Here is a 222036-nt window from a genome sequence, read left to right as displayed (position 1 = left end):
GGCCGCGACGCGCCGGGCGGCCTCGGAGCCGAGCAGTTCGGGCAGGTCACGCTTCAGGGTGGCGGCGCAGCTGGGCTCGGCCACGACGACGGGCAGGCCGCCGCCGTCGTCCAGGTGGGCGACCGTGCGGGCCATGACCCGGCGCGCCATGGACAGCTGGCCGGTGCTGACCCAGGTCAGGCCGCAGCACAGACCACTGCGCGCCGTGCAGGGGGTGCCGGCGGCCTGCAGCACGCGCATCGCCGCCCCCGCCACCTGCGGGCGGAAGGCCCGGGTGAAGCTGTCCACGAAGAGCACGGCCCTGGCCGGCTCGCCGGACTGTGCCGAGCGCAGCTCCTCGCGCAGGGCTCGCCGGGAGGCGAAGGCGGGGATCGCGCGGCGGGTCGTCACTCCCCCGAGCCGGGCGAGGGGCTTGCGCAGCGGTCCGCGCAGCAGCGCGTTGAGCGGGCGGGCGGCGTGCGCGAAGAGGACGGAGGTGAGGGGCAGCCAGCCCAGTGCGTAGTGCGAGCGGGGCCGGAGCCTGCGCCGGTAGTGCCGGTGCAGGAACTCCGCCTTGTACGTCGCCATGTCGACGCCCACCGGGCAGTCCGCGGCGCACGCCTTGCACGACAGGCACAGGTCGAGGGCGTCCCGGACCTCGGTCGCGCGCCAGCCGTCCTGGACCGCGCCGCCGCGCAGCATCTCCTGGAGCAGACGGGCCCGGCCGCGGGTGGAGTGCAGCTCCTCGCCGGTGGCCCGGTAGCTGGGGCACATCACGCCGCCCGTCTCGCCGCGGCACCGCCCGACGCCGACGCAGCGGCGGACCGCGCCCGCGAAGCCGTCCTCGTCGTGCGGGAAGGAGAACTCGGTGCCGACGGGCCGGATCCGGTGCAGGGCCAGGTCGGCGTCGAGCCGGGCCGGGGCGACGACGACGCCCGGGTTCAGCAGCCCCTGCGGGTCGAAGACCGCCTTGAAGGCGGCGAACGCCCGGATCAGCCGCGGGCTGTACATCACCTCCAGGAGCTCGCCGCGTGCCCGTCCGTCTCCGTGCTCGCCGGACAGAGTGCCGCCGTGCGCGACGACGAGTTCGGCCGCGGCTTCGAGGAAGCGGCGGGTGGCGGTGCGGCCGGCGTCCGTGGCCAGGTCGAAGTCGATGCGCACATGGACGCAGCCGGCGCCGAAGTGCCCGTACAGCACACCGGTCAGCGCGTGGGAGGCGAGCAGCGCCCGGAAGTCCCGCAGGTAGGCCGCCAGATCGCCGGGGGCGACCGCCGCGTCCTCCCAGCCGGGCCAGGACTCCCCGCCGTCGACCAGGCGCGCGGCCAGCCCCGCGCCGTCCTCGCGGACCCGCCAGAGCGAGCGCCGCTCGGCCGAGCTCGCGACGACCCGTCCGCCGGTCGTGCGGCCCCGGGCCTCGAGGGCGTCGAGGAGTTCGGCGGCTCGCGCCGTGACGGCCGCCTCGTCGTCGCCGTCGAGTTCGACGTACAGCCAGGCGCGGCCCTCCGGAAGCCCGGTGACGGAGCCGGGGCCGCGGCGGGCACGCATGGTGGCGACGATCGCCTCGTCCATGCCCTCCACGGCGGTGGGTGAGCGGAGGAGGATCTCCGGGACGTCCTCTGCGGCGTCGACGACGTCGTCGTAGCCGAGGGCGAGGAGCGCGGACGCCGGTGCGGTGGCGACCAGGCGTACGGTGGCGGCCGTGACGACGGCGCAGGTGCCCTCGGTGCCGACGAGGGCGCGGGCCATGTCGAAGCCGTTCTCCGGCAGCAGCCGGTGCAGCGGGTAGCCGGATACCTGGCGGGGGATGCGGCCCAGTTCGGTGCGGATCGGGGCGAGGCCGGCGGCGATCAGGCGCCGGACCTCCGCCTCCAGCCGGGCCACGCGCTCGGCGTCCGCGGGGTCCACGGCGCGGAGCCCGGCGTGGTCGGCCACCGCGTGCAGCCCCTCGGCGGTGACGATCTCCAGGGCCTCGATGTGACCGCTGGTCCGGCCGTGCCGTACCGACCGGTTGCCGCAGGCGTCGTTGCCGATCATCCCGCCCAGCGTGCAGCGGCTGTGCGAGGACGGGTCGGGGCCGAAGGTGAGCCCGTGCTCAGCGGCCGCGTCACGCAGGGCGTCGAGCACCACTCCGGCCTCGACGCGTGCGGTGCGCGCCACCGGGTCGATGTCCAGGATCCGGTTCATGTACCGGGAGAGGTCGAGGACCACCCCGGGCCCGACGGCGTTGCCCGCCATGCTGGTGCCGCCGCCGCGCGCGGTGACGGGAACGCCCGCCTCACGGCAGGCCCGCAGCACCGCGCGGACGTCGTCGGCGGAGCGCGGGAAGGCCACGGCCCGGGGAAGCACGCGGTAGTTGGAGGCGTCGTACGCGTACGGGCCGGTGGCGCCCGGGCCGGTGGCTACCCGCAGGCCGGGCGCGAGCTCGGCGAGCCGGGCGGCCAGCCGCTCCCCGGACGCCGTGGTCATCGACGCGCCGCCGCGGACGTGCCGGACTCCACCGCCGCCGCCCACGCCCGCAGGCCCTCGTCCACCGCCGTCTCGTCGACGACGAGCGCCGGGATCATCCGGACGACCTGGTTCCAGGCCCCGCACAGCAGCAGGAGCAGCCCCTCGTCGACGGCGGCCCGCTGCACGCGGGCGGCGGTCTCGGGGTCGGGGCCGCCGTCCTCGGCGACGAACTCGGTGCCGAGCATCAGCCCGAGCCCCCGTACGTCGCCGATGGCCGGTGTGCGCCCGGCCACCGCCTCCAGGCCCTGGCGCAGCCGCTGGCCCATCGCCTCGGCGTTCTCGACGAGTTTCTCGTCGCGTACGACATCCAGGGTGGCGCAGGCCGCCGCGCAGGCCACGGCGTTGGCGCCGTAGGTGCCGCCCTGCGAGCCGGGCCACGCCTTGCGCATCAGTTCCTCGGGGGCGGCGATACCGGACAGCGGGAAGCCGCTGGCCAGTCCCTTGGCGGTGACGAGGATGTCGGGGGTCACGCCGAAGTGGTCGTGGCCCCAGAAGCGTCCGGTGCGTCCGACGCCGGTCTGCACCTCGTCGAGGATCAGCAGGAAGCCGTGCCGGTCCGCCCGTTCCCGCAGGCCTTCGAGGAAGGCGCGGGTCGCGGGCACGTATCCGCCCTCGCCGAGGACGGGTTCGACGACGACCGCGGCGGTGTCGGCCGGCGAGGAGATCGTCTGGAGGGTGTAGTCGAGCTCCTTCAGGGCGAAGCCGGTGGCCGTCCCCTCGTCCCAGCCGTAGCGGTAGGCCGTCGGGAACGGGGTGACCACCACGCCGCTCATCAGCGGTGAGAAGCCGGAGCGGAAGCGGATGCCGGACGTCGTCATCGCGGCGGCGGCGAGCGTACGGCCGTGGAAACCACCGTGGCAGACCAGGACGTTCGGCCGGCCGGTGGCCTGGCGGGCCAGCCGTAGCGCGGCCTCGACGGCCTCGCTGCCGGAGTTCGTGAAGAACAGGGAGTCCAGGCCGGCCGGCAGCACCTCGCCCAGCTTGTCGACGAGTTGGCGCAGCGGCCGGTGCATGACGGTCGTGTACTGGCCGTGGACGAGCGTGCCCACCTGTTCCCGCGCCGCCGCCACGACCCGGGGGTGACAGTGCCCGGTGCTGGTGACGCCGATGCCGGCGGTGAAGTCGAGGTAGCGGCGGCCGTCCTCGCCGTAGAGGTGGACGCCCTCGCCCCGGACCGCCGTGACGGGCGTTGCCTGGCGAAGGTGCGGCGACAGTGCGGTCATGGTCGTCTCCCGGCCGTTGCGTTGCGGTCTGCTCCGACGTTCCGAGCGTCGCGGCCGGCCCGGACGCGGACAATGCCGGATCTGTCCGGTGCGGGCACGGAGTCCGGACGAAGTGTCAACCGAGTGGGGGCGGATGCGCGGACCTGGGTGACGCGGCGCTCGCCGGGGCCGCTCTTGCGCAGGTCAGCACGGCTTGTCAGAGTGTCCGGGCGGGCAGGGAGGCATCATGAGCCAGAACACCGGACCGTCTCGCCCCTCGGACTGCCCCCCGGCGGGCGACGGTTCGAGGCGCGCGGGCGGTACGCCGGGCAGCGGCCGGCGCCTGACGGTGGCCGACGTCCTGGCGCTCCCGGTGCTCGCGGCCGGTCAGCCCCAGGTCGTCACCGGCGTCACCCGGCTCGACCGGCCCGTGCGCTGGGTGCACATCACCGAGCTCACCGACCCGGCCTCCTTTCTCAAGGGCGGCGAACTCGTCCTGACCACCGGCATGCCGCTGCCCGAGGACGCGGCGGGCATCCGCCGCTACGTCGACGAACTCGCCGACATCGATGCCGCGGCCCTCGTGATCGAGCTCGTACGGCGCTACCACCGCCCGCCGGACGCCCTCGTGCAGGCCTGCCGGGCGCGGCGGCTGCCGCTCGTCACCCTGGCCAGGGACGTCAACTTCCTGGAGGTCACCCAGCTCGTGCACGCCCTGATCCTCGGCAACCAGACGGACGCCATGCGCCGCACCCAGCGCATCCACGAGGCGTTCACCGCCCTGACCCTGCGCGGCGGGGGGCCCGAGGAGGTCGTACGGGCGGCGGCGGTGATGAGCGGTCGCACGGTCGTGCTGGAGAACCTGGTGCACCAGGCCTTGATCTGCGAACCCTCCGGCAGCACCGTGGAGGAGGTGCTGACCGGCTGGGAAGAGCGCTCCCGGTCGGCTCCCCCCGGCGATCGGACGCAGACACGCGGGCCGGAGGGCTGGCTGGTGTCTCCGGTGGAGTACCAGGGCGAACGCTGGGGGCGCGTCGCCATGCTCCCGTCACCGGGCACCGACGCCGTCGGCGCGGCGGCCGCCTTCTCGTCCGAGGACGTCACCGTCCTGGAGCGCACGGCGATGGCGCTCACCATCGCCCGCCTGATCCACTCCACCCCCTGGGAGCGCACCGCGCACCGCAGTGCCCTGCGCGAGCTCACCGAGCAGCGTCACCACTCCCCCGAGGACGCCCGCGCCCGCTTCGCCGCGCTGGGGCTGCCGACCGAGGGCACCGTCTACCGGGCCGTGCTGGCCGACGGTGGGACGTTCGGCGACGGGGCCGGCCTGGAGAGCCGTCTGTCCCGGGAACTCACGGCGCTGGGCCGGCCGGCACTCGTCGGCGTGCTGGCCCCCGGCCGGATCGGCGTCCTGCTGGCCCTGCGGCCCGCGCAGCGGTGGCGGCCCACGGTCGAGCGGCTGAGCCGCCTCGTGCTGGGGGTCGATCCCGGGGCGGTGGTGAGCGTCGGGCCGGAGGTCACCCACCTCGCCGACGCCGCACGCTCCTTCCGCGCGGCGGACCGCGTGGCGGAGGCGGCGCTGCCCGGCCGGCCGCCGCCCGACGGCAGGTCGTTCCACGAGCAGTCCGACATCGGGCTGCGCCACCTGCTGTACGCGCTCCGCACGGACACCCGTGTCCAGGACTTCGCCGAGCGACGGCTCGGCCCCCTCCTCGACCACGACAGCCGGCACGGCACCGGCCTCCTGACGACGCTGCGGCACTACCTGGACGCGGCGGGCAACAAGACCACCACCGCCCGCCGGGGCAATCTCTCCCGGGAGACGGTCTACCAGCGCCTGCGCACCGTCGAGCGGCTCCTCGACTGCGACCTCGAATCGGGCGAACAGCGCACCGAGTTGCACACGGCACTCACGGCGCTCGACGTCCTGCGGCTCGGGTGACGGCGACGGCGTGCACGGTCAGCTCTCCCCCGGGTCCGCGACCGGATACGGCACGAACGTGCTGCTGTGGTGGTCGATCCGCAGCGGCATCCCGAGCGGTGGTGCGGCGCGCTGGGGGCAGTCGAGGCGTTCGCAGACGCGGCAGCCCATCCCGATGGGGGTGGCCACGGAGGCGTTGCCGAGGTCGAGGCCGTCGGAGTAGACGAGGCGATGGGCGTGGCGGAGCTCGCAGCCGAGGCCGATGGCATACGTCCTGCCGGGTTCGCCCCAGCCGCCGCGGTGGCGGGTGACGGCGCGGGCGGTCCACAAGTAGCGCTGCCCGTCGGGCATTTCGGCGATCTGGACGTGGATGCGGCCGGGAGCGGCGAACGCCTCGTAGACGTTCCAGAGCGGGCAGGTGCCGCCCGCGCGGGAGAAGTGGAAGCCGGTGGCCGACTGGCGCTTCGACATGTTCCCGGCGCGGTCGACGCGGACGAAGGAGAACGGCACCCCGCGCAGACGGGGACGCTGAAGAGTGCTCAGGCGGTGGCAGACGGTCTCGTAGCCGAGGCCGTAGCGGTCCGTGAGGCGTTCGATGTCGTAGCGTTCCTCCTCGGCCGCCGTGTGGAAGGCGGTGTACGGCAGGACCAGCGCGGCGGCGAAGTAGTTCGCGATGCCGATCCGGGCCAGGGCGTGGGCGGAGGACGCGGGCGGGAAGTCCTCGGCGGACTGGCGGTCGAGGTCGTCGCCGTGCTCCAGCAGGGCGACCTGGGTGGCCATGCGGAACGCGCGCTGTCCGGGGCGCAGCCGCGGGGACAGGTGCAGGGTGCGGGTGTCCTCGTCGTAGCGGTGCAGCAGGTCGCCGGTCCCGGTGGTCAGTCGTACGCCGTGCCGGTCCGTCAATCGTGCCGTCAGGGCGCGCAGGACCTCGCCGGGGCGGATGCCGATCTCCTCGGCCAGGTGCTCGGCGGCGAGGTCGACGGCGTGCAGGTAGTTCTGGCGGCGGTAGAAGAAGTCGCGGATCTCCTCGTGAGGTGAGCGGGGCGCGTCCGGCGCGCTGCCGCGGCCGTCGGCGAGCCGTTCGGCGAGGAGCTGGTTGCGGCGGCCCAGGTCGAGCAGGATCTGCGCGACGCCGGGCATGCGCCCGGCGAGTTCCGCCAGTTCGGACGGTGCCACCCGGGCCTCGGCGAGCTCTCCGGCCAGCGCCTCGCGCAGGTCCGCCACCAGCCGGCTCGTGTCGCGCTCGGAGAAGAACGTGGGGTCGACGCCGAAGGTCTCCGTCAGCTTCAGGAGCACGGGCACGGTGAGCGGGCGGGAGTCGTGCTCCATCTGGTTCAGATAGCTCGGTGAGATGGTGAGGGCGCGGGCCAGTTCGGCCTGGCTCATCCGGCGTTCCTCGCGCAGCCGGCGCAGCCGCGCCCCCGCGTAGGTCTTGCTCACGGTCGTCCTCACCTCGTCTCACCCCGTCCTGGGGACGGATGACCGTCAGCCTAGGCGACGAAGACCCCGTCGCACCCTTCGCAACCTTGGCAAAACGGCCTGCGAAGATTCGCAGAAGTTGGCAGATGTCCACGCTTGATGGCACTCAGTGCCAGTGCGAAAGTTCCAGTGCGGCCCGCCGGAACCACCGCAGCCGGCGCCCAGCACCGGGCACGATTCACGCCCTGACGTCGGAGATCCCGGCCACGGCGCACCGCCGGACGGCAGCATTGCTCAGCTCCGCCCAGCGGCGGGACTGCGGGCCGCACCCTCTTGTGAAGAGAAGGAAGACACACAGTGCCAAGCATCCGTCCGGGTGGCGGAGGAATTGGCAACGCCGACAACCGGAGGAGAGTCATGGCAGAGGCGACGACGAAGGCAGCCGAGGAACTCGCACGGCGGTGGGCCACCGATCCCCGGTGGCAGGGCATCGAGCGCACCTACGGCGCCGAGGACGTCATCCGGCTCTCCGGCAGCGTCCGTGAGGAGCACACCCTGGCCCGGCGCGGCGCCGAGCGGCTCTGGCGTCAGCTGCACGAGAACGACTACATCCACGCCCTCGGCGCGCTGACCGGCGGCCAGGCGGTCCAGCAGGTCAAGGCGGGCCTGCAGGCCATCTACCTGTCCGGCTGGCAGGTCGCCGCCGACGCCAACCAGGCCGGCCACACCTACCCCGACCAGAGCCTGTACCCGGCCAACTCGGTGCCCCAGGTGGTGCGCCGGATCAACAACGCCCTGCTGCGGGCCGATCAGATCGCCACCGCCGAGGGCGGCGCGGACCGCACCGACTGGCTGGCCCCGATCGTCGCCGACGCCGAGGCCGGGTTCGGTGGCCCGCTGAACGCCTTCGAGCTGACCAAGGCGATGATCGCCGCGGGGGCCGCCGGCATCCACTACGAGGACCAGCTCGCGTCCGAGAAGAAGTGCGGCCACCTCGGCGGCAAGGTCCTCGTGCCGACGTCGCAGCACATCCGCACCCTCAACGCGGCCCGCCTCGCCGCGGACATCGCCGATGTGCCCACCGTGATCGTCGCCCGTACCGACGCGCTCGCCGCCAACCTGCTCACGAGCGACGTCGACGAGCGTGACGCCGAGTTCGTCACCGGGGAGCGGACGGCCGAGGGCTTCTACCGAGTGCGCAACGGCATGGCACCGGTCCTCGCCCGCGGCCTCGCCTACGCCCCCTACGCCGACCTCATCTGGGTCGAGACCGGCACCCCGGACCTCGCCCAGGCACGGGAGTTCGCCGAGGCGATCCACGCGCGGTACCCCGACCAGATGCTGGCCTACAACTGCTCGCCGTCCTTCAACTGGAAGGCCGCGCTGGACGACGACCAGATCGCCAAGTTCCAGCGGGAACTCGGGGCGATGGGCTACAAGTTCCAGTTCATCACACTGGCCGGCTTCCACTCCCTGAACCACGGCATGTTCGACCTTGCCCGTGGCTACGCCGAGCACGGCATGACCGCGTACGTCGACCTCCAGGAGCGGGAGTTCGCCGCGCAGGCGCACGGGTTCACCGCCGTCAAGCACCAGCGGGAGGTCGGTACCGGGTACTTCGACCTGGTCTCCACCGCCGTCAATCCGGCCTCCTCGACCACCGCTCTGGCCGGATCGACCGAGGAGGAGCAGTTCCACTAGGCCCAATGCCAGTGACTTTGCGGCCTTCCAGAGGCAGCCAGCGGCGACATCACCGCAGGTCAAAGGATCGCGCGCGTCGTTAAGTCACCGGCATTGCCACTAGGCCGGGTGCGGACTGCGGGCCGGGTGGGGCGGTTCGTGCCCACGCGGCGGTGCCGCAGACCGGTACAGCACCGCGCCCCTCACGGGGCGCGGTTCCTCCCCTCGTTCAGGAGAACCCCCATGACCGTCACCGCACTCGCTCATCAGGTCCGCGTTCTCGCCGCCCCCGGCGATCGTCACGACGAGATCCTCACTCCCGCCGCCCTCGACTTCGTCGGCAGACTGGCCACCGCGTTCGGCGAGCGCCGTCAGGAACTGCTCAAGGAGCGCCGGCGGCAGGCGATCCGGCTCGCGACCGGGTCCCCGTTCGACTTCCCGCTGGTCACCTCCGCGGTGCGCGCCGATCCCACCTGGCGGGTGGCCACGCCGGCGCCCGGCCTGACCGACCGCCGTGTGGAGATCACCGGCCCGCCCGACCGCCGCACGGCCGTCGACGCGCTCACCTCCGGTGCCCGGGTGTGGATGGCCGACTTCGAGGACGCCACCGCTCCCACCTGGGACAACGTCGTCGGCGGGCAGCTCTGCCTGCTCGACGCCGTCGAGCGCCGTTTCGACCTCACCGCGCCGGACGGCAACGACCACCGTCTCGGTGAGCGAGGCCGGCCGGCCACCGTCGTGGTCCGGCCGCGCGGCTGGCATCTGCTGGAGGAACACTTGGAGTACGCCGGGCAGCCCGTGCCCGCGTCCCTGGTGGACTTCGGCCTGTACTTCTTCCACTGCGCACAGCGGCAGATCGACGCCGGTCACGGCCCGTACTTCTACCTGCCCAAGCTGGAGAACCGCTACGAGGCCCGGCTCTGGAACGACGTCTTCGTCCTCGCCCAGGAGTTGCTGGGCATCCCGCGCGGCACCGTCCGCGCCACCGTGCTCATCGAGACGATCACCGCCGCGGTGGAGATGGAGGAGATCCTCTACGAGCTGCGCGAGCACAGCTCCGGCCTCAACGCGGGCCGCTGGGACTACCTCTTCAGCCTGATCAAGACCTTCGGCCACCGCACCGACTTCCTGCTGCCCGACCGGGCCAAGGTCACCATGACCGCCCCGTTCATGCGGGCGTACACCGAACTCCTCGTGCAGACCTGCCACAAGCGCGGCGCGCACGCCATCGGCAGCATGGCCGCCGAGGTGCCGGGCAGGGAACCGGCTGCCCGCGAGGCGGTCCTCGCCAGGGTCCGGCTGGACAAGGAACGGGAGGCCGAGGACGGCTTCGACGGCTCCTGGGTCGCCCAGCCCGGCCTCGTGCCGGTGTGCCGCGAGGTCTTCGACGGTGTCCTCGGCGACCGCCCGCACCAGATCGACCGTACCCGGGACGACGTGGAGGTCACGGCGGCCGACCTGCTGTCCGTGCGCCGGATCAGCGGCCCGCCCACCCCGGAGGGTGTCCGCACCAACATCGCGGTCGCGCTGCGGTACTTCGCCGCCTGGCTGCGCGGGCAGGGCGCGGTCGCACTGGACGGCCTGATGGAGGACGCGGCGACCGCGGAGATCGCCCGCGTCCAGATCTGGCAGTGGCTGCGGCACCGGGTCGTCGACCGGGAGACGGTGCTGCGGCTGCTGGACGACGAGCTGGCCGCCGTCGGCGCCGCGTACCCGTGGGCCCCGCTCGACGAGGTCCGTGAGCTGTTCGAACGTACCGCGCTGGCCGCCGAGTTGCCCTTGTTCTTCACCCCGGACGCCTACACCCGGCACCTCGTCCGCAACGCGACCGTGGAGGTTGGATCATGAGCGGGGACATCGTGCGCGTCGGCGTGGTCGGCGGCAGTCAGATGGGCGCCGGGATCGCGGAGGTGTGCGCGCGGGCCGGGCTGGACACGGTCGGGCCGCTGTCCCGTCGTCGGAGGTCGTAGCGGCAGCGGCCCGTACGCGGTGGTCGCGCGTACGCGGTGACGGCCCTTCGCGCCAGGCCGCCGGGCAGTGCCGGGCCCGGGCGCCGAAGCCACCGCGTCCTACGGATCGTTGGGAGGCGGGGGCCGGCGAATCGGGCGGCGGCCGCGCCCCGCCGCCGCGGGGCGGGTTGGCTTCGGCGGCGACGGAAGTCGCTCGCCGTCACCCCTGCACCGCACCGCACCGGCGGCGGCCGGCGTGCCGGGCGCCACGGTCTGCGTGCCGGGCAGGCGGGACCGCCGGACGCCCGGCCTGTCCGGATTGCCGCGCCTAGGATGGTTCTCACAGGCCCGGACCGGGGTGCCGCGGCGCGTCCCCGCGGTCGCCGCCGCAGGTGCCCCGTGAGAGAGGGGGTCGCCATGGGCGCTTCACGCCTGAGCAGTACGCCGCTGCCGGGAATCGGCGTCCGGTACGACCTGACCACTCACGAACACCGCCGCCTGTCGGTGGTCGCGCACCGGGACGGGGAGCGCACCCTCAGCACGTACCGCGAGGACGACCCGGACGACTGCGCGCTGTCCGTGCGGCTCACCGCCGAGGAGGCGGCAGCCCTCATCGACGCGCTGCTGCCCGCGCACCACACCCCGAATCTCCTGTACACCACCGATCTCGGACTGGTGGCCGAGCGGATCGAGTTGCCCGGGAACTCGCACTGGAACGGGCGGGTGCTCGGCGAGACCCGGCTGCGCACCACGACCGGCGCCTCGATCGTGGCCGTCCTGCGCCGGGCCGAGGCGATCCCCTCGCCCACGCCGGACTTCCGGCTGGCCGGGGGCGACACCCTGATCGTGATCGGCACCCGCGAGGGCCTGGAGGCGGCGGCCGGGAGACTCGGACGGGAGTGAGCCGCCGTGCACTCCTCGACCGTCTTCCTGATCGAGTTCGGGGCGATCATCCTGGCCCTGGGGCTCCTGGGCCGGTTCGCCGGCCGGCTGCGGCTCTCGCCCATACCGCTCTATCTGCTGGCCGGGCTCGCCTTCGGCAAGGGCGGCCTGCTCCCGCTGGGCGCCAGCGAGGAGTTCATCGCCGTCGGCGCCGAGATCGGGGTCATCCTGCTGCTGCTCATGCTCGGCCTGGAGTACACGGCCAGCGACCTCGTCACCAACCTCAAGTCCCACTACCCGGCGGGCCTGGTCGACTTCGCCCTCAACGCCCTGCCCGGTGCCGGGCTGGCGCTGCTGCTGGGCTGGGGTCCGGTCGCGGCCGTCGCGCTGGCGGGCGTCACCTGGATCTCGTCCTCCGGTGTGATCGCCAAGATCCTCGGCGACCTGGGCCGGCTGGGCAACCGCGAGACACCGGTCGTGCTCAGCATCCTGGTCCTGGAGGACCTGTCCATGGCCGTCTACCTGCCGATCCTCACGGCCTTGGTGGCGGGCATCGGCCTGGCGGCCGGCGGTGTCACCCTGGCCATCGCGCTCGGCGCCGCCGCCCTCGTCCTGGTCCTCGCGGTGCGCTTCGGCCGCCACGTCTCCCGTTTCGTCTCCAGCGACGACCCGGAGCAGCTGCTGCTGGTGGTGCTCGGGCTGACGCTGCTGGTCGCCGGGCTCGCCCAGCAGGTGCAGGTGTCCGCGGCGGTCGGCGCCTTCCTGGTCGGCATCGCGTTGTCCGGCGAGGTCGCCGAGGGCGCGTACGGCCTGCTGGCGCCGCTCCGGGATCTGTTCGCCGCCGTGTTCTTCGTCTTCTTCGGCCTCAACACCGACCCCGCGAGCATCCCGCCCGTCCTGCTGCCCGCGCTCGCCCTTGCCGCCGTCACCGCGCTGACGAAGATCGCCACCGGGTACTGGGCCGCGCGACGGGCGGGCGTCGCCGCGCGGGGCCGCTGGCGGGCGGGCGGCACCCTGGTGGCGCACGGCGAGTTCTCCATCGTCATCGCCGGACTCGCCGTCACCGCCGGGATCGAGCCGTCGCTCGGCCCGCTGGCCACCGCGTACGTCCTGATCCTGGTCCTCCTCGGACCGCTCACCGCCCGCTGCACCGAGCCTGTCGCCACACGCCTGGCGCGCCGGCGGCGCAGGTCCGCGTCCCGGGCCGGGGCCGGGCAGAACCCGCCCACTGGGCACCTCGACGACCAGGACACCGTCGGCAGGACATGACCGCCGCCCCCGCCGTGCCGCGTGCTGCTGCCCGGCCCACCGCCCCTGTGACGCAAAACACACGCCCAGGGGCGATTTTCGACCGCCGCGATGATGGATTCGACCGGCCCATCCGTACTTCCTGGCGTACACGCCGCTCGCGTCAGGAGGCTCCATGCCCGTCTCACCCAGCAAGTTGGGAAGCATCTTCGTGTTCGGCGCGATGGGTCTGACCCTCGCCGCCCTCGCGTACCCGGCCATGCTCGGGATCGAGAACACCGCCTCCTCCCCGGACCGCATCATCGCCAACACCGCCTACGGCCCGCTGACCGAAGCCGACCGGGACTTCGTCGTCAAGGTCCGCTCGGCGGGGCTGTGGGAGTACCCGCTCGGGGAGATGGCCATGGAACGGGGCACCACTCCGGAGATGAAGGAGGCCGGCGAGCACCTCATCGTCGGGCACGCCGCACTCGACGCCACCTGCCGCAGAATCGCGCCCGAACTCGGCATCACGCTGCCCAACCAGGCGACGCCTCAGCAGCAGCAGTTCGTGGCGACCGTGGACTCGGAGACGGGCCAGCAGTTCGACATCACTGCCGTCAACATCATGCGCGTGACCCACGGCCAGATCTTCCCGGCGATCGCCAAGATCCGCGCCAACACCAAGAACTCGCTGGTGCGGACGCTGGCCGACCAGGCCAACGACACCGTCCTGGACCACATCACGGTGCTGGAGAAGACCGGCATGGTCAACTACGAGCAGGTGCAGTTCCAGCAGACCTCGCCGCCGAAGCTGCCCAAGGAACAGCTGACCCCGCCTCCGCCTCAGCCGGGCTCTCCCGTCCTCGCCCTCAAGCCCCGCCCGGACCTCGACGTGAACACCACGGCCCCGACGCCGAGCCCGTCGAGCGCGGGACAGGTCGCGGGGCAGGTGGGGTGATCTGATCCGGGAGGGGCGCATCGTGTGACGCGGCGGTGCCGCCGCGGCCGTCAGGCCAGGAAGCGGCGGCGGGCGTCCTCGATGTGCCCCAGGTACTGCTGGGTCCAGCCGCACATGCCGTCGACCGTGGCCCGCAGGGCCCGCCCCGGCACCGTGAGGGTGTACTCGACCCGGGGCGGCACGGTGGGATGCACCTTCCGGTCCACCAGCCCGTTGCGCTCCAGCATGCGCAGGTTCTGGGTGAGCATCTTGTGGCTGACGCCCTCGACCTCGGCGCGCAGCTCGCTGAAGCGCAGGGTCCGCTCACCGAGAGCCTCGATGATCAGCAACGCCCACTTGTTGGCGACGTCCGAGAAGATCTCCCGCGCCAGCGAGTCGGCGCGCCGCAGGTCCGCGTCCTCGGGCAGGCCCGTGAACTGCTTGGTCACGACGCGGTCCCCCAGAGTCAACAGTGCGTTCGTCCAGTTCAGCGCTCACTCTCCTACGGTTTCCGAGTAACCGCAAGAGAGTGTGCAGGCGCGCCCCGTCGCTGCCCTCACGCCGTGGCGCCGCCCGTCCCGGGTACGGGAGGGCGGCGCTGCGATCAGATACGACGGGGCGTCAGCCCGGGCGGTGCCCAGGCTCGGAGTCGTTCGGGTCGACGCCGGTGAAGGCGTCGTCGTCCTTTGTGCCGCTGGGCCGGCCGGAGCGGCCCCTGCGGCCGCTGTCCCGCATGCCCTTCTCGGACTTCTGGGCATACTCCTCGCCGCTGCGCCCCTCGCTGCGGGCGACGTCCCCGGGGACGGACCGGCTCTCCTCCTTGGACTTGCGGCGGCCCGGCCCGGGCTTCGGCGCGTGTTCCTCGGCCTGGAACGAGCGCCGGGCACTGGGGTTGTCCTGCTGTCGCGTCTCGTCGACGTCGGGAGACCAGCCGTGCTGCTCGGTCCCTTCGTGCCGGCTCGGCCCACCGCCGCGAGACGACTTCGATGACTTGCGTTCCTTGGCCATGCGCCGACCTGCCTGTCCGCTGTCGGAAGGGGGGCACCCTCGGTGCCCGGACGCTAGCGATTCTCCCACTTCGCGACGAATAGGGCATAAATACGCAAATGATCGGCAACGCGGGTCCCGCGCGGCCTGCCGGATCCGGGGGGCGTCCGCCCGGCCATCTGGCGGGAACCCCGCCTCCTACGAGTGACCGGCGGGATTCGCGTCGACGTCCACGGATACGTCTGTATGACCATCACGGGCATGCGCATCCTGATCATCGGCAGCGCCTACAACAGCCTCACCCAGCGTGTGCACGCCGAGCTCCGTGACCGCGGGCACGGGGTCGCCGTCGAGGTGACGCCCCGCGGCGACGACGTGCGGGCGGCCGTCGGGCGGCATACCCCCGACCTGGTCGTCGCGCCGATGCTCAAGGCCGTCGTACCGCGCGATGTCTGGTCGGCCCGCACCTGCCTGATCGTCCACCCCGGGCCCGTCGGCGACCGGGGCCCTTCCTCCCTGGACTGGGCCATCCGCGACGGCGTCCGCGAGTGGGGCGTGACCGTCCTCCAGGCCGACGCGGAGATGGACGCCGGTCCGGTGTGGGCGACGGCCGCCTGTCCCGTTCCGGACGTGGGCAAGAGCGACCTGTACCGCAACGAGGTGTCGGACGCGGCGGTCGAGGCGGTGCTGCTGGCCGTGGAGCGGTTCGCCTCCGGCCGCTACGTGCCGCCGGAGCAGAGCACCCTGCCGAGCGCGCCCGGCGCGCGGACCAGGCCCGTGATGCGCCAGGAGAACCGCCGCATCTCCTGGGCCGGCGACTCAACCGACACCGTGCTGCGCACCCTGCGCGCCGCCGACTCGCAGCCCGGCGTGCTCGACGAGCTGCTGGGCGGCGAGTGGTTCCTGCACGGCGGCCGTCCCGAGTCCCGGCTGCGGGGGCGCCCCGGGGAGCTGCTGGCCACCCGGGCGGGCGCCATCTGCCGGGCCACTGCGGACGGCGCGGTGTGGATCCCCGAACTGCGGGAGCGTACGGCTTCCGGTGCCCCGCGCGCGTGCAAGCTCCCCGCCGTGACCGCACTGGGCGGGCGGCTGCCCCGGCTGCCGGACCTGGACACCGCCGGGAAGGCCGCCTGGTCCGACATCCACTACCGGGAGGACGGGCCGGTCGGGGTGCTGTCGTTCGCGTTCCCGGGCGGCGCGATGTCCACCCGCCACTGCCGGCGACTGCTGGCCGCTTACCGGGCGGCGTGCGCGCGGCCGACCACCCTGCTCGTGCTGGGCGCCGGGCGTGACTTCTTCTCGAACGGCATCCACCTGGGCGTCATCGAGGCGGCCGCCGATCCGGCCGCGGAGTCCTGGGCCAACATCAACGCGATGAACGACCTCGTCGAGGCGGTCCTGACCACGACCGACCGGATGGTCGTGAGCGCCGTCGGCGGCAACGCCGCGGCCGGGGGCGTGATGCTGGCACTGGCAGCCGACGAGGTGTGGTGCCGTTCGGGCGCGGTGCTCAATCCGCACTACCGGCGCATGGGGCTGTACGGCTCCGAGTACTGGACGTACAGCCTGCCCCGCCGGGTCGGTACGGCGACGGCGGAGCGGCTCACCCAGGAGGCGCTGCCCGTCACCGCCGCCCGGGCCCGGGACATCGGGCTGATCGACCGGGTCGTCGAGTGCGCCCCGGCGCGCTTCACGGACGAGATCACCCTTCTGGCCCAGCGGCTCGCGGCCTCGCCGGTCGCACAGGCGCGCCTGGCCGCGAAGAAGGCCGAGTGCGAGCGCCGGGAGGCGGTCACCCCGCTGGCGGCGGTCCGCGAGCGGGAGTTGAGCCGCATGCGCAGGATCTTCTCGGACCCCGACGCGCCCTACCACGCGCTGCGCCGGGCCTTCGTGCGCAAGGAGCGGGCGCCGGCCGGGCCGGGCGGTGCGGATGCGGTTACCGCGGCGCTGTCCGACGCTTAGCAGGAACATGGGCCGATTCGTCGGCTTTGACGCTTTTCCTCCCCGGGAGGCAGTTGATGAACGCAGCATCGCCGACCACGGCTCAGGAGCCGGGCGCGGCCGGCTCACCCGGCACGGACGAGGAACCGATCCACATCCTCTGGATCAACGCCGGGCTGAGTTGCGACGGCGACTCGGTCGCCCTGACCGCCGCCATGCAGCCGAGCATCGAGGAGATCGCCCTGGGAGCACTGCCCGGGCTCCCGAAGATCGCGGTGCACTGGCCGCTGATCGACTTCGAGTGCGGTCCGGTGGGCGGCGCGGACACGTTCATCGAGTGGTTCTTCAAGGGCGAGCGCGGCGAGATCGATCCGTTCGTCCTGGTGATCGAGGGGTCCATCCCCAACGAGTCGATCAAGCAGGAGGGCTACTGGTGCGGCTTCGGCGACAACCCGGAGACCGGCCAGCCCATCACCACCAGCGAGTGGATCGACCGGCTCGCCCCGAGGGCCCTGGCCGTCGTCGCGATCGGCACCTGCGCCACGTACGGCGGTATCCACGCCATGGCCGGCAACCCGACCGGCGCGATGGGGGTGCCCGACTACCTGGGCTGGGACTGGAAGTCGAAGGCGGGCATCCCGATCGTGTGCGTGCCGGGCTGCCCGATCCAGCCGGACAACTTCGCCGAGACGCTGACCTATCTGCTGTACCAGGCGGCGGGGTCGGCGCCGATGATCCCGCTGGACGACAAACTCCGGCCGACCTGGCTGTTCGGGGCGACCGTGCACGAGGGCTGCGACCGGGCGGGCTACTACGAGCAGGGCCAGTTCGCGATGTCGTACGACTCGCCCAAGTGCTCGGTGAAGCTCGGCTGCTGGGGACCGGTCGTCAAGTGCAACGTCCCCAAGCGGGGCTGGATGAACGGCATCGGCGGCTGCCCGAACGTGGGCGGCATCTGCATCGCCTGCACGATGCCCGGCTTCCCCGACAAGTTCATGCCGTTCATGGACGAGCCGCCCGGCGGCAGGTTCTCCAGCACCGCCAGCGGTGCGTACGGCGCGGTGATCCGCAGGCTGCGGTCCATCACGGCGAAGACGGTGGACAAGGAACCCAAGTGGCGGCACACGGGACGGGAGATCACCACCGGCTACCGGCCTCCCTGGTGACCTCGCTCCCCCAGCCGCTCCCCCACTCGCAGACCCGACCGACCGAAGGGCATCACAGACACAATGGCGACCTCGACGACATCCGGTGACGGCACCGGCCTGGTGGAGATGGCGTGGGACCCGATCACCCGGATCGTGGGCAGCCTCGGCATCCACGCGAAGATCGACTTCAAGCAGAAGCGGGTCGCCGAGTGCTACAGCACTTCGTCGGTCTTCCGCGGCTACAGCGTCTTCATGCGGGGCAAGGACCCGCGCGACGCGCACTTCATCACCAGCCGCATCTGCGGCATCTGCGGCGACAACCACGCCACGTGTTCCGTGTACACGCAGAACATGGCGTACGGCGTGAAGCCGCCGCACCTCGGTGAGTGGATCATCAACTGCGGCGAGTCCGCGGAGTTCATGTTCGACCACAACATCTTCCAGGAGAACCTGGTCGGGGTCGACTACTGCGAGAAGATGGTCCGCGAGACCAACCCGGGGGTCGTCGAACTCGCCGAGCGCACCGAGGCCCCGCACGCCGCCGACCACGGCTATCGCACCATCGCCGACATCATGCGCGCCCTGAACCCGCTGGAGGGCGAGTTCTACCGGGAGGCGCTCTCGGTCAGCCGCTACACGCGTGAGATGTTCTGCCTGATGGAGGGCCGCCATGTACACCCCTCCACGCTGTACCCGGGCGGCGTCGGCACCATCGGCTCCGTGCAGCTCTTCACGGACTACATGACCCGCCTCATGCGGTACGTGGAGTTCATGAAGCGGGTCGTACCGCTCCACGACGACCTGTTCGACTTCTTCTACGAGGCGCTGCCCGGGTACGAGGAGGTCGGCCGCCGCCGGGTGCTGCTCGGCTGCTGGGGGGCGTTCAACGACCCCGAGTACTGCGACTTCACCTACGCCAACATGACCGACTGGGGACGGAAGATGTTCGTCACCCCGGGCGTGATCGTGGACGGCAAGCTGGTCACCAACGACCTCACCGAGATCAACCTCGGCATCCGCATCCTGCTGGGCAGCTCGTACTACGAGGACTGGGTCGGCCAGGAGCAGTTCGTCACGCACGACCCGCTCGGCAACCCGGTCGACCCGCGCCACCCGTGGAACCAGCACACCATCCCGGCCCCGCAGAAGCGGGACTTCAACGACAAGTACAGCTGGGTGATGTCGCCGCGCTGGTTCGACGGCAAGGACTACCTGCCGCTGGACACCGGCGGCGGCCCCATCGCCCGCCTGTGGTCCACGGCCCTGTCCGGGCTGGTGGACATCGGGTACGTCAAGGCCACCGGGCACAGCGTGGTCATCAACCTGCCGCGCACGCTCACCAAGCCGGAGACCACCTTCGAGTGGAAGATCCCGCGGTGGAGCAACGCCATCGAGCGCAACCGCGCCCGGACCTACTTCCAGGCGTACGCCGCCGCGGTGGCGCTGCACAGCGCGGAGATGGGTCTCGCCGAGGTACGCGCCGGACGCACCCAGACGTGGGAGAAGTTCGACGTGCCGGACGAGTCGATCGGCGTCGGCTTCACCGAGGCGGTGCGCGGTGTGCTCTCGCACCACATGGTCATCCGGGACGGCAAGATCGCCAACTACCACCCGTACCCGCCGACCCCGTGGAACGCCTCCACCCGCGACACCTACGGCACCCCGGGCCCGTACGAGGACGCGGTGCAGAACACCCCGATCTTCGAGGAGAACCCGCCCGAGAACTTCAAGGGCATCGACATCATGCGCGCCGTGCGCAGCTTCGACCCGTGCCTGCCGTGCGGTGTGCACATGTACGTCGGCGACGGCCGCACGACGAAGGCGATGCACGTCCCCACCGGACTGAGCGGTCTGGCCGGATGAGCGGGACGCACGGCACGGTGAACGCGGAGACGGCCGGCCGGCTCGTCGAGGAGGTCCTCGACCGGCTGGCCGCCTCCGGCGACCCCACGGCGTGCGAGGCGGCCGAGGAACTCGTCCGGGTCCTCATGGAGTTCTACGGCGCGGGCCTCGCCCGTGTCATGGATCTCGTCGAGAGCCACCCGGGCGCCTCCGCCGCTCTCGATGCCCTGCTCGGCGACGAGTTGGTGGCGAGCCTGCTGGTGCTGCACGGGCTGCACCCGGAGGACGCCCGCACCCGGATCGCCCGCGCGCTGGACGGCCTCGCGCAGCCCGTCGAGAACGCCGGTTTCGACCCGGCGACCGGCGTGCTGCGGCTGCGGGTCGTCGGCTCGGGAGGCTGCGGCTGCGGCTCGGGCGGTGCGGGCGTGGAACAGGCGGCGCGGGACACGCTGGCATGCTTCGCGCCGGAGGTGACCTCCGTGGCGATGGAAACCCCGGCGCCGGAGCCCGCGCTGCTCCAGATCGGGTCCGCGCCGCCGGGCGCCGGGACGGACGGCCGCTCGCCGGCCACCGCACGGTGAGCGCGCCGCAGACCGGCCCGGGGCTCCTGCGGCACGGCACCGGGCCACGGGGCCTGCGCCGCTTCACCGCCCCGCGCCCGCCTCGCGAGGAACGCTGCGAACTGTGCGGTGCGCCCCTCGCCGACGCACGCCACCGGCATCTCGTGGACGTCGAGAAGCGGGCGCTGGCCTGCGCCTGCGATCCGTGCGCGCAGTTGCTGGACCGTTCCGCCGACACCCAGGGCCGCTTCCGGACGGTACCCCGCCGGTATCTGCGCGACCCCGGCCACCGGATCGACGAGCAGGCCTGGGAACGGCTCGGCATCCCCGTCGGCGTCGCCTTCTTCTTCCGCAACTCGGAGCTCGGCCGGCTCGTCGCCCTGTACCCGAGCCCGGCCGGGGCCACGGAGAGCGAACTGGACCCGGAGACCTGGCAGTCCGTGCTGTCCGCCACGGAACTGGCCGGCCTGCTGGCACCCGACGTCGAGGCGCTGCTGCTGCGCCGGCAGCAGGGCCGGGTCGAGTGCTACCTGGTCCCGGTCGACATCTGCTACGAACTGGTCGGCCGGATGCGGCTGCGCTGGCAGGGCTTCGACGGCGGCGCGGAGGCACGCGCCGACCTGGAGGCGTTCTTCACGCACGTGCGGGAACAGGCCCGCGAGCCGCGAGGGAGCCGCTCGTGACCGACTTCGCGTTCGCGTGCACGGGGGTGCGCGCCGACCCGTACGCCATGGGGCCCACCCTGGTGTTCCGGCTGCGTGTCACCGCGTCCCCGCCGGCCCGGGTGCACGCGATGGCGCTGCGCTGCCAGATCCGGATCGAGCCCGCCCGGCGCGGCTACGCCGAGGCCGAGGCCGAGGCGCTGACCGACCTGTTCGGCGACCGGTCCCGGTGGGGCAGCAGCCTCAACCCGATGCAGTTCGCGCAGGTGCAGGTGATGGTGCCCGCATTCACCGGCGAGGTCGAGACCGATGTCGCCGTGCACTGCACCTACGACATGGACATCGCGTCCACCCGCTACTTCCACGCCCTGCAGGACGGGGAGGTGCCGCTGCTGATGCTCTTCTCCGGCACCGCCTTCACCGGCGAGGGCGGCTTCCGCGTCGAGCCCGTCCCCTGGGACAGGGAGGCCGGTTGCCGGATGCCGGTGAAGACCTGGCGGGAGATGGTCGAGCAGCATTTCCCGGGCTCCGGCTGGATCCGGCTGCCCCGGGACACCATGGACGCCCTGCTGGCGTACCGGTCGCGGCGTGCGCTGCCCTCGTGGCAGGAGACCGTCGAGACGCTCATGTCGGCGGCCGGGGAGAGGACAACGTGACCACGACGACCTTCCGCCCCGAGACCGAGGCCCGCCTGGCCGTCGCCCGGCAGGTCGCCGACGCCGTGCTCTTCGAGGGGTACGTGCTCTACCCGTACCGTGCCTCCGCCGCGAAGAACCGGCTGCGCTGGCAGTTCGGAGTGCTGGTGCCCCCGGCCTGGGGCGCGGCCACCGAGGAGCACGACTTCCAGCACACCGAGTTGCTGATGGAGCCGAAGCGGGGCGCGACGCTCGCCGTGGAGGTGCGCTTCCTGCACGCCCAGCGGCGGACCGTGGAGCGGGCCTGCCCGGGCGGTGGCTTCGAGCCGGTACCCGAACTGGCGCTGGAGGACCGCGTGCTGGTCCCCTGGGACGAGGGGCACGAGGAGCAGGTGCGGTTCGTGGTGCCGGTGGCGGATACCGCCGACGGCGACACCGTCGTGCCGTTCGGCATGCCCGCGTCCGAGGAGACCGAGCCCGTCACGGACGGCGCGGGCCGTACCGTCGGCCGGCTGGTGCGGCGCCGGGAGGAGATCAGCGGCGCCCTGCGCCTGTCGGTGAGCGAGCTGGAGGGGCCGTACCGGACGCAGCGGCTGAGCGTGGTCGTGGAGAACACGAGCGGCTGGCTGCCCGCGCGGGACGCCGACCGTGACGCGGCCCTGACCCGCTCGCTGGTCGCCTGCCACACCCTGCTCTGCCTGGACGCCGGGCGGTTCCTGTCGCTGACCGACCCGCCGGAGTGGGCCAAGGGCGCCGTCGCGGCCTGCCGCAACCTGCACACCTGGCCGGTGCTGGCCGGTGAGCCGGGCCGCGGCGACCTCGTGCTCTCCTCGCCGATCATCCTGGAGGACCACCCCGCGATCGCCCCTGAGAGCCCCGGTGCCCTGTACGACGCCACGGAGATCGACGAGATCCTCGCCCTGCGCACCGCCGCCCTCACCGACGAGGAGAAGCGCGAGGCCCGTGGCACCGACGAGCGGGCTGCCGCGGTGATCGACCTGGCCGACTCGATGCCGCCGGAGGTGCTGGAGCGGCTGCACGGGGCGGTGCGCAGCCTGCGGGAGGTCACCGGACCGGGCACGCGCGCGGCGGCGGACGCGCCGTCGTTGCGCACGCCCGGTGAGGATCCGTTCGGGCAGAGCGACGTCCTGCGCCCCGGCACTCCCTGGTGGGACCCGGGCGCGGACGGCTCCGTCGATCCGGCCCGCGACCACGTGCTGGTCGACGGGCAGCCGGTGCGGGCGGGCTGCCGGGTGGTGCTGCGGCCCCGGCTGCGGCACACCGACGCGCAGGACCTGTTCCTCGACGGGAGGCAGGCGCTGGTGGAGGCGGTGCTGCACGACGTCGACGGTGGTGTGCACATCGCGGTCACCCTGGACGACGACCCGGGCGCGGACATCCGCCGGGAGCAGGGGCGTTTTCTGTACTTCCAGCCCGACGAGGTGGCCGTCGCCGAGATCCGGGAGGACGCGTGAAGGCCGCCACCGCACCGAGCCCCCGCGCCCTGGTCGCCGGGGTGGGCAACATCTTCCTCGGCGACGACGGCTTCGGCGTCGAGGCGGCACGTCAGCTGTCCGCGCGGCAGCTGCCCGCCGGCGTCGAGGTCGCCGACATCGGCATCCGCGGGGTGCATCTGGCGTACCAGCTGCTCGACGGGTACGACACCCTCGTCCTCCTCGACGCGACGGCTCGCGGCGGGAAGCCCGGGACGCTGTATGTGATCGACGCGGCGGAACCGGGCAGCCGCCGGCCGCCGGAAGGCGTCCCGCTGGACGGCCACCGGATGTCGCCCGACGCCGTACTGGCCCTGCTGGACACCCTGTGTGCGGGCACCGGTGCGCAGCCGCCGCGCCGCACCCTGGTGGTGGGATGCGAACCCGCCACCGTCGAGGAAGGCATCGGGCTCAGCCCGGCCGTCGCCGCCGCGCTGCCGGAAGCGGTGCGCCTGGTCGTCGGGCTGCTGCGCGATCGAGCCGCTGTGAAGGAAGACGATGAAGCAGCCGTATAGGTGCCGAGGGTTTCGCCGAGGCACCCACCACCCCACGGAGAGCACCATGAACAAACGCATCATCAGCGGTGCCGCCGCCGCGACCGCCGCCACCGCGCTCGCCGCGCTCGCCGCGCATGTCATGCCCGACATCAGGCGTTACCTGCGCATTCGCCGCATGTGACACCGGCCCGACCGTCCGCCGCCTGCCGGGTGCACCGAACGGGCCAGGCATCCGTGTGACCCCGGCGCGCCGCTCGGCCGGCCGCCGGGACCCCGCCGTGTAATGGGCGCCCAGGACATCAGCCGGGCCCGGGACGGAGACCGATGCACGAAATGTCCGTCGCCCTGTCGGTCGTGGACCAGGTCGAGCGAGCGGCGCAGTCACGCGGCATGGCCGGGGTACGCGCCGTCCATCTCGACATCGGCGAACTGGCCGGTGTGGTGCCCGACTCCCTCGTCTTCTGCTTCGAACTGGCCTGCGCCGGGACCGTCCTGGAGGGCGCCGCACTCACCACCCGGCCCGTGCCCGGCCGGGCCTCCTGCGCGCCGTGCGGGCGGGCTTGGGCCACCGGGATGCCGCCGGACATGGTCTGCGCCGCCTGTGGCAGCGCGGCCAGCGAGCTGCTGGCGGGCCGTGAACTACAGATCACCGAGGTGCACTGGGCGAACCCGGCCGACCCACCCGCACCGACCCCCGCCACCCATCCCGAGGAGAGCTGACCATGTGCCGTGTATCCGACCTGCGGCAGGCGGTGCTCGCCAAGAACAGCACGGCGGCCCGCGTCCTGCGTACCGAACTGACGGCCCAGGGCACGACGGTGGTCAACCTCCTGTCCAGCCCTGGCAGTGGCAAGACCGCGCTGCTGGAGCGGGAGCTGCTGCTCGCCCGGGAGCGCGGCATCGCGACCGCCGCCCTCACCGCGGACCTCGCCACCGAGAACGACGCCGTTCGGCTGGCGCGTTCGGGCGTGCCGGTCAAGCAGGTGCTCACCGACGGGCTTTGCCATCTGGAGGCGGACATGCTGGCCGGGCATCTGCACGAGTGGCTGCCCGAGGACACCCGGCTGCTGTTCGTGGAGAACGTCGGCAACCTGGTGTGCCCCGCCTCCTACGACCTCGGCGAGTCGCTGCGGGTGGTCCTGGCGTCCGTCACCGAGGGCGAGGACAAGCCGCTGAAGTACCCGACCGCGTTCGGGCTGGCGCAGCTGGTGCTCGTGACGAAGTCCGACCTGGCCGGGCCGGCCGAGTTCGACGAGGCCGCCTTCCGGACGCACGTCGAGCGGGTCAACCCGGGAGTCGAGGTCGTGCTGACCTCCGTGCGCAGCGGCGAGGGCGCCGGTGTCCTGGTCGACCGGGCGCTGGCGGCGGCCGAGGGACGCTCGGTCCACGCGCCGGTGATGGCCCGGGCAGAGGCGTGAGCACGGCGCCGGAGGCCGGCCCGGCCCCCGACGTCCGTACCGCCCCCGCCGTGCGGCGGGCCCGGGTCGTCGTACGGGGTGTGGTGCAGGGCGTGGGTTTCCGGCCGTATCTCTACGCGCTCGCCACGGAGTTGCGGCTCGCCGGCCATGTCACCAACACCGGTGACGGCGTGCTCGTGGAGGTCGAGGGCGCGCCGGAGGACGTCGCACGGTTCTGCGCCCGGATCGCGCCCGGTGCCCCGCCGCTCGCGGTGGTGGAGGCGGTGGAGGCCACCGACCTGCCGCCCACCGGGGCCGGCGGCTTCACCATCGTCCCCTCGCGCACGGCCGGCTCCGTCCGCACGCTGGTGGCCCCCGACACCGCCACGTGCGCCGACTGCCTCACCGAGCTCACCGACCCGGCCGACCGGCGATACCGCCACCCCTTCATCACGTGCACGCACTGCGGGCCGCGCTTCACCATCGTGACCGGTCTGCCGTACGACCGTGAACACACCACGATGGCGGGCTTTCCGCTGTGCCCCGAGTGCGCCCGCGAGTACGACGACCCGGCCGACCGCCGTTTCCACGCCCAGCCCGTCGCCTGCCCCTCCTGCGGCCCGCGCCTGAGGCTGACAGGGGCCCGGGGCGAGGCGCAGGGCGGCGATCCGATCGAGGCGGCCCGCGCGCTGCTCGCCGCGGGTGCCGTGGTCGCCGTCAAGGGCGTCGGCGGCTACCACCTCGCGTGCGACGCGACCGATCCGGTGGCGGTCGCCGAGCTGCGGCGCCGCAAGGCGCGCGGGGACAAGCCGTTCGCGCTGATGGCCGCCGACGTCCGCGACGTCGAGCACCTCGTGCATGTCTCGCCCGCCGAACGGGAGTTGCTCACCGGCCGGGAGCGGCCCATCGTCCTGCTGCGCCGGCGCGCCGCCGTCCGGACCGTTCCCGGTGCGCCGGTGCCCGCCGAGGCCGTGGCGCCCGGCAGTCCGGACCTCGGCGTCATGCTGCCGTACACGCCGGTGCACCACCTGCTGTTCGGCGGCGAGGACGCGCCCCGGCTGCTGGTGATGACGAGCGGCAACCTCTCCGGCGAGCCCATCGTCACCGACGACGCCGAAGCCCTCGAACGGCTCGCGATCCTGGCCGACGCCTGGCTCACCCACGACCGGCCCATCCACGTGCCGTGCGACGACTCCGTCGTGCGGGTGTGCGACGGCGAGCCCCTGATGCTGCGCCGCTCACGCGGCTACGCTCCCCTGCCGGTCCCCCTGCCCGTGCCGGTGTCCCCCGCGCTCGCGGCCGGCGGCGACCTGAAGAACGTCTTCTGCCTCGGCGAGGGCGGCAGGGCCTGGCTGTCCGCGCACATCGGGGACATGGACGACCTCGCCACACAGCGGGCGTTCGACCGCGCGGAGCGCCAGCTGGAGTCCGTCACGGGGGTACGGCCGGCCCTGCTCGTGACCGACACGCACCCGGGATACCGCTCGGGCGCGTGGGCGCGGCGGCATGCGGGCGGACGCCCCGTGGCCCGGGTCCAGCACCATCACGCCCATGTCGCCGCCGTGATGGCCGAGCACGGTCTCCCGGCGGGCAGCCGGGTGATCGGGGTCGCCTTCGACGGCACCGGCCACGGGGACGACGGGGCCGTGTGGGGCGGTGAGTTCCTGCTCGCGGGCTACGACGGCTTCCGGCGCTTCGCCCACCTGGCGTACGTGCCGCTGCCCGGTGGGGACGCGGCGGTGCGGCGGCCGTACCGCATGGCGCTGGCGCATCTGCACGCGGCGGGCCTCGCGCCCGGCCCCGACCTGCCGTGCGTCGCCGCCTGCCCGGATGCCGAACTCCCGCTGTTGCGGACGCAGTTGCGGCGGGGACTGAACTGTGTGCCGACATCCAGCATGGGGCGGCTCTTCGACGCCGTGTCGTCCCTGGCGGGGGTCTGCCAGTACGCCGGCTACGAGGCGCAGGCCGCGATCGAGCTGGAGGGCGCCGCCGTGTCCGCCGGCGGCGAGCACGACGATCCCCGGTACGCCTTCCGGCTGGCGGGCCAGGAGCCGGTCACCGCCGATCCGGGGCCGCTGCTGGCGGCCGTCGCCGACGACGTGAGGGCGGGCGTTCCCGTGGCCGTGGTCGCGATGCGCTTCCATCTCGCCGTCGCCCGGCTGGTGCGGGCGGTGTGTGCCGTGGCGCGAACGGCGACGGGGCTCACGACCGTGGCCCTGAGCGGCGGGGTGTTCGCCAACACGCTGCTGTCCTCGGCCTGCGCCCGTGGGCTGCGCGCGGACGGGTTCACCGTCCTGCGGCACCGCGGGATCCCGCCGAACGACGGCGGACTGGCCCTCGGCCAGCTCGTCGTGGCCGCCCGCGCGGCGGACCGGCCCGGATCCGGATGACGGGCGCGGGGCCCGCCGCCCGGCAAGGACTCACGCTCGACAAGGACGCGAAGGAGACACGTATGTGCCTGGCGGTACCCGGCCGAGTGCTGGGCATCGAGGAACGGGACGGCACCCGCATGGCCACCGTCGACTTCGGCGGGGTGGTCAAGGAGGTGTGCCTGGAGTACCTGCCCGACCTTCAGGTCGGTGAGTACGCCATCGTCCATGTGGGGTTCGCCCTGCAACGGCTGGACGAGGAGTCGGCCCGCCGGACGCTGGAGCTGTTCGAGAACCTCGGCATGCTCCAGGAGGAGTTCGGCGACCCCTGGGAGCAGGCCGGTCAGGCCGCACTGCCCGACGCCGGGGAGGTGCGGCAGTGAAGTACATCGACGAGTTCCAGGACCCGGAGCTGGCGGCGCGGCTGCTCGACGACATCAGGGCCACGGTGACCCGGCCGTGGGCGCTGATGGAGGTGTGCGGCGGGCAGACGCACACCATCATCCGGCACGGAATCGACCAGCTGCTGCCCGACGAGGTGGAGTTGATCCACGGGCCGGGCTGTCCGGTGTGCGTCACGCCGCTGGAGGTGATCGACAAGGCGCTGGCGATCGCCTCGCGGCCCGAGGTGATCTTCTGTTCCTTCGGTGACATGCTGCGCGTGCCGGGCACCGGACGTGACCTGTTCCAGGTGCGCGGTGAGGGCGGCGACGTCCGGGTGGTGTACTCGCCGCTCGACGCGCTGCGGATCGCCGGGGAGAACCCCGACCGGCAGGTGGTCTTCTTCGGCATCGGCTTCGAGACGACGGCTCCGCCCAACGCGATGACGGTCCATCAGGCCCACAAGCACGGCATCCGCAACTTCAGCCTGCTCGTCAGCCACGTCCGGGTCCCCCCGGCCATCGAGGCCGTCATGCAGTCCCCGGACTGCCGGGTGCAGGGCTTCCTCGCGGCCGGTCATGTGTGCAGTGTGATGGGCGTCGAGGAGTATCCGGCGCTGGCGGAGCGGTTCCGGGTGCCGATCGTGGTGACCGGCTTCGAGCCGCTGGACATCCTGGAGGGCGTCCGGCGGACCGTGCGGCAACTGGAACGCGGCGAGCACACCGTCGAGAACGCCTACCCGCGCGCGGTCCGGCCGGAGGGCAACCCGGCGGCGCGGGCGATGCTGGACGACGTCTTCGAGGTCACCGACCGGGCCTGGCGCGGCATCGGGGTCATCCCCGACAGCGGCTGGCGGCTGTCCGGCCGCTACCGGGACTACGACGCCGAACACCGCTTCCAGGTCGGGGACATCAGGACGCTGGAGCCGGCCGAGTGCCGCAGCGGCGAGGTGCTGCAGGGGCTGCTGAAGCCGCACGAGTGCGAGGCCTTCGGCACGACGTGCACCCCCCGCACACCGCTGGGGGCGACGATGGTCTCCAGCGAGGGCGCCTGCGCGGCGTACTACCTGTACCGGCGGCTGGAGCTGCCGGAGCGGGCGGCGCCGGTGACCGTGCCGGCCACGAGCCAGGAGGGCACCTCCCTTGTCTGACATCACCGCAGCGCCGGACATGCTCTCCTGGACCTGCCCGGCGCCCCTGCGGGACGGGCCCCGGGTGGTGATGGGCCACGGCGGTGGCGGCGCCCTGTCGGCCGAGCTCATCGAGCAGGTCGTGGTGCCCGCGCTGGGCGGGCCGGAGCCGGCCCCGCTGACCGACTCCGCGACCGTCGAGCTCGGCGGTGCGCGGCTCGCCTTCTCCACCGACTCCTTCGTCGTGCGGCCGCTGTTCTTCCCCGGCGGCAGCATCGGTGACCTGGCCGTCAACGGCACGGTCAACGACCTCGCCATGAGCGGGGCCCGCCCGGCGTTCCTGTCGTGCGGGCTCATCCTGGAGGAGGGCGTCGAGATCGCCACGGTCGCCAGGGTGGCCGGAGCGCTCGGAGCCGCCGCGTCCGCGGCCGGGGTGCGGGTCGTGACCGGTGACACCAAGGTCGTCGAGGCCGGGCACGGTGACGGTGTCTACATCAACACCTCCGGCATCGGCCTGATCCCGGCCGGGGTCGACCTGCGGCCCGAGCGGGTCGTCCCCGGCGACGTCGTCATCGTCAGCGGAGCCGTCGGCCTGCATGGCGTGGCCATCATGAGCGAGCGGGAGAACCTGCGGTTCGAGGTCGGGATCGAGAGCGACTGCGCTCCGCTCGGCGGGCTCGTCGAGGCGATGCTCGCCGTCACGCCCGACCTGCATGTGCTGCGCGACCCGACCCGCGGCGGGCTGGCCGCCTCCCTCAACGAGATCGCCTCGGCGTCCGGGTGCGGGGTCGTCGTCCAGGAGCGGGCCGTACCGGTGCCGCCTCCCGTGGCCGGCGCCTGCGCCATGCTGGGGCTCGACCCGATGTACGTGGCCAACGAGGGCAAGCTCGTCGCCTTCGTACCCCGGGAGCACGCCGACGCGGTCCTCGCCGCGATGCGGGCGCACGAACGGGGGGCCGAGGCGGCGATCGTCGGCGAGGTGGTCGCGGACCACCCGGGCATGGTCGTGGCCCGGACGGGGCTGGGTGGAACGCGCGTGGTGGACCTGCCACTGGGCGAGCAGCTGCCGCGGATCTGCTGAGGCGGCCGGAGAGCGCGGTGTGCTTCGGAGGCGCCGAGGCACACCGTCGTCACCTGCCGCCGGGGCCGGCGGGACGATCGCACCCGCCGCCGCAGCGGGGCCGGCCGCTCCGAGCCCAGGACACACCCGCGTCCTGGCCCGCGGTCGGCGAGGAGATCCTGCGCGCGGACGCCCCCGTCCCGCATCGCCGCCCGTCGTCCTCTGACGGGCTTCCCCTGGCGTCAGTGGGTCAGGCCCCGGCGGCCCGGGCGGGTGTCCAGGGTCCAGGTGTGGGTGCAGCCGGGGCACTGGAGGTGGACGCGGGCGCCCTCGTTGGAGATCAGGTAGCGCCAGTGCGTCGGGCAGTTGCGGCGGGCGGCGCAGGTCACGCAGTCGCGGGCGTCGTCGCAGCGGGGGCAGGGCACCCAGGCCCGGCGGGCCCGGTCGGCGTGCGGATCAATGGGAAGTCGCATCGCCCGCGTCCCGCCCCGGCAGCACACCGGCCGCCACCAGCATGGCGTACGTCCGCTCCTGCTCCTCGTCGAGGCCGGAGTAGAGCAGCGTGTGAGCCGCCTCCTCCGACCGCAACGCGGCCACGGGGTCCCAGTCGGGTTCGAGTGCGGCCAGCACCTCGGCCCGCCGGCGGGCTTCCTCCCGCGTCAGGTCGATGCTGAAGGGCACGTGGTCCGGAGCGGGGGTGTCATCCATGAGGGCGGTGCTTTCACGCGGGAACGTACTTGCCCAGCCACGTCTACCAGGCGTGATGCTCCACGTGAAGCGGATGTGACGGATGCCATCGTCCGGGACCCCTGCGGTCAGGCCGCCTGATCGTCCCGCCGGGCGGGCTCGTCGGGCTCGGGGCGGTCCGTCCGCCCGGAGCGTGCGGGGACGGCCGTACGTCCGACCGCTGCGGCGAGTTTGCGCAGCCGCCGCCAGTCCAGGCGGGGCGGCAGGTCGGGCACGCCCGGCCGTTCGCGGGGGACGCGCACGCGCAGGGCACGGCGCTCGATCCGGCAGCGCACGGGTGTGCTCAGGGTGGTGGCCTCACCGTCGAGGCCGACCTCCAGTTGCGGCTCGTCGGCCTCGATGATCACCTCGTGGGCCGTGAGCGCCCCGAACCCCTGCGGGTCGAGCAGCAGCTCCGCCGCCTCGAGGGCGCTGTCCACCTTCACGGAGAGCACGCCGAGCCTGCCGGAGTTCAGCCGCTGGCGCCGGCCGAACCCGAGGGGGTCGTCGATGCGGTACGGGTTGTTGCTCACCAGCACGGCCTGCGGATCGGTGAACGTCCTGCCGTCGGCGTGGGCGGTCAGGCGCGGGCCGAGCTGCCGGCTGAGCAGGTCGGGCAGCAGATCCAGCGCCGTACCGACCTTGTCGTCGCGGTAGCCGGGGCTCTGCACGACGGCGCCGTACACGCCGAAGGAGGCGTTGTTGACGAACGGGCGGTCGCCCGCGAAGCACAGGTCGACGCGGACTTCCACACCGTCGGTGAGCGCGTCCAGGCAGCCGGCGGGGTCCTCGCGGTCCAGGCCGAGGTCCATCGCGAAGTGGTTGCGGGTGCCGGCCGAGATCACGAGGAACGGCAGTCCGTGTTCCGCCGCCACCGCCGCGACCAGCGCCTGGGTGCCGTCGCCGCCCGCGACACCCAGCAGGTCGGCGCCGTCGGCCACGGCCTGGCGCGCGAGCGCGGCGACATCCTGATGCTGCTCGGGATCCAGCAGGACGACCTGCGCACCGAGGCTCTCGGCCTTCTCCCGCAGTGCGAACTTCTCGACCTTGCCACCGCCCGAGCGCGGGTTGAGCAGCAGGAAGGGGCGTTGCGGGGGCGGGGTGCGGTACTCACGCAGCCGTCCCTGCCGCAGCCCGGTGCTGCGCAGCGCGTACCGGCCGCTCCACACGGCCGCGCACCACAGCAGGCCGGAGACGGTGACCACCCACAGGAGGTTCGCCCGCGCGAAGAGCACGACCACGCCGACGGGGGTGGCGAGGGCCAGCAGTGCGGCGGCCACGCGCACGGGGCCACGGCGGGAGAGCGTCCACCACAGGGCGGCGAACGTGAGACAGAGGCCCGCGAGCCCCACGACGAGCAGGAGCAGGCCGCCGAGGCCGCCCTGCGCCAGCGGCAGCAGGACCGCCGCGGCCACCGCCGTCAGCGCGCCCCTGGCGGCCCATATCTGCCGCCGGTGCCGCCACTCCACCGATGTCGCTCCCACAGGTCCCCTCCACACGCGGCCGGCCGGTGCCGGCCGACGTCGCCGTCCATGCGCTTCAAAGGTCTCATGCGGGCGAAGGGCGGCGCAGAGGGGCGGGGGCGCGCGGGTGTCCGCGGCGACGTGGAGAGGGGGTGCACGGCGGCTCGCGGGGCGGCGACCCACGGTCCGCGCGCGCGGGCGGACCGGTCCGCGCGCCCTGCCGCCTGATCCGTTCGAGTGGTGTGTTCCCCCGCACGGTCGTAGCGTCGGAACCAGTCGGCCCGACCGACGCGCACGGACGCAGCACAACGGCGGGGAGCGGAGATGAACAGGCACAGCACGCGGGCGGCCCTCACGCTCTGCGCCGCGGCGGCGCTCGTGGCGTCCCTGGGCACCGCCTCCGGCGCGCCGGCGAGCGCGGGCGCGGTGCAGCAGGCCGAGGAGCCGGTGCTGGTCGACTGCTTCTGGCGCCCCGCGGTGCGCCCCGACGACTTCATGCTGGCCTGCGGTGACGGCAACAGCCGGCTCGCCTCCCTGAAGTGGCTGCGCTGGGACGGGGACGCGGCGATGGCCAGGGGGGTCAACTGGGTCAACGACTGCAAGCCGTACTGCGCGGCGGGCAGGTTCCAGTCGTACTCCGTGACGGTGCGGCTGGAGGACCCGAAGCCGTGGAAGAAGAACCCGGACATGCAGCAGTACGGCAAGATCAGCCTGACCTACACGGACGGCAGGCCTGAGGGGTTCCCGAAGGTGGTCACGTACCCCCTGTGGAGTTGAGCCGAAGCCTGCTGAGGCAACGCATGTCCGCTCACTGAAGGTCCATGCCGATGCGGGCCCTCACCAAGAGGGCCTGTATTGGCATGGACCTGACTGGCATGCCTGGCTAAGCTCTGCCACGACCCTCTGAGAGCGCTCTCACTTGCGGTTGTTCCACCCCCACCTTGCTGGAACGACGAAGGGCAACTCCCTTGAGACGCAAGCGACTCACGCATGCCGGTCTGGCCGCGCTCCTGATGCTGGGCAGCTGGACCGCCGCAGGAACTCTCCCGGCCGCGGCGAGCGACTCCTCCCCCACGGGCGGCGTACCCCAGGCCTCCGCGGGACTCGTCCAGGCCATGCAACGCGACTTCGGGCTGAGCGAGGCCGAGGCCGAGACGCGGCTGGCCGCCGAGGCCGAGGCCCGGGACATCGCGCCCGACGCCCGCAGGGCCGCAGGAGCGGCGTACGGCGGTTCGTGGTTCGACGCCGGCGACGAACGGCTGACCGTCGCCGTCACCTCCGACGCCCCGGCCGCCACCGTACGAGCCGTCCGCGCCACCGGCGCGGCCGTGCGCACCGTGGAGCACAGCGCGCGCGAGCTCGACGCGACCGTGGCGCGCCTGGACCGGATCGACGCGCCCCGGGGAGTGAGCAGCTGGCATGCCGACCCGGTGGCCAACACGGTGGTCGTCGACATCGTCGACGGCCGGCGTTCCGGCAACGATGTCCGCCGATTCGTCTCCCGCGCCCGCGCGGCCGGTCCGGTCACCGTGCGGACGGTGCCGGCCGCGCCCGGCACCTTCGCGGCCGGGACGGTCGGCGGCGACCCGTACTACACCGGCAACGTCCGCTGCTCCATCGGCTTCTCGGTGCACGGCGGGTTCGTCACCGCCGGGCACTGCGGCGGAGGCGGAGCGGCCGTCCGCGGATGGGACGGCACGCACATCGGCACGTTCCAGGGCTCGTCGTTCCCCGGCGACGACTACGCCTGGGTCAGCGTCGGCAGCGGCTGGTGGACCGTCCCGGTGGTCCTCGGCTGGGGCACGGTCCCGGACCGCCTCGTGCGCGGCTCGGCCGAGGCACCCGTCGGCACCTCGATCTGCCGCTCCGGCTCCACGACGCGCTGGCACTGCGGCACCGTGCTGGCCAGGAACGAGACCGTCAACTACAGCCAGGGCGCGGTGCACCAGATGACGAAGACCAGCGTCTGCGCCGAACCCGGCGACTCCGGCGGCTCGTTCATCAGCGGCGACCAGGCACAGGGTGTCACCTCCGGCGGCTGGGGGAACTGCTCCGGCGGCGGGGAGACCTGGTTCCAGCCGGTCAACGAGATCCTGAACCGCTACGGTCTGACGCTGCACACGGCGTGAGCACCCGACGCGGACGACGCTGAACGGCGCGACAGCAAAAGGGTTCCGCCGGTCCACCCGGCGGAACCTCCCTGATCCCCCTCGGCCGTTCGCGCGGGTCGGCGTCGGAACATCCAGGCCAAAGGGATGATCATTTCCTTGTTACGCGTTGGTGACGAACGGGACGAAGTGGTGGCATGGCCGCAGGGCAACGAAGTACCGGCGGGCCGAGTCGTACGAGACGTAACGACGGGAAAGCGCACGACACATTGGGGGACACATGAACGTCCGCGCCCGCCTCCGTACCCGACTCGGCATCGCCGCCCTCGCGGCCGGGGCCGCTCTCGCACTGACCGCCGTCCCGGCGTCCGCCGGTCCGGCCGCGTCCGGCACACCCCGCTTCCTGGCGCCGGGCCAGCTGCCGCCGCACCCCGCCTCGGCCTGGTACGCCGGGCCTGTCACCGCCGGGCAGCCCGACCCGCTTCCGATCTGCGTCGGTGAGGCCCTGCCGTCGACTGCCTCGCACCGCACGTACTGGACGGAGCTCGACACCAACGCGCTCCAGGTCACCGTGGTGGAGCGGAACGAGCGGCGTGCCAAGAAGTTCGCCGCGCTGCTGCGCAAGGACCTCGCCGGCTGTGCCGAGAAGCTGATGGCGCAGGACCCCGACATGACGGCGGCCAAGAAGTACTACGGCCGGCTGGACGTGGAGGAGGGCGCCCACGTCTACGGCATCGACACGGAGCACTCCTGGGGTCCCTCGGACATCGCCCTGTTCTCGGTCGGCCGGGACGGCAGGACCGTCACGGTCGTCAAGTGGGCGCAGATGGGCGACTTCGAGCACGCCCAGGTCGCCGACTTCAAGGCCACCACGGTGAAGGCCGTCAAGAAGCTCCACTGAGAGCGTGTGCCCGGCGGCCCAGGCCTGTGCGTACGCCGGGGCCGCTCGCTGCGCGCGTCGTCGCGTGGTGGCTCACCCGCCGTCGTGATGGACGACCGTGACGTGCCGCTCGGCGCCGGGGTTCTCCAGCTCGTCGACCACGGCGACGGCCAGATCCTCCGCGCTGATCCACGACCGGCCGCCTGCGGCGGTGAGCAGGGTGCCGGTCCCGCGCCGGTAGCGGCCCGTGCGGTCACCGGGCCCCAGCACGGCCGGCGGGCTCAGGTACACCCAGTCCGCGCCCGTCTGCGCCTGGCAGGCCCGCAGTTGGGCGACACCGGCGACGGCGACGGGCCGGTACTCGGCGGGCACGTACGCCGGGTCGTCGGCGACGAGCAGGTGCCCGCCGCCGGGGCTGCGCAGGGCGCCGGCACCACCGACCACGAGGACGCGTGTCCCACGCCGGGCAGCGGCGTCCAGCACGGTACGGGTGACGCCGGCCAGGAAGTCCTCGTCGGCCGGAAAGGTCCGGACGGCCACCACGACCGCGTCCGGGACGGTGCCGCCGGCCCCGGAGCCCGTCAGCGCCTCGCGCAGGGCACGCGGGTCGTTCGCGTCGACGGCGACCGGCGTCACCTCCGGATCGCCGCCCGGGGGCCTGCGGGACAGGGCGAGCACCCGGTGGCCGCGCGCGACGGCCTCGTCGGTCACCCGGCTGCCCACCATCCCGGTGGCACCGAGCACGGCGATCGCCCTGCGGGCCGTCATCGCACCCTCTCCTCACGGACCTGGTCCCCCGCCCGCCCACCGTGCGCGACGCGGCCGCGCGGCATCGGTGAGCTGAACTGTGCCGCCAGCAACGCGGCCAGCGCGAGGACGAAACCGGCGGACTGCGTCAGGTTCAGCGACTCGCCGAGCCCGATGCCGGCGAGCGTCGCGACCAGCGGGGAGAGCAGGACCAGCGGTGCGGACGCGCCGAGGGGCAACCGCCCTATCCCGCGGAACCACAGGGTGTACGCGATCAGCCCGCCCATGCTGCCGAGCCACAGGTAGCCACCGGCGGCCGCGGCGTCGATCCGCTGCGGCACACCGTCGATCGCGAGCGCCGGCGGGAGCAACAGCAGGCCGCCGGCGGTCAGTTGCCAGCTCGCCAGCGTCAGGGGGCGCACCCCGGCGGGACGGCCCCAGCGCTTGGTGAGGACGACCCCGCCGGCCATCGCCGCGGTGCCGCCGAGACCGGCGAGCACACCGAGGGCGTCCAGCCGCGCGTGCGGTCCGAGCACGACGAGTCCGACGCCGAGCACGCCGAGCACGCCCCAGGCCCATCGCCAGGCCGTCGGCCGCTCGTCGAGCACCGCGAGGGCAAGCCCGGCGACCAGCAGTGGCTGGGCGGCGCCGAGGGTGGCGGCGACACCGCCGGGGAGCCGTTCGGCCGCCAGGAACAGCAGGGGGAAGAAGGCGGCGATGTTCAGCACGCCCAGGACGGCGGCCTTCCACCACCACTCCCCGCGCGGGAGCACGCGGATCAGGGCGAGCCCGATCAGCCCCGCGGGCAGCGCCCGCATCAGCCCGGCGAAGAGCGGATGCCCGGGTGGCAGCAGTTCCGTGGTCACCGCGTAGGTGGTGCCCCAGGACGCCGGAGCGAGTGCCGTCAGTGCGACGGTCGCCGCCTGCTGGGCGGACGCGCCGCGCGGCGGGCCGGGTGGCCGCTCGGTCGGAGTCTCCATGGGGGAAGTCTCCGCGGCCGGGGCCATGAATCCAAAGCATGCTTGCCATAGCAGCCATGCACGAGAACGATGGCTGACGTGGACCTTCAGCAGATGCGCTACGCCGTCGCCCTAGCCGAGACGCGCAACTTCACCCGCGCCGCCGAGCGCTGCTCCGTCGTGCAGTCCTCGCTCAGCCACCGGATCGCCGGTCTGGAACGCGAGCTCGGGGTGCGCCTCTTCGCCCGGTCCAGCCGTCGCGTCGAGCTCACCGGGGCCGGGGAGGCGTTCGTCGCCGGTGCCCGCGAGTGCCTGGCGGCCGCCGACCGTGCGGCCGCCGACGCCGCCGCGGCGACCGGCGTGGTGCGGGGCAGGCTCGCCGTCGGCGTGATCGTGACCACGGCCGCCGTCGACGTACCCGAACTGCTCCAGCGGTACCGCGCCCGGCACCCGCAGGTCCGCGTCGCCCTGCGCTCCGGGCGCAGCGACGACCTGGTGGCGGCGATCCGCGAGGGCGAGCTGGACATCGCCTTCCTGGGCCTGCCGGAGAGCAGGCGGCCGTCCGGGGTGGAGTTCGTCGTCCTCGATCACGACCGGCATGTGCTGGTGGTGCCGGCCGGCCACCGCTTCGCGGGCGCGCCCCGCGTCACCCTGGAGGACATCGCCGGGGAGACCTTCGTGGACTTCATGGCCGGGACGCCCGCCCGGGCCCAGTCCGACGAGGCGTTCGCCGCCGCCGGACTGGTCCGTGACGTCGCGTACGAGGCGGCCGTCGTGGAGCTGATGACGCGGCTGATCGCACGGGGACTCGGCGTCGCGCTGATGCCGTCGGCGTTCATCGGCCCAGTGGCCGCCGCCGATCCGGAACTGGCGCTGGTCCCCGTGACCGACGGCCCGCGCCGGGTGGAGTGTCTGGCCTGGAGCCGCTTCAACCCCAGCCCGGCGACCCGCGCCGTGCTCGACGTCCTCGGGGTCAGGACACCGGCACGGCGCGCGGGCCGGGCGGACGGATGAGCCGGCAAAGCGCCTACTCGACGGGGACGAGGAACTCCCGCCGGGACAGCGGCCGGGCGACGATGCGGGTGTCGCCCATCCAGCCGTAGAAGCCCTGCCCGAAGCGCTCGTCGAAGCTGGTGGCGCCGAGCACGAAGGGCTTGCCGAGGGTGGCGATACCGGTGGAGGGCTGGGACGGGTTGCGGGCGATCTTCGAGCCGTCCACGTGGAGCACCGTGCGGCGGCCGTCGTTGACGACGGCGATGTGCATCCATCGGCCCACGGGAACCGCGTGGCTCCACGACGTCGGATCGGCGTCCTGGCGGTGGGGGTAGACCACGAACTGGAGGAACCGTTCCGGCGACACGTTGAGGCTGCACGTGGGCTCCAGAGGCGACCATCCGGTGGTCTTGCCCGCGTCGCCGCTGCGGCCCTGCCAGCTGAGGATGCCCATCCAGCTGTGGTCCCCCTCGAAGGGCTCGGGCAGCCGGACGAAGGTCTCGATGGTGTAGCCCCGGGTGAACTTCTCCGCGTTCAGGGGCGCTTGCGCGGCGGTGGTCAGGATGGCGCCACGGTCGGGGTTCTTGCCGCCGTCGAACCGCAGGCTCGCGTGCGCGGGCTGGCCGGGGTGGTGGTCACCGGACCAGGTGAGCGCGTCGGGCCCGCTGGTGTGCAGTCGGCTGACCGTCAGGTCGTTGCCGTTCCCGGACAGGTCGCGCACCACGACGCCGTTCGCGACGGGCGTGCCGGGCTCCCCGGGGGCCCGGGTGCCGGAGTCGTCGAAGCGCCAGTAGGCGAGGGTGCCGCGCGGCATCACCGCGGACGGTGGACGCGGGGCGGGCGGGGCGGGCGGGGCGAAGCCCTCGAAGCGCTCGGCGAAGTCGATGTCCAGGCTGAACCGGTCGACAGGACCGGTCAGTTCGATCGTCTCGGCCTCCAGCGGCGTCCGCTTCTGCGGGTCACGGGCCAGGAACCACGGCGAGAACGTCTCCACGTCGATGACGCCCCGCACGAGGTCGAACCCGTACGTGCGGATCATCCCGGCGCCGCCGTAGTAACGGTCCTGGTAGTTGGTGATGTGCACGTGGACATCGTTGTCGGAGTCGTTGACCAGGACAGTGCGCCCGGAGGGCCAGTAGTGGCCGCCCAGCGCGAGGAAGATCTGGTCGTTGCCCTTGATCAGGCCGTTCCACAGGCGCTCGCCGTTGCCCGACAGCGTCGCGCGGCCCTCATCGTCCGCCCAGGCGAGGTCGTGGGTGGTGAGGACGGCGGGCAGGGTCGGGTGCGCGTCCAGCACGTCCTGGGCCCAGCGCAGTCCCTTGTCCGACACCCTCCAGTCCAGGGCGAGGACGAGCCACTCGCGGCCCCCGGCGCGCAGCACGTGATACGTGTTGTAGCCGTCGGGCGAGGCGCCCCGGTAGGTGGGCATGGACGCGTAGCGCGCGGGGCCGAAGGCGGCGAGATAGGCGGAGTCGCCGCGCTGGTCGTCCGTCGAGGACCGGATGTCGTGGTTGCCGGCGAGGACGCTGTAGGGCACCTTGCCGTGCAGGGCGCGGAAGGTGTCGGCGGCGAGCTCGATCTCGTCCTCGGTGCCGTGCTCGGTGACGTCGCCGAGGTGTGTCATGAAGGCGATGTTGGCCGAGGCGCGCTCGGCTGCGAGATACCGGAAGGTCTCGCGCAGCGGCTCCGGGTCGGCGCTGTCGGCGTCGAAGAGGTACTGCGTGTCGGGCAGCACGGCCAGCGCGAAGCGCGGGCTCTCCGCGTCGAACCGGCCGCCGCGAGCCGTCCCGGAAGTCCCCGCGTGGGCGGCCGCCGGGGAGGCGAGGGCCGCGCCGGCCGCGCCGGCCGCGGGCACCGCGACCGCCGCGCGCAGCAACGCGCGTCTGTGGAGGGGGTTCTGCTCTTCTGCTGCGCTCATGACTGCTCCAGGTGTGGTGAGCCGCATCGGGTCAGGCCGTACGCTGCTCACTCCCGCTGGCCGCACGGTGGCGCTCAGCTGAACAGGGGCAACCGGGTGCCGGACGTCACACCACGCTCGAGGACCCTCGCACCGGTGGCGGCCGGACCGCCCGGGGCGCGGTGGTCCGCCGGTCCGGCGGGCGCGTGCGAGGCGGGCGTACGCGCGTGCGCCCGGCCTCGCTCACCGGCTGCTCGCGCTCCCGGCGGCCGCACGGCACGGCCGCCGGTCACAGGTGCCTGCCGGGTGAGTCACCGGTCTTTCCCGTCGGCAGCCGCGGATCCCTCCATGCGGCAGAAGCAGGACGAGGCGATCGGTACGTCCGCCAGCGCGGCGGCGATCTTCAGTTGCTGCGCCACGATCTCCGCCTCGCCTAGCTTGCCCAGCCGCGTCAGGCACTCGTGGAAGCCGTGCAGGGACCAGACGTTGCCGGGGTGCTGCTGGGGGCGGGGCAGGGTCGCGTCGAGTCCGAGGTCGGCCCGGTAGACCGCCTCGGCCTCCGCGATCCGGCCCTGTTCGAGGAGCAGGGCGCCGTAGGCGTGGCGGGTGGGCTGCATCCAGCCCCAGGGCTCGTCGTAGGGGAGGCTGTCGTCGAGCGCGATGGACCGTTCCAGTGCGGCGAATGCCTCAGTGTGGTTGCCCTTGCGGTACTCCACTTCGCCGTCGAGCATCTCCGAGGCCACGGCGAGGATGTCGGCGCAGGTGTTGTTGAACAGGGTGCGCGACTGCGGGACCCGGGCGCGGGCCTCGCGGAACAGGCGGCGTTCGGCCTCGGCCTCGTCGGTCCGGCCCGTCGCGGAGAGGGCGACGCCGCGGGCGTAGTGGAGCATCGCGGTGGTCACGCAGTACAGCCGGTCGTCCTCGGGGAACGGCAGTTCCAGGATGTCCGTCCAGCGGCCGAAGCGGATCAGGACATGGACCCGCATGGCGAGGAAACCCTCCAGCCAGTCGGCCATGGGCGGGCTCTGCACCCGCAGCAGCTCCTCCGTGATGGTCTCCTCCAGTTCGGCCGCGGTTCTCAGGGCGGTCCGGGACTGGCCGAGGAACATCGCGCCGTAGATCTTGAAGTGGTAGTTGTGCGAGCGGTACAGGGTGTAGAAGTTCATCGCGCCTGAGCGGGCCAGGAACTTCTCGTCGGCGGCGATCGCCTCGCTGTTGCCCGCGACCACGCGCCGGTAGTCGCCGCACAGCACGTCCAGGTGGGAGGGCATGTGCTGGAGGTGACCGGCGTCCGGCACCAGGCCCCGCAGCCGGTCGGCGACGGTGAGGGCCGCCTCGGGGGTGGCGGACATCTCCATCAGGTGGATGTACAGGTGCAGTACGCCGGGGTGCCGTGCCCCCTCGTCGGTGGCGAGCGCGCGGTCGAGGACGTCCTTGGCCTCCAGGGTGCGGGCGCCTTCCGCGGGCTCTCCGGTGCGGATGTCCCACAGCTGCCAGGGCGTGAGGTTCATGAGCGCGTCGGCGTAGAGGGTGGCGAGGTCGAGGTCGCCGGGGTCGAGCGCGTACACGGCGCGCATGCGGTCGGCGTAGGGCTCGTTCCACACCGAGCAGTCCTCGACGGCCTCCCGCTGCGGATAGCGGGCGCGCAAAGCCTCGATCAATGCGCGTTCGGCGGCGGTGGCGCCGGACGACTTGTCGTGGGCGCGCTCCACGGCGTCGTGGGTGCGATCGACGGCGCGGACCAGTTCCCGCTCGTCGAAGGCCTCCCAGGGCTTGTTGTAGTTGGGGCCGAGGGCGTAGGCGATCCCCCAGTACGCCATGGCGCAGTCGGGGTCGGCGGCCGCGGCGGCCTCGAAGCAGGAGACGGCCTCCTCGTGGTGGAAGGCATAGGTCCAGATCAGGCCCCGGTCGAACCACAGCTGGGCTTCGGGGGACGTGGTCGTCACCGGACGGGTGTGGGTGCCGAGGTCGTAGTAGTCCATCGGTGTCTCCTGTGCTCGCGCGGGTGTCGCGGACCCGGCCCGCCGGGTCCCGACCCGCCAATTCTCGGCTCGCGCAGGGCGGTTGGCCGGGCTTACGCACGCTCCGGGGGCCGTTACGACACGAAAGGGGGATCAAGGGCGGCAGGGCCGTGCGCCCAAGCGCGCCCCTCGGGTGCCCCAAGCGCGGATCAAGCCATGGCCATGAATTCACCATGCCGAACCATGAATTCGTAGCGTGAACTCTTAGCCATGACATCGGGCATACGTTCGGGCTCGTGAATCTCGATGACGCACCTTCCCGAGGCACCGGCCGTCCGCAGGCCTCGACCCCCGCGGCGGCACGTCACCGCCGCACCCTCCTGCGCGCCGGCCTGACCGGCGCAGCGGCGCTCGGTGCCGGCCTCGCCCTCGACGCCTCCCCCGCGTCCGCCGCCGGCGCGGCGCCGCACCGCCGCCCGGGTACCCCCGCGCAGGCCCTGCGCGCCCTGGATGCGGGCAACCACCGCTGGCGCGCGAACCGCGAGCGGCATCCGCACGAGTCACCGGCCGTACGGCAGGCGCTGACGTCCGGTCAGCATCCCTTCGCGGTGGTCCTCGGCTGCGTCGACTCGCGCGTGCCACCGGAACTGGTCTTCGACCAGGGCCTCGGCGACCTGCTCACCGTCCGCAGCGCCGGTGAGGTCCTCGACGAGGCCGTGCTCGGCAGCGTCGCCTACGGCGTGCTCGAACTGGCGGTGCCGCTGGTCGTCGTCCTCGGCCACCAGTCGTGCGGGGCGGTCCGGGCCGCCGTGGAGGCGGAGGAGTCCGGTGAGCGGCTGCCGGACCACATCCAGTACCTGGCCGAGCAGATCAGGCCGGCGATCGACCACACGAAGGACGGCGACGCCCGCGTCGACGCGACCATAGACGCGCAGATACGGCTCGTCCGCTCCCGCCTCGCGGCCGAACCCGACCTGGCCGCCAAGGTGACCTCCGGTCAGCTCGCCGTCGTGGGCGCCCGCTACGAGCTGACGACGCAGCGCGTGCACCCCGTCTCCTGACACGGGAGGGGGCGGGCGGACCCCGTCGGCCCGTCCGCCCCCTCGGCCCGCCCGTTCCGTCAGCCGGGGTTGTCGCCGTGCGTGAGGGTCTCCCAGGCGACGAAGAGGTTGTTGCTGCCGGCCGGGCGGTTGCGCGCCGTCAGGGCCGCGGTGTTGGTCATGGCGTGGCCGAGCCGGTTGTGCAGGGCGTTGTAGCCGACCTCGGTGACCGGGCCGAGGCCGAGGTGCAGCGAGCCGCCGCACAGCCAGCCCGGAACGCCCTCGCCCATCTCGTACTTGGCCTGGAAGCCGAGCGCGTGCCGCAGCCGTTCGCCGACATCGGTGCCGTAGAGGTCCTGGCCCTGGATGCGGCTGGTCTCGGCGACGTGGGAGATGGCGGATATGCCGTAGCCGGTGTGCGTGAGGTCGCGGCAGGTCTCCTGGGTGAGGCCGGTGACGAACGTGCCCTGGCCCTGCCAGTAGTTGACGATCTTGTCGCGGGTGTTGAGGTTCTGGCTCGGGACCGTCTTCGGCAGGGCGCCGTCGGACTCCAGGTAGACGTAGGCGGCGGTGCGGGTGCGGAACTTCGCCATGGCCTTGTCGTACGAGGCCTTGTCCTCCAGGAAGACGGAGATGCCGATCGCGGCCTCCATCATCGACAGCTCCCAGTTGCCGTTGGAGTTCGAGCCGTTGATGATCTCGGGGAGGTAGACGTTGCGGAGCATGGTGGCGAAGCGGCCGGAGCCCGCCCAGCCACCGGTGTACGTGTACTTGATGATCTCGGCGGCCTTGGGCCAGGAGGAGCCCGCCCAGCCGGTCTGGAGCGGGGCGTTGCTGTTGGTGTGGTCGCGGATGACGGCCGACCAGGCGTCCATCAGCTCGATGGCCTTGCGGGCGTGCCGGTCGTCGCGCGTGATGTACCAGGCGAGCGCGTGGGTGTACGCGGCGATCGCGTCCTCGCGCTCGTCGGTGCAGCCGTAGTTGGGGTTGGAGTAGGAACCGCACTCGACGACCGCGCGGGGCTTCGGCGTGCGGTTCAGGTCGGCGTACTTGCTCGCCATCATCCGGTCGAAGGCGTTCTTCCAGGGCTGGGCACCGGCGTTGACCTTGCCGCGTGCGAAGTCCAGCTGCCCCTTGGAGACGGTCACGCCGGGGTGGACGAAGGTGGCCGGGGCGGCGTCGGCGCCGGGTGCGCCGGGCCCGGCGACCAGGGTGGCCACCAGGGCGGCGGCCGCGGCGGTGGTCACGGCGAGGAGTGGACGGCGGGGCCTGCGGCGGGGACGAGCGGTGGCGTCTGTCATGGGGGAGTCCGTTCTTGTATGTGAACGACTGGTGAGTGACTGAACACGCGCACTGGCCGTGACCATAGGTACGGACCAGCCTTCCGTCAAGACGCAAGGAAAGAAGGGGTGTTCGGAGGTGGCGCGCGAAAAGTTACCAATTGGTATGTCGTGACTTCGTATGCCAACGGCAGTAGAACCCGTTTCGATTCACTCGAAATCGAGGAGTGCCGTATGAGCGCTGACCTCCAGAACAAACCCCCACTGAGCGGAATCTCCCGCCGTCGATTCATCGCAGGAACAGGTTCCATTTCGAGCGCCCTTGTGCTCGGCGGCAACATCTCGCCCGCGCTCGCGGCGCGGCAGCGGAACGCCGCCGGAATCGAACCGGGTGCGCGGATTCCGGTGCTGGTGATCGGCACCGGGTACGGCGGCTCGGTCGCCGCTCTCCGGCTCGCGCAGGCCGGTGTCGACGTCCACATGGTCGAAATGGGAATGGCCTGGGACACCCCGGGTCCGGACGGGAAGATCTTCGCCAACACGACCAGCCCCGACTACCGTTCGTTCTGGCTGCGCACCAGGACCAAACAACCCCTCAGCAACTTCCTGGGCTTTCCGCTCGACAAGAACGTCCCGCGCCACACCGGCATTCTCGACGCCGAGGAAATGGGCGGGATCACGGTCTACCAGGGACGCGGAGTCGGCGGTGGCTCACTCGTCAACGGCGGCATGGCCGTCACGCCGAAGCGCGAGAACTTCCCGGCCGTGCTGCCGTCGGTCGACGCCGACGAGATGTACGAGGTGTATTACCCACGCGCCAACTCCGAACTCGGAGTCAGCACGATCGACCCCGCCTGGTTCGAGACGGCGGCGTGCTACCAGTACGCCCGGGTGGGCCGCAAGCACGCCCAGCGTTCCGGATTCCCCTTCGTCTTCGTGCCGGACGTCTACGACTGGGAGTACATGAAGCGCGAGGCCGCCGGCACGGTCCCGAAATCGGCGCTGGCCGGTGAGATCCTCTACGGCAACAACCACGGCAAGAAGAGCCTTCAGCAGACCTATCTCGCCCGGGCCCGGGCCACCGGGAAGGTCACCATCTCCCCCCTGCACAGGGTCGTTTCCGTCACTCCGGCGTCCTCGGGCGGTTACAGCGTCACCATCGAGCAGCTCGACACCGGCGGCGGCGTCACGGCCACGAAGACGGTCACCGCGGCCCGGGTGTTCTTCGCCGCCGGCAGCGTGGGCACCAGCAAGCTCCTGGTCCGTCTCAAAGCCCAGGGCGCACTGCCCGGCCTGAACGGCGAGGTCGGCAAGGGCTGGGGCGAGAACGGCAACGTCATGTGCGGGCGCGCCAACCACATGTGGGATCCCACCGGTGCCCTGCAATCCTCGATTCCCACCGCGGGAATCGACAACTGGGCGGCCGGCGGGGCCTTCGCCGAAGTCGCGCCGCTGCCCACCGGAATCGAGACGTACGCCTCCTTCTATCTGTCGATCACCAAGAACCCGCACCGCGCGGAGTTCTCCTGGAACCCGGCGAGCCAAAAGGTCGAACTCAACTGGCAGACGGCCTGGAAACAGCCGTCGATCACCATGGCCAAGTCGATATTCGACCGGATCAACGCGAAAGAGGGCACGATCTACAGGACCGATCTCTTCGGCCTGTACAAGATCTGGGGCGACCACCTCACCTACCACCCCCTGGGAGGTGCGGTGCTGAACAGGGCGACGGACAACTACGGCCGCCTGCACGGCCATGTGGGCCTCTACGTGGTCGACGGGGCGCTGGTCCCGGGCAACGCGAGCGTGAACCCGTTCGTCACCATCACGGCGCTCGCCGAACGGAACATCGAGGAGATCATCGCCACCGACTTCTGACCCGCCTAACGCTGGGGCAGGACACAGACGCTGTCCAGCCCCAGCACATGGTTGAGCCGGCCGAACGCCAGCCAGGACCCGATGCTCATGCTGAGCTCCACGATCTCCGCCTGGCTGTAGTGGGCCGTCATCCGGCTCCAGAAGTCCTCGTCCAGGCCGTGGTGGTCCAGGGCGTACCGCTCGGCGTACTCGGCGGCCAGGCGGGTGCGCGCGTCGAAGGCGTCCGTGGTCCGCCAGGCGGTGACCGCCTCCGCGAAGCCGTCCTCGACCTTGTGCCCGTCGCGTTCGGTGCGCCAGTCCAGGCAGAAGACGCAGCCGTTGATCTGCGCGATGCGCAGCCGCGCCGCCTCGAACTCACGCAGCCCCAGGCTGGTGTGGGCGTACACGGCCAGCGAGAAGTGGGACGCCGCCGTGCCTATCTCGGGAACCATGTCGCCCCACACGTAGGGGATGGGGTCGGCTCCGTCGGGGATGTCGATGCGCAGGGTCACCGGTCAGGTCCTTCCCAGTCGGCCCGCCGCGGGGCGCAGCGGGACGTCGAGCGCGTCGTAGAGGCCCGGCTTGGCCTCGGTGAGCCAGTCGATGGCGTTGACCAGACGGCCGGCGGCGGTGGCGTTGCCGCCCGCCGAGCGGTTGCCGCCCTCGTCACTCGCCTCGACGGTGACCTCGATACGGGGGCGGCCCTCGATGACCACCCGATGCGCTCCGGCGCCGCCGCCGGAAGGCTGCGGCCAGTCCGGAGCGCAGGAGGCGTGGATGCGGGTGACGTGCTCGACGACGATGCGGGGCTCTCCGCCGACGACCCCCTGGACCTCGAAGCGCACGGCGCCCTGCGTACCCGCCGCGAACTCACCCATCGTGGGCGTGGTGACGGTGGCTTCCAGCGGGCGCCGCTGAAGTGTCTCGCGGACCTCGTCGAGTTCCACGCCCAGCGCGCGGGCCATCATCCGCAACTGCCCGCCCCACACCACCGTCGGCACACCCTCGCAGAGCATCGGCGGCTGGTGGTCCATCGGATGCCCCATGCCGACCAGGTTCCGTACGGAGTCCTCCTGGTCGTACGTGGAGTAGTCGAAGATCTCCTGGCAGCGGACCGCGTCGATGCGCGAGCCGAGGCCGGTGATCAGCAGGGGCAGGATGTCGTTCGCCCAGCCCGGGTCCACGCCGGAGACGAACAGGGATCCACCGCCGGCCGCGACGGCCTCCAGCAGCGGGTCCCTGATCTCGGGCGGGGCGCCCCGGTGGTCGTACATGCCGTAGACGGACGGCGTGACGACCACCGCCCCTGCCCGCACGGCCCGTTCGAGGTCCCGCAGGGCCTCGTCGGGCCGTATGTCACCGGAAGCCGCGTACACGACCGCGCGCGGGCCGGCCGCGAGCACGGCACCGACGTCCGCGGTCGCCGCCACGCCCAGTGCGCAGCCCAGTCCGCTCAGTTCCCCCGCATCCCGGCCGACCTTGGCCGGATCGGCGACCAGTACGGCCGTCAGTTCCAGCGACGGATGGGCGTCGACGGCGCGGATGGCCGCGCGGCCGACGTTGCCCGTACCCCACACAACCGTGGAAATCATGGGCGGAGGGTAACGAGGCGCGGCAAAGGTTCCCAGAGCCGTGCAGGGAGATCTTTCCGGCTCGAAAGGGATCTTTGCGACTCCGCGCCGCGGGGTCCGCGGTCCTCGCGGCGCGCGGTGTCAGCCCCGCGGCGGCTTCATCGCCACGTCCAGGTAGAACGTGTCGATACTGCGGACCGCCTCCTCGAACTCCTCCAGGTTGACCGGCTTGGTCACATAGGCGTTCGCGTGGTGGCGGTAGGCGCCGGAGACGTCGTCGGGCGCCGCGGACGTGGTCAGCACCACCACGGGAATGGTGCGCAGTTCGGGGTCCTCCTTGACCACCGCCAGGAACTCCCGGCCGTTCATCCGCGGCATGTTGAGGTCGAGGACGATCAGGTCGGGGCGCTGGTTCGCCGGATCGCGCAGATACTCCAGGGCCTCGATGCCGTCGGCGACCTGGGTGAGGTTGCGGGCACCGCGTGCGGCCAGGGCGTCCTGGATGAGCATCGCGTCGGCGATGTCGTCCTCGACCAGCAGTACGTCGTGGGGGCGGGTGGGGGCGGGGACGGACATGACTATGAACTCCGGGAAGCGGAAGGGGTGTGACGTGGGGTGCCGCTGGTGATCAGGCCGGGCCAGCGACGGCGGGCTCCTTGCCGGCTCATACCGGATGCCCGGCCGATCGCGGGGTATCCCGCTCCGGCCGCCGCCGCCGCGCGCGCTGCCTGTTCCGCCAGTTGCTGTGCCGCCCGCTCCACCTGGACCAGCACGTAAAGGTGGGCGAGCGCATCATGGCGTGCCGATTCGTCAGGGCCGCCCGGCGGCAGGAACGCGTACTGCGCACAGCGAAGGGCGAGTTCGTCGACCGCCTGCGTGACGAGATCGGTCATCTCCCCGTCACCTCTGGGCACAGAGAAGTGGGAGGCAGACATGGCTCTACCCTAGAGGGCCGTAGCCCGCGACGACAACATCTGTTGTCGCACCCGGGTAAGGTGCGCCCAGGGCCTCGACGTGGCCCGGTCACAGGTGAAGGAGCTCAGCAGGCCGTGATGAACGAGCAGCCGCCCGGCGCCCACGGGGCCACAGCCGGTTGGACGACCCACCGCTGGCTGCGGGTGAGCGTCGCCGTCACCCTGACGGTGCTGACCGTGCTCGGCGCTCTGGGGACCTGGGCGATGACCCGCACCTCCCAGCTCACCGACCAGATCGTGGACCGCCGGGGCCCGGCCCTGACCAACGCGGTGCGGCTGGAGGCCGCGCTGGTGAACCAGGAGACCGGCGTGCGCGGCTACGGCCTGTCCGGACGGCGGGACTTCCTGGAGCCGTACACGCGCGGCGTCACCGACGAGAAGGAGGCGCTGCGGCAGCTGGACGTACTCCTGGCGTCCGACGGGGCCGCCGAGGAGGAACTCGCGAACGTGCGGGAGCTGACGCGGCGATGGCAGGGCCGGATCGCCGTGCCCATCGCGACCGCGTCCCCCGACCGTGCCGCGGCACTGTCCGCGGCACGCGCACAGGAGGGCAAGGCCACCTTCGACAGTCTGCGCCGCGCACTGTCGACGCAGCAGACGCACCTGGCCGACCGGCGCGCGGCCGCCTCCAGCGACCTGCGCCAGGCCATGACGCTGCGCAACTGGACGTTCACCATGATCGCGCTGATCATCGTGCTGGCCGCCGCGCTCGCCTTCGAGGCGCTGCGGCGCGGTATCACCGGGCCGCTGGGCCGGCTCGGGCAGACGGCACGGGAAGTGGCAGACGGCCGATTCGAGCAGCCCATCGCCGTCACCGGCCCCGCCGACCTGCGGCAGTTGGGCTCCGACGTGGAGTCGATGCGTGAGCGCCTGCTGAAGGAGCTGGAGTTCAGCGAGCGGTCACGCCGCCTGCTCGACGAGCAGGCGGCCGATCTGCAGCGCTCCAACACCGAACTGGAGCAGTTCGCCTACGTCGCCTCCCACGACCTCCAGGAGCCGCTGCGCAAGGTCTCCAGCTTCACCCAGCTGCTGCAGCGGCGCTACGGCGGGCAACTCGACGAACGCGCCGACCAGTACATCGCGTTCGCGGTCGACGGTGCCAACCGTATGCAGGTCCTGATCAACGACCTGCTCGCGTTCTCGCGGGTCGGCCGGGTGCTCAACGACCACGCGGAGGTCGACCTGGACGACGTCGTCGCCCGCACCCTGGACAACCTCAGCGTGACGATCGAGGAGAGCGACGCACGGATCACGCACGATCCGCTGCCGAAGGTCGTGGGCGACGCGACCCAGCTGGGCATGCTCTGGCAGAACCTGCTGTCGAACTCCATCAAGTTCCGCCGGCCCGACCGTTCCCCGGAGGTCCGGATCACCGTCCGCGACACCGACGAGGGCCTGCGGGAGTTCGCCGTCACGGACAACGGCATCGGTATCGAGCCGGACTTCCAGGAGAAGGTCTTCGTCCTCTTCCAGCGGCTGCACACCCGGGAGGCCTATCCGGGCACCGGGATCGGGCTGGCCATGTGCAAGAAGGTCGTGGAGTTCCACGGCGGGACCATCTGGATCGACCCCGGTCACACCGGCGGTACCCGTGTCGTGTTCACCCTTCCCGTCGAGCGTTCCGCCACGGCGGACGGCGCGCGAGAGGCACACCCGTGACAGAGTCAGCCGTCGAACCGGAGTCGCCCTGCCGCATCGTCCTGGTCGAGGACGACGACGGTGACGCCCTGCTGGTCGAGGAGCTGCTGTACGACACCGAGATGCCGCACACCCTCGTGCGGTGCCGGACGCTCGCCGAGGCGCGCGCCGCACTCGTCGCACGGCACTTCGACTGCGTGCTGCTCGACCTGCACCTGCCCGACGCCCTCGGCCTCGGCACGGTCGAGGCGATCCAGCGGACGGACACGCACGCCGCGGTCATCGTGCTCACCGGCCTGGCCGAGTCGCACGCGGGCGTGGACGCGCTGGCCGCCGGCGCACAGGACTACCTGGTCAAGGGCAAGGTCGATCCGGATCTGCTCCAGCGGGCCGTCCGCTACGCCGTCCAGCGCAAGCAGGCCGAGCGGGCCAGCGCGGACCTCCGGGTCGGCCGGCTGCGCGCGCAGGAGAACGCGCGTCTGGAGCGCGGGCTGCTGCCGACGCCGATCCTGTCCACCGACTCGGTCACCGCGACCAGCCGCTACTTCCCCGGACGGGAGCAGGCACTGCTGGGCGGCGACTTCCTGGACGTCGTGCAGACCGGCGACGGGCAGATCCACGCGATCATCGGCGACGTCAGCGGGCACGGCCCCGACGCCGCCGCCCTCGGCGTCTGCCTGCGGATCGCCTGGCGGGCACTGACGCTGGGTGGTCACCGTGACCGCCGGCTGCTGCATCTGCTGGAACAGATCCACACGGCGGAGCGCACCGGCAGCGACCTCTTCACCACCTGCACCCTCATCACCCTCGATCCGGCCGCGGCCACGGTCACCCTGCACCTGGTCGGCCACCACGAACCCCTGCTCGTCGGGCCCGCCGGCGCCCAGGTGGTGTCCGCCCCGCACGGCATCGCCCTCGGCATCGTGCCCGGCCTCGGGCAGTGGCCCTCGACGACCCTGCAGCTGCCGCCGGAGGGCGCGCTGATCGCGTACACCGACGGCCTGATCGAGGGGTACGGGGGAGACGACAGGGACCGGCTCGGGGTGGACGGGCTGCTGGGCATCCTCGACGGGATCACGGAGCCGGACCCCGGCAAGCATCTCGACCAGCTGATCGGCAGGGTCCGTGGCCTCAACGCCGAGCGGCACACCGACGACCTGGCGATCCTGCGTCTCGACTGGCGGGCACTGCCGGGCGCGCGGAGCGGGGGCGGTGCCGGGCGGCGCGCCGTGCCGGAGCAGTCGTACGGGCCGGTGGGAGGCCGCTGAGACCGACGGGCCGGAGAGTCCCCTCGGGCCGGCGGGGAGGCAGCGAGCCGGCGACCGGCGGGTGGGCGGGCCGGCCGTCGCCATGATCACTCGGTCGTACAGGGGCGGCATGCGAGCGGTAGGCTGCGAACAGGGCAGCCGAGCCGGTGCTCGGCCGACGCCCGTACTGGAAGGTACGTCCGGGACGGGCGGTGGCCAGGCCCGGCGGGCGGGTCCCGGCGGTCGGCCTTCGGGCTCCTTCTCTCACGAAGGTTCGACGAGCGGGACGGTGGAGACGGATGGACTGGCGTGCGTTCGCCGAACAGATGGCCGAGCTGGCCCGGCATCTGCTGGCGCAGGGTTCCACGCAGGAGACGCTCGACGCCATCGCCGAACGAGGCGTCGGGTTGGTCGAGGGCTGCGACGCGGCCGGTGTCCTGGCCCTGCGCAAGGGCCGCGCCGTGACGCTGTCGGCACATGGGGACATGGTCGAGGAGTCCGACCGGCTGCAGGGCGAACTGGGTGAGGGCCCGTGCTTCGACGCGGCCCGGCGGGTCGACGGCGAGCGGCTCTTCCGGATCACCGACATGAGCAAGTCGCAGCCGGACTGGCCGCGCTTCGCCCCCGCCGCCCGTGAGCTGGGCGTGGGCAGCATGATGGGTTTCCTGCTCTACACCAGGGACGACGACTTCGGCGCCCTGAACTTCTACTCCCGCCGGCCCGGCGCCTTCACTCCGGAGATGGAGACGGCCGGCTGGCTGCTCGCCTCGCACGCGGCGGTGGCCCTGGCCAGCGCCCGCACGGTCGACCAGCTCGAACACGCCATGGACACCCGGCACGCCATCGGCGAGGCCATGGGCATCCTGCGCGAGCGCCACCAGATGAGCGAGGAAGCGGCCTTCGAGGTGCTCAAGCGCATCTCCCAGACGCACAACGTCAAGCTGCGCGACGTCGCCCAGAACATCCGCACGAGATCCGCCCCCCAGAGCTGAGCCCCCGCGCCCTCCCCCCGGGCCGGTCGGCGGAATGCCGGCAAGGGCGATTCAGCCCAGCGGGAGCCGGGGTACCTGGAGGGCAGCGAATCCGGCGCCGCGGAGCCGGTTTCGTCAGGTGTCGTGGTTCGGACCAGAGCCACGGCACCGCTGGTTTCGCCCGGTGCCGTACCGGCTTCGTGACCGGGCACTCTTAGGACGGCGCATTCGGGTTACCCGGCGGCCATGGCGAAGCTGCATCTCCCAGGTCACAAGGATCAGCGCGACGGAGAGAATCCGGTGCCGGAGGAGGCCGGACCGCGGCCTGAGGTGGAGCGGGCGGCGCCCGACTCACCCGTGAAGCTCCCCAGGCACTCGTGGATGGCCGTGCTCAAGGGCAGCGTGCGCGAGTTCAAGGACGACGAGCTCACGGACCGGGCGGCGGCTCTGACGTACTACACGGTGCTGTCGCTCTTCCCGGCGCTGCTGGTGCTGGTGTCGCTCCTGGGCGTCGCGAGCAAGTCGGTCACGGAACGGCTGCTGGAGAACCTGCAGCAGTTCGCTCCCGGTGCCGGCCGGGAGATCATCACCCAGGCCGTGCAGAACCTCCAGAACAACGCCGGCGTCGGCTCGATCCTCGCCGTCGTCGGCCTGCTGCTGGCCGTGTGGTCGGCGTCGGGCTACGTGGCGGCGTTCATCCGGACCTCCAACGCCGTGTACGACGTTCCCGAGGGCCGGCCGATCTGGAAGATCCTGCCGGTGCGCGTCGGCGTGACCGTCGTGCTCATGGTGATGGCGGTGATCAGCGCGGTCATCGTGGTCTTCAGCGGTGGTCTGGCCCGCCGGGTCGGGGACGCCCTGGGCCTCGGCGAGACCGTGCTGACGGTGTGGTCGATCGCCAAGTGGCCGGTCCTGGTCCTCCTGGTCACGCTGATGATCGCGATCCTGTACTGGGCCTGCCCCAACGCCAAGGTCAAGGGGTGGCGCTGGGTCACTCCGGGCAGTTTCCTGGCGCTGCTGGCCTGGATGGCAGCGTCCGCGGGCTTTGCCTTCTACGTCGCCAACTTCGGCTCGTACAACAAGACGTACGGCACCATGGCGGGCGTCATCATCTTCCTCATCTGGCTGTGGGTGACCAACCTGGCCATCCTGCTCGGCCTGGAGTTCGACGCCGAGACCGCACGTCAGCGAGCCATCGCCGGCGGCCATCCGCCCGAGGCCGAGCCGTACACCGAGCCGCGTGACACCCGCGCCTGGGACGAGCAGGACCGGCGCAAGGTGGACATGCCCGAGGATCGCGTCACCTGACGATCTCCATGATTGCCCGGCGCCCGGCCTGGTACTCGGCCTCATGTCCACGACATCGCAGACCTCAACGGCATTTCGCAGACCCGAGAGCACGGAGCGAGGGAGATTTTCCATGTCACAGGTAGAGGAATCCATCAAGGTCGACGTCCCGGTCCGTACCGCGTACAACCAGTGGACGCAGTTCGAGACCTTCCCCGAGTTCATGGGCGGAGTCGAGCGGATCGAGCAGCGCACGGACACGCTGACGCACTGGGTGACGAAGGTCGGTGGCGTGCAGCGCGAGTTCGACGCGGAGATCACCGAGCAGATCCCGGACGAGCGGGTCGCCTGGACCACGATCGGTGGTGAGGCACAGCAGGCCGGGGTCGTCACCTTCCATCGCATCGACGACGGCACGACCAAGGTCATGCTCCAGCTGGACTACGACCCCGAGGGTCTCACCGAAACCGTCGGCGACAAGCTCGGCGTGGTGAAGCGGCAGGTCACCGGAGATCTGAAGCGGTTCAAGGAATACATCGAGCACCGCGGTGCGGAGACGGGCGGCTGGCGCGGAGAGGTCTGACCGGTCCTTCCGAAGGGGCCGGGCCGAACGGCGGCCCGGCCCCTTCGGCGCGGCTACGACGCCGTGGCGCGGTCCCGGCGTACCAGCCGCCTGAGCAGCGGCCACGCCAGTACGACGACGACCATCGCGTACACGGTCACCGCGAACGGGGTGTTGACGAGGCCGGTGACACTGCCGTCGCTGATCTGCAGGGCCCGGCGCAACTGCTGCTCGGCGTTGGGACCGAGGATGACGCCGATGACGGCGGGCAGCACGGGCAGCCCGTAGCGGCGCATGCCGAACCCGACGAGGCCGATGATCAGCAGGATCACCAGGTCGACGACCTCGCCGCCGACGGCGTAGGCGCCGGCCGACGCGAAGAAGAGGATTCCGGCGTACAGATACGGCCGGGGAATGCGCAGCAGCCTGGCCCACAGCGGTGCGAGCGGAAGGTTGAGCGCGAGCAGCAGCACCATGCCGACGAACAGCGAGGCGATCAGGCCCCACACCAGCTCGGGTTCGCGTTCGAAGAGCAGCGGGCCGGGCTGGATGCCGTACTGCTGGAAGGCGGCCAGCATCACGGCGGCGACCGCGGTGGTCGGCAGGCCCAGCGTCAGCATCGACACCAGCGTGCCCGCCGCCGAGGCGGACGCGGCGGACTCGGGTCCGGCGACGCCTTCGATGGCGCCCTTGCCCCACTCGTCCTTGTGCTTCGACAGGCGCTTCTCGGTGACGTAGGAGAGGAAGGTGGGGATCTCGGCGCCGCCCGCGGGGATGGCGCCGAAGGGGAAACCGATGAAGGGGCCGCGCAGCCAGGACTTCCAGGTGCGCCTGACATCGCCACGGGCGAGCCACGGGCGGCCCACCGGGATCGGTTCGCCCGGCCGGCGCCGCAGATGGGCGGCGACCCACAGGGCCTCGCCGATCGCGAACAGGCCGACGGCGACGATCACCACGTCGATGCCGTCGGCGAGCTGGAGGGAGCCGAAGGTGAGTCTTGGCTGGCCGGTCATCTGGTCGAGGCCCACCAGTCCGAGCGTCAGCCCGATGAACAGGGACGCGAGTCCCCGGATCCGGGACGAGCCGAGGACGGACGTCACCGCGATGAAGGCGAGCACCATGATGGCGAAGTAGTCGGGTGCGCCGATGTCGACGGCGAGCCGGGCCACCGTCGGGGCGAGCGCGACCAGCAGGATCGTGCCGACCATGCCGCCGGCGAAGTGGCCGATGGCCGCCGCGGCCAGCGCCTGCGCGCCGCGCCCCGACTTGGCCATGGGGTTGCCTTCCATCGCGGCGACCACGGCGGCGCTCTCACCGGGTGTGTTGAGCAGGATCGAGGTCGTCGAGCCGCCGAACATGGCGCCGTAGTAGATGCCCGCGAACATGATGAACGCGCCGACCGGGTCGAGTCCGTACGTCACCGGCAGCAGCAGCGCGACCGCCATGGCCGGGCCGATGCCGGGCAGCACCCCGATCGCGGTGCCGAGCAGCACACCGAGGGCGGCCCAGAGCAGATTGAGCGGCGTCAGTGCCGTACCGAAGCCGTCCAGCAGGGAGTTGAGGGCGTTCATCTCACAGCACTCCCATCAGGGGGCCGCCGGGCAGCGGCACGCCGAGCAGGTTGTTGAAGACGGCGTAGGTGACGAGGGACAGCACGGCCGCGATGAGCGGATCGCGGTCCGGGCGGCGGCTGCCCAGGGCGAAGGCGGCGCCCCAGAACAACAGGGCGCCCGCGACGGGGAAGCCGAGCGGTTCGATGAGCACGGCCGCACCCAGGAACACCCCGGCGAGCAGGAGGACCGTGCGCCCGTCGGCGGGTTCGGACAGGTCCACGTCCTCGCCTGTCTCGGCCTGGCCGCGGCCGCCACGCAACACGTCGACGGCGAGCAGGGCGGCGATGAGCAGCAGCCCGGTGCCGACGCCGACGGGCACCGTCCTGGGGCCGACGGGTCCGCGCTGGGCGATGTCGACGTCCATCGTGAGCGCGTCGGTGAGCACCAGCGCACCGAGGGCCAGCAGCAGGACGCAGACGCCGAGTTCGGAGTGGTCGCGCAGCCAGGAGCGGCGGGCCGGGGCAGGGGCCGGGGGGATGCCGGCGGTCGTCGTCACAGTCCCAGCTCCTTCAGCACCGACACCACACGCCGGTCCTGGGCCTCCAGGAAGTCCCCGAACCGCTCGCCGGACAGGAAGGCGTCGTCCCAGCCGTTCTGCTTCATGGACTGCTGCCACTCGGGCGAGTCGTGGAGTTCCTCGATGAGGCGGACGAGTTTGCCGCGCTCGGCGTCGGAGAGGCCGGGCGGGGCGACGATGCCGCGCCAGTTGGTGAAGTTCACGTCGTAGCCCGCCTCCTGGAGGGTGGGCGCGTCCAGGCCTTCGACGCGCTCGGGGCCGGTGACCGCGAGCAGGCGCAGCTCACCCGCCTTGATCTGGTCGAGGTACTCCCCGACGCCGGAGACGCCGAAGGCGACCTTGTTGCCGAGGATGGAGGCGAGCAGCTCGCCGCCGCCGTCGAACGGGATGTAGTTGACCTGCTTCGGGGAGATTCCGGCGGCCCGCGCCATGAGCATGGGGGCGAGGTGGTCGGGGCCGCCCGGTGAGGAACCGCCGCCGACAGGGAGTTCGCCGGGGTCCGCCTTCCAGGCGTCGACCAGTTCCCCGATCGTCCGGTACGGCGAGTCCTTGGCGACCACCACGACGTCCTGTTCCTCGGTGAGGCGGGCGATCGGGGTGGTGTCGGAGAGCGTGGCGGGCGCGTCGTTGGAACGGACGGCGCCGACGACGCCGAGCCCCATCGACATCGCGAGCCTGCCGTTGCCGTGCTCCCCGACCAGGCGGCTGAGGCCCACGGTGCCGCCGGCGCCGGGCAGGTTGAACACCTCGATGCCAGGGGTGAGTCCGGCGTCCTCGGCGTTCTTCGCGGCCGTACGCGCCGTGATGTCGTACCCGCCGCCGGGCGTGTTGGGGACCATGAAGCGCAGGCCGGGGATCTGGGTGCCGGTCCCGGTGCCGCTGCCGGTGGTCAGCAGCGGCGGCCCGATGAGGACGAGCACGGCGGCCCCGAGCAGGGCGAGGGGGGTGCGCAGGCGCACGAGTGCCACCACCTGTCGGTCGGTCGATGCGGTTGGGGAAAGTCCCGTGGGGGGGGTGAGGTGGGCCACATGCTGCACCCACCCCGGCGTGCTGTCGCGCTTGCGGAACCAACGGAGGTTTTGGTCTTTGTGTCAGCTCCGGCCACGGCGGCGCCGGTCCGCGGCCGCCGGTCCGGCAGTGACCGATCCCTTTCCTCCGGCGCAGGTGGGGGCCATGATGGGGCGACCCCGCCCCTGAAGCCTCCCCGCCGAAAGATCGAGTACGCCGTGGTCGCCACCTTCCGTCGTCAGACCCTCGCCGGCGAGATGCTGGTCCTCCAGCTCGCCATCGTGGTGGTGGTGCTGGTGGCGGTTGCCGGGGTCTCGCTCGCGCAGTCGGAGGCGACCTTCGACCGGGTGGAGGGCCGCCGGGTGGGCGCGCTGGCCGAACAGCTCGCGGCGAACCCGCTGGTGCGCGGCCAGCTGGTGGGGCCGCTGCCCCGGGAGGCGCTGGCGCCACTGGTGAACGCCACGCAGTCGCAGTCCGGGGTGACCTCCGTGACCGTCGCGGACGGGCGGGGACGGATCGTGAGTTCCACGGACCCGACGGCGATCGGCCGGACGCTGCCGCTCGGCGACGGTGCCGGCGAGGGGCGCGGCTGGTCGGGCGAGCTGACGCTGGGCGGCGGGCGCGAACGGGTGGCGCAGGTGCCGGTGCTGGGAGCGGCGCGCGAGAACCTCGGGCGGCACCTGGGCACGGTGATGATCGGCGAGGCCTCCCCCACCATCTGGCAGCGGCTCAGTGGCGCGTCCTCGTATCTCCTCGCCTATCTGGGCATCGCCAGCGCACTGGGGCTGGCCAGCTCGCTGCTGCTGGCCCGGCGGGTGAAGCGGCAGACGCTCGGCCTGGAGCCACGGGAGATCGCCGGGCTCGCCGAGCACCGGGAGGCGATGCTGTACGGGATCGCGGAGGGCGTGGTCGCCCTGGATCCGCAGCAACGGCTCACCCTGGTCAACGAGATGGGGCGGCGGCTGCTCGACCTGCCCGGGGACTGCGTGGGGCGGAGCCTGGCCGAGCTCGGAGTCGAGGGGCGGCTGCGGGACGTGCTGGCCGGGGAACGGGACGGCACGGCCGACAAACGCGATCAGGTCGTCATCCGGCACGGCCGGGTCCTGGTCATGAACCGGATGGCGGTACGCAAGGAGGGACGGCCGCTCGGATCGGTCACCACGCTGCGGGACCGTACCGAACTGGCCCGGCTGGAACGGGAGCTCGGCTCCTTCCGCAGCTCCTCCGAGCTGCTGCGCGCCCAGGCGCACGAGTTCGCCAACCAGTTGCACACCATCTCCGGGCTGATCCAGATCGGCGAGCAGGAGGAGGTGGTGCGCTACATCCGCGCGCTCCACCGGCGCCGGCAGTCCCTGGACATCACCCTGAGCCGCCGCGTCCGCGACACCACGGTGGCTGCCCTGCTCATGGCCAAGTGCTCCCAGGCCGCCGAACGCAAGGTCCACCTGCGCATCTCGGACCACACGGCCCTCGGCCGCCTGACCCCCGAGGACGCGGCGGACGTGGCGACGGTCGTGGGCAACCTGGTGGACAACGCGGTGGACGCGGCGGCGGTGGGCGCGGGGACCGTGGCGGGCCCGGAAGCCGATGGCCGTCCCGGCCACCGGGAGGGTGGCCGGAGCGACGGCAGGGAAGGTCGCCGTCCAGGCAGCAGGGAAGGTCGCCGGACCGGCGGCCGGGAGGACGGCCGGAGCGGCGGCAGCGACGGGGGCGGTCCGCGCGACGGGAGCGGGGCGGGCGGCCCGCGCGGCGGGAGCGAGGCGGGCGGCCCGCGCGGCGGGAGCGAGGCGGGCGGCCCGCGCGACGGGAGCGAGGCGGGCGGCCCGCGCGACGGGAGCGACGCGGGCCGGCACGGCGCCGGTACGAACGACGCCTCAACCGGCAGCCCCGACACAGGCCACGGCGGCCGCAACGACCGGGACCCGCGCGGCGGGAGCGAGGCGGGCCGGCACGGCGGGGGCAGGAGCCACGCCCCAAACGGCAGCCAGGGCCCGGGCCGCAGCGGCGGCAACGACCGTGACCCGCGCGGCGGGAGCGACGCGGGCCGGCACGGCGGCGGCAGGGACGCGGACCGGAGCGGGGGCGAGGACGAGGCGTCGCTCCGTGGACTGGCCGGTGGGAGGCATGCCGCCTGGGTGGAGGTCGAGTTGCGGCAGGACGCGGCGAGTGTGGAGATCGCCGTCCGGGACTCGGGGCCGGGCGTGGCGCCCGACCTGGCCCGGGAGGTCTTCTCGCACGGCTTCACCACCAAGGCCGCCAGGAACGGCGAGCGCGGCATCGGCCTGGCGCTGACCCGGCTGGTCTGCGAACGTCACGGCGGGGAGATCTCGGTGCGCAACACCCCCGACGGCGCCCTGTTCACCGCGCGCATGACCGTCAGCCACCTCACCGGCGCGGTGGCGGAAGGAGCGGACCGATGACCGGCACAGCACGAACGCCCGGCCCGCCGGGCACGATCGACGTCCTCGTGGTCGACGACGACTTCATGGTGGCCAGGGTGCACCGCGCCTTCGTCGAACGGGTCAGCCCGTTCCGCGTCGTCGGTGTCGCGGGCACCGGCCGGGAGGCCATCGACGCCGTCGACGGACTGCGCCCGGACCTGGTCCTGCTCGACCTGTATCTGCCGGACATCTTCGGTCTCGACGTCATCCCCCACCTGCGCACCGCCGGGCACGACTGCGACGTCATGGTGATCAGCGCCGCCCGCGAGGCGGGCACCGTGCGCGACGCCGTACGCCACGGCGTGGTCGACTACCTCCTCAAACCGTTCGAGTTCGAGGACCTGGGGAGCCGCCTGGAACGGTACGCCGCCCAGCGCGGCCGGTTGCTGGCCACCGTCGTGCGCGATCAGGCGGACGTGGACCGGGTCCTGGCGGGGGCGGCTCCGGCGCCCGCCGCCGGAGGGCTGCCCAAGGGCATGAGTGTGGAGACCGCCGAACTGGTCGAGCGCGCCCTGCGTTCCGCCGACGGCACCCTCTCCGCCACCGAGTGCGCCGCCCTGACCGGCGTCTCCCGCGTCAGCGCGCGCCGCTACCTGGAGCACTTCCACGCCACCGGCAACGCCGACGTGTCCCTGCGGTACGGCGTGGCCGGGCGGCCCGAGCGGCGGTACGGCTGGCGCGTGTGAGGCGCGGCGCCACCGTGTCAGTGCCTTGGGGCAGGGCACTCGTACGCGGGTGGCGGATCTCATCCGGAGCCGCCGTGCTGACGCAGGAGGCAGAGACCATGGGACATGGCGGAAACGTCATCGACGAGTTGGTGACCGATCACCGTGAGGTCGAGGAGCTCTTCGGCCGCATCGAGGCGCTCGCGCCAGGAGAGAAGGACCGCAAGCTGTACGCCGACCAGGTCACGATGGAGCTGGTCCGGCACTCGGTGGCCGAGGAGGCCTACCTCTACCCGGCGGTACGCGAGCACGTGCCGAACGGCGACGCGATGGCCGACGAGGAGATCGAGGACCACGCCAAGGCCGAGCAGATCATGAAGGACCTGGAGGGATGCGACGCGGGCGACCCCGAGTTCGACCGCCTGATCAGCATGCTGATGACCGAGATCCGCGCGCACCTGGCGGACGAGGAGGAGAACCTCTTCCCGGCGCTGCGCGCCGCGTGCCCCCCGCAGGCGCTGGACGAGCTCGGGGACAAGGTCCGCCAGGCGAAGAAGATGGCGCCGACCCGTCCGCACCCCTCGGCCCCGGACACGCCGCCGCTGAACAAGCTGCTGGCCCCGGGGGCGGGGCTGGTGGACCGGGTGCGGGACGCGCTGTCGGGGCGCGGGAAGAAGGCGTGAGCTGACGCGGCCCGGCGAGGACGCCGAGGCTCCCCGGCCGTCGAACCCCTTCGGCCGCGACCTCAGGCGATCAGCGCCCGCCCCGGCCCCAGCCGGTGCAGCAGCGGTTCCTGGTGCAGCTCGGCGACCGGTGCCAGGAGGTCGGGGTGGCGCAGCAGTGCCGCCGCCCGCCGGTCGTCCGCGCCGGGCGTGAGCAGGCGGCGGAACTCCGCCGGCCCGCCGGTCGTCCGACCGCCCTCGGCGAGCGCGGCGACCGCGAGGCCGGCCAGCTCGGGGTCGATGAGCAGGCACGCGGCCCAGCTCGCCACGACCTCGTCCACCCAGGTGCGCCAGGCGCCGCCGTCGGGGTCCTCGCTCCCGCCGGCGTCGGCCCCGGTGATCCAGTCGAGCCGCTGGGAGCCTCCGGGCCCCGCCATCCCCACCAGTGCGGCGTCCATCCGGGTCGGATACCGCAGCCGCGTCGCGACCGTCACGGCCTGCCGCGCCTGCGCCTCGCACAGGGCGGCGGCCAGGGCGCCGCCGGACGCCGGGTAGGCGCGCGTGAGCCACTGGGCGGTCGCCGCGATGAGCGGGGAGAGGTCTGCGAGCACTGCTGGGCCGTCCGAATTCCGGGCGCGAAGGACACGTTCGCGTCGTGTGCGAGGAAGGGGTCGGGGAAAGGGTCCGGGCGGCAACGGTAGCCCGGGATCCCCCGAGGACGACATGGCCCTGCCCTCCTCGCCGGCGTGGCCTCGGCCACACGCGGACGCCGGGCGTCACACGGTCGCAGCACCCCGGTGGCGAGGCGCCGGGGACGCCCCTAGTAATGGTCAGGGACATCGCGTGTCGCGCTTCGGCAGCGCAGGAGCGGCCGCACGACTCCCTTGGAGCCCAGGATGACCACGCGTTCATCACCACAGCAGTCGAACCCCGCCCACATACTCTTCGGCGACCCCGCGGCCGCCGGCGAGCCGCCCTCCGCCGTCGCCCCCGTCGCCGAGACGGCGGCGTACAGCGCGCCTGTGGCGGAGCCGCCGGTCCGTCCGGCCCCGGTCATCGAACCGCCGGCCTACAGTCCCCCGGCCGTCGAGGCACCGATCCACAGCGCCCCCGTCGCGGCGGCACCGCCCCGCCCCGCCCCGGTCATCGAACCGCCGGCCTACAGTCCCCCGGTCGCCGAGGCACCGATCCACAGCGCCCCCGTCGCGACGGCACCGCACCACCCCGCCCCGGTCGTGGAGCCCCCGCCGCACAGCGCCCCGCCCGGCGAACCGCCGTCGGCTCCCGCCCCTGCCGCCGACACGGGGTACGTCGTCGGCACGGTGCTCGGACCCGACACGACCGCGCTCCTCGAGGCCGCGGGCCCGCTGGACGAACCGGCTCCCGAACCCTCGACGGCACCTGACACCGCGCTGCGGGATCCCGCGCCCGCCCCACCGGCTCTGGACCCGGTCGGTGACCTCGTCCACGCCGCTGTCAGTGACCGGCCGCTGGCGGAGATCGTGCGGCTGGTCACGCTGATGGAGCAGTCGCCGGAGTACGCGCAGACGGTCGTCGCCGTGCTGGGGGCGGTCGCGGTGGACCGTCCCGTCGAGGACGTGGCACGTCTGATCGCCGAGCTGACCCACCCGCCACGCGGCGCGGACAGCGCGGACGAGACCATCCGTGTGGCGGTCGAGCGGCGGTCCCTCGACGACGTGTCCCGGCTGATGGCCCTGCTGCACCACACCTCGCTGCCACCGCACTGCGGGCAGGAGGCGGTCCGCGCGGCGGCCACGGGGCGGCCCGTGGAGGAACTCGCGGAGCTGATCGGACGGCTCGGCCAGGAGCGGCGGCGCGAGGCGCTGGCCGCGGCCGCGGCGCTGCGGCCGTCCGTGGCACTCCCGCAGACGGCGTTCGCGGACACGGCTCAGGCGCAGGACCACCCTCGGGAAGCCGCGCCGCGGCGCCCCGGGCGGCAGCTGCGGCTCCGGCGTCCCCGTCGTCCGGCTCGGCCCAGGCGGCCGGTGTTCTGGCCGAGTTGGCTCGCCGCCGCGGCACTCGTGGTGTGCGGTGCGGCGTACTTCCCGCTGCGCCGGGACGACGCGCCGCTCAGCGTGTACGCGCTCGCGCTCGGTATGTCCGGGGTGTGCCTCGTCCTCGCCGTCGTGCTGGCGCTGCGGGCCAGTGTTCCGGCACTGATGGCGGGGATGCTGATGCCGGCCGGGCTGGCCGGGGCCGGGCTGCTGGAGAACCGCGTCCATTCGGCGGGCCTGTCACGGGCGCTGGACCTCACGGTGGCCCCGCCCTGGAGCGCCGGTCTCACGGCGGTGAGTGCGTCGATGGCCTCGCTGGCGGCGCTGCTCCTGCTGCTGATGGTCCAGTTGGCCGAGCGGTATCCGGCACCTCCTCCGGCGGCCGGGGCCGGCCGGACGGCGGAGTGATCGCGGCGTCGGCCGGGGCTCGGCCGTTGCGGGTGGCCCCGGCCGCTACGGTGCCATGAGCCCGGCGGCGACCGTCGCCCCCAGTTCCCACGCGCGCTCGATGTCGGCCCGGTCCGGCTCGCCGGTCACGGTGACCGCCTCGGCCGTGCGCCGCCAGCCCAGCCCCGTCGTGACCGACTCGATGCCGCGCACCGCGCCCGTGACGTCGCTGCCGCCGTGCACGTAGTAGCCGAAGGGCCGGCCTCGCGTCTCGTCCAGGCACGGGTAGTAGACCTGGTCGAAGAAGTGCTTGAGGGCGCCCGACATGTAGCCGAGGTTCGCCGGGGTGCCGAGCAGATAACCGTCGGCTGCCAGCACGTCGGAGGCGGTCGCGGACAGCGCCGCGCGGCGCTCGACCCGGACGTTGTCGATCTCCGGCGTCGTCGCACCGGAGATCACCGCTTCCAGCAGGGCCTGGCAGTTGGGCGAGGGCGTGTGATGCACGATCAGCAAGGTGGTCACGCCCGCACCCTGCCGTGCCGCCCCGGGCGACCGCAACCGCCACCACCCGGCCCCTCCCCCGCAGCCCCTCCCCTGGAGCGCCGAGCCCGGATCCCGGAGCCCCGAGCCCCGGCGTCGGCCGGCTGTTCGCCCGGCGACGCGCCCGGAGGCACGGGCGTCCCGCCGTGCCGTTCGCGCCGTTGTGACCCCGGCTCGTGAGTGGAACGATGCCCGGCACCACCCGGGAGAGGGGAAGCATCGTGACCGACGGGGATCACCGGCCGCACGCCGCCACCGTGTTCGACGCGATCGGGGAGGCGTACGAGAAGGCGTTCGCGGGTTCGCGGGCACACCGGGCGTCGCTGGAGTGGTTGCTCGGGCAACTGAAGCCCGGCAGCCGGGTGCTGGACGTCGGCAGCGGGACCGGACGGCCCACGGCACAGATGCTTGCCGACGCGGGCCACGACGTCCTCGGTGTCGATGTGTCGCCCGTGATGGTGGACCTCGCGGCCCGGCAGGTGCCGGGCGCCGCCTTCCGGTGCGCCGACATCCGCGAAATGTCCCTGCCGGACCGCTCGTTCGACGCGGTGTGCGTGTACTTCTCCCTGCTCCAGCTGTCCCGCGCGGAGCAGTCCGTCCTCATCGGGCGGCTGGCGCGGGCGGTGCGGCCCGGCGGTCGTCTGGTGCTCGCCACCGTGCCGCTGGACGTGGAGGACGTCGAGGCAGTCTTCATGGGGCAGCCGGTGCGGGTGACGAGTTTCGGAGCCGGGGAGTTCGCCGCGATGGCGGGCGCCGCGGGACTGACGGTGCTCCGGCAGGAGCGTACGGTCTTCACCCCCGCGCATCCGGAGGCGATCCCCGAACCGCACCTGTTCCTGTACTGCCGGCGCGACGAGGCCCCGGTCCCCTGACAGGGCGCCGGGGCCGGTTCTGGGCGACGATGGCCGGAAGGTGAGGGACCGCGACGAGGGGCCGCGGGCCACGTCTCCCACGGAGCGCCCACCGGCGAAGGGACTGTGACGTGCAGGAACTGGCGATCATCGAGGCACCGTCCGTCCTGGGGCTGCGGCCGTCCGGCGTCGAGGACCTCCCGGCGGCACTGCTGTCCGCCGGGCTGCTGGACGTCCCGGGCGCGGTGCGGGCCGGCCTGGTCGAACCGCCCCCCTACGACGCGACGCGGGACCCCGACACCGGCGTGCTCAACTGCACCGGCATCGCGCAGTACTCGGTCCGGCTCGCCGACGCGCTCGGCGCGGTGCTCGACTCCGGCCGCTTTCCTGTCGTGCTCGGCGGCGACTGCAGCATCCTGCTCGGCAACCTGCTGGCCCTGAAGCGGCGTGGCCGCCACGGCCTGCTGTTCCTCGACGGGCACACCGACTTCTACCAGCCCGAGGCGGAGCCCGCGGGCGAGGCCGCCTCGATGGATCTGGCCCTGGTCACGGGCCGTGGCCCCCGGCTGCTCACCGACATCGGGGGCCGCGGTCCCCTGGTGCGTGACCAGGACGTGGTCGTCCTCGGTTACCGGGACGCCGTGGAGTCCGCGGAGTTCGGCATGCAGCCCCTGCCACCCGGGCTGTACGCGCTGGACCTCGACGGAGTACGCGCCGTCGGCGCCGCGACGGCCGCGCGCCGGGCGGTCGAGCGGCTGGCCGGCGTGCCCGGAGGCTACTGGGTCCACCTGGACGTCGACGTGCTGGACGACGCGGTCATGCCCGCCGTCGACTACCGCCAGCCCGGTGGGCTGACGTGGCTGGAGCTGGAGGACGTGCTGAGCACGGCCCTCGGTGACGAGCGGGCCGTCGGCCTGGACGTCACGATCTTCAACCCCCGCCTGGACCCCGACGGGAGCATCGCGGCCGATCTGAGCGAGTGCCTGCGTCACGGGCTGACGGCCCGCGCGCAGGCGGGCTGACCGCACACGGCGAAGGTTCCGCCCCCTTGACCGCAGCAAAGTGTGAGTGATTAAGTACTCACATGAAGACAGGACAGCGTCGGCTCTCCACCGCCGAGGAACGCAGGGAGACCGTCCTGCGCACCGCCATCGGGGCGTTCGCGGCGCGCGGCTACTTCGGCACCACCACGACCGAGGTGGCCAAGGCGGCCGGGATCTCGCAGGCCTACGTCTACCGGCTGTTCCCGAACAAGGAGGCGCTGTTCACCGCCGTGGTGGAGCAGTGCTTCGTCCAGGTGCGCGCCGCCTTCGAACGTGGCGCCGCCGAGGCGAAGGGCAGCACACCGGAGGCGGTACTGAAGTCGATGGGCGACGCCTACGCCCGCCTGATCAGCGACAACGACCTGCTGCTGGTGCAGTTGCACGCCCAGGCGGCGGCCATCTCGGAGCCGGCCGTCAGGGACGCCGTCAGGGCGGGGTACGCCCGGATGGTCGAGTACGTGCGCGGCGCCTCCGGCGGCGGCGCCGAGCAGATCCAGCAGTTCTTCGCGACCGGCATGCTCTGCCACCTGATCGTCTCCATCGACGCCACCGCCGTCGACGCGCCCTGGACGCGCACGCTCGCGGCGGGCATCGCGCACTACTGACCGACCGAAACCGACCCGGGCGGCTGCCGGTCCCCCACCGCGGAGCGACAGTCGCCCTCCCCTGCACCTCATGAGTGAGTGGTTAACCACACATCTTCGCTCACCCCGTGACCCCGTGAAGAAGGAGCCGCAGTCATGAAAGCCACCGAAGTCGTCCTCCCCGCCGTCGGAGAGCCCGAGAGCCTCGAACTGAGGGTCCGCGAGCTGCCCGAGCCCGGCCCGGGCCAGGCCCTGGTACGGGTCGAGGCCAGCGGCGTGACCTTCGCCGAGCAGCAGATGCGGCGCGGCAAGTACTACGACATGCCGAAGTTCCCGTTCGTACCCGGCTACGACCTCGTCGGCGTCGTCGAGGAACTCGGCTCCGGGCAGTCCGTCCACGTGGCCGTGGGGCAGCGCGTCGCCGCCCTCACCAAGACCGGCGGCTGGGCCGACCACGTCCTCGTCGACGCGGCGGATCTGGTGGCGGTCCCCGAGGGGATCACGGCGGCGGAGGCCGAGACGCTGGTCACCAACGGCGCGACGGCCTGGCGGATGCTGTTCCGCACGGCGAAGGCCCGCAGCGGTGACACCGTCCTCGTGCACGGCGCCAACGGCGGCGTCGGCAGTGTGCTGGTCCAGCTGGCCCGCAACAGCGGCATCCACGTCATCGGCACCGCCTCGGCCCGCAACCAGGACGCGGTCGCCGCCATGGGCGCCACCCCGGTGGACTACCGCGGCGATATCGCCGCCCGCGTCCGCGAGCTGGCCCCGGGCGGGGTCGCGGCGGTCTTCGACCACGTGGGCGGCAAGGGCATCGACGACTCCTGGCGGATGCTCGCCCCCGGCGGCACCCTCGTCTCGTACGGCAGCGCCTCGACCCGCGACCAGGCGGGCAGCGGCACGGTCGCGGTCCTGAAGCTGGTCGCGAAGCTCGCGGTCCGGAACGCCCTGCCCAACGGTCGCCACGCATACTTCTTCAATCTGTGGGCGGGGAAGGCGCGGCACCCCGAGCGCTACCGGGCCGAGCTGCGGGAGGACCTGACGAAGATCTTCGAGCTGCTGCGGTCCGGCGCGATCAAGACCAGGATCGACCGGGTCTACCCGCTCCGGGAGGCCGCCGCCGCGCTGCGGCACGCCGAGTCCGGCACCGTCGTCGGCAAGGTCGTGATCGCCCCCGGCGCGGGTCCCGCGGAGTGAGGCCCGGAGCGCGTTCCAGCGGCGGGCGGCCCGCTTGGGAAACGCGGAGGCGTCGCGGAGCAGGGTAACGGCGGGGACGGCCGGGACACCCCGGCCCGGCCCCGTCCGGATCCCGCGCCCCCCCGCAGCCGGACCGGCGGCGACGGAGAGGCGGTGCGTGGCCGGCGGGCCGGTGCGCGCTCGGCCCGGGGCAGCGGGAACGAAGCCCCGGCGGGCGGCGGGCCCCGGGGTCCCCGCGTGGCTTATGGCTCCCATAAGGTGGCCTTATGAGCTCATAGAATGGACCCGCGTACCAGGTTAGGCATGCCTTAGCTTAGGCTTCCCGTCGAGTCGCATCATCATCGCTCGAAGGGAACCTGATCATGACGCGCCCGCTGCGGGTAGCCATCGTCGGAGCCGGCCCGGCCGGGATCTACGCCGCCGACGCCCTGCTCAAGTCCGGCGTGGCCGCCGAACCCGGCGTGTCCATCGACCTCTTCGAGCGGATGCCGGCGCCGTTCGGTCTGATCCGTTACGGCGTCGCCCCCGACCACCCCCGCATCAAGGGCATCATCACGGCCCTCCACCAGGTCCTGGACAAGCCGCAGATACGGCTCTTCGGCAATGTCGACTACCCGGCCGACATCAGCCTGGACGACCTGCGCTCGTTCTACGACGCCGTGATCTTCTCCACCGGTGCCACGGCCGACCGCGCGCTGCCGATCCCGGGTATCGAGCTCGACGGCTCGTACGGCGCCGCCGACTTCGTGTCCTGGTACGACGGCCACCCGGACGTGCCCCGCACGTGGCCGCTGGAGGCGGAGAAGGTGGCCGTCCTCGGCGTCGGCAACGTGGCGCTCGACGTGGCGCGCATCCTCGCCAAGACCGCGGAGGAGCTGCTGCCGACGGAGATCCCGCCGAACGTCCACGAGGGCCTGCGGGCCAACCGGGCCAAGGAGATCCACGTCTTCGGCCGACGCGGCCCGGCGCAGGCCAAGTTCAGCCCCATGGAGCTGCGCGAACTGGACCACTCGCCCAACATCGAGGTCATCGTCGACCCCGAGGACATCGACTACGACGAGGGCTCGATCGAGACCCGGCGCGGCAACAAGCAGGCCGACATGGTCGCCAAGACCCTGGAGAACTGGGCGATCCGCGACGTCGGCGACCGGCCGCACAAGCTGTTCCTGCACTTCTTCGAGTCCCCCAGCGAGATCCTGGGCGAGGACGGCAAGGTCGTCGGCCTGCGCACCGAGCGCACCGAGCTGGACGGCACCGGCAACGTCAAGGGCACCGGCAACTTCACCGACTGGGACGTCACGGCGATCTACCGGGCCGTCGGCTACCTCTCCGACAAGCTGCCCAAGCTGCCCTGGGACCTCGATTCCGGCACGGTCCCCGACGAGGGCGGCCGCGTCATCGAGGAGGGCGGCACGCACCTTCAGTCGGTGTACGTCACCGGCTGGATCCGCCGGGGCCCGGTCGGGCTCATCGGCCACACGAAGGGCGACGCCAACGAGACGGTGTCCAACCTGCTGGACGACTTCGCCCACAGCCGGCTGCACACCCCGTCGGCGCCGGCCCCCGAGGCCGTCGACGCCTTCCTGGCCGAGCGGAACGTCCGTTTCACCACGTGGGAGGGCTGGTACCGGCTGGACGCCGCCGAGAAGGCGCTGGGCGAGCCGCAGGGCCGCAACCGCGTGAAGATCGTCGAGCGCGAGGACATGCTGCGGGAGAGCGGCGCGTAGGCGTCGGGCGAACCCGGCGGCGGGGGGCCCGGCGATCTGTCCGCCGGGCCCCCCGCCGTCTTACGGACCTGTGACATGACGGGCGCGGTGCGGCTCCTGGCCCGGTGTGCCGACCTAGCGTGTGGCCATGCGCGTACTGATCACCGGCGGTGCCGGATTCATCGGGTCCCATGTCGTCGAGGCACTGACGGCGGCCGGGCACGAACCCGTCGTGTACGACGTACGCAAAGATCCCCGGTCGGACGTACGGGACCTCGACGCGGTACGCCGGGCCCTGCCCGGCATCGACGCCGTCTGCCATCAGGCGGCGATGGTCGGGCTGGGCACGGGTTTCGCCGACGCGCCCGAGTACGTCTCCCGCAACGACCTCGGTACGGCGGTGCTGCTCACCGCCATGGGCGAGGCGGGCGTGCGCCGGCTGGTGCTGGCGGGGTCGATGGTGGTGTACGGCGAGGGGCGCTACCGCTGCCCCCGGCACGGCACGGTGCGGCCCGGCCCGCGAGCGGTCGCCGACCTGGCGGCGGGCCGCTTCGAACCCCCGTGCCCCGACTGCGGTGCCGCACTGGAGCCCGGCCTGGTCGGGGAGGACGCGCCGCTCGATCCGCGCAACGTGTACGCGACGACGAAGCTCGCACAGGAGCATCTCGCGGCGGCGTGGGCGCGGGCCACGGGAGGTTCGGCGGTGTCCTTGCGGTACCACAACGTGTACGGGCCCCGGATGCCCCGCGACACGCCCTACGCCGGGGTGGCCTCCTTCTTCCGCTCCGCGCTCGCCCGGGGCGAGGCGCCGCGCGTGTTCGAGGACGGTCGGCAGCGGCGGGACTTCGTCCACGTACACGATGTGGCGGCGGCCAACGTGGCCGCGCTGGAGGCGGGTTCGGAGCCGGGTGCGCTCACGGCGTACAACACCGGCAGCGGTGAGCCGCACACGGTCGGCGAGATGGCGCGGGCTCTGGCAGCCGCGTACGGCGGGCCTGAGCCGGTGGTGACCGGCGAGTTCCGGCTGGGGGACGTTCGCCACATCACCGCCGACTCCGCGCGGCTCCGCTCCGAACTGGGCTGGAAGCCCGGGGTCGGATTCGCGGACGGGATGCGGGAGTTCGCGTGCGCCGAACTCGGCGCGGAGCAGGGTCCCACGCTCCCCTGACGTCCGTGTTTCGTAAGCAGCGGAAGCCCGATATGCCCGTTTCCCATTCGTAGGGTGAAAGCCGTGACAACCCCTCCCCCACCCCCGCCCGTCGACGTCGTCCTCCCCTGCCTGAACGAGGCCGAGGCCCTCCCCTGGGTGCTGGAACGCATCCCCGCCGGATGGCGTGCCCTCGTCGTGGACAACGGCTCCACCGACGGCTCGGCGGACGTCGCCCGCGCGCTCGGCGCGACCGTGGTCCACGAACCGCGCCGCGGTTTCGGCGCCGCCTGCCACGCGGGACTCACCGCCGCGACGGCCGGCATCGTGTGCTTCTGCGACTGCGACGCCTCGCTCGACCCGTCCCTCCTCGTCCCGTTCGTGGGTGAGGTGCAGTCCGGCGAGACCGACCTGGTCCTGGGCCGGCGCAGGCCGCGTGGCAGGGGTGCCTGGCCCGCGCACGCGCGTGCGGGCAACCTCGCCCTGGCCGTGCTGCTGCGCCGGCGCACCGGGCTGCGGCTGCACGACGTGGGCCCGCTGCGGGCCGCCCGGCGTGAGGCACTGCTCGCCCTCGAACTCACCGACCGGCGCAGCGGCTACCCGCTCCAGATGGTCGTGCGCGCCGCCGACGCCGGCTGGCGCGTCGCCGAGCACGACGTGCCGTATCTGCCCCGCACCGGTGCGTCCAAGGTGACCGGAACCTGGCATGGCACGTGGCAGGCGGTACGGGACATGCGCCGCGTGCTGGCCGAGCCGGCTTCGGCGCCGGAGGGGAGCCACCGATGACCACGCTCCTCGTCATCGCCAAGGAGCCACGCCCCGGGCGCGTCAAGACGCGGCTCACCCCGCCGTTCACGCCCGCCGAGGCAGCCGCGCTGGCCGAGGCCGCCCTGGTGGACACGCTGCACGCGGTGGCCGCGACCCCGGCCCGCCGCCGGGTGCTGGTGCTGGACGGACGTCCGGGGCCCTGGCTGCCGCCGGGCTTCGAGGTCGTACCGCAGTGCGCCGGTGGTCTGGACGAGCGGCTGGCCGCGGCCTTCGCCGGATGTGCCGGAGCGGCGCTGCTGATCGGGATGGACACACCGCAGGTGACGCCGGAGCTGCTGACCGTGGACTTCGCCGGGTGCGACGCGTACTTCGGCCCGGCCGAGGACGGCGGCTTCTGGGCGCTGGGGCTCGCCGAGCCCGCGCCGGAACTGCTGCGCGGGGTCCCCATGTCGACGCCCCTGACCGGCGCCGTTCAGCACGACCGGCTGACCGGAGCCGGGCTGCGGGTGCGGGAGCTGCCCCGGCTGCGGGACGTCGACACGGCCGCCGACGTGGCGGCCGTGGCGGAGCTGGCGCCGCGCGGCCGGTTCGCCGCCGAAGTGGCCCGGCTGCGGGCGGCCACCGGCCGATGAGTGCCCCCTACGAGACGACGCGGACCGGGCGGCTGCTTCCCTGGACCGCCGACGACCCCTATGTGCGCGCCCTGCGCACCGGTCGCGGCCCGCTGTTCCTGCGCCGCAGCGACGGCTGGCTGCTCCCGCTGGACGTGGAGCGGTGGTGCGCCCGACCGGACGAGGCCGACCTCACCGTGCTGGCCCGTTGCGAGGGCGCCGTGCTCGACGTCGGCTGCGGTCCCGGCCGGCCGGTCGCCGAACTCGCTGCCCGGGGCCGCCGGGCGCTGGGTGTCGACGTCAGCGAGGCCGCCGTCGCGCACACCGCGCGCCTCGGCGGCCAGGCCCTGCACCGCTCGGTCTTCCAGCCGCTGCCCGGCGAACGCCGGTGGGGCACCGCCCTGCTGATCGACGGCAACCTCGGCATCGGCGGCGACCCGCAGGCGCTGCTCGGCCGGCTGGCCCGGCTGCTCGCGCCCGGGGGTCTGGTGCTCGCCGAGACGGTCCCCGTGGACATCGACGAACGCGTTCAGGTCCATGTCACCGACGGGCAGGGCACGGCGGGCGCCCCGTTTCCGTGGGCCCGCCTGGGCACCCCGGCACTGCTGCGCCTCGCGCGCGTGCTGGGTCTCGCCGAGGACGGTCAGTGGTCGGCCGGCGGCCGCTGCTTCGTCGCCCTGCGCACCCGCAGCGCCAGCAGCAGTGCCGAGCCGCCGAACAGAACGGCGGTGATCAGCAGCCAGCGGGCGAGGAAACCGTCCGCCGGGAGCCCGGTGGCCAGCCGGTAGCGCTCGTCGACGCTCCCGCTGATCAGCGGGAACCACACGAGCAGCAGCAGGCCGGACAGAACGGCCGGGACCCGGACGTAGGGCACCCACTCCCGCCGCCTCGCGGCGCCCAGCGTGCCCGTGAGTGCCCGGTCGGCCGCCGAGTACAGCGGCAGCAGCACCAGGTCGTGCAGTACGGCCGCGCCCACGAACCAGAGCACGACACCGAACCAGTCGCCCGCGAGCAGCCGCACGCCCGCGTACCCGGCGAGCGCGAACGAGCAGGCGAGCAACAGGATCTGGAACGGGCTCCCGACGGCGAGGCGCGGCCGGGTCAGGGTGGGGCGCATCAGAGGTCTCCGAAGGTCATCCGGGCCACCCACTTGGTGTTGAGCACGCCCGGCGCGGCGGGCACGATGATCCGGGCGGGGTAGCCGTGGTCGAGAGTCAGCGGCTCGCCGTTGACGTCCAGGGCGAGCAGGGAACGCGGGTCGGCCACCTGATTGGCGCGCAGCGCGGCCCGGCGGAAGGCGCCGCGTCTTTGCAGGGACTCCACCAGGACGTCGGGCGGTTCGTCGTACCCGGCGAGGGCGGCGAGGTCCCGCAGCCGTACGCCTCGCCACCACTGGTCGGAGGTCGACCAGCCCTCCACGCACGCGATCGGCAGGGCGGCGCTGTGCAGCGGCAGCCGCAGCAGATCCTCCCGGCCGAGCCGGACGACGCCCGCCGGACCCTCGACGACCAGCCGCCAGGTGTCGCCCGCGGTCTCCCGGGCGTCGATCGCGGCGTACGCCGCGGTCTTGTTGATCTGGAAGCCCCCGGGGCCGCTGCCCGGCTCGGGTCCTCCGTGCGGCACGAGGAGGGCGGTACTGCGCAGCGGGCCGTCGAAGCTGCGGCCCGCGGAGGTGACGAACAGCAGCAGCGAGGCGCCGCCGACCAGCCCGAACGCGCCCCGCCGGGTCACGGTGGGCTCGGCGGGCCGCGGCGAGACGAGGTCGTTCTCCTCCGGTCGCCCGGCCGGCCCGGAGCGGAGCCGGCGCAGATTGCGCAGGGCGATCGGCAGCTTCAGGGCGGCGTGCGCGGCGAACGCGGCGAAGAAGACCCAGGCGCCGTAGAAGTGCAGCGTGTAGAAGGAGCCGGGGAACAGGTAGTCCAGCTGGACGTTGAGCACCCCCGTCGTGAACTGGAAGAGGGCGCCCCCGACCAGCAGCAGCAGCGAGATCCGCTCCAGCGCGTGCGCCAGCGAGCGGGCCGGCGGCAGCGTGAACAGCCGGGGCACCACCGACCACAGCTTGGCCAGCAGAACGGGGATGAGCGTGATCCCGAGGGTGACGTGGACGCCCTGGGTGAGGCGGTACAGCCAGTACGGGCTCGTCGGCCAGGAGAACAGGTAGAAGCCGAGGATCCCCTTGCCGGGAGTCATGTCGTTCACCGGCGACAGGTTCGGGTTGTACGCCGCGTACGACAGCAGTCCGGTCACGAAGAGCACCGTGATGCCCACGAGCAGGACGATCCCGAGCACGGCGGTGAACCGGGGGCCGCGCAAGGGGCTGCGCCAGAAGCCGGGCGAGGAGGGAAGCCGTTGGTCGCGCATGTCCTGACGGTAGGCCTGGACCGGTGCGGAAAGCGCCGCGCGACCCATGACGAAACGCTGACGTCGGGGCGCCGGACGCCCTCACGCGGCCGTCGGCGGCCTAGCGTCCTGCGTGTGATCCGCTCCCCTCATCTGCGTGACCTGGCCGCCGCCCTGGCCGCCGTGCTGCTCTTCGTGGCGGCGGTGCTGGTCGGCCGCCACATCGAGGACACCGACGGCACGCTGTTCGTCAACTGGCCCCCGTTGCTCGCCTCCTGGGGCCCGCACCTCGGACCCGGCACCCCGGCCGCCGTGGTGGTGGCCGTCGCGGTGGTGGTGTACGGCCCCGGGCTGGCAGCCCGGCTGCCGTGGCGCGCGCTGCTCGCCGTGGCCTGCGGCACCTCGATGGCGTGGACATGGTCGCTGGCCCTGATCGACGGCTGGCACCGTGGCGTAGCCGAACGGCTGACGACGCGCTACGAGTACCTCCAGGTCATCGACCGCTTCCAGGACATTCCGGCGACACTGCGGCACTTCACCGAGTACATCGTGATCCAGGGCCCCGACCACTGGCCCGCACACGTCGCCGGTCATCCGCCGGCGGCCACTCTCACCTTCGTGCTGCTCGACCGGATCGGGCTGGGCGGCGGTGCCTGGGCGGGCGTCTGGTGCATCACCGTGGGGGCCACCGCGGTGGTGGCCGTGCTGGTCACGGTCCGGGCGCTGGCCGCGGAGGGGCTCGCGCGGCGGGCGGCGCCGTTTCTGGTGCTGGCGCCGGGTGCGGTGTGGATGGGGACATCGGCCGACGGGTACTTCACGGCGGTCGCCGCGTGGGCCGTCGCGCTGTTCGCGCTGGCGGTGACGGGGCGGCGGCCGCGCGCTGCCGCGTTCGGGGCGGGGCTGCTCTTCGGGCTGACCTGCTGTCTGTCGTACGGGCTGACGCTCGTCGGCGTGATCGGGGTGGCGGTGCTGGTCCTCGGGCGGAACCGGCGGGCGGTGTGGTTGCCGTCGGCGGCCGGGGTGATCGTGGTGCCGCTGGCCTTCACCCTCGCCGGATTCGACTACTGGGAGGCGTACCACCTGCTGGTGGAGCGCTACAACCAGGGCGCCGGCGGTGTCCGGCCGTACTGGTACTGGGTGTGGGCCAATCCGGCGTGCACCGTGCTGGTGGTCGGTCTGGCCACGGTGGCGGGGCTGGTGCGCGCGGGCGGGGTGCTCCTACGGCCGCGCGGGGACGAGGGCCTGCGGGGTGGCCGCGAGGGCGGGAAGCCGGCGGGCCGACGCGAAGGTCCGGGCCTGCTGGACCACCCGGAGTCACGGCTTGCGGTGCTCCTCCTCGCCGCGCTCGTCGCCGTCCTCGCCGCCGATCTGTCCGGGATGAGCAAGGCCGAGACGGAGCGGATCTGGCTGCCGTTCGCCCTGTGGCTCCTGGCCGCCGGTGCCTTCCTGCCCCGCCCCCGCGGCTGGCTCGCGGCCCAGGCCGTGGTCGCGCTGCTCGTCAACCACCTGCTGCTGACGGGATGGTGAGCCGCAGGATCCTCCTCGGGCCCCTAGGGCAGGATCGAGTCCACGTAGCCGCCGTCGACCCGCACCGCCGCGCCCGTCGTCGCGGACGCCAGGGGTGAGCTGAGGTAGACGACGAGGTTGGCGATCTCCTCGGGCTCGATCAGGCGCTGGAGCAGTGACTGCGGGCGGTGGTCCCGCATGAAGGCACGCTGGGCCTCGTCCCAGGGCAGATCGCGGTCGACCAGCTGGTAGACGAAGTCCTCGACGCCCTCGGTGTGGGTGGGGCCTGCGATGACGGAGTTCACCGTGACGCCGGTGCCCGCCGCCTCCTTCGCAAAGCCGCGGCTCACCGCGAGCAGCGCGGTTTTCGACATGCCGTAGTGGATCATCTCGGCCGGGATGACGACCGCGGAGTCGCTCGCGATGTTCAGCACCCGGCCCCACCCCTGGCCGGTCATCCGGGGCAGATACGAACGGATCAGCCGGACCGCGGAGAGGACGTTGACGTCGAAGTAGCGGCGCCACTCGTCGTCGGTGATCTCCAGGGCGGGGGTGGGCCCGAAGATGCCGAGGTTGTTGACCAGGATGTCGACGTCGGGCAGGACGTCCACGGCACGGGCGGCCTCCCGCTCGTCGCCCAGGTCGGCGGCGACGGGGACGAAATCCCCGTCCGGCACCTCCGCCCGCAGCTTCCCGACGCTTCTTTCGAGGCGTTCGGCATCACGGCCGTTGACGCCGACGCGGGCGCCCGCGCGGGCCAGACCCACCGCGATCGCCGCTCCGATGCCCTGGGAGGAGCCTGTCACCAGCGCGGTTCGCCCGCCGAGGTCAACGTTCACAGGGGGTTACTCCTTCTCCGGTCCGCAGCCGTGCAGCCGGCCGATGTCCTCCTGCCCACCATCGCCGACCTCGCACATGACCGCAGGTGGACGACCGGCGCGCCGGGTGACCCCCTGGGTGACCCGGACCGGCCGCGGCGACATACTGGCAGTCGCACCCCGCCCCCGTTCACAGATGGACTCATGCCGACCTCCACCTCCGTCCGCCCCATGACTCCCCCCACGGTCTGGCTGGCTCGTGGCCGCCATGCCGGATCCGCCGCGGAGGATGTGCTCCGGCGGCATGCGCAGCAGCTCAAGGAGAGCGGGGTGATCCGCGACTGGAGGGAGCTGCCCGAGACCGAGGGCGCTCCGGAGCGGGTCTTCGAGGCGCGCTGGGAGACCGGCGACGCGGTGACCGTCCGGGCCAGGCTGTCGCTGGCGCGCGACCCGGCGGAGGGAGGCGCGTGGATGCTGGCCGCGGAGGCCGAGGCCCCGTGGGATCCGCGGTGGCCGTCGCCGGTGACGATGTTCTGGCCGGACGGCGCCGGCACCGGCACGGCCTGGGACCACGACGCGGAGAGCGGCGCCGGGCTGCGCTTCCTGGACATCAACCCGCTCCCGCCGGACGACAAGGAGCTGCGGCGTGTCCTGAGGGGCGCCGCGCGCGCCGGCTGGGCCGTCCACTTCGTCGTACACGAGGCGATGACCCCCGACGCGCGCGGCCGCCTGCCGCTTGCCCGGTTGCTCCCGCCCGGGCTGCGGCACCGCGTGGTGGAGCACCGGGCCGCGCCGCAGCAGCTGCGGTCCGTGAACTGGGCGTTGCGGGAGTTCGGGGTGCAGGTGCCGCGCGGCGGTGCCGTGGTGCTGCCCGGCGCCCCGGCCCCGGAGGGGTACGACGGTGACGACTACGCCGTACGGAGTGTCTTTCTCGACGGTTCGGAGCCGGCCGAGCTGCTCGCCGCCGTGACCCGCTTCGCCGCCCTGCCGCGGTCGCTGCCGGAGGGGGCCGAGGAGGTGCTGACCGCGCTGCGGGAGGACTGGCACCTGCTGACCCTGGAGGAGGAGCTGGCGCGCGAGCGGGCGCTGGTGAAGATGTACGCCGAGGCGCTGGAGGCGATGACCAGGTCCCGGGACCTGTACCGGGAGGCCGCCGAGCGCGCCCACGAGGCCCTCGCCGTCTACCGGGAGTCGGCCGCCGCCCAGCCCGAGCCGGCCGTACCCGACCCGCGGCAGGAGGCCCCGGCCGCGTCCCCGCTCCAGCAGCTGACCCGCACCCTGGAGCGGTTCAAGAGCGGCGGGAAGGCCCGGCGCCCGGCGGGCGGGGCACCCGACGGGCACGGCCCGGCTCACGCGGCGGACAACGCCGCAGGCCCGAACGCCTGAACAGCGGGAGTTGCCGGCCCGCCGCGGACGCCTCGTTCCTCCCGTTCACGGACGCCGCCCCAGGCACAGCTGTACCGGGCCGGGGTGTGCCGAGTGGCACAAACGCCGCAACGGAGGCAATACAGCAGCCGTATCAGGGAATCCAACAAGAGGCACGCGCGTAGCGGTGCACCGGACCTAGGAGGGCCCGTGGATTCCACGACAGCAGTGCTCGCCGTCGTCGCCGTGGTCGCGGCGCTTCTGCTCGCCACGGCCGTGGGGCTGCTGGTACGGCTGATCCGGGCCCGGCGCGGACTGCGGCGGGCCGGGCTGCCGACGGGGCCACGCTGGGTGTTCTGGGGCGCCGTGGCGTACTTCGTACTCCCGGCCGATCTGCTGCCCGATCCGGTGTATCTGGACGACGTCGGCGTACTCCTGCTCGCTCTGCGCACCCTGCGCACCTCCCCGGCAGCACGGGCACACCGCACCTCTGCCGAGGCCGTCCGGCCCGGCGAACACGTCTGACGTATCAGGACGGATCACCGCACTCCGCACCGCCACCTCCCGGGCGCCGGCCGAGGCACGCGCCCCCGTTACCGCCCCGATGCGCCCCACCACCGCTCCGTGTGCGCAGCTCCCGACCCCACGCCCAGTCAACCGACCGACTCCGCCGGCCGTCTCAGGTTCAGAGCGACCAACTCGCCCGCGATCACGGAGCGTAAGGAAACCAACCACCCGTTCGATTCGTATAAGTCCATGGAAGCCCCGGACATCGAGCGGAAGACGCCACCACACACGCCAGGCCGACGGCCTGACCGGGGCAGCACCGAGAGGGAGAGACGATGCAACCGTTCGCGCTCAACTACGCACGCCCGGCGGCGGAGTTGGACGTCGCCACGCCGTACGCGTACGACTCCGGCCTGCAGTTGAACGTATTGTTCGACGGGCGGATCGCCGCCACGGACCTCGCGCTGCTCAGAGAGCTGGGGACGACGACCTCGACCGCCGGCTCGAAGACGCACTTCGACGACTGACCCCGGGCCGTCGACGATGACCGTACTGATCCTGACCAATGACGAGGACGTCACGGCGGACATGGTGGTGGTCCACCTGAACGAGTCCGGGGTGCCGGTGGTCCGCCTCGATCCCGCCGATCTGATCGGCGGTGCCGCCCTGTCGGGCGAGTACGTGCACGGGTCGTTCCGCGGACACCTGTGGTCCGCGGGACGGCTGGTGAGCATGGACGGCCTGCGGTCCGTGTGGGTGCGCCGGCCGGGGGCTCCGGCAACCCGGGTCGCCGAGCCGTCCGCATGGCTGACGGAGGAGTCCTCGCAGGCGCTCTACGGCATGCTCCGCAGCTCCGGCACGCGCTGGATGAACCACCCGGACCCGGCCCGCCGGGCCCGGCACAAGCCGTGGCAGCTGCGCCTCGCCCAGCGCTGCGGGCTACCGGTCCCGGCGACGCTGATCACGACGTTCCCGCAGGCCGCCAGGGACTTCGCGAATCGTTACCCCGACCTGGTCGTCAAACCCGTCTCGGGCGCGCATCCGCAGGAACCGCCGAGAGCCGTGCCGACCAGCCGGGTGGCCCCCGACGCCGACTTCGCGGCGGTCGCCTTCGGGCCCACCTTGTTGCAGCGGCGCATCGCCAAGCGGGCCGACGTCCGGCTCACCGTGGTCGGCGAGCGACTGCTCGCCGCCCGCAGACCCACCGCGCCCGACGCCGACCCGGCCGAGGTCGACGTCCGCTTCGCCACGGACCGGACGCCGTGGAGTTGCGTGGAGGTGCCGCCGCGGGTCGCCGAGGGCGTGCGGGCGTACCTGCGCGACGCGGAACTGGCCTACGGAGCCTTCGACTTCGTGGAGGACGCGGACGGGACATGGTGGTTCCTGGAGTGCAACCAGTCCGGGCAGTTCGGGTTCATCGAGGCCGACACGGGCCAGCCGATCGCCCGGACCATCGCCGAGTGGCTGGCGAGACCCGCCGCCGACGAGCAGCGGCGGGTCAACGGCACCACTACGACCGTGCTGTGACAGCGCTGGACCGCCCGCGGGTCAGACGGCCAGCGACAGTCCGCTCTCCCCGTCCGGATCGGTGGGGCGCCCGCTCGTGAGCAGGGCGTCCGCCTTGGCGATCGCGTCATGGATGCTGGTCGTGCCCATCATCACGCACAGCGTGTAGCTGACGTCCTCCAACTCCCGTGCAGCCGTCGACGTCTCACTCTCCGCCTGGGCGATGCGCAGCGATGCGTACCTGGTCAGCAACTTCCTGACGACCTTCGGGTCCGGAACAAGCACGGGGCGCCCCTCTCTCGACTTTTGCGCACCGTATGCCCGGACAGGGGCGGACCATTCACCTCTCCTGGCCCTGGACACCCATTTGACGCAATACCGTTGCCTACCGGGACAGCCTCACCCGCCCGCCGTTCATCTCTCGGGCCGCCTGGCCGCACACCGCGGCGCCTCCTGCGGAGTCCTCGGCGTTGGCCGGTTGGCGCGGGTGCGGTGGGGGGCAATCGCTCGTCCCCGCGCATACGTCCGGAGGGTGAGACCTCGCCCGGGCGCTACTCGCCGAGGGAACGAGCCAGTTCGGCGGAGGCGCCGGCGACCTCGGCGTCCTCCTCCGCCATCAGCCGCCCGAGGACACCGCGCCGCGCGTGGACGGCACGGCGGGCGGCACGCTCCCACACCACGTGGTTCTCGCGGTGGTTGAGCAGCTTCGGATAGGCCGTCGCCGTGTGCTCCCACTGCCGGGCGTCGGCGATGTTCTTGAGCAGCTGGATGATCCGGGGCCGGCAGGTCACCTCGGGCAGCTGGGCGAGCTCCCACAGGAACGGCACGGTCGCGGCCGTGGCCTGCTCCACCACGAAGCCGTACTGGCAGATGCGGTCGCGCAGTTCGTCGAGCGCACGGCCCGCTGCGTCGGGGCCGCCCCAGGCGATGGTGTTGAGCAGCAGGGGGATCGCGGCCGCGGATCCGGTGGAGTCGCGGATGTCCCGCCAGGGCACTTCGCCCAGCGCCAGCAGCGGCGTCGCTCCGCCGCTCGGCCGCGCGTCGCGGTCGGTGCGCTCGTGGCTGTGCTGTCCCGTCGAAGCGGTGCGCATGGCGTGGGGCCTTTCCGCAGCGGTCATGTCGGACGGGGAGACAGGCCTTGCGACCTGCTCTTTTCCCTGAAGCGGCGTCATGATCCGGCGCCTTCCGATGGGTTGACGCCACGGCTATTATCCACGCTGTCAGTGCCCGCGTGCAATTGCACGAGAAATTGCGTGAGAATCGGGTAGGGACTCAGCACCGTGAACCGAGGGAGGTCGTGATGTCGGTGATGCCGAACGGAGTGCGGGCGAGCAAGCTGGACGCCCGCTGGACCAAGAGCCGGCACAGCAACGCCGAGGGCAATTGCGTGGAGGTGGCGGCGCTGATGGACGGCGGCGTCGCACTGCGCAACTCCCGTGACCCCGACGGGCCCGCGCTCGTGTACACGGCGGCCGAGCTGGCGGCGTTCCTGGCCGGCGCCAAGGAGGGCGAGTTCGACCACCTGGTGTGAGAGCTCCGCCTGCTGCGGATCGGTGAAGTGCGGTAGCGTGAGGGGTACTTCTGCCGGTCCGCAGGGAGCAACGATGTCCGCCGAGTCACAGCGCATCTCTCGTCTCCGACCCTATCTCGACCGTGCGGAGCCCGCTCCGACTCTGTTGAAGATGCTGGTCGGCGTGCAGTTGGCGGGCTTCCGCGAGGACGCCGGACTCGCCCAGGACCAGGCGGCGCGCGCCCTGGGATTCAGCCCGGCGAAGCTGTCACGCATCGAGTCGGGCAAGGGCCGCAGGCCTCCGACCGAGGCCGATGTCCTGGCGCTGCTGAAGCACTACGAGGTGGAGGAGTACGACGCGTCGGTGCTGCTCCAGTTGCTCCGGCGGGCCGGGGAACCAGGCTGGTGGCAGCGGTACGACAAGCGGCTGATGCCCGAGTGGTTCGACCGGCTGGTGGGCCTGCAGGAAGCGGCCGCCTCGATCCGTACCTTCGAGATCCAGTACGTGCCGGGGCTGCTCCAGACGCCGGACTACACCCGTGCGGTGGTGGAGCGGGGGCTGCCGGTCGCACCGCCGCACGAGGTACGGCGGCGGGTCGAACTGCGCTCCCGGCGGGCCGAATTGCTGACGCGGCCGGACGCGCCCCAGCTGTGGGCGATCATCGACGAGTCCGTACTGCTGCGCGTACTGGGCAGCCGCGCCGTGATGCGCGACCAGCTCGCGCACCTGGCCGAGATGGCCAGGCAGCCCCATGTGACCGTGCAGATCGTGCCGCTGGACGTGACCAACGCGTCGGCGCCGTCGATCCCGATCACCTATCTCCGCTTCGACGGCCTGGACCTGCCGGACGTCGTCTACCTGGAGCACATCAGGAGCGCGAACTTCCTGGAGGACCGGGACGAGACGGAGGAGTACCGCGTCGCCCTGGACCGGCTGGCCGACGAGGCGCTGACACCGCGCGCGTCGCTTGCGCTGCTCCACGAGACGATGGAGCAGCGCTACGCGAAGGACTGACCGCCGGCCCTAGGGGACCGGGATGCGGGCGACGCCGCCGAACTCGATCCACTCGTGGGTGAGCTGGCGGGGCGCCACCTCGGAGTCCGGGCGCCAGGTCGACACCTCGACGAGGCCCGGCTCGAGGATCTCCAGGCCGTCGAAGAGCGCGGCGACGTCCTTCTCCTGGCGGACCCGGCCCCAGTTTCCCTGCGTGACCTGGTCCATGAAGTCGGTGACGAACTCGCGGACCTCGGCGTCCTCGCTGACCAGTTGGCACATCAGCAGGAAGCTGCCGGGGGCCAGCCGCTCGGACACCCGCTGGACGACGGCCTGCGGGCCGTCGGTGTCGCTGTCCGGGATGCAGTGGAAGACCGAGTTGAACAGCACGCAGACCGGCTCGGAGAAGTCGATCAGGCGCTGGGTGTCGGGGTGGGAGAAGATCGCGTCCGTGTCCCGCATGTCGGCGTGGATCACGCAGGTGCGCTCGTCCTGCTCCAGCAGCGCACGGCCGTGCACCAGCACCATGGGATCGTTGTCGACGTAGACGACATGTGCGGTGGGGTCGTACTGCTGGGCCACCTGGTGGACGTTGTCCTGGGTGGGCAGGCCGGAGCCGTGGTCCAGGAACTGGCGGATGCCGTGCTCGGCGGCGAGCGTACGGACCACGCGCTGCAGGAAACGGCGGTTGTTGACGGCGAGCCGGCGGGTGCTGGGGACGACCTTGTCGAGTTCCTCGCAGGCAGCGCGGTCCGCGGCGTAGTTGTCCTTCCCGCCGAGGTAGTAGTCGTACATCCGCGCGGCCGTCGGGACGCCGGCGTCGATCTCCTTGGACAGCGGCTTGTCGGTGTGCATCGATCCCCCTGCTCTCGCGCCGAGCACCAACTCGGCTGGCATGACAGGGAGTACATCCTAGGGACGCGGTCACGGCCCGTGCCAGCCCAAGTACGAAACAGAACACCGTCCGGAGGCAGAATCCGGAACCGGGCGCGCCCCGCCGGCCCGGGCGACGTCCGGCTCGGCGGATTCCCGGCGACGAGGACGAAGTCCGGGGCGGAGGTGGGGCCGCGGAGGGCCACCGCGGGACGGCAACCGGAACGATGCCCCCTTCGGGACGGCGGGTACCCCGCGGCCACCGGCCGCCCCGAGCGCGTCCGTCGGCCACGCCCGGGGCGACCGGTGGCTGGGGGTCAGCCGCCCAGGGACGCCACGTACTCCTTCACTCCCGGTGCCTCGTGGGCGTCCTCGGCGATCACCAGGCCGCCCAGTGCCTTGGAGTCGGGGCGCAGGACGTACGTGGCGAGGCTGGCCGGGCTGTTGACGTCGGAGAAGTCCTGGGGGGTGCCGAGTCCGGTGTCGGCGTTCTTCTGGGAGCGGTGTGCCTTGACCACGTCCTCACGGGCGAGGCTGCCGGCCGCGCAGGCCTTCTTCAGGTCGGCGCCCATCAGCTGGGCGGCGTTGTAGCCGGACAGGACGCCGGAGTCGACCAGGGCGCCGGGGTACTTCTTCTGGTACGCGGCCACCATGCCCTTGACGCCGGGCAGGTCCGAACTGACGGCCGGGGCGGCGCTCACCACGTGCAGCATGGCCTCGAGGGCCTTCGCCGCGGGGGTCTTCATCAGCTGCGGCGCGAAGCCCGGCGCGCTGCTGACGATGGGCACCCGCAGGCCCCGGGCCGCGGCCACGCCGGCGAGCGACGCGGTCTGCGCGGGCCCCGCGCTGACCAGGACGGCCTTCACCCCGGCCGCGCGCAGCGCCGAGACCTGCGCCGTGAGATCGGTGTCCGTCGCCTTGATCTTCTGGCCGGTCACCGTCATCCCGGCGCGTTCGGCCGCCCAGGTGGAGCCCTCCAGCGCGTTGGCGCCGTAGTCGCCCTCGAAGTACACGTGTCCGATCTTGTCGCCCTTCTTCAGGCCCTTGGTGCGGGTCAGGAAGTCGACGGCGGCGATCATGTCGACGTCGTACGTGGTGCCGAGCACCTGGACGGAGTCCTTGCCGAGCAGGGAGGCCGCCCAGGCCTGCGGGAAGGTCAGCATGCTGTCCTGCTCGATGTCGTCGATCAGGGCGGCGACCACCGGGGATCCGATGACCTGGGGCAGCGCCACGACGTCCGCGGAGATGTCGGCGTACGCGGTGACCGCCTTCTGCACGTCGTACCCGTGGTCCTCGACGACGATCTCGACCTTCCGGCCGCAGATCCCGCCGTCCGCGTTGGTCTCGTCGGCCCACATCTGCTGCGCCTGCACGATGCTCTTGCCGAGGGTGGCGTAGGGGCCGGTCAGGTCGGTCAGCGCGCCCAGTCTGACGGTCTTGTCGGTGACTCCCGGCCCGGACTTGACGCCGTCGGCGCCGTCCTCGGTGCTCTTGCCGTCCGCCTTGGAACTGCACCCGGTGGCGAGCAGCAGCGCCGACAGGGCCGAGGCGAGGAGGATCCTGGTGGGGTGGGTGACGTTCACGGGGTGTGCTCCTTGGCTCGTACGGCGGTTGCGGGTGGGGCGAGGACCGGCCGGCGGCGCAGTCGGACGCGGAGGCGGGCGGCCAGGCCGCGCAGGCCGTCGGGGGCGTACAGCAGGATCAGGACGATGGCCGCGCCGTAGAGGTAGCGGGCGGCCTCGGTCGGGCCGACCGCGCCCTCGGCGGACCCGGGTGCGGCGACCAGCGGGAGATGGTCGGCGTAACGGGTCATCAGCAGCGGCAGGGCGGTGACGAAGACGGCTCCGGCGGTCGCGCCGGCGACCGAGCCGAGGCCCCCGATGACGATCATGGCGAGGTAGTCGACCGAGAGGGCGAGCCCGAAGTAGTCGGGCACGATACGGCGGAAGCCGAGCGCGAGCAGGGCCCCGGCGAGGCCCGCGTACATCGAGGAGACGACGAACGCCGCCGAGCGGTGGCGGGCGACGTTCACGCCCATCACCGCGGCCGCGGTCTCGCTGTCGCGCAGGGCCACCAGGGCGAGCCCCGGACGGCCCCGGAGGATGCCACGGGCGGTGAACCAGGTCAGGGCGAAGAGCGCGAGGCCGAGGTACCACAGGCGTTCCTCGGCGCCGAACGGCACTCCCATCAAGGCGACTTCGGGGTCGCCGTCGGCGAAGGTGAACCCGCCGAGGCTGAGCGGCGTCACGGAGCGGCCGTTGAAGCCGCCGGTCACGGAGTCCGCGGTGAGCAGGACGTGGTGGCCGAGGAAGACGAGCGCGAGGGTCGCGACGCCCAGGTAGATGCCGCGCACCCGGCCGGCGACGGGGCTGAACAGCCCGCCCGCGACGCCCGCGAGCAGCACGGCGAGCACCAGGGCGAGGGCCGGGGGCAGGCCGGGGCCGGGGTCGCCCGCGAGCCAGGCGTAGCCGTAGGCGCCGACGGCGAGGAAGAAGGCGTGTCCGAGGGAGAGCTGGCCCGCCGTGCCGGCCAGCAGGTTCAGACCGACGGCGCCGATCGCCGCCGCCATCGCGAACAGGCCGATGCGCAGCCAGAACGCGTCCAGGTAGAAGGGCAGCGCGCACAGCACGACGGCGGGCAGCGCGAGCCTGCCCCACTTCACGAGATCAGACACGGACCGCTCCCTTCGCGCCGAACAGACCCGTGGGGCGCACCAGCAGCACCAGGACCATCACGGCGTACGGGGCGACGTCAGCGAAGCCCTCGCCCAATACGTGCAGATCGGACTGGTATCCCGCGACGAGCGCCTCGGTCAGGCCGATGAGCAGGCTGCCCGCCAGGGCGCCCGCCGGCGAGGCCATGCCTCCGAGGACCGCGGCCGGGAACGCCTTCAGGGCGATCTGGCCGGTGGTGCGCTCCAGTCCGGGCGCCGGGAACGCGGCGAGGAACAGTGCCGCCAGCGCGGCCAGTCCGCCCGCCAGGCACCAGGCGATCATGCGGACCCGGGTGAGCCGTACGCCCATGAGCGAGGCGGCTTCCACGTCCTCCGCCGCCGCGCGCAGCGACAGTCCCCAGGAGGTGTACCGGAACAGCGCGAAGACCGCGCCGATGACGACCGCGGACACGGCGATCGCGGCGAGCCGGCTGTCGGCGACGGTCACCGGCCCGAACGCGCGCACCGAGTCGCCCCAGGGGTCGCCGAGGGTGAGCAGGTCGCCGCCGATGCGCCGGGCCAGGTCGGTGAGCAGGACGATGTCGACGCCGATGGTCGCGATGGTCGCCACGTGGGCGGCCCGCTGGTCCTTACCGATGCGCTGGAGCAGCAGCCGGTCCACGGCTCCGGCCACGGCCGCCGTGACGAGCACGGCGAGCGCGAGGGCGCCGGCGAAGCCGAGGTCGTCGTGGAGCACGGCGGTGAGGTAGCCGCCGAGCAGCAGCAGTGAGCCGTGGGCGAAGTTCAGCACGCCCGACGCCTTGAAGATGATGACGAAGCCCAGGGCGACCAGGGCGTAGACCGAACCCAGGGCGAGGCCGCCGAGAACGTGGTCGAGCAGTCCGGTCATGCGGCGCCCTCCTCGGCGTTGCCGGTGCCGAGGTAGGCCCGCAGCACCTCCGGGTCCCGCTGGACCTCCTCGGGGCTGCCGTGGGCGATGCGGCGGCCGAAGTCGAGGACGGTGACCTCGTCGGCGAGCCGCATGACCAGTCCCATGTCGTGCTCCACGAGCAGCACGGACAGGCCGAGCCGGGTCCGCACGTCCCGCACGACCTCGGCGGTGCGCAGGCGTTCGGCGGCGTTCATCCCGGCCACCGGCTCGTCGAGCAGCAGCACCTGGGGTTCCAGGCAGAGGGCGCGGGCGAACTCGACGCGTTTGCGGTCGCCGTACGACAGGGCGGCGACGGGCGTGTCGAAGTGCCCGGCCAGTCCGACCAGTTCGGCGATCTCACGGGCCCGGGCGCGGTGTTCGCGCTGTTCGCGTACGGCGGTGGGCAGGCGCAGCGCGCTGGCGGCGAAGCCGGCCCGGGACAGGGCGTGCCGGCCGAGCAGCAGGTTGTCGGCGACCGTGCCCTCGGTGGTGACGATGTTCTGGAAGGTGCGGGCGACGCCCAGGGCGGCGATGCGGTGCGGGGCGAGCCGGGTGAGCTCGGTGCCGCCGAGCCGGACGGTGCCGGTCGCGGGGCGGCACAGGCCCGACAGGACGTTGAAGCAGGTGGACTTGCCCGCGCCGTTGGGGCCGATGAGGGCGTGCACCGTGCCCGGGGCGACGGTGAGGGAGAGGCCGTCGAGGGCGGTGAGGCCGGCGAAGCGGACGGTGACGTCGCGGACTTCGAGGGCGGGCGGGTCGGTTCGGGTGGTCACGCGGCCCCCTGCTCGCCGGCGGCCTCACCGAGATAGAGGCGGCGTACGGCGTCCGTCCGCGCGAGCTCCGCGGCGGGGCCGGACAGGCGCACCTCGCCGACCTCCAGGACGTGGGCGTGGTCGGCGAGCGACAGCGCCATGCCGGCGTTCTGCTCGACCAGCAGGACGGCGGTGCCCTGAGCGTTGATCTCGCGGATCACCTCGGCGATCCGCTCGACCATGCGCGGGGCGAGGCCGAGGGACGGCTCGTCGAGCAGGAGCAGGCGCGGGGCGGCCATCAGGGCGCGTCCGATGGCCAGCATCTGCTGTTCCCCTCCGGACAGCAGACCGGCCGCCTGTCCGGTGCGTTCGGCGAGCCGGGGGAAGAGCGCGAAGACGCGGTCGCGGGCCTCGCGCACCCGCGCCGGGCTGCGCCGCCCGAGCCCGAGTCCGCCGGCGCGCAGGTTCTCCTCGACGCTGAGCCCGGCGAACACCCGCCTGCCCTCCGGGACCTGGACGACCCCGGCGCGTACGGCCACGACGGGGTCCTGGCCGTCGAGCGCGGTGTCGCCGTAGCGGACGCGGCCGGCCGTGACCGCGCCGCGGTGCAGGCGCAGGGTTCCCGACACCGCGCGCAGCAGCGTCGACTTGCCCGCGCCGTTGGCGCCCAGCAGGGCGACGACCGAGCGGGGCGGGACCGTCAGGGAGACCTGGCGGAGGGCGGACAGGGCGCGGCCGTACATCACGTCGAGTTCCTCGACGCGCAGGACGGCGCGATCGTCCGGTGGTGCTTCGGGCATCACAACTCCTCGGATCCGCGCCTGCCGGCGCGGACTTCGGGGGGAAGGGGTGCTCACGACAGCACGTGCCGCGAAGGGCGGTACAGGCCTGGGGGCGTGGTCGGGGCGGGGTCCCAAGCGTGCGCGCAGGGGGTTGTGCGGTTGCCCAGCGGGCGCTCGCGCGGCTCAGGGCCGCAGCAGGCGGCGGGCGGTGAGCGCCAGGCTGATCTCGACCAGGTCGCGGGGCCGGGACAGCGATCGGCCCGTCAGCTGTTCGAAGCGGCGGATGCGGTTCAGGACGGTGTTGCGGTGGCAGTACAGCCGGCGGCCGGCCCGCTGGGCCGAGCCGTCGCAGTCCAGCCAGGCGGTGAGGGTGTCCAGCAGGACGTCACGGTCGGCGGGCTCCAGGCGGGACAGCGGGCCGAGGACCTGCTCGGCGAGGGCGGTGCCGAGTTCCGGGCCGGAGATGACGAGGGCCGCGGGGAGGTGCGCGGCCAGCCGGATCGTGCCGCCCTCCTCGGGGCAGATCCGCAGCGCGGTGTCGGCCTGGCGGCGGGCGTCGCCCACCGCGGCCAGGCCCTCGACGGTTCCGCCCACGCCGATGCGGACGCCGGGCCGGGGTTCGGGGGGTCCCGGAAAGTCGTCCTCCGCCAGCAGGACTATGCCGTAGTCCACCTCCACGTCCGTGTGCCAGTGCACGCGCACACCCTCGGGGGCCGCCGCGGAGCGGGCGTCGGCGCATCCCTCGGCCGTGCCGCCGGCGACGGCGACGACGACGTAGCGCCCCTGCTCCGGAAGTTCCAGGGCGCGGGCGGCCTCGGGCAGGTCGGCGATGCGGGCGGCGCCGTCCAGCAGGGCGGCGGTCAGCAGCCGCACCCGGTTCTCGCGCCGCCAGGTCAGCTGCCGCTCGGTCTGCCGGTAGGCGTCGGCCACGAGGGTGCAGTGCTCGTCGACGAAGTTCCATATGTCGGACGCCACGTGCACCAGGAGCCGTACGTCCTCCGGCGCCGTCCGCGAGGTCTCCTCGACGAGGCCCTGCCAGACCAGGGAGCCACCGAGCCGGAACGCGTGCAGCAACGCGTCCAGCGGCAGGCCCTGTTCGGCACGCGTGGCGCCGATCCGCCAGGTGCACCGGCGGGCCGCGTCCCGGGTGCCGCGCGGGTCGAGCAGTGAGGCCACGCTGTGCCGCAGCGACCGCTGGACCTCCTGCCAGGTCGTGCCGGGGTCGTTCTCCATGGCGGCCCGGTAGGCGGGTTCGTGGTCCTGCAGGACGGCCACGAGCCGGTCGGTCAGCTCGGGCAGGTCGGCCAGCAGGACCCGGGCCGCGCGGTGCAGGACACGGAGTGCGTCGGCGTCGATCAGCGACCGGCCGGGCCGCGTCCGCGGCTGCGGTACGGCTCCCGGTGCGCTGCGGAACGCCGTTCGTGGCCGAAGGGCTTGCTGCATCGCGGTTCCCCCCAGGGTGGTTGGCCGGCGGCGCGCACCCGGAGAGCTGTCCGCCGGTTCCCGGTCGGCGGGGCGGTCCGCGCGGTGGCCGGCGGCTTACTCGTGCTGCCCCGAAGAATGACATACCGCCCGGTCGGTCCCTAGAGGCGTGCACCGGACTTCTCGGCCTGTTGGACGATACGGGCCAGCTCCACCCGGGAGCGCACGCCGAGCGCCGCGTAGACGTTGCGCAGGTGGTAGTCGATGGTCCGGGTGCTCACCGACAGGCTGCGGGCCACCTCCCGGTTCGTGGCGCCGTCGGCCACACAGCGCGCGATACGCCACTGCTGCGGCGTCAGCCGCGCGAGCGCCCCGGGCCGCTCCCCGCTCGGCGCCGTCCCGTTGGCCCGCAGCTCGCCCCGCGCCTGCCGCGCCCAGACCCCGGCGCCGCAGCGCTCGAAGTCCACCAGCGCGGCGCCGAGCCGGTCCCGCGCCTCCCGCAGCCGGCGCCGGCGGCGTAGCCATTTCCCGTACGCCAGTTCGGTCCTGGCGCGTTCGAAGTCGCCGTCCGTGCGGTCGTGCAGGTCCAGCGCGCGCACGTACAGTTCGTCGGCGCACTCCGGCCCGGCCAGCAGGGCGCGGCAGCGCAGCAGTTGGGCAGGGGCGTGCGGGTCGGCGCCGAGACCGGCCCAGATTTCGAGGTCCGCGACGACCGGCCGCGCCTGCTGCGGGCGTCCGGCGAGCACGGTGGCCTCCACGTAGCAGGGCACCGCGAGCATCCAGACCGCGAAGTGACCGCGCCGGGGGCCGGGAAGCACCAGCGGCCCGAGCCGGTCGGCGGCGTCCAGGGGGCGCCCGCGTCCCAGGTCCGCCCGGGCCGCGGCCCAGTGCGCGAGGGTCGCCGCCTGGGCCAGACCGTGCCGGCGGGCGGTCGCGAGCGCGGCCGACACATGCCCGGCGACGACGTCCGGCTCCCCCTCGATCGACGCCGCGAGGGCGAGTACGGCGTGATGGTGGGCGGCCGTGTTGCGCTGCCCGCCGCGCTCGGCGGCACGCAGCCCTTCCTCGGCGTGCGTCCGGGCCCGGGCGTGCCAGCCGGCGCGGAGCTCGGCGTAGGCCAGGTACTCCAGGGCGCGCGGTTCGAGGGCGGTGGATCCGCGGTTCCTGGCCGCGGCGAGGGCGCGGGTGCCGGCCCGGACGGCGGACGCCGGGTCACCGAGCAGCAGGGCGGCGGCCACCGACCTGAGCAGGGCGTCGGGCTGATCACCGGTCAGTGCGTACGCGACCACGCGGCGCAGATGGGGTGCCGCCGCGTCGAAGCGGCCTTCGACTGCCGCGAGCATGCCGAGACGGTAGTCGCACGCCAGGCCTTGCCGGCGCCGGCCGGCGCCCGGCGACTCCTCGGCCAGCGCCTCGTGACACTCCGTCTGGCGGCCCCCGGCCCAGGCCGCGTCGGCGGCGGCCAGGGTGGCCGCGGCCGACCGGGCGGGCGCGGTGCGCGCCAGCAGCCGCGCGGCGGAGAGCAGGGAGGCGTGGGCGTCGGCGACCGGCCCGTCGTATCGCTCCGCCGTCCCCCGCACGAGCTCGGCGCGCCCGCGGGCGGCGGGCGGTGCCGCGTCGCCCGGCGGCTCGGGCAGCAGCCGCAGCGCGTGCCGGGAGTTCCCGGCGAGCAGCGCCTGTTCGGCGGCGTCCGTACGGCGGTCCGCCCGGAGCGTGCCCGGCGGGGTCAGCTCGGCGGCACGCGCGTGGGCGACGGCCCGCAGCCGGGGCGAGGCCGGGGTCGCCGCCGCGGCGGCGGACAGTTCGTCGGCGAGAAGTGGTGCGGGCCGGTTCGCCGCCCAGGCCCGGTGGAGCAGCGCGAGGAGCCGGTGTCCGTCGGCCTCGTGGACGCGGGCGAGGGCGCAGTGCGCGGCGCGGCGGCGGTCGGGAGCCGCGGCGGCGTGGACGGCCCGGCCCACCAGGCCGGAATGGAAGCGCACCCGCCCGTCGGCCAGGGCGAGGGCCTCGGGTAACGGGTCCCGGCCGGGGTCGGGGCCGTTCAGGGCGCGGCGCACGAGGCCGGCGTCGACGTCCGCCGTGTCCGGTTCGCGCAACGCGGCGGCGACCGTCAGGAGCAGGTCGTCCACGTCGGCCCACGCCGTCCCGCCGGGGCACTCCCCCACCACGCCGGTCAGCGCGGTGGCGTCGGCCAGCGGCCTGGACGGGGCCCGTTCGCCGCTCAGTTCGGCGGGCGAGAGGCGGCGCAGCAGGGCGAGCAGCAGGGCGGGGTTGCCCGCCGCCTCCTCCAGGAGGTCCGCCCGGAGCCCGGGCGGGACCGCCCCACCCGTGACCTCGTCGAGGAGCGCGTCGGCGTCCGCCGTGGAGAGCGGGTGCAGGCGCAGCACCGGCAGCCCGGCCAGGTCGCGGTCGACGGGACCGCGGGTGGAGAGCAGCAGGCCGACCCGGGCCGCCGTCCGCAGGCGGCGGGCCGCGCAGGCCAGCGCGGTGCGGGAGGCGGGGTCCCAGAGGTGCACGTCGTCGACGCAGACGAGGAGGGGGGCGCCCGCGGCTGTGGCGCTCAGGGCGTCCAGCAGGTCCCCGGCCGCCGTGTCCGCCGTGACCTCCTGCCCGGGGGCGCCCGCGATCCGCCGCAGGGCCCGCAGGTCGTCGTACGGGCGCCGGGGCGTGGCCGGATCGGTACGGACGTGGAGGGTGGGGCCGGCTGCGAAGGTGCGGGCCGCGTGGTGGAGCAGGCAGGTGCGGCCGAGGCCGGGCTCCCCGGTCACGACGAGTACGCCGCCGCCCGACCCGAGCCGGTCCGACAGCGCCTGCACCGTGCGCAGTGGGGGGCGGCCGTACAGCTGTGGGGGTGCCGTCGCGGTCGTCTGTCCGGTCATCCCCGTGACGTTACGGGCGGGCGGCGAGGCGCGGAAGCCGGGCGCCCGGGCTCGCCCGGCCTCCCCAGGCGCCCGTGACCTGCCCGGTCGCCCGGCGGGGCGGGCCTGCGGCGTGTGCCCGCGCCCAGGCGGACGGATGTCCGCCGGTGCACGGGCACAACGTTCCGGAGACCGGGTCAGGAGGTGTGCGGGCAGTTGCCCCGGTACTCCTCCACGGTCAGGCTGGGCCGCGGCAGCGGGCACAGGAACTGCTCGTAGCGGGTGTCGTTGTCGATGAACCGCTTGAGCCAGGACACGCTGTACTTCGCGATCGTCGTGTTGGACGTGTTCGGCGCGAAGTGGGTGGCGTTGTTGAGCTCCAGGTAGGCGCGGTCCAGGGAGCCGCGCAGGCTGTTGTAGAAGGGCTCGGCGTGGGAGGAGACCGGGGCGATCGAGTCGCCGTCGGCGCCCACGATCAGTGTGGGTGTGGTGAGTTCGGGCCAGCTCTTGTCGAGGTTCCAGGGCGTCAGCGGGATCGCCGCCTGAAGGGCGGGCCGTGACTTGGCGGCCTCCAGGCTGCCCCCGCCGCCCATGGAGTGGCCCATGACGCCGAGCCGGCTGCTGTCGACACGGGTGCGTACCGAGCTGCGCTGGGTGAGGTAGTCCAGGGCGGCGAGGAGCTGGCGGCCCCGGGAGTCCGGCTGGTCCAGCGTGGTCAGGGTGTCGATGGTGAACACCACGAAGCCCTGGGAGGCCAGGCGGGGGCCGAGCCAGGAGATGGAGGACTGGGTGCCGGTGTAGCCGGGTGAGATGGCCACCGCGCCGAACGTGCCGTCCGCGGTGGTGGTCGGGTAGTAGATGGTGCCGCCGCCGAAGCCGCTGACGGCGAGGGAGGAGACGGTGGTGTCGGAGACGGCGTAGTGGCCGCGGACCGCCTCGATGCCGGCGGTGGTCGGGGCCGGGCCGCGCTCGTACGGGTTGTCGGCCGCGTGGGCGCCCGGGCCCGTCAGGGTGCTGAGCCCGACGACGGCGGCGATCGCCGCGGCGGCGGGGGCGAACCGCCACGCACGGCGGCCGGCGCCTCTGGGCGGCGGGGTGGAGACAAGGGTGGTGCGCGGGTGCTGCTGCACGACGAGTCGTCCTCTCGATCGTGGCGAGCCGCCCGCCGGGGGCACAGGGAAACGCCGCGCGCTGCCCAGGGGCCCACCCGGCGGGGCGCCGCCGACTGACTGGCCGTGCCACTGTCGGGGGCGACCGGGCCCGGGGGCACCGGCAATGTCACCAGTCCCGGCGCGCGGTGAGGCAGCCCCGGTGGTGGTCCCGGCGGCCGTCCGCGGGGTGCCGGCGTCGGCGCGCGGCACCCTGTACGCCGTCCGTGTGACACTCTCAGCCGGGCCGGCAGCAAACGTGCCGGTCCTCGCAGGATCTGGACCGTGGGAGAGGCAACGCATGCGTATCGGACTGCTCGGCACCGGCCCCTGGGCGCAGATGGTGCACGCCCCCGTCCTGAGCGGGCACGAGGAGCTGGACTTCGTCGGCGTGTGGGGGCGCCGCCCGGCCGCCGCCAAGGAGCTGGCGGAGCGTCATGGCACGCGTGCCTACGACGACGTGGACACCCTGCTCGGCGAGGTGGACGCGGTGGCCGTCGCGCTGCCTCCGGCGGTACAGGCGGACCTCGCCGTGCGGGCCGCGCGGGCGGAGTGCCATCTGCTGCTCGACAAGCCCCTCGCCCCGACGGTCGCCGAGGGGCAGGCCGTGGCCGAGGCAGCGCGCCGGTCGGGCGTCGCCTCCGTCGTCTTCTTCACCACCCGCTTCCAGACCGGGCCCGGGGCCTGGATCGCCGAGCAGGCCGCCGGCGACGGCTGGTTCGTCGGCCGCGCCCAGTGGCTGGGCGCGGTGTTCACCAGCGACGACAGCCCGTTCGCCGCCTCACCGTGGCGGCGCGAGAAGGGCGCCCTGTGGGACGTGGGTCCGCACGCCCTGTCCGTACTGCTGCCGGTCCTCGGCGACGTGACGGGCGTGGCGGCCGCGGCGCGCGGTCCGCAGGACACCGTGCACGCCGTCCTCGACCATGTCACCGGCGCCACCAGCACCCTGACCCTCAGCCTCACCGCTCCGCCCGCGGCGGCCGGCACCACCGTCGAACTGCGCGGCGCGAGCGGGGTGACGTCCCTCCCGGAGAGCTCCGAAGGCGCGCTGCCCGCCTTCTCCCGGGCGGCCGGCGCGCTGCTCACCGCCGCCCGCACCGGCCGCCCGCACGCGTGCGAGCGCCGCCCGCCGGTGACGGCTCGGTACAGCACGAGCAGGATGAGCGAGCCGACGATGGCGGCGATCCACGTCGACAGGTCGAAGAACCCGTCGATCGAGTCGACGCCGAAGATGACCTTCCCCAGCCAGCCGCCGAGCAGACCCCCGGCGACACCGATCAGCATCGTGATGATGATCCCGCCCGGGTCCTTGCCCGGTAGCAGCAGCTTGGCGATGGCGCCGGCCAGAAGCCCGATCAGGATCCAGGCGATGATGCCCACGTCTCCTCCACCCATCCGTCGGAATTACGTTCCCCTACCGAATGCGCGGAGCAGCCGTTGTCAAACCAGAAATCGGACGACCACCACCGCTGTTTCAGCCGTCGATCAGTTGTCGATCCAGCCGAACCACGCCCGGTCCCCCTCGATGTGCAGGAGGAAGTCGGCCACCGGCCCCTCCGGTGAGGACAGCGAGACCCGGCGCCTGATCTCGTCGTAGACCGTCTCCCACGCCTGCCGGTGACCGTCGTCGTCCCGCTCCGCCAGGGCGAGTTCGCGGGCGAACAGGTCCCGTACGGCCGCGAAGGCCGGGCCGGCCGTGAAGCTCCCGGACAACCAGGGGAAGCCGGAGTCGTCGACGACGATCTCCCCGACCCGCTCCTCGCCGCTGCTCACGTACCAGGTCCCGCCCTCGGACCCCACGCCGCCTCCGTCATCCGTCCGGTCCGCGCCTCGCGCGTCGCCGGCATGACACCGGCACCGGTACCCGACGTGCGGCGCCCCGTCCGCCGTAGCAGCGTGGTGGTGTGGATACGGCGCACGTGCTGTCACCGCTCCGGCGCCTGGACCGCCGGGGCTGGCTGCGGGGCGCGCCACCGCCACGCTGGGTGCGGGTGCTGCCGGTCGTCCTGATCATCGGCGTCACCACGGCCACGGCGCTCAGTCACGATCCGCTCGACATCGGTTTCCTGCTCGGCGCCATCCCTCCGCTGGCCGTCCTGTCGTACGGGCCGCTCGGGACGGCACTGCTCGGCGGCTGCGCGATCGTGCTGCTGAACATCCCGGCGCTCCAGCTGGACCGGCCCGGCGACACCGACCTGTGGACCATCGGCTTCGTCGCCCTGCTGAGCGTGTTCGTGTCCTTCGTTCGCAGCCATCGCGACGCCCAGCTCGATCTGGAACGCACCATCGCCGAGGCCGCGCAGCGGGCCCTGCTCCCGCCGCTGCCCGAGGCGGTCGGCCCGGTGCGCTGCGCGGGCCTGTACCGGGCGGCGCAGCGCGGGACGCTGGTCGGCGGGGACTTCTACGACGTGCGGGACGGGCCGTACGGGGTGCGTGCCGTGCTGGGCGACGTCCAGGGGCACGGACTGGCGGCCATCGGCACGGTGGCCACCCTGCTGGGCGCCTTCCGGGAGGCGGCACTCGACCAGCCCGATCTGGAGTCGGTGGCCGGCCGGCTCGACCGCCGGCTGACGGTGGACGTGGCGGAGAGACGGCACGCCGATCTGTTCGCGACGGCCGTGCTGCTGGAGTTCGCCCGCGACGCGCGCTCCGTCCGGGTGCTGACCTGTGGGCATCCGCCACCGGTGCTGCTGCGCTCGGGCACGGCCACGGACGTCGCGGTCGAGGCGTGCACACCGCTGGGGCTGGGCCTCGGCGGCACCGGCGCGCCCCGCGGGGGGACAGTCGCGCTGGAGCCGGGCGACCGGCTCGTCCTCGCCTCGGACGGGCTCTTCGAGGCCCGTGACCCGGCCGGCACGTTCTACCCGCTGACCGAGCGGCTGGCGCTGCTCCACGGTGACGGCCGCCCGGGCCTTCCCGACCGCGTCTGGGAGGACCTGCTCCAGCACACCCGGAGCATCCACGACGACGTCACGATCCTCGTCCTCGCTCCCCGGGCCGCGGCGCCGCACTGACCGTCCGCCGCTGTTCAGGTGCCCCGGGAACAGCCGCGCGCGGGCGCTCACCACCATGGTCCGGAGGCCCGGTGATCACGCTTCCGGATGCAGGGAGTGCTCCGGCGTTGAATGGTGTAAGTGGACCCGATGACCTCACCGGGTCCGCAGCAGAGCCCCGGACCGGAGGAGCAGAGATCATGTCGACGCCACAGCCCGACGCGTCCCGGGAGTCCGCGGACCGCGTCACCCCGGACGCCCTCCTCCACCCCCGTACCGGCACGGACGTGTCGCCGGAGGACGTGGTGCTTGCCTCGGGCAAGGACCTCACACCGAAGAACCTGGAGTGGGCCCGGCGCAAGCTGGCCCAGGAGGGCGACGCGGCGCTCGACAAGCTGCTGCCCTAGGTGTGCTCGACCCTCGGCGTCGTCCCCGCGGCTGAGGGGCGGCCGGGCCGCGGGAGTTGACGTGTGCCACGCGGATGCCGGGGTGGCTTGTTCAACGCGCCCCGCAAACCGCCGAATCGGGCCTTTCCGTACGGTCCCGCCCTTACGGAGAGGCCCGGTGGGCTGTCACACTCCCGAGGGTGCCCGACTTCGACATGCTCGTCCTCGGATCCGGACCCGGTGGCCAGAAGGCCGCCATCGCCGCGGCCAAGCTGGGCCGCCGGGTCGCCGTCGTCGACCGCCCCGACATGGTCGGCGGGGTCTCCATCCACACCGGCACCATTCCCTCCAAGACGCTGCGTGAGGCGGTGCTCTACCTCACCGGCCTGACCCAGCGCGACCTCTACGGGCAGAGCTACCGCCTCAAGGAGGACATCACCGTCACCGACCTGATCGCGCGCACCCAGCACGTGGTCGGCCGCGAGGTCGACGTCATCCGCAACCAGTTGTCCCGCAACCACGTCGCCCTGTTCGCCGGCACCGGCCGCTTCGCCGACCCGCACACCGTTGCCCTGAAGGAGGTCACCGGCCAGGAGCGGCTGATCAGTGCCGACCACATTGTGATCGCCACCGGCACCCGGCCCGCCCGGCCGGACAGCGTGGAGTTCGACGGCCGTACGATCATGGACTCGGACAACGTCCTCGCCCTCGAACGCGTCCCGCGCTCCATGGTCATCGTGGGTGCGGGGGTGATCGGCATGGAGTACGCGAGCATGTTCGCCGCGCTCGGCAGCAGGGTGACCGTGGTCGAGAGGCGGGCCGCGATGCTCGACATGTGCGACGTCGAGGTCGTCGAGTCGCTCAAGTACCACCTGCGGGATCTCGCGGTGACGTTCCGGTTCGGGGAGACCGTGGCCGCGGTGGAGCGGCATCCCCGGGGCACCCTGACCGTGCTGGAGAGCGGCAAGAAGATCCCCGCGGACGCGGTGATGTACTCGGCGGGACGGCAGGGCCTCACCGACGGCCTCGGCCTCGGCAAGGCAGGGCTGAGCGCGGACACGCGCGGCCGGATCGCGGTCGACGAGCACTACCGCACGCAGGTGCCGCACATCTACGCCGTCGGCGACGTCATCGGCTACCCGGCGCTCGCGGCGACCTCGATGGAGCAGGGGCGGGCGGCGGCGTACCACGCCTTCGGGGAGCCGGTGGGGCGGATGCACAACCTCCAGCCGATCGGTATCTACACCATCCCGGAGATCAGCTTCGTGGGGCGGACCGAGGACCAGCTAACGGAGGACCGGGTGCCGTTCGAGGCCGGCGTCTCCCGCTACCGGGAGCTGGCCCGGGGGCAGATCATCGGGGACTCGCACGGCGTGCTGAAACTGCTGGTCTCGCCCGAGTACCGCACGCTGCTCGGCGTGCACTGCTTCGGCACGGGCGCGACCGAGCTGATCCACATCGGGCAGTCCGTGATGGGGTGCGGCGGCACCGTCGACTACCTGGTCGACGCGGTGTTCAACTACCCGACGCTGGCGGAGTCCTACAAGGTCGCCGCGCTGGACGCCACCAACAGGCTCCGCCAGATCGACCGGATCGCGGACTGACCCGGCACGGCCGGCCCGGCGGTCACGTCCGGTCCTCGCCCACCACGTGCACGGCGGCCTCCTCGGCGCCGGCCGCCCCCGCGTCGACCCCCTTGTCCTCGGCCACGGCCTCCCTCGTCGTGTCCGGGTGCGCCCCCTCGTCGGGGGCCACCAGGCGCCCGGCGCGTTCGCTGCCCGCCTCGGGGTCGACCGGCTCGCCCGCGCCGCCGGGCAGGTCGCCGATGCCGTCCCCGGCGGCCTCGCCCACGTCGGGCCGCTCCTGGGCGAGGCGCTGGTCGAGCGTCTCGCCGGTGTGCTGCTCGGCGGCCGTGGTGCCGTGCCTCGTCACGCCCAGGGGTTTCTCCGGCGGCGAGTAGCCCTCGTCCAGGACGTCGTCGTACGTGCGCTCGTCGACCGCGTCCTGCAGGTCGAGGGGCGCGGCGTCCGCCTGCTCCTCGTTGGTCCCGGTGGGCTGGTAGGCGTCGTCGGCCATCGCGTCGTCCGCCACCGGTTCGGGGCGCGTCCCTTCGCTGCCCATGGCTGCCTCCTGTCGCGCTGTGTCGACTCGTCGATCCTGGCTTCGGTCCCTGTCCGCGTTTCCCGCAGGCCGCGCTCCAATCACGCTTTCCCTGGGGTGGACCGCGCGGCGGCAGGCCCGTTCCGCTTCGTCGGCCGCAAGGCGCCTGACCGGCACCGGAGTTGGCAGAAAGACAGTCCGCGTCCGCTCCGCGGAGGTCAATCTTGCACGGCAGGGGCGCGGGGCTATCATCACTCGCACACACGGTGTGACCGTCCGGCAACGGCGCGGCCGACACCGCCCACCCTCCTGTCCTCCGCCGCCCCGGCCCGAGGCCATCCCTCGTCGGCCGGAGGCGGGTTCACCCCCCACCACTTACGACGCCGGGGCGTCCCGCCCCGACGGCGTGCAAGGCGAAAGCAGCGCAGGCATGAGCAAGAGCACGGGCAGAGGGCTTCAGGCAGGCGCCCTCGGGATGTTCGACACCGTGGTGATGGCGGTCGCGGGCAGCGCCCCGGCGTACTCGCTGGCCGCGACCACGGCCGTTCTGTTCGGGGCGGTGGGGCTGGCAGGCCCGGCGGCGCTGCTCTACTGCGCGATCCCCATGCTGGGCATCGCGCTCGCGTTCAGCCGGCTCAGCCGTATCGACGTGAACGCGGGCGCCAGTTACTCCTGGGTGGGCCGTACGCTCCACCCCTTCCTGGGCTTCATCAGCGGCTGGGCGCTGGTGGTGTCGGCGACCATCTTCATGGTGGCCGGCTCACTGCCCGCCGGGGCGATGACGCTGGCCCTGTTCGACGAGGAGCTGGCGGACGACACGGCGATGGCGTCGGTGGTCGGCGCGGGCTGGTTCCTGGTGATGCTGCTGGTGGTCCTGGGCGGCGCCCGGCTCACCGTGCGCGCACAGCTGCTGATGTCGGGTGTGGAGCTGGTCGTCCTGGCGGTGTTCGCGGTGCTCGCGCTGCTGCACTCGGACAACGCCCGCGCGTTCGACTGGTCCTGGCTCGGGTTCGGCCACTTCGACGGGTTGTCGGGCTTCGCGTCCGGTGCGCTGGTCGCCGCGTTCTACTACTGGGGCTGGGACGTCGCGTGCAATCTCAGTGAGGAGACCCGCAACAGCCGCCGTACCACGGGACTCGCGGGCCTGATCGGTGTAGGCGTCGTCTTCCTGCTGTTCCTGGTGTTCACCATCGCCGTGAACGTCGTGCTGTCCACCCGGCAGATCGAGGAGAACGGCGCCGACGTGCTGGCCGTGCTCGGCGACGAGATCTGGCCGGGCTGGGGCGGCAAGCTGCTCGTCGTGGCGGTGATGCTGTCCACGATCGCCACCCTGGAGACCACGCTGATCCAGGTGACGCGGTCGCTGTTCGCGATGGGCCGGGACCGCACGATGCCGGCCGCGCTGGGCCGGGTGCACCGCCGGTGGAACACCCCGTGGGTGGCGATCGCCGTGGTCGGCGCGGTGGCGCTGGTTTTGTTCGTCGCCGCGAACGCGCTGGGCTCGGTGGGGGACATCCTCTCCGAGGCCATCTCCGCGATCGGGCTGCAGATCGCCGTCTACTACGGCCTGGCCGGACTCGCCGCCGTCGTCGCCTACCGCGGGATGCTGTTGCGCTCGCCGGTGCACTTCGTGCTCGGCGGGGTGTGGCCGTTGCTGGGCTCGCTGTTCATGTTCTGGGTCTTCGTCCAGTCCCTGGGCGAGTTGAGCGCGGCGGCGGTCGCGATCGGCGTCGGCGGGCTCGCCGTGGGGCTGGTTCCGATGCTGTGGTACCGGCACCGGGGCAGCGACTACTACCGCCCGGACCGGCTGGACGCGACCCGCGCCATCGCGCCGGACTACCCGCCCGGTGGCCGGCCGGCGCCGCACTCCCACAGCCACGAGGGTCTCTCCACCGACTTCTGAAAGAGACCCCGATGGCGCGTGACCGCTTCACTCCCGGCTTCGACCCCGACCACGGGGACGCGGACCTCACCGCGGCCCGCCACGACATCGTCATCGGCCGCTGGCAGGGGCTGCGCGAACTGCTGCGCTCCACCGGGTCCGACTGGCCCCTGCGAGGACACCGGGTGCGGCTGCTCGCCCAGGCCTGCGCGGGCAGTTCGGCCGTGGAGTCCTGGCTGGCCGCCGAACCGTACAGCGGCGACGCCCTGGTCCTGCGGGCCGCGACCGAGACCGCCAGGGCGTTCGACATGGCCATCGCGGCCGGCCGGGGCGTGCCCATCGACCAGGAACGCGTCGACGGCACGGTGCTCGCGTGCCTGCGCGCCACGGAGGCCTGCCCGGCGGACCCGACGCCGTGGATCTCGCTGCTCTCCGTCGCCCGCCTCTCCCCGCAAGGGCTGCGCCGACGCGAACTGGCCCGCTGGTGGGACGAGTTGCACCGGCGCGACCCGTACAGCATGGAGGGCCACCTGCAGATCCTGCACTACTACTCCTCCCGCTGGCACGGCACCCACGGCCTGATGTACGACTTCGCCCGCGACGCCGCGGGGGTGGCCCCGCCCGGCTGCGCGCTGCCGGTGCTGGTGCAGTACGCCCGCGTGGAGGAGTTCCGCTACGCCCTGGACGCCGCCCGCGGCCGCCACTCCGCGGTCGGGCTCGGGCAGCACTGGGACCACGACGGAGCCGTGAGCGACGTACGCCGCACCTGGCAGCGCTGGATCCGGGAACGCCCGGACGTCCCGGTCACCCCGGTCGAGCTGCGCGACCTCAACTACCTGGCCCACGCGGCCTGCCACGCCGGCGCCTCGGACATCGCCACCGGGCTGCTCCGCCTGCTCGGCCGCCGGTACACGCGAACCCCCTGGTCGTACACGGGAGATCCGGTGAAGGAGATCACCAGGTGGCGGGGTCAGCTGCGCCTGTGAGCACTGCCACACTGGGGGAGTTCCGTCGACGTCCTGCGCCCGGGAGGCATGCCCGTGACCGCCGCACCCCCACGTCGTCTCACGCTGCTCGGCGGGGGCTTCTCCACCGACGAGGACGGGCTGCTGGACGACTGGGTGCTCGGCCTCGCCCGCACGTCCCGGCCGAAGGTGTGTTTCGTCCCCACCGCGAGCGGCGACGCGCCCGCCTACGTCGAGCGGTTCCTCGGCGCGTTCGGGCCACGCCGGTGCGAGCCGTCCGTACTGCACCTGTTCCGGCGGGAGCTGGACGACGCCGGGCTGCGGGCGTTCCTGCTCGCGCAGGACGTGGTGTACGTCGGCGGCGGCAACACCGCGAACCTGCTGGCCGTCTGGCGCGCGCACGGTGTCGACCGGCTGCTCACCGAGGCCGGCGATCGCGGCACCCTGCTGTGCGGGATCAGCGCCGGCGCCAACTGCTGGGCCGAGGGCTCGCACACCGACTCCTTCGGCCCGCTCACCTTCCTGCCGGACGGCCTGGGCCTGCTCCCCGGCTCGGTCTGCCCGCACTACGACGGCGAACCGGGCCGCCGCCCCTCGTACCGGGCCGCCGTGGCGGCCGGTGCGCTTGCCCCGGGGTGGGCACTGGACGACGGGGTCGGGGCGCTGTTCCAGGGCGGGGACCTGGTGGAGGCGGTGACCCGCGCGCCGGGCGCCCGGCTGTACCGGGTCGAGCCGGACGGCCGGGGCGAGGCGAGGGAGAACGCCCTGACACCTCGCCCGCTCGCCCGCTGAAACACCGGTCCCTGGCCAACGGTGGCCGCCGCGTCAGGTTCAGCGGGCGTTCGGGGCACGGTGCGGGGGCTGCCGCGGCGCCGGGCGCGTGGGAGTCGCGGGGACCGTGCCGACGGCGGGCGCGTCGGGGCCGGCCTCCAGGGGTTCGCCGTGGTGACCGATCGTCAGGGGCGGACCGGACAGCAGGGTGTACGTGGCCTTCTCGGGGGCGATCTCCACGCGCAGCCGGCGGCCCAGGATCTGGATCGTGAACGCCAGCCTGCTGAACTGCTCGGGCAGCCGGGGCGCGAAGCGCAGCGTGTCCCCGTCCCGGCGCATCCCGCCGAAGCCGGCGACCAGCGCCGTCCAGGTACCGGCCAGCGAGGCGATGTGCAGCCCGTCGCGGGTGTTCTGCTCCAGGTCGGCCAGGTCCATCAGGGCCGCCTCTACGGTGTAGTCGTAGGCGAGGCCGAGGTGGCCGGCCTGGGCGGCGATGACGGCCTGGACGCAGGCGGAGAGCGAGGAGTCCCGCACCGTCAGCGGCTCGTAGTAGGCGAAGTTGCGGGCGATGTGCTCGTCGTCGAAGTGGCTGCCGCAGGTGTACATCGCGAGGACCAGGTCCGCCTGCTTGACGACCTGCTTGCGGTAGAGGTCGAAGTAGGGGAAGTGCAGCATCAGCGGGAACCGGTCGGGGCCGGTCGCCTCGAAGTCCCAGTGCTGGTAGCGGGTGAAGCCCGCGTGCTGCTCGTGCACACCGAGGCCGGCGTTGTACGGGATGTGCATGGCGTGTGCCGCGTCCCGCCAGCCGGCGCTCTCCTCGGCGTCGGCGTCCAGGCGCGCTGCCTGTCCGGGGTGGCGCTCGACGACGTCGGCGGCGGCCAGCAGGTTCGCCCGGGCCATCAGATTGGTGTAGGTGTTGTCGTCGGCGATCGCGCTGTACTCGTCCGGGCCGGTGACCCCGTCGATGTGGAAGGTGCCGTGAGGATCGTGATGGCCCAGCGAGCGCCACAGCCGTGCGGTCTCCACCAGCAGCTCCACCCCGGTGTCGCGCTCGAAGTCGCGGTCGCCGGTCGCCGCCACGTAGCGCACCACGGCGTCGGCTATGTCGGCGTTGACATGGAAGGCGGCGGTACCGGCGGGCCAGTACGCCGAGCCCTCCGAGCCCTCGATGGTGCGCCACGGGAACGCGGCGCCCCGCAGGCCGAGTTGGGTGGCACGTTCGCGGGCGGCGGGCAGGGTGGTCTGCCGCCAGCGCAGCACCTCGGCGACGGCACCGGGCTCGGTGTAGGTCAGCAGGGGAAGCACGAAGGTCTCGGTGTCCCAGAAGGCGTGACCGTCGTAGCCCGAGCCGGTCAGGCCCTTGGCCGGGATCGCCCGGCCCTCGGCGCGGGCGCCGGCCTGCAGGACGTGGAAGAGGGCGAAGCGGACCGCCTGCTGGATCTCCTCGTCGCCGTCGACCTCGACGTCGGCCCGTGCCCAGAAGTCGTCCAGGTACGCCCGCTGTTCGTCGAGCAGCCCCTGCCAGCCGCTGTGCGCGGCCGCCGCCAGCGCCGCCTCCACCTGGTCGCTCATCGCGGGCCGGGAGCGGACGCCGGACCAGCCGTGCGCGACCAGCTTCTCCACCCGCAGCCGCTGGCCGGGGTCGAGCACGGAGGTGACGGTCAGCCGGGACACGTCCACATTGCTCTCGCTGCCGGTGGTCGTGCGTTCGGGTCCGGTCACGACATGATCGGCGGCCACGGCCACGCGCAGGCCGCTGCGCCGGGTGCGGTGCACCAGTCGCAGCCGGGTGCCGTCGGCGAAGTCCTCCTCGGGCTCCAGGGGCGACTTCAGCGCGCGTGCGGCCCGCGGGTCGCCGTTCGGCTCGGGCAGGCTCTCGTTGGCGACGAGCTCCGACTGGATGACCACCCGCGTACGGCTGTCGACCGGTTCGACCTCGTACGCCACGGCGGCGACGGCCCGTTGGGTGAGCGACACCAGCCGCGTCGAACGCACCCGGACCGTCGAGCCGGCTGGCGAGGTCCATTCGCAGACCCGCTCCAGCACGCCCCGGCGCAGGTCGAGGGTGCGCTCGTGCGCGACGAGCCGGCCGTAGCGCAGGTCGAACGGCTCGTCGTCGACGAGCAGCCGGAGCACCTTGCCGTTGGTGACGTTGATGACGGTCTGACCGGACTCCGGATAGCCGTAGCCGGCTTCGGCGTACGGCAGCGGGTGCACCTCGTGCACGCCGTTGAGGTAGGAGCCGGGCAGTCCGTGCGGCTCGCCCTCGTCGAGGTTGCCGCGCCAGCCGACATGGCCGTTGGACAGCGCGAAGACGGACTCGCTCTGTGCCAGCACGTCGAGTTTGAGGTCCGTCTCCCGCACGGTCCACGGCTCGACGGCGTACGCCCCCTGTGTGATCACTCCACGCCCCCCAGTTCGGCGAGATCCTCCACGACCCGGTCCGCGCCGTGCGCGTACAGGGCCTCGGCCTGTCCGGCGCGGTCGACGCCGACGACGTAACCGAAGCTGCCCGCGCGGCCCGCGTCCATGCCGGCCAGCGCGTCCTCGAACACGGCCGCCTGCCGCGCCTCGACGCCGAGTTCCTGGGCGGCGGCCAGGAAGGTGTCCGGGCGGGGTTTCCCGGGCAGTCCGCGCTCCGCCGCCACGACGCCGTCGACACGGACGTCGAACAGGTCCTCGGCGTCGATCGCGCGCAGCACGTCACGGCAGTTGGCGCTGGACGAGACGATCGCGGTGCGCAGGCCCCGGGCGCGGGCCGCCTCGATGTAGCGCAGGGTGCTGTCGTAGGCCTCGACGCCGCCGGTGCGGATCTTCTCCAGCAACAGGTCGTTCTTGCGGTTGCCGACGCCGTGCACGGTCGGGGCGTCGGGCGGGTCGCCGGGGGTGCCTTCGGGCAGCCGGATGCCGCGCGAGGCGAGGAAGGTGCGCACGCCGTCCGCGCGGGGGCGGCCGTCGACGTACTCGCCGTAGTCGCTGACGTCGTCGAACGGCCGGAAGGAGTCGCCCTCGCGCTCCTTCAGGAAGGCGTCGAACGTCTCCTTCCAGGCGGCGGCGTGGACCACGGCCGTCCTGGTGACGACCCCGTCGAGGTCGAAGAGGCAGGCCAAAATTTCTTCGGGTAGACCGAGCTGCTTCATACAGCAACGCTTCCCCGCCCGGCGGGGTCCAGCGGGTGGCGGGGGCCACACGAGCCGCACGGGAAGCCGCTCTTCGGGAACGCGTGGTGGCCGTGTGCCGGCGTTGTCCGGTTCCTCGCCGCCCCTCAGGCCGTCGCTCCGGCCCGGATGACACACTGCGGCGTGTGCCGGTGACCTTCGACGACCTCCTCGCCCGCGCCCGTGACCTCGCGACGGGCGGCCGCCGGGCCGTCCTCGGCATCACCGGAAGTCCGGGCGCGGGCAAGACGACCCTCGCCGAACGGCTCGTGCGGGAGCTGAACGGCACCGCCCGGCCCTGGGTCGCGCACGTCCCCATGGACGGCTTCCACCTCGCCGACACCGAACTCGACCGGCTCGGCCGCCGCGACCGCAAAGGGGCGCCCGACACCTTCGACGCGGCCGGGTACGCCGCCTTGCTGCGCCGTCTGCACGAGGACCGGGAGGACGTGGTGTACGCGCCGGGCTTCGAGCGGGTTTTGGAGCAGCCGATCGCGGGCGCGATCCCGGTCCCGCCGGACGCCCGACTGATCGTGACCGAGGGCAACTACCTGCTGCTCGGCTCGGGTGCGTGGGCACGCGTGCGGCCCCAGCTGGACGAGGTGTGGTTCTGCGAGCTGCCCGAGCCGGAGCGGATCCGCCGCCTCGTCGCCCGGCACGAGGAGTTCGGTAAGGGCCACGAGGAGGCGGTGACCTGGGTGATGCGGACGGACCAGCGCAACGCCGAGCTGGTGGCAGCCACACGGGACCTCGCGGACCTGGTGGTGGAGGCGGACCAGGTGTGCTGACCCGTGGCGTCGTCCAGGCGGCTGAGGGGCGGCCGGCCCGCGGGTGCGGTGTGATCCGGACGGCAGGCCTCAGGGCCGCCGCAGCGTCAGCTCCGGTTCGCCGTGGGCGTCGCCCGCCGCGTCACCGATCAGCGCGGTGAACGCGTCGGTGCGGACTCGCAGACCGCGCGCACCGGCCTCGAACTCCGCGGTGAACGGGCCGGCATCGCCGTAGCGCACGGCGAACACGTGCAGGTCCGCCGGCGCGCCGGGGGCCGGACCCGCCACCAGGGCCGTCGAGGAGACCAGATGGCGCCAGCTGTCGTCCGGGTTGCCGAAGACCCGCGGGTCGGCGGAGAGCGCGAACGCCGCCTGCTCCTGGGTGATTTCCGCGCGGGCGTCGAAGTGGTCGGTGCCCGCCGCCGCGGGGTGCGTCAGACGCAGGCTGCCGGCCGAGGCCACACCGGCGGGCCGCGCGGTCCTGCGCACCCGGTCGCCGTCGTCCGCCGCGTAGGGCATTCCGGCCAGCAGATACGGCGTCCCGGTCAGCCGCTGCACGGCGACCGTCACCCACAGGCGCGTGCCGTCGGTGACGTACAGGGACCGCACATGGCGCAGGACGCGCTCGCGGTCCACGACCGGCTGGGTGACGAGCTTGCCCGCCAGGCCGCCGGCGCGGAGGTCACGGACGCGGACCTCGCCGAACGGGCGGCACAGCAACAGCCCGTCCGTCACCGGTCCGAAGCCGTGCTGGCGGTGGACGGCGGCGGGGAGGTAGTAGGTGCCGGCCGCCTCGATCAGGGCCGGGGTCATCCGGTCGTCGAACGCCACCGAGACGCCGCCCGCGCGCAGTTGGTGCCGGGCCGGGGCCGCCGAGGGCGTGCGGTGCCAGCCCGGGGTGTCCTGGATCTGCCAGACGAGCATGAAGGCGAAGTGGCCGTCGACGCCGCCGTCGGGTTGTGCCGCGTGCCGGGCCCAGCGGGTGTCGCCCCGGTAGCGGCCGAGGTCGGCGCCGATACGGCGGCCGAAATGGCGTAGCCCCAGGACCGCTTCGAAGCCGCAGTGCTGTTCGCTGTAGCGGGGCCCGCCGATGTCGAAGCCGCCGCCGGTGAGACGCGCGTCGACGAACCGGGCGAGGGCGTCGCCGTCCTCGGCGAAGACCTCCTCGCCGCTGACCCGGTGGGCCTGGGCGAGGAAGGACAGGGAGATCGGGCCGTAGTTGTTGTCGTAGGCGCCGCCGTGCTCGGGCGGCAGCAGCGCGCCCCGGGCGCGTACCCGGCGGGCCCGGACCTCACGGTCGTACAGGCGCATCGCGCGCAGCCGGACCGTCCTGCCCGATGCGGGCGGCAGGTGGCGGGCCAGCATGAGGCCGCCGACGACGCAGGCGATCGCCTGGTTGCCGGCCTGCTGCGGGTTGAAGAAGGTGGCCTCGGTCAGCCACTGCCAGTAGCCCAGCCCCAGCGCCGCCAGGTCCCGTCGCGCCCGGTCGTCGAGGAGGCCGTCCGCCGCGTCCAGCACGTCGACGGCCTGGAGCAGCGCCCAGACGGTGCTCGGCCAGTCGCCGTGCGGATGCGCGCCCGCGCGGAGCGCGAAGCGTGCGTACGGCAGTCCCGAGCCACGTGCCCTGAGGTTGGGATATCCGGGGTTGTCCTCGCGGAACACCCGCTCGCGCAGATGGAAGGCGAGGCTGCGGCGCACCGCCTCCGGCAGTCGCGGGTCCCGGCCGCGCTGCCAGGCGAGCGCCAGCAGGGACGTGACGCCGAGAGAGGTGTCGCCGACGTCGAGCCGGGCGGCGGGGTGTTCGAGGCTGCCGTCGGGTGTGATCCGGGCGAGCGCTTCCTCGGCGACGCGGGCGAGGACGGCGTCGTAGGCCTCGGGTGTGTCCGGCAGATCGTGCAACGGGCCACGCTGGTAAGGGAGGTGCACGCCCGTCAGCCTTTCCGCGCGAGCGTCTCGGTGAACGCCGGGGCGGGCGCCCGGCGCGGCGTGCGGCGTCGCGCCGGGCTCTGCGGGGGTCGCGCCCGGGTCCACCGCCGGCGGCCCGCCGGTGCGCTCCTGGAGCCGGCCGCGGGAGCGCGCCCACCGCACGGCTCCGGGTGCCGGGGGGCGACCCGCGTGCGCCCCTGATCGCCACGGTGCGTGAGCTATGTTGAAGCTTCGTGGGAAGCAAAGGAGGCGCACCGGTGCCATCGCCACAACAGGCACGCGCACAGGCGTCCGCGATCACCTCGGGAAAGAGCGCACCGGAGGCGGAGGCCGCCCCGACCTACCAGCTCAGGGCGCTTTTCGACCGGCCCCGGCTGTCACCGGGGCAGCGGCGCATCGCCCAGTACCTGATCGAGCACATCACCGAGGCCGCGTTCCTGCCGATCACCGAGCTCGCCGACCGGGTCGGGGTCAGCCAGCCGTCCGTGACGCGTTTCGCCGCCGCCGTCGGCTTCAGCGGCTACCCCGCGCTACGGGAGAAGCTCCAGGCCATCGCTCTCGGCACCCTGGCCGGAGGGGCCACGAGCGCCGAGGAGGAACGGGGCAACGAACTCCAGGCGGCCGTCGACGCCGAGATCGAGAACCTGGAGAACCTCCGCCGCGACTTCGCCGACCCCGGCCAGGTCGTCGAGATCGGCCGGGCGCTGTCGGAGTCGGCTCCGCTGACCGTGCTGGGCCTGCGCATCTCCGCCTCCCTCGCCGAGTACTTCGCGTACGCCTCGCGCCGTATCCACCCGGACGTGCGGCTGGTGACGCTGGGCGGCACCGTCGCCTACGACGCGTTGCTGCAGGCCCGCGAGGCAGGCGGTACCTGGGTGCTGGCCTTCTCCCTGCCCCGGCACGCCCAGGAGACCCTCGCCGCCGTACGCCTCGCGCGCGACGCCGGGCTGCGCGTGGCCCTCATCACCGACCGGGCCTTCGGGCCGCTGGCCGACGAGGCCGACGTCACCTTCGCCACCGGTACGGGCTCACGGCTGGTCTTCGACTCCTACGCAGCACCCGGCGTGATGGCGGCCGCGCTGCTCCAGGCCATGACCGACGCCGACCCCGAGCGCACCCAGGCCCGGCTGGAGGCGTACGAGCAGATCTCCGACCAGCATCAGTTCTTCCTGCGGGACTGACTCCACCCCTGCCTCAACGACATTACAAAGGGACCTTTCATTTCAAAGCACGCATGAATGTTTTCATACGTCTTGCAAAGCGGTCGGCATATATAAATACTGCTCGCGGATCCGCACCCGCCTCAGGAGAGCCGGTCACCCGCTCACGCACAGGCCGACTCTCCAGGGCACCCGCACGAACACCCGAAGCCGATGTCCCCTACCCCACATCGGTGCCCTGGGTGTTCGGTAGGGGCGGTCCTGGCTATCCCCTAGGCCGGGACCGCCCCACCACCGCGGACCACCTCCGCACCGCAGCACACCGGAAGCGATGATCATGCCCCTGACGTCCACGCGCACCAGCCCGGACTGGCCGTGCCAGGTCAAGACCCCCGGCAGCTACGACTGGGAGCGCTCGGCGGCCAAGTGGCTGCGCGAGCTGGTACCGGCGCGGTACGCCGGTTACCCGGCACTGATCCGTCACCCCGTGCTGCTCGCCCGGCACGCGCAGCTCCAGCTCCAGCAGGAGGTCCGGGTCGCCCGCACCGCCCTGCAGACCGCGCGCGCCGATCTGCCGCGGCTGGGCATGCCGGAGTCGGTCATCGAGCACACGATCAAGCTCTACGCCGCCGAGTTGCTGCAGCTCCAGCACATCGCGCGGAGCGTGCGGGCGGTGACCGACGCGCTGGTGGAGCACAACTCGGGTCGCTGAGGGGCGCGTTCGGGCGTGGCCCTCGAAGCCCACACCGACCTGGCGTGCGCCCGGCAGTGCACAAGGCGCCTGCCCCTGGCCTCGCGCTGGCACTTTCGAGTGGATTCCCGCCGGACGAGCTTGCGCTCCCAGGGGGGTCCCTGTGCGATGCTCGACGCGTGACGAGCGACCCCGCAATCCCGGCGGAGAACGGCACCGGGTCCGAGAAGGTCACAGCGGCCGGATCCCCTGCCGTCCGACGCGCCGAAGGAGACCGGCTGCGGGACCTGGCGGCAACCTCCGCCGTCCTGGAGCGGGCCAAGGGCGCCGTCATGGCACGCACCGGCTGCTCGGCGGACGCCGCGCACCAGGAACTTCTCCGGCGTGCGAAGGCCGGCGGCCACACGCTGATCGAGCAGTGCTGGATCACTCTCGGCACCGACTCGTCCGCCCCGGCCAGGTCCGGCGGGACGCCGGCCGGCTCCGCGTCCGCGGACCCGGACACCCGTGACGCACCGGTCCCCGACGACCCGCTCACCGCCGGCCCCGACACCGCAGGCGCCCCCGTCCCCGACGGATCCGGCACCCCTGCATCCGGCGGCCCCGGTGACCCTGACGCACCGGTTCCCGACAGCCCCGGCACCACCGGGACACGCCTCTGCGGCACCCCCACCCCCGTATCCGGCGACCCGATCGACCCCGCCCCACCGGTCCCCCAGAACCCCGCCACCACTGCCCCCGGCGCCACCGGCAGGCCCGCCCATCACTGCCCCGGCGCCCATGCATCCGCCGACCCCGGTGACCCTGACGCCCCTCCCGCCGAGACCTCAGGCGCCCCCGGCGCTCCCGCTCCCGGCACCCCCAGCCACCCTGGCACCGGCCCCGGCGCCCCCACGGGTCCCGGCTCCGGCACCGCCCACTCCGCCGGCCCCGGCGCGCCCGCCACCACTGCCTCCGGCACCCCCACACCCCCCGGCCTCCCCCTCCCCGAACCCGCCCGTGATCCGGCCGACGACGTCTCCACCGCGCTGGGGCGGCTGGGCAGGGCGCTCGTCGGTGTGCGCAGTACGCAGGAGCTGGCGGGGTGCCTGCTGGAGCATCTCTCGGGCACCGTCGCCGCCGACGCGGTCATGATCTTCGCCCAGCTGCCCACCGACGGCCTCCAACTGGTCGGGCACGCCGGCATCGACGCCACCCTGGCCGCGCAGTGGCGCCACGTGCCGCCCCTGACCGGCATCGCCGCGCTCGACACCCTGCGCACCCGCGAGGCGCGCTGGCTGGAGGACCTCACGGTGGACCGGGAGCGGTTCCTGCTCATCGGTGACCCGCCCGAGCAGTGGCGGTCGCGCGCCTGGCTGCCCGTGGTGACCGACGGCGCCGCCGAGATCTCCATCGGCGTCCTGCGCACCCGTCCCGGTCCGTTCACACCCACCACCCGCGAGCACCTGCGGGCCGTCGTCCGGCTGTGCGCGGGCAGGCTGCGCGCGTTCGACGCGCCCCCGGAACCGGCGACCGACGGCTTCGCCGCCACCGTGCAGACCGTGTTCGACACCTTGCCCGGAGCGGCGATGCTGCTCACCCCGCTGCGCGCCGCCTCGGGCGAGGTCGAGGACTACCGCATCGACGCGGTCACCCCGGAGGCCGTCGACGTCGCCGGGCGTACCGGCCGCGAGCTGGCCGGTCTGCGGATCCTGGAGTGCTGGCCGCCGATCGCGGACGAGTCGCTGTGGCAGCGGTGCCAGGACGTGCTGAGCGCCGGAAAGCCGTACGAGGGAGAGCCGTTCGCACAGCAGGACCTGGTGGCCGACAGCGCGGAGACGTCCACGTACTCGGTACGCGTGGCGCGGCTCGGCGACGGGCTCGTCGTCAGCTGGGTCCGGCACGACCCGTCGGACCGCCAGGAACAGCGGCTGGCGGACGTCCAGCGGCTGGGCAAACTCGGCTGGGCCAGCTGGAACCTGGTCTCCGGCGACATCACCTGGTCCGCCCAGGTCTTCGCGGTCCTCGACCGCGACCCGGCCGACGGCCCGGTACGCCTTCACGACCTGCCCGGCCTCGCGTTGCCGGAGGACGCGCCACTGCTGACCCGCGCCATCGAGGCCCTGGGCGGCGAAGGGCGCCCGGCCGACGTGCCGTTCCGGATCCGGACGGCGCGTGGGGTACGGCATCTGCGGACCGTCGCCGAGGCGGTCGCCGATCTGCACGGCAGGCCCGTCGAGGTGCACGGCTTCCTCCAGGACCTCACGGCACAGCGCAACGCCGAACTCGCCCTGGTGAGGAGCGAACGGCAGAACCTCACCCAGCACGGAGCGCTCCAGGCCGAACGGGTGCTGGCCGCCCGGCTCCAGCACGCGCTGCTGCCCCTGCCGGACAAACCGCTGCACCTGGCCGGGCTGCGGGTCGAGGTGACCTATCTGCCCGCCCAGTCGGGCATCCATGTCGGCGGCGACTGGTTCAGCGCCATCGAACTGCCCGACGGCACCGCGCTGTTCGTGGTCGGCGACGTCGCCGGTCACGGCATCGACGCGGTCGCCACGATGGCTCAGCTCCGGTTCACCGCCAAGGGCATGGTCATCACCGGCTCCTCCCTCACGGGTGCCCTCAGCGGGCTGAACACACTGCTGCTGCACTCGCGCGACCCGCACGGCACGGCGACCATGGTGCTCGCCCACTACCACCCGGACGAGCGCCGGCTGGTCTGGGCCCAGGCGGGCCATCCGCCGCCGCTGCTCCTGCGTGCCGGTGAGGTACGCCGGCTCGGCCGGCCCGGTGGGATGCTGCTCGGCGCGAGCACGACCCCGGTCTTCGAGCAGATCGAGTGCCGGCTGGAACCCGGCGACCGGCTGCTGCTGTACACGGACGGGCTCGTGGAGCGTCCGTCCGAGGCCATCGACCTCGGCATCGAACGGCTCGCGCGGGCCCTGGTCTCCCACCACACCGACGAGCCCGGCTCACTCGGCCCGCTGCTCACGGCGGTACTGGAACAGGAACGGCGCGACGACGTCTGCGTCGTGGACATCCGCGTGCCGGCGGACCACACGTAGGCACGGCCACCGCGTGAGTCCGGCCGGAGTGCGCCGGATGCCGCGGGGCCGCGCGGTTCAGCCGTCGCGGCCCGTGGCCCCGCTGTCCGCGGGCTCCCGGCTCCGGTCCGCCTCGTCCCGGGCGAGCACGGCGAGCAGCGCGGCCACCGTGAGCCCCGCCTCTGCCGGGTGCCGCAGCACCTTGCCGGGCTCGATGCGGTACGTGTTCCCCCGCCCCTCACGCCGGTGGGAGAGATAACCGGCCTGCTCCAGATCGACGATGATCTTCTGCACGGCTCGCTCGGTGAGCCTGCAGTGTGCCGCGATGTCGCGTACGCGGGCGGTGTGATCATCGGCGATGGCCGCCAGCACCCGGGCGTGGTTGGTGAGGAAGGTCCATCCGGTATGCGGTTCAGGCACTTCACTCATGAGGGCCATCATAGGACCGAGGTTTCCCGTATTCAAAAACGCGAACTAGATTTCGTGTATCTCTTGACGTATCGCGGCGTGAGGACAACCCTGATGGAGACGGCAGGCAGGAGGATCGAAGGAGTGTCGGCCATGCCGGAGTCTGCGTACACGACGCAGCCCGCCACCTTCGCGCCCTCGCGACCGGGGCAGCTTTCGACCGCCGCGCTGCCCGACGGTGCCCGCACGGTGGTGACGGTGTGCGGGGAGCTGGACCTGCAGGCGGCCGACGAGTTGCGCGCGGCCCTGCGTGGCGCGCTGGAGTCCGCGCCCGAGGGCATCGACCTCGACCTCCAGGGCGTGGTCTTCTGTGACTGCTCGGCCCTGAACGTCCTGCTCGCCCTTCGCGAACAAGCCCTCACGGAAGGGAAGACGGTGACGATCCAGGCCGCCGGCCCCGTGGCCGAACGGCTCCTCACCCTCACGGGCACCTGGCCCCTGTTCACCGGCGCGGCCGACGACGAGGCCGGCGGCCCCGAACTGGGAGCCGAGGTCGTTCAGCTGCGCAGGGCCATGCAGACCCGGCCGACCATCGACCTGGCCCGCGGTGTCCTGATGGCCACGTTCCAACTGAGCCCGCAGGACGCGTGGCACGTCCTGGTGATGGTCTCGCAGAACACCAACACCAAGCTCCATGTGCTCGCCCAGGACCTGGTGACCGCCGTGCAGGGTGAGCCGCTGCCCGACGCGACGCAGCGCCAGGTGTCCGCGGCGGTGAGCCGGCTGTCCGAGTCCGGCGGCAGCGGAGCGGCGGGCGACGAGGGCACGTGACCGGCCAGGACGCGCGACGCCTCACCCGCACGGCACCGAGTTCCCCGTCGGTGCAGCACTGAGTGCCAGGCCTGTTCAGGTGCTACGTTCCGTCCCATGAGCGTGAAACCGCCCATGCGCGAGGCCTTGGTCGCGGCGGCGTTCCAGTTGTTTCTGGAGCGGGGCTACGAACAGACCACCGTGGACGACATCGTGGCCCTCGCCGGGGTCGGGCGGCGGTCGTTCTTCCGGTACTTCCCGTCCAAGGAGGACGTGGTCTTCCCCGACCACGAGCGATGCCTGGCCGACATGACGGCCTTCCTCTCGACCGGCGGCGAGGACGACGAGCCGGTCGGCCGGGTCTGCGACGCGGCCCGGCTGGTGCTGCGGATGTACGCCGAGAACCCGGCCTTCTCCGTGCAGCGCTACCGGCTCACGAAGAAGGTGCCGGGTCTGCGCGCGTACGAGCTGTCCGTGGTGTGGCGCTACGAACGCGCCCTCGCCGACTACCTGCGCGGGCGTTTCGCCGGACTGCGCGACGGCACCCTGCGGGCGGACGTGATCGCGGCCGCCGTGGTCGCGGCGCACAACAACGGGCTGCGGTCCTGGCTGCGTTCGGACGGCAGGGGTGACGCGGCCGCCGCGGTGGACCACGCCCTGGGCCTGGTGCAGGGCGCCTTCGGAGGCGGGCCCACTCCCCCTGCGGAGCAGCGGCCCGAGGACGTGGTGGTCGTCGTCTCGCGGCGCGGCGCCCCCCTGTGGCGGGTGGTCCAGGAGATCGAGACGACGCTCGGGCGGGACTGATCCCCGCAATGATGGGGGTACGGAGTGCCTTTACGAGTGACACTCAGTGCCATACGCTGGTGGCCGTGCACGGTGGCACGGCGAGCCGCGCACAGGCGTGCGCATGGCGTCGCGCACGCGGATTTCCGGCCGAGCGCAGGGAGTTGACAGCGTGTACCACCACTCAGGAACCGTCGCTCAGCAGGCATCCGGCTCCGCGGCGGGCGTCCTCGACCACCGGGCCCCGGACCAGGAGGCCATGCTCTACCAGCGCTGCACCTGGTGCGGCACCGCGACGTATCACCGGCTGCTCTGCCCGGTCTGCCAGGGCAGCGAGCTGCGGACGGAACGCAGCGAGGGCACCGGTACGGTCCGCCACACGACGGTGGTGCACCGCAACACGCCCGCCGCGCGCAACGTTTCCCTGATCGAGATGGCCGAGGGGTTCGTGGTGCGGGGCCGCGTGATGGGTCCGCCCATCGGCATCCACAGCGGTGACCGCGTGCGGCTGTCCACCGCCAAGGACCCGGTACGGGGCGAGCCGGTGTTCCAGCTGCTCGACGAGCCGTACCGGGCCTGGACCTGACGCGCCCGGATCGCCCCGCGTCCCTCAGGCGTTCAGGGTCACCCGGATGCCGACCGTGCCCTGCGGGCCGCGCCGCAGCCGGCTGCCGAACAGCGTCAGGCGGCCGACGATGCCGTACTTGCGGGCGATGAGCCCGCGGTAGCGGGCCGTGGTGGCCGCGTCGGTGATCTCGGCGGAGCCGGGCACCTGCTCACCGGTCGGGTTGCCGCGCAGGTCGCAGGGGCCCACGAGGACGTCGGAGCGGCGCCGGATCCGCTTGACCTTCCAGGAGTCGGCGACCGTCCACACCCCGAGCGCGTCACCGTCGGCGACGACCCAGACGGGCGTGGGGACCGGGGTGCCGTCCTTGCGGTAGCTGGTGATCAGCAGGTACTTGCCGGCTCCGAGCCGTGTGGCGTCCATGGCCGGAAGTGTAGGCATGCCGCCGTCACTTCAGCGCGGCGGCCATCCGCCGTACCGCCTCCGTGACGATCTCCGGCGACGTGGCCAGGTTCAGCCGTACGTGCCCGGCGCCGCCCGTGCCGAACGGCAGGCCGGAATTGAGCGCGACCCGGCCCCGGTGCAGAAAGACGTCGGCCGGGTCCTCGCCCAGGCCGAGCGCGCGGCAGTCGAGCCAGGCGAGGTAGGTGGCGTCGCCAGGGCGGTAGACCACGGCGGGCAGCCGCTCGGCGAGCAGCCCGGCGAGCAGGCGCCGGTTCTCGTCGAGGCCGGCCAGCAGGGCGCCGAGCCAGGCGGTGCCGTCGCGCAGGGCGGCGGTGTGGGCGAGGGCGCCGAAATGGCTGGGGCCGTGGCCGACCTCCTCGGGAAGCCGGGCGAGGTCGGCGGCGGACTCGGGGCCCGCGACGGCGAGGGCCGCCTTGAGCCCGGCGAGGTTCCAGGCCTTGGAGGCCGACATCAGCGACAGGCCGCTCCCGCCGCCGGGCACGCTGAGGTACGGCACGAAGTCCGTGGCACCGAGGACCAGCGGGGCGTGGATCTCGTCGGCGACGACGCGCACGCCGTACTCCCCGGCGAGGCGGGCGACGGTGGACAGCTCCTCGGCGGTGTGTACGGTCCCGGTCGGGTTGTGCGGGCTGCACAGCAGGTACGCCGCACGCCCCCCGCCCGCCACGGCCTGCCGGAAGGCGTCCTCCAGGACACCGAGGTCGATCCTGAGGTCCGGGCCCAGCGGCGCCTCGACCACCCGCCGGTCCATGTGCGCGACGAACTGGAAGAACGGCGGGTACACCGGCGGGTTGACCACCACCGCGTCGCCCGGCCCGGAGACCAGCTTCAGCATCTCGACGACGCCGAGCATCACGTCGGGCACGATCGCGGTGCGCCCCACGTCGATCCCGGACCAGCCCCACCACTTCTCGGCGAAGCCGGCCAGCGCCTCGGCGTAGGCGGTGCCGGCCGGATAGCCGGTGTCGCCGAGGGCGATCGCGTCGGTGAGTGCGCGGGCGACGGGCGCGGCGAGCGGTACGTCCATCTCCGCCACCCACAGCGGCAGCACGTCGTCGGGGTAGGCGCGCCACTTCATGCTCGTACGGCGCCGCAGCTGATCGAGGTCCAGCGCGCGCAGGGGGTTCGGTTCACCGGACGTTCCGTGCGGGATCCTGGTCATGGGCCCACGATAGGCGGCCGTGGAGCGAGGTCACGAGCACGGGGGGCACCGAAAACACACAAGCACCGGCAAAGATCAATTCGTCGGTCTAGATTGCGTCTTGACACCGCACGGGGCGTCTCCGCGCCCTGCACCAGGCACCCCCAGGAGCTGATTCCGTGACCGAGAACCCGCCAGCCGCGGACGGTATGGCCCAGTCGCTGCGCGAGCGCATCAACACGTCCCAGCCGCACACCGCACGGATCTGGAACTACTGGCTCGGCGGCAAGGACAACTACGAGGTCGACCGGGCGGCCGGCGACCAGATCCGTCAACTGCACCCGGGAATCGGCGACTACGCCCAGGCGGACCGCCTGTTCCTGGGCCGCGCCGTGCGCCACCTGGTCTCCGACCTGGGCATCCGCCAGTTCCTGGACGTCGGCACCGGCCTGCCCACCGCCGACAACACCCACGAGGTCGCCCAGCGGATCGCCCCCGACGCCCGGATCGTGTACGTCGACAACGACCCGCTCGTCCTGGCGCACGCCCGCGCGCTGCTCACCAGCACGCCCGAGGGCCGCACCGACTACCTCGACGAGGACCTGCGCAACGTCGACGCGATCCTCGAACACGCCGCGAAGACGCTGGACCTCACCCAGCCCGTGGCGCTGATCCTGCTCGGCGTCGTCATCTTCCTCCGCGACGACGAGGACCCCTACGGCGTGGTGCGGCGGCTGATGGACGCGCTGCCGCCGGGCAGCCATCTGGTGCTGTCGCACACCATCACCTCGCCCTCGATGCCGGATGTGGACGAGGCGGTGAAGTTCTGGAACGAGCACGGCACTCCGAAGCTGACCCAGCGCACCCCCGAGGCCGTGACGGGCTTCTTCGACGGCCTCGAGCTGCTGGAGCCGGGCGTCGTGTCCTGTTCGCGCTGGCGTCCGGAGCAGGGCGACGGTGCCGAGCCGGAGGAGGTCGCGATGTTCGGCGGGGTGGCCCGCAAGAACTGAGCCGGTCGCCCCAGGGGTGAACGCTGCCGGACCCCGGCACGTATGGAGAGAGGGCGCTCGACGACCCGGGCGCCCCGCGGTGCCATCGCGCCGCGTGTTCGGGGTTCGGGAGCCATGCATGAGGCACGCACGACGACGGATCGTCCGGCGAGTGGCACGGCTGGCGTCAGTCGGCGGGATCGTCCTCGGGGCGGCGATGGTCACACAGGCGGTCGCGAGCGAGCCTCCCGCCGCGTCCCCGGGGGTGCTCGCCGAGAACACCGGCGCGGGCCTGGTCGACAAGCTCGGCTCCTCCCGCACGGCGGGCAGCTGGATGGACGGCCGGGGGCGGCCGGTCGTCGCGGTCACCGACGACGAGGCGGCCGCCGAGGTCCGCAGGGCGGGTGCGACGGCGAAGCTCGTGCGGCACAGCATGCGCGAGCTCAAGTCCGCCACGGAGGAACTGCGTTCGGCTCCGCGGGTGCCGGGCACGGCGTGGCTGGTGGACTACCGGTCGAACGAGGTGGTGGTCCGGGGTGACAGCACCGTCTCCGCCGCCGACTGGTCCGGGCTGACCGACCTCGCGGACGGCATCGGGGGCTTTGTGCGCATGGAGCGCACCGAGGGCACCTTCACCACGCGTATCAACGGCGCCCTGCCGATCCTGTCCACCGCCGGGCGCTGCTCGGCGGGCTTCAACGTCACCGACGGCAAGACCGACTTCATCCTCACGGCCGGGCACTGCGGGCCCGACGGTTCGGTCTGGTTCGCGGACAACCGGGGCAACCGGCCGGTGGGCCGTACCGTCACGGGCAGCTTCCCGGGCAACGACTACTCGCTCGTGCAGTACGCGGGCGGGCGGGCCGGCGACGGGGCGGGCATCGTGGCGATCGGCAACGGGCAGGGGGTGCGGATCACGGCCGTGGGCGAGACGTCGGTCGGTCAGCGGGTGTTCCGCAGCGGCAGCAGCAGCGGTCTGCGGGACGGCGAGGTGACCGCGCTCGACGCCACGGTGAACTACCCCGAGGGCACGGTGACCGGCCTCATCGAGACGAACGTGTGCGCCGAGCCCGGGGACAGCGGCGGGCCGCTGTTCTCCGAGGGCATCGCGCTCGGTGTGACCTCTGGCGGCAGCGGGGACTGCCGGGAGGGCGGGACGACCTTCTTCCAGCCGCTGCCGCAGGCGCTGTCGGCGCTCGGCGTCCAGCTGATCACATCGGGCCCGCAGAACGGCCAGGGCACCGTCCCGCCCCCGTCGGATCCGCAGAGCGCCGCGGCATCGGGGGGTTCCTCCCCGGTCTCGGGTGAGGCGGGCAGGGAACTGCTGGCACGGCTGGCGGACCCGAGGAACGTCGGGCCCGGCCTGCTGGTCGTCGGGGGCAGTCTGGTCGCGCTGGTGGCCACGCGGTACATCCGTACGGAACAGGACCGCAAGGCCTACCAGCGCTACTACTCGGCCACGTGGGGCTGACGGAGAGATCCGGGCCGGACGGGCACCGGGCCCGCCGCGAGCGGGGTCAGGCGGCCTGCGCCGGCTGCGGCGCCGCGGCGGCCCACTCCAGGACGAGGCGCTGGTACTCCTCGCGCTGCTCGGTGGTCAGTGTCCCGCCCGACCGGCGCCACAGCGCCCGGATCTCCTCGTTGACCTCCGCGGCCGATCGCTCGGTGGCGGCTTCAACAGTGGTGGACATGCTGTGAAGCATACGGTGGGCCAGGTGAAGGCGAGGTGAGTAATCACCAGCTTAACGGACATATCGGGCAGTGTCCCTGATCACGTCCATGTCCCCGAACCGGCCGGGCAGTTCAGGCGTCCGCCGCGCCCAGCACCAGGACCTGGATGGCCAGCACGGCGGCGCCACGGGCCCAGTCGTGAAAGTTGGACTTCCTGGTCTCCAGGTCGACCGGCGCGGCCAGCGGATGCCGGCGGGCGCGGATCGTCTCCTCCACCGTGTTCCTCGCCACATCCATCAGTCCGACCCCTTCCCCGGCGAGCAGGATCTTCTGCGGCATCGCGAAGTTGGCGATGTGGGCGAGGAGGATGCCGAGCGCGCGGGCGGCGTCGCCCACCACACGGGCGGGCATGGGCTCCCCCGCGGTGGCGCGGTCGAGGATCTCCTCGTAGGTGTGGTCGCCTCCGGTGGCCGCCCGGATCTGGTAGCGGATGCTGGGGATGGTCAGCAGGGAGACCGCGCTGCCACGCTCCCCGTCGGGGGTGAGCGGACCGGCGGGATCGAGGATCCAGCGGCGGCCGAACGCCCGGTCCTCCCCCTCGGACGGCACGCGCTTGCCGCCCAGCACCAGGCCGTAGCCGATGCCGGCGCCGATGGTCAGGACGACGAACCGGTCGAGGCCGCGCCCGGAGCCGAACCACGTCTCGGCCTCCACGAGGGCGGCCACGTCGTTCTCCACGACCACCGGCAGCCCGGTGCGCTCCTCGACGAGCGCGGCGAGCGGAATGTCACGCCAGTTCAGGAACGGCGATTCCCCCACCACGGCGCGGTCCTGCACGAATCCGCCCACCCCGATGCCGATCCCGGCGAGCCCGGGGTGACTGTGTGCCAGCTCGCCGGCCATCTGCGCGAGCAGGTCGGCCACTTCACCGGGATCGTGCGTGGTGAGGGGGCGGTCGTGGCGGGCGACGATCTCGCTCCTGAGGGTGGTGACGACGCCGTAGACCATGTCCTCGGTGACCTTGAAGCCGAGAAAGGACCTGGACTCGGCGACGACGTCCAGCGGCTGTGAGGGCCGGCCCTGCCTGCTCTCCCCCGCCGCGCCGCCCTCGGGGGACTCGACCAGCAGGCCGGACTCGATCAGCGGCTTGGTCAGCCTGGTGAGGCTGCCGGCGGAGAGGTCCAGCCGCCGGGCGAGCTCGGCGCGGGAGAGCGGGCCGTTGACGAGCACCTCGATCGCCACCGAGCGTTCACCCGGACTCAGCGGCAGCCAGCTGGCGGAACCTGCGGTCATAGAGGTCGGACCCCCTGGGTTTTATTTTGCTTCTGAAGTAATGGTCCCACTCTATGCCCTGCACAACGCCTCCAGAAGATGTCCGCACACCCCTTGACGCAGAGATTCTTCCGGTCCAAAAGTAAGTCACCTCAGAACGAGCCGCACCAGCCGAGGAGCCCGCCCATGTCCGTCGCCTCCAGCAGTCCGCCGACACCCCGGGGTGACGGGCGTCTCGCGGCCGTGTTCCTCGCGCCCGCCCTGCTGGGCTTCCTGGTCTTCCTGCTGTGGCCGACGCTGCGGGGCGTGTACCTGAGCTTCACCCGGTTCAATCTGCTGACCCCGGCGGAGTGGGTGGGCCTCGACAACTACGTCCGCATGGTCAAGGACCCCATCTTCTGGGACTCGTTGCGGGTCACCGTCGTGTACGTGGTGATCAACATAGGCGTGCAGACGGTCTCGGCGCTGGCGATCGCCGTGCTGTTGCAGCGGCTGACGCAGTCGGCGGTCCTGCGCGGCATCGTGCTCACGCCCTACCTGATGTCGAACGTCGTCGCCGGCATCGTCTGGCTCTGGATCCTGGACACCCAGCTCGGCATCGGCAACGAGATCGTGACCGCGCTGGGCGCCGACCGGATCCCGTTCCTCGCCGACGAGACGTGGGCGATACCGACCATCGCCCTGATCAACGTCTGGCGGCACGTGGGCTACACCGCGCTGCTGCTGTTCGCCGGGCTCCAGGCGATCCCGGCCCATCTGTACGAGGCCGCGAGGGTGGACGGCGCGGGTGAGTGGCGGATGTTCTGGCGGATCACCCTGCCGTTGCTGCGTCCCGTGCTCGCCGTCGTGCTGATCATGACGGTGATCGGCTCGTTCCAGGTCTTCGACACCGTCGCCGTGACGACCATGGGCGGTCCGGCGAACGCCACGAACGTCCTTCAGTACTACATCTACGGCTCCGCGTTCGGCCGCTTCCAGTTCGGCTACGCCTCCGCGATGTCCGTGGCCCTGCTGATCGTCCTCACCGCCGTCACCGTCCTGCAGTACCGGCTCACCCGGGCCGGCCGGACCGACCTCGGCTGACAGAAGGGAGAGACCCGACATGACTGCCGTCGCGACGACGACCGTACGGCGTGCGAGGCGCAGCCCCTCCTTCGGGCGGGTGATGGCCTGGGCGGTGATGGCCGCGATCGTGCTCGTCACGCTGCTGCCGTTCTACTGGATCCTGCGCACCGCTCTGTCCACCAACACCGGGCTGGCGGCGCAGCCCGCCGACCCGCTGCCGGTCGACCTCACCACCGGGGGCTTCGAGCGGGCGCTCGGCCTGCAGTCGACCGAGGAGGCGATCGCACAGGGCGGATCGGGCGGCGGGCTGGCGTTCTGGCGCTACCTGCTCAACTCGGTGCTCGTCTCCACGCTGATCACCGGCTGCCAGATCTTCTTCTCGGCGATGGCCGCGTACGCCTTCTCCCGGCTGCGCTGGCGTGGCAGGGACGCGGTGTTCGGGCTGTTCCTGGCCGGGCTGATGGTGCCCGCGATCTTCACCCTGCTGCCGAACTTCGTCCTCATCAAGGAACTCGGCCTGGTGGACACCCTGTTGGGGATCGCTCTGCCCACGATGTTCATGACCCCGTTCGCGGTGTTCTTCCTGCGCCAGTTCTTCTTGAACATCCCCCACGAGGTCGAGGAGGCGGCCCTGCTCGACGGCGCCGGGAAGGTCCGCGTCTTCTTCCGGGTCCTGCTGCCGATGGCGTCCACACCCGTGCTGACACTGGCGGTGCTGACGTACATCACCTCCTGGAACGACTACTTCTGGCCGCTGATGGTGTCCTACAGCGACAACTCGCGCGTGCTGTCCGTCGCACTGGCCGTCTTCCGCGCCCAGACGCCGCAGACCGGCACCGACTGGTCGGGACTGATGGCGGCGACGCTGATCGCGGCGCTTCCCATGCTGGTGCTGTTCGGGCTGTTCGCCCGGCGCATCGTCGGCTCCATCGGCTTCACCGGGATCAAGTGAGGGAACCGCCATGCGATTTCGTACCGTCTTCACGTCGCTGGCCGCCGCCGTGGCGCTGTCCCTGGTGACCGGGTGTGCCCAGGGCGGCTCCTCCGGATCGTCGGGGAACACGGTGACGTACTGGCTCTGGGACGCCAACCAGCTGCCCGCCTACGAGGCCTGCGCCAAGGGCTTCGAGAAACAGAACCCCGGGCTGAACGTGGAGATCACCCAGATGGGCTGGGACGACTACTGGACCAAGCTCACCGCGAGCTTCATCGCGGGCACCGAGCCGGACGTGTTCACCGACCACATCCAGAAGTTCGGCCAGTTCGCCGATCTGGACGTGCTCGAACCGCTGGACGACCTGGGCATCGAGGAGTCGGACTACCAGCCGGGACTCGCCGCCAACTGGATCGGCCAGGACGGGCACCGCTACGGGGCTCCGAAGGACTGGGACACCGTCGCCTTCTTCTACAACGAGAAGATGGCCGCGGACGCCGGCCTCACCGCCGCCGAGCTGGGCGGCCTGTCCTGGAACCCCGAGGACGGCGGCACCTTCGAGAAGGCCGTCGCCCGCCTCACCGTCGACCGGAACGGCAAGCGGGGCGACGAACCGGGCTTTGACAAGAACAACGTCAAGGTGTACGGGCTCGCCACCGGCGGCGCGGGAGACGGTGACGGGCAGACGCAGTGGAGCCCCTTCACCGCGTCGGCCGGCTGGAGCTACACGGACAGCAAGCGCTGGGGCAGCCGGTACCTGTACGACAGCGAGACCTTCCAGTCGGTCGTGGACTGGTACTTCGGCCTGGCCGAGAAGGGCTACCTCGCGCCCTTCGCGGACTACAGCAACAACGCCAACCCGCCCAACGCGCAGGTCGCCGCCGGCACGGCCGCGGCCGCCTTCGACGGCGCCTGGATGATCTCCACGTACTACGGCGCCAAAGGGCTGGAGATCGGCACCGCCGTCACTCCGCAGGGCCCGACCGGCAAGCGGGCGACCATGATGAACGGCCTCGCCGACTCGATCACCAAGAACGCCCGCAACAAGGCGGGCGCCAAGAAGTGGGTCCGCTATCTGGCCTCCGACGCGTGCCAGCGGACCGTCGGCCGCTACGGGATCGTCTTCCCGGCCACGCCGGACGGCACGGAGACGGCCGTCGCGGCCTACCGGAAGAAGGGCGTCGACGTCTCCGCCTTCACCGAACCGGTCACCGGCGGAAAGGGCTTCACGACGTTCTCCTTCCCGATCACCGACTACGCCGCCGACGTGTACGCGCTGATGCGCCCCGCGATGCAGGACATCTACGCGAACGGCGCCCCGGTGAGCAGCCTGAACCAGACCAACAGCCAGATCAATTTCCTCCTCGGCCAGTGAAAGGCATCCATCCCATGACGTTCTCCCTCGGCATCGTCGGCGCCGGGCAGTTCTCGGGGCAGTTCGCGAAGCTGTTCCTCGCCCACCCCGGCGTCAGCGACGTCCACGTCACCGACCTGTTGCCCGAGCGGGCCGAGCAGCTGGCCGCCGCGGAGGGCCTGAGCGGCACCTTCCCGACGTACGAGGCCATGCTGGAGTCACCGGAGATCGACGCGGTCGCGATCTTCACCCAGCGCTGGACGCACGGCCCGCTGGTGCTCCAGGGGCTGAACGCCGGCAAGCACGTCTACTCGGCCGTCCCCATGGCGATCGCCGCGGAGGAGATCGCCGCGATCATCGACACGGTCAAGGCGACCGGTCTGACGTACATGATGGGCGAGACCAGCCACTACCACCCGGCGACCGTGCACGCCCGCAACCAGATCGCCGAAGGCGCCTTCGGGCGGCTGTTCTACGCCGAGGGCGACTACGTCCACGACATGGATCTGGGGTTCTACGAGGCGTATCAGTACAGCGGCGGGGAGAACTGGAAGGCGACGGCGAGCTATCCGCCGCTGCTGTACCCGACGCACGCGGTGGGCGGGGTGCTGGGTGCCTGGCAGACGCACGCGGTGAGCGTGTCGGCTGTCGGGGTGGTCGACGAGCGGGGCGACGGCGTCTTCGACCGGTCGGTGAGCCAGTTCGACAACGACATCTCGAACGCCACGGCGCTGTTCGAGGTCGCGGGCGGCGGATCGTTCCGTACGAACGAGTTCCGGCGGGTGGGCTACCCGTCCCACATCCGGGAGTCCCGGTTCCGCTTCTTCGGCACCGAGGCGAGCATGGAACAGCTCGCGACGGTGGCACTCTGGCAGGACAAGTCAGGCGTCACGGACATCTCCGAACTGCTGGAGCCCAAGCCGACCATGTCCCCCGACGACCCCTCGCTCCAGCACATCGCGCCGGATCTGCGGGCGGCCTTCACCTCGGGCTCGGCGCCGGTGCACGACCGCACGCGGCTGCCGCGCACGTTCGACCACCTGCACAACGGGCACGAGGGCAGCCACCACTTCCTGGTGGACGACTTCGTGACGGCGGTGAACACCCGCTCGCTGCCGTCCGTGAACGCCTGGGTGGCGGCCCGCTACACCCTGCCGGGCGTCATCGCGCACGAGTCCGCGCGACAGGGTGGCGTACGGCTGGAGATCCCGGACTTCGGCGACGCGCCGCAGGCCTGACGCGCCGGTGCGGGCCGGGTGCCCCGTCAGGTGCCCGGCTTGCGCCCGTACACGTACACGTCGTCACCGTTCTTCAGCAGCGACCAGTACTTCTTCGCGGTGGTCTTGGTCATGTTGACGCAGCCCCGCGAGCCGGGCGGGTTCCACATGCTGACGCCGGCGGAGTGGAAGGCCTGGCCGCCGTCGAAGAACTGGGCGTAGGGCATCGGCACGTCGTAGATGGTGGACACGTGGTCGATGTTGCGCCAGTAGATCTTCTTCAGGCCGGTGCGGGTCTCGTAGCCGTTGCGACCGGTGCGGACCGGGACGGGGCCGTAGACGAGCTTCTTGCCGTCCTGGATCCAGCTCAGCTGGAGCGTGAGGTTCACACAGGCGATGCGGCCCTTGTTGACCGGGCACTTCCCGGCCTTGTTCGGGTTCTTCCCGACGGCCTTCTGCTTGTTCATGAGGTCCATCACGCCCCAGGTGACGGGCCCCGCGTAGCCGATGTTCGGTGTGATGCCGTGCTTCGTCTGGAACGCCTGGGTCGCCTTGCAGTCGGCAGCGGACTGCCGGCCGTCCACCGGGCGGCCCAGGAACTTCTCCACCTGCTTCTGGTACGGCCCGGTCTGCGTGGTGCAGCTCGCCGCCTGCGCCGGGGCGGCGCCCAGCGCGAGTGTGAGCGGCGCCACCAGAGCGGTGGTCCCCAGGACGACGGTCGCCCGTCTGCGAATCTCCCCCATGGGCTGGCCTTGTCTCTCGCGTCGAATGCGCGTCTGCCGCGCGGTCTCTGCCTGCTAGACCGGTAATGGGCGGATTCGGTTGTATCCGGGGCCCCACCGCTACGAAACGGTGACATTCGGCGCGGCCGAGGTGGTGCCTCGATGCTCAGGTGCGCCGGTCGCCGCGCCCCGGGCGCCGGGTGAAGCCGGTGTTCACCGCGGTGATCCCGCCGTCCACGACCACCGTCGTGCCGGTGATCCAGGACGCGTCGCGGGAGGCGAGGAAGGCCACGGCGGCGGCGATGTCCTCCGGCTCGCCGACCCGGCCCAGCGGGTAGAGGCGGCGGATCTCCTCGAGGTCCTCGTCCCGGCCCCGCCACGCCGGGGTGCGTACGGTGCCGGGGGCGACGAGGTTGACGCGGACACCCCGGCCGGCGGCATGGCCGGCCAGGGTGCGGGTCAGTGAGCCGAGGCCGGCCTTGGCGGCGCTGTAGGCGTGGTTGCCGAAGTCCTGAAGGCCGTTCACCGAGCCGACGCAGACGACGGCACCGCGTCCTGAGGCTGCCAGGTGAGGCAGCGCGGCGCGGCAGCAGCGGTACGCGCCGGTCAGGGTGACGTCCAGGTCACGCGCCCACACCTCGTCCGTCCCCTCCTCGAAGAGCGGGGTGTCGGGATGACAGCTGTAGGCGTTGCTGACCAGGACGTCGAGGGCGCCGAACGCCTCGACGGCCCGCGCGACGGCGGCCTCGACGGACTCCCGGTCGGCCACGTCGCACCGGCAGGCCAGCGCCCGGAGACCGTCGTCGCGCAGCGCCCCCGCGGTCTTCTCGGCCGCTGCGGCATCGATGTCGGTCACCAGGACGGGCGCGCCCTCCGTGGCGAGTCGCCGGGCGGTCGCGGCGCCGATGCCGCGGGCCGCTCCGGTGATCAGGACTCCGTACCCGTCGAAGCGCTTGATGTCGGTCATGCGCAGACCGTACTGCCGCAGTGATCAACGGGGCAGGGGCCGTGCGCGGCCCGGCCCCTTCCTGCCCCGTGGTCACCGGTAGCCGGTCGTGTCCGCCGGCTTGCCCGGGTCCTGGACCTCCACGAGGTAGCGCCAGGCGTCGGGGCGGCTGCCGTCGAGGTCGGTGAAGCCGTACTCCTGCGCGAGGGCTCCGCTGGAGAGGGACCGGCCGTTGAAGCGGGACACCCCGGGGTCGGCGGCCAGGGCCGTTACGGCGCGGCCGACGTAGCGCGGGGTCTCCGAGATCGCGAAGTGCGGGGTCCGGACGAGGGCGTCCCGCCAGTTGTCCTCGCGGACGCCGTAGGTGTCGAGCATCATCTCCGAGCGCAGCCAGCCCGGCGTGAGGGCCACGGCGGTGGCGCCGCGGGAGCCCAGTTCGTGCCCCAGGGAGAAGGCCATGCGCAGGACGGCCGCCTTGGCGAGGTCGTAGAAGAAGTTGACCCGGTAGGTGTCGCGGTTGTACTCGGCCGTGCCGTCGGTCATCTCCACGACGAGTCCGCCGGGGCGGCGCAGGAGGAGGGGCAGGGCATGGTGGCTGGTGATCGCGTGGGTCTCGACCGCGAGGCGGAGCAGCCGCAGGCCGTTGTCGAGGTCGTGCTCCCAGACGGTGGTGTCCCACTCGAAGAGCTTCTCGCCGCCCCAGATGTCGTTGACGAGGACGTCGAGGCGGTCCTGTTCCCCGGCGATGCGGTCCACGAGGGCGCGGACCTGCACCGGGTCGAGGTGGTCGGTGGGTACGGCGATGCCCTCGCCGCCGGCCTCGGTGACCAGGTCGGCGGTGTCCTCGACGGTCTCGGGGCGGTCGTACTCGGAGCGGCGGGCGCGGGTGCTGCGGCCGGTGACGTAGACGGTGGCGCCCGCCGCGCCGAGTTCCACGGCGATTCCGCGGCCCGCTCCCCGCGTCGCCCCGGCGACCAGCGCGACCTTGCCCCGCAACGGTTGTGACATGTCCGACCTCCTGGATGGCTCTTCTCCGGTGACGAGCCTCCCGCGGAAGCCGGACATCTTGTGTCCCCTTTTACGGACGGTCCTCCGCTCGCTCCGCCTTCCCGGCGGGATCGCCGGTCAGTGGCCCCGGGCGATCCACTCCTCCAGGTGGGGCGCCTCCGCGCCGATGGTCGTCGGGTCGCCGTGTCCCGTGAGGACCTTGGTCTCCGGAGGGAGGGTGAGGAGCCGGTCGCGGATCGAGGCGATGATCGTCGGGAAGTCGGAGTACGAGCGGCCGGTGGCGCCGGGGCCGCCCTGGAACAGGGTGTCGCCGGTGAAGACGACGCCGAGCCCCGGGTCGTACAGGCAGACCGCGCCGGGCGCGTGCCCCGGCGTGTGCAGGACCCGCAGGTCCGCCCCCGCCGCCTCGATGACCTGGCCGTCGAGCAGGCCGGCGCCCGGCTCGCGCCCGGGGTGGGTCTGTTTCCACAGCGGCAGGTCGTCGTGGTGCAGCCAGATGACCGCTCCGGTGCGGTCGGCGAGCGCGGGCGCCGCGTTGACGTGGTCGTTGTGGGCGTGGGTGCACACGATGGCCTTCAGGCGGCGGTCCCCGACCGCGTCCACGATGGCGTCGACGTCGTGGGCGGCGTCGATGACGACGACCTCGTGGTCGTCGCCGACGAGCCACACGTTGTTGTCGACGTCCCAGGTGCCGCCGTCGAGCGTGAACTGTCCGGAGGTGACGAGACGTTCGACGCGAGCGGTCATCAGAGCACCACCACCGAGCGCAGCACGTCGCCGCGGTGCATCCGGTCGAACGCCTTCTCGACCTCGTCGAGCTGGATCGTCTCGGTCACGAAGGCCTCCAGGTCCAGACGCCCCTGCAGATGCAGGTCGATCAGCATCGGGAAGTCACGGGACGGCAGGCAGTCCCCGTACCAGGACGACTTCAGCGCGCCGCCGCGTCCGAACACGTCGAGGAACGGCAGTTCCAGCTTCATCTCCGGGGTGGGGACGCCGACCAGGACCACCGTGCCGGCCAGGTCCCGGGCGTAGAAGGCCTGCTGGTACGTCTCCGGGCGGCCGACCGCCTCGATGACGACATCGGCGCCGAACCCGCCGGTCAGCTCGCGGATCGCCTCGACCGGGTCGGTGCCGGTCGAGTTGACGGTGTGGGTCGCGCCCATCGCACGGGCGGTCTCCAGCTTGCGGTCGTCGATGTCGACGGCAATGATCCGCGCCGCGCCGGCCAGCCGCGACCCGGCGATGGCCGCGTCTCCCACGCCGCCGCAGCCGATGACGGCCACGGTGTCACCACGGCCGACGTCGCCGGTGTTGATCGCGGCGCCGAGGCCCGCCATCACTCCGCAGCCCAGCAGCCCGGCGACCGCCGGGGAGACGGCCGGGTCGACCTTGGTGCACTGACCGGCCGCGACCAGCGTCTTCTCGGCGAACGCGCCGATGCCGAGGGCCGGGGAGAGTTCCTGTCCGGTCGCGGCGAGGGTCATCTTCTGCCCGGCGTTGTGGGTGTCGAAGCAGTACCAGGGCCGGCCGCGCAGACAGGCCCGGCAACGTCCGCAGACCGCCCGCCAGTTGAGGATCACGAAGTCGCCGGGTGCCACGTCGGTGACGCCGTCGCCGACCGTCTCGACGATCCCGGCGGCCTCGTGGCCGAGCAGGAAGGGGAACTCGTCGGTGATGCCGCCCTGCTTGTAGTGCAGGTCGGTGTGGCAGACCCCGCAGGCCTGCACTCGCACCACGGCCTCCCCCGGCCCCGGGTCCGGCACGACGATCGTCTCGACCCGCACCGCCTCGTCCCGCCCCGGTGCGATCACGCCGCGTACTTCCTGCGCCATGTGCTGGCCCCTTCCGTCTCCGGGCGTCCGTCCCGCTTCCGACCCTACGCGTGACTGATCGGTAGGGGGACGGTTCACGAGGGCCGGACGGGGAGCCGGCGGCTGCCTCCGGCCACTCGGCCGATTCCGGGTCCCCTGAGAAGGAGGCGTTCGTGAGGTACCGGGGACATCTTGGCGGACGGCACCGTGAGGGGGAACGCGATGCCCGCCCGGGCCGGTTGTCAGTGCTCCCACGTAATCTCTGAGCACCCCTCGGACTCGTGAAGGAGCAGCGTGAGCATCGCAGAGACGGAGACCCCGCCGCCGTGGCGCATGCTCCTGGGCTATGTACGACCCCACTGGCGGTCCCTCTTCGCCGGCGCGGTGCTCTCACTGGTCACCGGGGCCACGGGGCTGGCGCTGCCGCTGGTGGCGCGGGGACTGATCGACGACCTCTCCCACGACCGGGCCATCACCGGAGCGCTGCTGGCCATGTCGGCGCTCGTCGTGGCCAACGCCGCGGTGGGCGCGCTCGGCGGGTACGTGCTGCAGCGCACCGCGGAGTCAGTGGTGCTCGGCGCACGGCGGACGCTGTCGTCGTACCTGCTGCGGCTGCGGATATCCGCCGTGGACCGCAGCGAGCCCGGTGACCTCATGGCCCGCATCACCTCGGACACCACCCTGCTGCGTGAGGTCACCACCGACTCCCTGGTCGGCCTCGGCACCGGCGGGCTCACCCTCGTGGCGACCGTGGTGATGATGGGATTCGTCGACCCGGTGCTGCTCGGCGTCACACTCGCCGTGGTCCTCGGCGCGGGCACGGTCCTCGGCGTGATCGTGCCACGCATCAACAAGGCCAGCCGGCGGGCGCAGGACGCCGTCGGCGTGATGGGCGCCTCGCTGGAGCGTGTCCTCGGCGCGCTGCGCACGGTGAAGGCGTCCGGCGCCGAGCACCGTGAGGAACAGACGCTGCACACGGCGGCCGAGGAGTCGTGGCGGCAGAGCGTGCGGGCCGCCAAGTGGTCGGCGGCGGCGGGCAACACGGCGGGGCTCGCGATGCAGATCGCCTTCATCACGGTGCTCGCGGTCGGCGGCGCGCGGGTCGCGACCGGCGCCGTGGACATCGGCACACTGGTCGCCTTCCTCCTGTACGTCTTCTACCTCATGTCGCCGATCCAGCAGGTCGTCGGCGCCGTCACCCAGTACCAGACGGGTGCCGCCGCCCTGTCCCGGATCCAGGAGGCGCTGCGGCTGCCCGCCGAACCCCGGGCGTCCGCGGCACCGTTGCCGTCGGCCGGCGCGCCCCCGGCATCGCTCGCCTTCGAGGACGTCCGCTTCCGCTACGCGCAGGACCTGCCGTATGTGCACCACGGCGTGAGCTTCGAGGTACCGGCGCAGGGAATGACGGCGTTCGTCGGCCCCTCGGGCGCGGGCAAAACGACCGTCTTCTCCCTGATCGAGCGCTTCTACGACCCGGAATCGGGGGTCATCACCCTGGACGGGCGGGACCTCGCGGAGTGGGAGCTGCCGCAGTTGCGCGCGGCGATCGGCTACGTCGAGCAGGACGCGCCCGTACTGTCCGGCTCGCTGCGCGAGAACCTGCTGCTGGGCAGTCCGGAAGCGGACGACGACGCCCTCGCACGGGTGCTGAAGACGACGCGGCTCGACGGGCTGGTCCGGCGGCTGCCGGAGGGGGTCGAGACGCTTGTCGGACATCGCGGGACCAAGCTGTCCGGCGGGGAGCGTCAGCGGGTGGCGATCGCCCGCGCGCTGCTGCGCCGTCCGAGACTTCTGCTGCTCGACGAGGCCACCTCGCAGCTGGACGCGGTCAACGAGGCGGCGCTGCGCGACACCGTCGCCGACGTGGCTCGTACGACGACCGTGCTGGTCGTCGCGCACCGGCTGTCCACGGTGACGATGGCCGACCGGATCGTGGTGATGGACTCGGGCAAGGTCCGTGCGGTGGGCACGCACCGCGAACTCGTGACCGCCGACCCGCTGTACGCGGAGCTGGCGGCCACGCAGTTCCTCGCCACGGCCGGCTGACGGGCCGCGGCGGCGGGGTCACCGGACGTCGGGGAGCAGTCCGGTGGCGGGGGCGGCCATGTCGGTGATCTGGCGGAGCTGGTTGAGCTCGTTCAGCCGCTTCATCTGGGTCAGCTGCACGGACGGCCGCGGAAAGTCCTCCTGGTACTCAGCAGGGATGTCGCTGACGGCCACGGTGTCGAGCAGGGCGATCGGGCTGAGCGGGGCCGCGCCCCGGGCGGGGGCCTCGGCAGCGTCGGCCGACGAGGCTGCGAGACCGGCGACCCCGGCGGCGAGACCAACGGCGGTGACGAGACGGCGTGTTGAGATCATGCCTTCAGCAACGCGGACCGTCCCCGGCCGGACACGGTCGGCCCAGTCCCCTCACCCGTCAGGCCCAGCCGCTGTTGCGCTTGCCGGGGCCGACGGGGCGGAGGAATCTCGTAGGAGAGGCCCCGGCGGCCCGCCGCCCGCGGGCCGCGGCTCTCGAAGGAGGTCACGATGGGTACTGCGGCCAGTCCCGCCTTCGACACCGAGACCCTGCGCCGGGCCGTGGAAGGCAATCCGAACACCCTGCTGTCCCTTTACGCCGACGACGCCGAAGTGCGCGTCGTGGACCACAACACCCAGCCCAGCCACCCGCGGGTGCTGCACGGCCGCGACGAGATCAGCGCGATGCTCGACGACGTCTACAGCCGCGACATGACGCACCGGCTGGAGGAATGCGTCGTCCAGGGTGACCGCGCGGCCTTCACCGAGTCCTGCGAGTACGCGGACGGGGTGAGGGTCTTCGCAGAGTCGATGATCAGGCTCCGCGACGGCAAGATCACCGAGCAGACGATGATCCAGGCCTGGGACGAGCAGTAGCGGGACGGCAGTGCCGCGGGCGGCAGTGGCCGGACGCGGGCGCCGGTCGCGGCCTCGGCCATCCTGTGCCGGGGCCGTGACCGGCGGCATCATGGGCGCATGGACACCCCCCGGGGGGCCTCTCGGTCAGCCGAGACGGCGTGTCAGGTTCAGCAGGTACTCCTTCCGGTTCAGCGGATTGTGGTCGGTGCGCGGCCGCTCGGGCACCGCGACGCCCGAGGCGACGGGCGCGTAGCGGTCGAAGGCGCTGTCCAGCTCCCCCTCGCCCCGGGTCAGCCCCGGCAGCTGCTGTTCCAAGGCGTGCACGCGGGCCGAGGGCACCGTGCCCTCCAGGACGCAGACCGGGCCACGGGTACCGGTCGTCCGCGGCACGGCCCGCAGCGCGGCCAGTGTCGGCAGCAGGGCGCCGAGGGTGTCGGCGGGGGCCTCGATGCGGAAGCGGTGCATCGGCTCGTGCACCCGGGTGCCCGCGCGCCGCAGGGCCTCGATGAGAACCAGCGGGGTCAGTCCGCGGAAGTCGTGGCCCGTGCTGGACATGCTCTTGTCGAAGCCCTGGTGGGCGTGGCTCTGGCGGGGCGAGTAGCCGGAGTGGGTCATGGTGACCGTGCAGTCGGGGATCCGCCAGCCGTGCAGGCCCTGCTCGAGGGTCTCGCGGACGGTGTCCTCGACGGCCTTGAAGAACGCGTACGGCATGGACCCGAGCTCCACCTCGAGCCGGAAGCCGACGCCCGCTCCGGGCGGAGCGGGCTCGACCCGCAGGCCGACCGTGGCAAGGAACGGGTTGGCGTCCTTCTTGTTGAACTCGACCGCCGCCCCGGTCCCGGCCGGCCGCTCGACGCACAGGGGTGTGGTCTCCCGGAAGGTGACGTCCAGTCCGTAGTCGTCGGCGAGTGTCGCCTGGACGACCTCCTTCTGGACCTCGCCGTACAAGGACAGGGACGTCTCCCGGCGCACCTCGTCGTGCCGCAGGGCGATCAGCGGGTCCTGCTCGGCGAGCTGGGTGAGCGCGAGATGCAGGGCCGGCCGGTCCGTCCCCGGACCCGGCACGACGACCGTCTCCAGCGTCGGCGGCGCGAAGAAATGCCCGTACGGCTCCCGCGGCACGCCGACGAAGTCGCCGATCCTGACGCCGGCCAGCCCCCACAGCCGCGCGATGCGCCCGGCCGGGACGGCGTCCTGCCGGGCGTCGGTGCCCTGGTCGAAGACGCTGATCCCGGTGACCCGGGCCTCCTTGCGCTCCTCGCCGCACGGCACCCGGTCGCGGGTGCGCAGCGTGCCGGAGAAGATGCGGGCGTAGGCGACCTTCTCGCCCGCCGGACCCCGCTCGACCTTGAAGACGGTCCCGGAGAGCGGGCCGCGGGGATCGCCGTCCGCGGTCGGCAGGAGGTCCCGGATGCCGCTGATCAGCGAGTCCACCCCGGCGCCCGTGATGGCCGAACCGCTGTACGCCGGATGGACGAGGGCCTCGTGGGTCCGGGCCACGAGGGACGCGCGGAGCAGGCCGTCCGGGACGGTGCCCCGGACGTAGGCGGCGAGCAGGTCGTCGTCGTGCTCGGCGAGGACGTCGAGCGCGGCCGGGCCGAGCCCGGGGGTGAAACCGGCGGCCCGGGTTCCGAGGGCGGTGGCGGTGCCCATCGGGACGGCGGGCGCGCCGAGCCGCTCGGAGAGCGAGCGCAGCACCTCGTCGTACCGGGCTCCACGGCGGTCGATCTTGTTGACGAAGAGCAGCGTGGGGATGCGCAGCCGGCGCAGGGTGCGCAGCAGGACGCGGGTCTGCGCCTGGACGCCCTCCACGGCCGAGACGACCAGGACCGCCCCGTCCAGGACGCCGAGCACCCGCTCGACCTCGGCGATGAAGTCGGGGTGACCGGGGGTGTCGATGAGGTTGACGGTCACGTCGTCGAGGGGGAAGGAGACGACCGCCGACTTGATGGTGATGCCGCGCTGCCGCTCCAGCGCGAGGGTGTCGGTCCGGGTGCTGCCGGCGTCGACGCTGCCGATCTCGTCGATCACCCCGGCGGAGTGCAGCAGCCGTTCGGTGAGGCTGGTCTTACCTGCGTCGATGTGCGCGAGGATGCCCAGGTTGAGCAAGTGCACGAAGCGTCATGTCCTTTGTGGAGGGGGTCGTTTCGACGGCGGAGGACATGAACGGAGCTCGCATCGGGGACTCCTTGCTCGGTGACGACTGGTCGGGTGCAGTGCAGCAGAAGAGCTGCGGCGCGACAATGGATTAACGCTCAACCATGCGAGGGTCGAGGTATGCGTGACATTCTTCCGGCGCTGCACCACTGGTACGCGGACTCGGCCCCGTTCGGCCTGGCCACCGTCGTGGGGGTGAGCCGCAGCGCGCCACGTGATCCGGGGGCGGCGATGGCCGTGGGACCGGGCGACGAAGTGGTCGGCAGTGTGTCGGGCGGCTGCGTCGAGGGCGCGGTCTTCGAACTCGCCCAGGAGGTCGTGGCGAGCGGCGAGGCACGCCTGGAGACATTCGGGTACAGCGACGACGACGCGTTCGCGGTGGGGCTGACCTGCGGTGGCGAGATCACCCTGCTGGTCCGGCCGGTCACGCCGGAGCGGGACCCCGCGTTCGGTGCGGTCGCCGAGTCCGTCCTGGACGGCCGCCCCGTCACCGTGGCCACGGTGACCGACGGCCCGGCGCCGCGCGGGGCCACGCTCGCCGTGTGGCCGGACCGGGTGTCGGGCACGCTGGGCGCGCCCGGCCTGGACGTGGCGGTCACCGCCGACGCACGGGGCGAACTCGCCCTCGGCGCCACCGGCGTACGGCACTACGGCCCGCACGGTGAGCGGCGTGAGGACGACGTCTCGGTGTTCCTGCACTCCTTCGCGCCGCCGCCACGCATGCTGGTGTTCGGTGCGATCGACTACGCGGCGGCCGTGGCCCGCGTCGGCGACTTCCTCGGATACCGGGTCACCGTCTGCGACGCCCGCCCGGTCTTCGCCACGCCCAGGCGGTTCCCGCCCGGCGTGGAGGTCGTTGTCGACTGGCCGCACCGCTATCTGCGCGGCACCGTCACCGACGAGCGCACGGTGATCTGTGTGCTCACGCACGACCCGAAGTTCGACGTACCGCTGCTGGAGGTGGCCCTGCGCCGGCCCGCCGCGTTCATCGGGGCGATGGGCAGCCGGCGGACCCACGACGAACGCGCCAAGCGCCTGACCGAGGCCGGGCTGACCGACGCCGACCTGGCCCGGCTGCGTTCCCCGATCGGGCTCGACCTGGGAGCCCGTACGCCCGAGGAGGTGGCCGTGTCGGTCGCCGCGGAGATCGTCGCGCTGCGGTGGGGCGGCAGCGGGACTCCGCTGACGGCGACCAGGGGGGCGATCCACCCGTCGCCGTGATCCATGTCCCTCACGTCGGCCGTCAGCGCGGCGGCAGCCGGTGCAGGGTGACGCCGGTGAGCCGGCCGCCGGTGACGGTGGCGGTCATGTAGGTGCAATGCGGCTGGCGGCGGCGGTCGGTCGGGGAGCCCGGGTTGAGAAGTCGCAGGCCGGTGGCTGCCGTCGTGTCCCAGGGGATGTGGCTGTGCCCGAAGACCAGCACGTCCAGCTCGGGGAAGCGGGCGGCGCAGCGGGCCTCGCGGCCCTGGGCGGCGCCGGTCTCGTGGACCGCGCCGAAGCGCAGACCGCCGAGTTCGGCGTACGCCACCTCGGGCAGGCGGGCGCGCAGCTCGGGACCGTCGTTGTTGCCGTAGACGCCGATCAGCCGGCGGGAGCGGCTCTCCAGCAGGTCGAGGGTGGCCGTGTCGACCCAGTCTCCGGCGTGGAAGACGACGTCGGCGTCCGCGATGCCGGCGAGCACCGGATCCGGCAGTGCCTTGGCGCGCTTGGGCAGATGGGTGTCTGACATCAGAAGCAGACGCACGGCTTCAGCCCCAGGGACGCGGTCGGTGCGGTCCGAGGGGCCGAGAGGGTCCGGAACTGACCCGTCGCGTGCGTGCCTCAGTCCTCACCCCGCACGATGTTCCATTCCGGTGTCGTGTGCGAGGTCCGCGGGCCGTCCGGGCTCTCCACAGCCGGGAGCCAGGTGCGCAATTCGCTCTTCGCGCGCAGTCGGCGGGCCTTCGACCAGCCGGTTTCCAGCCGGCGGACGACAGGTTTGTCACTGGTGGACGTGGTCACGACGCAACCTCTTCCCTCTGCGTCCCCTCGTACGAGTGTACGGAACAAGTGACCGGGTCCCCGTCGTCGCCGCCGGCAAACGCCGCGCCGCTCAGGAGCCGGGCCCACCGCTGCCGAACGAACCGCTGGAACCGCGGTTCCAGCGCGGCCGGCGCTGGTCGCCGCTGGGCATCCCGCCGGAGGGCCGAAGGTCGTGCGGGGTGAGACGTTCGTCCTGGCCGATCTCGTGGGGTGCGCGCTGTTCCCGGGTCTCGCGGACCGCGCCGTCGGCCGGAAGCCTGGGCTGCTCGTGGGGCCGGGGCGGCCTCGGCTCGCGCTTGCGCACCTTGATGCCCAGCAGTACGGCCCAGATGAGCGCCCCGGTGACGATGACGCCACCGACGAGGACCGCGACGAACCCGGCGACGGAACCAGCTGCGGCTACTTCGTAAGCGGTGAGGTTCATGCGCTCCGAGTACCCGGTCACGCGCGGTGAATGACTCCCGCCGGTGCCCGGGTGCGAAGGCCGCCGGCATCCGCGCGCCGCGCTACGGCGCGCGGGAGCCGTCGCGGACGACCTCGGTCATCCCCGGCTCGAGGAGCGGCGTCGGCCACTGGCCCGTGAGCAGCGGCACGAGCAGGGGTGGGGTCACTCGTTGGGCCTGGCCACGCTGATGTCCCCGAGTGCCGACTCCGGGTCGCGTTCCATCGCCAGGTCGCCCAGGGAGACGATGCCCACGGCGTGGTCCTCGTCGATGACCGGGATGCGGCGCACGGCGTGCTCGCGCATGAGTTCCACCGCGTGGTCCAGTTCCTCGTCGGGCCGTACGGTCACGAGGTCGTCGCTGCACGCGGCGGCCACGGTGATCTCGTCGGCGTCGCCGCCGTCGGCGATCGACCTCACCACCAGGTCACGGTCGGTGACCAGGCCGCGCAGGTGGTCGCCGTCCGTCACCAGGACGGCGCCGAGGTCCTCGTCGCGCATGATCCGGGCCACCGCCGCGACGGATGTCTGCGGTTCGACGGTCACCGGGTCCGAGGTCATGATGTCGCGGACGTACTGGGTCATGACGTGCCTCCTCGTGTGGTGTCCTTCGCTCCGAGTACCCGGGGCGGCCATGGCGGCACGTGCCGGTCAGCGGTCCAGGGCGATCTCGCTCCACACCTGTTTGCCGCCGCTGGCCGGCACCGTGCCCCAGGCCGCCGACAGGGCCTCGACGAGGAGCAGGCCGCGCCCTCCGGTGGCCTCCCAGCCGATGCTGGTGGGTTTGACGGGGGTGCGCGGCGAGGTGTCGGCGACGGCGAGCCGCAGCCGGCTGTCGACGAGGGTGAGGTCGAGGCGGACCGGGCCGTCGGTGTGCACCAGGGCGTTGGTGACGAGTTCGGACACGACCAGCAGGACGGCGTCGAGGTGCGTGGTCACGCCCCACGCGCGCAGGGTGCGCCGGGTGAAGCGGCGGGCGTGCCGGACGGCCTCCGGGACCCGCCAGACGGTCCACGTCTCGCGCAGCGGGTGTACGTCCATCCCGTCGTAGCGCAGGAGGAGCAGGGCCACGTCGTCGCCGCGGTGCGCCTCGCCCAGCAGGCCGTCGGCGACCGGCCCGAGCTGGGCGGGGTCGGAGGCGGCCAGCCGCCGGGCCAGGTCGGCCATGCCCTCGTCGATGTCGGACTCGGCGCTCTCGACCAGGCCGTCGGTGGTGAGGGCGATCAGCGTGCCCGGCCGTAGCCCCAGCGGGGTCATCGGGAAGTCGGCCTGAGCCAGCACGCCGAGCGGGGGGCCGCCCTCGGCCTCCACGATGTGGGTGCTGCCGTCGGGGTGGCGCAGTACCGGTGGTGGATGTCCGGCGCGCACGCACCAGGCGGAGCCCTCCTCCATGTCGACGTCGACGTAGGCGCAGGTGGCGAAGAGGTCGGTCTCCATGCCGACGAGCAGCCGGTTGGCGTGCGAGACGACCACGTCCGGCGGGTGGCCCTCGACAGCGTAGGCGCGCAGCGCGGTGCGCATCTGGCCCATCAGGGTGGCGGCGGCCGCGCTGTGGCCCTGGACGTCGCCGATGACGAGGGCGACGTGGTTGTCGGGCAGCGGGATCACGTCGTACCAGTCGCCGCCCACCTCCAGGCCGGCCGTCGCGGGCAGGTAGCGGGCGACGGCGACCGCGCCGGGCAGTTCGGGCAGGCGGCGCGGCAGGAGCTGGCGCTGGAGCATGCCGACCAGCTCGTGCTCGGCGTCGAAGGCGCGGGCCCGCATCAGGGCCTGTCCGGCCAGGCCGGCGGACGCGGTGAGCAGGGCGCGTTCGTCGGGTCCGAAGTCGTGCGGGCGGTCCCAGCCGATCAGGCAGGCGCCGGTCATCCGGCCCGCGGCGGGCAGGGGAAGGACCGCGAGGCCGCCCGGGCCGACGTCGGCGAGCGCGGGTTCGAGGGCGGTGCCCGCGGGCCAGATCTGGGCGCGGCCCTCGCGCAGCGCGGCGGCGAGCGTGGGCATGGCGCGCACCGGCGCGTCGGGCCATTCGGTGCGCCACTCCAGGCGCCACAGCTCGGGCCAGGCCTCCGGTTCGGGCGGATCGAGAACGGTGACGACGAGCCGGTCGTGCTCCAGTTCGGCGAGGGCGATCCGGTCGGCCCGCAACGGCCGGCGCAGGGCGGCGACCACGGCCTGGCTGACGTCACGGACGGTGCCCGCGGTGGACAGGGCGGCGGCCAGGCGCTGGACCCGGGCGACGTCCGTCATCTCGGTGCGCAGCGTGGAGGTGTCGTCGACCGTGCCCGACAGCCGGGACGGGACGCCCTCCCCGCCGGGCATCAGGCGGCCGCGCAGCCGGAGCCACTTGGGCGGTCCGCCGGGCTGGAGCACCCGGAACTCCAGTTCGCGGTCGCCGATGGTCATGTGGTCGGCCTCCACCACGGACATCAGCGACGGCAGGTCCTCCGGCACGGTGCGGCCGAGCAGCGTCTCGACCTTGCCGTCGAACTCGTCCCGGCCGATGCCGAACAGCTCCAGGATGTCGTCGCCGACCTGGAGCCGGCCGGTGTCCATGGCGAGGCTGAACGCGCCCGGCGCGAGCTCACCGCCGTCGGGGGGCGGGGCCGGGGCCGGGCCGGCGACCGCGTCGGCGATCAGCTCCAGGCACTTGCGGTCCTCGGTGTCGAAGCCGTCCCGGCTCTCGCTCACGGCGAGCAGGCAGCCCCTGCCGCCGTCGCGGCGGGCGGGCAGCGCGGCCAGGGAGAAGTCGCGCGCGGGGGTACGGCGGGACTCCGCGCGGTCGGCGAGTTCGCCCGGCCCGAGCCAGACGGGACGTCCGGTGTGGTGGGCGTCGGCCACCGGCGAGCTGCCCGTGAGCGGATAGCCGTCACGCAGGCCGTACACGGTCCTGGGCACGCCGGCCGAGTCGGCCATGCAGAGCACCTCGCCGTCGTCGCTGGGCGTGTAGAGGCCGGCGAAGGCCGCTCGCGCGAAGACCAGCGCCTGTTCGAGCGCGCGGTGTGTGCGTTCGGGGGTGGCCGGGTCGGCGAGGAGCGCCGAGAGGGCGTCCTCGGCACGCAGCATCCTCGCCCTGCGCCCGGCAACGCCCTCACTGACCACGTCCGTATTACAGCGCTAATGAACGCTCCGCGCAGCCCCTGTGAACGCGGTGCGGCCGCCGGACGGCCCGCCGGGCGGGCGAATGCTCGAAACAGACCGAACAGGTATTGACGCATGCGTACCGCACGGCTGTCTCGTGACAGGCGTGACTGTCCGCGGCCACCCGCCGGCTGGAAGGCTCGTGGCCGGTCACCGAGGGGGAGTGCATGGACAAGCGGTACGAGGTGTACGCGCTGGCGGACAGCCACTTCTACGACACGCCCGACCGGCTCGGAGGGGACGGCGAGCCGCTGTACGAGACGGCCCGCCGCCCGGCACCGGACGGCTGGACGGCGGCGCGCATGGGCGACTGGCTGGCGCTGACGCCGCTCGGCCCGGACGGCGGACCGGCGGCCGGACCCAGCCAGGGCTGGAAGATCCACGCCTCGGCGACCCGGGCGGACGCGGACCGGATCGCGGCGATCGTGTGGGACTACTGCGTGCCCCGGCGCATCCCGTTCAAGTTCGTCCCGGCCGCCCACCTGCTGCACCTGCGCAACGCCAAGTACGCCCCGCGCGACGGCAGCGGCAAGTTCGTCACCGTCTACCCGGCCGACGAGGAGCAGCTGCACCTGGTGCTCCGCGAGCTGGGCGAGCTGCTGAAGGGCTTCGAAGGGCCGTACATCCTCACGGACCTGCGCTGGAACGACGGCCCGCTGTACGTCCGCTACGGCGCCTTCGCGCGTTCCTACGTCGTCGACGAGCGCGGCTCGCTGGTGCCGGCGGTACGGGACGGCGAGGGCACTCTGGTGCCGGACCGGCGGGCGCCGTCCTTCCAGGTGCCCGGCTGGGTGACGCTCCCCGCCTTCCTCGAACCGCAGCTCGCGGCGCGTAACACCACCACCGTCGGCGACCTGCCGTACCGGATCGAGAAGGCGCTGCACTTCTCCAACGGCGGCGGGGTGTACGTCGGCACCGACACGCGCGACGGGCGCCGGGTGGTGCTCAAGGAGGGGCGGCCGCACGCCGGGCTGGCCGCCGACGGGGCCGACGCGATCGCCCGTCTGGAACGCGAGAAGGACGCCCTGGAGCGGGTGGCGGGCACCGGGGTGGTGCCCGAGGTGCGGGACTGGTTCACCCTGGGCGACCACCGGTTCCTGGTGATGGACTTCGTCGAGGGGCGGCCCCTCAACTCCTTCTTCGCCGAACGGCACCCGCTGCTCGGCCCCGATCCGGACCCGGAGGCCGTCGCCGCGTACACGGCGTGGGCACTGCGCATCCACCGCGCGGTCGAGCGGGCGGTCGAGGCGGTGCACGACCGCGGGATCGTCTTCAACGACCTGCACGTCTTCAACATCATGGTGGCCCCGGACGAGGAGACCGTCCGGCTGATCGACTTCGAGGCCGCCGCGCCCGTCACCGAGAACGGCCGCCAGATCGTCGCCCACCCCGGCTTCTTCGCCCCTCCGGACCGCCGTGGCACCGATGTCGACCGCTATGCGCTGGCCTGTCTGCGCCTCGCCCTGTTCCTGCCCGTCACCACCCTGTTCGTGGTCGACCGGGGCAAGGCGGCTCATCTGGCGGACGTGATCGCGGAGCAGTTCCCCGACGTACCCAGGAGCTTTCTGGACGAGGCGGTCGCGGAGATCACCCGGGGCACCGCCCGCCCGTCGGTGTCCACGCCGCTGGTCAGACCCGGGGACTGGCCGCACAGCCGCGACTCGATGGTCAAGGCCATCCTCGCCTCGGCCACCCCCGAACGCACCGACCGGCTCTTCCCCGGCGACATCACCCAGTTCTCCGACGGCGGCGGCCTCTCTCTCGCGCACGGCGCCGCCGGTGTGCTGTACGCGCTGGAGCTCACCGGCGCCGAACGGTACGAGGAGGGTGAGCGCTGGCTGCTGGCCCGTACCGACCCGCCTGCCGCGGGCACGCCGCTCGGCCTGTACGACGGTCTCGCGGGCGTCGCCCTGGTGCTGGACCTGCTCGGCCACCGCACACGGGCCCTCGACCTGATCGACGTCGTCCTGCGCGAGCGCTGGCAGCGGCTCGCCTCCGACCTGCACGGCGGACTCGCCGGACTGGGCCTGGTCCTCGGACACCTGGCGCGCACCACCGGGGAGCGGCGGCTGGCCGAGGGGGCCGAGGAGGCCGCCCGGATCCTCGTGGGACGGCTCGCCGAGCCGCTGCCCGACACCCCGCGCCGGCGGGCCGGGCTGCTGCGCGGTATGAGCGGACCCGCGCTGTTCCTGCTGCGCCGCCACGAGGAGACCGGCGAGCGGGAGCTGCTGGACGCGGCGGGGACGGCCCTGCGCCGGGACCTGGACTGCTGCGTCGTGCAGAAGGGTGGCTCGCTGGAGGTCGACGAGGGCTGGCGGACCATGCCGTACCTCGGCGACGGCAGTGCGGGCCTGGGCATGGTCCTCGACGACTATCTCGTCCACGCCGCGGACGGCGACGGCGCGTTCGAGCGGGCCCGCACCGGCATCCTCACGGCCGCCACCTCGCGCTTCTACGCGCAGCCCGGGCTGTTCCAGGGCCGCGCCGGAATGATTCTGCACCTCAGCCGCACCACCGCACCGGACGCCGACCGGGCCCGGCTGGACGAACAGGTCGCCGGGCTCGGCTGGTACGCGATGGCGTACCAGGGCCAACTTGCCTTCCCCGGGCACCAGATGATGCGGCTGTCGATGGACCTCTCCACCGGAACGGCGGGCTGCCTGCTCGCGCTCGGGGCCGCCCTGGGCGACCCGGCCGCCGTGCACCTGCCGTTCCTGCCGCCGCCCGGACGGCGGCGGCCCTCATAGACGCGGCTCCGCGATCCGCCGGAGTCGTGACACCACCCCGTCCCCTTGGATGAAAGGACACGAAGATGGCACTGCTCGACCTGCAGGCGATGGACACCGAGGACTACACCGGCGGCCAGAGCACCCTGAGCCTGCTCTCCTGCGTCAGCGCGGCGAGCATCACGCTCTGCCTCTGACCACCTGCACCCCGCACCGCCCCGGGCGGCCACTCCTCACGAGGAGGGGCCGCCCGGGCTCCGTCCAGGAGGCGGTACTCCCATGGCAGTTGTCACGTCACGGCCGGGCGCCGGCGCCCGGGGGCTGTTGCGTCCGGCAGGGCGGCACAGCGTCGCGCGGTGCGTGGCGCTGGGCCTGGCGGGAACGGCCGCCACCGGGGCCGCACTGCTGCTGCCCGCCGCACTGGGCCGGGCCCTGGACACGCTGCTGGCGGGCGGGTCGGCGACCGGCTGGGTGCTGTGCTGCACCGGGCTGGTGCTGCTGGCCGCCGTGCTGGACGCGGCGGAAACCGTGCTCGTCGGGACCGTCGACGCCAGGACCACGGCGTGGCTGCGCCGCCGGGTGAGCGGGCATGTGCTGGCGCTGGGGCCGCGGGCCGTCGCCCGGTTCGGCTCCGGTGACCTGGTCGCGCGGGTCGTCGGCAACGCCGCACAGGCCGGGACGGCGCCGGGCGCCCGCGCGACGCTGCTGGCCGCGTGCGCCGGGCCGGCCGGGGGCATGGTGGCGCTGGTGCTGATCGACCCGTGGCTGGCGGCGGTCCTCGTCACCGGGGCTCCCGTGCTGGCTCTCCTGCTGCGCGCCCTGTCCCGCGACACCGCGCGGTGTGCCACCGGCTACCAGCGGGCGCAAGGGCGGATCGCGTCCGCGCTGGCCGAGGCGGTCGCCGGCCACCGCACGATCCGGGCGGCCGGCACGGCGGACCGGGAGACGGCGCGCATCCTGCGGCCGCTGCCCGAACTGGCCCGGGAGGGCCACCGCATGTGGCGGGTGCAGGGGCGGGCCGCCGGACAGGCCGTGGCCGTGGCGCCGTTGCTCCAGCTGGGCGTGGTCGCCGTCGCGGGGATACTCCTCGCCCGGCACCGGCTGTCCGTGGGCGAGGTCCTCGCCGCCGCCCGGTACGCGGTACTCGCGACCGGCGTCGGTGTGCTGGTCGGGCAGTTGTCCGGCCTGGCCCGCGCCCGCGCGGCCGCCACCCGGCTCGCGGACGTACTCGCGCAGCCGGCCCCCACGCACGGCTCCCGGCCGCTGCCGCCCGGCCCCGGCCGCCTCCAGCTGCGCGGCGTCACGGCCCGCCTGGGCACCCGCACCGTCCTCGACGGCGTCGATCTCGACGTGCCCGGCGGCACCACCCTCGCCGTGGTGGGCCGCTCCGGCACCGGCAAGTCCCTGCTCGCCGCGCTCGCCGGACGCCTGGCCGACCCGGACGCGGGCGACGTCCTGCTCGACGGTGTCCCCTTGCGCGACCTCACCCATCGCGACCTGCGCGGCGCCGTCGCGTACGCCTTCGCCCGGCCGGCGCTGCTCGGCACGACGGTGGAGGACACCCTCGCCCTCGGGCTCCCCTCCCCCGCTCCCGACCGGGTCCGCGAGGCCGCCCGCACCGCCCACGCCGACGACTTCGTCCGCCGCCTGCCCCACGGCTACGCCACCCCCTGCGCCGAAGCCCCGCTCTCCGGCGGCGAGGCCCAGCGCCTGGGTCTGGCCCGCGCGTTCGCGCACGGCGGCCGTCTGCTGATCCTCGACGACGCCCTGTCCAGCCTCGACACGGTGACCGAACACCGCGTCACGCGGGCCCTGTCGGCCCGGCTCCGCGGCACTCGCCTCGTCGTCGCCCACCGGCCCGCCACCGCGGCCCGCGCGGACGCGGTGGCATGGCTCGACGGTGGCCGGGTGCGGGCCGTGGGCAGCCACGCGGAGCTGTGGGGGGACGCGGAGTACCGGGCGGTCTTCGGGGACGGGGGGCGCGCGTGAGCGGCCACGGGGTGCTCCGGCAGGGGCTGGGTTTCCTGGCGCCCCGGTGGCGGGTGCTCGTGCGGCTCGGTGCGTGGTCGGTGCTGGAGACGGCGCAGACCTTCCTCGTCGGGTACGCGCCGGCGCGGGCGCTCGACGCCGGGTTCCTGGCGGGGCGCACGGGGGCCGGGCTGGCATGGCTCAGCGTGGCCGCCCTGGGGGTCCTGGCCGGGGCGTTCGGCACCGGCCGCGTGTACTGGGCGGTCGCCGATCTGGTCGAACCGCTGCGCGACCGGCTCGTCACCCGGGTGGTCGCGCGAGGGGTGCGGGAGGCGGACGGGGGGGCGCTGTCCCGGCTGACCCAGCAGGTGGAGATCGCCCGGGACACCTTCGCGGGCCTGGTGCTGGTCTCCCGCTCGTTCGTGTTCACCAGCGCGGGCGCCCTGATCGGCCTGTTCTCGCTGGCCCCGGCGCTGCTGCTGGTGGTCGTGCCGCCCCTGGTGGCCGGGCTCGTGCTGTTCCTGGCCTCGCTACGGCCGCTGGCACGCAGGCAGGAAACCTTCCTGACCGCCGACGAGGCGCTCGCCGGGCATCTGGGCGAGGTCTGTCCGGGGCTGCGGGACATCACCGCGGCCGGGGCGGAGGCGCGGATCACCGCCGGCATCGAGGAGCGCGTCGACGCGGAGCTGCGGGCCGCCCGTTCGCTGGCCCGCTGGTCCGTGCTGCGCGTGGCGTCCCTCGCCGTCGGCGGCCAGCTGCCGGTCGTGCTGCTGCTCGCCGCCGCGCCGCTGCTCCTCGCGCACGGCGTCACCGCGGGCGCCCTGGTCGGTGCCCTCGCCTACGTCACCCAGTCGCTGCTCCCCGCCCTGCGCAACCTGGTCCACGGACTGGGCACCAGCGGCTCCCGGCTCGCGGTCGTGCTGCGCCGCCTGGTACCGCCGGATGCGCCCGCGAGCGGCGCGCGCACGGCGGAGCCGCCCCCGGCCCGGGCGGACGGCCCTCCGGCTGCCGCCCTCACCGTCTCCTCCCTCACCTTCGCCTACGGCCCCACCAGTACCCCCGTGATCGAGGACCTCGACCTCGCCCTCGCCCCCGGCGCCCACCTGGCCGTCGTCGGCCCGAGCGGCATCGGCAAGTCGACGTTCACCGCCCTGGTCGCCGGTCTGCTCGCCCCCCGGCACGGCACCGTCCACGTCCACGGGCATCCCGTCCCCTCGGAGGCCGCCGCCGGGCGCCGCGTCCTGATCCCGCAGGAGGCCTACGTCCACACCGGCACCCTCGCCGAGAACCTGGGCCATCTCCGCCCCGACGCGATCCCCGAGCGGGAACTGCTCGCCGCGGCCGAGGCGGTCGGGCTCGCGCCCCTGCTCGACGCGCTCGGCGGGCCGCGGGCGCCGGTCGATCCGGCGGCGCTGTCGGCGGGCGAGCGCCAGCTGATCGCGCTCACCCGGGCCTATCTGTCGCACGCGCCCCTCGCCCTGCTGGACGAGGCGACCTGCCATCTGGACCCCGAGGCGGAGGAACGGGCGGAGCGGGCGTTCGCCGCGCGGCCGGGCGGCACCCTGGTCGTGGTCGCCCACCGCATCGGCTCGGCCCGCCGCGCCGGCCGCGTGCTGCTCATGGACGGCCCGCGCACGGCGTACGGCACCCATGACGAGCTGGTACGGAGGTCACCCGCCTACCGGGCCCTCGCCGGGGAGGAGGCCCCGCCCTCACAGCCAGCCCTCGCCGCGCGAGATGCGGATCGCGTCGACGCGGTTACGGGCACCGGTCTTGCGGGTGATGGCCGCCATGTAGTTGCGCACCGTCCCGTGGGACAGGTGCAGGCTCCCCGCGATCTCCGCGACGGAGGCGCCCTCGGCGGCCAGGGCTAAGACGCTCAGCTCTCTTCGCGTCAGCGGCATCTCGGCGGCCTTGAGGAAGCCGAAGCCCAGCGAGTCGTCGACGAAACGTTCCCCCGCGGCGACCCGGCGGATCGCCCGGATCAGCCGCTCCGGCGAGCCCGCCTTGTCGACGTAGCCGAGCGCGCCCGCCTCGATCGCCCGTCTCAGCAGGCCGGGCCGGTTGCCGTTGGCGAGCACCAGCAGTCTGGGCGGCGTCCGGCCCGCCCCGCCCGCGGTCAGTTCGCCGAGCGGCGGTATGCCGTCACGGTCCACGCGGTCCAGGTCCGCGGCGCAGACGTCCGGCTGCACGGACCGGAGCCGGCCCGCGGCGCCCGACCAGGGGGTGTCGTGGACCCCCAGATCGGGTTCGCGGCGCAGCCAGTCCGCGAGGATGGATCGCACCAGACATGCGTCGTGCACCAGAAGTACCCGGATCACCGATGTCCCTTCCCGCTTGCCGTCGCCGATTCCCGGCCTTGAGCGCGTGCCCCAATTCTTGGCCGACGCGGCCCCGCCGGGGCACGCAAATCCGGCCAACGGGATGCGCGGGGGCGCGCGTGCCGCGCCCGTGCTCCACTCCACGCTTCGACTTCGGTGGATGGCCCCGGACGGTCGGGGTACGCGGTGCTTTTGCACAGTCACCGCCGGCGCCCCGAGGGTGGGCCGCTGCTCGCCGTGCGCGGCGGGCCGTCCCGAGGCAGATTGATCCCTGGGACTCGTCCCGCGGCGCTGCGAGGAGGTGGTCGGCGTGCCCGACGAACAGGCGCCCGCGCCGCGCACGGCCCCCGCCGGTGGTCCGCTGCTGTCGCTGGCCCTGGCCACGATGATGGACGGCGTCAACGCGCACTCCGGCGCGGTGTACCTGCTGGACGCCGACGAGACGGTCCTGGAGATGGCGGTGGCGGCCGGGTTGCCCCGGGCGTTCGCGGCGCCCTGGGAACGGGTCGGGGTGAACGCCCCCATCCCCGTCGCCGAGGCACTGCGTGAGCGGCGGCTGATCTGGGTGGGCGACGAGGAGGACATGGCCCGCCGCTTCCCCCGTGTCTCCGTGGTGCTGCCGTACCCCTTCGCGCTGGCCGCGCTGCCGGTGGCGACCGCCACCAGGGCCTACGGCGCGGTGTTCCTGACGTGGCCCGGCTCCCACCAGCACGAGCTGACCGACCGGGAGCAGGAACATCTGACCGCCGCGAGCGAACGGCTCGCCGTGCGGCTGGAGCGGGCGGTGCGGGAGAGCCGCCCCGTGCTCCCGGAGGCCGATCTGCTCGCCGCGCCGGCCGTCGGGAGCGCGGCCGGCACCCTGGGCTCGGTCGAGGCGGCGCGGATGGTCGCGCGGCTGCCGTACGGGCTGTGCTCGCTGGACGTGCACGGGCGGATCACCTACGCGAACGCCGCGGCGGCCGAGCTGATCGGCGTGCCGGCGGGCCGGCTGCAGGGCACCCAGCTGTGGGCGGCGGTGCCGTGGCTGAACGATCCGCTGTACGAGGACCGGTACCGGGCCGCGCTGCTCAGCCAGCACGCCACGTCGTTCGTCGCGGTGCGCCCCCCGGCGGACTGGCTGTCGTTCCGCCTGTATCCGAGCGCGACGGGCCTGAGCGTCCGGGTGAGCAGGGCGCGGGCGGTGTCCGAGATGAGCCGTGCCGTGCCGCCGTCCGGCGACGGGCCGTCCAGGCTGGTGACCATCTCCCAGGTGCTGAGCCTCGCCGGCGCGCTGACGGAGGCCGTGACCGTGCAGGACGTGGTGGAGCTGGTCGCCCAGGAGGTAGCCCCGGCACTGGGCAGTCAGGCGCTGGTGCTGCTCGGCTCCCGGGCGGGCCGGCTGCATGTGCTGGGGCACCGCGGCTATCCGGACCCGCACGTCGTGGAGCGGTTCGACGGTTCGCCGCTGAGCGCGCCGACGCCGGGCGCGCACGCGCTCAACAGCGGGGTGCCGGCGTTCTTCGAGTCCCGGGCGGAGCTGGAACGGCTGTATCCGATCCGGCACGCGACCCCGGACGGCTTCGCGGCCTGGGCCTACCTGCCGCTGATCGCCTCCGGGCGCCCGGTGGGCACGTGCGTGCTGGCCTACGCCGAGCCGCATGCCTTCCCCACCGACGAGCGTGCCGTGCTGACCAGCCTGTGCGGGCTGATCGCCCTCGCCCTGGAGCGCGCCCTGCTCTACGACGCCAAGCACCAGCTGGCGCACGGGCTGCAGGCCGCTCTGCTGCCGCCCTCGCTGCCGCCGCTGCCGGGCGTCGACACGGCCGCGCGCTATCTGCCGAGCACCCGGGGCATGGACATCGGCGGTGACTTCTACGACGTGATGCCGCTTCAGGGGACGGCGGCGGCGGTGATCGGGGACGTGCAGGGGCACAACGTCACGGCGGCCGGGCTGATGGGGCAGATCCGCACCGCGGTCCGCGCGTACACGACCGTGGGTCAGACGCCCGCGGAGGTCATGCGCAGCACCAACCGGCTGCTCATCGACCTCGGGGCCGAGCTGTTCGCCAGTTGTCTGTATCTGCGGCTCGACCCGGCGCGCGGGCGGGCCGTGATGGCCCGGGCCGGGCATCCGCCGCCGCTGCTCAGGCGCCCGGACGGCAAGGTACGGGTGCTGGACCTCGCGGGTGGTCCGCTGCTCGGGATCGACGCCTCGGCGGCGTATCCGACGACCGAGGTGGACCTGACGCCGGGTTCGGTGCTCCTCCTCTACACCGACGGGCTGGTGGAGTCCCCCGGGGTCGACATCGAGGACGCGCTCGCGGAGCTGGGACGGCGGCTGGGCGGCGCCGGGCACCTGCCGCTGGACGAGCTGGCCGACGTGATGATGGGTCAGGGGCGCTCGCAGGAGCGGGTCGACGACGTGGCGCTGATGCTGCTGCGGGCGCGGGAGCAAGGCAACGAGGGTGGGGAGGCCTGAGGGAGCTGGGCACCGTACGAACGGGACGGTCCGGTCCTCCCGCCGGAGGGCCGGACCGTCGTCAGCCGCGGGTCACCCGGTTCCGGTGAGCCCGGAGCCGTCCTCCACGCCCGCGTGGTCCCCGCCGGCACCGGCGCCCTCGCCACCGGCTTCCTCACCGGCCTGCTCACCGCCGGCTTCCTCACCCGCGCCCGCCCCGTCACCGGCACCCGCGCCGGCTTCGTCACCCGCACCGGCGCCTTCACCGGCACCGGCGCCCGCTTCGTCACCCGCTTCGTCACCGGCGCCCGCGCCGGCGTCGTCACCGGCCCCGGCTCCCTCCGCGGCACCGCCCAGCGTCGCGCCGACCGCCGCCAGCGCCGTGGTGACCGGCTGGAAGAAGGTCTCGCCGCCGGCCGTGCAGTCGCCGCTGCCGCCCGAGGTCAGGCCGAGGGCCAGCCCGTCCTGGGTGAACATCGAGCCGCCGCTGTCGCCGGGTTCGGCGCACACGTCGGTCTGGATCAGGCCGGTGACCGTGCCCTCCGGGTAGTTGACCGTGGCGTCGAGGCCGGTGACCGTGCCGTCGGCGAGGCCGGTGGTGCTGCCCATCCGGAACACCTCCTGACCGACGGTGGCCTCCGCCGCCTGGGAGATCTGGACGGTCTGCCCGCCGCCGACGTTGACGTCGCTCGGCGCCTCGGTCGCCGGGTCGTCGTACTTCACGAGCGCGAAGTCGCCCTCGCCGGGGAAGACGGCCTGGTCGACGGTGGCGATCGGGGCGCCGCCCTGCGCGTCCGACCACTCGGCCACGGCGACGCCGCAGTGACCGGCGGTCAGGAAGGCCGGGGAGCCGTCGCCCGCGGTGACGTTGAAGCCGAGCGAGCAGCGGGAGCCGCCGCCGAATATCGCGTCGCCGCCGGAGGCGAACGTCTTGAATGTGCCGGCCGACTTCTGGATGGTGGCCATGCCGGTGCCGAGGCTGCGCACGGTCGACTCCAGCGTGTCCCACTTCTCGCCGGTGACCGTACTGTCGGCGGTGACGCGGATCTTGTTGGTCCTGGGGTCGACGGCCCACGAGGTGCCCGGGATGGTGGCCTCGGTCTTCAGGGTCTGCGCCGCGGACTTCAGTTCGGCGGTGCTGTTCTCGACCTGGCGGACGGCGGCGCCGGCCTTCTTGGCCTGGACGACCAGCTGGTTGTTGTCGCCGACCACGTTCACGACGAGCTGCTGGTCGTCCTCGTCGTAGTAGGAACCGGCGAAGGCGTCACCGAGCAGACCGGCGAGCTGTGAGGCGAGGTCCGAGGCGTCGCCCGCCTTCAGGGTCCTGGGCGCCGCGGCCGTGTCCTCGGCGCCGTCCTGGGACGCGTTGGCGTTCGGCAGGAGAAGTGCCGCCGCTCCGAGCGCCGCCACGCCGCCCACCGCGATGACGGCCTTGCGCTTCGGAATTCGCTTGTGACTCAAGGGTTCTCGACCTCCTGGAGGACGGGGTCCGTGCCGCCGTCTCTCGGCAGCTGTTGGGGCGCCTGGATGGCCACTGGTACGCAGGGGGCGTGCGGGACGTTCAATTCCGCTTCGCCGCGCGCCCGTCCGCACGCCGAATCGGCCATGCTCCGCGCGCGCCCGCCGCGTGCGGGGAACAATCCCCCATATGACGATGACCACCGCCGAAGCCGACAAGATCCTCTCCGCCAACTTCGCCCCCTGGGTGCTGGAACTCGGCCTGTCCGTGGAGGACTTGCGCGAGGACCGGGCCACCCTGCGGCTGCCCTGGTCGGCAGCGCTCGCCAGGGAGGGCGGCGCACTGTCCGGGCAGGCCCTGATGGCCGCCGCCGACACCGCCACCGTGATCGCCGTCTCGGCGGCGCGCGGCGCCTTCGTGCCGATGACGACCGTTCAGCAGTCGACGGCCTTCCAGCGCGCGGTGACGGACTCGGATGTCCTGATCGAGGCGGTGCTGACCAAGCTGGGCCGCCGGATGGCGTTCGCCGACATCGCCATGACGGCCGAGCGAACGGGGGAACTGGCGGCCCACGCCACCACCGTCTACGCGCTCCTGGGCTGATACGGCCGGTAATCGATCAGCAACGGTCCGTCTCGGACCAGTAACGGAATCCTCGCTTCAGGGAATCTGCACATTCAATACTCAACCAAGTCACCGGGCCCCGGGGTTCTGCACATTCGCGCACCCCGGGGCACGCCTTTGGGGCGGGAGTGCCGGATTCGCCGGCCGGACGGCAAGAGCCGGTACGGGGCGATGCCGGGCACCATGTGAAGAAGTCGCCGACAAGCCGTGCCCATGCCTGCACGGATCGGGACCGCTGGGACTCAAGTGCCCTGATGAGGCCTGTGTTTGATTGGAAGCCCCCCGTCGCCGCGTGCTTTGATCCATCGCACCGCGGGGTCCGCGAGGGCTCACCGGCCAGGGGTGCCCGGCGCCCGCGGTCGCGGCCGTCCATCTGTCCCCAGAGGGGGCCGCTCCCCCCTTGTGAAATTGCCATACGAAGGGAAGTTCCATCATGAACTCCACCCCCCAGGTCGAGACCGTCGAGATCTCCGACGCCGAGCTCGACAACGTCTCCGGCGGCCTGTCCGTGAACGCCGTGAACACCGTCGTCGGCGCCGTGGACGGCATCGCCCCGGTTTCCGGTCTGGTCGACACGGTCGTCGGCACCGTCGAGGGTGTCACCGGCCTGAACACCGCCCCGGTCACCAACCTGGTCGCCGGTCTCTGATCGCACGCCAGTGCCGTTGAGTCCCGGAGCCGTTTCCCGGCTCCGGGACTCTTCGGATGCCGTCACACAGTCCACCCGGTGAGGGAAGATCCGTGCAGTTCCGCCAACAGGCCCTCGCCAAGCTCCAGTCGCCGGAGGAACTCGACCTTCCGGTGCGCCTCGCCCGCCCGCAGGGCTGGCTCGTGCTGTCGGTGACCGTGGTCGCGATGGCCGCCGCGTCCGTGTGGGCCGTGACCGGCTCGGTGACCTCCACCGTGAGCGCGCCCGCCGTCCTCACGCACGGCGAGGGCAGCTACATCCTGCAGAGCCCGGTCGCGGGCCAGGTCACCGCGATTTTCGCCGAGGAAGGCGAACGCCTTGCGGCCAACTCCCCCGTTCTGAAGGTCCGTACCGCCGAGGGCGAGACCGTGGTCCGCACGATCGCCGCCGGCCGCCTCACGGCGCTCGCCGCCACCATCGGCCAGATCATCCAGACCGGCGCCGACGTCGCCGCGGTGGAGAAGGTCGCCGACGCCGACGATCCGCTGTACGCCACGGTGTACGTGCCGGCCGAGAACGCCGGGTCCATCCCCGCGGACGCTGCCGTGGACCTGACCGTGCAGACGGTGCCCACCCAGGAGTACGGCGTCCTGCGCGGCCATGTGAAGTCCGTGGACCGCGCCCCGCAGTCGCCGCAGGAGATCGCCGCGTTCCTCGGCGACACCCAGCTCGGCGAGCAGTTCACCAAGGACGGCCGCCCGGTCGCCGTCCTGGTCCGCCTGGACAGGTCCTCCGGCACCAGGAGCGGCTACAAGTGGTCGTCCGCCGACGGACCGCCGTTCCCCCTCACCTCCATGACGATGGCCACGGGCTCGATCCGGCTGGCCGACCAGCGTCCCGTCGATTGGCTGCTCCCGTGACCACCGCCGCTCCGGAATCGAGAGGCCGGCGCCGGGCCGCCCCGCCCAGGCGCACCGTGCCCAAGGGCCGCCGCCGGACGGTCCGCACCCCCACGGTCCTGCAGATGGAGGCCGTCGAGTGCGGCGCCGCCTCCCTGGCGATGGTGCTCGGCCACTACGGCAAGCACGTCCCGCTGGAGGAGCTGCGCATCGCCTGCGGCGTCTCCCGCGACGGCTCACGCGCCAGCAATCTGCTCAAAGCGGCGCGCAGCTACGGCCTGACCGCCAAGGGCATGCAGATGGACCTGGCCGCCCTCGCCGAGGTGCAGGCCCCGGCCATCCTGTTCTGGGAGTTCAACCACTACGTCGTCTACGACGGCATCGGCCGCCGCTTCGGCCGCCGGGGCGTGTTCGTCAACGACCCCGGCAAGGGCCGTCGTTTCGTGCCCATCGAGGAGTTCGACAGCAGCTTCACCGGCGTCGTCCTCACCATGGAACCCGGCGAGGAGTTCGCCCGTGGCGGGCGCAGGCCGGGTGTCTGGGGAGCGATGCCGGCGCGGCTGCGCGGCACCGCCGGCACTCTGCCCGCCGCCGTGCTGGCGAGCCTGCTGCTGGTGGTGGTCGGCGCGGCGGTGCCGGCGCTCAGCCGGACCTACATCGACATGTTCCTGATCGGCGGGCAGACCTCGCTGCTGGACGTCCTGTTCGCGTCCATGGGCGCCTGTGTGCTGCTCACGCTGGTGCTGACCTGGCTGCAACAGGCCAACCTGCACCACGGCCGCATCATCTCCTCGACGCTGTCCAGCGCGCGCTTCCTGCGGCACCTGCTGCGGCTGCCGGTCACCTTCTTCTCCCAGCGCAGCCCCGCCGACCTGGTGCAGCGCCTGCAGTCCAACGACGCGGTGGCCGAGACGCTGGCCCGCGACCTGGCCGCGGCGGGCGTGGACGCGGTGGTCGTGGTGCTCTACGCGGTGCTCCTCTACACCTACGACCCGCAGCTCACCTTCGTCGGCATCGGCGTGGCGCTGCTGAACATCGTCGCCATGCGGGTCGTCATCCGGCTGCGCGCGACCCGCACGGCCAAGCTGCGCGCGGACAACGCCCGTCTCACCAACACGGCGTACACCGGCCTCCAGCTGATCGAGACCATGAAGGCGACCGGCGGCGAGGACGGCTACTTCCGCAAGTGGGCCGGTCAGCACGCCACCACCCTGGAGGAGCAGCAGCGGCTCGGCGTGCCGAGCGCCTGGCTCGGTGTGGTCGCGCCGACGCTCGCCACGCTCAACAGCGCGCTGATCCTGTGGATCGGCGGCATGCGGGCGATCGAGGGCGCCATCTCGGTCGGCCTGCTGGTCGCCTTCCAGGCGCTGGTCACGCGCTTCACCGCCCCGTTGACCCGGCTCAACGGCGTCGCGAGCCGCATCCAGGACTTCGCGGCCGACGTGGCCCGGCTGAAGGACGTGGAGAACTTCCGCACCGACCCGCTCTACGACCGCGCGGGCGGCGACTCCACGCGCAGGCTGCACGGTCATGTCGAACTGGAGAACATCACCTTCGGCTACAGCCCCCTCGACAAGCCGCTCCTGGCCGGCTTCGACCTGACGGTGGGACCGGGGCAGCAGGTCGCGCTCGTGGGCGGCTCGGGCAGCGGCAAGTCGACCGTCTCGCGGTTGATATCGGGCCTGTACACGCCGTGGGAGGGCGTGATCCGCATCGACGGGCAGCGTCTGGAGGACATCCCGCGCGGCGCGCTCGCGGCCTCCGTCTCCTTCGTCGACCAGGACGTGTTCCTGTTCGAGGGCTCGGTCCGGGACAACGTCGCGCTGTGGGATCCGTCCATCCCGGACGAGGCGGTGCTGGAGGCACTGAAGGACGCCGCGCTGCACGACGTCGTGCAGCGCCGCCCGGGCGGCATCCACAGCCGGGTGGAGCAGGACGGCCGCAACTTCTCCGGCGGCCAGCGCCAGCGTCTGGAGATCGCCCGGGCGTTGGTGCGCCGGCCCAGCATCCTGGTGCTGGACGAGGTGACCAGCGCCCTGGACGCGGAGACCGAGCAGGCCGTCATGGACAATCTGCGCCGGCGTGGCTGCGCCTGCGTGGTGATCGCACACCGGCTCAGCACCGTGCGGGACAGCGACGAGATCGTCGTCCTCCAGCACGGCACGATCGTGGAGCGCGGCCGGCACGAGGAGCTGGTGGCGCGCGGCGGCGCGTACGCGACGCTGGTCAGGGAGCGGTGACATGACGACCGTGCAGGGCGACGACTACGTCCTCGGTGCGCTCGGCCAGGTGGGTACGCCCATCGACTGCGCCGGGTTCAGCCGGCTGGACCTTCAGGGGCCGCAGGCGCTGTGGCTGGTCACGGCGGGCGCCCTGGACCTGTTCGCGGTGGACGCGGCGCAGCAGGGCCACTGGCACCACCTCGGCCGGCTGGAAGCGGGTTCGCTGCTGCTCGGCCCCGTCGCCGGCCCGCAGCACACGCTGATCGCCCGTCCGGTGCGCGACTGCGTGGTGCACCGCATCGGGCTGCGCGAGCTTTACCAGCCCGCGGTGACACAGACCTGGTCGTACGACGAGTACGGCAACCCGCAGTACGTCCCGCCGACGACGAGCCCGCTGGAGTACGCCCTCGCGCTCGGCGTCGGCCGGGGTCTGTCGATCCTCTTCCAGGCACCGACGGCCGGTGAGCGGGCCGCCGAGGTCACGGACGACGACGTGTTCTGGATGCAGGTGCCGCCCGGCAGCGTCCAGTACGGCTCGCTGTACGGCGCGGAGGCGGCGGGCGACCTGCTGATGGACCCGGCCCTGTGGCAGAGCATGGTCGACCAGCAGTACCGCCTGCTGACCACGCTGGACCGCTGGATCGAGCAGCTGGAGCGCACCCACGAGACGCGAACGGCCGCCGGGATCAAGGCAGGTGAGCAGGTACGCGCGCAGGCCGACCGGACGCTGCTCGCGTCGATCGGCAAGCCGTCGGCGCAGCGCACCACGGCCGCCGACGCCGACGCCACGTACGCCGCGTGCAAGCTGGCCGCCGCGGCGGCCGGGATCGCGCTGGCCGACCCCGGGCACGGCGGCACCGAGAGCGACCGGCTCGACCCGGTCGAGCGCATCGCCCTCGCCTCGCGGGTCCGTACCCGCGCGGTACGGCTGGACGGCAGCTGGTGGCGCGACAACGTGGGCCCGCTGGTGGGCCACCGGGCGCTGTCGGGGGCGCCGGTCGCGCTGCTGTGGCGGCGGGGCGGGTATGTCGCGGTGCATCCGGCGACCGGACGCGAGACGCCGATCGAGAAGGCCAACGCACCCGAGTTCGAACCGCGCGCGGTGATGTTCTACCGGCCGCTGCCCGAACGCCCGCTGGGGCCGCTCGGACTGCTGCGCTTCTGCATGCGGGGCACGCGCCGGGACGTGACCGGGCTGCTGCTCAGCGGGCTGGTGACGGTGGCGATCGGCGCGCTGGTGCCCATCGCGACCGGCAAGGTGCTCGGTGAGTTCGTGCCGAAGGCGCAGGCGGGGCTGATCGCACAGGTCTGCCTGGCGGTGATGGTCAGCAGTGTCGTCGCGGCCGCCTTCATGCTGCTGCAGAACATGACCATCCTGCGGCTGGAGGGCCGTATCGAGGCGACGCTGCAACCGGCCGTGTGGGACCGGCTGCTGCGGCTGCCGACGAAGTTCTTCACCGGCCGCTCCACGGGCGAGCTGGCCAGCGCGGCGATGGGCATCAGCGCGATCCGCCGCCTGCTCGCGGGAGTCGGGCCGACGGTCGCCCAGTCGGTCACCGTCGGGGCGATGAGCCTCGGGCTGCTGCTCTGGTACAGCGTTCCGATGACGCTGGCGGCCCTCGGCATGCTCGTCGTGATCGCCGGAATCTTCCTCGGCCTCGGGCTGTGGCAGGTGCGCTGGCAGCGCCGCCTGACGGTGCTCACCAACAAGCTGAACAACCAGGCCTTCCAGACCCTGCGCGGGCTGCCCAAGCTGCGGGTCGCGGCGGCCGAGAACTACGCCTACGCCGCCTGGGCGGGCGAGTTCGCGCGCAGCCGTGAGCTCCAGCAGCGCCTGGGCCGGATCAAGAACCTCACCACCGTGCTCGGCGCGGTCTATCTGCCGCTGTGCTCGCTGCTGATGTTCATGCTGCTCGCCGGGCCGGCACGGGGCTCGATGTCGGCGGCCGACTTCCTCGCCTTCAACACCTCGGTGACGATGCTGCTCACCTCGGTCACCCAGATCACCGGGGCGTTCGTGTCGCTGGTGGCCGCGCTGCCGCTGTACGAGCAGATCAAGCCGGTGCTGAGGGCGGCGCCCGAGGTGCGCACGGCCAGCACCCGGCCGGGCCCGCTCTCCGGGGCCGTGGAGGCGCGGCGGCTGTCGTTCCGCTACTCCGACGACGGGCCGCTGGTCCTCGACGACGTGTCGTTCGAGGTGCGGCCGGGCGAGTTCGTGGCGGTCGTCGGCCCCTCCGGCTGCGGCAAGTCGACGCTGCTGCGGCTGCTCATCGGTTTCGACAAGCCGGTCTCCGGCAGTGTCCTGTACGACGGTCAGGACCTGGCCGCGCTCGACCAGTCCGCCGTACGGCGCCAGTGCGGGGTGGTGCTCCAGCACGCGCAGCCGTTCACCGGCTCGATCCTGGACGTCATCTGCGGCACCGAGCCGTACACGCAGGAGGAGGCGATGGCGGCGGCCGAACTGGCGGGGCTCGCGGAGGACATCAAGCGGATGCCGATGGGACTGCACACGATCGTCGCGGGCAACGGGGCGATCTCGGGCGGTCAGCGCCAGCGCCTGATGATCGCTCAGGCGCTGATCCGCCGGCCGCGCATCCTCTTCTTCGACGAGGCGACCAGCGCCCTCGACAACGAGACGCAGCGCAAGGTCATCGAGAGCACCAAGGCCCTCAACGCCACCCGCGTCGTCATCGCCCACCGGCTCTCGACGGTGCTGGACGCCGACCGCGTCGTCGTGATGGAGGACGGCAAGATCGCCCAGCAGGGGCCGCCCGCGCAACTCCTCGCGGACACCGGCGGCCGGCTGCACGAGCTGGTGCGGCGGCAGCTGGCGTAGTTCAGTCCATGCCGGGGACGGGCGCGCCGGAGGGGACGCCCGCCTCGACGTACCCCTGGTAGATCTCCCGCCAGGGCGCCCCGGCACCGGCGTGCGGGCCCTCGAAACGCTCGCCGCGCGCCTTGGCGTCGAGCGCGGACAGACACACCTCCCACCCCGCGCCGTTGCGGGCGGCGGTGTCGGCGGCGACGAGGACGTTGGTGAGGGTGAAGCGGGTGCGCTCGTCCGCCAGGGCCTCCAGATCGAAGTGGACCTCGTCGCCACCCCACTCGAAGGACAGGTGCCGGGGCGGGTCGACGGCGATCACCTCACCGCTGGAGTCCTCCATGTGGGGGTCTGAGCTGAAGGTGATCCGGCCGCCGGGGCGCAGCTCGATCTCGGCTCGGGACGGGAACCACTCGGCGAGTTCGTCCGGGTCGGTGACGAAGTGCCAGACGCGGTCGACCGGGTGGTCGTAGGTGCGGCTGAAGCGGACCGCGGGGCGGCCGTCGTCCAAGGTCAGGTAGGTGCCGGTGAGGTCGGCGGGCATGGCGGATCAGTCCTTCGGTGGGGGTGGTGCGGTGGCGTCCGGCGTGGCGTCGAGCCGTCGGCCCAGGGCATCCAGGCTGCGGTTCCACAGCGCGCGGTACGGGGCCAGCCAGGCGTCGAGTTCGGCGATCGGGGTGGGGTCGAGGGCGTAGACACGGCGCTGCGCGTCCTGCCGTACCCGCACCAGGCCCGCCTCCCTCAGCACCTTCAGGTGCTTGGAGGTGCTCGGCTGACTCAGTCCGCACGCCTCCACGATCTCCCCGACGGGCCGCGGCCGCTCCAGGAGCAGCGCGACGATGACCCGCCGGTGTGGATCGGCGAGCGCGGTCCAGATCGCGGCGTCGGGCATGGGTCGAATATGCCTCTGAGGTTATATGCCTGTCAAGGAATGTACGACCCCGTCCCCGGCCTCGCGGCTTCCGTCCGAGCGGCCTGGAGGGCCTGCCCGGGACCGACTGCTCCGGCGTACTGGTGCACTTCGGGCGGCGCGCGGGTGGCGGGCACAGTTGGAGCGGGTCGCGACCGGGTACCCACCCCTCCATGCGAATCAGCGTGGTGGACGTGGGGTCGAGAACGGTCCGGCTGGTGGTGGTGGACGCGCAGGGCGGGGTCCCGCTGCCGGTTCACACCGCCAAGTGGCGGCTGCGGCTGTCGGAGCACGTCAAGACGGGGGAGGCGATCCCGGAAGAGGCCGTGGAACGGCTGGTGGAGGCGGTCGGCGAGGCGGGACGCACGTCGGCGCGGTGGGGTGCGGCGGGCCCGCTGGCCTTCGCCACGACGATCGTGCGCAGTGCCCCGAACCGTCTGGAGGTGCTGCGCACCGTCAGGGCCCGGACCGGGGTGGAGGTGTGCACGCTGCCCGGCGAGATGGAGGCCGAGCTGACCTTCCTCGCCGCGCGGCGCTGGATGGGGTGGCGGTCGGGGCCGCTGGCGCTGCTGGACATCGGCGGCGGGTCACTCGAAGTGGCCTTCGGGCGGGGGCGGCTGCCCGACTTCGTGGCCTCGCTCCCGCTGGGCGCGGGACGGCTCACCCATGAGTTCTTCGCGACGCAGGACCCTCCGTCACCGGACCAGGTGAAGGCGTTGCGCCGCAAGGTGCGGCACCAGCTGCGGGACGTCGGCGCGCGCATCCGCTGGGAGGGGCCGCGATCGGCGGTCGTCACCTCACGGACCTTCCAGCAGCTGGGCCGGCTGTGCGGTGCCCTGCCCGGGCGGGAAGGGCCCTTTGCCGAACGGCAGTTGAGACGCGCCGACCTCAAGGCGGCGACCACCCGCCTGGCCGCGCTGCCCGCCACCGAGCGGGCGCAACTGCCGGGCATCTCGTCGCCCCGCGCCGCGCAGAGCCTGGCCGGAGCGGTGATCGGGCACACGGCCATGAAGGTGACCGGGCTGAAGAGGGTCACGGTGTGCCCGTGGGCGATCCGCGACGGCGTGCTGCTGCGGCACATCGAGGAGGGCCCGGCCTGGTGGGCGGAGGCCTGCCGGGTCAGCGAGGGGACACCGCCGCCGGACCCGGTACCGCTGCGGATCGCGTCCGCCTCGTCCTGACGGTGACCCCGCACGGCAAGAAGCGCGAGCATCCCGAGGAGCACGGCGGGGCGGCCGGCGAGGAGGTCCTGCGCGAGATCCGCGACGCCGGGCACCGGACCGAGGACTCGGCAGGGGGGAACGCCGGCACCGCCGGGAAGCCGGCGAGGCGATCACCCCCGACGCGCGGGCTCAGCAGGAGTCCCAGGGGAGTGAGGGGGCGGGCCGGGGATCAGGCGCCGGGAGCCCGCCGGGTCGGCGACGTCGCACGGGGCCTCCCCAGGGCGTTCGGCCTGTCGGACACGGAACCCGAACCCGTGGGGCGAATGCCCGTCCGATCCGACGGGACGCGCCGACCCGTACGCGGACGGCATCCGACCCGCACGGACGGCAGGACGTGGGGCCCCGCAGACGAACGTCTGACCGACGCATCGCCGGCCGCCGCGCGCCCGTCGGGCCGGGTGACGGTGCGCGGTGTGCCTCACCCGGGGGGCGCGCCGAGCGGTCGGGTGGCCAGGGCGCGGGCCACTCCCGTCAGGTTGGCGGCCATCGCGCGGCCCGTGCGATGGGACCAGTCGTGGCCGCGTTCTTCGTCGAGGCAGTCGGGGCCGGGGCCCGGGCCGAGATGCCAGTAGGTCCAGGCCTGGCCCGGGATCGTGTGGCCGATGTCGGCGAGGGCGCCGGAGATCTCGCTGATGACGTGGTGGGCGCCGTCCTCGTTCCCGCCGGGTGCCACTCGGATGGGAGACCCGGCGCCACCTGGGGTACTCGGACCCGCATGACGCACGACCACCAGGAACCACGGCTGCCGTCCGCACGCGGCCCCCTGTCCGCCTCGGTCATCGGATACCTCCGGGGTGCGGGCCCACTGCCCGGCACGGAGGAGACCGCGGGCGCGGCCCCGTACGGCGACGACCTCCAGCTCGCGCTCTACCTCTGCTACGAGCTCCACTACCGCGGCTTCGCCGGCGTACCGGAGGACCTCGAGTGGGACCCCGGCCTGCTGGGCGCCCGTGCCGCGCTGGAGGGCCGCTTCCTGTCCGCCCTGCGCGCCGACACGCCGGTCCACGACAGCGTCGGCGACGCTCTGGCGGAGATCCTCGTCGAACCGGTCGACGCCACTGGAGTCAGCCACTTCCTGCGCGACGAGGGCGAGCTGTGGCAGGTGCGCGAGTACGCGGCCCAGCGTTCGCTCTACCACCTCAAGGAGGCCGACCCGCACGCCTGGGTGCTCCCCCGGCTGTGGGGCAGGGCGAAGGCGGGCATGGCGGCCGTGGAGTTCGACGAGTTCGGCGGCGGCCGCCCGGACCGGGTCCACGCCCTGCTGTTCGCGAACCTGATGACGGACCTGGGCCTGGACACGACCTATGGGCACTACCTCGACGCGGCCTGCGCCGAACTGCTCGCCACGGTGAACCTCATGTCCCTGTTCGGTCTGCACAGGTCACTCAGGGGCGCCCTGGTGGGCCACTTCGCCGCCGTGGAGATCACCTCGTCGCCGGGTTCCAGGCGGCTCGCCGACGCCATGCGGCGGACCGGGGCCGGCGCGGCCGCCGAGCACTTCTACGACGAGCACGTGGAGGCCGACGCGGTGCACGAGCAGGTGGTACGGCACGACGTCATCGGTGGCCTGCTGGCCGCGGAGCCGCACCTGGCGCGGGACGTCGCCTTCGGTATCGACGCGACCGGGTATGCCGAGGACCGCCTCGCGGAACGGCTGCTCACCGACTGGCGGGCCGGCAGGTCGTCACTGCGCGTACCCCTCGGAGGCGAGTCCTCCCACCAATCCGAAATCTCCCATATTTCTTGATTCCCGGGGTACCTGGTCGGCGTGAATCCACTGGTGCCACCCGGCGTGTACACGCCTCAGGAAGACACAGACCTGCTGGCCGAGGCCCTGTCCGAGGAACCGCTGCCACCGGGAGCGGAGCTGCTCGACGTGGGTACCGGCAGCGGGGCGCTGGCGCTGCAGGCGGCGCGGCATGGTCTGCGGGTCACGGCCGTCGACGTCTCACGGCGCGCGGTCTGGGCCGCCCGGATCAACGCCCGGCTGTCCGGACTGCGGGTCCGCATCCTGCGCGGCAACCTGTTCGACCCCGTACGTGACCAGACGTTCGACGTCATTCTGGCCAACCCGCCGTACGTGCCCGCCCCGGACGGAAATCCCGAGCCGCGCGGCACGGCCCGGGCATGGGACGCGGGCCACGACGGGCGGCTGGTCCTGGACCGGATCTGCCGGGAGGCACCGGCCCTGCTGCGCCCGGGCGGGGTCCTGCTGATCGTCCACTCGGCCCTCAGCGGACCCGAGCGGACCCTGACCCTGCTGCGTGCCGCCGGCCTGAAGGCGAGCATGACCCGCCGGCGCCGGATCGCCTTCGGCCCTGTGCTGCGGGAGAGACAAGGGTGGCTGCGCGAGCGGGGGCTGCTGTCCGCCACCGAGGACAAGGAAGAGCTGGTGGTCGTCCGTGCCGAACTCCCCGTCTGACGCCCCGCGCCGGATCGCCGTCCAGCGCCGCGGGCCGCTGCTGGTCGAAGGGCCCGTGGAGGTGGAGCTCGAGGACGGTACGACCGTCTCCTCCGACCGCTTCCGGGTGGCTCTGTGCACCTGCCGGCGCAGCCGTCGCTATCCGTGGTGCGATACCAGCCACCGGGACCGGACCCGGCAACCGGACGAATGATCCCAGGGGTCGGCGGGCGGCCCCACTCCGCCCGTCCGACCCCTGGGGCGAGACCCCAGGGCCCCCGCGACGACGGCCCGCACTCCCCAACTGCGGGTCATTCGCGGCATTCACGGGGGCCCGGCGATCCCGGTCCCTCAGAACGCGAAGACGCTCGTCCCGTACGAGTTCTTCACGCACTCGTTCGCGAAGGTGCGCTCATAGGAGACGTACTGGCCCTGCCAGACGCCGTCCACGCGGACGACCACGGGGTCGTACTCGCGGGTGCACCAGACTCCGGTCCTGGTCTCCAAGGCGTCGAAGTTCCCGTCGGCGCCGCGCAGTTCGGCGCAGGCCGCGACGGTGTTCGGGTGCGTCCCGGACGCCTTCGGGGCGCAGCTCAGCGTCACCGCACGTTCCGGGGTGACGGTGGCCGAGCTCTCTCCGTGGCCCGTGGTGAGCACCAGGGCGGACGGGGCGTAGAGCGAGGCCGGTTCGGCGGCGGGGCTGGCGTGCGCGGCTCCGGTCAGGGGTCCGCAGACGGCGGCGGCCGTGAGGCCGAGGGTCGCTGCCCAGCGCGCGGGGTTCCGCATTGTGTGCATCCTTCCGCTTGATTGCGTGTCGTGCCGGACTGGGCTGTTGGTTGGTGCCCGACCGGCGACCGCGAGTCTGCCGAGTCCGCCGCCGAAACACACGTCGACCCCATGCGTTTCAGTAACCTTGCGTATTGAAGCAGTGGCGTGAAGTCACGGAATTCGAACGTTACAACCCCCGGAAGCCGCTGTTCTTGATCACCCCGCGTGGCCGAATGGCTGGATTTCTGCGGTTTGTTAATCGGCCTGAAACATTCCGGATCCGCTCTGGGCGTAGTCCGTTTTGACCCCTTGTGTTCATGAGCAGGTCGAGTAATCGTCATTACATGATTACGGCAGAGCAGCAAGAGCAGCTACGCGGCTGGTTCGCAGGCCGGCTGCCGGACGGCCTCTTCGAGGAACTGACCGAGGTCACGGTCGACCGCGAGGAGATCACCGTGATCGGCCGCATCCCCACCCCGCGGATGACCGAGGACGCCTCGGCGGGCGAGCGGGAAGCGGCCGCGCAGAGCCGGATCGACGAGTTCCGCGAACGCACACGGGAGGATCGGATCGCGGTGGCCCGGGAGGCCGAGCACCGGTTCCGCCGGAAGGTGTCCTGGGGGGTGGAGTGCGGCGGGCAGCGAGCGCTGTTCACCCACGTCGCCGCGCCGGTCATGACCCGGCTGCGGCAGCCGGAACGCCAGCTCCTGGACACCCTGATCGCCGGCGGCGTCGCCCGCAGCCGCAGCGACGCGCTCGCCTGGTGCGTACGCCTGGTCCAGCGCCACACCGACGACTGGCTGACGGAACTGCGGGACTCCCTCGAACACGTCCAGCGGGTACGCGCGCAGGGGCCCGACGCCGAGCCCCCGCAGGAGCCCACCGGCGAAGGCGAGTGATCGGCGGCGGTGCCGGAACCCTCCCTGCCGGCCGCCGGCGTGGACATCGCCTTGCCGGGCGCGCGGCGCAGGCGCCCGTGCCCGATCGCCGGTCCCGCGCGCTACGTTGCCGCCATGACCGAATTCGTGCTTGTGGCAGGTGCGTGGCTGGGCGCGTGGGCGTGGGACGAGGTGGCGACGGAGCTGGACGGGGCCGGGCACGGGGTGCATCCGCTGACCCTGTCCGGGCTCGCGGAGCGGAAGGACGTGCCGGCCGGGCAGCCGACGCACGTGCGGGACATCGTCGACGAGGTCGAACGCCTGGACCTGCGGGACGTCGTGCTGGTCGGGCACAGCTACGCCGGGATCCCGGTCGGACAGGCCGCCGAGCGGATCGGCGACCGGCTGGCCCGGATGGTGTTCGTGGACGCCGCCGTTCCCGTCGACGGGGAGTCGTTCCTGTCGGCGTGGCCGAGCGACCACGTGCGCGCGGCGATCGAGAAGAACGGCGGCTTCTGGCCTCCCTTCACCGCCGAGGACTACGCGGGCCAGGACCTGACGGACGACCAGATAGCCCGGATCATGCGGGACTCGACCCCGCACCCCGGTGCGACGCTCACCGAACCGGCGGTCCTGTCCCGCTCACTGGGCGACCTGCCGGCGACGTACGTCAAGTGCCTGCTGGACGGGGAGGAGCCGATGGGCGCCGCGCGCGACCTGCTCGCGGGTGAGCGCTGGGACCTCGTGCGGATGGACACCGGGCACTGGCCGATGTTCTCCCGGCCGCGCGAACTGGCCGCGATTCTGCGCCGGTCGGTCGGCGGGGAGTGAGACGTACCGCTGGACGGACCTGCGCCTACTCGCCAGTATCGTCGGGACGACGCGGCTCGACGGCGAGAGGGCGGGGACCTGGCGATGGCGAAGCACTGGGCCGACTTCCAGTACGAGATCTATCTGAACGGTATGACGGGAGCCGTGCCCCGGCTGCCGACCGATCTGACCCGTCTTGAGGAACTCACCGAGCAGCGGCTCGGTCCCGGACCCGTCGGCTATGTCGCGGGCAGCGCCGGGGACGGCAGCACCGCCCGTGCCAACCTGGCGGCGCTCGCGCGGCGCCGGATCGTGCCGCGGATGCTGCGGGACGTGCATGAGCGGGACCTGTCGGTCGAGCTGCTGGGCCGCACGCTGCCCGCGCCGGTGGCGCTGGCGCCGGTCGGGGTGCTGTCGATCATGCATCCGGACGCGGAGTGCGCCGCCGCCCGGGCGGCGGCCGCCCAGGGGGTGCCGTACGTGCTCTCCTCGGCGTCCAGCACGCCCCTCGAGCAGGTCGCGGAGGCGATGGGAGACGCCGAGCGGTGGTTCCAGCTGTACTGGGCCAAGGACCGCGAGGTGACCAGGAGTTTCCTGGACCGTGCGAAGGCGGCCGGATTCAGCGTCCTGGTCGTCACGCTGGACACACCGCTGCTCGCCTGGCGGCCGCGCGACCTGGACCAGGCGTATCTGCCGTTCCTGCACGGTGTCGGCACCGCCAACTACTTCTCCGACCCGGCGTTCCGGGCGGGGCTCGCCAAGCCCGTGCACGAGGACCCGAACGCGGCGGTGATGCACTTCGTCGGCATGTTCGCCGACCCCGCCAAGACGTGGCCGGACCTGAGGTTCCTGCGGGAGAACTGGGACGGCCCCCTCGTCCTCAAGGGCGTCCTGCACCCGGACGACGCCCGGCAGGCCGTGGACGCGGGGATGGACGGTGTGGTGGTGTCCAACCACGGCGGTCGCCAGGTGGCCGGTTCCGTGGCGGCGGCCGACGCGCTGCCCGGTGTGGTGGCGGCGGCCGGCGACCGGCTTACGGTGCTGTTCGACAGCGGGGTGCGCACCGGGGACGACGTCTTCAAGGCCCTGGCCCTCGGCGCCCGGGCAGTCCTGGTCGGGCGACCGTACGTCTACGGTCTCGCCCTCGACGGCCAGGCGGGCGTGGAGCACGTGATCCGCTGTCTGCTCGCCGAACTCGACCTGACACTCGCCCTGTCAGGACACGCCACCCCCGCGACCGTCGGCCCGGCCGACCTCGTGGAGGGGCCCGCCTGACCGCCGCCGCCCGCCGGTTGCCGCCGGACAGGCCTAGGATCCGTTCCCGAGCCCTGCCTGCCGCGCCGACGGGTCGACCGTCTCCGCGACCGACAGCGAGCCCGCACCGGCCGGCTGCGGGTCGGTCAGCCACCGCTGGTCCTCGGAACCGTCACGCACCTTGACCACGATGTCGGCCCCCGGGTCCCCGGTGGTGACGGAGAGCGCGAGCTGCTCGTCCCAGCGGGGCAGCAACTCGCCCTGCACCGTGAGGTCGTAGCGCACGTCGTCGGCCCGCTCGTCCTGCTCCCCGGCGCACGCGCCGAGGATGACGACACCGGCGTCCGCGTGCGAGTCCAGGCACAAGGCGGGGTCGGCCACGCTGCGCAACTGCCCGTCCGCCTCGTACGTCCATTGCTGGGTCGGCTCCGACGAGCACGCCTCCAGTGCCGCCCCGGCGGCCTCCCGCGCCTCGCCTCGGATGTCGAGGCAGAGGTCGCTGGCCGCGTTGCGCAGCCGGGTCTGCCGGGGCGCGTTCGGGAGCTGGGCGGTGCCGGGGGCCGTGGGCTGGGCCTGGGTGCCGGTGCCGGGCGCGGATCCGGTGCCTTCGGTGGCGCCGGCGGAGGCCGTGGGGTCGGTGTCGCCGTCGTAGGACGACAGGCTGGTGGCCAGGAGGGTGCCGAGCAGGGCCGCGGAGGCGACGCCCGCGCCGGTGCGCAGCGCCCGGGACGAACGCCCGGTCATGGTGGGGAAGCGGGCCAGGATGCCGTGGCGCCCCACGCGGCGGGCACGGGCCCGGCGGGCCGCGGCACGGGTACGCGGAAGGTGCTGGCCGCGGCCGGGCCGGGAGTCGAGGTAGCGGCGGCTGCCCCAGCCGAGCACGGCCTCGGCGAGCAGGACGCCCAGCCCGCCTTCGAAATGGCTGAGCTGTTCGGCGGCGTCACGGCAGTGCCGGCACTCCACGAGATGCTGCTGGACATCCGGCAGCAGGGCACCGCCACGGCGGATCGGGACATCGAGCAGGCGGTTGTAGTAGCGGCAGTCCTGGGACGGCGCGAGTTCCTGATGGGCCCGTACACAGCCCTCACGGAATTTGTCCCGGGCCTGTTCGAGGACGGCCGACGCGGTGTCGGTATCCATGCCGAGCAGACCGGCGGGGAAGGTGATCGGCTCCGCCTCGACCTCGGAGTGCCACAGCAGAGTGCGGGCCGCTCCGGGAAGGCCCTGGAATGCGCGTTCGGCCAGCTTGCGGTTTTCCGGCGTCATGGACTTGGCGGCGCGCATACCACGTCCCCCGGCCGGTTTCTGCAACTCCGGCAGTGCGCCCGCTATTCGCTCCTGCGCCGACCAGATCCGGACGATGTCCCGCACGGTCACCAGCAGTCGTGGCCGCAGCGCCTCTCCCGGCTCGCCCAGGGTGAGGCGGTCGAGGACCTGGTGGCAGGCGGCCGAGGTGACCATGGACGCGATGCTCGCCGAGGAGGCGAGGCAGATCACCGCGTAGTCGTGCGCCGACTGCCAGTGGCGGGCGATCAGCAGCGCCGTGGAGTGGGCGACTTCGACGTCCGGGACGCCGGTCAGCCGGGCGGCGAGGGCGGCGTCGGATTCGGCCGGATCACCGCCGGCCGGCGGGTAAGGCGGACGAGGCGGGTGGGGGGTGGGCACTGAGCGGATTCCTTCCCACGCAAGGTGACACAGGAGTTCTGTCCGTCAAAAAGGGAGGCCCAGTTGGTGCGTACCTTTTTCACGGGGTGCGAGGGGCGTGAATTGTGCGCGTGCGCCCGGCCATTACCCCCCGCCGGGGGGTTCACCTTTGCACAGCTCGCTCTCGACCAACAAGGCGGTTGGGCAACATCCGCACCACTGACAGAAAGTAAAATTCGGCGGCATCTCTTGAACCTGGCTCGCCATTAGCTATTTCGAGCGCCCCGTGTGAAACTCCTGCACGCGAACCCTTCCGCAGGCACGCGTGTCAGATCTGCCAGGAACGCAGCCGGTCCGCCGCCCCGTACACATCCGTCCTGCCGTCGATCAGGTCCCGGGCGAGGTCCACCAGGGCGCCGTACGGCGGGTCGATACCGACGCCGCTGACGAACATGTAGGCCACGGCGGTCGCACAGGCGAAGCGGGCGTTGGCCGACGGCAGCGGCTTGAGCAGGGCGAGGGTGTGCAGCAGGGCCGCGGCCCGCCAGGCGGGATCGGAGTTCACACCGAGGCGGGGCGGATCCACACGGTGCCGGGCGACGGCGGCGACGAGGGCGGAGAAGTCGTTGATCGCCGGCTGCTCCGGCAGGACCTCCTCGTGCCGCTGGAGCAGCCACGGCACGTCGATGTGCAGGACAGGTGCCATCGGTCAGGCGACCCGTCCCTCGCCGGCCGCGGGCGGCTCGTCGTCGGGGAAGGCTGCCGCGAACTCGTCCGCGTGGGTGGCGAAGAACCGGCGGAAGGCCTCGGCGCCCTCCTGCAGTGCCCGGTGCCGGGCTATGTCGGCCGCCGCCGCCTCACGCACGAGGGCCTTCATCGACGTACCGCGCTCCTTGGCGATCTGCCGCAGGTCCTCCAGCTCACGATCACTGAACTCCACGTTGAGGGCTGGCATGAGTTCACGGTACCGCCCAGGTACTTACTCGTAAATACCACCAGTTCAGAGGGGTCAAGACACGGTACCGGACGAACAGGAGGCGCTCAGAATGCGGGAGAAGTGGGTCACATTGCGCACGTGGTGGCGGCGCGAGGTGGTGCGGGCCGGTGCCAGGCCGTCTCACCGGACTCTTACCCTCAGCTGGTGCCATGGACCGGCATCAGCTGCTCGACACCGCCCGAGGATCCCGCTCTGTTCTCCCCGTTCGCCGAAATCCTTTCCGTGGTCCTGCTCGCCGCCGTGCTGGGGTGGGCCGTACGTCGCCCGTTCCGGCTGCCGGAGGCGGTGGTCGCCGTACCGGCGGCCGGGCTGGCGGTGGTGACAGGGGCGATCTCACCGGCCCACGCACTCGAGGAGATCGAGCGGCTCGCGCCCGTGGTGGGTTTTCTCGCCGCGGTCCTGGTGCTCGCGCACTTCTGCGACGTGGAGGGCCTCTTCCGGGCCTGCGGGGCCTGGCTGGCGCGCGGTGCGGCCGGACGGCCCGGGCGGTTGCTGACGGCGGTGTTCGGGCTGGCCTCGGTGGTAACGGCCGTCCTCAGCCTCGACGCGACGGTGGTGCTGCTGACGCCGGTGGTCCTGGCCACCGCCGCCGGGTCGGGCGTCCGGGCCCGGCCGCACCTCTACGCCTGCGCGCATCTGTCGAACACCGCGTCGCTGCTGCTGCCCGTCTCCAATCTGACCAACCTGCTGGCGTTCGCCGCCAGCGGGCTGAGCTTCACCCGGTTCGCCGCGCTGATGGCGCTGCCCTGGCTGGCCGCGATCAGCGCCGAGTACCTCCTTTTCCGCCGGTTCTTCGCCCGCGACCTGGCCCTGGCACCCGCGGCCGAGGAGGCCGTGAAGACGCCCGAACGCCCGATTTTCGCGCTGGTCACCGTGGCCTGCACGCTGGCCGGGTTCGTCGTGGCGTCCGCGCTGGGGCTGGAGCCGGCCTGGGCAGCCGCGGCGGGCGCGCTGGTCCTCGCGGCCCGTGCCTGCCTACGAGGGCATGCGACGCCACTCACGGCGGTGCGGGCCTCGGCGCCCGCGTTCCTGGCGTTCGTGCTCGCCCTCGGCGTGGTGGTGCGGGCGGTGGTCGACAACGGCCTCGCCGGTGCGCTCGGGCACGCGCTGCCCGACGGATCGGGGCTGCCGGCCCTGCTCGGCATCGCCGCACTGGCCGCCGTCCTGGCCAACCTGATCAACAACCTGCCCGCGGTACTGGTCCTGCTGCCGCTGGCCGCCCCGTCCGGGGCCGGGGCGGTGCTGGCGGTGCTGCTCGGCGTGAACATCGGCCCGAACCTCACCTACGCGGGGTCGCTGGCGACCCTGCTGTGGCGGCGCATCGTGCAGCGGCACGGGCACCCCGTCGACGTACGGGAGTTCACCCGGCTCGGGCTGCTCACCGTGCCGTCGGCGCTGCTCGCCGCGGTGGCGGCGCTGTGGGTGTCACTCCAGGTCGTAGGGGTGTGAAACCACGGGCGCCGCGGCGTGGGGCGCGGGAGCCGGCGGTGTGAGACGCGGGAGCGCCTGGCGCCGGCCGCCCGGGGGCGAGCACCGCCCGGCGTAACCCGAGTGGCCCAGCCCCAGCTCACCGGCGCGCGGCCCGGTACCGGCCGGAAGGGGTGCCGAACCCTCGGGGCGGGCAAAGCCGCAGGCCGCGGCCATGCCTGGCACGGGCAGGCCGGTGCCCTCCAGCAGCCCGGCGGCGTGCCGGAGGCGGTCCTCGCGCAGGCTGCGCAGGGGCGACTCCCCCACATGCCGGCTGAACAGTGGGCGAGCCGCGAGGGGGCAGCGCGACCGCCTCCGCCAGTGAGGGCACGGGTGGGCGCCGCACCCGGGTCGGCGGCGATCAACGCCTGAGCGCGGCGCACCCGGGCGTCAGCCCCCCGGCGGCGGCGCGCGTGGCGGCGGCCCCATGAGCGGCCCGACCTCCGCCACACGCGTCCAGCCGGCGTCGGCGAGCATCCATGACCGGGTTCGCGAACGTCGCGGCCGTCCTGCTGCTCCACCGGGCGTCCGCGCCGTCTGGCCGATCGACGGTGCAGCCCGGAGACTGGTCGAAGTGGCCGATCACCACCAGGCCGGGCGGCGGGGACGACGCACCGGGCAAGGCAGCCTCGGGCAAGTCGTCAGCGCGCAGGGGATGCTCCCCGGTCACGTTCCGGTCTGCCGTGGTGTACCGGGGACACCTTCACCGAGGAGTGGACGCATGACAGCCACGGACATCGGAGCCGCCGGCCGTCCCATCCTGACCCAGGAGGGGCTCGCACAGTTCCAGGAGGACGGGTTCACGGTGCTGCGCGGGCTGTTCGGGCCCGGCGAGATCGACGGCCTGTGTGCGCAGTTCACGGCGCTGCACGCGGGCGGTCCGGTGCCGGGCCACTTCCAGCCACGGGACGGTGACGACCCGCTCGCCGCCTACCCGAGGGTCATGCACCCGCACGAGATCAACGACCTGGCACTGCGGTTCCTGCTGGACGCGCGGCTGCGCGCGGTGCTGGAGGTGCTGCTCGGCGAGGAGGCGCTGGCCGCGCAGAGCATGTTCTATTTCAAGCCGCCGGGCGCCCGGGGGCAGGCGCTGCACCAGGACAACTTCTATCTGCGGGTCGAGCCGGGCACGTGCGTGGCGGCGTGGGTGGCCTGCGATGTGATCGACCGGGTCAACGGCGGTCTGGAGGTCGTGCCGGGCACCCACCTCATGGACATCTTCTGCCCGGAGGAGGCGGACGAGGCGGTGTCGTTCGCGCGGGAGTACGTGCCGCCGCCGCCCGGGCTCACGCCCGTGCCGGTCGACATGCGGCCGGGTGACGTCCTGTTCTTCAACGGCAGCCTGGTGCACGGCTCCGGGCCGAACCGCGCCACCGACCGATTCCGCCGCTCGTTCATCGGCCACTATGTGGGCCGCTCCACCGAACGCATCGGCGGCCACTACCGGACCCTGACGATGCACGGCGACCGGGTGCCGCTGCCCGAGAGCGAGGGGGCGGGCCCGTGCGGCACGGAGTTCGCACCGCCGGGCCCGCACTGAGCCTCAGTGCCCCGAGACGGGGTGCGGAGTGTAGGGCTGCTCCAGCTCCTCGATCTCCTTGTCCGTGAGCTCCAGTTCGACGGCGGCCACCGCGTCGTCGATGTGGTGCGGCTTGGCGGCACCGATGATCGGGGCGGTCACCGTGTCCTGGTGCAGCAGCCAGGCGAGGGCGACCTGGGCGCGCGGCACGCCGCGGTCGTTCGCGATCCGCGTGACGGCCTCGACGATCGTGCGGTCGCCCTCCGGGTAGAGGCGGCTGCCGAAGTCGTCGTTCGCGCTGCGCTCGGTGGTGGTGCCCCAGTCCCGGGTGAGACGGCCGCGGGCGAGCGGGCTCCACGGCAGGACGCCGGCGCCCTGGTCCGCGCAGAGCGGCAGCATCTCGCGCTCCTCCTCGCGGTAGAGGAGGTTGTAGTGGTTCTGCATGGACACGAACCGGGTCCAGCCGTGCAGCCGGGCCGTGTACTGGGCCTTGGAGAACTGCCAGGCGTACATCGAACTCGCCCCGATGTAGCGCACCTTGCCCGCCTTGACCAGGTCGTGCAGCGCCTCCATCGTCTCCTCGATCGGCGTCTGCGGATCCCAGCGGTGGATCTGGTAGAGGTCCACGTAGTCGGTGCCGAGGCGCCCGAGGCTGTGGTCGATCTCGGTCATGATGGCCTTGCGGGAGAGGCCGCCGCCGTTGGGACCGGGCCGCATCCGGCCGTGCACCTTCGTCGCCAGCACGATCTCGTCCCGGCGGGCGAAGTCCCTCAGCGCCTTGCCGACGATCTCCTCGCTGGTGCCGTCCGAGTAGACGTTCGCGGTGTCGAAGAAGGTGATCCCGGCCTCCAGCGCCTGCCGGATCAGCGGGCGTGACGCCTCCTCGTCGAGGGTCCACTCGTGCGCGCCCCGGCCGGGGAGACCGTAGGTCATGCAGCCCAGACAGATCCGCGAGACGTCCAGGCCCGTCGAACCGAGCTTCACGTACTGCATCGTTGCTGCTCCTGCCGTCGGAAGGGGGCTCCGGGGCGAGCGTACGTCTTCGCGCGCACTCCAACCGGACCCCGGTCACCGCCGGCCTTGCGACCGGGATCCGGGGCGGCAGCGGCGTGCCCGCTCCGGTCAGGTGGCGATGTTGCGCATCGCCGCCGCGAGCTTGCCGAGGTCCAGGTCCGCCAAGTGATCGAGGAAATGGCGCCGCACGGAGGCCAGGTTGGTCGGGTAGGCCTCCTCCAGCCGCGCGAAGCCCGCGTCGGTGAGGATGGCGTTCCAGCCGCGGGCGTCCTGTTCCGACCTGACCCGCCGGATGAGCCCCTGGTTCTCCAGCCGGCTCGCGAGCCGTGTCATGCCGCTCAGCGACATCTCGCAGACCTCGGCGAGGTCGCCCATGCGCAGCTGACGGTCGGGGGCCTCGGAGAGGTTCACCAGAGTCAGGTACTCGGTGAGGGAGAGCCGCTGCTCCCTGATCATGTCGGCGTCGATGGCGCGTGGCAGGGAGTAGACGACGCGGCTGAGCGACCGTACGACGGCCTCCTCGTCCGGGGTGAGAGGTCGCAGCCCCCGCTCAGTGGGTTCCGGCTGCCGTGCGGCGCGTGACATGGCTTCATATTACTTGCCCGGCGAAGGACCTGACCGGGGTGCCGCACAACGGTGGGCGGCACCCCGGTGGACACCGCGGTGGCGCCACCCCGTGCGGGAGGCATCATGGTGCCGGTCCAGCACGAGGCGGGGCATGCCCTTCGCGGGACGGCCTCAGGCGGCGGGGTACCCCGGCGGCGTCACGCGGCGCGCAGCGGGGCGAGGGCCTGGCTCCAGGCCAGCACCTGGTCCAGCGTGGTGTTCAGCGCCTCCACCTGGAAGTCGCCGGGCTTGAACTCGCTGAAGTTCTCGAAGTCGTTGAACAGCGACAGCGCCACCTGCGAACGCACGTCGGCCATCTGGAGCTCGCCCGCGACCAGGCGCAGGTGCTCCACCGCGCGGGCGCCGCCCAGGGAGCCGTAGCTGACGAACCCGACGGCCTTGTTGTTCCACTCGGCGTAGAGGAAGTCGATCGCGTTCTTCAGCACTCCGGACGTCGAGTGGTTGTACTCGGGCGTCACGATGATGAATCCGTCGAAGGAGTCGATCTTGCGCGCCCACTCCTGCGTGTGCGGCTGGGCGTACTGGCCCAGCGAGGGCGGGAGCATCTCGTCGAGGTGCGGAAGCTTGTAGTCCAGCAGGTCGACCAGCTCGAACTCCGCGTCGGTGCGCTGCGAGGCGATGTCGCGGACCCAGTGGGCCACGGCCTCGCCGTTGCGTCCGGGGCGGGTGCTGCCGAGGATGATTCCGATCCTGATCATTCCAAACCCTCCATAAAGGCACTCCCGGCTCAGGTCCGGGAAATATTTGCTTCGACAAGCAACCTAAGACGCGTATGATTGCTTCGTCAAGTAACTGCTTTCGAGGGGTCCGGTCGGCCCGCATCCGCGACCGCGAGGGGTGGGGCGATGTCTTCCGCGGCGCCGGAACCGGCACCAGCCGCCGTGCCGACGCGGCCGCTCACCGCGCAGGAGGAGGCCGTCGTCCGGGCCCTCACCCATCTCATCCACGCGCTGCCGCGCGCCATCGACGGCGACATGGTCCGTGAGCGGCGGCTGACCCTCACGGAGTACCTGACGCTGATGCACCTGTCCGAGGCGCCGGACCGCCGGCTGCGCATGGGCGACCTCGCCGACGTCTGCGACATGTCACTCAGCGGCACGACCCGGGTGGTGCACCGGCTGGAGAGCGAGGGGTTCGTCCGGCGGGTGCGGTGCGGCGAGGACGGCCGCGGCCGGCACGCCGCCCTCACCGCCTCCGGACTCGCCCGGCTCGAATCAGCCTGGCCGGCCCATCTGGCCGCCGTCCGCCGCCACTTGCTCGACCACCTGGCAGGCCTGGACCTCAGGGCGCTGGCCGCCGCGTTCCGGAACATCGCGACCTGAGCACCGCGCGACGGCCACGACGACCCGCCTTCAGGGACGTGGGGCCTTATCGATCGAGCAGGTCCAGCGCGCGCTCCCACCGGAACGCGTGGTGGCTCTCCTCGCCGGAGCAGGGGTCGCCGAAGCGGACGCCCATCCCGCGCAGGCGTATCAGACTGTCGTTGTAGGCGGGATGGGCGGCCAGCGCGTCGGCGACGCAGGGCAGGGCCGCGACGGGGACGCCCAGGCCGTACGCCTCGCAGAGGGTGGCGACCGCGAGGGTGTCGGCCAGGCCGGCCGCCCATTTGTTGACGGTGTTGAAGGTGGCGGGCGCCACCACCACGGCGTCCGGAGGCGGGAAGGGGCGCGCATCACCCGGCGTGCGCCAGGCGGAGCGGACCGGACGGCGGGTCTGCGCCTCGACGGCGGCGACGTCGAAGAAGCCGCCCCTCGCGACCGGCGTCGCGATGACGCCCACCTCCCAGCCCCGTCGCTGCGCGGCGGCGATCAGCTCGCCCACGCCCGCGGCGACCGCGGCGGCGCAGACGACGACGTAGAGGAAAGGCTTCCCGTCCTGTTCGGTCATCCGGGAACCCTACTCAAGCGGGAACGACGACCCGCTCTCGGCCTCGGACCGCGGGCCGTGGATACGGCGCGCGCTCTCCTCGATGGGTACGTCGTTGATGCCGGCCTCCCGCCGGGCCATCAGTCCGTCCTCGTCGAATTCCCACAGTTCGTTGCCGTACGACCGCCACCACTGGCCGTCGGCGTCCCGGCACTCGTACTGGAAGCGGACCGCGATGCGGTTGCCGTCGAACGCCCACAGGTCCTTGCGCAGCGCGTACTCCTGCTCGCGCTCCCACTTGGCGGTGAGGAACTCGACGATCCCGGCACGGCCGGTGACGAACGTGCCGCGGTTGCGCCAGACCGAGTCCTCGCAGTAGGCGAGCGCGACCTTCCGCGGGTCGCGGGTGTTCCAGGCGTCCTCGGCTGCCCGCACCTTCTGTGCGGCGGTCTCACGGGTGAAGGGCGGCACGGGCGGGCGGGCGTTCATGGGCTCTCCTCGGTCGTCGGACACGACGGAGAACGAGCGTTCTCCCTCCGGCTGGTACGGTAGGAGAACGCTCGTTCTCGCGTCAAGGAAGTGGTCACCTCATGGACAGCGCCGTCGCCCGGGAGCGGGCCCTGGACGCCGCGGAGCAGTTGTTCTACGGGCGGGGCGTGCAGTCCGTCGGCATGGACGACGTGCGCGGTGCCTCGGGAGTCTCGCTCAAACGCCTCTACCAGCTGTTCCCGGCGAAGGAGCAGCTGGTCGTCGCGTATCTCGAGCGGCGGGACATGCGCTGGCGCGGCAGGCTCGAAGAGTACGTGGGCGGCCGTGCGGAGCCACGCGAGCGGATCCTCGCGGTCTTCGACTGGCTGGCGGAGTGGTTCGGCGAGGAGGACTTCCGCGGCTGCGCCTGGATCAACGCGTACGGCGAACTGGGCGCCGTCTCCGGCCGCGTGGCCGAGCAGGTGCGGGCGCACAAGCAGGCCTTCCACGAGTACGTCGGCGCTCTGGTGGCCGGCGCCGGGCTGCCCGCCGCGCTCACCGGGCCGCTGGTCCTGCTGGCGGAGGGTGCCATGGTCACGGCCGGGATCACGGGGAGCGCGGAGCCCGCCGCGCAGGCACGCGAGGGGGCACTGCTGCTGCTGACGGCCGATGTCACCTCGGCCGGGGCTGTTTCGTCGCAGGAGTGACGCAACGGGCCGGAGAGAGGTGACGCATGGGCGCCCAGGAGAGGCTGGCGGCGCGGTTCGAGGCGGAGCGCGGGCGGCTGCGGGCGGTCGCGTTCCGGATGCTGGGCTCGCGCGACGAGGCGGACGACGCCGTCCAGGAGGCCTGGCTGAGGCTCAGCCGCACCGACGGCGACGGCATCGGCAACCTGGCGGCCTGGCTGACCACCGTGGTGTCCCGGATCTGCCTGGACATGCTGCGGACGCGCACCGCGCGGCGCGAGGAGCCGTACGGCCCGGAACTGGACGGCGACGGGAACGTGCCCGAGGACGAGGCGGTGCTGATCGACTCGGTGGGGCTGGCGCTGCTGGTGGTGCTGGACGCACTGGGGCCGGCCGAGCGGGTCGCATTCGTGCTGCACGACCTGTTCGCCGTGCCCTTCGAGGACGTCGCCCGCGTCGTCGGCCGTTCGCAGCCGGCGGCCAAGAAGCTGGCCAGCCGGGCCCGGCACAAGGTGCGGGGTACACCGGCGCTGCCCGCGGCCGAGCTGGAGCGGCACCGGCGGGTCGTCGAGGCGTTCCTGACCGCCGCGCGGGGCGGTGACATCGGCGCGCTCCTCGACGTACTGGCGCCGGACGTCGTCCGCCGGGCCGACCCCGCCGTGCTCCCGCCCGGAGTGGCTTCGCAACTGCGGGGCGCCCGCGCGGTGGCCGAGGGCACGGTGCGGTTGCGCGAGCGGTCACGGCATGCGGCCACGGTCCTCGTCGACGGGCGTGTCGGCGTCGTCGTGGCCCCGCGCGGGCGGCCGCTGTTCGTCCTGACGGTCACCGTCGAGGGCGACCGCATCGGCTCCTACGAGGTCGTCGCGGACCCGGCACGGCTGCGGCGGCTGCGACTGGCCCTGCTCGGCGGCCTCAGCTCGCACTGAAGGCGCGGGCCACCGACAGGCTGTCCTCGTAGACGTGGTGCCGGACGATCAGGCCGCCCTCGACCGTGAGGTGCAGAGCGAAGCGTGCGCGGTAGGCGCGTCCCGTGGGCAGGGCCGTCTGGCGGATCTCGCCGAGTACGACGGCGTCGGCGCCGTCCACCAGGACGCGTTCGACCGTGGTGTCCGCGGCGCCGGGGACATGGTGGGCGGCCAACTCCCGGTAGTGGGCGGCGGCGGCGTTCGTTCCGCGCTGTGTGATCCACGGCGTGGAGGCGCGGCCGTGCTCGTCGTCCGGCCAGCTCAGCTTCCAGTCGGCGTGCGCGGCGTACAGCTCGGCGATGTGCTCCGGGGCGCCGCCCTGGCCGATCCTGCGCAGCAGTTCGTCGATCACTGCGCGGGTGGTCGTGGCGCTCCCGCCCGGGGTGACGGTCATGGGGTGCTCTCCTTCGTCGGCGGCCGGTGGGCCCGCTCCCGACTCTGCCGCGTGCGGGGGGCCGGCGCGATTACCCACCAGGTAATGACGGGTGCCGGGAGCCGGGAGTGTCGCAGGGGTGGATGAATCCCGTGTTTGTCAGTGTGGGGAGACGGTTCTGACCGCTTCGCCAAGTGACGATGGGACGGTTTTCATGCCTCTTGAGGGTGAGTACGAGCCCAGCCCCGAGCAGTGGGTGCGGGAGCAGGTGGAGTTGTACGAGAGCTCCGGCGGGACGAAGGGGACGACCCTGCTGGACACCGGGCTGCCCGTAGTCGTGCTGACGACCCTGGGCGCGCAGAGCGGCAGGATCCGCAAGACGCCCGTGATGCGGGTCGAGCACGAGGGGCGCTATGCCGTCGTGGCCTCACTGGGCGGGGCGCCCAAGCATCCGGTCTGGTACCACAACGTCAAGGCCCATCCTCAGGTGGAGCTCCAGGACGGGCCGGTGAGGCGGGACATGACGGCCCGGGAGGTCACCGGTCCGGAGAAGGAGCGGTGGTGGGAGCGTGCCGTGGCCGCGTATCCGCCGTACGCCGACTACCAGCGGAAGACCGACCGCGTCATCCCGGTGTTCGTGCTGGAACCGGCCGACGGGGCCTGAGCGGCGGCTCCGCCGGCGGGATCCGACGAGCGGGATCTCGGGAGGCGGGGGGTTCCTGGCGGGGCTTGGGGGGTCTTCCGGGCCGGAGACCCTTCCGGGGGTCGGAGACCCTTCCGGGGGCCGGAGACCCTTCCGGGGGCCGGGAACCTTTCCGGGCCCGGAGACCTTTCCGGGGCCCGGAGACCTTTCCGGGGCCCGGCGTCCTCCCGGGTCGGGGGTCCCCGGGGGCCGGGGATCCTTCCGGGGCCGGGGCTCCTTCCGGGGCCGGGGACCCTAAGGGTCCGGGGGCTTCGGAACTTGAGCTCCTTGGACGCCGGAGGTTTTCCGAGGCCGGGCGTCATTGCGGGGCCCGGAGTCCTTGGCGGCCGGGAGTCCTTTCGGGCCAACGGTCCTTCGAAGCCGGGGTTTCCGAGACAGGGGCCTCCGAGGCCCAGCGTCATTGCGGGGCCCGATTCCTTGGAGGCCCGCCGTCCTTCAAGGCCGACGGCCTCCGGATCGACGGCATGCGGACCGACGGTCTCAGGACCGACGGTCTCAGGGACCGACGGTCTCAGGGGCCGGGGTCCATCCGTGGCCCGAGGTCCTGCCGAACCCGAGCCCTTCCCGGGGCCCAAGCCCCTCCCAGGTCGGCGCTCCTTCCGCCCCCGGGGTCCTTCCCGGCGCATTTTCCGGGAACGGCGTGCATGAAGGTGAAGGCGCCGGGCACCCGCACTTCAGGCCCCGCCGCGCTCCCCCGTCGCGGCGGGGCTTTCGCTTGCCTCCTGGGCGGGCCGGTCGGTCACGTCGAGGAAGATCTGGCCGGCCTCCGGGACCATCGACGCGATCGACCGCTTGATGCGTACGGCGACCTCCTCGACCCGCTCGCTGTCCAGGCCGGGTACCAGGTCGACGCGGGCCGCCACCAGGACCGAGTCGATGCCGGTCTTCATCGTGAACAGCGCCTCCACGCTGTCGATCTCGGGCTGGGCCCGCAGCAGCGCACAGATCCTGCCGCTCGACTCCGGGTCCGCCGCCTCGCCGATCAGCTGGGTGCGCGCGTCCTTGCCGAGCCGGAAGGCGACGTACACGAGCAGTGCGCCGATGGCGAGCGAGGCGGAGGCCTCCCACACCACCTCGCCGGTGACCATGTGCAGCGCCATGCCGGTCATGGCGAGCGTGACGCCGAGCACCGCGGTGCCGTCCTCGGCGACGACGGTGCGCAGCGCCGGGTCGCGCAGGCCGTCGGCGAAGCCCTGGCCGCGCAGTTGGTGCAGGGCTCGGAGCAGGGAGGCGCCCTCGGCGAGGAGCGCGATACCGAGGACGATCAGGCCGGCCACATAGCCGCCGAAGGACTCCTCGCCGCCGCTCGCTAGTGCCTCGATGCCCTGGAAGAAGGAGAAGCACCCGCCCATGACGAAGATCCCGACGGCCGCGAGCAGCGACCAGAAGAACCGTTCCTTGCCGTAGCCGAAGGGGTGCCGCCGGTCGGCGGGGCGGCGGCTGCGGCGCAGGGCGGCCAGCAGGAAGACCTCGTTCAGGCTGTCGGCGACGGAGTGCGCGGCCTCCGACAGCAGGGCCGGCGAGCCCGCGAGCACCCCGCCGATCGCCTTGGCGACCGCGATCACGAGGTTGGCCGCGAGGGCGACCAGCACGGTGATGCGGGTCTTCCGGTCGGCCGCGCGGTCGGTCCGCCGGTCGGTCGTGGATTCGGAACCGGTGTCGTCCGTGGTCCTCCCCCGGGCCTGTGCCCGCTCCTGGTCTCCGTCCTTCGATGTCTGCGTGGATGTCCCGTTCACCTCCGCCGGTTGCCCCCGTCGGAGCGGATCACACCGTGCCGTGGGCGGAAACGGGGGAACTCGGGGAACCCGGGTCGACAGCACGCCCACGGCAGGGAGGAGAGAGGTCATGAGCGGCCAGGGTGACGGGAGCGGCGACGGCAACAGCGCGTTCGGCCGGAAACCGTTCAAGCGGTCCAAGAGCCATTTCGCCGACCGGATCACAGCGGACGGGCGGGACGGCTGGCCGGTCATGGCGGAGCGTTACCGTCTGGTCGTCAGCCGTGCCTGTCCGTGGGCGAGCCGGGCGGTGATCTCACGCCGGTTGCTCGGTCTGGAAGGGGCGGTGTCGATGGCCGTCACCGATCCGGTCCAGGACGACCGCAGCTGGCGCTTCACCCTCGATGCGGACGAACGGGACCCCGTCCTCGGCATCCGGTTCCTCAGCGAGGCGTACGACAGGCGGGAGACGGGCTACCCGGGCGGCGTCAGCGTGCCGGCCGTCGTCGACGTACCCACCGGGCAGCTCGTCACCAACGACTACCAGCGCATCACCCTCGACTTCGCCACCGAGTGGACCGCCCACCACCGCAAGGACGCGCCGGACCTGTACCCGCAGGAACGGCGCGACGAGATCGACGAGGTGATGGCGGATGTCTACGAGGACGTCAACAACGGGGTATACCGGGCCGGTTTCGCCACCGAGCAGGGTGAGTACGAGGCCGCCTGCTCGGGTGTCTTCCGGCGGCTGGAGCTGCTGACCCCGCGGCTGGCCCGGCAGCGCTATCTGGTCGGCGACACGATCACCGAGGCTGACATCCGGCTGTTCACCACGCTGGTCCGTTTCGACGCGGTCTATCACGGCCACTTCAAGTGCAACCGGTGGAAGCTGACGGAGAACCCGGTGCTCTGGGCGTACGCCCGCGACCTGTTCCAGACACCGGGCTTCGGTGACACCGTCGACTTCGACCACATCAAACGGCACTACTACCAGGTGCACACCGGCATCAATCCGACCGGGATCGTCCCGCTCGGCCCGGATCTCGCGGGCTGGCTGACGCAGCATCACCGGGAGGAACTCGGCGGGCGCCCGTTCGGGGACGGCACCCCGCCGGGCCCGGTACGCCCGGGCGAGGAGGTCCCGGCGGCCGGCAGGCCCTGAGCCGGGCGGACGCCGTACGCCGGCGCCCGCCCGGTGCGTACGGCGTCCGCGTCCCTGCCCGTCCGACAGACAGACAGACAGCTCGTACCGATACACAGCCCTTACCGACCACAGCCCGTACCGACCACAGCCCGTGTTTCACGAACGAACCAAGGAGATCCAGGTGGCCAAGAAGAGGAAGAAGCAGAAGCTCCCCGTCGCGTACCAGCCCGTCGGATGGGTGCTGGGGTGGGCCGGCGGCTGGCTGGCCGGGCTCGCCTTCCGCAAGACGTGGATGGCGATCCGGCACGAGGAGGACGCGCCGGACGCGCTGGACCCGGACCGCGGATGGGGCGAGATCGTGCTGGCAGCCGCGATCCAGGGCGCCATCTTCGCCGCCGTGCGCAGCGCCGTGGACCGCGGGGGCGCCAAGGCCATCGAGCGCTCCACCGGCGTGTGGCCGGCGGCGCAGAAGGGTGGCCGGGACTGACGCGGTTCCCGTTCAGCCCTGCTTCGGCGCGGTCGGCAGAGACCTGCGCAGGGTGAACGAGTGGCCCGCCGGGTCGGAGTAGCCGCGTTCCTCGGACGGCCCGGCGGAGTCCTTCGTGTCCACGGGGCGCCCGCCCAGCGACACGATGCGGCGCTCGGCGGCGTCCAGGTCCGTCACGACGAACTCCAGGTGTGCCTGAAGGGAGTTCTCGGGGCGCGGCCAGCTCGGCGGCGTGGCGTTGACGTCGCGCCGGAAGGCCAGGCGGGTGCCGTCGGGGCTGCGGATCTCCACGCGGTTGGCGGTGGCGTCGGTCTCCTCGGCCTCCATCAGCTCCCTGTAGAACACGGCGAGCTTCTCGGGCTCGGCGCAGTCGAGCACCATCACGCCCGCGGTCACCACTGACATGTCTCCTCCGAAGGGGTCAGGGGCACGGGACGCGGCTGTCCCGCCGCCCTGTCCTTGCGGATATCCCGGCGCGCCCGATTCAGGCAGTCCGCTCGTCGCCGGGCCCGGCCTCGCCCGGGACCTCGAGACGTCCGCTCAGCGCGTCGTCCGGAACGTGCGGCGGTACGCCTGCGGTGAGACGCCGATCGCGGCGTGCAGGTGCTGGCGCAGGGACGCGCCCGTGGCGAAGCCGACCTGTCCGGCGATGTGGTCGACGGAGAGGTCGCTGGACTCCAGAAGATGCCGGGCGTGGGCGACGCGCTGCTGGATGAGCCAGCGGCCGGGACTGACGCCCACCTCGTCGTGGAAGCGGCGGGCGAAGGTGCGCAGGCTCATCCGGGCGTGGCCGGCGAGGTCGGACAGGGTGAGCGGCTCCCCCAGGCGTTCCAGGGCCCAGGCGCGGGTGGCGGCCGTGCTCGCGGCGCCGGTGTCGGGCACCGGCTGCTCGATGTACTGGGCCTGGCCGCCGTCCCGGAACGGCGGCACGACACAGCATCGCGCGACGAAGTTGGCGAGCCGGCTGCCGTGGTCCTTGCGCACCAGGTGCAGGCAGACGTCGATGCCGGAGGCGGCGCCGGCGGAGGTCAGGATGGGGTCGTCGTCGACGAAGAGGACGTCGGGGTCGAGTTCGACCTGGGGGAACAAGCGCCGGAACCGGTCGGCGAGGTGCCAGTGCGTGGTCGCCCTGCGGCCGTCGAGCAGGCCCGCGGCGGCGAGCACGAAGGCGCCGGTGCAGATCGAGACCATACGGGTGCCGGGCCGGATCCGGGCGAGCGCGGCCCGCACCTCGTCCGGGACGGTGTCGGTGAGGAACTCCGGTGCGACGGGGGCGATCACCACGGTGCCGGCCGTGGCGAGTGCCTCGGGACCGTGCTCCACGGTGATCGAGAAGTCGGTGTCGGTGCGCACCGGCCCGCCGTCCGCGCTGCACGTGCGGACCTCGTACCGGCCTTCGGCCGCGCCGAAGATCCGGCTGGGGATGCCCAGTTCGAAGGGGTAGACGCCGTCCAGGGCCAGCACCACGACCCGTTCCACATGCTGCATGGCACGATTCTATCGAAGGTTGGCATTCGTGCCATTTCCCGAGCGCGCGTGGCCGGGCAGGCTGGGTCACCATGAGCAATGTGAACACCATGCGAGCCATCCGCCAGGACGTCCTCGGCGGTCCCGAGGTCCTCAAGCTGACAGAGGTGCCGCGGCCGGTCCCGCGGCCGAACGAGGTGCTGGTCCGGGTACGGGCCGCCGGCGTCAATCCGACCGACTGGAAGCACCGTGCCACCGGCGGATTCCTCGGCGAGCCGCCCTTCACCCTCGGCTGGGACGTCTCCGGCGTCGTCGAGGAGACCGGCATCGGCGTGGCCCTCCATCAGCCGGGCGACGAGGTCTTCGGCATGCTGCCCTATCCGTACGGCCACGGCTCGCACGCCGAGTACGTGATCGCCCCGGCCCGGGCCCTGGTCCCGAAGCCCGCGGGCATCGACCACACGCAGGCGGGCGCGCTGCCGCTGGTCTCGCTGACCGCGTGGCAGGCGCTGGTCGAGCGGGCGGACCTGCGGCCGGGCGGGCGGGTGCTGATCCACGCCGCGGCGGGCGGCGTCGGGCACGTGGCCGTGCAGATCGCCAAGGCCCGCGGCGCGTACGTGATCGGCACGGCGAGCGCGGGCAAGCACGACTTCCTGCGCGAGATCGGCGTGGACGAGCCGGTCGACTACCGGACGACCGACTTCGAGGAGGCCGTGCACGACGTCGACGTCGTGCTCGACACCATCGGCGGCGACCACTCCGTGCGCTCGCTGCGCGTGCTGCGCCCGGGCGGCATCGTGGTGTCGATCCTGCCGGTCGGGTCGGACGACTTCTTCAAGGAGGCCGAGCGGCTCGGCGTACGGGCGGTGCGCATGCTGGTCGACGCCGACCAGCACGGCATGCGGGCCGTCGCGGAGCTGGTGGAGGACGGCCGGCTGCGGCCGTCGATCGCGGGGGCCTTCCCGCTGGCCGAGGCCGCGAAGGCGCACGAGATCGGCGACACCGGCAGGACGACAGGCAAGCTGGTGCTGCTGGGCGACTGACCCGGGCGCGCCGACCGGTGGCCCGCCAGTCCCTCTCGAGGGCTTGGCGGGCCCTGCCCTACCACTTCGTTCAAGCCACGAAGAAACTCGGTCGCATTTCGAAGACATATGTCAATCGAACATGCTCAAATGCTTTCCATCGAGGGTAACTTCCAGAGTGAGGCCCGTAGTTGGGACTCACCGGTGCCGGTGGGAGGTGAGGTCGAGGTGGAGCGGAACACCGCGCCGCTCACCCGTCATCTGCGGGTCCACCAGGTGCAGGGCCACACGGTCATGGAGTTCCGCGGGGAGATCGACATCGCCGCGGCGGCGGAGATCCTCCCCCACCTGGACCACCTGACCGGGCGGCCCGGCGTCCGGATCGTGATCGACCTCGGCCCGGTCGAGTTCTTCGACTGCTCAGGGCTGCGGCTGCTGTCCCGGGCGCACAACCGGATGCTCGCCCACCGGGAGCGGCTGACGCTCGTGTGTGCCGACCCCATGACGCTGCGGGTGCTGCGGGTCACCGGACTGCACCGGCTGCTGCCGCCGCTGCCCACGCTGGACGCGGCCCTGCGGCGGCCCGGGACACCCACGCCCTGAGACTCCGGCGCGCACGGGCTCGCCCGTCTCCCCCACCGCCCCCGCATCGGTCGTACATGGGTCAACCGACCGGACTGCCCTGGAGTTTGGCGGGCATGGGGGAGAGCAGGAAGGAGGACCGCCGCCATGACGACTTCCACCAAGGGCCGCCCCAGGCGCATGCCCGGCTGGGCGAAGGCGCTGAGCGCCGTCGTGCTGGTGCTCGTCGTGCTGTTCGCCGGGCTCCGGCTGAGTGTGCTGCCGGGCCTGAAGGACCTGTTCGGCACGGAGACCCACGACCGCTCGGGGCCGGCTCTGCTCAAGTCGATCCAGGACATCAGCCGTTACGACGCCGCCTCCGGCAACTTCCAGGTCGTCGTGGACCTGGAGAAGGACACCAAGTACCTGCCCGACGCCCTCCGCGGCACCCGCACCCTGTACGTCGGCGCGGGCACCGTCGACGCATACGTCGACCTCGGCAAGGTCGGCGAGGACGACGTGACGGTCGACGAGGACCGTACGTCCGCCACGTTGCGCCTGCCGCACGCGGCGCTCGGCAAGCCCGCGCTCGACCCCGACCGCTCCTATGCCGTCTCCAAGCAGCGCGGTCTCTTCGACCGGCTCGGCGACCTGTTCTCGGACAACCCCAACGGTGAACAGGCCGTGCAGCAGCTCGCGGTACGCCACATCCGCGACGCGGCCGAGGAGAGCGAGCTGACCCGGCGTGCCGAGAGCAACACCACCGGCATGCTCAAGGGACTGCTGGGTTCACTCGGATTCAAGGAGGTCGAGGTCACCTACGGAACCTGATCATGTGCTGAGGACACCGGGCAGGGCGAGGGCGCCGAGCAGCGTGGCACCCACCAGCAGCCAGGCCACGTAGTCCCCGACGTGCCCGGACTGCAGGCGCCGCAGCGGCTGCGCCCGGTCCGGGGCGGCGAGCAGCTTCGGCCGGGTCACCGCGACCGCGGCCAGCCCGGCGGCCAGCGCCGTCGAGAGCAGGCCCAGCGCGATGCCGAGCGGCGTCCAGTGCACGGGCACGACGGCGCCGCCGGCCTCGTTCACCACGCCCGTCGCGCGCCCTGGGCCGCGAGCGCCGGCAGGCCCGCGACGCCCGCGCCGACGGCGAGTTCCAGGGTGTCGACCGCGCTGACGAGAACCAGCCACAGGCCGAGGAGCGCCACCCACCAGGACAGCACTTCGGCCACGGCGAGCAGCCTCGTACGCCGGGTCATCGGGCGGCCACCTCCGGGGGGGGCTCCTCAGGTCACTGCGCGTCATCGAAGCACCGGCCCGGGGGATGGCGGGGGCGGCGCACGGATTCCCGGCGGAGTGCCCCGGCAGGGCAAAGCGAAACGGGCGCAGCATCACTGCGGGGTCCGGGGGTAATCGCGTTGTCGACCCAGGGAAGTTCACGTCTGGAGGACCGAGTGGCCCGTGCAGCCTTGTTGTCCCGCGTTCTGACGCGCCCGCGACCCGCCAAGCGGCCTGCCGAGCCTGCCGCCGAGCGGACCGCCATGTCATTCACCAACCCGTTCGCCAGGCGGACCGCGAAGCGGACCACCAAGCGAACCCCCAAGCGGACCGCCGAGCGATCCGCCGCCCCCTTCGCCAACCCGTTCGCCCGGCGTTCCGCCAAGCGGTCCGCCGCACCGTCCGCCGAGGCGGAGCCGAAGCAGCGGCGCTCGCTGCTCGGCATGGTCGGCCGGGCGCTGGCGGTGACCTGCGCCTTCGCCTTCATGGTGGCCTTCGCCGTCGTGCTGGCCAGGCTCACCCTGCAACCTTCCCCCGCGTCCGAGGCGCTGACGCACAGCAACCTGCGCCCGGGTGATTCCCTGCGGCTCTATCTGGACCAGCCGCAACTGCGTGACGCGGTGAAGCAGATCGGCGGCAACCTGCTGCTCGGGGTGCCCTTCGGGGTGCTGGTGCCGGTGCTGGCGCCGCGGGCGCGCGGGATTGCGCGGGTGCTGCTGCTCACCGCGGTCGTGATGCTGGCGGTGGAGCTGGCACAGGGGGCGATGGTCACGGGCCGCGCGTTCGACATCGACGACGTCATCCTCAACACCACGGGCGCGCTGGCCGGGTACCTGCTGGTGGGGCGGCGGCTCGGGCGGGCGGTGCACGCGCGGAGCTGAGACCCCGACTCCTGGTCTGGGCCAAGGTATTGACGTGCCCTTACCTCATCTCTTGAATCAAGGGGAATCCTTCACCCCCCACCTCAGTCGGCGCTCCCGTACGCGGGGCGCCGCCGGAAGGGAAGGCCGTGGCTTCCCCACGACTGCTCCGCAGATGCCTGCTCGGCGCGCTGTCCGCCGTGCTGCTCGCCTCCGCCGCCGTTGCCGCGCCCGCCGCCCAGGCGGAGCCGGCCGGCGTGCGGGCGGTGACGTTCTCCGACACCTTCGACGGTCCCGCCGGTGCGGGGGTCAACTCCTCGAGGTGGCAGATCGAGACCGGCGACAACGTCAACAACCACGAGCGGCAGTACTACACCTCCGGCACCAACAACGCCGCGCTCGACGGCCAGGGCCACCTGGTGATCACCGCCAGGCGCGAGAACCCGGCGAACTACCAGTGCTGGTACGGCCGTTGCGAGTACACCTCGGCCCGGCTCAACACCGCGGGGAGGTTCACCGCACAGTACGGCCACGTCGAGGCGCGGATGAAGATCCCGCGCGGGCAGGGCATGTGGCCGGCGTTCTGGATGCTCGGCAACGATCTGGGCGACGTCGGCTGGCCGGCCTCTGGCGAGATCGACATCATGGAGAACGTCGGCTTCGAGCCCTCCACGGTGCACGGCACGATCCACGGCCCGGGGTACTCGGGCTCGGGCGGCATCGGCGCGGCCTACTCCCTGCCGAACGGGCAGGCCTTCGCGGACGGCTTCCACACCTTCGCCGTCGACTGGGCACCCGATTCCCTCACCTGGTCCGTGGACGGCACCGTCTACCAGCGCCGCACCCCCGCCGACCTGGGCGGGCGGTCGTGGGTGTTCAACAAGCCGTTCTTCCTCATCCTCAACCTCGCGGTCGGCGGCTACTGGCCGGGCGACCCGGACGGCTCCACCGTCTTCCCGCAGCAGCTGGTGGTGGACCACGTGTCGGTGACCACCAGCGACTCTCCGGCCGGAGGGGCGATCAGGGGCCTGGCGGGCAAGTGCGTGGACGTGGCCGGGGCGAGTTCCGCCAACGGCACCCCCGTCCAGCTCTACGACTGCAACGGCACCGGCGCCCAGCGGTGGACGGTGGGCGGTGACGGCACCCTCCGCGCGCTCGGCAAGTGCCTGGACGTCGCGAGCGGCGGCACCGCGGACGGCACGGCCGTCCAGCTGTGGGACTGCAACGGCTCCGCCGCACAGAGGTGGGTCGTCACCGCGGCACGCGACATCGTCAACCCGCAGGCCGACAAATGCCTGGACGTCAGCGGGAACAACTCGGCCAACGGCACCCGGCTGCAGATCTGGACCTGCACGGGCGGCGCCAACCAGAAATGGACTGTCGGCTGAGCCGGGCGGGCACTAGCGCGGGATCCAGGTGAACTTGTCGCCGCCGACCCAGCGGACCACGTCCGGGTCATCCAGATCGTGGACCGTGATGCCGAAGGCGGCGGCTGTCTCCAGGACATCGGTGACGGCCCGCGCCGCACCGACCACTTCACCGTCGATCTCCACGATGCGGAACGGTGGGCTGCCGGGCTGGACGCCGAGCACCATGATCCGCGGATGGGAGATGTAGGGGCTCGCGATTTCGGTCATGACATAGAGCGTAGAGCGGATCCGGCCATCGCGACCCTTGTGCGGCGGCCGGGACCGGCGCCCGGGGACTCCCGGCGGCTCATGGGCGCCGCCAGTCGTCCGTGGCCAGATGGGAGCCCGCCTGCGGCCCCATCCGCAGCATGCCGCCGTCGACGCTCCAGGAGGCACCGGTGACGTACGAGGCGTCGGGGCCGGCGAGGAAGGCGATCACGGCGGCGACCTCGCGCGCGTCGCCCGGCCGCCCCAGCGGCACTCCCGGCCGCCGCTCGGAGCGCACCTCCGTGTCCTCCTGGCCGGTCATGGGAGTGGCGATCTCGCCGGGCGCGACGGCGTTGACGGTGATGCCGTACTCGGCCAGTTCCAGGGCCATCACCTGGGTCAGCAGGCCGAGCCCGCCCTTGGCCGCGCAGTAGGGCGCGGCGCCCACCCGGGGCTGGTGTTCGTGCACGGACGTGACGTTGACGATACGGCCGCCGTCGCCCTGCCGGATCATGTGCCGCGCGGCCCGCTGCCCGCACAGGAGGGGGCCGACGAGGTCGACGTCGAGGACCTCGCGCACCGTGGCCGGATCCAGGTCGAGGAAGGGTGTCGCCGTTCCGGTTCCGGCGTTGTTGACCAGTACGTCCAGCCGGCCGAGCGTTGCGCACACCTCGTCGACGGCGTCCGCGGCCTCGGGCAGCCGGGTGAGATCCATCCGGACGACGGCCGCCCGCCGGCCCTTGGCACGCACCTCCCCGGCGGTCTCCTCGGCGCCCTGCTCGTCACCGTGCCAGGTGATGCCGACGTCCAGGCCCGCCTCGGCCAGCCGGACGGCGGTGGCACGCCCGATGCCCGAGTCGGCGCCGGTGATCAGGGCGGCCTTGGGGTGGGGCGCGGTCGGGGCGGTCATGAAGGCCTCCGGCGGGACGGCGTACAGGACGGGGGATCGCAGTACCCCGCCGCGTACCGGACAAACCGTCCCTCCGCTCCGCCCCGGTACTGCGCGGCCGGCAGGACACGTGGTCCGCCGTGCGGCCCCGGTGGGGCTGGGGAACCCTGGAGGGTGACCCGGAGGAGGTGGCGATGGATCCCGTCGAGGCACTGGGCCGGATCGCCTTCCTGCTGGAGCGGTCGCTGGCTCCGGCGTACCGCGTCCGCGCCTTCCGTACCGCTGCCCGCGTGGTGGCCGAGCTGCCCGAGGACGAGCTGCGCGCGCGGGTGGCCGCGGGTTCGCTGGAGGCCCTCAAGGGCATCGGCCCGAAGACCGCCCAGGTGGTGCGGGAGGCGCTGGCCGGGCAGGTGCCGGGCTATCTCGCGCAACTGGAGGAGGAGGCCGGGCGCGAGCGGCCGGTGCGCGGCGGCGGGGAACTCCTCGCGCGGCTGCGCGGGGACTGCCATGTGCACTCCGACTGGTCGGACGGCGGCAGCCCGATCGACGAGATGGGCCGGGCCGCCGCGGCGCTCGGCCACGAGTGGACGGCGCTCACGGACCACTCCCCCAGGCTGACGGTGGCGCGCGGGCTGTCGGCCGGGCGGCTGCGCGAGCAGCTGGACGTGGTGGCCGCCCTCAACGAGACATGGGCGCCGTTCCGCCTGCTCACGGGGATCGAGTGCGACATCCTGGAGGACGGCTCGCTGGACCAGGAACCGGAGCTGCTCGCACGCCTCGACGTCGTGGTGGTGTCCGTGCACTCCAAGCTGCGGATGGACGCGCGGTCCATGACGCGCCGGATGGTACGGGCCGTGCGCGATCCGCACGCCGACATCCTCGGGCACTGCACCGGGCGCCTGGTGACGGGGCGGGGGCGGCCGGAGTCGGAGTTCGACGCGGACGAGGTCTTCGCCGCGTGCGCCGAGTCGGGCACGGCAGTGGAGATCAACAGCCGCCCGGAACGGCTCGACCCGCCCCGCCGGCTGCTGCGCCGGGCACTGGCGGCGGGCGTGCTCTTCTCCATCGACACCGACGCGCACGCGCCCGGGCAGCTGGACTGGCAGATCAACGGCTGCTCCCGGGCGGAGGAGTGCGGCGTCCCGGCGGAGCGCGTCGTGACCACCTGGTCGGCCGGCGAACTGCTGGCCTGGACGCGGGAGGGGCGGGTGCCGGCCGGCGTGGGCTGAGACGGCGCCGGTGCTTGCCGGGCCGCCGACGTGGTACCCGGGCGGCCCGGCAGGGACCGACGAGCAGGACCGGCCGGAGCTGACGCCGCCCCGCGGGGGCCGGTGAGGAAGGGAGCGGAAGGGACACCATGGAACGCGCCGCTGTGTTCGACGTCGACGGCACGCTCGTCGACACCAACCATCTGCATGTCGTCACCTGGTGGGAGGCGTTCCGGCAGGCAGGTCACCTGATCCCCATGCACGCCGTGCACCGGGCGGTGGGCCTGGGCTCCTCGGACCTGATCGCTCATCTGCTGGGCGACGACCGGGACAAGGATCGCGACGACGAGCTGAGCACCGCCCACAAGGTCCTCTACGGGCAGTACTTCGACCGGCTGCCCGCACTGCGCGACGCCGGCCGGCTGCTGCGGCGGCTGCACCGGGACGGCTGGACGGTGGTGCTCGCCACCTCGGCGGGAGACGCGGAACTGACCGCGCTGCGCCGGGCCATCGACGCGGACGAGGCGATCACCGCGACGGCCGGCGCGGACGACGTGCAGGAGGGCAAGCCCGCGCCCGAGCCGGTCGAGCGCGCGCTGGAACTCGCCGGCGTGCCGGCGGAGCGTGCGGTGTTCGTCGGCGACACCGTGTGGGACATGCGGGCCGGGACCCGGGCCGGCGTGCGGTGCGTGGGCGTGCTGTGCGGCGGGATTCCACGTGCCGACCTGGAGGAGGCCGGGGCGGACGCCGTCTACGACGACCCCGCTCATCTGCTGGCGTCGCTTCCGGAGCTGGGCGGAGGGATGGCAGAGTGACGGAGGTCACCTGGGTGGAAATGGCTGGGGTGGAACACCGCAGGACGGTTGCCCGTTGAACAACACGTGGGTACGGATGGGACAGTGTCCCCGGGCCTCACCTTTTGCCCACAGGGACGATCGTTCGGCTGAAGCCCTGTGGAGCCTTTCGCCGAGAGGCGACCGCCATCCGTGCCCACCCCGGTACGCCCCGATCGGAACCCCCGTCCGGTCGGGGCTTTCTCCTGCGCGTGCGGGCGGCCGTCGCCGGGTACTCGGAGCGCTCCACCGCAGGGGTACGCCCGAGAGGAGTCGAACGTGAGCATCGAAGCGGGCAGCAGGATCGTGGTCACGGGCGCCACCGGCAACGTGGGTACCAGCGTGGTGCGTCTTCTGTCGGAGGATCCGCAGGTCGGGTCGGTACGGGGACTGGCGCGCCGGCTGCCGCAGTGGTCTCCGCCGAAGACGGACTGGGTGGCGCTCGACGTGGCGTCCGAACAGTCCGACCTGGTGAAGGAGTTCCTCGGCGCGGACGCCGTGATCCATCTGGCCTGGGCCTTCCAGCCGACGCACGATCCGGCGACCACCTGGCGCACCAATGTACTGGGCAGCATCCGGGTGTTCGACGCCGTCGCCTCGGCGGGCGTGCCCACCCTCGTCCACGCCTCCTCGGTGGGCGCGTACTCGCCGGGACCCAAGGACCACACGGTGGACGAGTCCTGGCCCACGCACGGCTGGCCGGACGCCGCGTACTGCCGGGAGAAGGCCTATCTGGAACGCACCCTGGACATTTTCGAGCGCGACCATCCCGGGGTACGGGTGGCGCGGATGCGGCCCGCGTTCCTGTTCAAGCGGGAGTCGGCGAGCGAACAGCGGCGGATCTTCGGCGGCAAATTCCTGCCGGGGCCGCTGGCGCGTCCCGAGCTGCTGCCGTTCCTGCCGGACATCCCGGGTCTTCGGGTGCAGGCGCTGCACACCGATGACGCGGCGCGGGCCTACCAGCTGGCGGTGGGCTCCGATGTGCGGGGCGCCTTCAACCTCGCGGCCGAGCCGCCGGTGGACGCCCAGCTGCTGGCCGGCCTGCTCGGCAGCCGTCCGGTGCGGCTGCCGAGGACCGCGGCCCGCTCGGCGATCGCCGCCGCGTGGGGGCTGCACCTGCTGCCGGCGTCGCCGCACCTCTTCGACGCCGTGCTGCGGCTGCCGCTGATGGACTGCACGCGCGCGCACACCGAACTGGGCTGGCGGCCGACGCGCACGGCGCCCGAGGTGATCGAGGAGTTCCTCCACGGGCTCCAGCAGGGCGCGGGAGCGCGCACCGAACCGATGCGAGGGCACAAGGTGGGCTGAGCGCGCCGAGCCGGGGCCCGGGAACCCACGGCCCACGGTTCGGGCAGCCGGGGCTGTGCTCCGTCAGTCCGGCGACTCCTCCGGCGCCGGGTGTTCGGGGTGGACCGTGGCGGACTGCGGGGCGCCCTGCCTGCCCGAACCTGCCTCGTCCGGCTCGGGTACGTCGGCGGCGCCCTCGTCCCTGCCGCCGCCCTCGGCGGCCCTCTCCTCGCCCTCGTCGGCGCGGTCCTTCCCGGGCGAGGACACCTCCAAGGGGTCCTCCTCGTCCGTCGCTGCCTGCTGGTCGGGCAGGTCACGCGGTACGGGGTCGGGGCTGCGGCCCGGCTCCTCATGCCGATGGTCGGTCACGGCGTACTCCCTTCGTGGCGTGCGGGGCACACGCGAGTACCTCCGGGAACGGCGGCGAAACCGCACGTCGGGATCCTCACACGGTCAGTGCGGGGCCCGCTCCTGCAGTACCGCGCGCCAGGCCGGCGGCGGGCCCTCGGGTACGGGCTCGGGGCGGCGTCCGCCGCGGGCGAAGAAGTCGGCCAGCGGCAGGATCGCCGCACCGACGGTGACCGCGTCGGGCCCGAGCCGGCCCAGCTCAATGGTGACCTTCTCGGCCGGATGCCGCAGGGCGTACGCCGCCGCGTGCCGCCGTACGGCGGGCAGGAACCCGGCGCCGAGCTGGAGTCCCGCCCAGCCGCCGATCAGGATCCGCTCCGGCTGGAAGAGGTTGATCAGGTCGGACAGGCCGGCGCCCAGGTACTCCGCGGTCTCCTCCAGCACGGCCAGCGCCGAGGGGTCGGCCGCGCCACCCCCGGGCGGGTAGGCGGCGGCCAGCATCGCGGTGAGCGCGGTCTCCTCGTCGGTGCCCTCGGGCGGGCGTCCGCCCTCCTCACGCCAGCGCTCGAGCAGCGACTCCGCGCCCGCGTACGCCTCCAGGCAGCCGAGCGCACCGCACCGGCAGCGGCGCCCCCTGACCCGCACCGTCAGGTGGCCCCATTCGACGGCCCGGCCCTGCTCCACGTCGGCGGTGACGAGACAGGCACCGACGCCGGAGCCGAACAGGACGACGACGGCGTTGTGGGCGCCCCGTCCGCCGCCGAACCACATCTCGGCCTGGCCCAGCGTCTTGGCGCCGTTGTCGATGAAGTAGGCGGCGCTCCCGGGCAGGCGGGAGGTCGAGCGCAGCAGCGCCTCCAGCGGGACGGCTTCCCAGCCGATCGTCTGGCCGTGCACGACGGCGCCCCGGGCCGGGGTGCGTTCGACGATGCCGGGGACGCCGATGCCCACGCCGAGCAACTGCCCGGGGGCCACGTCGGCGGCGGCGAGCACCTCGGTGATGCCGTCGCGGATGTGGCCGACGATCACCTCGACGTCGTAGCGCTGGGGCTCCAGCGGGCGTTCGGCCCGGGCGAGTTCCGTGAGGGTGAGGTCGAACAGCTCGATGCGCACCCGTGTCTCGCCGACGTCGACGCCGATCATGTGGCCGCTTCCGGGCGCCACCCGCAGCAGCGTGCGCGGGCGGCCGCCGTCGGAGTCGACGCTGCCCGCTTCCTCGACCAGTCCGTCGGCGACCAGGTCGGCGACCACGTTGCTGACCGAGCCCGAGCTCAGGCCGGTCGCCGGGCCCAGCTCGAAGCGGCTGAGGGGACCGTCGAAGTACAGCCGTTGCAGCACGGCCGTCCGGTTGGCCCGCCTGAGGTCACGCACCGTGCGCCCGTTCCGCCCCGCCATGTGGCTCCTTCCGAAACCCTGCCCGACCGGCGACACAACCGGCCGGGCCACCGAGGGGATATTACTCCACCCCTTAATTCAGGGCATGAGCTAAGCGTCGCGCAGCACGGTCGCCGAGCGCGGCCCGTCAGCCGGCGGCGCACACGTCCTCGACGTAACGCCCGTCCGCGACCGGCGCGTCGAGCGACTCGGCGGCGGCACCGGCACTGGCGCCGGGGGTGCGCTCCCGGTACAGCGTACGAAACGCCTGGCGCACACCGGGTGCCATCCTGGCACCGTCTCCGCAGACGTACACCCGTGCTCCGGCGTTCAGCAGCTCCCACACCTCGTCGGCCTCGGCCGCGACGCGGTGCTGCACGAAGGCCACCCCGCCCTCGGGCGCGGCGCTGAACGCCGGGCGCAGGGAGACCGCCCCCGCTGCCTCGGCCGCGCGCAGCTCCCCGGCGTGCAGGAAGTCGGCGTCCGGCGCGTCGCAGCCGAAGCAGCACAGGGCGGGCGCCAGTTCGGCGCCCCGCGCGAGAGCCGCCGCGCGGGGCGGCGACGGCGCCGCGGAACGGGGCGAGACCCGTACCCGCCGAGATCATCACGACCGGCCTGGTGGCGTCGGTACGGAACGCCTCCCGGCAGGGCTGCACGCGCGCGTACACCGTGTCCCCGGGCCGGACGGTGGCCAGGTGCCCCGATCCGGTGCCCGTGTAGAGGCCCTTGCCTGAAATCTCCCCCCGGCCCTTGCGCGGGCAACCGGTCCGTGCGAGAGGGCGTGCGGCCAGTCGGCGCTCTTCCAGCTCCAGGACTCCGGGGGTGATCCGCAGACAGGGGCCCGGCCCCACCATGCCGACCCGCTCGAAGGGTCCCTCCACCTCCCCGTACCCGCGGATCCCGCGGGCGGTGAACGGATCCAGGGAGATCATGTCGTCCACGACGAAGGCCACCTTGCGCCGTTCCGCCGCGACGTTGCGGACCTTGCGGGTGCGCGCGACCGTCGGCCCTCCGCCGACCCGGAACTGCCTCCCGTCGCACTCCGGGGCCACCGGCATCACGTCCGGCTGTTCCCCCGGCCCGAGTCTGGCGAGCCGGGCGAGCGGCTGCGCACCTCAGACAGGCGGTCTCTTCCAGCAGGAGGCCGTGATGTGGCGCAACCGCGCCCAGAGGCTCATCGACCGCATCCCGGTGCCGGTCGTCGTGTGCGACGTGGCCGGCGGGGTGCTGCTGGCCGATCCGGCGATGGCCGAGGCGAGTGCGGTACGACGCCCGGTCGGCTGTCCGGCCGGAGCGTGCTGGAGCTGTTCCGGCCGCAGGAGGCCACCCAGGTGGAGCGGGTCGCCGAGGCGCTGCGGCTGCGCCATCGGTCGCGGTACCAGGTGTCGGTCCGCTGGACCGCCCCGGACGGCACCGAGCGGCACGGCGAGCTCACGGCCGAGCCGGTCGGTGAGACGCCGAAGGAGCGGCCGTACCTGCTGGTGACGCTGCGGATCCTGGCGCTGCGCGACCCTCGCCCCCAGCCCCGGGAGCCCGGCGCCCGGGTCGCCCCGGTCGAGGCCCGCATCCTGGCGCTCCTCGCCGGCGGCGCCGGCACCGCTCACGCCCGCGAGACCGGCCTCACGCCCGACGGCGTGACCTACCACCTGCGCCGGCTCTCGGCCCGCCGGGGCGCGGCGAACCGCACCGAACTGGTCGCCCGCGCCTACGCGACAGGCGTGCCGGCGGCGGGCGTGTGGCCACCGGCGCCGGCCTGACGGCGAGAATGTCCAGTGGGCTCCCGCCGCGAATAAACCGGTGGCTCCGCCGCACCGGGCTACCTAACCTAGGTGGAAACCTAGGAGCCCTAGGTTTCCGTGCGGCCTCGGCGGCCGTCCCGGCGACGTCACAGGAGGCACTCTCGTGAAACCGCTCACCGAACAGGACGTCCGCGGTTCCTTCATCAACTGCACCAAGGGAGAGGCCAAGCGGCTGGCCGTGCCCCGCGACCTCGCCGACCGGCCCTGGGAGGATCTGGACTTCCTGGGCTGGCGGGATCCGGGGGCGCCCGACCGCAGCTTTCTCGTGGCCGAGAGGGAGGGGCGGCTCACAGGGGTCGCCCTGCGCTTCCCACCCCCGCAGCGCGGCTATCTGCACCGCAGCCTGTGCTCGCTCTGTCTGACCGGTCACCCGCGGGGCGGCGTCGCCCTGATGACGGCCCGCAAGGCGGGCACGGCGGGCCGGGAGGGAAACTCCGTCGGCCTCTACATGTGCGCCGACCTCGCCTGCTCCCTCTACGTCCGGGGCAAGAAGATCCCGGAGTCCGGGGCGCGCTTCGAGGAGAGCCTGACACTGGAGGAACAGATCGCCCGCACGACGGGCAATCTGTTCGCCTTCCTGGACAAGCTGGCCGCCTGAGACGGCGTCGAGCCACACCTGGGGCCCGTCGGCCGAGCCCGGCCGGACTCCACGAGCCACTGGCCCACGAGCCGGTCGAGACCGGCGATACGTTCGATGCCGCAGGTGACGGGGAACAGGCCAAGGGATGCGAGTGGAACGAGACTGGCCGGCGTACCGCGCGCGCCTGAGGAAATGGCGACGGGACCCCGTGGTCGTCCAGACCCTGCGGTCGACGTTCGCGGCGACCCTTGCGTACGTGATCGCGCTGCGCCTGAGCCCCGAGGCCGCCCCGCTCACCGCGCCGCTGACGGCCCTGCTGGTCGTTCAGGTCACCCTCTACGCCACGCTCACCAACGGCATCCGCCGGGTGAACTCCGTGGTGGCAGGTGTCCTCGTCGCGATCGCCTTCAGCCTGCTGATCGGCCTGACGTGGTGGAGCCTCGCCCTTGTGATCCTGGCCGCGCTGGCCGTCGGCCACCTCGTACGGGTCGACGAATACGTCCCCGAGGTGGCGATCAGCGCGATGCTCGTGCTCGGCGTCACCACCGTCGGCGACACCGCCTGGGCGCGGATCGTGGAGACCCTGATCGGCGCGGTCGTCGGCCTCACCTGCAACCTGCTGCTGGCTCCGCCGGTGTGGGTGGGCGAGGCCGGCGCGTCGATCGAGGGGCTGGCCCGCAGGATGCGGCAGTTGATGCTGCGGGTCGGCGAGGAGGCCGGCGGCCGCACCCCCGTCGAGTACGCGGCCGAGCGCCTGCACGAGGCACGCCGGCTCGATCACGACATCGTGCGGGTGGACGCGGCACTGCGGCAGGCCGAGGACAGTCTGCGGCTCAATCCACGGGTGCGGGAGGGGCTGCTGAACCGGGTGGTGCTGCGCACGGGTCTCGACACGCTGGAGATCTGCACCGTGGTGCTGCGGGTCCTGGCACGCACCCTCACGGACCTGGCGAAGGCGCGTGACCCGGAGCCGCTGTTCGAAGGCGAGACCGGATCCGTCGTGGAGCAGCTGCTGTCCCAGATCGGCGACGCGGTGGTGAGCTTCGCGGTGCTGGTCACCACCAGCGTCAGCGTGAACGCCGAGTCGGCCGAGGACCGGCTGGCGGCCGAGCTGCACACGGCCGCGGCGACCCGTGACAAGCTCGCCCAGCTGCTGCTGGAGGAGGTCCGGCGGGACGCGCACGAGTGGCAGCTGCACGGCGCCGTCCTCACCGAGGTCAACCGCATCCTCGACGAGCTCGACACCGAGCACCGCTCGCGCCGGCTCCTGGAGGAGCTGGACCGCCACACCCGTGAGCAGCGCGAGCGCATGCCCCGGCTGACCCGGCTGCGCGAGCGCCTGGGCGTTCAGGAACAGCTGTGGCAGAGCCGGACGGGGGCGGGCGGGCGCTCCTGGTGAGGGAACGCCGGGACGGGACGCCACGCGACCGGGGCGTCGGGGGACGGCCACTGCCGGCCACCGCCCGCCCGTTGCGTCCTACGCAACGACTGTTGCCGTTCTTGCACTTGGCGGGTGATCCGCGCCAAGGTGGCTGTCACGCCCGGGACCACCGACGCGTCCCGGGGCGGGCGACGAGCTGAGGTGCGGCAGATGAGCGGGGAAACGCGGGCGGGCGGCGGATGGGGCAGGCGGCGGTTCCTCGGGGCCGTCGCGGGGGCGGCCATCCCGGCGTCGGCCGCGTGCGGGACCCAGCCGGCCGCGACGGCGCCCGAGGCCCCCGCCAGGCGCACGTCACCGACCGCCACGGGCAGGCCGTCCGGCCCCCGCCCTCTCTACATCGGCACCTACACCTCCGTCGAGGGCGGCGGCACCGGCATCGGCCTGGCGACCTACGATCCGGCGACCGGCCGCATCACCGGGACCGGCACGCTCACCGGCGTGGCGGACCCGTCGTATCTTGCGGTGCACCCCGACGGCCGCACGCTGTACGCGGTCAACGAGCGGGAGGACGGTGCCGTGACCGCGGTACGGCTCGCCGACCGCAAGGTCCTCGGCAGCCGGAGCACGGCAGGCGCGGCCCCCTGTCATCTGTCCGTGCATCCGGGCGGACGCTGGCTGCTCAGCGCGAACTACACCTCCGGCAGCGTGGCCGTGCACCGGATCGAGGCCTCGGGCGCGCTCGGTGAGCGCACCGACCTGGTCACGCACTCCACGCCGGCGCCGGGGCCCGGGCAGGACGGCCCGCACGCCCACCAGTGCGTCACCAGCCCGGACGGCCGCCACATCCTCGCCGTCGACCTCGGCACGGACACCGTCCACACCTACCGCCTGGACCAGCGCAAGGGCACGCTCCGCGAGGTCGCGCAGGCGCACACCCGGCCCGGCGCCGGTCCTCGCCACCTCACCTTCCACCCCGGCGGCCGGCACGCCTATCTGGCCAACGAGGTGGACAACACGGTCGCCGTCTGCGCCTACGACCCGGCGACCGGGCGCCTGACCATCGGCGAGCCCCGGTCCACCGGGACGGGCCCCGGCACCCACTACCCGGCACAGATCCTGGTGACCGGCGACGGCGCGTACGCCTACCTCGCCAACCGGGGTCACAACAGCCTGGCGCGCTACGCGGTGGAGGGCGACGGCGCCGAGCTGCGGCTGCTCGGCACGGTCGCGGTCGCGGGGGACTTCCCCCGGCAGATCGCCTTCTCACCCGACGGGCGGCTGCTGTTCGCGGCGAACCAGCGGTCCGGCAGCGTCAGCGTCTTCCACGTGGACGGCGCGAGCGGCGAACTGCGCCTCGCCGGTGAGCCGTTCGCCTCACCCGTCGCCGTCTGTGCGCTGCCGCTGTAGCGCGCGGGGGCAGGAGGCGGCGCTCGCCTGCGCGAGCAGCACATGCATGCGTTCGGTGAGCTGCGCGACCCCGTCGGCGGGCGTGTGGAAGGGCAGCCGTACGTCGCCGTGGGCGCGGCGGCGTTCGATGCGCAGGGTCAGTCCGTGCCGGTCGACGGCGAGCGGCTGGACGCGCACCACGCCGTGCAGGCTGCCCGGTTCGACGAGGCGGGTGAGCCGCTCGACCGCGTCGGGGTGGGCCTCGGCCAGGTGGGTCAGCAGCCGGGCCTCGGCGCCGGCCAGCGGGTCGGGCGCGGCGGCGGCGAACTCGTCGAGGTCGACCACCACCGCGCCGGACGGCTGGCGCAGCACCACTCGGGTGGCCTCGAAGGCGAGGCGGCCTTCCTCGACGGCGAACCAGCCGGCCAGCCAGAGCCGGGCGCGGATGCGGTTGCGCATCGGGACGGGTGCGACGTCGGCGAACTCCAGGACGGCGGACGGCTCACCCCGGGGGGCGCAGACGGTGGCCGCGAGCAGGGCGCTGTCCTCCGGCACGTGCAGGACGATCCGGCCGTCCTCCTCCACGGTGTGCGCGCCGACGAGTTCCTCGCGCACGCCCTCGGCGGTCACCGCGCACGACCACGAGCCGGCGAGCACCGACCGGGCCCGTTCCGCCGCGGCGGGCGCGGCCGTCCAGGCTTGGCTGTCACCCATCCCAGTTCCTCCTTATTAGGTAAGGCTCACCTAACCTACCGAAGATCAAGGCGCACGCCAACCTCGGGGTGCCCACGGGATTTCCTGTGCGTCAGTGAAGCTGCGTCCAGTGCGCCGGCCGCGACACGGACCGGGGCAGCTCGGTGCCGGCCGTGCCCCGGGCCGCCTCGACCTGAGGCTGGGTCAGGAAGAACGCCCCGGTCAGATCGGCCTCCCCGAGACCGGCGTCGCGCAGGTCCGCGCCGATCATGTCGGCGCCGCGCAGATCCGCGCCGGTCAGGTCGGCGGCGATGAGACAGGCGCCGCGCAGGTTCGCGCCGCGCAAATCGGCGCCTTGGAGCCGGGCTCCCATCAGGTCGGCGCCCCGGCGGTCCTTCCTGCGGCCCCGCGTGCCGGCCCGGGCCAGCTCGCTGGTCCTCAGGAGCAGGACGTCGACCTGCCTGCGGTGGGCGCCGACGTCCAGCGCGGCGAGCTCCGGCGCGGTCAGCCCCGCCAGCCGGTCGGTCTCCTCCAGGGCGCTGCGCAGCTCGGTACGGATCGGACGGGTGGCGGGCAGGGCGAGCGCCTCGGTGAGGTACCGCAGCAGCTCGTGCAGGTGCCGCACGACGGGAAACGCGTCGAACATCAGGCGGGCGTGCTCCCGGGAGGCGGTGCGCCAGTCCTGCCCGGCGAAGGTGACCTGCGAGACCCGCTGGCCGGCGCCGAAGCAGTCGTAGACCGTGCAGCCGCCGAAGCCCTTCTGCCGCAACGCGGAGTGGATGCCGCAGCGGTGGTCCCCCCGCAGGTTGGGGCAGGGCTGTCCGGCGTCCTTGTCGAGCGCGAAGTCGGCCGACGCGGCGAAGGGCAGCGCCACACAGCAGAGGCCGAAGCAGTTGGCGCAGTCGCCACGCAGGTCGGTGAGGTCGCCGGGGTAATTATGCATACCGTCAGCCTAATGACCGGTTCGGCACCGTTTTCCTGCCGGGTCTGACCGGGCAGGGCCGCAAGTGCCGGGGGCCGGGCGTGAACACCCGCCGGGCAATGCGCCCCACCCGGCTACCGGGTGAACAACTCGAACGCCACTGCCGGCCGTCCCCCGAACCGCTCCCCCGTCCTCTCGGCGTACCCGGTCAGGAAGTCCCGGACGTACGCCTCCGGCTCCTCGTCCGTCAACGCCTCGATGTACGTGCGGTGTTCGAGCAGGGAGTGGACCGCGCGCTCCATGCCGGGTGTGGCCTCCACGGCGTGGGTCGGGGTGCTGGAGCCGGCCACCGCGACCCAGCGGACGCCGTTCCACGGCTGCAGGCCCTGTGCGACGAGCTCCGGGAAGATCCAGCGGTTGCCCGCGTCGCCCGCCGCGTCCAGCGTGGCCCGGCCCACGGCCACGTGGTCCGGGGTGTTCCAGGCGACGCCGCCCCAGGTGTCCCGGTGGTTCAGCGTGATCACCAGCTCGGGCCGGTGCCGGCGGACGGCGGCGGCGATGTCCCGGCGCAGGGCGGTGCCGTACTCGATGACTCCGTCCCGGTGGCCGAGGAACTCCACCTCGGTCACCCCGACGACCGCCGCGCTCGCCCGCTGCTCCCGTTCCCGCAGCGGGCCGCACTCTCCGGGCTCCAGGGTGTCGATGCCCGCCTCGCCACGGGTGGCCAGGACGTACGTCACCTCGCGGCCGGCGTCGGTCCAGGCGGCGATCGCCGCCGAACAGCCGTACTCGAGGTCGTCCGGGTGGGCCACCACGGCGAGGGCGCGCTCCCAGTCGTCGGGCATGGGCTGGAGCTGAGGGAGCGTCGGCTCGGTCATGCCCGCAGACTAGTCGGTGGTCAGGTCCGCCCGGGGTCAGACCTCGTCCCGTGCGAGTGCCAGCAGCCGGTCCAGGACCCGGGGTCCGCCGGCCCGCACGCCGTCGTGCTCGAACTCGTCGGTGACCCAGGTGCGCAGGCCACGGACGGCGCGTGCGGTCTCCAGCGCGTGGGCCGTGTCGACGTACATGTCGTCGTGGTAGACGGCGGCCGCGACCGGCACCTCGTTGACGGCGAGGCGCGCGGGGTCGTACAGGGGCCGCCAGCCGGTGTGGGCGGCGAGGAGTTCGGCGGTCTCGCGCAGCGGGCGCAGCGCCGGGTCGCACTCGAACATCCAGGGGTGGATCGTTTCTCCGGTGAACAGCAGCGGGCCGTCACCCGCGAGCGCCTTGGCGGCGTCGAACTGCGGGAACTCCGCGCGGATACGTTCGGCCGACCAGGAGGTGGGGCGGTGGTCCTGGCCGTAGCAGGCCTCGTGGACGAGCGCGTACAGCGGGTGCCCGGCGTACGACAGCAGGCCCTGGACCTCCTCCTGGAACGCGTCGGACAAAGCCGTGCCCTGCGGGGTCCGCACGAAGGCGTGCTCCAGGAGGTAGTGCAGCCGGTGGCTGCCCTCGCTGCCGCCGAGGAGGATGCCGAGGGACTGGAAGGCCTCGACGGTGAACCGGTAGCCGCCGGGCAGGACGACATCGTGGGTGAGCAGGTGGTCGGCGATCCGGCGGGCCCGTTCGACGTCCTGCGGGTAGCGGGCGTAGTGGGCGGTGACCTTGCGCTCGACGCGCGGGTAGGCGGCCCGGTAGACGTCGTCGGCGTGCGCGTTCAGGGAGGGCAGGCCGCCGGTGACGAGGGCGGTGGCGAGTCCCTCGGGGGCGGTCGACAGGTAGTGCACGGTGCAGAAGCCGCCGAAGCTCTGGCCGAGCACCGTCCAGGGCGCGCCGCCGGTGACCTCGCGCCGGACGGCCTCGCAGTCGCGGACGATCGAGTCGGCGCGGAAGTGCGTGAGGTACGCGGCCTGTTCGGCGGGGCCACCGCGCAGGGGGAGCGTCTGCCGGCCGGCGGGTGTGGAGTGGCCCGTGCCGCGCTGGTCGAGGAGGAGGACGCGGTACTCCTTCAGGGCCCGGCCGAGCCAGGCCTGCCGTCCGACGAAACGATTCGCCCCGAAGCCGGGGCCGCCCTGGAGGTACAGCAGCCACGGCAGGTCCTGCCCCGCCTTGTCGCTCGCGACGACCTCACGGGCGTAGAGCTCGATGGTCTCCCCGGCCGGGTCCTCGTGGTCGAGGGGCACGGTGAAGTGGCGGTCGGTGAGGACGACGCCGGGCTGGCGGTAGCTGACGCTCAACGGGGCTCCCGGGGCTGACGACGGTGCGGACCGCGTCCCAGTTCAGCACATCACCGGATCGCCGCCACCTCCGGGGATCATGAACGGCCACTGAACGACGGTTCAGTGGCCGGATCCCGTCTGCTGCTGAACGCCGGGTCGGTGCGGCCGCTCAGCGGCCCGGCAGGCTGGAGCCGCGGACCACCAGCTCCGGCTGGAGCACGACCTGGCGGTGCTCGTGCCGGGGGGTGCCGTGCTCCGTCCCCGCCTCCGCCTCCGTCTCCTCCAGCAGCAGCTCAGCGGCCATCGCGCCCATCGTGACGGCCGGCTGGCGTACGGAGGTGAGCGGTACGGCGGCCGCGGCGGCGAACTCGATGTCGTCGTACCCGACGATGGCGAAGTCGTCGGGGACGCTCACACCGGCCGCGTACGACGCCTGCAGGACACCCAGCGCGAGCAGGTCGTTCGCGCAGAAGACGGCACCGGGGCGCTCGGCGAGGCCGAGCAGCCGGGCTCCCGCGTCCCGGCCCGCGGCGACGTCGAGCCGCTCCGTGGGCAGTTCACGCAGCGCCTCGGGGCCGAGGCCCGCCTCGGCGAGGGCGTGCAGCGCTCCGGTGCGGCGGTCGCGCACCTGGGGGAAGCCGGGCGGTCCGCTGACGTACGCGACGGAGCGGTGCCCGGCGTCGACCAGATGGCGTACGGCCAGGGCGCCGCCCGCCACGTCGTCCACCGACACCGAGCACTCGGTGGCGCCCTCCGCGACCCGGTCGACGAGGACGAAGGGGATGTTGTGGCGGCGGAAGCCCTCGATGTTGCGGCCGGTCGCGTCGGCCGGGGTGAGCAGGACGCCGCGTACCCGCTGCTCGGCGAAGAGCGAGAGGTACTCGGACTCCTCCGAGGGGTCCTGAGCGCTGTTGCAGACCATCACGCCCAGGCCGGCCCGGCGGGCGGCGCGCTCGGCACCGCGGGCCACGTCGGCGAAGAACGGGTTGCCCATGTCCAGGACGAGCAGGCCCATGATCCGGCTGCGGCCCGCGCGCAACTGGCGCGCGGACTCGCTGCGGACGTAGCCGAGGCGGTCGATGGCGGACTGCACACGCGCCCGGGTGCCGGTGGCCACCGACTCCGGCCGGTTGATGACGTTCGAGACCGTGCCCACGGACACGCCGGCGGCACGGGCCACGTCCTTGATACCCACCGACCGGGCCATCAGGCAGCGACCTCCAGGAGAACAGGGGGCACGGGAAGGGCATCACACTACCCTCACGCCGTTTCGGGACAGCAGCCTCGCGCGGGGCGCCACCTGCGCAACATCACGTGCCGGTGCCACAGACACCGGCCGAGGTCACGCACCGCATCCTCGACTCGCTCGCCCTCACCCAGCGGCTCGCCGGAGGGCGAGCGGGGTCTGGGCCGGGCCGCGCCGCCGCACTACCCTGCACTGGTCGGATGATCGACCCAAGGAGCCGTGATGCGTGTCGCCCTGTTCCTGACCTGCGTCAACGACACGCTGTATCCGGACACCGGGCGCGCCGTGGTGAAACTGCTGACCAGACTGGGCGTCGAGGTCGACTTCCCGATGGCGCAGACCTGCTGCGGGCAGGCCCACTACAACACGGGCTACCGGCGCGAAGCGGAGCCACTCGCACGGCATTTCTCCGATGTCTTCGGCGAGTACGAGGCGATCGTGACGCCGTCCGGGTCGTGCGGGGCGATGGTGCGGGAGCTGTATCCGCGGCTGGGCGCGCGGGCACGGGCCGAGGGCCGCGGCGGCACGCTGGCGACCGCGCTGGCGCCGGTGGTGCCGAAGACGTACGAACTCACCGAGTTCCTGGTGGACGTGCTGGGGGTGACGGACGTGGGCGCCTTCTACCCGCACCGGGTGACCTATCACCCCACCTGCCACGGGCTGCGCGGGCTGCGCCTCGGGGACCGTCCAAGCAGGCTGCTTCAGGCGGTGAAAGGGCTGGAGCTGGTCGAACTCCCGGGCGCGGACGAGTGCTGCGGGTTCGGCGGCACCTTCGCGCTGAAGAACGCCGACGTGTCGGCCGCGATGGGTGCCGACAAGGTGCGCAACGCCGAGTCGACGGGCGCCGAGGTGCTCTGCGCGGCGGACAACTCGTGCCTGATGCACATCGGCGGCACCATGACCCGGCTGCGCAGCGGGATGCGGCCGGTCCACATCGCGGAGATCCTGGCGAGCACGGAGGAGGAGCCGGCGCTGTGAGCGGAACGTTCGTCGGAATGCCGGCGTTTCCGGCGGCCGCGCACGAGGCGGTGCGCAATCCCACCCTGCGCGGCAATCTGCGGCACGCCACGCACACCATCCGCGCCAAACGGGAGAGGGCTGTCGCCGAGGTCGAGGACTGGGCGCGGCTGCGGGAGGCGGGCCGGCGCATCAAGGATCACACGCTCCGCCATCTCGACCGCTACCTCGTGCAGTTGGAGAAGTCGGTGACGGCGGCGGGCGGCACCGTCCACTGGGCGGCCGACGCCGAGGAGGCCAACCGGATCGTCGCCGGCCTGGTCAGGGAGACCGGCGAGTCCGAGGTCGTCAAGGTCAAGTCGATGGCCACGCAGGAGATCGAGCTGAACGAGGCCCTTCTCGAACAGGGCGTCCGGGCGTACGAGACCGATCTCGCCGAGCTGATCGTGCAGTTGGGCAAGGACCGGCCCTCGCACATCCTGGTCCCGGCGATCCACCGCAATCGGGGTGAGATCCGGGACATCTTCACCCGCGAGATGGGCGAGTGGGGCCGCCCGGCCCCCGACGGCCTCACCGACACGCCCGCCGAACTGGCCGAAGCCGCACGGCTGCACCTGCGGGAGAAGTTCCTGCGCGCCAAGGTCGGCATCTCCGGCGCCAACTTCATGGTCGCCGAGACGGGCACGCTGGTGGTCGTGGAGTCCGAGGGCAACGGGCGGATGTGTCTCACCCTTCCCGAGACACTGATCTCGGTCGCCGGCATCGAGAAGCTCGTGCCGACCTGGCGGGACCTGGAGGTGTTCCTGCAGACCCTCCCCCGCTCCTCGACCGCCGAGCGCATGAACCCGTACACGAGCATGTGGACCGGCACCACGGACGGAGACGGTCCGCGCACCTTCCATCTGGTCCTGCTCGACAACGGCCGCACCGACACGCTCGCCGACGAGGTCGGCCGGCAGGCCCTGCGCTGCATCCGCTGCTCGGCGTGTCTCAACGTGTGCCCGGTGTACGAGCGAGCGGGAGGTCACGCGTACGGCTCGGTCTACCCGGGCCCGATCGGCGCCATCCTCAGCCCCCAACTGCGGGGCACCGGGAGCGAGATCGACGCCTCGCTGCCGTACGCTTCCTCGCTGTGCGGGGCCTGCTACGACGTGTGCCCGGTGGCCATCGACATCCCCGAGGTGCTGGTGCATCTGAGGGAGCGGGTGGTGGCGGGCGGGCTGGTGACGCGCGGGGGCAACAAGGTGCTGCTGAAGCCCGCGAAGGGACATGCCGCCGAGCGGGCGGCGATGCGGGCGGCCCGCTGGGCGTTCGCCCACCCCGGTGCCCTGCGGGCCGGTCAGCGGCTCGCCTCGCGCAGCCGGCGCTTCCATCCGCGCACCCTTCCGGGTCCCGGCCGGGCGTGGAGCGGCAGCCGGGATCTGCCGCCGGTGCCTTCCGAGCCGTTCCGGGACTGGTGGCAGCGCACGCACGGCGGCAGCGGGAAGGACGGGACGAAGTGAGCAGCAGGGAGCGGATCCTGGGCCGGGTGCGGCGCGCGCTGGCGGACGTGCCCAGGGACGACACGCCGTACGAGCAGGCCGTGGTCCGGGACTACCTGCGCGAGCACGGGGAGCGGAGCGTCGAGGAGACGGTGGCGCTGCTCGCCGGGAACCTGGCGGACTACCGGGCGATCGTGCACCGCTGCACGGCCGGCGACCTGGCGGCGGCACTCGCCGGGATGCTGGCCGCGCGCGGCGCCGGGACGGTGCTCGTGCCGCAGGGGCTGGAGCCGTCGTGGCTCGCGGCGGCGGACGTCGAACAGGTGCCGGACCGAAGGGAGGACACCCCGGCCGAGCTGGACCGGATCGACAGCGTGGTCACCGGCTGCGCCCTCGCCGTCGCCGAGACCGGCACCATCGTCCTGGACGGCGGCCCGGACCAGGGCCGCCGCCGCATCACGCTCGTCCCGGACCATCACATCTGTGTCGTACGGGTCCCGGACCAGGTCGTCTCCTCCGTGCCCCGGGCCCTCGAACGCCTCGACCCGGCCCGTCCGCTCACGTGGATCTCCGGTCCGTCGGCGACCAGCGACATCGAGCTGGACCGGGTCGAGGGGGTACACGGCCCGCGCACGCTGGAGGTGGTGCTGGTGGCCGATCCGGCCAGGGCCGGGGTCGGCTCGTAGCGCCCGGCGCGTGCGACAGGGCCGCCCGGTACCGGCGTTGACGGAGGCCTGGATCGAAACCGTTGAACAACGCAGTCAGCCATTCGGCAGGTGCCGGGCCGCACGAAGGGGCGTGCTGCCGGTGCCCCGGCTAGCGTGAGGTCATGATCCGGTTCGAGCAGGTCACCAAGCGGTATCCGGACGGTACGACCGCGGTGGACGGGCTCTCCTTCGAGGTGGCCGAGGGCGAACTCGTGACGCTTGTCGGACCGTCGGGCTGCGGCAAGACGACGACCATGATGATGGTCAACCGGCTGATCGAGCCGAGTTCGGGCCGGATCCTGGTGGACGGTGAGGACATCGCCTCGGTCGATCCGGTGCGGCTGCGGCGGCGTATCGGATACGTCATCCAGCAGGTCGGCCTCTTCCCGCACCGCACGATCCTCGACAACACGGCGACCGTTCCGTCACTGGTCGGCTGGAAGCGGACGAAGGCCCGGGCGCGGGCGGCGGAACTGCTCGACATGGTGGGGCTGGACCCGAAGACGTACGGGCCGCGCTATCCGCATCAGCTGTCCGGCGGCCAGCGGCAGCGGGTCGGGGTGGCGCGGGCGCTGGCGGTGGATCCGCCGGTGCTGCTGATGGACGAGCCGTTCGGGGCCGTCGACCCGGTGGTGCGGGAGCAGTTGCAGGACGAGTTCCTGCGCATGCAGGCGGCGGTGCGCAAGACGGTGCTGATGGTCACGCACGACATCGAGGAGGCGGTACGGCTCGGTGACCGGATCGCCGTGTACGGCCAGGGGCGGATCGAGCAGTTCGACACGCCCGGGGCGGTGCTGGGCACGCCGGCGACGCCGTACGTCGCCGAGTTCGTCGGCGCCGACCGGGGGCTGAAGCGGCTGTCGGTGACCACGATCGAGCCCGGTGATCTGGAACAGCCGCCGATCGCCCACCTGGACGAGCCGTCCGGCCGGGCCGCGCAGCGGCTGCGCGCCGAGGGCGCCCGGTGGGCGGTGGTCCTGGACGGGCACGGCGACCTGCACGGCTGGGTCGGCATCGACGAACTCGGCCCGAGCGCCTCCGTCGGCGACCTCGCGCACCGCATGAACGCGTGGGTACCGGTGGGCGCGCCCCTGAAGCAGGCGTTCGGCGTCATGCTCCAGCACGACGCCGGCTGGGTCGCGGTCCTTCAGGGCTCCCGTTTCCTCGGCGTGCTGACCCCCGCCAAACTCCACGAGGCCCTGCGCCGCTCGGTGGACGCGGACGCCCAGGGCGTGCCCCGGGGGCAGGTGGACTTCGACTCGGTGGCGGACGCGTGAGGCCGGTGGTGCAGGCGCGCGACGCTCACGAGTAGACGATCGGGCGCCCATGCCGCAGCGCGTGTTCCGCGGCGCGTAGATACAGCGCGACGTAGAACGTGGTGTCCAGGTCCGCGCTCCAGGGACCCGGTTCGGCGGCGGCCGCCCGCCGCGCGGGGCCGTCGAGGAACCACGCCGTCAGTTCGAGCCTGCGGCCGGTCGCCGGTATCCCGTCGGGCAGTCCGGCCGCCGCCGCCAGCCGTCGCGCCAGGGCGAGCACCTGGGGCGCGCCCGCGACGGTCGTCTCCACGTCGTAGGCGGAGGCGACGGGCAGCACGATCTCCCTGTCGAGGGAGACCGGCAGCAGCACCGACCAGCCGCAGACGGTCCAGGTCTCCGCCTCCCGCAGATGCGCCCGGCACAGCGCCAGGAAGCCGTCCATGGGAGGAACGAGCTTCTCCTCGAACGCCGGAGCGGCGCCGACGGCCGGGCCCCGCCCGAAGCCCGGGGGCTCGAAGGGCGGCAGGCCGCGTCTGCTCAGTTCGGCGTTCAGGGCCGAGGCGACCTCGCCCGGACCCCTCTCCTCCCCGTCCCCGCCCCTCTCCTCACCGAACCACTCCCGCGCACCGACGTCGACCAGATACACACCCATGACCGGAACGTACCGGCCACCACCGACAACCTCACTCGAGCAGCCCTTCGTCCCGCAGATACGTCCGCGCCACGTCCGAGGCCAGGCGGCGCCAGCTGTCCACCTGCTGGTTCATGGAGGCGAGGTCGGCGGTGGTGAGGACGGCGTTCAGCTTGTCGAGGGCCTTGGTCACGCCGGGGGCGCCGGCGCGGGCCCGGTTGACGACCGGGACGACGTAGTCGGCGTTCTGGAGGTGCTTGTCGTCGGCGAGGATCACCAGGCCGAACTCGCCGAGCGTGGCGTCGGTCGTGGTGGTGAGGACCATCTGGTCGTGGCCGCTCTGCACCGCCCGTTTGGCCTGGGTGGTGCCGACGCCCTTGGGATCGACGGCGACGATGTCGATGCCGTAGACCTTGCGCAGTCCGGGGGCGCAATAGGGGCGCTGCACACATTCGTCGCCCGCCGCGAGCCGTACCTTCAGGCCGGACCGTCCCAGGTCGCTGAGTGTCCTGAGATGGTGGCGGCGCGCGTACGAGGCGCTCACCGCGAAGGCGTTCTGGTCGACGGCCCGGCCGGGGTCGAGGACGGTCAGGCCGCGGGGCGTCGCCAGGCGGCGCAGGGCCCGCATGGTGGCGTCCAGGTCGGGCGAGCCGACCGGCGGCGCGTCGGAGCCGTTGGTCTTGGCGTTGAGCCAGTCGGCGAAGGTGGCCGCGTACTCCGGGACCACGTCGATCTGGCCGGATTCCAGGGCGGGTTCGTACAGTTCGCGGTTGGCGACGGTGATGACGGATGTCCGGTAGCCCGCCTGGTCCAGCAGCAGCGCGTACATCTGGGCGAGCAGGTCGCTCTCGGTGAACCCCGCGGAGCCGACGGTCAGATGGCGGCTGTCACCGGGCGGGGCGGTGACCTCGCCCTGGCTCTCCAGGGAGGGGCCGGTGGAGCAGGCGGCCGTCAGGAGCATCAGGAGCACAAGGAGCGCCGCCGGGGGCGTGCGGCGGTTCATGGCGTTCCCCTCGCCCACGCCGGTGCCAGGCGCTCGGCGATCTCGAAGAGGCCCTCGACGAGCAGGGCGAACACGGCGACCAGCACCGCGCCGGCCACCACCATCGGCGTACTGGCGAGGTTGAAGCCGGCCGTGATGATCCGGCCCAGGCCTCCCCCGCCCGCGAGGGCGGCGATGGTGGCGGTCGCGACGAGCTGGACGGCGGCGATCCGCATCCCGTTGAGGATCATCGGGGCGGCGAGAGGCAGTTCCACCCGCAACATCACCTGGCTGCCCGTCATCCCCATCCCCCGCGCCGCCTGCACGGTGCTGCGGTCGACCTCGCGCATGCCGACGTAGGCGTTCGTCAGCAGCGGGGGTACGGCGAACAGCACCAGGGCGACCACCGTGGGCCCCTCGCCCCACTCTCCGACGGGGGTCAGCAGCAGCAGGACCAGCACCGCGAAGGTGGGGACCGCGCGGCCGACGTTGGAGATGTTGACCGCGAGCGCACCGCCCTTGCCCAGGTGCCCGAGCACCACCGCGACCGGCAGGGCGATCAGGCAGCTGACGATCAGGCAGACCACCGTGAGCACGAGGTGCTGGAGCAGCCGCTGCCAGATGCCCTCGGCTCCCGACCAGTTCGCGGGGTCGGTGAGCCAGTCCCAGGTGCCGGAGAGCGTGTTCATGTACGGGCCCTCGTCCAGGGCGTGATCAGCCGCTGGATGCCCAGCAGGAGCAGATCGGCCGCGACCGCGATCACCACGCACAGCACGGACGCCGTCAGCACCTGCGCCTTGAAGAACGTGTTCATGCCCGCGTAGATCAGGTTGCCGAGGCCGCCGAAGCCGACGATCGCGCCGACCGTCACCAGCGAGACCGCGGACACCGTGACGATCCGCAGCCCGGCCATGGCGGCCGGCAGCGCGAGTGGCAGCTCGACGGTGAGCAGCAGGCGGACCGGTCCGTAGCCCATGCCGCGGGCCGCCTGCCGGGTCTCCTCGGGGACGGCCCGCAGACCGGCGAGGATGTTGCGGACCAGCAGGGTCAGCGAGTACAGGACCAGCCCGGCGATCACGAGGGTCGCCGACAGGCCGTACACGGGGAGCAGCAGCGAGAACATCGCCAGCGAAGGGATCGTGTAGAGGATGGTCGTCACGCCGAGGACGGGACCGGCCGCCCAGCCCCAGCGGCGGGCCAGCACCGCGAGCGGAAGGGCGAGGGCGAGGCCGATGAGCACCGAGACGGACGTCAGCTGGAGGTGCTGGCCCACGGCGTCGAGGAGGATCTCGCGGCGGGTGCTCAGATAGTCGCCGCAGATCCATTCGTTGCGCGCGAGGCAGTCGTCCGGGGGCGCGGTCACCCGTCCATTGCATCGGCCCGGCCGGTGGCCGGGCTTGTTCTGCTGACCCGTCCGGGGTGTCGCCGAGTACACCCCGCGATACGGGTGCCGCGCCCCGGCGCCGGCCCCGCACGGCTGCTCGACCAGCTGGTATCCGACGGCGAGCGCGTGCGGCGCCCCGGCCGCGCCGTCCGGTCACCGGGCCCCGGGAGTAGGGCGGCAGCGCCCCGGCGCCGACCGCGCCCGCCACCCGCCCCGGCGCCAGGGTCACCGAGGAGGGGCCGCCGGCCTGTCGTACGCCGCCCCCGCGTGGGCCCTTCGCCGCCGCCGCGCCGACCTGCGCTACTTCACGCCGGCCGCGTCCAGCAGCGCCACCACGGTCGCCGTCGCCAGTCCGTCGTCGAGTACCTCCACGCGGGCCCCGGACCGGGCGCTCGCGCCGTCGAAGACCAGCAGCAGCTGCCGGGCGAGCAGCTCGGGATCCCGGGCGCCGCCGCGTTCGGCCTGGGTGCGGAACATGCTCTTCAGCCACTCCTTGCCGGCGCGGGCGACGACGCTCGCGGGGTGCTCGGGGTCCTTCAGCTCGACCAGCGCCGCGAGATAGCGGCACCCGTGGTAGTCGGCCGCCACCGAGGCCTTCTCCAGCTGTTCGAAGACATGGAGGATCCGCTCACGAGGCGATCCGGCGTCCTCGGGCCCGGGCGCGAGCTGCGCCTCGTAGCGCGGGAGCTGCCGCTCCAGGCTTGCCGCGAGCATCTCGTCCTTGCTCTCGAAGAGCTGGTACATCGACCGCTTGGACACCCCGGCGGCCCGGCACAGCGCCTCCACACCGATGGATACGCCGTCGCGGTAGAAGAGCTCGGCGGCGGCGTCGAGCAGCCGGTCGCGGGGGGACGCGTCGTCCGTCATGGCCATACCGCGAGGTTACCGCGCGAGGACGACAGAGGAAACCGATCGGTATACACCCCCCGGCCTCCCGCGGAACGGGGTGACAAGGGCGCTGAACAAGCGCTTAGATAGGAGCCGGTCCCGTCACGCCCCGACCGCCGGAGGCCCGGTTGTTCACTTCCGTCGACGATGTCTCCGCACGCCTCGCCGAGACCGGCTACCTGGCGTCGCCCGCGGTCGCCACGACCGTCTTCCTCGCCGACCGCCTGGGCAAGCCGCTCCTGGTGGAGGGCCCGGCGGGCGTCGGGAAGACCGAACTCGCCAAGGCCGTCGCCCAGGTCGCCCGGGCCCGGCTGATACGGCTCCAGTGCTACGAGGGCGTCGACGAGTCCCGGGCGCTGTACGAGTGGAACCACGCGAAGCAGCTGCTGCGCATCAGCGCGGGCCGCGACGAGACGTGGGACGAGACGCGTACCGACATCTTCAGCGAGGAGTTCCTCCTCTCGCGGCCCCTGCTGACCGCCATCCGCGGCGACGACCCCAAGGTGCTGCTGATCGACGAGACCGACAAGGCCGACGTCGAGGTGGAGGGGCTCCTGCTGGAGGTGCTCAGCGACTTCCAGGTGACCGTCCCGGAACTGGGCACGGTCACCGCCACACGCCGGCCCTTCGTGGTGCTCACCTCGAACGCGACCCGCGAGCTGTCCGAGGCTCTGCGCCGCCGCTGCCTGTTCCTCCACATCGGCTTCCCCGAGGAGGAGCTGGAGCGGCGGATCGTGCGGCTGAGGGTGCCCGGCATCGACGCGGCGCTGGCCGAGTCGGTGGTCCGGGTGGTGGGCGCGCTGCGCGCGATGGACCTGCGCAAGGTGCCCTCCGTCGCGGAGACCATCGACTGGGCCCGCACCCTGCTGGCGCTAGGCGCGGACGCCCTCGACGAGGACGTGGTGCGCGACACGCTGGGCGTGCTGCTGAAGCACCAGGACGACGTGCTGAAGGCCGCGGCCAAGCTGGACCTGGACGCCGTATGACATCCGACGTCGCCTCCCGGCTCACGGGTTTCGTGGCCGCGCTGCGTGCGCACGGCGTCCGCGTCGGCACCGGCGAGACCGTGGACGCGGCGCGGGCGGTTCAGGCGCTGGGACTGGCCGACCGCGAGCTCCTGCGCGAGGGGCTCGCCGCGACGCTGGTGCACACCGCGAGCCAGCGGCCGGTGTTCGACCCGGTCTTCGACCTGTACTTCCCGCGCGGTGTGGGCGGGCCGGACGGCGAGGCGGCGGACCGGGACGACCTGCGCGACCGGCTCGCGGCGGCACTGGCCGAGGACGACGGCGCGCTGCTCGGCCGGCTGGCGATCGAGGCCGTCGACGGCTTCGGCGGGTACGGGAGTTCACCGGGGACGGACGGCTGGTCGGCGTACCAGACGCTGGACCGGATCCGCCCGCAGACACTGCTCGCCCGGGTCCGGGCCGACGTGCGGGGCGGGCCGGGCGGCGGAGGCTTCGCGGACCGGCTGCTGGACGACGAGATCCGGCGGCGCATCGAGGCCTTCCGCGCCCTGGTGGCGGCGGAGGCCCGGCGCCGGGTGGCCGAGCGGCGCGGCCGGGAAGAGATCGCGCGGCGTGCCGTGGCGCCCACCGCCGACCGGGTCGACTTCCTCTATGCAGGGAAGGACCGGCTGGCGGAGCTACGCCGGGCCGTGCAGCCACTCGCCCGCAAGCTCGCCACCCGGCTGGCGGCCCGGCGGCGCCGGGCCGCGCGGGGCAGCATCGACCTGCGCCGCACCCTGCGCGGGTCGCTGTCGACCGGCGGGGTGCCGATGCGGCCGGTACTGCGCCGGCGGCGTCCGGTCCGGCCCGAGCTGGTCCTGCTGTGCGACGTGTCGGGTTCGGTGTCCGGCTTCTCGGACTTCACGATGCTGCTGGTGCAGGCGCTGCACGACCAGTTCAGCAAGTTGCGCGTGTTCGCGTTCGTCAACCGGATCGACGAGGTGACCGGGCTGCTGGTGCACGGCGCCGCCGACGCCGAGGGCCTGAGCGCGCGCATCCGCGCCGAGGCGACCCTCACCGGCTGGCACGGCAGCAGTGACTACGGCGTCGCGCTGGGCGAGTTCGCCGAGCGGTACGGCGACGCGGTCGGCCCGCGGACGACGGTGCTCGTCCTCGGCGACGCCCGGACGAACATGAGCGATCCGAACCTGGCGGCGCTGCGGCAGCTCGGCGGGCGGGCGCGCCGGGTGTACTGGCTGAACCCCGAGCCACGTTCCCAGTGGGGCACCGGCGACTCCGCCGCCCCCGCCTACGCCGAGCTGGTCGAGATGCACGAGTGCCGCAACGCCCGGCAGCTCAGCGGGCTGATCGCCCGCCTGCTGCCGGTCTGACTCAGGCGGCGAGCTGCGGGTAGAGCGCCGCGAGGTCGGCCGACAGGCCCGCCTTGACCTGCCGCGAGAGATCGTCGGCCAGCACCTCGAAGGCGCCGGACTCGATGCCGTCGAGGGCCTGCGCCGCGACGCTCTCGGGCGTGGTCTTCGGCGCGTCCACCTTCGCGGCCATATCGGTGTCGACCCAGCCGACATGCAGGCCGGTGACGTCGATACCGCGCGGCCTGAGGTCGAGGCGCAGGGAGTTCGTCTGGGACCAGAAGGCGGCCTTGGAGGCGCTGTAGGAACCGGCCAGGCCGACCCAGGACAGCACCGAGTGGACGTTGAGGATGTGCCCGCCGCCGTTGCGCTCCAGGACCGGGACGAAGGCCCGGGTCACGAGGAGCGGCCCGAAGAAGTTGGTCTCGAACTCGCGGCGCACGTCCTCCACCGGCGAGTCGAGGAAGTTCGCGCTCACCGCGGCGCCGGCGTTGTTGATCAGGACGGTGACGTCCTGGGCCTGTGCGGCGGCGGCCGCGACGGACGCCGGGTCGCTCACCTCGAGCGCGAGCGGCACGGCATCGGGGTGCGTGACCGTGCGGGGGTCGCGGGCGGTGGCGTACACCTTCTTCGCGCCGCGCTCGTACAGCGCCGACACCAGCGCCTTTCCGATGCCCCGGCTGCCGCCGGTGACGAGGGCGACGGAGCCTTCGAGGGTGGTCATGGGGTTGTCCTTAACTGTCTCGGCGCCAGGATGAACCGGCGGAGCGATCGGCTCGGCCGACCGGGAAACCGATCGGTTTCTCCGCCCACGCCGAGAGTAAACCGATCGGTTTCCGGGGGCAAGCCGTGGCCGTCCCTGAGGCGTTTCGGGGTTCGGCCCTGATGTCCGCTCCGCCGGTTCCTCCCTACGCTCGCCGCAACGGAGGGGGGACCCATGAGGGCAGTGGTTCAGGACCGGTACGGCGGATGGGACACGCTGCGGTTGCGGGAGGTCGACCGGCCGGTGCCGGCGGCGGGCGAGGTGCTGGTGCGGGTGCGCGCGGCCTCTGTCAACGCCTACGACTGGCACTACATGCACGGGGATCCGAAGATCGCGCGAGCGGCGTTCGGGCTCCGCAGACCGAAGGCGGCCGTCCGGGGCCGGGACTTCGCCGGGATCGTGGAGGCGGTCGGCGGCGCTGTCCGGGGCCTGGCGCCGGGCGACGAGGTGTACGGCGAGGCAGACGGGGCGTTCGCGGAGTTCGTGTGTGTCGCCGACGGCGCGGTGGACCGCAAACCGTCCCGCCTCACCTTCGAACAGGCGGCGGCGATGCCCCTGGCCGCGAACACGGCGCTCATCGGCCTGCGTGACGTGGCCCGGGTCGAGCCGGGCCGGACGGTCCTGGTCAACGGCGCGTCGGGCGGGGTGGGCACGTTCGCCGTGCAGATCGCCAAGGCGTACGGCGCGGAGGTCACCGGCGTGTGCAGCACGCGCAACGTGGAACTGGTCCGCTCGCTCGGCGCGGACCACGTCGTCGACTACACACGCGAGGACTTCACCCGCGCAGGCCGCCGCTACGACGTCGTACTGGACCTGGTGGGCAACCGGACACTGGGCGACTTCCGGCGCGCCCTCACCCCCGGCGGAACGCTCGTCCTGTCCGGGGGAGGCTTCTACGAGGGCGGCAGCCTGCTCGGCCCGATGGGGCTGTTCCTCAAGCGGCGCCTGCTGGCGCCCTTCGTCGGCCAGCGGCTCCTCGAACTCCCGGCGAAGGCGAGCAAGGAGAACCTCGCGGCGCTACGGGACCTCGCGGAGTCGGGGAAGGTCTCCCCGGTCGTGGAACGCACCTACCCGCTGAGCGAGGCACCGCAGGCGATAAGGCACCTGGAGCAGGAGCACGCCCGCGCGAAGATAGTGGTCGTCGTGTGAGGCTCCCGCGAGCGGGCGCACCGAGGCCCGCTCGCGTCCGAACTCCCCTCGCGCTACTCGTCCTTGGCGTACTCCCTTGCCATGGAGCCCGCGAAGTCGTAGAGGACGACCTGCTCGTCACCTACGACCCAGGCGTCGTGCCCGGGCGTGCAGACGAAGACGTCGCCTGGGCCGATCTCCTGCTCGGCGCCGTCGTCCATGCGCAGGCGCATCCTGCCCTGCAGGACATAGCCGTTGTGGTGGATCTCGCAGAGGCCGGTGCCCGCGAGGGGGGCGACGGACTCCGTCCAGTGCCAGCCCGGCTCGAAGGTCGCCACCGCGAAGTCGAGCCCCGAGAGGTGGACGGCCTCCAGGTGGCCGCGGGGGAAGTCGCGCCGCTCGTCCGGTTTGTCGAGCGTCTTCACCTCTATCATGACCGCTCCTCCTTTCCGGCCGGGGAGCCGGTCCCCGTCGCACGCTCCGGGAGGTCGTGAGCGACATCGGCGAGGGCCGGGCCCGCCCTCTCATCGTCCGCCCGCGCGGCCCCGGCCCGCCACCCAGCGCTCAGCCGGCGCCCGCGCAGAGGCGGGCGAAGCGGTCGGCGTCGATGTTGCCGCCGGAGATGATCACGCCGACCCGGCGCGGCAGTTGCTCCACGCGACCGGAGAGCAGGGCGGCCAGCGGGGTCGCGCCGCTGGGTTCGACGACGATCTTCAGCCGCTCGAAGGCGAACCGCATCGCGGCCCGGATCTCGTCGTCGGTGACCAGCGCGATGGCGTCGACGAGCCGCCGGTTCACGGAGAAGGTCAGCTCGCCGGGTGTGTGCAGCGCCTGCCCGTCGGCGATGGTGTGCGGCACCGGGATGCTCACCCGGTGGCCGGCCTCCAGCGACCGCTTCGTGTCGTCGCCGGTCTCCGGCTCGACGCCGATCACCCGGGCATCGGGGCGCAGTGCCTTGACCACGGTGGCGCTGCCCGCGATCAGCCCGCCACCGCCGACCGGAGTGATCAGCGCGTCCAGCTCCCCCACCTCCTCGACGAGTTCGAGCGCGGCGGTGCCCTGCCCGGCGATCACATGCGGATGCTCGTACGGCGGGATGACGGTGAGGCCGCGCTCCGCCGCCAGGGCCTCGGCGAGCGCGACCCGGTCGCCGGTGTAGCGGTCGTAGGTGACGATCTCGGCGCCGTATCCGGCGGTGGCGTCCCGCTTGGAGGTGGGGGCGTCCTCGGGCATCACGATCACCGCGGTGGTGCCCAGTTCGCGAGCGGCGAGGGCGACGGCCTGGGCGTGGTTGCCCGAGGAGTACGTGGCGATGCCCCGGGCCAGTTGGGCGGGCGTGAGCCGCGAGGCGGTGTGGTAGGCGCCGCGGAACTTGAAGGCCCCGACCCGCTGGAAGTTCTCGCACTTCAGGAACACTTCGGCGCCGGCCAGGGCGTCGAGGGTGCGGGAGCGCAGCACGGGGGTGCGGTGCACGACGCCCTTCAGCCGTGCGGCGGCGTCCCGCACGTCGTCGAGGGTGACAGGCGGGGTGGAGGTCGTCACGGGCGGGCTCCTTCGGAGGCGGGGTCGGTCGCGCGGGCCTGGGAGAGGTAGCTGTAGGCGGAAGCCCGGGAGATCCCCAGGCGGGCGGCGACCTGCTCGATCGCGCGGCGGACCGCGAACACGCCGTGCTCGTCGAGGCTGCGGAAGAGTTCGAGGCGCGCGGCGCGGTCGAGGCCGGCCCAGCTCTGGGGCCGGCGCAGCCGGTGGGCATCGAGGATGGCGTCGACGACCGAGTCGACATCGTTGCCGAAGGTGGTGACCGGCGCTCGCACCTCTTCGCCCGTCCCGGCGAGCGCGCCGAGCAGTGCGTGGGCCTGCTGGACCGCGCCGGCGTCCACGTTGACGCACAGGGCGCCGAACACCGTGCCCGTCGAGTCGCGCAGCACCATCGTGGACGACTTGAGCAGCTGTCCGTCGCCGGTGCGGGTGAGGTAGTTCAGCTCGTCCCTGGCCTCGTCGCCGCGGGCGAGCACGCGCAAGCCGATCTCGCTCATCGCGCCGCCCACGGCCCGCCCGGTCACCGAGCCGGCGACGGCGACCACCGACTTCTCCGGCCGCCGGTAGTCGTGCACCACCACCTCGCACACCGCACCGAAGGTCGCGGCGATGCCCTCGGCGACCGGTACCAGCGCGGCGAGGATCGCGTTCCGTTCGGCATCCAGGTCAGGCTCGGGCATCGGCCACCTCATTGGACTCAGAATCCAGTAATTGGACTGCGAGTCTAAGGCACGGATCCCGTGGCGGCCAGGAGGCAGGGCGAACTCCGTCCTGCGGCGCGGCCGTTCCACCCGGCCCGCGCGCGTGCCGTCGACGCCACGTCGCCGCGCACGGCCCTGACGCCGCTGACCTGCCCGGCTTCACCGCCTCACCGCCGGTAGAGGCCCACAAGCGTGCCGTCGGCGACCTCCCGCCGCTCGACCGTCTCGTGCACCTGCGCGGCGTTCGGCGCGTCGGGAAGCGCGCAGGGTTCGGACAGTGCGTAGAGCCGGAAGAAGTAGTGGTGGGCGTCGTCGCCCGGCGGGGGATGCGGGCCGCCCCACCCGCGCTCTCCGTAGCCGTTGACGAGTTCGGTCCCGCCGGGCGGGACCTGCCCCGCGTCGACGCCCTGGCTGTGGGGATCGATGCCGACCACGATCCAGTGCGCGAACGTGCCCGACGGGGCGTCCGGGTCCTCGCACAGGAGCACCAGCTCCGTCGCGTCGTCCGGGACGCCGCTCCACGTCAGCGGGGGCGAGACGTTCTCCCCCTCGTACGCGTACCGGCGCGCGATGAAGGAATGGTCGTCGAATGCGCTGCTGCTGATGTCGATGTCAGTCATGTGGCCCGAGTAACCGCGATGGCCCCGATTCACCGCACCAGCGTGAGTGCCCCGTCCGGTGCCTGATCCACGTGCACGCCCGCGCTGATCCGGTCGAGGATGCCGCACAGCCACCCGCGGTCCCGGACGGACGCGGGCTCCAGCCGCATCCGCCGGGCCTGCAACGGCACCATGCGCAGGCCCGTCAGGCGCCCGGTGCCCGCCTCCAGCGTGACGAGGTGGGCGAGGCGGAGGTCGTCGCGGTACTCCTCGTGCCCTGGGATGCCCTCGTAGTCGTCGACGAAGTCGCCGCAGCCGTGGAGGATCAGCCGGTCCCGGTGGACCTCCAGCGGGCGGGGATGGTGCGAGGAGTGCCCGTGGACGAGGTCGACGCCGCCGTCCACCAGGGCGTGCGCGAAGCGGATCTGGTCACGG

212 protein-coding genes and 7 pseudogenes (2 of these 219 running past the window's edge) are annotated in these 222036 nt (G+C 72.9%); 120 read left to right on the top strand and 99 right to left on the bottom strand.

Going from position 1 to position 222036, the window contains the following annotated elements; all coding sequences use genetic code 11:
* Together ACIHCM_RS09635 and ACIHCM_RS09630 are read right to left on the bottom strand one after the other, a co-directional pair.
* A protein-coding gene (locus ACIHCM_RS09635) for an FAD-binding and (Fe-S)-binding domain-containing protein (RefSeq protein ID WP_399891761.1) crosses the window boundary here: on the bottom strand, nt 1–2445 show its 5' portion. Its footprint begins 426 nt before the window's first position; only the first 2445 of its 2871 coding nucleotides appear in the window; the start codon lies at nt 2443–2445; its stop codon lies off the left edge, out of view.
* Nucleotides 2442–3710, bottom strand: a complete 1269-nt coding sequence (locus tag ACIHCM_RS09630; protein ID WP_399891758.1) for an aspartate aminotransferase family protein — start codon at nt 3708–3710, stop codon at nt 2442–2444. Before ACIHCM_RS09630 ends, ACIHCM_RS09635 begins: the two co-directional genes overlap by 4 nt.
* A gap of 226 nt (nt 3711–3936) precedes the next feature.
* On the opposite strand from ACIHCM_RS09630, the gene ACIHCM_RS09625 reads away from it, so the two are divergent.
* Nucleotides 3937–5631 carry a PucR family transcriptional regulator gene (locus tag ACIHCM_RS09625; RefSeq protein ID WP_399891755.1) on the top strand — a complete coding sequence of 565 codons (1695 nt, stop codon included), beginning with the start codon at nt 3937–3939 and terminating at the stop codon, nt 5629–5631.
* 18 nt (nt 5632–5649) lie between these two features.
* On the opposite strand, the gene ACIHCM_RS09620 is transcribed toward ACIHCM_RS09625, so the two are convergent.
* Nucleotides 5650–7050 carry a short-chain fatty acyl-CoA regulator family protein gene (locus ACIHCM_RS09620; protein WP_399891752.1) on the bottom strand — a complete coding sequence of 467 codons (1401 nt, stop codon included), beginning with the start codon at nt 7048–7050 and terminating at the stop codon, nt 5650–5652.
* 396 nt (nt 7051–7446) lie between these two features.
* Between ACIHCM_RS09620 and aceA the strand changes: the two genes are divergently transcribed.
* The 6 genes and pseudogenes from aceA to ACIHCM_RS09590 all read left to right on the top strand — a co-directional run bounded on the left by aceA (nt 7447) and on the right by ACIHCM_RS09590 (nt 13728).
* Entirely contained in the window at nt 7447–8730 is a 1284-nt protein-coding gene (gene aceA / locus ACIHCM_RS09615) for an isocitrate lyase (protein WP_399891749.1), read from the top strand.
* 222 nt (nt 8731–8952) lie between these two features.
* Entirely contained in the window at nt 8953–10557 is a 1605-nt protein-coding gene (aceB, locus tag ACIHCM_RS09610) for a malate synthase A (RefSeq protein WP_399891746.1), read from the top strand.
* Nucleotides 10554–10649: pseudogene (locus ACIHCM_RS09605) on the top strand (3-hydroxybutyryl-CoA dehydrogenase); the annotation flags it as partial. The gene aceB and the pseudogene ACIHCM_RS09605, both read left to right, overlap by 4 nt.
* Before the next feature lie 426 nt (nt 10650–11075).
* Nucleotides 11076–11561 (top strand): cation:proton antiporter regulatory subunit, encoded by a 486-nt coding sequence (locus ACIHCM_RS09600; protein WP_399891744.1) that lies wholly within the window; start codon nt 11076–11078, stop codon nt 11559–11561.
* Between the two features lie 6 nt (nt 11562–11567).
* Nucleotides 11568–12809 (top strand): cation:proton antiporter, encoded by a 1242-nt coding sequence (locus ACIHCM_RS09595; RefSeq protein ID WP_399891741.1) that lies wholly within the window; start codon nt 11568–11570, stop codon nt 12807–12809.
* 154 nt (nt 12810–12963) lie between these two features.
* Nucleotides 12964–13728, top strand: a complete 765-nt coding sequence (locus tag ACIHCM_RS09590) for a DUF4142 domain-containing protein (RefSeq protein ID WP_399891738.1) — start codon at nt 12964–12966, stop codon at nt 13726–13728.
* 50 nt (nt 13729–13778) lie between these two features.
* Here ACIHCM_RS09590 and ACIHCM_RS09585 read toward each other — a convergent pair whose 3' ends face one another.
* Both ACIHCM_RS09585 and ACIHCM_RS09580 read right to left on the bottom strand, forming a co-directional pair.
* The gene (locus ACIHCM_RS09585; RefSeq protein WP_399891735.1) at nt 13779–14156 is read right to left on the bottom strand and encodes a winged helix-turn-helix transcriptional regulator; all 378 of its coding nucleotides are present in this window, start codon (nt 14154–14156) and stop codon (nt 13779–13781) included.
* Nucleotides 14157–14328: 172 nt separating this feature from the next.
* A complete protein-coding gene (locus tag ACIHCM_RS09580) occupies nt 14329–14715 on the bottom strand; it encodes a hypothetical protein (RefSeq protein ID WP_399891732.1) in 387 nt (128 codons plus the stop codon).
* 240 nt (nt 14716–14955) lie between these two features.
* Here ACIHCM_RS09580 and ACIHCM_RS09575 point away from each other — a divergent pair, with 240 nt between their 5' ends.
* From ACIHCM_RS09575 to hypE, 15 genes are all read left to right on the top strand, one after another.
* Entirely contained in the window at nt 14956–16656 is a 1701-nt protein-coding gene (locus ACIHCM_RS09575) for an enoyl-CoA hydratase-related protein (protein ID WP_399891729.1), read from the top strand.
* Between the two features lie 56 nt (nt 16657–16712).
* Nucleotides 16713–17801 carry a hydrogenase expression protein HypE gene (locus ACIHCM_RS09570; RefSeq protein WP_399891726.1) on the top strand — a complete coding sequence of 363 codons (1089 nt, stop codon included), beginning with the start codon at nt 16713–16715 and terminating at the stop codon, nt 17799–17801.
* Between the two features lie 63 nt (nt 17802–17864).
* Nucleotides 17865–19646 (top strand): nickel-dependent hydrogenase large subunit, encoded by a 1782-nt coding sequence (locus ACIHCM_RS09565; RefSeq protein ID WP_399891723.1) that lies wholly within the window; start codon nt 17865–17867, stop codon nt 19644–19646.
* Nucleotides 19643–20206, top strand: coding sequence for a hypothetical protein (locus tag ACIHCM_RS09560; protein ID WP_399891720.1), 564 nt, complete (start codon nt 19643–19645; stop codon nt 20204–20206). Before ACIHCM_RS09565 ends, ACIHCM_RS09560 begins: the two co-directional genes overlap by 4 nt.
* On the top strand, nt 20203–20868 hold the full coding sequence (locus ACIHCM_RS09555) for a DUF5947 family protein (RefSeq protein ID WP_399891717.1): 666 nt from the start codon (nt 20203–20205) through the stop codon (nt 20866–20868). Before ACIHCM_RS09560 ends, ACIHCM_RS09555 begins: the two co-directional genes overlap by 4 nt.
* Nucleotides 20865–21503 (top strand): DUF6084 family protein, encoded by a 639-nt coding sequence (locus tag ACIHCM_RS09550; protein ID WP_399891713.1) that lies wholly within the window; start codon nt 20865–20867, stop codon nt 21501–21503. Before ACIHCM_RS09555 ends, ACIHCM_RS09550 begins: the two co-directional genes overlap by 4 nt.
* Nucleotides 21500–22957 (top strand): hypothetical protein, encoded by a 1458-nt coding sequence (locus tag ACIHCM_RS09545; protein WP_399891710.1) that lies wholly within the window; start codon nt 21500–21502, stop codon nt 22955–22957. Before ACIHCM_RS09550 ends, ACIHCM_RS09545 begins: the two co-directional genes overlap by 4 nt.
* Complete coding sequence (locus ACIHCM_RS09540; protein WP_399891707.1) at nt 22954–23490, top strand: hydrogenase maturation protease; 537 nt, start codon at nt 22954–22956, stop codon at nt 23488–23490. Before ACIHCM_RS09545 ends, ACIHCM_RS09540 begins: the two co-directional genes overlap by 4 nt.
* Before the next feature lie 46 nt (nt 23491–23536).
* Nucleotides 23537–23653 (top strand): DUF6893 family small protein, encoded by a 117-nt coding sequence (locus ACIHCM_RS09535; RefSeq protein ID WP_399891704.1) that lies wholly within the window; start codon nt 23537–23539, stop codon nt 23651–23653.
* A 143-nt stretch (nt 23654–23796) separates the two neighbouring features.
* Entirely contained in the window at nt 23797–24192 is a 396-nt protein-coding gene (locus tag ACIHCM_RS09530; protein WP_399891701.1) for a hydrogenase maturation nickel metallochaperone HypA, read from the top strand.
* A gap of 2 nt (nt 24193–24194) precedes the next feature.
* Complete coding sequence (gene hypB, locus ACIHCM_RS09525) at nt 24195–24890, top strand: hydrogenase nickel incorporation protein HypB (protein ID WP_399891698.1); 696 nt, start codon at nt 24195–24197, stop codon at nt 24888–24890.
* Nucleotides 24887–27259 (top strand): carbamoyltransferase HypF, encoded by a 2373-nt coding sequence (hypF, locus tag ACIHCM_RS09520; protein ID WP_399891695.1) that lies wholly within the window; start codon nt 24887–24889, stop codon nt 27257–27259. Before hypB ends, hypF begins: the two co-directional genes overlap by 4 nt.
* 62 nt (nt 27260–27321) lie before the next feature.
* On the top strand, nt 27322–27621 hold the full coding sequence (locus ACIHCM_RS09515; RefSeq protein WP_393107627.1) for a HypC/HybG/HupF family hydrogenase formation chaperone: 300 nt from the start codon (nt 27322–27324) through the stop codon (nt 27619–27621).
* Entirely contained in the window at nt 27618–28769 is a 1152-nt protein-coding gene (gene hypD, locus ACIHCM_RS09510; protein WP_399891691.1) for a hydrogenase formation protein HypD, read from the top strand. The genes ACIHCM_RS09515 and hypD overlap by 4 nt, the downstream gene beginning before the upstream one ends.
* A 19-nt stretch (nt 28770–28788) precedes the next feature.
* The gene (hypE, locus tag ACIHCM_RS09505) at nt 28789–29829 is read left to right on the top strand and encodes a hydrogenase expression/formation protein HypE (RefSeq protein ID WP_399892198.1); all 1041 of its coding nucleotides are present in this window, start codon (nt 28789–28791) and stop codon (nt 29827–29829) included.
* Between the two features lie 221 nt (nt 29830–30050).
* Here the strand turns inward: hypE and ACIHCM_RS09500 are convergent, their stop codons facing one another.
* The 3 genes from ACIHCM_RS09500 to ACIHCM_RS09490 all read right to left on the bottom strand — a co-directional run bounded on the left by ACIHCM_RS09500 (nt 30051) and on the right by ACIHCM_RS09490 (nt 32018).
* On the bottom strand, nt 30051–30281 hold the full coding sequence (locus ACIHCM_RS09500; protein WP_393107633.1) for a hypothetical protein: 231 nt from the start codon (nt 30279–30281) through the stop codon (nt 30051–30053).
* Entirely contained in the window at nt 30265–30516 is a 252-nt protein-coding gene (locus ACIHCM_RS09495; RefSeq protein ID WP_399891688.1) for a DUF6400 family protein, read from the bottom strand. The genes ACIHCM_RS09500 and ACIHCM_RS09495 overlap by 17 nt, the downstream gene beginning before the upstream one ends.
* A gap of 107 nt (nt 30517–30623) precedes the next feature.
* Complete coding sequence (locus ACIHCM_RS09490) at nt 30624–32018, bottom strand: diacylglycerol/lipid kinase family protein (RefSeq protein WP_399891685.1); 1395 nt, start codon at nt 32016–32018, stop codon at nt 30624–30626.
* Between the two features lie 303 nt (nt 32019–32321).
* On the opposite strand from ACIHCM_RS09490, the gene ACIHCM_RS09485 reads away from it, so the two are divergent.
* The 3 genes from ACIHCM_RS09485 (at nt 32322) to ACIHCM_RS09475 (ending at nt 35006) form a co-directional block, all read left to right on the top strand.
* Nucleotides 32322–32774 (top strand): hypothetical protein, encoded by a 453-nt coding sequence (locus tag ACIHCM_RS09485; protein WP_399891682.1) that lies wholly within the window; start codon nt 32322–32324, stop codon nt 32772–32774.
* A 191-nt stretch (nt 32775–32965) separates the two neighbouring features.
* Nucleotides 32966–34126 carry a S1 family peptidase gene (locus ACIHCM_RS09480; protein ID WP_399891679.1) on the top strand — a complete coding sequence of 387 codons (1161 nt, stop codon included), beginning with the start codon at nt 32966–32968 and terminating at the stop codon, nt 34124–34126.
* 259 nt (nt 34127–34385) lie between these two features.
* The gene (locus ACIHCM_RS09475; protein WP_399891677.1) at nt 34386–35006 is read left to right on the top strand and encodes a hypothetical protein; all 621 of its coding nucleotides are present in this window, start codon (nt 34386–34388) and stop codon (nt 35004–35006) included.
* 72 nt (nt 35007–35078) lie between these two features.
* On the opposite strand, the gene ACIHCM_RS09470 is transcribed toward ACIHCM_RS09475, so the two are convergent.
* Nucleotides 35079–35753 (bottom strand): NAD(P)-dependent oxidoreductase, encoded by a 675-nt coding sequence (locus ACIHCM_RS09470; RefSeq protein ID WP_399891674.1) that lies wholly within the window; start codon nt 35751–35753, stop codon nt 35079–35081.
* Complete coding sequence (locus tag ACIHCM_RS09465; protein WP_399891671.1) at nt 35750–36712, bottom strand: EamA family transporter; 963 nt, start codon at nt 36710–36712, stop codon at nt 35750–35752. Before ACIHCM_RS09465 ends, ACIHCM_RS09470 begins: the two co-directional genes overlap by 4 nt.
* Before the next feature lie 78 nt (nt 36713–36790).
* On the opposite strand from ACIHCM_RS09465, the gene ACIHCM_RS09460 reads away from it, so the two are divergent.
* Nucleotides 36791–37705: a LysR family transcriptional regulator gene (locus ACIHCM_RS09460; RefSeq protein ID WP_399891669.1), complete on the top strand. Its 915-nt coding sequence runs from the start codon at nt 36791–36793 to the stop codon at nt 37703–37705.
* Between the two features lie 13 nt (nt 37706–37718).
* On the opposite strand, the gene ACIHCM_RS09455 is transcribed toward ACIHCM_RS09460, so the two are convergent.
* Nucleotides 37719–39602 carry a LamG-like jellyroll fold domain-containing protein gene (locus ACIHCM_RS09455; protein ID WP_399891666.1) on the bottom strand — a complete coding sequence of 628 codons (1884 nt, stop codon included), beginning with the start codon at nt 39600–39602 and terminating at the stop codon, nt 37719–37721.
* Nucleotides 39603–39892: 290 nt separating this feature from the next.
* Nucleotides 39893–41563: a tetratricopeptide repeat protein gene (locus tag ACIHCM_RS09450; protein WP_399891663.1), complete on the bottom strand. Its 1671-nt coding sequence runs from the start codon at nt 41561–41563 to the stop codon at nt 39893–39895.
* Between the two features lie 275 nt (nt 41564–41838).
* Here ACIHCM_RS09450 and ACIHCM_RS09445 point away from each other — a divergent pair, with 275 nt between their 5' ends.
* The gene (locus tag ACIHCM_RS09445; protein WP_399891660.1) at nt 41839–42603 is read left to right on the top strand and encodes a carbonic anhydrase; all 765 of its coding nucleotides are present in this window, start codon (nt 41839–41841) and stop codon (nt 42601–42603) included.
* A 59-nt stretch (nt 42604–42662) separates the two neighbouring features.
* Here the strand turns inward: ACIHCM_RS09445 and ACIHCM_RS09440 are convergent, their stop codons facing one another.
* Nucleotides 42663–43883: an alginate lyase family protein gene (locus tag ACIHCM_RS09440; RefSeq protein WP_399891656.1), complete on the bottom strand. Its 1221-nt coding sequence runs from the start codon at nt 43881–43883 to the stop codon at nt 42663–42665.
* A gap of 213 nt (nt 43884–44096) precedes the next feature.
* Between ACIHCM_RS09440 and ACIHCM_RS09435 the strand changes: the two genes are divergently transcribed.
* On the top strand, nt 44097–45740 hold the full coding sequence (locus ACIHCM_RS09435) for a GMC oxidoreductase (protein WP_399891653.1): 1644 nt from the start codon (nt 44097–44099) through the stop codon (nt 45738–45740).
* A 5-nt stretch (nt 45741–45745) separates the two neighbouring features.
* Here ACIHCM_RS09435 and ACIHCM_RS09430 read toward each other — a convergent pair whose 3' ends face one another.
* The 4 genes from ACIHCM_RS09430 to ACIHCM_RS09415 form a co-directional block, all read right to left on the bottom strand.
* A complete protein-coding gene (locus tag ACIHCM_RS09430; RefSeq protein ID WP_399892195.1) occupies nt 45746–46171 on the bottom strand; it encodes a carboxymuconolactone decarboxylase family protein in 426 nt (141 codons plus the stop codon).
* Nucleotides 46172–46234: 63 nt separating this feature from the next.
* Nucleotides 46235–47311, bottom strand: coding sequence for a dihydrodipicolinate reductase (locus ACIHCM_RS09425; RefSeq protein ID WP_399891650.1), 1077 nt, complete (start codon nt 47309–47311; stop codon nt 46235–46237).
* Nucleotides 47312–47431: 120 nt separating this feature from the next.
* A complete protein-coding gene (locus ACIHCM_RS09420) occupies nt 47432–47866 on the bottom strand; it encodes a response regulator (RefSeq protein WP_399891647.1) in 435 nt (144 codons plus the stop codon).
* Between the two features lie 2 nt (nt 47867–47868).
* Entirely contained in the window at nt 47869–48183 is a 315-nt protein-coding gene (locus ACIHCM_RS09415) for a hypothetical protein (protein WP_399891644.1), read from the bottom strand.
* A gap of 159 nt (nt 48184–48342) precedes the next feature.
* On the opposite strand from ACIHCM_RS09415, the gene ACIHCM_RS09410 reads away from it, so the two are divergent.
* The 5 genes from ACIHCM_RS09410 (at nt 48343) to ACIHCM_RS09390 (ending at nt 53990) form a co-directional block, all read left to right on the top strand.
* Nucleotides 48343–49923 (top strand): ATP-binding protein, encoded by a 1581-nt coding sequence (locus tag ACIHCM_RS09410; protein WP_399891641.1) that lies wholly within the window; start codon nt 48343–48345, stop codon nt 49921–49923.
* A complete protein-coding gene (locus ACIHCM_RS09405) occupies nt 49920–51170 on the top strand; it encodes a PP2C family protein-serine/threonine phosphatase (protein ID WP_399891639.1) in 1251 nt (416 codons plus the stop codon). Before ACIHCM_RS09410 ends, ACIHCM_RS09405 begins: the two co-directional genes overlap by 4 nt.
* Before the next feature lie 278 nt (nt 51171–51448).
* On the top strand, nt 51449–52141 hold the full coding sequence (locus ACIHCM_RS09400; RefSeq protein ID WP_399891636.1) for a GAF and ANTAR domain-containing protein: 693 nt from the start codon (nt 51449–51451) through the stop codon (nt 52139–52141).
* 225 nt (nt 52142–52366) lie between these two features.
* Nucleotides 52367–53428 carry a YihY/virulence factor BrkB family protein gene (locus ACIHCM_RS09395; protein WP_399891633.1) on the top strand — a complete coding sequence of 354 codons (1062 nt, stop codon included), beginning with the start codon at nt 52367–52369 and terminating at the stop codon, nt 53426–53428.
* A 112-nt stretch (nt 53429–53540) separates the two neighbouring features.
* Nucleotides 53541–53990, top strand: coding sequence for an SRPBCC family protein (locus tag ACIHCM_RS09390; RefSeq protein ID WP_399891630.1), 450 nt, complete (start codon nt 53541–53543; stop codon nt 53988–53990).
* A 53-nt stretch (nt 53991–54043) separates the two neighbouring features.
* Here the strand turns inward: ACIHCM_RS09390 and ACIHCM_RS09385 are convergent, their stop codons facing one another.
* Genes ACIHCM_RS09385 through ACIHCM_RS09375 form a run of 3 tightly spaced genes read right to left on the bottom strand, consistent with a single transcriptional unit; the run spans nt 54044 to nt 57058 of the window.
* A complete protein-coding gene (locus tag ACIHCM_RS09385) occupies nt 54044–55540 on the bottom strand; it encodes a tripartite tricarboxylate transporter permease (protein ID WP_399891627.1) in 1497 nt (498 codons plus the stop codon).
* 1 nt (nt 55541) lies between these two features.
* Complete coding sequence (locus tag ACIHCM_RS09380) at nt 55542–56078, bottom strand: tripartite tricarboxylate transporter TctB family protein (RefSeq protein ID WP_399891624.1); 537 nt, start codon at nt 56076–56078, stop codon at nt 55542–55544.
* Complete coding sequence (locus tag ACIHCM_RS09375) at nt 56075–57058, bottom strand: Bug family tripartite tricarboxylate transporter substrate binding protein (protein WP_399892192.1); 984 nt, start codon at nt 57056–57058, stop codon at nt 56075–56077. The genes ACIHCM_RS09380 and ACIHCM_RS09375 overlap by 4 nt, the downstream gene beginning before the upstream one ends.
* A 267-nt stretch (nt 57059–57325) precedes the next feature.
* Between ACIHCM_RS09375 and ACIHCM_RS09370 the strand changes: the two genes are divergently transcribed.
* From ACIHCM_RS09370 to ACIHCM_RS09360, 3 genes are all read left to right on the top strand, one after another.
* Nucleotides 57326–59527, top strand: coding sequence for an ATP-binding protein (locus ACIHCM_RS09370; RefSeq protein ID WP_399891621.1), 2202 nt, complete (start codon nt 57326–57328; stop codon nt 59525–59527).
* Entirely contained in the window at nt 59524–60234 is a 711-nt protein-coding gene (locus ACIHCM_RS09365) for a response regulator (protein ID WP_399891618.1), read from the top strand. The genes ACIHCM_RS09370 and ACIHCM_RS09365 overlap by 4 nt, the downstream gene beginning before the upstream one ends.
* 98 nt (nt 60235–60332) lie before the next feature.
* The gene (locus ACIHCM_RS09360; protein ID WP_399891616.1) at nt 60333–60896 is read left to right on the top strand and encodes a hemerythrin domain-containing protein; all 564 of its coding nucleotides are present in this window, start codon (nt 60333–60335) and stop codon (nt 60894–60896) included.
* Between the two features lie 62 nt (nt 60897–60958).
* Here ACIHCM_RS09360 and ACIHCM_RS09355 read toward each other — a convergent pair whose 3' ends face one another.
* Entirely contained in the window at nt 60959–61486 is a 528-nt protein-coding gene (locus tag ACIHCM_RS09355; RefSeq protein ID WP_399891613.1) for a hypothetical protein, read from the bottom strand.
* Nucleotides 61487–61771: 285 nt separating this feature from the next.
* Here ACIHCM_RS09355 and ACIHCM_RS09350 point away from each other — a divergent pair, with 285 nt between their 5' ends.
* Nucleotides 61772–63298, top strand: coding sequence for a hypothetical protein (locus ACIHCM_RS09350; protein ID WP_399891610.1), 1527 nt, complete (start codon nt 61772–61774; stop codon nt 63296–63298).
* Between the two features lie 45 nt (nt 63299–63343).
* On the opposite strand, the gene ACIHCM_RS09345 is transcribed toward ACIHCM_RS09350, so the two are convergent.
* Nucleotides 63344–63799 carry a flavodoxin family protein gene (locus tag ACIHCM_RS09345; protein WP_399891607.1) on the bottom strand — a complete coding sequence of 152 codons (456 nt, stop codon included), beginning with the start codon at nt 63797–63799 and terminating at the stop codon, nt 63344–63346.
* 206 nt (nt 63800–64005) lie between these two features.
* Between ACIHCM_RS09345 and ACIHCM_RS09340 the strand changes: the two genes are divergently transcribed.
* The 9 genes from ACIHCM_RS09340 (at nt 64006) to ACIHCM_RS09300 (ending at nt 72512) form a co-directional block, all read left to right on the top strand.
* Nucleotides 64006–64689 (top strand): class I SAM-dependent methyltransferase, encoded by a 684-nt coding sequence (locus tag ACIHCM_RS09340; protein ID WP_399891604.1) that lies wholly within the window; start codon nt 64006–64008, stop codon nt 64687–64689.
* A gap of 110 nt (nt 64690–64799) precedes the next feature.
* Complete coding sequence (locus ACIHCM_RS09335; protein ID WP_399891601.1) at nt 64800–65690, top strand: arginase family protein; 891 nt, start codon at nt 64800–64802, stop codon at nt 65688–65690.
* A gap of 62 nt (nt 65691–65752) precedes the next feature.
* On the top strand, nt 65753–66316 hold the full coding sequence (locus tag ACIHCM_RS09330) for a TetR/AcrR family transcriptional regulator (protein ID WP_399891598.1): 564 nt from the start codon (nt 65753–65755) through the stop codon (nt 66314–66316).
* A 135-nt stretch (nt 66317–66451) separates the two neighbouring features.
* Nucleotides 66452–67492 carry a medium chain dehydrogenase/reductase family protein gene (locus ACIHCM_RS09325; RefSeq protein ID WP_399891595.1) on the top strand — a complete coding sequence of 347 codons (1041 nt, stop codon included), beginning with the start codon at nt 66452–66454 and terminating at the stop codon, nt 67490–67492.
* Between the two features lie 362 nt (nt 67493–67854).
* Nucleotides 67855–69219 (top strand): FAD-dependent oxidoreductase, encoded by a 1365-nt coding sequence (locus ACIHCM_RS09320; protein WP_399891592.1) that lies wholly within the window; start codon nt 67855–67857, stop codon nt 69217–69219.
* Between the two features lie 127 nt (nt 69220–69346).
* Entirely contained in the window at nt 69347–70366 is a 1020-nt protein-coding gene (locus ACIHCM_RS09315; RefSeq protein WP_399891589.1) for an NAD-dependent epimerase/dehydratase family protein, read from the top strand.
* 54 nt (nt 70367–70420) lie between these two features.
* The gene (locus ACIHCM_RS09310) at nt 70421–71131 is read left to right on the top strand and encodes a glycosyltransferase family 2 protein (protein WP_399891586.1); all 711 of its coding nucleotides are present in this window, start codon (nt 70421–70423) and stop codon (nt 71129–71131) included.
* On the top strand, nt 71128–71745 hold the full coding sequence (locus ACIHCM_RS09305; RefSeq protein ID WP_399891583.1) for a DUF2064 domain-containing protein: 618 nt from the start codon (nt 71128–71130) through the stop codon (nt 71743–71745). The genes ACIHCM_RS09310 and ACIHCM_RS09305 overlap by 4 nt, the downstream gene beginning before the upstream one ends.
* Nucleotides 71742–72512, top strand: coding sequence for a class I SAM-dependent methyltransferase (locus ACIHCM_RS09300; protein ID WP_399891580.1), 771 nt, complete (start codon nt 71742–71744; stop codon nt 72510–72512). The genes ACIHCM_RS09305 and ACIHCM_RS09300 overlap by 4 nt, the downstream gene beginning before the upstream one ends.
* Nucleotides 72513–72840: 328 nt before the next feature.
* Here the strand turns inward: ACIHCM_RS09300 and ACIHCM_RS09295 are convergent, their stop codons facing one another.
* Entirely contained in the window at nt 72841–74085 is a 1245-nt protein-coding gene (locus ACIHCM_RS09295; protein WP_399891577.1) for a molybdopterin-dependent oxidoreductase, read from the bottom strand.
* 114 nt (nt 74086–74199) lie between these two features.
* Here ACIHCM_RS09295 and ACIHCM_RS09290 point away from each other — a divergent pair, with 114 nt between their 5' ends.
* Nucleotides 74200–75591 (top strand): hypothetical protein, encoded by a 1392-nt coding sequence (locus ACIHCM_RS09290; RefSeq protein ID WP_399891574.1) that lies wholly within the window; start codon nt 74200–74202, stop codon nt 75589–75591.
* Nucleotides 75592–75614: 23 nt separating this feature from the next.
* On the opposite strand, the gene ACIHCM_RS09285 is transcribed toward ACIHCM_RS09290, so the two are convergent.
* Complete coding sequence (locus ACIHCM_RS09285) at nt 75615–76409, bottom strand: SDR family NAD(P)-dependent oxidoreductase (protein WP_399891571.1); 795 nt, start codon at nt 76407–76409, stop codon at nt 75615–75617.
* 183 nt (nt 76410–76592) lie between these two features.
* On the opposite strand from ACIHCM_RS09285, the gene ACIHCM_RS09280 reads away from it, so the two are divergent.
* The 4 genes from ACIHCM_RS09280 to tgmB all read left to right on the top strand — a co-directional run bounded on the left by ACIHCM_RS09280 (nt 76593) and on the right by tgmB (nt 79787).
* Complete coding sequence (locus ACIHCM_RS09280; RefSeq protein WP_399891568.1) at nt 76593–77774, top strand: hypothetical protein; 1182 nt, start codon at nt 76593–76595, stop codon at nt 77772–77774.
* Nucleotides 77775–77963: 189 nt separating this feature from the next.
* Complete coding sequence (locus tag ACIHCM_RS09275) at nt 77964–78278, top strand: DUF1232 domain-containing protein (protein ID WP_399891565.1); 315 nt, start codon at nt 77964–77966, stop codon at nt 78276–78278.
* A 317-nt stretch (nt 78279–78595) separates the two neighbouring features.
* Nucleotides 78596–78787, top strand: a complete 192-nt coding sequence (gene tgmA, locus ACIHCM_RS09270) for a putative ATP-grasp-modified RiPP (protein ID WP_393108460.1) — start codon at nt 78596–78598, stop codon at nt 78785–78787.
* Nucleotides 78788–78803: 16 nt separating this feature from the next.
* Entirely contained in the window at nt 78804–79787 is a 984-nt protein-coding gene (gene tgmB, locus ACIHCM_RS09265; RefSeq protein WP_399891562.1) for an ATP-grasp ribosomal peptide maturase, read from the top strand.
* 21 nt (nt 79788–79808) lie between these two features.
* On the opposite strand, the gene ACIHCM_RS09260 is transcribed toward tgmB, so the two are convergent.
* Nucleotides 79809–80051, bottom strand: a complete 243-nt coding sequence (locus tag ACIHCM_RS09260; protein ID WP_399891559.1) for a DUF5133 domain-containing protein — start codon at nt 80049–80051, stop codon at nt 79809–79811.
* A 266-nt stretch (nt 80052–80317) separates the two neighbouring features.
* Nucleotides 80318–80857 (bottom strand): hypothetical protein, encoded by a 540-nt coding sequence (locus tag ACIHCM_RS09255; protein WP_399891556.1) that lies wholly within the window; start codon nt 80855–80857, stop codon nt 80318–80320.
* A gap of 209 nt (nt 80858–81066) precedes the next feature.
* Here ACIHCM_RS09255 and ACIHCM_RS09250 point away from each other — a divergent pair, with 209 nt between their 5' ends.
* Nucleotides 81067–81297 (top strand): DUF397 domain-containing protein, encoded by a 231-nt coding sequence (locus tag ACIHCM_RS09250; protein WP_399891553.1) that lies wholly within the window; start codon nt 81067–81069, stop codon nt 81295–81297.
* Nucleotides 81298–81370: 73 nt separating this feature from the next.
* Nucleotides 81371–82291, top strand: coding sequence for a helix-turn-helix domain-containing protein (locus tag ACIHCM_RS09245; protein WP_399891551.1), 921 nt, complete (start codon nt 81371–81373; stop codon nt 82289–82291).
* 9 nt (nt 82292–82300) lie between these two features.
* Here ACIHCM_RS09245 and ACIHCM_RS09240 read toward each other — a convergent pair whose 3' ends face one another.
* The 9 genes from ACIHCM_RS09240 to ACIHCM_RS09200 form a co-directional block, all read right to left on the bottom strand.
* A complete protein-coding gene (locus tag ACIHCM_RS09240) occupies nt 82301–83125 on the bottom strand; it encodes an SAM-dependent methyltransferase (RefSeq protein WP_399892190.1) in 825 nt (274 codons plus the stop codon).
* A gap of 335 nt (nt 83126–83460) precedes the next feature.
* On the bottom strand, nt 83461–84726 hold the full coding sequence (locus tag ACIHCM_RS09235; RefSeq protein ID WP_399891548.1) for an ABC transporter substrate-binding protein: 1266 nt from the start codon (nt 84724–84726) through the stop codon (nt 83461–83463).
* Nucleotides 84723–85817 (bottom strand): branched-chain amino acid ABC transporter permease, encoded by a 1095-nt coding sequence (locus tag ACIHCM_RS09230; protein ID WP_399891545.1) that lies wholly within the window; start codon nt 85815–85817, stop codon nt 84723–84725. Before ACIHCM_RS09230 ends, ACIHCM_RS09235 begins: the two co-directional genes overlap by 4 nt.
* Nucleotides 85810–86706: a branched-chain amino acid ABC transporter permease gene (locus tag ACIHCM_RS09225; protein WP_399891542.1), complete on the bottom strand. Its 897-nt coding sequence runs from the start codon at nt 86704–86706 to the stop codon at nt 85810–85812. The genes ACIHCM_RS09230 and ACIHCM_RS09225 overlap by 8 nt, the downstream gene beginning before the upstream one ends.
* Nucleotides 86703–87500 carry an ABC transporter ATP-binding protein gene (locus ACIHCM_RS09220; protein WP_399891539.1) on the bottom strand — a complete coding sequence of 266 codons (798 nt, stop codon included), beginning with the start codon at nt 87498–87500 and terminating at the stop codon, nt 86703–86705. Before ACIHCM_RS09220 ends, ACIHCM_RS09225 begins: the two co-directional genes overlap by 4 nt.
* Nucleotides 87497–88279 (bottom strand): ABC transporter ATP-binding protein, encoded by a 783-nt coding sequence (locus ACIHCM_RS09215; RefSeq protein WP_399891537.1) that lies wholly within the window; start codon nt 88277–88279, stop codon nt 87497–87499. The genes ACIHCM_RS09220 and ACIHCM_RS09215 overlap by 4 nt, the downstream gene beginning before the upstream one ends.
* A 165-nt stretch (nt 88280–88444) precedes the next feature.
* The gene (locus tag ACIHCM_RS09210) at nt 88445–89704 is read right to left on the bottom strand and encodes a helix-turn-helix domain-containing protein (RefSeq protein WP_399891534.1); all 1260 of its coding nucleotides are present in this window, start codon (nt 89702–89704) and stop codon (nt 88445–88447) included.
* Between the two features lie 140 nt (nt 89705–89844).
* Entirely contained in the window at nt 89845–92559 is a 2715-nt protein-coding gene (locus tag ACIHCM_RS09205; RefSeq protein WP_399891531.1) for a LuxR C-terminal-related transcriptional regulator, read from the bottom strand.
* 176 nt (nt 92560–92735) lie between these two features.
* The gene (locus tag ACIHCM_RS09200; protein ID WP_399891528.1) at nt 92736–93668 is read right to left on the bottom strand and encodes an alpha/beta hydrolase; all 933 of its coding nucleotides are present in this window, start codon (nt 93666–93668) and stop codon (nt 92736–92738) included.
* Nucleotides 93669–93987: 319 nt separating this feature from the next.
* Between ACIHCM_RS09200 and ACIHCM_RS09195 the strand changes: the two are divergent.
* Nucleotides 93988–94806, top strand: a pseudogene (locus tag ACIHCM_RS09195) (Gfo/Idh/MocA family protein); the annotation flags it as partial.
* Here the strand turns inward: ACIHCM_RS09195 and ACIHCM_RS09190 are convergent.
* Nucleotides 94800–95066, bottom strand: a pseudogene (locus tag ACIHCM_RS09190) (GlsB/YeaQ/YmgE family stress response membrane protein); the annotation flags it as partial. The pseudogenes ACIHCM_RS09195 and ACIHCM_RS09190 overlap by 7 nt on opposite strands.
* Before the next feature lie 105 nt (nt 95067–95171).
* On the bottom strand, nt 95172–95486 hold the full coding sequence (locus ACIHCM_RS09185) for a hypothetical protein (protein WP_399891526.1): 315 nt from the start codon (nt 95484–95486) through the stop codon (nt 95172–95174).
* 104 nt (nt 95487–95590) lie between these two features.
* Between ACIHCM_RS09185 and ACIHCM_RS09180 the strand changes: the two genes are divergently transcribed.
* From ACIHCM_RS09180 to sthA, 3 genes are all read left to right on the top strand, one after another.
* Nucleotides 95591–96700: a PP2C family protein-serine/threonine phosphatase gene (locus ACIHCM_RS09180; protein WP_399891523.1), complete on the top strand. Its 1110-nt coding sequence runs from the start codon at nt 95591–95593 to the stop codon at nt 96698–96700.
* 179 nt (nt 96701–96879) lie between these two features.
* Nucleotides 96880–97086: a hypothetical protein gene (locus tag ACIHCM_RS09175; protein WP_393108426.1), complete on the top strand. Its 207-nt coding sequence runs from the start codon at nt 96880–96882 to the stop codon at nt 97084–97086.
* A 179-nt stretch (nt 97087–97265) separates the two neighbouring features.
* Nucleotides 97266–98669 (top strand): Si-specific NAD(P)(+) transhydrogenase, encoded by a 1404-nt coding sequence (gene sthA, locus ACIHCM_RS09170; RefSeq protein ID WP_399891520.1) that lies wholly within the window; start codon nt 97266–97268, stop codon nt 98667–98669.
* A gap of 22 nt (nt 98670–98691) precedes the next feature.
* On the opposite strand, the gene ACIHCM_RS09165 is transcribed toward sthA, so the two are convergent.
* Complete coding sequence (locus tag ACIHCM_RS09165; RefSeq protein WP_399891517.1) at nt 98692–99186, bottom strand: DUF5709 domain-containing protein; 495 nt, start codon at nt 99184–99186, stop codon at nt 98692–98694.
* Between the two features lie 409 nt (nt 99187–99595).
* Here ACIHCM_RS09165 and ACIHCM_RS09160 point away from each other — a divergent pair, with 409 nt between their 5' ends.
* From ACIHCM_RS09160 to ACIHCM_RS09150, 3 genes are read left to right on the top strand one after another with little or no spacing between them, the layout of a single operon-like run.
* Nucleotides 99596–101068, top strand: a complete 1473-nt coding sequence (locus ACIHCM_RS09160) for an APC family permease (protein WP_399891514.1) — start codon at nt 99596–99598, stop codon at nt 101066–101068.
* Nucleotides 101069–101079: 11 nt separating this feature from the next.
* The gene (locus tag ACIHCM_RS09155; protein WP_399891511.1) at nt 101080–102033 is read left to right on the top strand and encodes a hypothetical protein; all 954 of its coding nucleotides are present in this window, start codon (nt 101080–101082) and stop codon (nt 102031–102033) included.
* Nucleotides 102034–102087: 54 nt separating this feature from the next.
* Complete coding sequence (locus tag ACIHCM_RS09150) at nt 102088–102804, top strand: Type 1 glutamine amidotransferase-like domain-containing protein (protein ID WP_399891508.1); 717 nt, start codon at nt 102088–102090, stop codon at nt 102802–102804.
* A 39-nt stretch (nt 102805–102843) separates the two neighbouring features.
* On the opposite strand, the gene ACIHCM_RS09145 is transcribed toward ACIHCM_RS09150, so the two are convergent.
* Together ACIHCM_RS09145 and ACIHCM_RS09140 are read right to left on the bottom strand one after the other, a co-directional pair.
* On the bottom strand, nt 102844–105186 hold the full coding sequence (locus ACIHCM_RS09145) for a glycoside hydrolase family 65 protein (protein WP_399891505.1): 2343 nt from the start codon (nt 105184–105186) through the stop codon (nt 102844–102846).
* Nucleotides 105183–105923 (bottom strand): HAD family hydrolase, encoded by a 741-nt coding sequence (locus tag ACIHCM_RS09140; protein WP_399891503.1) that lies wholly within the window; start codon nt 105921–105923, stop codon nt 105183–105185. Before ACIHCM_RS09140 ends, ACIHCM_RS09145 begins: the two co-directional genes overlap by 4 nt.
* A 164-nt stretch (nt 105924–106087) precedes the next feature.
* On the opposite strand from ACIHCM_RS09140, the gene ACIHCM_RS09135 reads away from it, so the two are divergent.
* Nucleotides 106088–106729, top strand: a complete 642-nt coding sequence (locus tag ACIHCM_RS09135) for a nucleoside/nucleotide kinase family protein (protein WP_399891500.1) — start codon at nt 106088–106090, stop codon at nt 106727–106729.
* A 69-nt stretch (nt 106730–106798) separates the two neighbouring features.
* Here ACIHCM_RS09135 and ACIHCM_RS09130 read toward each other — a convergent pair whose 3' ends face one another.
* Nucleotides 106799–108634, bottom strand: coding sequence for a hypothetical protein (locus ACIHCM_RS09130; RefSeq protein WP_399891497.1), 1836 nt, complete (start codon nt 108632–108634; stop codon nt 106799–106801).
* Between the two features lie 257 nt (nt 108635–108891).
* Between ACIHCM_RS09130 and ACIHCM_RS09125 the strand changes: the two genes are divergently transcribed.
* The 3 genes from ACIHCM_RS09125 (at nt 108892) to ACIHCM_RS09115 (ending at nt 113529) form a co-directional block, all read left to right on the top strand.
* The gene (locus ACIHCM_RS09125) at nt 108892–109815 is read left to right on the top strand and encodes a MurR/RpiR family transcriptional regulator (RefSeq protein ID WP_399891494.1); all 924 of its coding nucleotides are present in this window, start codon (nt 108892–108894) and stop codon (nt 109813–109815) included.
* A gap of 310 nt (nt 109816–110125) precedes the next feature.
* A complete protein-coding gene (locus ACIHCM_RS09120) occupies nt 110126–110506 on the top strand; it encodes a hypothetical protein (protein WP_399891491.1) in 381 nt (126 codons plus the stop codon).
* 158 nt (nt 110507–110664) lie between these two features.
* Nucleotides 110665–113529: a SpoIIE family protein phosphatase gene (locus tag ACIHCM_RS09115; protein ID WP_399891488.1), complete on the top strand. Its 2865-nt coding sequence runs from the start codon at nt 110665–110667 to the stop codon at nt 113527–113529.
* 57 nt (nt 113530–113586) lie between these two features.
* On the opposite strand, the gene ACIHCM_RS09110 is transcribed toward ACIHCM_RS09115, so the two are convergent.
* Nucleotides 113587–113937, bottom strand: a complete 351-nt coding sequence (locus tag ACIHCM_RS09110; RefSeq protein ID WP_399891485.1) for a MarR family transcriptional regulator — start codon at nt 113935–113937, stop codon at nt 113587–113589.
* A gap of 132 nt (nt 113938–114069) precedes the next feature.
* Here ACIHCM_RS09110 and ACIHCM_RS09105 point away from each other — a divergent pair, with 132 nt between their 5' ends.
* The 3 genes from ACIHCM_RS09105 to ACIHCM_RS09095 all read left to right on the top strand — a co-directional run bounded on the left by ACIHCM_RS09105 (nt 114070) and on the right by ACIHCM_RS09095 (nt 116095).
* Entirely contained in the window at nt 114070–114747 is a 678-nt protein-coding gene (locus ACIHCM_RS09105) for an ANTAR domain-containing protein (protein WP_399891482.1), read from the top strand.
* 114 nt (nt 114748–114861) lie between these two features.
* The gene (locus tag ACIHCM_RS09100) at nt 114862–115530 is read left to right on the top strand and encodes a TetR family transcriptional regulator (protein WP_399892187.1); all 669 of its coding nucleotides are present in this window, start codon (nt 114862–114864) and stop codon (nt 115528–115530) included.
* Nucleotides 115531–115681: 151 nt separating this feature from the next.
* Nucleotides 115682–116095, top strand: a complete 414-nt coding sequence (locus tag ACIHCM_RS09095; protein WP_393108402.1) for a Zn-ribbon domain-containing OB-fold protein — start codon at nt 115682–115684, stop codon at nt 116093–116095.
* Between the two features lie 24 nt (nt 116096–116119).
* On the opposite strand, the gene ACIHCM_RS09090 is transcribed toward ACIHCM_RS09095, so the two are convergent.
* Nucleotides 116120–116497, bottom strand: coding sequence for a PPOX class F420-dependent oxidoreductase (locus tag ACIHCM_RS09090; protein ID WP_399891479.1), 378 nt, complete (start codon nt 116495–116497; stop codon nt 116120–116122).
* Between the two features lie 25 nt (nt 116498–116522).
* Complete coding sequence (locus ACIHCM_RS09085) at nt 116523–117701, bottom strand: MalY/PatB family protein (protein WP_399891476.1); 1179 nt, start codon at nt 117699–117701, stop codon at nt 116523–116525.
* A 158-nt stretch (nt 117702–117859) separates the two neighbouring features.
* Here ACIHCM_RS09085 and ACIHCM_RS09080 point away from each other — a divergent pair, with 158 nt between their 5' ends.
* A complete protein-coding gene (locus ACIHCM_RS09080) occupies nt 117860–118690 on the top strand; it encodes an SAM-dependent methyltransferase (RefSeq protein ID WP_399891473.1) in 831 nt (276 codons plus the stop codon).
* A gap of 118 nt (nt 118691–118808) precedes the next feature.
* The gene (locus tag ACIHCM_RS09075; RefSeq protein WP_399891471.1) at nt 118809–120140 is read left to right on the top strand and encodes a S1 family peptidase; all 1332 of its coding nucleotides are present in this window, start codon (nt 118809–118811) and stop codon (nt 120138–120140) included.
* Between the two features lie 46 nt (nt 120141–120186).
* Here the strand turns inward: ACIHCM_RS09075 and ACIHCM_RS09070 are convergent, their stop codons facing one another.
* Nucleotides 120187–120372: a hypothetical protein gene (locus ACIHCM_RS09070; protein WP_399891468.1), complete on the bottom strand. Its 186-nt coding sequence runs from the start codon at nt 120370–120372 to the stop codon at nt 120187–120189.
* Nucleotides 120373–120472: 100 nt separating this feature from the next.
* Entirely contained in the window at nt 120473–121633 is a 1161-nt protein-coding gene (locus ACIHCM_RS09065; RefSeq protein WP_399891465.1) for an ROK family protein, read from the bottom strand.
* 165 nt (nt 121634–121798) lie between these two features.
* On the opposite strand from ACIHCM_RS09065, the gene ACIHCM_RS09060 reads away from it, so the two are divergent.
* The 4 genes from ACIHCM_RS09060 to ACIHCM_RS09045 are packed head-to-tail and all read left to right on the top strand — an operon-like array spanning nt 121799 to nt 126203.
* The gene (locus tag ACIHCM_RS09060; protein WP_399891462.1) at nt 121799–122695 is read left to right on the top strand and encodes a carbohydrate ABC transporter permease; all 897 of its coding nucleotides are present in this window, start codon (nt 121799–121801) and stop codon (nt 122693–122695) included.
* A 19-nt stretch (nt 122696–122714) separates the two neighbouring features.
* Nucleotides 122715–123629: a carbohydrate ABC transporter permease gene (locus ACIHCM_RS09055; RefSeq protein ID WP_399891459.1), complete on the top strand. Its 915-nt coding sequence runs from the start codon at nt 122715–122717 to the stop codon at nt 123627–123629.
* A gap of 10 nt (nt 123630–123639) precedes the next feature.
* Nucleotides 123640–124986 (top strand): extracellular solute-binding protein, encoded by a 1347-nt coding sequence (locus tag ACIHCM_RS09050; RefSeq protein ID WP_399891457.1) that lies wholly within the window; start codon nt 123640–123642, stop codon nt 124984–124986.
* Between the two features lie 14 nt (nt 124987–125000).
* The gene (locus ACIHCM_RS09045; RefSeq protein WP_399891454.1) at nt 125001–126203 is read left to right on the top strand and encodes a Gfo/Idh/MocA family protein; all 1203 of its coding nucleotides are present in this window, start codon (nt 125001–125003) and stop codon (nt 126201–126203) included.
* Between the two features lie 26 nt (nt 126204–126229).
* Here ACIHCM_RS09045 and ACIHCM_RS09040 read toward each other — a convergent pair whose 3' ends face one another.
* The 5 genes from ACIHCM_RS09040 to ACIHCM_RS09020 form a co-directional block, all read right to left on the bottom strand.
* Nucleotides 126230–126925 (bottom strand): L,D-transpeptidase family protein, encoded by a 696-nt coding sequence (locus ACIHCM_RS09040; protein ID WP_399891451.1) that lies wholly within the window; start codon nt 126923–126925, stop codon nt 126230–126232.
* Nucleotides 126926–127070: 145 nt separating this feature from the next.
* Nucleotides 127071–127871, bottom strand: coding sequence for an SDR family NAD(P)-dependent oxidoreductase (locus ACIHCM_RS09035; RefSeq protein WP_399891448.1), 801 nt, complete (start codon nt 127869–127871; stop codon nt 127071–127073).
* A 72-nt stretch (nt 127872–127943) separates the two neighbouring features.
* Complete coding sequence (locus ACIHCM_RS09030) at nt 127944–128858, bottom strand: SDR family oxidoreductase (protein ID WP_399891445.1); 915 nt, start codon at nt 128856–128858, stop codon at nt 127944–127946.
* A 117-nt stretch (nt 128859–128975) separates the two neighbouring features.
* A complete protein-coding gene (locus tag ACIHCM_RS09025; RefSeq protein ID WP_399891442.1) occupies nt 128976–129605 on the bottom strand; it encodes an MBL fold metallo-hydrolase in 630 nt (209 codons plus the stop codon).
* Nucleotides 129605–130693 (bottom strand): S-(hydroxymethyl)mycothiol dehydrogenase, encoded by a 1089-nt coding sequence (locus ACIHCM_RS09020; RefSeq protein ID WP_399891439.1) that lies wholly within the window; start codon nt 130691–130693, stop codon nt 129605–129607. Before ACIHCM_RS09020 ends, ACIHCM_RS09025 begins: the two co-directional genes overlap by 1 nt.
* A gap of 273 nt (nt 130694–130966) precedes the next feature.
* Between ACIHCM_RS09020 and ACIHCM_RS09015 the strand changes: the two genes are divergently transcribed.
* The gene (locus ACIHCM_RS09015) at nt 130967–132718 is read left to right on the top strand and encodes an ABC transporter ATP-binding protein (protein WP_399891436.1); all 1752 of its coding nucleotides are present in this window, start codon (nt 130967–130969) and stop codon (nt 132716–132718) included.
* An 18-nt stretch (nt 132719–132736) separates the two neighbouring features.
* Here the strand turns inward: ACIHCM_RS09015 and ACIHCM_RS09010 are convergent, their stop codons facing one another.
* Complete coding sequence (locus ACIHCM_RS09010) at nt 132737–133030, bottom strand: hypothetical protein (RefSeq protein ID WP_399891433.1); 294 nt, start codon at nt 133028–133030, stop codon at nt 132737–132739.
* Nucleotides 133031–133198: 168 nt separating this feature from the next.
* On the opposite strand from ACIHCM_RS09010, the gene ACIHCM_RS09005 reads away from it, so the two are divergent.
* Nucleotides 133199–133564: a nuclear transport factor 2 family protein gene (locus tag ACIHCM_RS09005; protein WP_393108376.1), complete on the top strand. Its 366-nt coding sequence runs from the start codon at nt 133199–133201 to the stop codon at nt 133562–133564.
* A 126-nt stretch (nt 133565–133690) separates the two neighbouring features.
* Here ACIHCM_RS09005 and ACIHCM_RS09000 read toward each other — a convergent pair whose 3' ends face one another.
* Complete coding sequence (locus ACIHCM_RS09000) at nt 133691–135661, bottom strand: GTP-binding protein (RefSeq protein WP_399891429.1); 1971 nt, start codon at nt 135659–135661, stop codon at nt 133691–133693.
* Nucleotides 135662–135823: 162 nt separating this feature from the next.
* Between ACIHCM_RS09000 and ACIHCM_RS08995 the strand changes: the two genes are divergently transcribed.
* Nucleotides 135824–136924, top strand: coding sequence for an XdhC family protein (locus tag ACIHCM_RS08995; RefSeq protein ID WP_399891426.1), 1101 nt, complete (start codon nt 135824–135826; stop codon nt 136922–136924).
* 22 nt (nt 136925–136946) lie between these two features.
* Here the strand turns inward: ACIHCM_RS08995 and ACIHCM_RS08990 are convergent, their stop codons facing one another.
* From ACIHCM_RS08990 to ACIHCM_RS08970, 5 genes are all read right to left on the bottom strand, one after another.
* The gene (locus tag ACIHCM_RS08990; protein WP_399891423.1) at nt 136947–137447 is read right to left on the bottom strand and encodes a metallophosphoesterase family protein; all 501 of its coding nucleotides are present in this window, start codon (nt 137445–137447) and stop codon (nt 136947–136949) included.
* 77 nt (nt 137448–137524) lie between these two features.
* Nucleotides 137525–137704 (bottom strand): hypothetical protein, encoded by a 180-nt coding sequence (locus ACIHCM_RS08985; protein WP_399891420.1) that lies wholly within the window; start codon nt 137702–137704, stop codon nt 137525–137527.
* 91 nt (nt 137705–137795) lie between these two features.
* Nucleotides 137796–138149 carry a DUF6479 family protein gene (locus ACIHCM_RS08980; RefSeq protein WP_399891417.1) on the bottom strand — a complete coding sequence of 118 codons (354 nt, stop codon included), beginning with the start codon at nt 138147–138149 and terminating at the stop codon, nt 137796–137798.
* Nucleotides 138150–138332: 183 nt separating this feature from the next.
* Nucleotides 138333–138752: a CBS domain-containing protein gene (locus tag ACIHCM_RS08975; protein ID WP_399891413.1), complete on the bottom strand. Its 420-nt coding sequence runs from the start codon at nt 138750–138752 to the stop codon at nt 138333–138335.
* Between the two features lie 66 nt (nt 138753–138818).
* Entirely contained in the window at nt 138819–141227 is a 2409-nt protein-coding gene (locus ACIHCM_RS08970; protein WP_399892184.1) for a SpoIIE family protein phosphatase, read from the bottom strand.
* A gap of 242 nt (nt 141228–141469) precedes the next feature.
* On the opposite strand from ACIHCM_RS08970, the gene lanKC reads away from it, so the two are divergent.
* The 4 genes from lanKC (at nt 141470) to ACIHCM_RS08950 (ending at nt 147870) form a co-directional block, all read left to right on the top strand.
* Complete coding sequence (gene lanKC, locus ACIHCM_RS08965; protein WP_399891410.1) at nt 141470–144049, top strand: class III lanthionine synthetase LanKC; 2580 nt, start codon at nt 141470–141472, stop codon at nt 144047–144049.
* A gap of 65 nt (nt 144050–144114) precedes the next feature.
* Nucleotides 144115–144225 carry a SapB/AmfS family lanthipeptide gene (locus tag ACIHCM_RS08960; protein WP_393108356.1) on the top strand — a complete coding sequence of 37 codons (111 nt, stop codon included), beginning with the start codon at nt 144115–144117 and terminating at the stop codon, nt 144223–144225.
* An 82-nt stretch (nt 144226–144307) separates the two neighbouring features.
* Complete coding sequence (locus ACIHCM_RS08955) at nt 144308–146017, top strand: ABC transporter ATP-binding protein (protein WP_399891407.1); 1710 nt, start codon at nt 144308–144310, stop codon at nt 146015–146017.
* Complete coding sequence (locus ACIHCM_RS08950) at nt 145918–147870, top strand: ATP-binding cassette domain-containing protein (RefSeq protein ID WP_399891404.1); 1953 nt, start codon at nt 145918–145920, stop codon at nt 147868–147870. The genes ACIHCM_RS08955 and ACIHCM_RS08950 overlap by 100 nt, the downstream gene beginning before the upstream one ends.
* Here the strand turns inward: ACIHCM_RS08950 and ACIHCM_RS08945 are convergent.
* Nucleotides 147793–148077, bottom strand: a pseudogene (locus tag ACIHCM_RS08945) (LuxR C-terminal-related transcriptional regulator); the annotation flags it as partial. The gene ACIHCM_RS08950 and the pseudogene ACIHCM_RS08945 overlap by 78 nt on opposite strands.
* A 541-nt stretch (nt 148078–148618) precedes the next feature.
* Between ACIHCM_RS08945 and ACIHCM_RS08940 the strand changes: the two are divergent.
* On the top strand, nt 148619–150775 hold the full coding sequence (locus tag ACIHCM_RS08940) for a SpoIIE family protein phosphatase (RefSeq protein ID WP_399891400.1): 2157 nt from the start codon (nt 148619–148621) through the stop codon (nt 150773–150775).
* Between the two features lie 72 nt (nt 150776–150847).
* On the opposite strand, the gene ACIHCM_RS08935 is transcribed toward ACIHCM_RS08940, so the two are convergent.
* Nucleotides 150848–152215 carry a S1 family peptidase gene (locus ACIHCM_RS08935; protein WP_399891397.1) on the bottom strand — a complete coding sequence of 456 codons (1368 nt, stop codon included), beginning with the start codon at nt 152213–152215 and terminating at the stop codon, nt 150848–150850.
* Nucleotides 152216–152402: 187 nt separating this feature from the next.
* Between ACIHCM_RS08935 and ACIHCM_RS08930 the strand changes: the two genes are divergently transcribed.
* The 5 genes from ACIHCM_RS08930 (at nt 152403) to ACIHCM_RS08910 (ending at nt 159422) form a co-directional block, all read left to right on the top strand.
* Nucleotides 152403–152816 (top strand): PaaI family thioesterase, encoded by a 414-nt coding sequence (locus ACIHCM_RS08930; RefSeq protein WP_399891393.1) that lies wholly within the window; start codon nt 152403–152405, stop codon nt 152814–152816.
* Between the two features lie 454 nt (nt 152817–153270).
* Entirely contained in the window at nt 153271–153486 is a 216-nt protein-coding gene (locus ACIHCM_RS08925) for a type A2 lantipeptide (RefSeq protein ID WP_196456400.1), read from the top strand.
* 92 nt (nt 153487–153578) lie between these two features.
* A complete protein-coding gene (locus ACIHCM_RS08920; protein ID WP_399891388.1) occupies nt 153579–154385 on the top strand; it encodes an HlyD family efflux transporter periplasmic adaptor subunit in 807 nt (268 codons plus the stop codon).
* Complete coding sequence (locus ACIHCM_RS08915) at nt 154382–156604, top strand: NHLP family bacteriocin export ABC transporter peptidase/permease/ATPase subunit (protein WP_399891385.1); 2223 nt, start codon at nt 154382–154384, stop codon at nt 156602–156604. The genes ACIHCM_RS08920 and ACIHCM_RS08915 overlap by 4 nt, the downstream gene beginning before the upstream one ends.
* A gap of 1 nt (nt 156605) precedes the next feature.
* On the top strand, nt 156606–159422 hold the full coding sequence (locus tag ACIHCM_RS08910) for an NHLP bacteriocin export ABC transporter permease/ATPase subunit (RefSeq protein ID WP_399891382.1): 2817 nt from the start codon (nt 156606–156608) through the stop codon (nt 159420–159422).
* 1 nt (nt 159423) lies between these two features.
* On the opposite strand, the gene ACIHCM_RS08905 is transcribed toward ACIHCM_RS08910, so the two are convergent.
* Together ACIHCM_RS08905 and ACIHCM_RS08900 are read right to left on the bottom strand one after the other, a co-directional pair.
* On the bottom strand, nt 159424–159951 hold the full coding sequence (locus ACIHCM_RS08905; protein ID WP_399891379.1) for an SRPBCC family protein: 528 nt from the start codon (nt 159949–159951) through the stop codon (nt 159424–159426).
* A gap of 6 nt (nt 159952–159957) precedes the next feature.
* Nucleotides 159958–160299, bottom strand: coding sequence for an ArsR/SmtB family transcription factor (locus ACIHCM_RS08900; protein WP_399891377.1), 342 nt, complete (start codon nt 160297–160299; stop codon nt 159958–159960).
* Between the two features lie 191 nt (nt 160300–160490).
* On the opposite strand from ACIHCM_RS08900, the gene ACIHCM_RS08895 reads away from it, so the two are divergent.
* Complete coding sequence (locus ACIHCM_RS08895; protein WP_399891374.1) at nt 160491–161498, top strand: Ppx/GppA family phosphatase; 1008 nt, start codon at nt 160491–160493, stop codon at nt 161496–161498.
* 460 nt (nt 161499–161958) lie between these two features.
* On the opposite strand, the pseudogene ACIHCM_RS08890 reads toward ACIHCM_RS08895, so the two are convergent.
* Nucleotides 161959–162201: pseudogene (locus ACIHCM_RS08890) on the bottom strand (flavodoxin family protein); the annotation flags it as partial.
* A gap of 54 nt (nt 162202–162255) precedes the next feature.
* Between ACIHCM_RS08890 and ACIHCM_RS08885 the strand changes: the two are divergent.
* The 3 genes from ACIHCM_RS08885 to ACIHCM_RS08875 are packed head-to-tail and all read left to right on the top strand — an operon-like array spanning nt 162256 to nt 164155.
* Nucleotides 162256–163287, top strand: a complete 1032-nt coding sequence (locus ACIHCM_RS08885; RefSeq protein WP_399891371.1) for an iron-containing redox enzyme family protein — start codon at nt 162256–162258, stop codon at nt 163285–163287.
* 21 nt (nt 163288–163308) lie between these two features.
* The gene (locus ACIHCM_RS08880; protein WP_399891368.1) at nt 163309–163962 is read left to right on the top strand and encodes a HemK2/MTQ2 family protein methyltransferase; all 654 of its coding nucleotides are present in this window, start codon (nt 163309–163311) and stop codon (nt 163960–163962) included.
* Nucleotides 163943–164155 carry a CDGSH iron-sulfur domain-containing protein gene (locus tag ACIHCM_RS08875; protein WP_399891365.1) on the top strand — a complete coding sequence of 71 codons (213 nt, stop codon included), beginning with the start codon at nt 163943–163945 and terminating at the stop codon, nt 164153–164155. The genes ACIHCM_RS08880 and ACIHCM_RS08875 overlap by 20 nt, the downstream gene beginning before the upstream one ends.
* Before the next feature lie 137 nt (nt 164156–164292).
* On the opposite strand, the gene ACIHCM_RS08870 is transcribed toward ACIHCM_RS08875, so the two are convergent.
* Nucleotides 164293–164727: a protease inhibitor gene (locus ACIHCM_RS08870; RefSeq protein WP_399891362.1), complete on the bottom strand. Its 435-nt coding sequence runs from the start codon at nt 164725–164727 to the stop codon at nt 164293–164295.
* 326 nt (nt 164728–165053) lie between these two features.
* Here ACIHCM_RS08870 and ACIHCM_RS08865 point away from each other — a divergent pair, with 326 nt between their 5' ends.
* The 3 genes from ACIHCM_RS08865 to ACIHCM_RS08855 all read left to right on the top strand — a co-directional run bounded on the left by ACIHCM_RS08865 (nt 165054) and on the right by ACIHCM_RS08855 (nt 167672).
* The gene (locus tag ACIHCM_RS08865) at nt 165054–165608 is read left to right on the top strand and encodes a hypothetical protein (protein WP_399891359.1); all 555 of its coding nucleotides are present in this window, start codon (nt 165054–165056) and stop codon (nt 165606–165608) included.
* A gap of 114 nt (nt 165609–165722) precedes the next feature.
* A complete protein-coding gene (locus tag ACIHCM_RS08860) occupies nt 165723–166418 on the top strand; it encodes an alpha/beta fold hydrolase (protein ID WP_399891354.1) in 696 nt (231 codons plus the stop codon).
* An 84-nt stretch (nt 166419–166502) separates the two neighbouring features.
* Entirely contained in the window at nt 166503–167672 is a 1170-nt protein-coding gene (locus tag ACIHCM_RS08855; RefSeq protein ID WP_399891351.1) for a lactate 2-monooxygenase, read from the top strand.
* A 33-nt stretch (nt 167673–167705) separates the two neighbouring features.
* On the opposite strand, the gene ACIHCM_RS08850 is transcribed toward ACIHCM_RS08855, so the two are convergent.
* The 3 genes from ACIHCM_RS08850 to ACIHCM_RS08840 all read right to left on the bottom strand — a co-directional run bounded on the left by ACIHCM_RS08850 (nt 167706) and on the right by ACIHCM_RS08840 (nt 170250).
* Complete coding sequence (locus ACIHCM_RS08850) at nt 167706–169316, bottom strand: RICIN domain-containing protein (RefSeq protein WP_399891348.1); 1611 nt, start codon at nt 169314–169316, stop codon at nt 167706–167708.
* 307 nt (nt 169317–169623) lie between these two features.
* Nucleotides 169624–170001, bottom strand: a complete 378-nt coding sequence (locus ACIHCM_RS08845) for a toxin Doc (protein WP_399891345.1) — start codon at nt 169999–170001, stop codon at nt 169624–169626.
* A gap of 3 nt (nt 170002–170004) precedes the next feature.
* A complete protein-coding gene (locus tag ACIHCM_RS08840) occupies nt 170005–170250 on the bottom strand; it encodes a hypothetical protein (protein WP_123996220.1) in 246 nt (81 codons plus the stop codon).
* A gap of 186 nt (nt 170251–170436) precedes the next feature.
* On the opposite strand from ACIHCM_RS08840, the gene ACIHCM_RS08835 reads away from it, so the two are divergent.
* Together ACIHCM_RS08835 and ACIHCM_RS08830 are read left to right on the top strand one after the other, a co-directional pair.
* The gene (locus tag ACIHCM_RS08835; protein ID WP_399891342.1) at nt 170437–171741 is read left to right on the top strand and encodes an SLC13 family permease; all 1305 of its coding nucleotides are present in this window, start codon (nt 170437–170439) and stop codon (nt 171739–171741) included.
* A gap of 739 nt (nt 171742–172480) precedes the next feature.
* Entirely contained in the window at nt 172481–173299 is an 819-nt protein-coding gene (locus ACIHCM_RS08830; protein ID WP_399891339.1) for a phytanoyl-CoA dioxygenase family protein, read from the top strand.
* Between the two features lie 3 nt (nt 173300–173302).
* Here ACIHCM_RS08830 and ACIHCM_RS08825 read toward each other — a convergent pair whose 3' ends face one another.
* The 3 genes from ACIHCM_RS08825 to ACIHCM_RS08815 form a co-directional block, all read right to left on the bottom strand.
* On the bottom strand, nt 173303–174271 hold the full coding sequence (locus ACIHCM_RS08825) for an aldo/keto reductase (RefSeq protein ID WP_399891336.1): 969 nt from the start codon (nt 174269–174271) through the stop codon (nt 173303–173305).
* 129 nt (nt 174272–174400) lie between these two features.
* Entirely contained in the window at nt 174401–174877 is a 477-nt protein-coding gene (locus ACIHCM_RS08820; protein ID WP_399891334.1) for a MarR family winged helix-turn-helix transcriptional regulator, read from the bottom strand.
* 179 nt (nt 174878–175056) lie between these two features.
* Nucleotides 175057–175617, bottom strand: a complete 561-nt coding sequence (locus ACIHCM_RS08815) for an NADPH-dependent FMN reductase (RefSeq protein ID WP_399891331.1) — start codon at nt 175615–175617, stop codon at nt 175057–175059.
* A 147-nt stretch (nt 175618–175764) separates the two neighbouring features.
* On the opposite strand from ACIHCM_RS08815, the gene ACIHCM_RS08810 reads away from it, so the two are divergent.
* Entirely contained in the window at nt 175765–176241 is a 477-nt protein-coding gene (locus ACIHCM_RS08810) for a MarR family winged helix-turn-helix transcriptional regulator (protein ID WP_399891329.1), read from the top strand.
* A gap of 46 nt (nt 176242–176287) precedes the next feature.
* Here the strand turns inward: ACIHCM_RS08810 and ACIHCM_RS08805 are convergent, their stop codons facing one another.
* A complete protein-coding gene (locus ACIHCM_RS08805) occupies nt 176288–176806 on the bottom strand; it encodes a flavoprotein (protein ID WP_399891326.1) in 519 nt (172 codons plus the stop codon).
* 9 nt (nt 176807–176815) lie between these two features.
* A complete protein-coding gene (locus ACIHCM_RS08800) occupies nt 176816–177274 on the bottom strand; it encodes a nuclear transport factor 2 family protein (protein ID WP_399891323.1) in 459 nt (152 codons plus the stop codon).
* A 101-nt stretch (nt 177275–177375) separates the two neighbouring features.
* Between ACIHCM_RS08800 and ACIHCM_RS08795 the strand changes: the two genes are divergently transcribed.
* Together ACIHCM_RS08795 and ACIHCM_RS08790 are read left to right on the top strand one after the other, a co-directional pair.
* Nucleotides 177376–177960: a TetR/AcrR family transcriptional regulator gene (locus ACIHCM_RS08795; protein ID WP_399891320.1), complete on the top strand. Its 585-nt coding sequence runs from the start codon at nt 177376–177378 to the stop codon at nt 177958–177960.
* A 26-nt stretch (nt 177961–177986) separates the two neighbouring features.
* Entirely contained in the window at nt 177987–178865 is an 879-nt protein-coding gene (locus ACIHCM_RS08790) for a sigma-70 family RNA polymerase sigma factor (protein ID WP_399891317.1), read from the top strand.
* Here the strand turns inward: ACIHCM_RS08790 and ACIHCM_RS08785 are convergent.
* Nucleotides 178852–179298 (bottom strand): nuclear transport factor 2 family protein, encoded by a 447-nt coding sequence (locus tag ACIHCM_RS08785; RefSeq protein WP_399891314.1) that lies wholly within the window; start codon nt 179296–179298, stop codon nt 178852–178854. The genes ACIHCM_RS08790 and ACIHCM_RS08785 overlap by 14 nt on opposite strands.
* 193 nt (nt 179299–179491) lie before the next feature.
* On the opposite strand from ACIHCM_RS08785, the gene ACIHCM_RS08780 reads away from it, so the two are divergent.
* Nucleotides 179492–179941, top strand: coding sequence for a nitroreductase family deazaflavin-dependent oxidoreductase (locus ACIHCM_RS08780; protein ID WP_399891311.1), 450 nt, complete (start codon nt 179492–179494; stop codon nt 179939–179941).
* A 713-nt stretch (nt 179942–180654) separates the two neighbouring features.
* Here the strand turns inward: ACIHCM_RS08780 and ACIHCM_RS08775 are convergent.
* Entirely contained in the window at nt 180655–181716 is a 1062-nt protein-coding gene (locus ACIHCM_RS08775; RefSeq protein WP_399891308.1) for a cation diffusion facilitator family transporter, read from the bottom strand.
* Nucleotides 181717–181825: 109 nt separating this feature from the next.
* On the opposite strand from ACIHCM_RS08775, the gene ACIHCM_RS08770 reads away from it, so the two are divergent.
* A complete protein-coding gene (locus ACIHCM_RS08770; RefSeq protein WP_399891305.1) occupies nt 181826–182857 on the top strand; it encodes a glutathione S-transferase family protein in 1032 nt (343 codons plus the stop codon).
* 163 nt (nt 182858–183020) lie between these two features.
* Nucleotides 183021–183326, top strand: coding sequence for a DUF4235 domain-containing protein (locus ACIHCM_RS08765; protein ID WP_399891302.1), 306 nt, complete (start codon nt 183021–183023; stop codon nt 183324–183326).
* 12 nt (nt 183327–183338) lie between these two features.
* On the opposite strand, the gene ACIHCM_RS08760 is transcribed toward ACIHCM_RS08765, so the two are convergent.
* Together ACIHCM_RS08760 and ACIHCM_RS08755 are read right to left on the bottom strand one after the other, a co-directional pair.
* Nucleotides 183339–183731 (bottom strand): VOC family protein, encoded by a 393-nt coding sequence (locus tag ACIHCM_RS08760; protein ID WP_399891299.1) that lies wholly within the window; start codon nt 183729–183731, stop codon nt 183339–183341.
* A 135-nt stretch (nt 183732–183866) separates the two neighbouring features.
* Complete coding sequence (locus tag ACIHCM_RS08755) at nt 183867–184814, bottom strand: GlxA family transcriptional regulator (RefSeq protein ID WP_399891296.1); 948 nt, start codon at nt 184812–184814, stop codon at nt 183867–183869.
* A gap of 71 nt (nt 184815–184885) precedes the next feature.
* Here ACIHCM_RS08755 and ACIHCM_RS08750 point away from each other — a divergent pair, with 71 nt between their 5' ends.
* The 3 genes from ACIHCM_RS08750 (at nt 184886) to ACIHCM_RS08740 (ending at nt 187207) form a co-directional block, all read left to right on the top strand.
* Entirely contained in the window at nt 184886–185836 is a 951-nt protein-coding gene (locus tag ACIHCM_RS08750) for an NADP-dependent oxidoreductase (protein ID WP_399891293.1), read from the top strand.
* 129 nt (nt 185837–185965) lie between these two features.
* A complete protein-coding gene (locus ACIHCM_RS08745) occupies nt 185966–186418 on the top strand; it encodes an anti-sigma factor antagonist (RefSeq protein ID WP_399891290.1) in 453 nt (150 codons plus the stop codon).
* Between the two features lie 126 nt (nt 186419–186544).
* Complete coding sequence (locus tag ACIHCM_RS08740; protein ID WP_399891287.1) at nt 186545–187207, top strand: DUF4230 domain-containing protein; 663 nt, start codon at nt 186545–186547, stop codon at nt 187205–187207.
* On the opposite strand, the gene ACIHCM_RS08735 is transcribed toward ACIHCM_RS08740, so the two are convergent.
* Both ACIHCM_RS08735 and ACIHCM_RS08730 read right to left on the bottom strand, forming a co-directional pair.
* Nucleotides 187208–187465: a hypothetical protein gene (locus ACIHCM_RS08735; RefSeq protein WP_399891284.1), complete on the bottom strand. Its 258-nt coding sequence runs from the start codon at nt 187463–187465 to the stop codon at nt 187208–187210.
* The gene (locus tag ACIHCM_RS08730; protein WP_399891282.1) at nt 187459–187632 is read right to left on the bottom strand and encodes a hypothetical protein; all 174 of its coding nucleotides are present in this window, start codon (nt 187630–187632) and stop codon (nt 187459–187461) included. The genes ACIHCM_RS08735 and ACIHCM_RS08730 overlap by 7 nt, the downstream gene beginning before the upstream one ends.
* A 282-nt stretch (nt 187633–187914) precedes the next feature.
* Between ACIHCM_RS08730 and ACIHCM_RS08725 the strand changes: the two genes are divergently transcribed.
* Nucleotides 187915–188532, top strand: coding sequence for a VanZ family protein (locus ACIHCM_RS08725; RefSeq protein ID WP_399891279.1), 618 nt, complete (start codon nt 187915–187917; stop codon nt 188530–188532).
* 128 nt (nt 188533–188660) lie between these two features.
* A complete protein-coding gene (locus ACIHCM_RS08720; RefSeq protein ID WP_399891277.1) occupies nt 188661–189899 on the top strand; it encodes a lectin in 1239 nt (412 codons plus the stop codon).
* Between the two features lie 12 nt (nt 189900–189911).
* Here the strand turns inward: ACIHCM_RS08720 and ACIHCM_RS08715 are convergent, their stop codons facing one another.
* Together ACIHCM_RS08715 and ACIHCM_RS08710 are read right to left on the bottom strand one after the other, a co-directional pair.
* A complete protein-coding gene (locus tag ACIHCM_RS08715; RefSeq protein WP_399891274.1) occupies nt 189912–190148 on the bottom strand; it encodes a hypothetical protein in 237 nt (78 codons plus the stop codon).
* Nucleotides 190149–190227: 79 nt separating this feature from the next.
* Nucleotides 190228–191037 (bottom strand): SDR family oxidoreductase, encoded by an 810-nt coding sequence (locus ACIHCM_RS08710; protein ID WP_399891272.1) that lies wholly within the window; start codon nt 191035–191037, stop codon nt 190228–190230.
* A 173-nt stretch (nt 191038–191210) separates the two neighbouring features.
* Between ACIHCM_RS08710 and ACIHCM_RS08705 the strand changes: the two genes are divergently transcribed.
* The 3 genes from ACIHCM_RS08705 to ACIHCM_RS08695 all read left to right on the top strand — a co-directional run bounded on the left by ACIHCM_RS08705 (nt 191211) and on the right by ACIHCM_RS08695 (nt 194365).
* On the top strand, nt 191211–192245 hold the full coding sequence (locus tag ACIHCM_RS08705; protein WP_399891267.1) for a PHP domain-containing protein: 1035 nt from the start codon (nt 191211–191213) through the stop codon (nt 192243–192245).
* 128 nt (nt 192246–192373) lie between these two features.
* Nucleotides 192374–193039 (top strand): HAD family hydrolase, encoded by a 666-nt coding sequence (locus tag ACIHCM_RS08700; protein WP_399891265.1) that lies wholly within the window; start codon nt 192374–192376, stop codon nt 193037–193039.
* Between the two features lie 297 nt (nt 193040–193336).
* On the top strand, nt 193337–194365 hold the full coding sequence (locus tag ACIHCM_RS08695; protein ID WP_399891262.1) for an SDR family oxidoreductase: 1029 nt from the start codon (nt 193337–193339) through the stop codon (nt 194363–194365).
* Between the two features lie 63 nt (nt 194366–194428).
* On the opposite strand, the gene ACIHCM_RS08690 is transcribed toward ACIHCM_RS08695, so the two are convergent.
* The 3 genes and pseudogenes from ACIHCM_RS08690 to ACIHCM_RS08680 all read right to left on the bottom strand — a co-directional run.
* The gene (locus ACIHCM_RS08690) at nt 194429–194713 is read right to left on the bottom strand and encodes a hypothetical protein (protein ID WP_399891259.1); all 285 of its coding nucleotides are present in this window, start codon (nt 194711–194713) and stop codon (nt 194429–194431) included.
* Between the two features lie 84 nt (nt 194714–194797).
* The gene (locus tag ACIHCM_RS08685) at nt 194798–196087 is read right to left on the bottom strand and encodes an ROK family protein (RefSeq protein ID WP_399891257.1); all 1290 of its coding nucleotides are present in this window, start codon (nt 196085–196087) and stop codon (nt 194798–194800) included.
* A gap of 127 nt (nt 196088–196214) precedes the next feature.
* Nucleotides 196215–196800 (bottom strand): annotated as a pseudogene (locus ACIHCM_RS08680) (reductase); the annotation flags it as partial.
* A 415-nt stretch (nt 196801–197215) separates the two neighbouring features.
* Here ACIHCM_RS08680 and ACIHCM_RS08675 point away from each other — a divergent pair.
* The 4 genes and pseudogenes from ACIHCM_RS08675 to ACIHCM_RS08660 all read left to right on the top strand — a co-directional run bounded on the left by ACIHCM_RS08675 (nt 197216) and on the right by ACIHCM_RS08660 (nt 201233).
* Nucleotides 197216–197823: pseudogene (locus tag ACIHCM_RS08675) on the top strand (PAS domain-containing protein).
* Nucleotides 197824–197968: 145 nt separating this feature from the next.
* Nucleotides 197969–198463: an FBP domain-containing protein gene (locus ACIHCM_RS08670; RefSeq protein WP_399891254.1), complete on the top strand. Its 495-nt coding sequence runs from the start codon at nt 197969–197971 to the stop codon at nt 198461–198463.
* Nucleotides 198464–198590: 127 nt separating this feature from the next.
* Entirely contained in the window at nt 198591–199844 is a 1254-nt protein-coding gene (locus tag ACIHCM_RS08665) for an aromatic acid exporter family protein (protein ID WP_399891251.1), read from the top strand.
* Between the two features lie 192 nt (nt 199845–200036).
* Complete coding sequence (locus tag ACIHCM_RS08660) at nt 200037–201233, top strand: lactonase family protein (protein ID WP_399891248.1); 1197 nt, start codon at nt 200037–200039, stop codon at nt 201231–201233.
* On the opposite strand, the gene ACIHCM_RS08655 is transcribed toward ACIHCM_RS08660, so the two are convergent.
* The 5 genes from ACIHCM_RS08655 to ACIHCM_RS08635 form a co-directional block, all read right to left on the bottom strand.
* Nucleotides 201201–201926: a DUF2470 domain-containing protein gene (locus ACIHCM_RS08655; RefSeq protein ID WP_399891246.1), complete on the bottom strand. Its 726-nt coding sequence runs from the start codon at nt 201924–201926 to the stop codon at nt 201201–201203. The two genes, ACIHCM_RS08660 and ACIHCM_RS08655, sit on opposite strands and share 33 nt — an antisense overlap.
* Nucleotides 201927–202017: 91 nt before the next feature.
* Complete coding sequence (locus ACIHCM_RS08650; protein WP_399891243.1) at nt 202018–202848, bottom strand: pentapeptide repeat-containing protein; 831 nt, start codon at nt 202846–202848, stop codon at nt 202018–202020.
* Between the two features lie 113 nt (nt 202849–202961).
* Nucleotides 202962–203705 carry a PIG-L deacetylase family protein gene (locus ACIHCM_RS08645; protein ID WP_399891240.1) on the bottom strand — a complete coding sequence of 248 codons (744 nt, stop codon included), beginning with the start codon at nt 203703–203705 and terminating at the stop codon, nt 202962–202964.
* Nucleotides 203706–203741: 36 nt separating this feature from the next.
* A complete protein-coding gene (locus ACIHCM_RS08640) occupies nt 203742–205043 on the bottom strand; it encodes an alpha/beta fold hydrolase (RefSeq protein ID WP_399891237.1) in 1302 nt (433 codons plus the stop codon).
* A gap of 151 nt (nt 205044–205194) precedes the next feature.
* Nucleotides 205195–206232: a LacI family DNA-binding transcriptional regulator gene (locus ACIHCM_RS08635; RefSeq protein ID WP_399891234.1), complete on the bottom strand. Its 1038-nt coding sequence runs from the start codon at nt 206230–206232 to the stop codon at nt 205195–205197.
* Nucleotides 206233–206493: 261 nt separating this feature from the next.
* On the opposite strand from ACIHCM_RS08635, the gene ACIHCM_RS08630 reads away from it, so the two are divergent.
* The 4 genes from ACIHCM_RS08630 to ACIHCM_RS08615 all read left to right on the top strand — a co-directional run bounded on the left by ACIHCM_RS08630 (nt 206494) and on the right by ACIHCM_RS08615 (nt 210693).
* Entirely contained in the window at nt 206494–207249 is a 756-nt protein-coding gene (locus tag ACIHCM_RS08630; RefSeq protein WP_399891231.1) for a (Fe-S)-binding protein, read from the top strand.
* Nucleotides 207246–208730 (top strand): lactate utilization protein B, encoded by a 1485-nt coding sequence (locus ACIHCM_RS08625; RefSeq protein WP_399891228.1) that lies wholly within the window; start codon nt 207246–207248, stop codon nt 208728–208730. The genes ACIHCM_RS08630 and ACIHCM_RS08625 overlap by 4 nt, the downstream gene beginning before the upstream one ends.
* On the top strand, nt 208727–209395 hold the full coding sequence (locus tag ACIHCM_RS08620) for a lactate utilization protein C (RefSeq protein ID WP_399891225.1): 669 nt from the start codon (nt 208727–208729) through the stop codon (nt 209393–209395). The genes ACIHCM_RS08625 and ACIHCM_RS08620 overlap by 4 nt, the downstream gene beginning before the upstream one ends.
* Before the next feature lie 143 nt (nt 209396–209538).
* A complete protein-coding gene (locus ACIHCM_RS08615) occupies nt 209539–210693 on the top strand; it encodes an ABC transporter ATP-binding protein (protein WP_399891222.1) in 1155 nt (384 codons plus the stop codon).
* A 25-nt stretch (nt 210694–210718) separates the two neighbouring features.
* Here the strand turns inward: ACIHCM_RS08615 and ACIHCM_RS08610 are convergent, their stop codons facing one another.
* The 5 genes from ACIHCM_RS08610 to ACIHCM_RS08590 all read right to left on the bottom strand — a co-directional run bounded on the left by ACIHCM_RS08610 (nt 210719) and on the right by ACIHCM_RS08590 (nt 214542).
* On the bottom strand, nt 210719–211324 hold the full coding sequence (locus ACIHCM_RS08610; RefSeq protein WP_399891219.1) for a hypothetical protein: 606 nt from the start codon (nt 211322–211324) through the stop codon (nt 210719–210721).
* Between the two features lie 31 nt (nt 211325–211355).
* Complete coding sequence (locus ACIHCM_RS08605; RefSeq protein WP_399891216.1) at nt 211356–212306, bottom strand: ABC transporter substrate-binding protein; 951 nt, start codon at nt 212304–212306, stop codon at nt 211356–211358.
* Nucleotides 212303–212974 carry an ABC transporter permease gene (locus tag ACIHCM_RS08600; protein ID WP_399891213.1) on the bottom strand — a complete coding sequence of 224 codons (672 nt, stop codon included), beginning with the start codon at nt 212972–212974 and terminating at the stop codon, nt 212303–212305. Before ACIHCM_RS08600 ends, ACIHCM_RS08605 begins: the two co-directional genes overlap by 4 nt.
* Nucleotides 212971–213648, bottom strand: coding sequence for an ABC transporter permease (locus ACIHCM_RS08595; protein ID WP_399891211.1), 678 nt, complete (start codon nt 213646–213648; stop codon nt 212971–212973). The genes ACIHCM_RS08600 and ACIHCM_RS08595 overlap by 4 nt, the downstream gene beginning before the upstream one ends.
* Before the next feature lie 321 nt (nt 213649–213969).
* Entirely contained in the window at nt 213970–214542 is a 573-nt protein-coding gene (locus ACIHCM_RS08590; RefSeq protein WP_399891208.1) for a TetR/AcrR family transcriptional regulator, read from the bottom strand.
* A gap of 143 nt (nt 214543–214685) precedes the next feature.
* On the opposite strand from ACIHCM_RS08590, the gene ACIHCM_RS08585 reads away from it, so the two are divergent.
* Together ACIHCM_RS08585 and ACIHCM_RS08580 are read left to right on the top strand one after the other, a co-directional pair.
* The gene (locus tag ACIHCM_RS08585) at nt 214686–215543 is read left to right on the top strand and encodes an AAA family ATPase (protein ID WP_399891205.1); all 858 of its coding nucleotides are present in this window, start codon (nt 214686–214688) and stop codon (nt 215541–215543) included.
* Nucleotides 215540–216892, top strand: coding sequence for a VWA domain-containing protein (locus tag ACIHCM_RS08580; RefSeq protein WP_399891202.1), 1353 nt, complete (start codon nt 215540–215542; stop codon nt 216890–216892). The genes ACIHCM_RS08585 and ACIHCM_RS08580 overlap by 4 nt, the downstream gene beginning before the upstream one ends.
* 1 nt (nt 216893) lies before the next feature.
* Here the strand turns inward: ACIHCM_RS08580 and ACIHCM_RS08575 are convergent, their stop codons facing one another.
* Nucleotides 216894–217595 (bottom strand): SDR family oxidoreductase, encoded by a 702-nt coding sequence (locus tag ACIHCM_RS08575; RefSeq protein ID WP_399891199.1) that lies wholly within the window; start codon nt 217593–217595, stop codon nt 216894–216896.
* A 213-nt stretch (nt 217596–217808) separates the two neighbouring features.
* Between ACIHCM_RS08575 and ACIHCM_RS08570 the strand changes: the two genes are divergently transcribed.
* Entirely contained in the window at nt 217809–218783 is a 975-nt protein-coding gene (locus ACIHCM_RS08570) for an NAD(P)-dependent alcohol dehydrogenase (RefSeq protein WP_399891197.1), read from the top strand.
* Nucleotides 218784–218836: 53 nt separating this feature from the next.
* On the opposite strand, the gene ACIHCM_RS08565 is transcribed toward ACIHCM_RS08570, so the two are convergent.
* From ACIHCM_RS08565 to ACIHCM_RS08545, 5 genes are all read right to left on the bottom strand, one after another.
* A complete protein-coding gene (locus tag ACIHCM_RS08565) occupies nt 218837–219196 on the bottom strand; it encodes a cupin domain-containing protein (RefSeq protein WP_399891194.1) in 360 nt (119 codons plus the stop codon).
* Nucleotides 219197–219326: 130 nt separating this feature from the next.
* Nucleotides 219327–220304, bottom strand: a complete 978-nt coding sequence (locus ACIHCM_RS08560; protein ID WP_399891192.1) for a threo-3-hydroxy-L-aspartate ammonia-lyase — start codon at nt 220302–220304, stop codon at nt 219327–219329.
* On the bottom strand, nt 220301–220981 hold the full coding sequence (locus ACIHCM_RS08555; RefSeq protein ID WP_399891189.1) for a transcriptional regulator: 681 nt from the start codon (nt 220979–220981) through the stop codon (nt 220301–220303). Before ACIHCM_RS08555 ends, ACIHCM_RS08560 begins: the two co-directional genes overlap by 4 nt.
* A 188-nt stretch (nt 220982–221169) precedes the next feature.
* On the bottom strand, nt 221170–221622 hold the full coding sequence (locus ACIHCM_RS08550) for a YbhB/YbcL family Raf kinase inhibitor-like protein (RefSeq protein WP_399891186.1): 453 nt from the start codon (nt 221620–221622) through the stop codon (nt 221170–221172).
* A 29-nt stretch (nt 221623–221651) separates the two neighbouring features.
* Nucleotides 221652–222036, bottom strand: the end of a protein-coding gene (locus tag ACIHCM_RS08545; protein ID WP_399891184.1) for a CapA family protein. 722 nt of this gene lie beyond the right edge of the window; 385 of the gene's 1107 nt are visible here — the last part of the coding sequence; its start codon lies off the right edge, out of view; it ends in the stop codon at nt 221652–221654.

The sequence above is a fragment of the Streptomyces sp. NPDC052023 genome, from assembly GCF_044548465.1.
Classification (GTDB): Bacteria; Actinomycetota; Actinomycetes; order Streptomycetales; family Streptomycetaceae; genus Streptomyces.
This window is presented reverse-complemented; position numbering and strand designations above follow the sequence as displayed.

Excerpts from the sequence above, each read along its gene's own strand:
- ACIHCM_RS09395 (WP_399891633.1), top strand. The coding sequence starts at position 52,367 with ATGGCGAAGCTGCATCTCCCAGGTCACAAGGATCAGCGCGACGGAGAG.
- ACIHCM_RS09165 (WP_399891517.1), bottom strand. The coding sequence starts at position 99,186 with ATGGGCAGCGAAGGGACGCGCCCCGAACCGGTGGCGGACGACGCGATG.
- ACIHCM_RS09535 (WP_399891704.1), top strand. The coding sequence starts at position 23,537 with ATGAACAAACGCATCATCAGCGGTGCCGCCGCCGCGACCGCCGCCACC.
- ACIHCM_RS09440 (WP_399891656.1), bottom strand. The coding sequence starts at position 43,883 with ATGACAGACGCCACCGCTCGTCCCCGCCGCAGGCCCCGCCGTCCACTC.
- ACIHCM_RS09090 (WP_399891479.1), bottom strand. The coding sequence starts at position 116,497 with ATGGACGCCACACGGCTCGGAGCCGGCAAGTACCTGCTGATCACCAGC.
- ACIHCM_RS08970 (WP_399892184.1), bottom strand. The coding sequence starts at position 141,227 with ATGCTGCGTGCCGAGGACGCCCTCTCGGCGCTCCTCGCCGACCCGGCC.
- ACIHCM_RS09385 (WP_399891627.1), bottom strand. The coding sequence starts at position 55,540 with ATGAACGCCCTCAACTCCCTGCTGGACGGCTTCGGTACGGCACTGACG.
- ACIHCM_RS09105 (WP_399891482.1), top strand. The coding sequence starts at position 114,070 with ATGCCGGAGTCTGCGTACACGACGCAGCCCGCCACCTTCGCGCCCTCG.
- ACIHCM_RS09320 (WP_399891592.1), top strand. The coding sequence starts at position 67,855 with ATGACGCGCCCGCTGCGGGTAGCCATCGTCGGAGCCGGCCCGGCCGGG.
- ACIHCM_RS08615 (WP_399891222.1), top strand. The coding sequence starts at position 209,539 with ATGATCCGGTTCGAGCAGGTCACCAAGCGGTATCCGGACGGTACGACC.
- ACIHCM_RS09455 (WP_399891666.1), bottom strand. The coding sequence starts at position 39,602 with ATGAGCGCAGCAGAAGAGCAGAACCCCCTCCACAGACGCGCGTTGCTG.
- ACIHCM_RS09600 (WP_399891744.1), top strand. The coding sequence starts at position 11,076 with ATGGGCGCTTCACGCCTGAGCAGTACGCCGCTGCCGGGAATCGGCGTC.
- ACIHCM_RS08900 (WP_399891377.1), bottom strand. The coding sequence starts at position 160,299 with ATGCCCGACGCCGCGATCTGGACCGCGCTCGCCGATCCACACCGGCGG.
- ACIHCM_RS08865 (WP_399891359.1), top strand. The coding sequence starts at position 165,054 with ATGATTACGGCAGAGCAGCAAGAGCAGCTACGCGGCTGGTTCGCAGGC.
- hypE (WP_399892198.1), top strand. The coding sequence starts at position 28,789 with ATGCTCTCCTGGACCTGCCCGGCGCCCCTGCGGGACGGGCCCCGGGTG.
- ACIHCM_RS08885 (WP_399891371.1), top strand. The coding sequence starts at position 162,256 with ATGACGCACGACCACCAGGAACCACGGCTGCCGTCCGCACGCGGCCCC.
- ACIHCM_RS09350 (WP_399891610.1), top strand. The coding sequence starts at position 61,772 with ATGACCACGCGTTCATCACCACAGCAGTCGAACCCCGCCCACATACTC.
- ACIHCM_RS08860 (WP_399891354.1), top strand. The coding sequence starts at position 165,723 with ATGACCGAATTCGTGCTTGTGGCAGGTGCGTGGCTGGGCGCGTGGGCG.
- ACIHCM_RS09205 (WP_399891531.1), bottom strand. The coding sequence starts at position 92,559 with ATGACCGGACAGACGACCGCGACGGCACCCCCACAGCTGTACGGCCGC.
- ACIHCM_RS08815 (WP_399891331.1), bottom strand. The coding sequence starts at position 175,617 with ATGATCAGGATCGGAATCATCCTCGGCAGCACCCGCCCCGGACGCAAC.
- ACIHCM_RS08785 (WP_399891314.1), bottom strand. The coding sequence starts at position 179,298 with ATGACCGTCACCCCGGGCGGGAGCGCCACGACCACCCGCGCAGTGATC.
- ACIHCM_RS09420 (WP_399891647.1), bottom strand. The coding sequence starts at position 47,866 with ATGTCCGTCCCCGCCCCCACCCGCCCCCACGACGTACTGCTGGTCGAG.
- ACIHCM_RS08795 (WP_399891320.1), top strand. The coding sequence starts at position 177,376 with ATGGACAGCGCCGTCGCCCGGGAGCGGGCCCTGGACGCCGCGGAGCAG.
- ACIHCM_RS09065 (WP_399891465.1), bottom strand. The coding sequence starts at position 121,633 with ATGACCGCAGGTTCCGCCAGCTGGCTGCCGCTGAGTCCGGGTGAACGC.
- ACIHCM_RS08685 (WP_399891257.1), bottom strand. The coding sequence starts at position 196,087 with ATGGCGGGGCGGAACGGGCGCACGGTGCGTGACCTCAGGCGGGCCAAC.
- ACIHCM_RS09140 (WP_399891503.1), bottom strand. The coding sequence starts at position 105,923 with ATGAAGCAGCTCGGTCTACCCGAAGAAATTTTGGCCTGCCTCTTCGAC.
- ACIHCM_RS08550 (WP_399891186.1), bottom strand. The coding sequence starts at position 221,622 with ATGACTGACATCGACATCAGCAGCAGCGCATTCGACGACCATTCCTTC.
- ACIHCM_RS09425 (WP_399891650.1), bottom strand. The coding sequence starts at position 47,311 with ATGATTTCCACGGTTGTGTGGGGTACGGGCAACGTCGGCCGCGCGGCC.
- ACIHCM_RS08870 (WP_399891362.1), bottom strand. The coding sequence starts at position 164,727 with ATGCGGAACCCCGCGCGCTGGGCAGCGACCCTCGGCCTCACGGCCGCC.
- ACIHCM_RS09630 (WP_399891758.1), bottom strand. The coding sequence starts at position 3,710 with ATGACCGCACTGTCGCCGCACCTTCGCCAGGCAACGCCCGTCACGGCG.
- ACIHCM_RS08955 (WP_399891407.1), top strand. The coding sequence starts at position 144,308 with ATGGCAGTTGTCACGTCACGGCCGGGCGCCGGCGCCCGGGGGCTGTTG.
- ACIHCM_RS08930 (WP_399891393.1), top strand. The coding sequence starts at position 152,403 with ATGACGATGACCACCGCCGAAGCCGACAAGATCCTCTCCGCCAACTTC.
- ACIHCM_RS09025 (WP_399891442.1), bottom strand. The coding sequence starts at position 129,605 with ATGACCGCTCGCGTCGAACGTCTCGTCACCTCCGGACAGTTCACGCTC.
- tgmB (WP_399891562.1), top strand. The coding sequence starts at position 78,804 with ATGACCGTACTGATCCTGACCAATGACGAGGACGTCACGGCGGACATG.
- ACIHCM_RS09495 (WP_399891688.1), bottom strand. The coding sequence starts at position 30,516 with ATGGATGACACCCCCGCTCCGGACCACGTGCCCTTCAGCATCGACCTG.
- ACIHCM_RS09515 (WP_393107627.1), top strand. The coding sequence starts at position 27,322 with ATGTGCCTGGCGGTACCCGGCCGAGTGCTGGGCATCGAGGAACGGGAC.
- ACIHCM_RS09055 (WP_399891459.1), top strand. The coding sequence starts at position 122,715 with ATGACTGCCGTCGCGACGACGACCGTACGGCGTGCGAGGCGCAGCCCC.
- ACIHCM_RS09010 (WP_399891433.1), bottom strand. The coding sequence starts at position 133,030 with ATGATCTCAACACGCCGTCTCGTCACCGCCGTTGGTCTCGCCGCCGGG.
- ACIHCM_RS09050 (WP_399891457.1), top strand. The coding sequence starts at position 123,640 with ATGCGATTTCGTACCGTCTTCACGTCGCTGGCCGCCGCCGTGGCGCTG.
- ACIHCM_RS09465 (WP_399891671.1), bottom strand. The coding sequence starts at position 36,712 with ATGGAGACTCCGACCGAGCGGCCACCCGGCCCGCCGCGCGGCGCGTCC.
- hypB (WP_399891698.1), top strand. The coding sequence starts at position 24,195 with ATGTGCCGTGTATCCGACCTGCGGCAGGCGGTGCTCGCCAAGAACAGC.
- lanKC (WP_399891410.1), top strand. The coding sequence starts at position 141,470 with ATGGACAAGCGGTACGAGGTGTACGCGCTGGCGGACAGCCACTTCTAC.
- ACIHCM_RS08750 (WP_399891293.1), top strand. The coding sequence starts at position 184,886 with ATGAGCAATGTGAACACCATGCGAGCCATCCGCCAGGACGTCCTCGGC.
- ACIHCM_RS09330 (WP_399891598.1), top strand. The coding sequence starts at position 65,753 with ATGAAGACAGGACAGCGTCGGCTCTCCACCGCCGAGGAACGCAGGGAG.
- ACIHCM_RS09410 (WP_399891641.1), top strand. The coding sequence starts at position 48,343 with ATGAACGAGCAGCCGCCCGGCGCCCACGGGGCCACAGCCGGTTGGACG.
- ACIHCM_RS09255 (WP_399891556.1), bottom strand. The coding sequence starts at position 80,857 with ATGCGCACCGCTTCGACGGGACAGCACAGCCACGAGCGCACCGACCGC.
- ACIHCM_RS09085 (WP_399891476.1), bottom strand. The coding sequence starts at position 117,701 with ATGACCAGGATCCCGCACGGAACGTCCGGTGAACCGAACCCCCTGCGC.
- aceB (WP_399891746.1), top strand. The coding sequence starts at position 8,953 with ATGACCGTCACCGCACTCGCTCATCAGGTCCGCGTTCTCGCCGCCCCC.
- ACIHCM_RS09155 (WP_399891511.1), top strand. The coding sequence starts at position 101,080 with ATGGCGCGTGACCGCTTCACTCCCGGCTTCGACCCCGACCACGGGGAC.
- ACIHCM_RS08665 (WP_399891251.1), top strand. The coding sequence starts at position 198,591 with ATGCGAGTGGAACGAGACTGGCCGGCGTACCGCGCGCGCCTGAGGAAA.
- ACIHCM_RS08630 (WP_399891231.1), top strand. The coding sequence starts at position 206,494 with ATGCGTGTCGCCCTGTTCCTGACCTGCGTCAACGACACGCTGTATCCG.
- ACIHCM_RS08575 (WP_399891199.1), bottom strand. The coding sequence starts at position 217,595 with ATGACCACCCTCGAAGGCTCCGTCGCCCTCGTCACCGGCGGCAGCCGG.
- ACIHCM_RS08555 (WP_399891189.1), bottom strand. The coding sequence starts at position 220,981 with ATGCCCGAGCCTGACCTGGATGCCGAACGGAACGCGATCCTCGCCGCG.
- ACIHCM_RS09575 (WP_399891729.1), top strand. The coding sequence starts at position 14,956 with ATGCGCATCCTGATCATCGGCAGCGCCTACAACAGCCTCACCCAGCGT.
- ACIHCM_RS08810 (WP_399891329.1), top strand. The coding sequence starts at position 175,765 with ATGTCTTCCGCGGCGCCGGAACCGGCACCAGCCGCCGTGCCGACGCGG.
- ACIHCM_RS09625 (WP_399891755.1), top strand. The coding sequence starts at position 3,937 with ATGAGCCAGAACACCGGACCGTCTCGCCCCTCGGACTGCCCCCCGGCG.
- tgmA (WP_393108460.1), top strand. The coding sequence starts at position 78,596 with ATGCAACCGTTCGCGCTCAACTACGCACGCCCGGCGGCGGAGTTGGAC.
- ACIHCM_RS09160 (WP_399891514.1), top strand. The coding sequence starts at position 99,596 with ATGAGCAAGAGCACGGGCAGAGGGCTTCAGGCAGGCGCCCTCGGGATG.
- ACIHCM_RS09485 (WP_399891682.1), top strand. The coding sequence starts at position 32,322 with ATGAACAGGCACAGCACGCGGGCGGCCCTCACGCTCTGCGCCGCGGCG.
- ACIHCM_RS09305 (WP_399891583.1), top strand. The coding sequence starts at position 71,128 with ATGACCACGCTCCTCGTCATCGCCAAGGAGCCACGCCCCGGGCGCGTC.
- ACIHCM_RS09325 (WP_399891595.1), top strand. The coding sequence starts at position 66,452 with ATGAAAGCCACCGAAGTCGTCCTCCCCGCCGTCGGAGAGCCCGAGAGC.
- ACIHCM_RS08600 (WP_399891213.1), bottom strand. The coding sequence starts at position 212,974 with ATGAACACGCTCTCCGGCACCTGGGACTGGCTCACCGACCCCGCGAAC.
- ACIHCM_RS08975 (WP_399891413.1), bottom strand. The coding sequence starts at position 138,752 with ATGACCCAGTACGTCCGCGACATCATGACCTCGGACCCGGTGACCGTC.
- ACIHCM_RS09005 (WP_393108376.1), top strand. The coding sequence starts at position 133,199 with ATGGGTACTGCGGCCAGTCCCGCCTTCGACACCGAGACCCTGCGCCGG.
- ACIHCM_RS09570 (WP_399891726.1), top strand. The coding sequence starts at position 16,713 with ATGAACGCAGCATCGCCGACCACGGCTCAGGAGCCGGGCGCGGCCGGC.
- ACIHCM_RS08740 (WP_399891287.1), top strand. The coding sequence starts at position 186,545 with ATGACGACTTCCACCAAGGGCCGCCCCAGGCGCATGCCCGGCTGGGCG.
- ACIHCM_RS08565 (WP_399891194.1), bottom strand. The coding sequence starts at position 219,196 with ATGATAGAGGTGAAGACGCTCGACAAACCGGACGAGCGGCGCGACTTC.
- ACIHCM_RS08820 (WP_399891334.1), bottom strand. The coding sequence starts at position 174,877 with ATGTCACGCGCCGCACGGCAGCCGGAACCCACTGAGCGGGGGCTGCGA.
- ACIHCM_RS08660 (WP_399891248.1), top strand. The coding sequence starts at position 200,037 with ATGAGCGGGGAAACGCGGGCGGGCGGCGGATGGGGCAGGCGGCGGTTC.
- ACIHCM_RS09590 (WP_399891738.1), top strand. The coding sequence starts at position 12,964 with ATGCCCGTCTCACCCAGCAAGTTGGGAAGCATCTTCGTGTTCGGCGCG.
- ACIHCM_RS09245 (WP_399891551.1), top strand. The coding sequence starts at position 81,371 with ATGTCCGCCGAGTCACAGCGCATCTCTCGTCTCCGACCCTATCTCGAC.
- ACIHCM_RS08910 (WP_399891382.1), top strand. The coding sequence starts at position 156,606 with ATGACGACCGTGCAGGGCGACGACTACGTCCTCGGTGCGCTCGGCCAG.
- ACIHCM_RS09470 (WP_399891674.1), bottom strand. The coding sequence starts at position 35,753 with ATGACGGCCCGCAGGGCGATCGCCGTGCTCGGTGCCACCGGGATGGTG.
- ACIHCM_RS09210 (WP_399891534.1), bottom strand. The coding sequence starts at position 89,704 with ATGCAGCAAGCCCTTCGGCCACGAACGGCGTTCCGCAGCGCACCGGGA.
- ACIHCM_RS09175 (WP_393108426.1), top strand. The coding sequence starts at position 96,880 with ATGTCGACGCCACAGCCCGACGCGTCCCGGGAGTCCGCGGACCGCGTC.
- ACIHCM_RS08650 (WP_399891243.1), bottom strand. The coding sequence starts at position 202,848 with ATGCATAATTACCCCGGCGACCTCACCGACCTGCGTGGCGACTGCGCC.
- ACIHCM_RS08800 (WP_399891323.1), bottom strand. The coding sequence starts at position 177,274 with ATGAACGCCCGCCCGCCCGTGCCGCCCTTCACCCGTGAGACCGCCGCA.
- ACIHCM_RS08645 (WP_399891240.1), bottom strand. The coding sequence starts at position 203,705 with ATGACCGAGCCGACGCTCCCTCAGCTCCAGCCCATGCCCGACGACTGG.
- ACIHCM_RS09560 (WP_399891720.1), top strand. The coding sequence starts at position 19,643 with ATGAGCGGGACGCACGGCACGGTGAACGCGGAGACGGCCGGCCGGCTC.
- ACIHCM_RS09060 (WP_399891462.1), top strand. The coding sequence starts at position 121,799 with ATGTCCGTCGCCTCCAGCAGTCCGCCGACACCCCGGGGTGACGGGCGT.
- ACIHCM_RS09565 (WP_399891723.1), top strand. The coding sequence starts at position 17,865 with ATGGCGACCTCGACGACATCCGGTGACGGCACCGGCCTGGTGGAGATG.
- ACIHCM_RS09070 (WP_399891468.1), bottom strand. The coding sequence starts at position 120,372 with ATGCTTCACAGCATGTCCACCACTGTTGAAGCCGCCACCGAGCGATCG.
- ACIHCM_RS09315 (WP_399891589.1), top strand. The coding sequence starts at position 69,347 with ATGCGCGTACTGATCACCGGCGGTGCCGGATTCATCGGGTCCCATGTC.
- ACIHCM_RS09020 (WP_399891439.1), bottom strand. The coding sequence starts at position 130,693 with ATGGCGCAGGAAGTACGCGGCGTGATCGCACCGGGGCGGGACGAGGCG.
- ACIHCM_RS09280 (WP_399891568.1), top strand. The coding sequence starts at position 76,593 with ATGCCGACCTCCACCTCCGTCCGCCCCATGACTCCCCCCACGGTCTGG.
- ACIHCM_RS09110 (WP_399891485.1), bottom strand. The coding sequence starts at position 113,937 with ATGAGTGAAGTGCCTGAACCGCATACCGGATGGACCTTCCTCACCAAC.
- ACIHCM_RS08700 (WP_399891265.1), top strand. The coding sequence starts at position 192,374 with ATGGAACGCGCCGCTGTGTTCGACGTCGACGGCACGCTCGTCGACACC.
- ACIHCM_RS08610 (WP_399891219.1), bottom strand. The coding sequence starts at position 211,324 with ATGGGTGTGTATCTGGTCGACGTCGGTGCGCGGGAGTGGTTCGGTGAG.
- ACIHCM_RS08845 (WP_399891345.1), bottom strand. The coding sequence starts at position 170,001 with ATGGCACCTGTCCTGCACATCGACGTGCCGTGGCTGCTCCAGCGGCAC.
- ACIHCM_RS08895 (WP_399891374.1), top strand. The coding sequence starts at position 160,491 with ATGCGAATCAGCGTGGTGGACGTGGGGTCGAGAACGGTCCGGCTGGTG.
- ACIHCM_RS09450 (WP_399891663.1), bottom strand. The coding sequence starts at position 41,563 with ATGGACTACTACGACCTCGGCACCCACACCCGTCCGGTGACGACCACG.
- ACIHCM_RS08790 (WP_399891317.1), top strand. The coding sequence starts at position 177,987 with ATGGGCGCCCAGGAGAGGCTGGCGGCGCGGTTCGAGGCGGAGCGCGGG.
- ACIHCM_RS08980 (WP_399891417.1), bottom strand. The coding sequence starts at position 138,149 with ATGAACCTCACCGCTTACGAAGTAGCCGCAGCTGGTTCCGTCGCCGGG.
- ACIHCM_RS08605 (WP_399891216.1), bottom strand. The coding sequence starts at position 212,306 with ATGAACCGCCGCACGCCCCCGGCGGCGCTCCTTGTGCTCCTGATGCTC.
- ACIHCM_RS08580 (WP_399891202.1), top strand. The coding sequence starts at position 215,540 with ATGACATCCGACGTCGCCTCCCGGCTCACGGGTTTCGTGGCCGCGCTG.
- ACIHCM_RS09100 (WP_399892187.1), top strand. The coding sequence starts at position 114,862 with ATGCGCGAGGCCTTGGTCGCGGCGGCGTTCCAGTTGTTTCTGGAGCGG.
- ACIHCM_RS08755 (WP_399891296.1), bottom strand. The coding sequence starts at position 184,814 with ATGCAGCATGTGGAACGGGTCGTGGTGCTGGCCCTGGACGGCGTCTAC.
- ACIHCM_RS08590 (WP_399891208.1), bottom strand. The coding sequence starts at position 214,542 with ATGGCCATGACGGACGACGCGTCCCCCCGCGACCGGCTGCTCGACGCC.
- ACIHCM_RS08725 (WP_399891279.1), top strand. The coding sequence starts at position 187,915 with ATGTCATTCACCAACCCGTTCGCCAGGCGGACCGCGAAGCGGACCACC.
- ACIHCM_RS09340 (WP_399891604.1), top strand. The coding sequence starts at position 64,006 with ATGCCCGGCACCACCCGGGAGAGGGGAAGCATCGTGACCGACGGGGAT.
- ACIHCM_RS08710 (WP_399891272.1), bottom strand. The coding sequence starts at position 191,037 with ATGACCGCCCCGACCGCGCCCCACCCCAAGGCCGCCCTGATCACCGGC.
- ACIHCM_RS08655 (WP_399891246.1), bottom strand. The coding sequence starts at position 201,926 with ATGGGTGACAGCCAAGCCTGGACGGCCGCGCCCGCCGCGGCGGAACGG.
- ACIHCM_RS08780 (WP_399891311.1), top strand. The coding sequence starts at position 179,492 with ATGCCTCTTGAGGGTGAGTACGAGCCCAGCCCCGAGCAGTGGGTGCGG.
- ACIHCM_RS09365 (WP_399891618.1), top strand. The coding sequence starts at position 59,524 with ATGACCGGCACAGCACGAACGCCCGGCCCGCCGGGCACGATCGACGTC.
- ACIHCM_RS08960 (WP_393108356.1), top strand. The coding sequence starts at position 144,115 with ATGGCACTGCTCGACCTGCAGGCGATGGACACCGAGGACTACACCGGC.
- ACIHCM_RS08635 (WP_399891234.1), bottom strand. The coding sequence starts at position 206,232 with ATGGCCCGGTCGGTGGGTATCAAGGACGTGGCCCGTGCCGCCGGCGTG.
- ACIHCM_RS09120 (WP_399891491.1), top strand. The coding sequence starts at position 110,126 with ATGATCATGCCCCTGACGTCCACGCGCACCAGCCCGGACTGGCCGTGC.
- ACIHCM_RS08905 (WP_399891379.1), bottom strand. The coding sequence starts at position 159,951 with ATGCCCGCCGACCTCACCGGCACCTACCTGACCTTGGACGACGGCCGC.
- ACIHCM_RS09215 (WP_399891537.1), bottom strand. The coding sequence starts at position 88,279 with ATGCCCGAAGCACCACCGGACGATCGCGCCGTCCTGCGCGTCGAGGAA.
- aceA (WP_399891749.1), top strand. The coding sequence starts at position 7,447 with ATGGCAGAGGCGACGACGAAGGCAGCCGAGGAACTCGCACGGCGGTGG.
- ACIHCM_RS08760 (WP_399891299.1), bottom strand. The coding sequence starts at position 183,731 with ATGTCAGTGGTGACCGCGGGCGTGATGGTGCTCGACTGCGCCGAGCCC.
- ACIHCM_RS09415 (WP_399891644.1), bottom strand. The coding sequence starts at position 48,183 with ATGACCGATCTCGTCACGCAGGCGGTCGACGAACTCGCCCTTCGCTGT.
- ACIHCM_RS08830 (WP_399891339.1), top strand. The coding sequence starts at position 172,481 with ATGACAGCCACGGACATCGGAGCCGCCGGCCGTCCCATCCTGACCCAG.
- ACIHCM_RS08770 (WP_399891305.1), top strand. The coding sequence starts at position 181,826 with ATGAGCGGCCAGGGTGACGGGAGCGGCGACGGCAACAGCGCGTTCGGC.
- ACIHCM_RS09475 (WP_399891677.1), top strand. The coding sequence starts at position 34,386 with ATGAACGTCCGCGCCCGCCTCCGTACCCGACTCGGCATCGCCGCCCTC.
- ACIHCM_RS09360 (WP_399891616.1), top strand. The coding sequence starts at position 60,333 with ATGGGACATGGCGGAAACGTCATCGACGAGTTGGTGACCGATCACCGT.
- ACIHCM_RS08825 (WP_399891336.1), bottom strand. The coding sequence starts at position 174,271 with ATGCAGTACGTGAAGCTCGGTTCGACGGGCCTGGACGTCTCGCGGATC.
- ACIHCM_RS09435 (WP_399891653.1), top strand. The coding sequence starts at position 44,097 with ATGAGCGCTGACCTCCAGAACAAACCCCCACTGAGCGGAATCTCCCGC.
- ACIHCM_RS09500 (WP_393107633.1), bottom strand. The coding sequence starts at position 30,281 with ATGCGACTTCCCATTGATCCGCACGCCGACCGGGCCCGCCGGGCCTGG.
- ACIHCM_RS08995 (WP_399891426.1), top strand. The coding sequence starts at position 135,824 with ATGCGTGACATTCTTCCGGCGCTGCACCACTGGTACGCGGACTCGGCC.
- ACIHCM_RS08570 (WP_399891197.1), top strand. The coding sequence starts at position 217,809 with ATGAGGGCAGTGGTTCAGGACCGGTACGGCGGATGGGACACGCTGCGG.
- ACIHCM_RS08705 (WP_399891267.1), top strand. The coding sequence starts at position 191,211 with ATGGATCCCGTCGAGGCACTGGGCCGGATCGCCTTCCTGCTGGAGCGG.
- ACIHCM_RS09300 (WP_399891580.1), top strand. The coding sequence starts at position 71,742 with ATGAGTGCCCCCTACGAGACGACGCGGACCGGGCGGCTGCTTCCCTGG.
- ACIHCM_RS09040 (WP_399891451.1), bottom strand. The coding sequence starts at position 126,925 with ATGGGGGAGATTCGCAGACGGGCGACCGTCGTCCTGGGGACCACCGCT.
- ACIHCM_RS09295 (WP_399891577.1), bottom strand. The coding sequence starts at position 74,085 with ATGCGCGACCAACGGCTTCCCTCCTCGCCCGGCTTCTGGCGCAGCCCC.
- ACIHCM_RS09580 (WP_399891732.1), bottom strand. The coding sequence starts at position 14,715 with ATGGCCAAGGAACGCAAGTCATCGAAGTCGTCTCGCGGCGGTGGGCCG.
- ACIHCM_RS09250 (WP_399891553.1), top strand. The coding sequence starts at position 81,067 with ATGTCGGTGATGCCGAACGGAGTGCGGGCGAGCAAGCTGGACGCCCGC.
- ACIHCM_RS08745 (WP_399891290.1), top strand. The coding sequence starts at position 185,966 with ATGCTTTCCATCGAGGGTAACTTCCAGAGTGAGGCCCGTAGTTGGGAC.
- ACIHCM_RS08855 (WP_399891351.1), top strand. The coding sequence starts at position 166,503 with ATGGCGAAGCACTGGGCCGACTTCCAGTACGAGATCTATCTGAACGGT.
- ACIHCM_RS09240 (WP_399892190.1), bottom strand. The coding sequence starts at position 83,125 with ATGCACACCGACAAGCCGCTGTCCAAGGAGATCGACGCCGGCGTCCCG.
- ACIHCM_RS09430 (WP_399892195.1), bottom strand. The coding sequence starts at position 46,171 with ATGGTTCCCGAGATAGGCACGGCGGCGTCCCACTTCTCGCTGGCCGTG.
- ACIHCM_RS09400 (WP_399891636.1), top strand. The coding sequence starts at position 51,449 with ATGGACTGGCGTGCGTTCGCCGAACAGATGGCCGAGCTGGCCCGGCAT.
- ACIHCM_RS08715 (WP_399891274.1), bottom strand. The coding sequence starts at position 190,148 with ATGACCGAAATCGCGAGCCCCTACATCTCCCATCCGCGGATCATGGTG.
- ACIHCM_RS09045 (WP_399891454.1), top strand. The coding sequence starts at position 125,001 with ATGACGTTCTCCCTCGGCATCGTCGGCGCCGGGCAGTTCTCGGGGCAG.
- ACIHCM_RS09030 (WP_399891445.1), bottom strand. The coding sequence starts at position 128,858 with ATGTCACAACCGTTGCGGGGCAAGGTCGCGCTGGTCGCCGGGGCGACG.
- ACIHCM_RS08730 (WP_399891282.1), bottom strand. The coding sequence starts at position 187,632 with ATGACCCGGCGTACGAGGCTGCTCGCCGTGGCCGAAGTGCTGTCCTGG.
- ACIHCM_RS09530 (WP_399891701.1), top strand. The coding sequence starts at position 23,797 with ATGCACGAAATGTCCGTCGCCCTGTCGGTCGTGGACCAGGTCGAGCGA.
- ACIHCM_RS09225 (WP_399891542.1), bottom strand. The coding sequence starts at position 86,706 with ATGACCGGACTGCTCGACCACGTTCTCGGCGGCCTCGCCCTGGGTTCG.
- ACIHCM_RS08925 (WP_196456400.1), top strand. The coding sequence starts at position 153,271 with ATGAACTCCACCCCCCAGGTCGAGACCGTCGAGATCTCCGACGCCGAG.
- ACIHCM_RS09035 (WP_399891448.1), bottom strand. The coding sequence starts at position 127,871 with ATGACCGACATCAAGCGCTTCGACGGGTACGGAGTCCTGATCACCGGA.
- ACIHCM_RS08840 (WP_123996220.1), bottom strand. The coding sequence starts at position 170,250 with ATGCCAGCCCTCAACGTGGAGTTCAGTGATCGTGAGCTGGAGGACCTG.
- ACIHCM_RS09390 (WP_399891630.1), top strand. The coding sequence starts at position 53,541 with ATGTCACAGGTAGAGGAATCCATCAAGGTCGACGTCCCGGTCCGTACC.
- ACIHCM_RS09075 (WP_399891471.1), top strand. The coding sequence starts at position 118,809 with ATGAGGCACGCACGACGACGGATCGTCCGGCGAGTGGCACGGCTGGCG.
- ACIHCM_RS08805 (WP_399891326.1), bottom strand. The coding sequence starts at position 176,806 with ATGACCGAACAGGACGGGAAGCCTTTCCTCTACGTCGTCGTCTGCGCC.
- ACIHCM_RS08950 (WP_399891404.1), top strand. The coding sequence starts at position 145,918 with ATGGCTCGACGGTGGCCGGGTGCGGGCCGTGGGCAGCCACGCGGAGCT.